At 70.6% G+C, this 227560-nt stretch carries 200 protein-coding genes, 4 tRNA genes and 1 pseudogene (1 of these 205 cut by a window edge); 105 read left to right on the plus strand and 100 right to left on the minus strand.

The annotated features are described in order from the left end of the window. Positions 1-146: 146 nt before the first annotated feature. Positions 147-1901, minus strand: coding sequence for an MFS transporter (locus ABZX85_RS09465; RefSeq protein WP_355864203.1), 1755 nt, complete (start codon positions 1899-1901; stop codon positions 147-149). Between the two features lie 239 nt (positions 1902-2140). Here ABZX85_RS09465 and ABZX85_RS09470 point away from each other — a divergent pair, with 239 nt between their 5' ends. The 4 genes from ABZX85_RS09470 (at position 2141) to ABZX85_RS09485 (ending at position 6557) form a co-directional block, all read left to right on the plus strand. After that, positions 2141-3601, plus strand: a complete 1461-nt coding sequence (locus ABZX85_RS09470; protein ID WP_355864205.1) for an MFS transporter — start codon at positions 2141-2143, stop codon at positions 3599-3601. A gap of 9 nt (positions 3602-3610) precedes the next feature. Beyond that, on the plus strand, positions 3611-4525 hold the full coding sequence (locus tag ABZX85_RS09475) for an N-acetylmuramoyl-L-alanine amidase (RefSeq protein ID WP_355864207.1): 915 nt from the start codon (positions 3611-3613) through the stop codon (positions 4523-4525). A 105-nt stretch (positions 4526-4630) separates the two neighbouring features. Then, on the plus strand, positions 4631-5446 hold the full coding sequence (locus ABZX85_RS09480) for a DUF5336 domain-containing protein (protein ID WP_355864209.1): 816 nt from the start codon (positions 4631-4633) through the stop codon (positions 5444-5446). 103 nt (positions 5447-5549) lie between these two features. Continuing rightward, positions 5550-6557, plus strand: a complete 1008-nt coding sequence (locus tag ABZX85_RS09485) for an LLM class F420-dependent oxidoreductase (protein ID WP_355864211.1) — start codon at positions 5550-5552, stop codon at positions 6555-6557. Positions 6558-6570: 13 nt separating this feature from the next. Here the strand turns inward: ABZX85_RS09485 and ABZX85_RS09490 are convergent, their stop codons facing one another. Next, on the minus strand, positions 6571-7134 hold the full coding sequence (locus ABZX85_RS09490; RefSeq protein WP_355864213.1) for a hypothetical protein: 564 nt from the start codon (positions 7132-7134) through the stop codon (positions 6571-6573). A gap of 151 nt (positions 7135-7285) precedes the next feature. Here ABZX85_RS09490 and ABZX85_RS09495 point away from each other — a divergent pair, with 151 nt between their 5' ends. Continuing rightward, positions 7286-7576 (plus strand): hypothetical protein, encoded by a 291-nt coding sequence (locus tag ABZX85_RS09495; protein WP_355864215.1) that lies wholly within the window; start codon positions 7286-7288, stop codon positions 7574-7576. 4 nt (positions 7577-7580) lie between these two features. On the opposite strand, the gene ABZX85_RS09500 is transcribed toward ABZX85_RS09495, so the two are convergent. The 3 genes from ABZX85_RS09500 to ABZX85_RS09510 are packed head-to-tail and all read right to left on the minus strand — an operon-like array spanning position 7581 to position 10854. Then, complete coding sequence (locus tag ABZX85_RS09500) at positions 7581-8648, minus strand: prenyltransferase (protein WP_355864217.1); 1068 nt, start codon at positions 8646-8648, stop codon at positions 7581-7583. Next, the gene (locus tag ABZX85_RS09505; RefSeq protein ID WP_355864219.1) at positions 8645-9379 is read right to left on the minus strand and encodes a class I SAM-dependent methyltransferase; all 735 of its coding nucleotides are present in this window, start codon (positions 9377-9379) and stop codon (positions 8645-8647) included. The genes ABZX85_RS09500 and ABZX85_RS09505 overlap by 4 nt, the downstream gene beginning before the upstream one ends. Then, positions 9373-10854 (minus strand): glycosyltransferase family 4 protein, encoded by a 1482-nt coding sequence (locus ABZX85_RS09510; RefSeq protein ID WP_355864221.1) that lies wholly within the window; start codon positions 10852-10854, stop codon positions 9373-9375. Before ABZX85_RS09510 ends, ABZX85_RS09505 begins: the two co-directional genes overlap by 7 nt. Before the next feature lie 187 nt (positions 10855-11041). Here ABZX85_RS09510 and ABZX85_RS09515 point away from each other — a divergent pair, with 187 nt between their 5' ends. Beyond that, positions 11042-11647, plus strand: coding sequence for a TetR family transcriptional regulator (locus ABZX85_RS09515; RefSeq protein ID WP_355864223.1), 606 nt, complete (start codon positions 11042-11044; stop codon positions 11645-11647). Between the two features lie 116 nt (positions 11648-11763). On the opposite strand, the gene ABZX85_RS09520 is transcribed toward ABZX85_RS09515, so the two are convergent. Together ABZX85_RS09520 and ABZX85_RS09525 are read right to left on the minus strand one after the other, a co-directional pair. Beyond that, complete coding sequence (locus ABZX85_RS09520) at positions 11764-11997, minus strand: ferredoxin (protein WP_355864225.1); 234 nt, start codon at positions 11995-11997, stop codon at positions 11764-11766. A gap of 2 nt (positions 11998-11999) precedes the next feature. Next, positions 12000-13451, minus strand: a complete 1452-nt coding sequence (locus ABZX85_RS09525; protein ID WP_355865418.1) for an aldehyde dehydrogenase — start codon at positions 13449-13451, stop codon at positions 12000-12002. Positions 13452-13561: 110 nt separating this feature from the next. Here ABZX85_RS09525 and ABZX85_RS09530 point away from each other — a divergent pair, with 110 nt between their 5' ends. The 3 genes from ABZX85_RS09530 to ABZX85_RS09540 all read left to right on the plus strand — a co-directional run bounded on the left by ABZX85_RS09530 (position 13562) and on the right by ABZX85_RS09540 (position 15825). After that, on the plus strand, positions 13562-14626 hold the full coding sequence (locus tag ABZX85_RS09530; protein WP_355864227.1) for an MBL fold metallo-hydrolase: 1065 nt from the start codon (positions 13562-13564) through the stop codon (positions 14624-14626). Between the two features lie 145 nt (positions 14627-14771). After that, entirely contained in the window at positions 14772-15116 is a 345-nt protein-coding gene (locus ABZX85_RS09535; RefSeq protein WP_355864229.1) for a hypothetical protein, read from the plus strand. Between the two features lie 283 nt (positions 15117-15399). After that, positions 15400-15825, plus strand: a complete 426-nt coding sequence (locus tag ABZX85_RS09540; protein WP_355864231.1) for a transglycosylase SLT domain-containing protein — start codon at positions 15400-15402, stop codon at positions 15823-15825. Positions 15826-15835: 10 nt separating this feature from the next. Here the strand turns inward: ABZX85_RS09540 and ABZX85_RS09545 are convergent, their stop codons facing one another. Next, positions 15836-17071: a cytochrome P450 gene (locus tag ABZX85_RS09545; protein WP_355864233.1), complete on the minus strand. Its 1236-nt coding sequence runs from the start codon at positions 17069-17071 to the stop codon at positions 15836-15838. Positions 17072-17237: 166 nt separating this feature from the next. Between ABZX85_RS09545 and ABZX85_RS09550 the strand changes: the two genes are divergently transcribed. Next, on the plus strand, positions 17238-18407 hold the full coding sequence (locus ABZX85_RS09550; RefSeq protein WP_355864235.1) for a steroid 3-ketoacyl-CoA thiolase: 1170 nt from the start codon (positions 17238-17240) through the stop codon (positions 18405-18407). 17 nt (positions 18408-18424) lie between these two features. Here the strand turns inward: ABZX85_RS09550 and ABZX85_RS09555 are convergent, their stop codons facing one another. Next, positions 18425-18616 carry a DUF397 domain-containing protein gene (locus tag ABZX85_RS09555; RefSeq protein WP_355864237.1) on the minus strand — a complete coding sequence of 64 codons (192 nt, stop codon included), beginning with the start codon at positions 18614-18616 and terminating at the stop codon, positions 18425-18427. Continuing rightward, positions 18585-19424 (minus strand): helix-turn-helix transcriptional regulator, encoded by an 840-nt coding sequence (locus ABZX85_RS09560; protein WP_355864239.1) that lies wholly within the window; start codon positions 19422-19424, stop codon positions 18585-18587. Before ABZX85_RS09560 ends, ABZX85_RS09555 begins: the two co-directional genes overlap by 32 nt. Before the next feature lie 103 nt (positions 19425-19527). On the opposite strand from ABZX85_RS09560, the gene ABZX85_RS09565 reads away from it, so the two are divergent. Next, positions 19528-19968, plus strand: coding sequence for an ATP-binding protein (locus ABZX85_RS09565; RefSeq protein WP_355864241.1), 441 nt, complete (start codon positions 19528-19530; stop codon positions 19966-19968). Positions 19969-20018: 50 nt separating this feature from the next. Here the strand turns inward: ABZX85_RS09565 and ABZX85_RS09570 are convergent, their stop codons facing one another. Beyond that, positions 20019-22085 (minus strand): bifunctional glycosyltransferase 87/phosphatase PAP2 family protein, encoded by a 2067-nt coding sequence (locus ABZX85_RS09570; RefSeq protein ID WP_355864243.1) that lies wholly within the window; start codon positions 22083-22085, stop codon positions 20019-20021. A gap of 339 nt (positions 22086-22424) precedes the next feature. On the opposite strand from ABZX85_RS09570, the gene ABZX85_RS09575 reads away from it, so the two are divergent. Both ABZX85_RS09575 and ABZX85_RS09580 read left to right on the plus strand, forming a co-directional pair. After that, complete coding sequence (locus tag ABZX85_RS09575) at positions 22425-24263, plus strand: DUF2330 domain-containing protein (RefSeq protein ID WP_355864245.1); 1839 nt, start codon at positions 22425-22427, stop codon at positions 24261-24263. A gap of 119 nt (positions 24264-24382) precedes the next feature. Then, positions 24383-25054 (plus strand): O-methyltransferase, encoded by a 672-nt coding sequence (locus ABZX85_RS09580; RefSeq protein ID WP_355864247.1) that lies wholly within the window; start codon positions 24383-24385, stop codon positions 25052-25054. Between the two features lie 158 nt (positions 25055-25212). Here ABZX85_RS09580 and ABZX85_RS09585 read toward each other — a convergent pair whose 3' ends face one another. Then, positions 25213-25605, minus strand: a complete 393-nt coding sequence (locus ABZX85_RS09585) for a hypothetical protein (protein WP_355864249.1) — start codon at positions 25603-25605, stop codon at positions 25213-25215. Between the two features lie 141 nt (positions 25606-25746). Here ABZX85_RS09585 and ABZX85_RS09590 point away from each other — a divergent pair, with 141 nt between their 5' ends. Further along, entirely contained in the window at positions 25747-26190 is a 444-nt protein-coding gene (locus ABZX85_RS09590; RefSeq protein ID WP_355864251.1) for a DUF1992 domain-containing protein, read from the plus strand. 61 nt (positions 26191-26251) lie between these two features. On the opposite strand, the gene ABZX85_RS09595 is transcribed toward ABZX85_RS09590, so the two are convergent. Together ABZX85_RS09595 and ABZX85_RS09600 are read right to left on the minus strand one after the other, a co-directional pair. Next, positions 26252-26749, minus strand: a complete 498-nt coding sequence (locus tag ABZX85_RS09595; protein ID WP_355864253.1) for a hypothetical protein — start codon at positions 26747-26749, stop codon at positions 26252-26254. Between the two features lie 13 nt (positions 26750-26762). Further along, complete coding sequence (locus tag ABZX85_RS09600) at positions 26763-27395, minus strand: hypothetical protein (RefSeq protein ID WP_355864255.1); 633 nt, start codon at positions 27393-27395, stop codon at positions 26763-26765. 192 nt (positions 27396-27587) lie between these two features. On the opposite strand from ABZX85_RS09600, the gene ABZX85_RS09605 reads away from it, so the two are divergent. Next, positions 27588-28079 (plus strand): GNAT family N-acetyltransferase, encoded by a 492-nt coding sequence (locus ABZX85_RS09605; RefSeq protein WP_355864257.1) that lies wholly within the window; start codon positions 27588-27590, stop codon positions 28077-28079. Here the strand turns inward: ABZX85_RS09605 and ABZX85_RS09610 are convergent. Then, on the minus strand, positions 28072-30096 hold the full coding sequence (locus ABZX85_RS09610; protein ID WP_355864259.1) for an MDR family MFS transporter: 2025 nt from the start codon (positions 30094-30096) through the stop codon (positions 28072-28074). The genes ABZX85_RS09605 and ABZX85_RS09610 overlap by 8 nt on opposite strands. Positions 30097-30281: 185 nt before the next feature. Between ABZX85_RS09610 and ABZX85_RS09615 the strand changes: the two genes are divergently transcribed. Next, positions 30282-31409: a peptidoglycan-binding protein gene (locus ABZX85_RS09615; protein WP_355864261.1), complete on the plus strand. Its 1128-nt coding sequence runs from the start codon at positions 30282-30284 to the stop codon at positions 31407-31409. Between the two features lie 123 nt (positions 31410-31532). On the opposite strand, the gene ABZX85_RS09620 is transcribed toward ABZX85_RS09615, so the two are convergent. After that, on the minus strand, positions 31533-32207 hold the full coding sequence (locus tag ABZX85_RS09620) for an HAD-IA family hydrolase (protein ID WP_355864263.1): 675 nt from the start codon (positions 32205-32207) through the stop codon (positions 31533-31535). A 174-nt stretch (positions 32208-32381) separates the two neighbouring features. Beyond that, positions 32382-32963, minus strand: coding sequence for a TMEM165/GDT1 family protein (locus ABZX85_RS09625; RefSeq protein WP_355864265.1), 582 nt, complete (start codon positions 32961-32963; stop codon positions 32382-32384). A 398-nt stretch (positions 32964-33361) separates the two neighbouring features. On the opposite strand from ABZX85_RS09625, the gene ABZX85_RS09630 reads away from it, so the two are divergent. Both ABZX85_RS09630 and ABZX85_RS09635 read left to right on the plus strand, forming a co-directional pair. Continuing rightward, on the plus strand, positions 33362-34006 hold the full coding sequence (locus ABZX85_RS09630; RefSeq protein WP_355864267.1) for an HNH endonuclease family protein: 645 nt from the start codon (positions 33362-33364) through the stop codon (positions 34004-34006). A 79-nt stretch (positions 34007-34085) separates the two neighbouring features. Then, positions 34086-34469, plus strand: coding sequence for a DoxX family protein (locus ABZX85_RS09635; RefSeq protein WP_355864268.1), 384 nt, complete (start codon positions 34086-34088; stop codon positions 34467-34469). 935 nt (positions 34470-35404) lie between these two features. Here ABZX85_RS09635 and ABZX85_RS09640 read toward each other — a convergent pair. After that, entirely contained in the window at positions 35405-35590 is a 186-nt protein-coding gene (locus tag ABZX85_RS09640) for a hypothetical protein (protein ID WP_355864270.1), read from the minus strand. 306 nt (positions 35591-35896) lie between these two features. Here ABZX85_RS09640 and ABZX85_RS09645 point away from each other — a divergent pair, with 306 nt between their 5' ends. Further along, on the plus strand, positions 35897-38851 hold the full coding sequence (locus ABZX85_RS09645) for a BTAD domain-containing putative transcriptional regulator (protein ID WP_355864272.1): 2955 nt from the start codon (positions 35897-35899) through the stop codon (positions 38849-38851). A 2-nt stretch (positions 38852-38853) separates the two neighbouring features. Here ABZX85_RS09645 and ABZX85_RS09650 read toward each other — a convergent pair whose 3' ends face one another. Beyond that, positions 38854-39660, minus strand: coding sequence for a methyltransferase domain-containing protein (locus tag ABZX85_RS09650; RefSeq protein WP_355864274.1), 807 nt, complete (start codon positions 39658-39660; stop codon positions 38854-38856). Positions 39661-39731: 71 nt separating this feature from the next. Beyond that, complete coding sequence (locus ABZX85_RS09655; RefSeq protein ID WP_355864276.1) at positions 39732-40088, minus strand: helix-turn-helix transcriptional regulator; 357 nt, start codon at positions 40086-40088, stop codon at positions 39732-39734. 303 nt (positions 40089-40391) lie between these two features. Between ABZX85_RS09655 and ABZX85_RS09660 the strand changes: the two genes are divergently transcribed. Beyond that, entirely contained in the window at positions 40392-42278 is a 1887-nt protein-coding gene (locus tag ABZX85_RS09660) for an FAD/NAD(P)-binding protein (RefSeq protein ID WP_355864278.1), read from the plus strand. A gap of 11 nt (positions 42279-42289) precedes the next feature. On the opposite strand, the gene ABZX85_RS09665 is transcribed toward ABZX85_RS09660, so the two are convergent. Continuing rightward, the gene (locus ABZX85_RS09665; RefSeq protein ID WP_355864280.1) at positions 42290-42823 is read right to left on the minus strand and encodes a superoxide dismutase family protein; all 534 of its coding nucleotides are present in this window, start codon (positions 42821-42823) and stop codon (positions 42290-42292) included. 218 nt (positions 42824-43041) lie between these two features. Here ABZX85_RS09665 and ABZX85_RS09670 point away from each other — a divergent pair, with 218 nt between their 5' ends. From ABZX85_RS09670 to ABZX85_RS09680, 3 genes are all read left to right on the plus strand, one after another. Next, entirely contained in the window at positions 43042-43659 is a 618-nt protein-coding gene (locus tag ABZX85_RS09670; RefSeq protein WP_355865421.1) for a VTT domain-containing protein, read from the plus strand. A gap of 49 nt (positions 43660-43708) precedes the next feature. Continuing rightward, positions 43709-44221 (plus strand): DUF6153 family protein, encoded by a 513-nt coding sequence (locus ABZX85_RS09675; RefSeq protein ID WP_355864282.1) that lies wholly within the window; start codon positions 43709-43711, stop codon positions 44219-44221. A gap of 81 nt (positions 44222-44302) precedes the next feature. Continuing rightward, positions 44303-44941, plus strand: coding sequence for a DUF305 domain-containing protein (locus ABZX85_RS09680; protein ID WP_355864284.1), 639 nt, complete (start codon positions 44303-44305; stop codon positions 44939-44941). A 1-nt stretch (position 44942) separates the two neighbouring features. On the opposite strand, the gene ABZX85_RS09685 is transcribed toward ABZX85_RS09680, so the two are convergent. The 3 genes from ABZX85_RS09685 to ABZX85_RS09695 form a co-directional block, all read right to left on the minus strand. After that, positions 44943-45281, minus strand: coding sequence for a hypothetical protein (locus tag ABZX85_RS09685; protein ID WP_355864286.1), 339 nt, complete (start codon positions 45279-45281; stop codon positions 44943-44945). A gap of 86 nt (positions 45282-45367) precedes the next feature. Continuing rightward, the gene (locus ABZX85_RS09690) at positions 45368-46489 is read right to left on the minus strand and encodes an SMI1/KNR4 family protein (RefSeq protein ID WP_355864288.1); all 1122 of its coding nucleotides are present in this window, start codon (positions 46487-46489) and stop codon (positions 45368-45370) included. A gap of 147 nt (positions 46490-46636) precedes the next feature. Beyond that, positions 46637-47539 carry a 2-dehydropantoate 2-reductase gene (locus ABZX85_RS09695; protein WP_355864290.1) on the minus strand — a complete coding sequence of 301 codons (903 nt, stop codon included), beginning with the start codon at positions 47537-47539 and terminating at the stop codon, positions 46637-46639. A gap of 120 nt (positions 47540-47659) precedes the next feature. Between ABZX85_RS09695 and ABZX85_RS09700 the strand changes: the two genes are divergently transcribed. Next, positions 47660-47896 carry a DUF2277 domain-containing protein gene (locus tag ABZX85_RS09700; RefSeq protein WP_355864292.1) on the plus strand — a complete coding sequence of 79 codons (237 nt, stop codon included), beginning with the start codon at positions 47660-47662 and terminating at the stop codon, positions 47894-47896. 305 nt (positions 47897-48201) lie between these two features. Here the strand turns inward: ABZX85_RS09700 and ABZX85_RS09705 are convergent, their stop codons facing one another. Continuing rightward, complete coding sequence (locus tag ABZX85_RS09705) at positions 48202-48447, minus strand: GntR family transcriptional regulator (protein ID WP_355864294.1); 246 nt, start codon at positions 48445-48447, stop codon at positions 48202-48204. Between the two features lie 94 nt (positions 48448-48541). On the opposite strand from ABZX85_RS09705, the gene ABZX85_RS09710 reads away from it, so the two are divergent. From ABZX85_RS09710 to ABZX85_RS09720, 3 genes are all read left to right on the plus strand, one after another. Then, on the plus strand, positions 48542-48877 hold the full coding sequence (locus tag ABZX85_RS09710; RefSeq protein ID WP_355864296.1) for a hypothetical protein: 336 nt from the start codon (positions 48542-48544) through the stop codon (positions 48875-48877). Further along, positions 48874-49239: a hypothetical protein gene (locus ABZX85_RS09715; protein ID WP_355864298.1), complete on the plus strand. Its 366-nt coding sequence runs from the start codon at positions 48874-48876 to the stop codon at positions 49237-49239. The genes ABZX85_RS09710 and ABZX85_RS09715 overlap by 4 nt, the downstream gene beginning before the upstream one ends. A 546-nt stretch (positions 49240-49785) precedes the next feature. Beyond that, the gene (locus ABZX85_RS09720) at positions 49786-50589 is read left to right on the plus strand and encodes a helix-turn-helix transcriptional regulator (RefSeq protein ID WP_355864300.1); all 804 of its coding nucleotides are present in this window, start codon (positions 49786-49788) and stop codon (positions 50587-50589) included. Between the two features lie 742 nt (positions 50590-51331). Here the strand turns inward: ABZX85_RS09720 and ABZX85_RS09725 are convergent. The 7 genes from ABZX85_RS09725 to ABZX85_RS09755 all read right to left on the minus strand — a co-directional run bounded on the left by ABZX85_RS09725 (position 51332) and on the right by ABZX85_RS09755 (position 56120). After that, the gene (locus ABZX85_RS09725) at positions 51332-52681 is read right to left on the minus strand and encodes a hypothetical protein (RefSeq protein WP_355864302.1); all 1350 of its coding nucleotides are present in this window, start codon (positions 52679-52681) and stop codon (positions 51332-51334) included. A 251-nt stretch (positions 52682-52932) separates the two neighbouring features. After that, on the minus strand, positions 52933-53175 hold the full coding sequence (locus ABZX85_RS09730; RefSeq protein ID WP_355864304.1) for a hypothetical protein: 243 nt from the start codon (positions 53173-53175) through the stop codon (positions 52933-52935). After that, entirely contained in the window at positions 53175-53585 is a 411-nt protein-coding gene (locus ABZX85_RS09735) for a hypothetical protein (RefSeq protein WP_355864305.1), read from the minus strand. Before ABZX85_RS09735 ends, ABZX85_RS09730 begins: the two co-directional genes overlap by 1 nt. Next, complete coding sequence (locus tag ABZX85_RS09740; protein WP_355864307.1) at positions 53582-53860, minus strand: hypothetical protein; 279 nt, start codon at positions 53858-53860, stop codon at positions 53582-53584. Before ABZX85_RS09740 ends, ABZX85_RS09735 begins: the two co-directional genes overlap by 4 nt. A 217-nt stretch (positions 53861-54077) precedes the next feature. After that, positions 54078-54323, minus strand: a complete 246-nt coding sequence (locus ABZX85_RS09745) for a hypothetical protein (protein WP_355864309.1) — start codon at positions 54321-54323, stop codon at positions 54078-54080. Between the two features lie 558 nt (positions 54324-54881). Then, positions 54882-55916: a tyrosine-type recombinase/integrase gene (locus tag ABZX85_RS09750; RefSeq protein WP_355864310.1), complete on the minus strand. Its 1035-nt coding sequence runs from the start codon at positions 55914-55916 to the stop codon at positions 54882-54884. A 132-nt stretch (positions 55917-56048) separates the two neighbouring features. Continuing rightward, positions 56049-56120: transfer RNA gene (locus ABZX85_RS09755), tRNA-Val, on the minus strand. A gap of 196 nt (positions 56121-56316) precedes the next feature. On the opposite strand from ABZX85_RS09755, the gene ABZX85_RS09760 reads away from it, so the two are divergent. Beyond that, complete coding sequence (locus ABZX85_RS09760; protein WP_355864312.1) at positions 56317-57081, plus strand: DUF4097 family beta strand repeat-containing protein; 765 nt, start codon at positions 56317-56319, stop codon at positions 57079-57081. Positions 57082-57278: 197 nt separating this feature from the next. Then, positions 57279-58682, plus strand: coding sequence for a hypothetical protein (locus ABZX85_RS09765; RefSeq protein WP_355864314.1), 1404 nt, complete (start codon positions 57279-57281; stop codon positions 58680-58682). 63 nt (positions 58683-58745) lie between these two features. Here ABZX85_RS09765 and ABZX85_RS09770 read toward each other — a convergent pair whose 3' ends face one another. From ABZX85_RS09770 to ABZX85_RS09785, 4 genes are all read right to left on the minus strand, one after another. Next, positions 58746-59903, minus strand: a complete 1158-nt coding sequence (locus ABZX85_RS09770) for an amidase domain-containing protein (RefSeq protein WP_355864316.1) — start codon at positions 59901-59903, stop codon at positions 58746-58748. Positions 59904-60034: 131 nt separating this feature from the next. Further along, positions 60035-61327 (minus strand): hypothetical protein, encoded by a 1293-nt coding sequence (locus ABZX85_RS09775; protein ID WP_355864318.1) that lies wholly within the window; start codon positions 61325-61327, stop codon positions 60035-60037. A 58-nt stretch (positions 61328-61385) separates the two neighbouring features. After that, positions 61386-63497: a transglycosylase domain-containing protein gene (locus ABZX85_RS09780; protein ID WP_355865424.1), complete on the minus strand. Its 2112-nt coding sequence runs from the start codon at positions 63495-63497 to the stop codon at positions 61386-61388. A 340-nt stretch (positions 63498-63837) separates the two neighbouring features. Then, positions 63838-66132, minus strand: a complete 2295-nt coding sequence (locus ABZX85_RS09785) for a peptidoglycan recognition protein (RefSeq protein ID WP_355864320.1) — start codon at positions 66130-66132, stop codon at positions 63838-63840. 120 nt (positions 66133-66252) lie between these two features. Here ABZX85_RS09785 and ABZX85_RS09790 point away from each other — a divergent pair, with 120 nt between their 5' ends. Continuing rightward, entirely contained in the window at positions 66253-66459 is a 207-nt protein-coding gene (locus ABZX85_RS09790; protein WP_355864322.1) for a zinc ribbon domain-containing protein, read from the plus strand. 340 nt (positions 66460-66799) lie between these two features. Here the strand turns inward: ABZX85_RS09790 and ABZX85_RS09795 are convergent, their stop codons facing one another. Genes ABZX85_RS09795 through ABZX85_RS09805 form a run of 3 tightly spaced genes read right to left on the minus strand, consistent with a single transcriptional unit; the run spans position 66800 to position 71279 of the window. Continuing rightward, on the minus strand, positions 66800-67612 hold the full coding sequence (locus ABZX85_RS09795) for an HAD family hydrolase (protein ID WP_355864324.1): 813 nt from the start codon (positions 67610-67612) through the stop codon (positions 66800-66802). Beyond that, a complete protein-coding gene (locus ABZX85_RS09800; RefSeq protein ID WP_355864326.1) occupies positions 67612-70077 on the minus strand; it encodes a phosphoribosyltransferase in 2466 nt (821 codons plus the stop codon). The genes ABZX85_RS09795 and ABZX85_RS09800 overlap by 1 nt, the downstream gene beginning before the upstream one ends. A gap of 38 nt (positions 70078-70115) precedes the next feature. Beyond that, positions 70116-71279 (minus strand): HpcH/HpaI aldolase/citrate lyase family protein, encoded by a 1164-nt coding sequence (locus ABZX85_RS09805; protein WP_355864328.1) that lies wholly within the window; start codon positions 71277-71279, stop codon positions 70116-70118. Between the two features lie 183 nt (positions 71280-71462). Here ABZX85_RS09805 and ABZX85_RS09810 point away from each other — a divergent pair, with 183 nt between their 5' ends. Continuing rightward, a complete protein-coding gene (locus ABZX85_RS09810) occupies positions 71463-72227 on the plus strand; it encodes a TerD family protein (protein ID WP_355864330.1) in 765 nt (254 codons plus the stop codon). 39 nt (positions 72228-72266) lie between these two features. Here the strand turns inward: ABZX85_RS09810 and ABZX85_RS09815 are convergent, their stop codons facing one another. From ABZX85_RS09815 to ABZX85_RS09835, 5 genes are all read right to left on the minus strand, one after another. Continuing rightward, on the minus strand, positions 72267-73004 hold the full coding sequence (locus ABZX85_RS09815; RefSeq protein WP_355865427.1) for a Tellurium resistance: 738 nt from the start codon (positions 73002-73004) through the stop codon (positions 72267-72269). 138 nt (positions 73005-73142) lie between these two features. Continuing rightward, positions 73143-74291, minus strand: a complete 1149-nt coding sequence (locus ABZX85_RS09820) for a DUF475 domain-containing protein (protein WP_355864331.1) — start codon at positions 74289-74291, stop codon at positions 73143-73145. A 48-nt stretch (positions 74292-74339) separates the two neighbouring features. Next, positions 74340-74915: a TerD family protein gene (locus ABZX85_RS09825; RefSeq protein WP_355864333.1), complete on the minus strand. Its 576-nt coding sequence runs from the start codon at positions 74913-74915 to the stop codon at positions 74340-74342. A gap of 92 nt (positions 74916-75007) precedes the next feature. After that, entirely contained in the window at positions 75008-75583 is a 576-nt protein-coding gene (locus tag ABZX85_RS09830) for a calcium homeostasis/redox stress adaptation protein (protein WP_355864335.1), read from the minus strand. A 112-nt stretch (positions 75584-75695) separates the two neighbouring features. Next, positions 75696-76898, minus strand: a complete 1203-nt coding sequence (locus ABZX85_RS09835; RefSeq protein WP_355864337.1) for a transposase — start codon at positions 76896-76898, stop codon at positions 75696-75698. Positions 76899-76915: 17 nt separating this feature from the next. On the opposite strand from ABZX85_RS09835, the gene ABZX85_RS09840 reads away from it, so the two are divergent. Beyond that, positions 76916-77104 carry an Arc family DNA-binding protein gene (locus ABZX85_RS09840; RefSeq protein ID WP_355864339.1) on the plus strand — a complete coding sequence of 63 codons (189 nt, stop codon included), beginning with the start codon at positions 76916-76918 and terminating at the stop codon, positions 77102-77104. A gap of 59 nt (positions 77105-77163) precedes the next feature. On the opposite strand, the gene ABZX85_RS09845 is transcribed toward ABZX85_RS09840, so the two are convergent. Continuing rightward, positions 77164-77622 (minus strand): peroxiredoxin, encoded by a 459-nt coding sequence (locus tag ABZX85_RS09845; RefSeq protein WP_355864341.1) that lies wholly within the window; start codon positions 77620-77622, stop codon positions 77164-77166. Positions 77623-78712: 1090 nt separating this feature from the next. After that, a complete protein-coding gene (locus ABZX85_RS09850; RefSeq protein WP_355864343.1) occupies positions 78713-79138 on the minus strand; it encodes a DUF3052 domain-containing protein in 426 nt (141 codons plus the stop codon). A gap of 399 nt (positions 79139-79537) precedes the next feature. Between ABZX85_RS09850 and aceE the strand changes: the two genes are divergently transcribed. Next, complete coding sequence (gene aceE / locus ABZX85_RS09855) at positions 79538-82270, plus strand: pyruvate dehydrogenase (acetyl-transferring), homodimeric type (protein ID WP_355864345.1); 2733 nt, start codon at positions 79538-79540, stop codon at positions 82268-82270. Positions 82271-82489: 219 nt separating this feature from the next. Here aceE and ABZX85_RS09860 read toward each other — a convergent pair whose 3' ends face one another. After that, a complete protein-coding gene (locus ABZX85_RS09860) occupies positions 82490-84109 on the minus strand; it encodes an MFS transporter (protein WP_355864347.1) in 1620 nt (539 codons plus the stop codon). Positions 84110-84175: 66 nt separating this feature from the next. Here ABZX85_RS09860 and ABZX85_RS09865 point away from each other — a divergent pair, with 66 nt between their 5' ends. From ABZX85_RS09865 to ABZX85_RS09875, 3 genes are all read left to right on the plus strand, one after another. Next, positions 84176-84802, plus strand: coding sequence for a TetR family transcriptional regulator (locus ABZX85_RS09865; protein ID WP_355864349.1), 627 nt, complete (start codon positions 84176-84178; stop codon positions 84800-84802). Positions 84803-84894: 92 nt separating this feature from the next. Beyond that, complete coding sequence (locus ABZX85_RS09870) at positions 84895-86112, plus strand: alpha/beta hydrolase (protein ID WP_355864351.1); 1218 nt, start codon at positions 84895-84897, stop codon at positions 86110-86112. A 67-nt stretch (positions 86113-86179) separates the two neighbouring features. Beyond that, the gene (locus ABZX85_RS09875) at positions 86180-87025 is read left to right on the plus strand and encodes a DUF4429 domain-containing protein (protein ID WP_355864353.1); all 846 of its coding nucleotides are present in this window, start codon (positions 86180-86182) and stop codon (positions 87023-87025) included. Between the two features lie 43 nt (positions 87026-87068). On the opposite strand, the gene ABZX85_RS09880 is transcribed toward ABZX85_RS09875, so the two are convergent. Then, entirely contained in the window at positions 87069-87518 is a 450-nt protein-coding gene (locus ABZX85_RS09880) for a MerR family transcriptional regulator (RefSeq protein WP_355864355.1), read from the minus strand. Positions 87519-87592: 74 nt separating this feature from the next. On the opposite strand from ABZX85_RS09880, the gene ABZX85_RS09885 reads away from it, so the two are divergent. Beyond that, positions 87593-88417, plus strand: coding sequence for a serine hydrolase domain-containing protein (locus ABZX85_RS09885; RefSeq protein WP_355864357.1), 825 nt, complete (start codon positions 87593-87595; stop codon positions 88415-88417). A gap of 69 nt (positions 88418-88486) precedes the next feature. Next, on the plus strand, positions 88487-90163 hold the full coding sequence (locus ABZX85_RS09890) for a protein kinase (protein WP_355864359.1): 1677 nt from the start codon (positions 88487-88489) through the stop codon (positions 90161-90163). Here ABZX85_RS09890 and ABZX85_RS09895 read toward each other — a convergent pair. Then, complete coding sequence (locus tag ABZX85_RS09895) at positions 90160-90816, minus strand: pirin family protein (RefSeq protein ID WP_355864361.1); 657 nt, start codon at positions 90814-90816, stop codon at positions 90160-90162. The two genes, ABZX85_RS09890 and ABZX85_RS09895, sit on opposite strands and share 4 nt — an antisense overlap. Positions 90817-90876: 60 nt before the next feature. Between ABZX85_RS09895 and ABZX85_RS09900 the strand changes: the two genes are divergently transcribed. The 5 genes from ABZX85_RS09900 to fabF all read left to right on the plus strand — a co-directional run bounded on the left by ABZX85_RS09900 (position 90877) and on the right by fabF (position 95799). After that, a complete protein-coding gene (locus ABZX85_RS09900; RefSeq protein WP_355864363.1) occupies positions 90877-92079 on the plus strand; it encodes a helix-turn-helix domain-containing protein in 1203 nt (400 codons plus the stop codon). An 89-nt stretch (positions 92080-92168) separates the two neighbouring features. Then, the gene (locus ABZX85_RS09905) at positions 92169-93083 is read left to right on the plus strand and encodes an ACP S-malonyltransferase (protein WP_355864365.1); all 915 of its coding nucleotides are present in this window, start codon (positions 92169-92171) and stop codon (positions 93081-93083) included. 12 nt (positions 93084-93095) lie between these two features. Next, entirely contained in the window at positions 93096-94097 is a 1002-nt protein-coding gene (locus ABZX85_RS09910) for a ketoacyl-ACP synthase III (protein WP_355864367.1), read from the plus strand. 88 nt (positions 94098-94185) lie between these two features. Next, positions 94186-94434 carry an acyl carrier protein gene (locus ABZX85_RS09915; RefSeq protein WP_355864369.1) on the plus strand — a complete coding sequence of 83 codons (249 nt, stop codon included), beginning with the start codon at positions 94186-94188 and terminating at the stop codon, positions 94432-94434. Positions 94435-94527: 93 nt separating this feature from the next. Further along, a complete protein-coding gene (gene fabF / locus ABZX85_RS09920) occupies positions 94528-95799 on the plus strand; it encodes a beta-ketoacyl-ACP synthase II (RefSeq protein WP_355864371.1) in 1272 nt (423 codons plus the stop codon). Positions 95800-95897: 98 nt separating this feature from the next. Here the strand turns inward: fabF and ABZX85_RS09925 are convergent, their stop codons facing one another. Then, on the minus strand, positions 95898-96392 hold the full coding sequence (locus ABZX85_RS09925; RefSeq protein WP_355864373.1) for a DUF3145 domain-containing protein: 495 nt from the start codon (positions 96390-96392) through the stop codon (positions 95898-95900). Between the two features lie 313 nt (positions 96393-96705). Here ABZX85_RS09925 and ABZX85_RS09930 point away from each other — a divergent pair, with 313 nt between their 5' ends. The 3 genes from ABZX85_RS09930 to ABZX85_RS09940 all read left to right on the plus strand — a co-directional run bounded on the left by ABZX85_RS09930 (position 96706) and on the right by ABZX85_RS09940 (position 100132). Next, a complete protein-coding gene (locus ABZX85_RS09930) occupies positions 96706-97590 on the plus strand; it encodes an SGNH/GDSL hydrolase family protein (RefSeq protein ID WP_355864375.1) in 885 nt (294 codons plus the stop codon). A 33-nt stretch (positions 97591-97623) separates the two neighbouring features. Further along, the gene (locus ABZX85_RS09935; protein WP_355864377.1) at positions 97624-98598 is read left to right on the plus strand and encodes an aldose epimerase family protein; all 975 of its coding nucleotides are present in this window, start codon (positions 97624-97626) and stop codon (positions 98596-98598) included. A gap of 301 nt (positions 98599-98899) precedes the next feature. Next, the gene (locus ABZX85_RS09940; RefSeq protein WP_355864379.1) at positions 98900-100132 is read left to right on the plus strand and encodes a pyroglutamyl peptidase; all 1233 of its coding nucleotides are present in this window, start codon (positions 98900-98902) and stop codon (positions 100130-100132) included. A gap of 233 nt (positions 100133-100365) precedes the next feature. Here the strand turns inward: ABZX85_RS09940 and ABZX85_RS09945 are convergent, their stop codons facing one another. The 3 genes from ABZX85_RS09945 to ABZX85_RS09955 are packed head-to-tail and all read right to left on the minus strand — an operon-like array spanning position 100366 to position 102825. Further along, entirely contained in the window at positions 100366-101526 is a 1161-nt protein-coding gene (locus ABZX85_RS09945; protein ID WP_355864381.1) for a winged helix DNA-binding domain-containing protein, read from the minus strand. Beyond that, positions 101523-102314 (minus strand): EI24 domain-containing protein, encoded by a 792-nt coding sequence (locus tag ABZX85_RS09950; RefSeq protein ID WP_355864383.1) that lies wholly within the window; start codon positions 102312-102314, stop codon positions 101523-101525. Before ABZX85_RS09950 ends, ABZX85_RS09945 begins: the two co-directional genes overlap by 4 nt. Positions 102315-102348: 34 nt before the next feature. After that, positions 102349-102825, minus strand: a complete 477-nt coding sequence (locus tag ABZX85_RS09955) for a MarR family transcriptional regulator (protein ID WP_355864385.1) — start codon at positions 102823-102825, stop codon at positions 102349-102351. Between the two features lie 91 nt (positions 102826-102916). Between ABZX85_RS09955 and ABZX85_RS09960 the strand changes: the two genes are divergently transcribed. The 3 genes from ABZX85_RS09960 (at position 102917) to ABZX85_RS09970 (ending at position 107834) form a co-directional block, all read left to right on the plus strand. Beyond that, the gene (locus ABZX85_RS09960; RefSeq protein WP_355864387.1) at positions 102917-103915 is read left to right on the plus strand and encodes an NADP-dependent oxidoreductase; all 999 of its coding nucleotides are present in this window, start codon (positions 102917-102919) and stop codon (positions 103913-103915) included. A gap of 259 nt (positions 103916-104174) precedes the next feature. Continuing rightward, positions 104175-106673, plus strand: a complete 2499-nt coding sequence (locus tag ABZX85_RS09965; RefSeq protein WP_355864389.1) for a M14 family zinc carboxypeptidase — start codon at positions 104175-104177, stop codon at positions 106671-106673. Between the two features lie 9 nt (positions 106674-106682). Beyond that, a complete protein-coding gene (locus tag ABZX85_RS09970) occupies positions 106683-107834 on the plus strand; it encodes a serine hydrolase domain-containing protein (RefSeq protein ID WP_355864391.1) in 1152 nt (383 codons plus the stop codon). A gap of 135 nt (positions 107835-107969) precedes the next feature. Here ABZX85_RS09970 and ABZX85_RS09975 read toward each other — a convergent pair whose 3' ends face one another. Continuing rightward, a complete protein-coding gene (locus tag ABZX85_RS09975; RefSeq protein WP_355864393.1) occupies positions 107970-108866 on the minus strand; it encodes a hypothetical protein in 897 nt (298 codons plus the stop codon). Positions 108867-109078: 212 nt separating this feature from the next. Here ABZX85_RS09975 and ABZX85_RS09980 point away from each other — a divergent pair, with 212 nt between their 5' ends. From ABZX85_RS09980 to ABZX85_RS10015, 8 genes are all read left to right on the plus strand, one after another. Then, entirely contained in the window at positions 109079-110236 is a 1158-nt protein-coding gene (locus tag ABZX85_RS09980) for a mandelate racemase/muconate lactonizing enzyme family protein (protein ID WP_355864395.1), read from the plus strand. Then, entirely contained in the window at positions 110233-111237 is a 1005-nt protein-coding gene (locus ABZX85_RS09985) for an alcohol dehydrogenase catalytic domain-containing protein (RefSeq protein ID WP_355864397.1), read from the plus strand. The genes ABZX85_RS09980 and ABZX85_RS09985 overlap by 4 nt, the downstream gene beginning before the upstream one ends. 154 nt (positions 111238-111391) lie before the next feature. Continuing rightward, positions 111392-112360: a hypothetical protein gene (locus tag ABZX85_RS09990; RefSeq protein ID WP_355864399.1), complete on the plus strand. Its 969-nt coding sequence runs from the start codon at positions 111392-111394 to the stop codon at positions 112358-112360. A gap of 80 nt (positions 112361-112440) precedes the next feature. Continuing rightward, the gene (gene chvE / locus ABZX85_RS09995; RefSeq protein ID WP_355864401.1) at positions 112441-113550 is read left to right on the plus strand and encodes a multiple monosaccharide ABC transporter substrate-binding protein; all 1110 of its coding nucleotides are present in this window, start codon (positions 112441-112443) and stop codon (positions 113548-113550) included. A 32-nt stretch (positions 113551-113582) separates the two neighbouring features. Continuing rightward, on the plus strand, positions 113583-115133 hold the full coding sequence (mmsA, locus tag ABZX85_RS10000) for a multiple monosaccharide ABC transporter ATP-binding protein (RefSeq protein WP_355864403.1): 1551 nt from the start codon (positions 113583-113585) through the stop codon (positions 115131-115133). Further along, entirely contained in the window at positions 115130-116377 is a 1248-nt protein-coding gene (mmsB, locus tag ABZX85_RS10005) for a multiple monosaccharide ABC transporter permease (RefSeq protein ID WP_355864405.1), read from the plus strand. Before mmsA ends, mmsB begins: the two co-directional genes overlap by 4 nt. Positions 116378-116432: 55 nt before the next feature. Next, entirely contained in the window at positions 116433-117605 is a 1173-nt protein-coding gene (locus ABZX85_RS10010) for an aldose epimerase family protein (RefSeq protein WP_355864407.1), read from the plus strand. A 228-nt stretch (positions 117606-117833) separates the two neighbouring features. Then, a complete protein-coding gene (locus tag ABZX85_RS10015; protein ID WP_355864409.1) occupies positions 117834-119576 on the plus strand; it encodes a histidinol-phosphate transaminase in 1743 nt (580 codons plus the stop codon). A gap of 133 nt (positions 119577-119709) precedes the next feature. Here the strand turns inward: ABZX85_RS10015 and ABZX85_RS10020 are convergent, their stop codons facing one another. The 3 genes from ABZX85_RS10020 to ABZX85_RS10030 form a co-directional block, all read right to left on the minus strand. Further along, positions 119710-120252: a hypothetical protein gene (locus ABZX85_RS10020; protein WP_355864411.1), complete on the minus strand. Its 543-nt coding sequence runs from the start codon at positions 120250-120252 to the stop codon at positions 119710-119712. A 4-nt stretch (positions 120253-120256) separates the two neighbouring features. Further along, entirely contained in the window at positions 120257-121228 is a 972-nt protein-coding gene (locus ABZX85_RS10025) for an arabinan endo-1,5-alpha-L-arabinosidase (protein ID WP_355864412.1), read from the minus strand. Between the two features lie 141 nt (positions 121229-121369). Beyond that, entirely contained in the window at positions 121370-121681 is a 312-nt protein-coding gene (locus ABZX85_RS10030) for a hypothetical protein (RefSeq protein ID WP_355864414.1), read from the minus strand. A 92-nt stretch (positions 121682-121773) separates the two neighbouring features. Here ABZX85_RS10030 and ABZX85_RS10035 point away from each other — a divergent pair, with 92 nt between their 5' ends. After that, positions 121774-122565 (plus strand): intradiol ring-cleavage dioxygenase, encoded by a 792-nt coding sequence (locus ABZX85_RS10035; protein ID WP_355864416.1) that lies wholly within the window; start codon positions 121774-121776, stop codon positions 122563-122565. Between the two features lie 88 nt (positions 122566-122653). Here ABZX85_RS10035 and ABZX85_RS10040 read toward each other — a convergent pair whose 3' ends face one another. From ABZX85_RS10040 to ABZX85_RS10070, 7 genes are all read right to left on the minus strand, one after another. Further along, complete coding sequence (locus ABZX85_RS10040) at positions 122654-123304, minus strand: DUF4360 domain-containing protein (RefSeq protein WP_355864418.1); 651 nt, start codon at positions 123302-123304, stop codon at positions 122654-122656. A 184-nt stretch (positions 123305-123488) separates the two neighbouring features. Then, positions 123489-123947, minus strand: coding sequence for an Rrf2 family transcriptional regulator (locus ABZX85_RS10045; protein WP_355864420.1), 459 nt, complete (start codon positions 123945-123947; stop codon positions 123489-123491). 42 nt (positions 123948-123989) lie between these two features. Next, positions 123990-125501 (minus strand): alpha-N-arabinofuranosidase, encoded by a 1512-nt coding sequence (locus ABZX85_RS10050; RefSeq protein WP_355864422.1) that lies wholly within the window; start codon positions 125499-125501, stop codon positions 123990-123992. 21 nt (positions 125502-125522) lie between these two features. Further along, positions 125523-126560: a family 43 glycosylhydrolase gene (locus ABZX85_RS10055; RefSeq protein WP_355864425.1), complete on the minus strand. Its 1038-nt coding sequence runs from the start codon at positions 126558-126560 to the stop codon at positions 125523-125525. Positions 126561-126571: 11 nt separating this feature from the next. Next, positions 126572-127429 (minus strand): carbohydrate ABC transporter permease, encoded by an 858-nt coding sequence (locus tag ABZX85_RS10060; protein WP_355864428.1) that lies wholly within the window; start codon positions 127427-127429, stop codon positions 126572-126574. After that, entirely contained in the window at positions 127426-128373 is a 948-nt protein-coding gene (locus tag ABZX85_RS10065; RefSeq protein ID WP_355864431.1) for a sugar ABC transporter permease, read from the minus strand. The genes ABZX85_RS10060 and ABZX85_RS10065 overlap by 4 nt, the downstream gene beginning before the upstream one ends. A 55-nt stretch (positions 128374-128428) precedes the next feature. After that, positions 128429-129778, minus strand: a complete 1350-nt coding sequence (locus ABZX85_RS10070; protein WP_355864434.1) for an extracellular solute-binding protein — start codon at positions 129776-129778, stop codon at positions 128429-128431. Positions 129779-130016: 238 nt separating this feature from the next. Between ABZX85_RS10070 and ABZX85_RS10075 the strand changes: the two genes are divergently transcribed. From ABZX85_RS10075 to ABZX85_RS10090, 4 genes are all read left to right on the plus strand, one after another. Further along, a complete protein-coding gene (locus ABZX85_RS10075) occupies positions 130017-131183 on the plus strand; it encodes a M23 family metallopeptidase (protein ID WP_355864437.1) in 1167 nt (388 codons plus the stop codon). A gap of 174 nt (positions 131184-131357) precedes the next feature. Further along, positions 131358-131930 carry a toxin-antitoxin system, toxin component family protein gene (locus tag ABZX85_RS10080; RefSeq protein ID WP_355864440.1) on the plus strand — a complete coding sequence of 191 codons (573 nt, stop codon included), beginning with the start codon at positions 131358-131360 and terminating at the stop codon, positions 131928-131930. Then, complete coding sequence (locus ABZX85_RS10085; RefSeq protein WP_355864443.1) at positions 131927-133123, plus strand: MAB_1171c family putative transporter; 1197 nt, start codon at positions 131927-131929, stop codon at positions 133121-133123. The genes ABZX85_RS10080 and ABZX85_RS10085 overlap by 4 nt, the downstream gene beginning before the upstream one ends. Next, positions 133120-134502: an FAD-dependent monooxygenase gene (locus tag ABZX85_RS10090; RefSeq protein ID WP_355864446.1), complete on the plus strand. Its 1383-nt coding sequence runs from the start codon at positions 133120-133122 to the stop codon at positions 134500-134502. The genes ABZX85_RS10085 and ABZX85_RS10090 overlap by 4 nt, the downstream gene beginning before the upstream one ends. 114 nt (positions 134503-134616) lie before the next feature. Here the strand turns inward: ABZX85_RS10090 and ABZX85_RS10095 are convergent, their stop codons facing one another. Both ABZX85_RS10095 and ABZX85_RS10100 read right to left on the minus strand, forming a co-directional pair. Next, positions 134617-135459 carry an SMP-30/gluconolactonase/LRE family protein gene (locus tag ABZX85_RS10095; protein WP_355864449.1) on the minus strand — a complete coding sequence of 281 codons (843 nt, stop codon included), beginning with the start codon at positions 135457-135459 and terminating at the stop codon, positions 134617-134619. Further along, positions 135459-136232 (minus strand): IclR family transcriptional regulator, encoded by a 774-nt coding sequence (locus ABZX85_RS10100; protein ID WP_355864452.1) that lies wholly within the window; start codon positions 136230-136232, stop codon positions 135459-135461. Before ABZX85_RS10100 ends, ABZX85_RS10095 begins: the two co-directional genes overlap by 1 nt. Before the next feature lie 228 nt (positions 136233-136460). Here ABZX85_RS10100 and ABZX85_RS10105 point away from each other — a divergent pair, with 228 nt between their 5' ends. Then, positions 136461-137042 (plus strand): hypothetical protein, encoded by a 582-nt coding sequence (locus tag ABZX85_RS10105; protein WP_355864455.1) that lies wholly within the window; start codon positions 136461-136463, stop codon positions 137040-137042. 97 nt (positions 137043-137139) lie between these two features. Here ABZX85_RS10105 and ABZX85_RS10110 read toward each other — a convergent pair whose 3' ends face one another. Beyond that, positions 137140-138006 (minus strand): hypothetical protein, encoded by an 867-nt coding sequence (locus ABZX85_RS10110; RefSeq protein ID WP_355864458.1) that lies wholly within the window; start codon positions 138004-138006, stop codon positions 137140-137142. Positions 138007-138202: 196 nt separating this feature from the next. On the opposite strand from ABZX85_RS10110, the gene ABZX85_RS10115 reads away from it, so the two are divergent. Then, positions 138203-139303 carry a MerR family transcriptional regulator gene (locus ABZX85_RS10115; protein WP_355864461.1) on the plus strand — a complete coding sequence of 367 codons (1101 nt, stop codon included), beginning with the start codon at positions 138203-138205 and terminating at the stop codon, positions 139301-139303. Positions 139304-139340: 37 nt separating this feature from the next. On the opposite strand, the gene ABZX85_RS10120 is transcribed toward ABZX85_RS10115, so the two are convergent. Further along, on the minus strand, positions 139341-140057 hold the full coding sequence (locus tag ABZX85_RS10120; RefSeq protein WP_355864464.1) for a FadR/GntR family transcriptional regulator: 717 nt from the start codon (positions 140055-140057) through the stop codon (positions 139341-139343). A 328-nt stretch (positions 140058-140385) separates the two neighbouring features. On the opposite strand from ABZX85_RS10120, the gene ABZX85_RS10125 reads away from it, so the two are divergent. From ABZX85_RS10125 to ABZX85_RS10165, 9 genes are all read left to right on the plus strand, one after another. Continuing rightward, complete coding sequence (locus ABZX85_RS10125; protein WP_355864467.1) at positions 140386-141819, plus strand: SLC13 family permease; 1434 nt, start codon at positions 140386-140388, stop codon at positions 141817-141819. A gap of 120 nt (positions 141820-141939) precedes the next feature. Continuing rightward, on the plus strand, positions 141940-143382 hold the full coding sequence (locus ABZX85_RS10130; protein WP_355864470.1) for an acyl-CoA synthetase: 1443 nt from the start codon (positions 141940-141942) through the stop codon (positions 143380-143382). Next, positions 143379-144767, plus strand: a complete 1389-nt coding sequence (locus ABZX85_RS10135; protein WP_355864473.1) for a carboxyl transferase domain-containing protein — start codon at positions 143379-143381, stop codon at positions 144765-144767. Before ABZX85_RS10130 ends, ABZX85_RS10135 begins: the two co-directional genes overlap by 4 nt. Before the next feature lie 115 nt (positions 144768-144882). Beyond that, on the plus strand, positions 144883-145305 hold the full coding sequence (locus ABZX85_RS10140; protein WP_355864476.1) for a CU044_2847 family protein: 423 nt from the start codon (positions 144883-144885) through the stop codon (positions 145303-145305). Between the two features lie 9 nt (positions 145306-145314). Next, positions 145315-147174, plus strand: coding sequence for a trypsin-like peptidase domain-containing protein (locus ABZX85_RS10145; RefSeq protein ID WP_355864479.1), 1860 nt, complete (start codon positions 145315-145317; stop codon positions 147172-147174). A 32-nt stretch (positions 147175-147206) separates the two neighbouring features. Next, complete coding sequence (locus ABZX85_RS10150; RefSeq protein WP_355864482.1) at positions 147207-148217, plus strand: MoxR family ATPase; 1011 nt, start codon at positions 147207-147209, stop codon at positions 148215-148217. Further along, positions 148207-152250, plus strand: coding sequence for an SAV_2336 N-terminal domain-related protein (locus tag ABZX85_RS10155; RefSeq protein ID WP_355864485.1), 4044 nt, complete (start codon positions 148207-148209; stop codon positions 152248-152250). Before ABZX85_RS10150 ends, ABZX85_RS10155 begins: the two co-directional genes overlap by 11 nt. A 197-nt stretch (positions 152251-152447) precedes the next feature. Continuing rightward, complete coding sequence (locus tag ABZX85_RS10160) at positions 152448-153485, plus strand: rod shape-determining protein (protein WP_355864488.1); 1038 nt, start codon at positions 152448-152450, stop codon at positions 153483-153485. A gap of 5 nt (positions 153486-153490) precedes the next feature. After that, on the plus strand, positions 153491-155119 hold the full coding sequence (locus ABZX85_RS10165; protein ID WP_355864491.1) for a GAF domain-containing protein: 1629 nt from the start codon (positions 153491-153493) through the stop codon (positions 155117-155119). Positions 155120-155359: 240 nt separating this feature from the next. Here ABZX85_RS10165 and ABZX85_RS10170 read toward each other — a convergent pair whose 3' ends face one another. The 3 genes from ABZX85_RS10170 to ABZX85_RS10180 all read right to left on the minus strand — a co-directional run bounded on the left by ABZX85_RS10170 (position 155360) and on the right by ABZX85_RS10180 (position 157991). Then, positions 155360-156454 carry an ImmA/IrrE family metallo-endopeptidase gene (locus tag ABZX85_RS10170; RefSeq protein WP_355864494.1) on the minus strand — a complete coding sequence of 365 codons (1095 nt, stop codon included), beginning with the start codon at positions 156452-156454 and terminating at the stop codon, positions 155360-155362. A 70-nt stretch (positions 156455-156524) separates the two neighbouring features. Beyond that, positions 156525-157184, minus strand: a complete 660-nt coding sequence (locus ABZX85_RS10175; protein ID WP_355864496.1) for a hypothetical protein — start codon at positions 157182-157184, stop codon at positions 156525-156527. A gap of 186 nt (positions 157185-157370) precedes the next feature. Continuing rightward, on the minus strand, positions 157371-157991 hold the full coding sequence (locus tag ABZX85_RS10180) for a TetR/AcrR family transcriptional regulator (RefSeq protein ID WP_355864499.1): 621 nt from the start codon (positions 157989-157991) through the stop codon (positions 157371-157373). Positions 157992-158071: 80 nt separating this feature from the next. Here ABZX85_RS10180 and ABZX85_RS10185 point away from each other — a divergent pair, with 80 nt between their 5' ends. The 5 genes from ABZX85_RS10185 to ABZX85_RS10205 all read left to right on the plus strand — a co-directional run bounded on the left by ABZX85_RS10185 (position 158072) and on the right by ABZX85_RS10205 (position 165702). Continuing rightward, positions 158072-158995: an SDR family NAD(P)-dependent oxidoreductase gene (locus ABZX85_RS10185; RefSeq protein WP_355864502.1), complete on the plus strand. Its 924-nt coding sequence runs from the start codon at positions 158072-158074 to the stop codon at positions 158993-158995. Between the two features lie 485 nt (positions 158996-159480). Next, a complete protein-coding gene (locus ABZX85_RS10190) occupies positions 159481-159891 on the plus strand; it encodes a hypothetical protein (protein WP_355864505.1) in 411 nt (136 codons plus the stop codon). Then, positions 159881-160540, plus strand: coding sequence for a hypothetical protein (locus ABZX85_RS10195; protein ID WP_355864508.1), 660 nt, complete (start codon positions 159881-159883; stop codon positions 160538-160540). The genes ABZX85_RS10190 and ABZX85_RS10195 overlap by 11 nt, the downstream gene beginning before the upstream one ends. A 2-nt stretch (positions 160541-160542) precedes the next feature. Further along, on the plus strand, positions 160543-165264 hold the full coding sequence (locus ABZX85_RS10200; RefSeq protein ID WP_355864511.1) for a putative T7SS-secreted protein: 4722 nt from the start codon (positions 160543-160545) through the stop codon (positions 165262-165264). A 108-nt stretch (positions 165265-165372) separates the two neighbouring features. Beyond that, positions 165373-165702, plus strand: a complete 330-nt coding sequence (locus ABZX85_RS10205) for a hypothetical protein (protein WP_355864514.1) — start codon at positions 165373-165375, stop codon at positions 165700-165702. A 220-nt stretch (positions 165703-165922) separates the two neighbouring features. On the opposite strand, the gene ABZX85_RS10210 is transcribed toward ABZX85_RS10205, so the two are convergent. Then, a complete protein-coding gene (locus ABZX85_RS10210; RefSeq protein WP_355864517.1) occupies positions 165923-167272 on the minus strand; it encodes a DUF234 domain-containing protein in 1350 nt (449 codons plus the stop codon). A gap of 478 nt (positions 167273-167750) precedes the next feature. Between ABZX85_RS10210 and ABZX85_RS10215 the strand changes: the two genes are divergently transcribed. Beyond that, positions 167751-167894, plus strand: coding sequence for a hypothetical protein (locus tag ABZX85_RS10215; RefSeq protein WP_355864520.1), 144 nt, complete (start codon positions 167751-167753; stop codon positions 167892-167894). A 336-nt stretch (positions 167895-168230) separates the two neighbouring features. Here ABZX85_RS10215 and ABZX85_RS10220 read toward each other — a convergent pair whose 3' ends face one another. From ABZX85_RS10220 to ABZX85_RS10230, 3 genes are all read right to left on the minus strand, one after another. After that, the gene (locus ABZX85_RS10220) at positions 168231-168392 is read right to left on the minus strand and encodes a hypothetical protein (protein ID WP_355864523.1); all 162 of its coding nucleotides are present in this window, start codon (positions 168390-168392) and stop codon (positions 168231-168233) included. Positions 168393-168596: 204 nt separating this feature from the next. Then, entirely contained in the window at positions 168597-169124 is a 528-nt protein-coding gene (locus ABZX85_RS10225) for a hypothetical protein (protein ID WP_355864526.1), read from the minus strand. Between the two features lie 72 nt (positions 169125-169196). Then, complete coding sequence (locus ABZX85_RS10230; RefSeq protein WP_355864529.1) at positions 169197-169472, minus strand: hypothetical protein; 276 nt, start codon at positions 169470-169472, stop codon at positions 169197-169199. Between the two features lie 182 nt (positions 169473-169654). Between ABZX85_RS10230 and ABZX85_RS10235 the strand changes: the two genes are divergently transcribed. After that, complete coding sequence (locus ABZX85_RS10235) at positions 169655-170737, plus strand: LamG domain-containing protein (RefSeq protein ID WP_355864532.1); 1083 nt, start codon at positions 169655-169657, stop codon at positions 170735-170737. Between the two features lie 143 nt (positions 170738-170880). Here the strand turns inward: ABZX85_RS10235 and ABZX85_RS10240 are convergent. From ABZX85_RS10240 to ABZX85_RS10250, 3 genes are all read right to left on the minus strand, one after another. Then, positions 170881-170957 (minus strand) — tRNA-Ile (locus tag ABZX85_RS10240). 190 nt (positions 170958-171147) lie between these two features. Beyond that, positions 171148-171220, minus strand: a tRNA-Asn gene (locus tag ABZX85_RS10245). Between the two features lie 5 nt (positions 171221-171225). Continuing rightward, positions 171226-171298, minus strand: a tRNA-Asn gene (locus ABZX85_RS10250). Positions 171299-171436: 138 nt separating this feature from the next. Between ABZX85_RS10250 and ABZX85_RS10255 the strand changes: the two genes are divergently transcribed. The 4 genes from ABZX85_RS10255 (at position 171437) to ABZX85_RS10270 (ending at position 177196) form a co-directional block, all read left to right on the plus strand. Beyond that, positions 171437-171727 carry a YtxH domain-containing protein gene (locus tag ABZX85_RS10255; protein WP_355864535.1) on the plus strand — a complete coding sequence of 97 codons (291 nt, stop codon included), beginning with the start codon at positions 171437-171439 and terminating at the stop codon, positions 171725-171727. A gap of 139 nt (positions 171728-171866) precedes the next feature. Continuing rightward, complete coding sequence (locus ABZX85_RS10260) at positions 171867-173318, plus strand: FGGY family carbohydrate kinase (RefSeq protein ID WP_355864538.1); 1452 nt, start codon at positions 171867-171869, stop codon at positions 173316-173318. A gap of 216 nt (positions 173319-173534) precedes the next feature. Next, entirely contained in the window at positions 173535-175268 is a 1734-nt protein-coding gene (locus ABZX85_RS10265) for an ABC transporter ATP-binding protein (RefSeq protein ID WP_355864541.1), read from the plus strand. Beyond that, on the plus strand, positions 175268-177196 hold the full coding sequence (locus tag ABZX85_RS10270; protein WP_355864544.1) for an ABC transporter ATP-binding protein: 1929 nt from the start codon (positions 175268-175270) through the stop codon (positions 177194-177196). Before ABZX85_RS10265 ends, ABZX85_RS10270 begins: the two co-directional genes overlap by 1 nt. Positions 177197-177223: 27 nt before the next feature. On the opposite strand, the pseudogene ABZX85_RS10275 reads toward ABZX85_RS10270, so the two are convergent. After that, positions 177224-178490 (minus strand): annotated as a pseudogene (locus ABZX85_RS10275) (RNA polymerase sigma factor). 115 nt (positions 178491-178605) lie between these two features. Here ABZX85_RS10275 and ABZX85_RS10280 point away from each other — a divergent pair. Both ABZX85_RS10280 and ABZX85_RS10285 read left to right on the plus strand, forming a co-directional pair. Beyond that, positions 178606-179178 carry a hypothetical protein gene (locus ABZX85_RS10280; RefSeq protein ID WP_355864547.1) on the plus strand — a complete coding sequence of 191 codons (573 nt, stop codon included), beginning with the start codon at positions 178606-178608 and terminating at the stop codon, positions 179176-179178. Then, positions 179175-180182, plus strand: coding sequence for a nucleotidyl transferase AbiEii/AbiGii toxin family protein (locus ABZX85_RS10285; protein WP_355864550.1), 1008 nt, complete (start codon positions 179175-179177; stop codon positions 180180-180182). Before ABZX85_RS10280 ends, ABZX85_RS10285 begins: the two co-directional genes overlap by 4 nt. On the opposite strand, the gene dnaG is transcribed toward ABZX85_RS10285, so the two are convergent. From dnaG to ABZX85_RS10305, 4 genes are all read right to left on the minus strand, one after another. After that, complete coding sequence (gene dnaG / locus ABZX85_RS10290; RefSeq protein WP_355864553.1) at positions 180153-182051, minus strand: DNA primase; 1899 nt, start codon at positions 182049-182051, stop codon at positions 180153-180155. The genes ABZX85_RS10285 and dnaG overlap by 30 nt on opposite strands. A 68-nt stretch (positions 182052-182119) precedes the next feature. Then, entirely contained in the window at positions 182120-183382 is a 1263-nt protein-coding gene (locus ABZX85_RS10295) for an FAD-dependent oxidoreductase (protein WP_355864556.1), read from the minus strand. Between the two features lie 88 nt (positions 183383-183470). Next, positions 183471-184760 carry a deoxyguanosinetriphosphate triphosphohydrolase gene (locus ABZX85_RS10300; RefSeq protein WP_355864559.1) on the minus strand — a complete coding sequence of 430 codons (1290 nt, stop codon included), beginning with the start codon at positions 184758-184760 and terminating at the stop codon, positions 183471-183473. A gap of 108 nt (positions 184761-184868) precedes the next feature. Then, entirely contained in the window at positions 184869-185633 is a 765-nt protein-coding gene (locus ABZX85_RS10305) for a sirohydrochlorin chelatase (RefSeq protein WP_355864562.1), read from the minus strand. Positions 185634-186073: 440 nt separating this feature from the next. Here ABZX85_RS10305 and ABZX85_RS10310 point away from each other — a divergent pair, with 440 nt between their 5' ends. Then, on the plus strand, positions 186074-186769 hold the full coding sequence (locus tag ABZX85_RS10310; RefSeq protein ID WP_355865430.1) for an ElyC/SanA/YdcF family protein: 696 nt from the start codon (positions 186074-186076) through the stop codon (positions 186767-186769). A 570-nt stretch (positions 186770-187339) separates the two neighbouring features. Here the strand turns inward: ABZX85_RS10310 and ABZX85_RS10315 are convergent. The 5 genes from ABZX85_RS10315 to ABZX85_RS10335 form a co-directional block, all read right to left on the minus strand. Beyond that, on the minus strand, positions 187340-188107 hold the full coding sequence (locus tag ABZX85_RS10315) for an enoyl-CoA hydratase-related protein (RefSeq protein ID WP_355864565.1): 768 nt from the start codon (positions 188105-188107) through the stop codon (positions 187340-187342). Between the two features lie 14 nt (positions 188108-188121). Beyond that, positions 188122-189369 carry a hypothetical protein gene (locus ABZX85_RS10320; RefSeq protein WP_355864568.1) on the minus strand — a complete coding sequence of 416 codons (1248 nt, stop codon included), beginning with the start codon at positions 189367-189369 and terminating at the stop codon, positions 188122-188124. Next, a complete protein-coding gene (locus ABZX85_RS10325) occupies positions 189366-190895 on the minus strand; it encodes an amino acid adenylation domain-containing protein (protein WP_355864571.1) in 1530 nt (509 codons plus the stop codon). The genes ABZX85_RS10320 and ABZX85_RS10325 overlap by 4 nt, the downstream gene beginning before the upstream one ends. 521 nt (positions 190896-191416) lie before the next feature. Further along, entirely contained in the window at positions 191417-191884 is a 468-nt protein-coding gene (locus tag ABZX85_RS10330; protein WP_355864573.1) for a GAF domain-containing protein, read from the minus strand. Positions 191885-191961: 77 nt separating this feature from the next. Then, positions 191962-193176: a cytochrome P450 gene (locus ABZX85_RS10335; protein WP_355864576.1), complete on the minus strand. Its 1215-nt coding sequence runs from the start codon at positions 193174-193176 to the stop codon at positions 191962-191964. Positions 193177-193385: 209 nt separating this feature from the next. On the opposite strand from ABZX85_RS10335, the gene ABZX85_RS10340 reads away from it, so the two are divergent. The 5 genes from ABZX85_RS10340 (at position 193386) to ABZX85_RS10360 (ending at position 199705) form a co-directional block, all read left to right on the plus strand. Next, positions 193386-194858, plus strand: a complete 1473-nt coding sequence (locus ABZX85_RS10340) for an MFS transporter (RefSeq protein ID WP_355865433.1) — start codon at positions 193386-193388, stop codon at positions 194856-194858. Between the two features lie 157 nt (positions 194859-195015). Then, a complete protein-coding gene (locus ABZX85_RS10345; protein WP_355864579.1) occupies positions 195016-196137 on the plus strand; it encodes a hemopexin repeat-containing protein in 1122 nt (373 codons plus the stop codon). Positions 196138-196158: 21 nt separating this feature from the next. After that, complete coding sequence (locus tag ABZX85_RS10350) at positions 196159-197625, plus strand: hypothetical protein (protein WP_355864582.1); 1467 nt, start codon at positions 196159-196161, stop codon at positions 197623-197625. Beyond that, a complete protein-coding gene (locus ABZX85_RS10355; RefSeq protein WP_355864584.1) occupies positions 197625-199187 on the plus strand; it encodes a hypothetical protein in 1563 nt (520 codons plus the stop codon). Before ABZX85_RS10350 ends, ABZX85_RS10355 begins: the two co-directional genes overlap by 1 nt. A gap of 146 nt (positions 199188-199333) precedes the next feature. Next, entirely contained in the window at positions 199334-199705 is a 372-nt protein-coding gene (locus ABZX85_RS10360; RefSeq protein ID WP_355864587.1) for a hypothetical protein, read from the plus strand. Here ABZX85_RS10360 and ABZX85_RS10365 read toward each other — a convergent pair. Beyond that, complete coding sequence (locus ABZX85_RS10365) at positions 199685-200050, minus strand: DUF6193 family natural product biosynthesis protein (RefSeq protein WP_355864590.1); 366 nt, start codon at positions 200048-200050, stop codon at positions 199685-199687. The genes ABZX85_RS10360 and ABZX85_RS10365 overlap by 21 nt on opposite strands. 83 nt (positions 200051-200133) lie before the next feature. On the opposite strand from ABZX85_RS10365, the gene ABZX85_RS10370 reads away from it, so the two are divergent. Then, positions 200134-200571 carry a hypothetical protein gene (locus tag ABZX85_RS10370; RefSeq protein WP_355864593.1) on the plus strand — a complete coding sequence of 146 codons (438 nt, stop codon included), beginning with the start codon at positions 200134-200136 and terminating at the stop codon, positions 200569-200571. Between the two features lie 84 nt (positions 200572-200655). Next, complete coding sequence (locus tag ABZX85_RS10375; protein WP_355864596.1) at positions 200656-201021, plus strand: VOC family protein; 366 nt, start codon at positions 200656-200658, stop codon at positions 201019-201021. Here ABZX85_RS10375 and ABZX85_RS10380 read toward each other — a convergent pair. Beyond that, positions 200996-201187 (minus strand): DUF397 domain-containing protein, encoded by a 192-nt coding sequence (locus ABZX85_RS10380; protein ID WP_355864599.1) that lies wholly within the window; start codon positions 201185-201187, stop codon positions 200996-200998. The genes ABZX85_RS10375 and ABZX85_RS10380 overlap by 26 nt on opposite strands. A gap of 4 nt (positions 201188-201191) precedes the next feature. Next, entirely contained in the window at positions 201192-202079 is an 888-nt protein-coding gene (locus ABZX85_RS10385; protein WP_355864602.1) for a helix-turn-helix transcriptional regulator, read from the minus strand. Between the two features lie 158 nt (positions 202080-202237). On the opposite strand from ABZX85_RS10385, the gene ABZX85_RS10390 reads away from it, so the two are divergent. After that, positions 202238-202642: an ATP-binding protein gene (locus ABZX85_RS10390; RefSeq protein ID WP_355864605.1), complete on the plus strand. Its 405-nt coding sequence runs from the start codon at positions 202238-202240 to the stop codon at positions 202640-202642. Between the two features lie 62 nt (positions 202643-202704). Here ABZX85_RS10390 and ABZX85_RS10395 read toward each other — a convergent pair whose 3' ends face one another. Then, positions 202705-204351, minus strand: coding sequence for a M4 family metallopeptidase (locus tag ABZX85_RS10395; RefSeq protein ID WP_355864608.1), 1647 nt, complete (start codon positions 204349-204351; stop codon positions 202705-202707). 116 nt (positions 204352-204467) lie between these two features. On the opposite strand from ABZX85_RS10395, the gene ABZX85_RS10400 reads away from it, so the two are divergent. The 3 genes from ABZX85_RS10400 (at position 204468) to ABZX85_RS10410 (ending at position 206372) form a co-directional block, all read left to right on the plus strand. Continuing rightward, positions 204468-204902 carry a gamma-glutamylcyclotransferase family protein gene (locus tag ABZX85_RS10400; RefSeq protein ID WP_355864611.1) on the plus strand — a complete coding sequence of 145 codons (435 nt, stop codon included), beginning with the start codon at positions 204468-204470 and terminating at the stop codon, positions 204900-204902. A gap of 215 nt (positions 204903-205117) precedes the next feature. After that, positions 205118-205639 (plus strand): hypothetical protein, encoded by a 522-nt coding sequence (locus ABZX85_RS10405; RefSeq protein ID WP_355864614.1) that lies wholly within the window; start codon positions 205118-205120, stop codon positions 205637-205639. Between the two features lie 115 nt (positions 205640-205754). Further along, on the plus strand, positions 205755-206372 hold the full coding sequence (locus tag ABZX85_RS10410) for a class F sortase (RefSeq protein WP_355864617.1): 618 nt from the start codon (positions 205755-205757) through the stop codon (positions 206370-206372). Between the two features lie 36 nt (positions 206373-206408). On the opposite strand, the gene ABZX85_RS10415 is transcribed toward ABZX85_RS10410, so the two are convergent. Continuing rightward, on the minus strand, positions 206409-207191 hold the full coding sequence (locus ABZX85_RS10415; RefSeq protein ID WP_355864620.1) for a sulfite exporter TauE/SafE family protein: 783 nt from the start codon (positions 207189-207191) through the stop codon (positions 206409-206411). A 260-nt stretch (positions 207192-207451) separates the two neighbouring features. Between ABZX85_RS10415 and nirB the strand changes: the two genes are divergently transcribed. Together nirB and nirD are read left to right on the plus strand one after the other, a co-directional pair. Then, a complete protein-coding gene (nirB, locus tag ABZX85_RS10420; RefSeq protein ID WP_355864623.1) occupies positions 207452-210040 on the plus strand; it encodes a nitrite reductase large subunit NirB in 2589 nt (862 codons plus the stop codon). Further along, a complete protein-coding gene (gene nirD / locus ABZX85_RS10425) occupies positions 210037-210408 on the plus strand; it encodes a nitrite reductase small subunit NirD (RefSeq protein WP_355864625.1) in 372 nt (123 codons plus the stop codon). Before nirB ends, nirD begins: the two co-directional genes overlap by 4 nt. 1 nt (position 210409) lies before the next feature. Here nirD and ABZX85_RS10430 read toward each other — a convergent pair whose 3' ends face one another. Together ABZX85_RS10430 and ABZX85_RS10435 are read right to left on the minus strand one after the other, a co-directional pair. Continuing rightward, complete coding sequence (locus tag ABZX85_RS10430) at positions 210410-211882, minus strand: HAMP domain-containing sensor histidine kinase (protein ID WP_355864628.1); 1473 nt, start codon at positions 211880-211882, stop codon at positions 210410-210412. Then, complete coding sequence (locus ABZX85_RS10435; RefSeq protein ID WP_355864631.1) at positions 211879-212733, minus strand: winged helix-turn-helix domain-containing protein; 855 nt, start codon at positions 212731-212733, stop codon at positions 211879-211881. The genes ABZX85_RS10430 and ABZX85_RS10435 overlap by 4 nt, the downstream gene beginning before the upstream one ends. A 267-nt stretch (positions 212734-213000) precedes the next feature. Between ABZX85_RS10435 and ABZX85_RS10440 the strand changes: the two genes are divergently transcribed. Further along, positions 213001-213606 carry a carbonic anhydrase gene (locus tag ABZX85_RS10440; RefSeq protein ID WP_355864634.1) on the plus strand — a complete coding sequence of 202 codons (606 nt, stop codon included), beginning with the start codon at positions 213001-213003 and terminating at the stop codon, positions 213604-213606. Beyond that, entirely contained in the window at positions 213603-215621 is a 2019-nt protein-coding gene (locus ABZX85_RS10445) for a SulP family inorganic anion transporter (RefSeq protein WP_355864637.1), read from the plus strand. Before ABZX85_RS10440 ends, ABZX85_RS10445 begins: the two co-directional genes overlap by 4 nt. A 7-nt stretch (positions 215622-215628) precedes the next feature. Here the strand turns inward: ABZX85_RS10445 and ABZX85_RS10450 are convergent, their stop codons facing one another. From ABZX85_RS10450 to ABZX85_RS10460, 3 genes are all read right to left on the minus strand, one after another. Beyond that, complete coding sequence (locus tag ABZX85_RS10450) at positions 215629-216549, minus strand: oxidoreductase (RefSeq protein WP_355864640.1); 921 nt, start codon at positions 216547-216549, stop codon at positions 215629-215631. A gap of 219 nt (positions 216550-216768) precedes the next feature. Then, positions 216769-219489 (minus strand): pyruvate, phosphate dikinase, encoded by a 2721-nt coding sequence (gene ppdK, locus ABZX85_RS10455; protein ID WP_355864643.1) that lies wholly within the window; start codon positions 219487-219489, stop codon positions 216769-216771. A gap of 376 nt (positions 219490-219865) precedes the next feature. After that, positions 219866-221086 (minus strand): ROK family protein, encoded by a 1221-nt coding sequence (locus ABZX85_RS10460; protein ID WP_355864646.1) that lies wholly within the window; start codon positions 221084-221086, stop codon positions 219866-219868. Between the two features lie 124 nt (positions 221087-221210). Between ABZX85_RS10460 and ABZX85_RS10465 the strand changes: the two genes are divergently transcribed. The 3 genes from ABZX85_RS10465 (at position 221211) to ABZX85_RS10475 (ending at position 226584) form a co-directional block, all read left to right on the plus strand. After that, positions 221211-222632 (plus strand): hypothetical protein, encoded by a 1422-nt coding sequence (locus tag ABZX85_RS10465; protein ID WP_355864649.1) that lies wholly within the window; start codon positions 221211-221213, stop codon positions 222630-222632. Further along, entirely contained in the window at positions 222629-224566 is a 1938-nt protein-coding gene (locus tag ABZX85_RS10470) for a glycogen debranching N-terminal domain-containing protein (protein WP_355864652.1), read from the plus strand. The genes ABZX85_RS10465 and ABZX85_RS10470 overlap by 4 nt, the downstream gene beginning before the upstream one ends. Positions 224567-224655: 89 nt before the next feature. Further along, entirely contained in the window at positions 224656-226584 is a 1929-nt protein-coding gene (locus tag ABZX85_RS10475) for a CDP-alcohol phosphatidyltransferase (RefSeq protein WP_355864655.1), read from the plus strand. Positions 226585-226606: 22 nt separating this feature from the next. Here the strand turns inward: ABZX85_RS10475 and ABZX85_RS10480 are convergent, their stop codons facing one another. Together ABZX85_RS10480 and dusB are read right to left on the minus strand one after the other, a co-directional pair. Continuing rightward, the gene (locus ABZX85_RS10480) at positions 226607-227137 is read right to left on the minus strand and encodes a hypothetical protein (RefSeq protein WP_355864658.1); all 531 of its coding nucleotides are present in this window, start codon (positions 227135-227137) and stop codon (positions 226607-226609) included. Positions 227138-227183: 46 nt separating this feature from the next. Then, positions 227184-227560 carry the 3' portion of a tRNA dihydrouridine synthase DusB gene (gene dusB / locus ABZX85_RS10485; protein ID WP_355864661.1) on the minus strand. The gene runs 766 nt beyond the window's last position, so the window shows 377 of its 1143 coding nt (coding positions 767-1143); its start codon lies off the right edge, out of view; its stop codon occupies positions 227184-227186.

A 227560-nucleotide genomic window follows, 5' to 3' on the forward strand; every position in this document is an offset into this window, starting at 1 on the left:
GCCCGGGAGCGGCCCGCCGCCGAGTACGCGGCCGGGAAGCTCGCCGAGGCCGGCCCCCCGACAACCGCGCCCCAAAGGGGCGCGGGGAACTGCGCGACCAGCCACGAACAACCCGCGGCCGACAACACAGCTCCCCACTCGCCCCCTTACTGAACGGAGGAAACCGCCCCCTCCACAGCAGGCAACGCCAGATCCACCTCGACCACGTCCTCACCCACATGACTGGCGGGCGAAGCCAACGGCCCGTGCCCGACCGCCTTCGCGGCCAGCACATACGCCCCCGCTCCCGGCACGGCGACGGAGTACGCCCCGTCCTCCCCGGACACGACGGCCCCCGCCTGCCGCCCCCGCCGGTCGATCAACGTCACCTTGGCCCGCGCGACCGGCTCCCCGGCGGCGTCGAGCACCCGCCCCCGGAACCCCCGCAACGCCTCCTCGGCCCGCGCGATACCGGCCTCTTCCTCACTGCTGGCCCGCAACTGCCCAGCACCGGAACCGGCGGCAGCCCGCCCCGGCAGGAACAGCGCGAGCACCAGCCCCACGGCGACAGCGGCGGTGGCGATCAGGAACGACACCCGGAACCCGTGCATGGTCGGAATCGCGACACCACCGACGTGGTTCGCGGTATTGGCGAGCACCATCCCGATGACGGCGCTAGACACGGACGTACCGATGGACCGCATCAACGTGTTGAGCCCGTTCGCGGCGCCGGTCTCGGACGCGGGGACCGCCCCGACGATCAGCGCGGGCAGCGAGGAGTAGGCGAGGCCGATCCCAGCGCCCAGGACCACGGCGATCACCAGGCTCTGCCAGGCCGCGCTCATCAGCCCGAGCCCGGCCCCGTACCCGATCGCGATGATCAGCATCCCGAGGATGAGGGTGACCTTGGGCCCGTACTTGGCGGACAGCCGCGCGTACACCGGCGCGGTGAACATCATGGTCAGCCCGAGCGGAGCGACCAGCAGACCGGCGACGACCATGGACTGGCCGAGCCCGTACCCGGTGGCGGTGGGCAGCTGGAGGAGCTGCGGCAGGACCAGCGAGACGACGTAGAAGCTGACGCCGACCATGATCGAGGCGAGGTTCGTCAACAGCACCTCGCGCCGGGCGGTGGTGCGCAGGTCGACGAGGGGCGCGGGGACGCGCAGCTCGTACACGCCCCACAGGAGCAGGACGACGACGGCCGCGCCGAACAGTCCGAGGGTCGTCCCGGAGGACCAGCCCCAGTCGCTCCCCTTGGTGATCGGCAGGAGCAGCAGGACGAGCCCGGTGGACAGTCCGAGGGCGCCCGGCAGGTCGAAGGACCCCTCGGCGCGCATCGGGGACTCGGGGACGACGAGCAGGGTCAGCGCGATGGACAGGACGCCGAGCCCGGCGGAGCCGTAGAAGAGGGCGTGCCAGTCGGCGTGCTGGGCGACGAGCGCGGCGGCGGGCAGCGCGAGACCGCCGCCGACGCCTATCGAGGAGCTCATGAGCGCCATGGCGGAGCCGAGCTTCTCCCGCGGCAGCATGTCGCGCATGAGGCCGATGCCGAGCGGGATCGCGCCCATGGCGAAGCCCTGGAGGGTGCGGCCGACGATCATCATGAGGAGATCGCTGGTGACGGCGCTGATCAGCGAGCCGACGACCATGACGGAGAGGCTCGCGATGAGCATCCGGCGCTTTCCGGTGAGGTCGCCGAGGCGGCCCATGATCGGGGTGGCGACGGCGCCGGAGAGGAGCGTGGAGGTCAGGACCCAGGTCGCGTTGCTGGGCGCGGTGCTCAGCAGCTGGGGCAGGTCCTTGATCACGGGGACGAGCAGGGTCTGCATGACCGCGACCACGATGCCCGCGAAGGCGAGGACCGGCACGAGGGCACCGCTCGCCTCACGGGTGGTCCGTTCGGTCGGCGTAGGCGACATGGGCTGGGGCCTCCAAGGCCACGAGAGGGCCGGGTAGAGCGGAGATAAGGGGATACGTGGGGTCAGAACGACGTATGCACAGGCAACTATTCCGTTGTTTCGGACACCGAACGGATTCTTGACCATCTCTTGGCGCACACCCCGCACACGCATACGCCCCGCGCACAAAGTCGTAGGCCCTCAGCCCGAGCCGATTTGCTCCGAAAACCCGATGTACGGACCACAAACCGCTTGCGACCATGGCCACCATGCCCTCCACCCCCGAACCCACCACGGCCCGCACCACCACCCCGGCCCCCGCCCCGGCTCCCCCGAAGAACCGCGCCCCCGCCTGGCTGGTCGTCGCGCTCGCCTGCGCCGGTCAGTTCCTGGTCGTGCTGGACGTCTCGGTGGTGAACGTCGCCCTCCCCTCGATGCGCGCGGACCTCGGCCTGAGCGCGCCGGGCCTGCAATGGGTGGTGAACGCGTACGCGATCACGTTCGCCGGCTTCCTCCTGCTGGGCGGCCGGGCCGGTGACCTGTACGGCCGCAAGCGCACGTTCCTGATCGGCCTCGCCCTCTTCACGCTGGCCTCGCTGAGCGGCGGCCTCGCCCAGTCCGACTGGGAGCTGCTCGTGGCCCGCGCGGTGCAGGGCCTCGGCGCGGCGATCCTCGCGCCCTCGACGCTGACCCTGCTGACGGCGGCCGTCCCGGAGGGCGCGGCGCGGGCGCGGGCGATAGCGACGTGGACGGCGGTCGGCGCGGGCGGCGGTTCGGCGGGCGGGCTGGTCGGCGGGGTCCTGGTGGACACGCTGTCGTGGCGCTGGGTGCTGCTGATCAACGTGCCCGTCGGGGCGCTGGTCCTCGCGGGCGCGCTGCGCTGGCTCCCGGAGACGCGTACGGCGACGCGGCGGCGGCTCGACGTCCCCGGTGCGGTGCTGGTGACGGCCGGGCTCGCGACGCTGGCGTTCGGGATCTCGCGCATCGAGGCGGAGGGCTGGACGTCGGGCGCGGCGCTGCTGCCGCTGGGCGCCGGCGTCGTCCTGATCGCGGCGTTCCTCGCGGTCGAGGCGCGGGCCAAGTCTCCGCTGATGCCGCTCGGGCTGCTGCGGCTGCGGCAGGTCGCGTCGGCGAACGTGGCGATGTTCATCAGCGGCTCGGCCACCTTCTGCATGTGGTTCTTCATGACGCTGTACGCGCAGAACGTCCTCGGCTACACCCCGCTGGAGGCGGGCCTCGCCCAGATACCCAGCTCGTTCGCGGTGATCATCGGCTCGAAACTGGCCCCCCGCCTGATGCGTACGACGTCCCCGCGCGCCGTCGCGGTCCTCGGCGCGCTCGTCGCGGCGGGCGGTTTCGCCTGGCAGTCGACGATGAGCGCGGACGGCGAACTGCTCACCGACATCGTGCTGCCCGGCGTCCTGATGATGCTCGGCGCGGGCCTGGCCACCACGCCCCTCGCCTCCCTCGCCACCTCGGGTGCGGGAGCCGCCGACTCCGGCATCGTCTCCGGCCTGGTCAACACGTCCCGCACGATGGGCGGTTCGCTCGGCCTCGCCGTCATGGCGACGATCGCCGCGACCCGCACCGACGGCCGCACCACCGCCGCCGCGCTCACCGACGGCTACGCCCTCACCTTCCGCACCAGCGCCGCCGTCCTCACCGCGGGCGCCCTCCTGATGTGGGCATGGCTCCCCCGAGGGGGCGGCGACAGGGCCTAGGGTGGCCGTGTGTCGTACACAGGTCCCGGATTCGAACCCCAGCCGCCCCGCTCCCCGCTCCGCCGCCCGCTGGTCGTGGTACCCGCGGTGCTGGTCCCGGTACTGGTGGCGGGCTGGTTCGCGTACGGCGCGACGGGGGACGGGGGCTCCTCGGGAGGCGGTGGGGGGACGACGGCGGCGGGCGTGACGCCGGTCTCCGCGTCGCCCTCGGCGGAGACAGCGGGGACAGCGGACGCGAAGCCTCCCGCGAAGCCGCTGACCGGGAAGGTGATCGTCATCGACCCCGGCCACAACCCGACCAACTACCGGCACCCCTCCGAGATCAACCGCAAGGTCGACATCGGCACCGACAAGAAGGAGTGCGACACCACCGGCACCTCCACCAACTCCGGTTACGCGGAAGCCTCGTTCACCCTGGACGTCGCCCACCGGATGCGTACGGTGCTGGAGAGCCAGGGCGCGACGGTGAAGCTGACGCAGGACGCCGACCGCCCCTTCGGCCCGTGCATCGACGAGCGCGCCCGGATCGGGAACGCGGCGAAGGCGGACGCGGTGGTGTCGGTCCACGCGGACGGTTCGAGCACCGGCAACCGGGGCTTCCACGTGATCCTGCCGGGCGCGGTCCACGAGGGCGCGGCGGACACCCGCCCGATCGTCGGCCCCTCGAAACGGCTCGGCGAACTCGTGGCGAACGGTTTCCGCCGGACGACGGGCAGCGCGCCCTCCAACTACGTGGGTTCCGGTACCGGTCTGGTCACCCGCACCGATCTGGGCGGCCTCAACCTCTCGACCGTGCCGAAGGTGTTCATCGAGTGCGGCAACATGCGGGACCGTCAGGACGCCGCGCTGCTCACGAGCGCCGCCTGGCGGCAGAAGGCCGCGCAGGGGATCTCTGAGGGAATCGTGAGTTTCCTGCACGGGTAGCTTCACCGGACCTCTCCGGGCGGACAGGCCGATCGCGCGGACGATAATGTCGTCACCAAGTTGACGACAGTCGACAGACGACAGCCGACCGACGAAGGACCTGAAGTGAATATCCGCTCCCTCACTAGAGGCGACGGCGTGGTGATCGGGGCAGCGGTATTGCTGTTCATCGCGTCGTTCCTCGACGTCTACTCGGCCGATCAGGCCCCGGACGGCTTCGACTTCCCGAGCTCCTGGGCGAGCGGTCCGATCCTGCTGGGCGTGGTGCTGGCCGGTCTCATCGGCGCCGCACTGGTCGTCGTCTCGCGTGTGCTGCCGCAGGTGCCGAAGGTCGCCGGGCTCGATCTGCGCCAGTTCGGCGTGGCGTTCACGGTGTTCGCGGCCTGGAGCGCGCTGGGCAACGTCTTCGACCCGATGAGCGCCATGAACAACTTCCAGGGCGCGCAGGACACGATCGACGCGGGCACGGGCCTCATCCTGCTGCTCGTGGCGACGCTGGTGATGGCGGCCGGCGCGATCGCGACCCCGCTGGTGCCGGCGCTCCAGGCGGGCCTCATCCCGGCCCCCAAGCCCCCGGCCCCGCAGCCCTACGGCGCCCAGCCGCCCGCCGGTTACGGCTACCCGGGTGCCCAGCAGCAGCCGTCGGCGTTCGGCGGCCAGCAGCCGCCGTTCGGGGGCGGCCAGCCCGGTGGCGGTCCCGCTCCGGCGGCGCCGCCCGCGCCGGAGTTCTCGCCGTTCTGGTTCGCGGTGCCGGTGCCCCGTCCGCTGTTCGCGGAGGACGGCGCGCCCAACCCGATCGCCGAACTCGCCCCGGGTACCTGGTACCTGGCGGTCGAGCAGGGCAGCCAGGGCCTGATCGCGCAGACTCAGGACGGCCGCCGCGGCGTCCTGCGCGACAGCTCGGGCATCCAGCGCGGCTGATCCGAACACCCGTCACAGGTACGGCCCTTCACCCTTCCGGGTGGAGGGCCGTTGCCGTACAGTCGCACGGCTTCCCCCACTTGACGCACCGTCAGGAGACGCCATGCGGCTCGGTCTCGCCCTCGGCTACTGGGGCCGCGGCCCCCACCCCGGCCATCTCCCCCTGGTCCAGGAGGCGGAGCGGCTCGGTTACAGCTCGGTGTGGACGGCGGAGTCCTGGGGTTCGGACGCGTTCACCCCGCTCACCTGGCTCGCCGCGCACACGTCGACGATCCGGCTGGGCACGGCCGTCGCCCAGATGGCCGCCCGCTCCCCCACGACGACCGCGATGCACGCCCTCACCCTGGACCACCTCTCCGGGGGCCGCGTGCTGCTGGGTCTCGGTCTCTCCGGCCCGCAGGTCGTCGAGGGCTGGTACGGCCGCCCGTTCCCCAAGTCGCCGCTCACCGCGACCCGCGAGTACGTCGACGCCGTGCGCCAAGTCCTGCGCCGGGAGGGGCCGGTGGAGGTGGCCGGGCGCTATCACCCGCTCCCGTACCGGGGGCCGGACGCGACGGGGCTCGGCAAGCCGCTGAAGCCGATCACGCATCCGCTGCGGGCCGAACTCCCGGTGCTGCTGGGCGCGGAGGGCCCGAAGAACGTCGCGCAGACCCTTCAGATCGCGGATGGCTGGCTGCCGTTGTACTGGTCGCCGAACCGGCCCGACGCGTACGGGGAGTTGGACGTGCCGGAGGGGTTCACGGTCGCGCCGATGGCCCAAGTGCGGGTCTGCGCCGACGTGTCCGAGGGGCTGGCCCCCGTGAAGGCGATGCTGGGCTTCTACATCGGCGGCATGGGCGCGGCGACCCGGAACTTCCACGCCGACCTGATGGCGAGGATGGGGTACGAGGAAGAGGCCCGCCGTATCCAGGAGTTGTTCCTGGCGGGCGACCGGGCGGGGGCGATCGCGGCGGTGCCGGACGCCTTCGCGGACGAGATCTCGCTCGTCGGGCCGCGTGAACGCATCGCGGAGCGCCTGGAGTCGTGGCGGAAGGGCCCGGTGACGGACCTGCTGGCCATGTCACCGGACCCGGAGAGCCTGCGTGTGCTCGCTTCCCTCAACGCCGCCTAGCCCTCAACTCCGTTCAGCCACCGGCGAGTTGACCGGCCGACGGCACCTTGTCCGTGACCGTCGCGCCGGCGCTCTTCCCGGCGTCCTTCACCTTGCCGATGATGTCGTCGAAGGAGCCGGCCGCCGAGTCGTCGCCCTTGCGGAGCTTGGACGGCAGGTCCTTCAGCGCGTCGATGCCGGAGGTGAGCGGCGCCATCGCCTTGGAGAGCAGCGGATCGCCCTGCGCGTTACGGCTGGCCGCCTTCAGCCGGTTGTAGGCGAAGGTTCCGGCGAGACCGGCCTTGACGAGGGCGAACGTCCGCCCCTTGGCGCCCTTCTTGAACTTGCCGGCCTTCCAGGGCTTCACGATCCACTGGTAGGTCGCCCCGGCGGCGAGCCCCGCGTTGGCCACGAACCGCGTCTTGGCGAGGCGCTGCCGCTCCGCGGTGGGCGTCGGGGTCGGGTCGCCCGCGGCGACGGCCGCCGCCACGGTGTCCTGCGCGGCACCGCTCCCCTTGCTGGAACACGCGGTCCCGCCCACGAGCAGGGCACAACACACGCTCAGCGCCACGAGAAGGCGCCGTATCGGTACGGCCACGGGGTCCTCCGGGATGTCCTCCCCGAGCGGAACTTTCCCGGCCAGCCTCACCCGACCGGCGCCGGTCCGCCACCCGGATACCTCACACACAGCGATACGCGCAGGTCAGGGCCGCATGTTTCAGTGCCGCGGGCCGGGAGACCCGTACCGCATGTCTCCGGATCGAAGCGGCAGAGGTGTCGGGTCACTGGTCGCGGGGGTCGCCGACGTGCTGGCCCTCGTGCTGGTCCTGTGGATCGTCCTGGACCTGCTGGACGCGGACCGCGCGAACGATTTCGTGCGGTTCGTGCACGAGGTGGCGGACTGGCTGGCGGGCTGGTCCCGCGACCTCTTCTCGTTCGACGAGAGGTGGGCGCGGGTGGTCGCCGGGTACGGACTGGCCGCCGTCGTCTATCTCGTCGTCGGGCACGCGGTCGCGAACCTGGGACGGCGGCGGCTGTGAGGGGTCAGCAGCAGTCGGGGTCCAGGCCGACCGGCAGTTGCTCCCCGCCGAACACCGCGCACGTCGCCTCGTCGCCGCCCAGTGCCGCGACGGCCAGCAGCAGGGAACCCGCCGTCCAGGTCGTCAGCTCGCGCGGCCAGACGGCGTCGTCGTCGAAGACGTAGCCCGTCCAGTAGAGGCCCGACTCGGGGTCCCGCAGGTGCTGGATGGACTGGAGGATCTCCAGCGCCCGGTCCGACTCGCCCATCGCCCAGAGCGTCAGGGCGAGTTCGGCGGACTCGCCGCCGGTGACCCACGGGTTCGGGACGACGCAGCGGACCCCGAACCCGGGCACGACGAACCGCTCCCAGCCCTCCTCCAGCCGGGACTTGGCCTCCTCGCCGGTCAACGCCCCGCCCAGCACCGGGTAGTACCAGTCCATGGAGTAGCGGCCCTTGTCGAGGAACCGCTCCGGGTGCCGGCGGATCGCGTGCCGCAGCGCGCCGACCGCCAACTCCCAGTCGGGCTGCGGCTCTTCACGCTGCTCGGCGATGGCGAGGGCGCACCGCAGCGCGTGGTGGACCGACGAACTCCCGGTCAGCAGCGCGTCGTTCGTCGGCGTCCCGGAGTCCTCGCGCCGCCAGCCGATCTCGCCGCCCGGCTGCTGGAGCCGCAGCACCCACTCGACCGCCCCGTACACGACGGGCCACATCCGGTCGAGGAATGTGTCGTCGCCGGTGGCGAGATAGTGGTGCCAGACGCCGACGGCGACGTAGGCGACGAAGTTGGACTCGCGGGCCCGGTCGGTGACGTCGTCGTGCGCGCCGTCGGCGTACGCGGCGTACCAGGAGCCGTCCTCGTTCTGGTGCTCGGCGAGCCACAGATAGGCGCGTTCGGCCGCCGTGTGCTCGCCCGCGGCGTCGAGGGCCATCGCGGCCTCGGTGTGGTCCCACGGGTCGAGGTGGTGGCCGCGGAACCAGGGGATCGCCCCGTCCTCGCGCTGCACGCCGAGGATGCCGCGCACGGTCGCCACGGCCTGTTCGGCGGTGAGGACCCCGGGCAGGACGAGGTGTTCTGTCCGGGGAGCGGTCACTTGGCGTCCACCCGGGGGAGGTGGGGCTTGGTCGCGTACGCCACGAAGCTCTTGCCGATCAGCGGGTTCAGCGCCTGTTCGGCGACCCGGGTGGCCAGCGGTTTCTTCATGATGTCCCAGACCAACAGCTTGTGGTACGCCTTCACCGGCAGCGCCTGGTCGTTGTCCACGCCGAACGCGCACTTCAGCCACCAGTACGGGGAGTGCAGGGCGTGCGCGTGGTGCGTGCCGTACGGCTTGAGGCCGGCCTCGCGGATCTTGGTGAGGAGTTCGTCGGCCTTGTAGATGCGGATGTGGCCGCCCTCGACCTCGTGGTAGGCGTCGGAGAGCGCCCAGCACACCTTCTCCGGGCCGTACCGGGGGACGGTGATCGCGATCCGGCCGCCGGGCTTCAACACCCGTACCATCTCGGCGAGTACGCCCTTGTCGTCCGGGATGTGCTCCATGACCTCGGAGATGATGACGACGTCGAAGGACTCGTCGGGGAACGGCAGCGCGAGGGCGTCGCCCTCCATCGCGGTCGCCGTCGCCCCCTCGGGCGCCTCCCCGGCCTCCTTCATCGCCGCGAACCACTTCGCGACCTCGCGGATCTCGTCGCCGTTCTGGTCCAGCGCGACGACCTGTGCTCCCCTCCGGTAACACTCGAAGGCGTGGCGTCCGGCCCCGCATCCGAGGTCCAGGACACGGTCCCCCGGCGCGAGCGGGAACCTGGAGAAGTCGACGGTCAGCACGTGGTCCTGCTTTCGGGGGTGGGGGTGGGAGCGACGCCGGTGCGGACACCGGAAACCTCTGAGCCGGAGGAGGGCGGGCCGGGTTCCGTGGCCGCGGCGCGCTGTGGGCCGGGTTCCGTGGCCGCGGCGCGGTGTCCCCCACCGACCCGCGCGGCCGTCGTACGCCCTCGGTCCCCGCCCCTGGCTATCGCCTCGCGGTAGTGCGCGACCGTGCCCTCGGCGGCGCGCGCCCAGGTGAACCGGGACAGGACGCGCTCCCGGCCTGCGGCGCCGAGGCGGGCCCGCAGTTCGGGGTCGGCGAGCAGTCGGCCGAGCCCCGCCGCGAGCGCGCCCGCGTCGCCGGCCGGGACGGCCACGCAGGTCTCGCCGTCGGGCCCGGCGACCTCGGGAATGGCTCCGCCGGTGGTCGCGACCAGCGGGGTGCCGGTCGCCATCGCCTCGGCGGCCGGCAGCGAGAACCCCTCGTACAGCGACGGCACGCAGGCGACCTCCGCCGAGCGCACCAGCGCGACCAGTTCCTGGTCCGATATGCCCTTGACGAACTCGACGGCGCCTTCGAGCCCGTACCGCTCGACCGCCCGCGCGACCGGCCCCTCGGCCGGTTTCTTCCCTACGACGACGAGATGCGCGTCGGGGTGTTCCGTACGGACCTTCGCGAGGGCCTCGACGAGGAAGACGAGGCCCTTGAGGGGGACGTCCGCGCTGGACGTCGTGACGATGCGGCCCGGGACGACCGGGACGGCCGGGTCCGGGGAGAACAGGTCGGTGTCGGCGCCGATGTGGACGACGTGGATGCGGTCGTCGCGGACCCCGAGGTGGTCGACGATCTCCTGGCGGGAGGTGCCGGAGACGGTCAGGACGGAGGGGAGTCGGCGGGCGACGCGCTTCTGCATGCGGGTGAAGCCGTACCAGCGGCGTACGGAGTACTGCTTGCGCCAGCCGTCGGCCGCGTCCAGCTCCAACTGGCGGTCGACGGTGATGGGGTGGTGGATCGTCGTGACGAGGGGGGCGCCGACGTCCCCCAACAGGCCGTAGCCGAGGGTCTGGTTGTCGTGCACGACGTCGAACTCGCCGCGCCGCTCGCGGAGATGGCGGCGGGCGCGCAGGGAGAACGTGAGGGGTTCGGGGAAGCCGCCGGTCCACATCGTGCCGACTTCGAGGGCGTCGATCCAGTCGCGGTACTCGTCGCGCTTGGGGGTGCGGAAGGGGTCCGGGGAGCGGTAGAGGTCGAGGCTGGGCAGCTCGGTGAGGGTCGGTCCGCCGTGCCCCTCGCCCACGCCTTCGTCCAGGACGGGGTAGGGCTGGGAGCCGATCACCTCTACGCGGTGGCCCAGGCGGGCGAGTTCGCGGGAAAGGTGGCGTACGTAGACGCCCTGGCCGCCGCAGAACGGGTTCCCCTTGTAGGTGAGCAGCGCGATCGCGAGCGAACGCTCGCCGTCGGCGGCCGAATCGGCCCGACTGGCCTCAGCGGTCACTCCGGGCCCCCTTCTGCCTGCGCGAGACGGCGAGACTACGCCGGGCGCTAATCTAGAACAAGTTTCAGAGTTGATCGTTCGGGAGGCTCCGAATCTACCGGCAGGTAGGGGGCCTGTGAGCAGTGGATCAGGTGATTCACACCACGGCCGCCCACCGCACGATCACCCGGCCCCACGGACGGTACCCATGCCCCCGGAACCACCAGCCTCCCTCACCGAACGCCAGCAGGCCCGGCGCCGCAGAATCCTCCACACGACGGCCCAACTGGCCAGCCGGGGCGGCTTCGACGCGGTCCAGATGCGCGAGGTCGCGGAATCCTCCCAGGTGGCCCTGGGCACCCTCTACCGCTACTTCCCCTCGAAGGTCCACCTCCTGGTGGCCACCATGCAGGACCAGCTCTCCCAAATGCACACCACGCTAAAAAAGAAACCCCCCACCTCGAATTCCCCCGGCGCGCGGGTATCGGAAGCATTGATGCGAGCATTCCGAGCCCTGCAACGCGAACCTCACCTGGCCGACGCGATGGTCCGCGCCCTCACTTTCGCGGACCGAAGCGTGAGCCCAGAGGTGGACCAGGTATCCCGCCAAACAACGGCACTAATCCTGGACGCCATGAACGAACCCCACCCCACCCCCGCCCAACTCTCCGCCGTCCGCGTCATCGAACACACCTGGCACTCCGCCCTGATCACCTGGCTCTCCGGCCGGGCTTCCATCGCCCAGGTGAAGATAGACATCGAAACGGTCTGCAAACTGATCGACTTGACGACGCCCACGCCACCGGCACAGTAACTGCTACGGGGATACGAGTCCGCACCAAACCAGCGACATCCGCCACATCTTTCAGGGGCGCGGGGAACTGCGCGACAAGCCACAGCGCACCCGCACCCGCGCACCCCCAGAAGCCCCTATTCCTCAGGCGGAAAAACCGGCTCCCCACTCCCGGCCAAGGCAATGGATATCGCCTCCACCGGACAATTCTCAGCCGCCTCCAGAACACTCTCGTTCGCGTCGGTCTCCACCTCGCCCGGCCGGGACTGACGCGCCTCGTCGAGGGTGAAGAACCCCCCGGTCCGGTGGACGCACTGGGCGGACCCGATGCACAGGGAACGGTCGATTTCGAGTCGCCAGCGGTCGCCCACGGCTAGGCCCCGGCCGGCAGGTGGATCATTTTGTGTTCGAGGTATTCCCCGAACCCTTCGGGCCCGAATTCACGGCCGAGCCCGCTGTTCTTGTAGCCGCCGAAGGGCCCGAGCATGTCGAGGCTGAAGGTGTTGACGTTGTAGGTCCCGGTACGGACCCGCCGGGCGATGTCGATCCCGCGCTCGACATCCCCGGTCCACACGCTCCCGCTGAGCCCGTACTCGGAATCGTTGGCGATCCGGACGGCGTCGTCCTCGTCCCCGTAGGGAAGCAGGCAGATCACCGGCCCGAAGATCTCCTCCCGGGCGACCCGCATGCCGTTGTCGACGCCCCCGAGCAGCGTGGGCCCGACGTACCACCCCCGCTCCAGCCCCTCCGGACGCCCGCCCCCGGTAAGGACTTTGGCCCCCTCCTCCTGCCCGATCCGGATGTACTCGAAGCTCCGCTCCTGCTGCCGGCGCGCGACCAGCGGCCCGATCTGGGTCGCGGGATCGAGCGGGTCCCCCACCTTCAGCGCGCGCACGGCCGCGACGAACGCCTCGGCGAACTCGTCGTACCGCTCGCGCGGCAGCAGAATCCGCGTCTGCGCGACACACGCCTGCCCGTTGTTCATCCAGGCGGCGGGCCCGATCCCGGCCACGGCGGTGTCGACGTCCGCGTCCGGCAGGACGATCGCCGCGGACTTCCCGCCCAGCTCCAGCGTCACCCGCGTCAGATTCCGCGCCGCCACCTCCATGACCCGCTTCCCGGCGGCGACGGACCCGGTGAACGCGACCTTGTCGACCCCGGGGTGCCCGACGAGATACTCGCCCACCTCCCGGTCGGCGGGCAGGATCGACAACACCCCCTCGGGCAGCCCGGCGTCCCGGCAGATCTCGGCGAGGACGTACGAGTCGAGCGGCGCCTCGGGCGACGGCTTCAGCACGACCGTGCAGCCCGTCAGCAGCGCCGGCGCCAGCTTGGACGCGGCGACGAACTGCGGCGTGTTCCAGGGGATGACGGCGGCGACGACCCCCACCGGCTCCCGCCGGACGAGGATCTTGCCCAGCACCCCGTCCCGCCGCTCCTCGAACACGAACCCCCGCGCGACGGTGATCGCGGAGTCCCACACCAGCATCGACGCGAGCGCCTGCCCCAGCACGCTCCACGAGTACGGCGACCCGTTCTCGGAGGAGATGACCCGCGCCAACTCCTCGTGCCGCGCGGCGATCCCGTCCTTGATCCGCGTGACGACGGCGATCCGCTCCTCCAACGACAGCCTGGGCCAAGGCCCTTCGTCGAAGGCCCGCCGAGCCACCTCCACCGCCCGGTCGACATCACCGAAGGACGCGTGCGGCACCCTCCCGATGACCTCCTCGCTGTGCGGCGAGACCACCTCGATGACCTCGTCCCCCGACGGATCGACCAACTCCCCGCCGATGACCAGCTGTCCGTACTCCAGCACCTCGCCCATCGCGACCACGCCCTCGGTATCGACCCCGGTTTCTGACGGTGTTTCAGGAACTGATACCAGTTCTAGTTATAGTGGGCAATGGCCATGGGGCGCCGGGCATCGGAGGGCACATGACGGGGACCGAAGGGCACGAGAGCGGGACCGGGGCGGCGACGTACGACCATGGCGGGGGCGTCCGTTCGATCCGGGTCCCCATCCCGGACAACCCGTTGGGGCACACGCTGGTCCACCTGCTGGACACGGACGACGGGCCGGTGCTGGTGGACACCGGCTGGGACGACCCGGCGTCGTGGGACACGCTCGTACGGGGCCTGGCGGAGTGCGGGACGTCGGTCGAGGAGGTGACCGGCGTGCTCGTCACCCACCACCACCCGGACCACCACGGCCTGTGCGGCAAGGTCCGCGAGGCGTCGGGCGCGTGGATCGCGATGCACGAGGCGGACGCGGCGATCGTCCGCCGCACCCGGGAGACGCGCGCCGAGCGCTGGTACACGTACATGTCGGCGAAGCTGCTGGCCGCGGGCGCGCCGGAAGAGCATGTCGCCCCGCTGCGCAGGCCCCCGAACCGCCCGCTCCCCGGCTTCTCGCCGGCGATCCCGGACCGGGAGATCGTCCCCGGCGAACTCCTCCCCCTCGCGGGCCGCAGGCTGCGCGCGATCTGGACGCCGGGCCACACCCCGGGCCACGTCTGCCTGCATCTGGAGGAGACCCACCCGCAGGACCTCCCCGGCCACGGCCGCCTCTTCTCCGGCGACCACCTCCTCCCCGAGATCACTCCCCACATCGGCCTCTACGAGGACCCGGACGACGCGACCGTCACCGACCCGCTGGGCGACTACCTCGACTCCCTGGAGCGTGTGGCCCGCCTCACCCCCTCCGAGATCCTTCCCGCCCACCAGTACGCGTTCACCGACGCCCCGGCCCGCGTCCAGGCCCTCCTGGACCACCACGACCAGCGGCTTTCAGCATTGCACGCGCTACTGACAACGCCCCTCACGCCCTGGCTGCTCGCGGAGCGCATGGAGTGGAACCGCCCCTGGGCCGAGATCCCGCACGGCTCCCGGAACATCGCGGTGTCGGAGGCGGAGGCGCACGTCCGGCGTCTGGTGAAGCTGGGCCGGGTGGAGGCGGTGCCGGGCAGCGACCCGGTGACGTACGTGGCGGTGGCGGTGTAAACGCGGAGGGCGCGGTCCTTCGTACGAGTGAGTACCGGCATGACCCCGGTCCGGGTGGGCAGGTCTGCGGCCGTAACGCTCGTAACTCTCCGAAGTTTCATGCCTCCCATGAGTGACGGAGAGCCTCGCGAAAGGAACCGCGCGCATGCGCCTCCGCACCACCCTGGCCGCCGTGACCGGCGCCCTGGCCCTGCTCGCCGCCGTCCCCACGTCGGCGTCGGCGGCCGACGGCACCTTCCTCTACGCCTACAGCGGCCTGGACGGCCACCCGCAGGTCGCCAGCCTGGAGAACCCGGCGAGCCGGGAGTGCATCACGCTGCCCGAGGTGGCGAACCCGAGCTCCAGCTCCCCCGCGCGCTACGGCTACAACGACACGGGCTCCACGGCCGTGGTCTTCGAGAACCCGGACTGCACGGGCACGGCGACCGCGCTGGAGCCGGACACCGGCGGGGGTGAACACACGACGTTCCGGTCGGTGACTTTCAGCTAGAAAGCACCCGCACAAAGCCGTTGACCGGTGAACCACCCCACATGACCCACATCACCTACGAACGCGGTTCGTAGCTCCAGGCGCAGGTCATAAGGCAGCCAATCACTACGAATGCGACTAAACCTAGTAAAGGAGGTGTTTGCGGGCGCCACCCCCAGCCTGCTTCTCTGGGTGACGTCGCACGGCGCCGACAAGCCTTCACGGGCCTCGGCGCCGCCGCTTTGCCGGAGGTGAGACTCCCCCGGCGCGAGCGACCGCCCTGTCCCCGAAGAAAAAGGTCCCCGTGTCCTTCGCTGCCGTCCGCCGCATCGCCCTGTCCCCGAAGAAGGCCCTCAGCACCGCCGCCGTGGCCACCGCCGCCGTCGGCATGGCCCTCACCGCGGCCCCCGCCCACGCGGCGACCGCGTCCGCGGACTCCGCCTCCGAGGCGAAGACGATCGCCAAGCAGCTGATCCCGGACACGGCCCAGTACGACGCGTTCGCGCACATCGTCGAGCACGAGTCCGGCTGGGACGTCGACGCGACGAACTCCTCCTCCGGCGCCTACGGCCTCGTCCAGGCCCTCCCCGGCTCGAAGATGGCCTCGGCCGGCTCCGACTGGAAGACCAACGCCGCCACGCAGATCAAGTGGGGCCTGGACTACATGAACTCGCGTTACGGCAGCCCGGCCGCCGCGTGGAACTTCTGGCAGTCGAACGGCTGGTACTGAGCCGTCCCGCTCAACCGGCGCTGACCCGGAGCTCCTTGACACCGTTGATCCACGCCGACCGCAGCCGCCTGGGGTCCTCGACCAGTCGAATCCCCGGCAGCGCGTCGGCGATCGCGTTGAAGATCAGGTCGATCTCCAGCACCGCCAGTGACTTCCCCAGACAGAAATGCGGACCCCCGCCTCCGAACCCGAGGTGGGGGTTCGGGTCTCTCGTGATGTCGAACGTGTCGGGGTTGTCGAAGACCTCGGGATCGTGGTTGGCGGAGGCGTAGAACAGCCCCACCCGGTCCCCCTCCTTGATCTTCTTCCCGCCCAACTCCGTGTCCTGCGTGGCCGTTCGCTGGAACGACACGACAGGGGTGGCCCAGCGGACGATCTCCTCGGCGGTGGTCGAGGGCCGCTCGCGGCAGTACAGCTCCCACTGCTGAGGGTGCGTCAGGAACGCGTGCATGCCGTGCGTGATCGCGTTGCGCGTCGTCTCGTTCCCGGCGACGGCCAGCATCAGCACGAAGAAGCCGAACTCGTCGGAGTTCAGGTTCCCTTCGTCCTCGGCGGCGACCAGCGTGGAGACGATGTCCCGTGCCGGGCACTTCTTCCGCTCGCCGGCCATGTTCATCGCGTAGGCGATGATCTCGGCGGCGGACTGCTGCCCGACCTCCTCCGTCACCGCGTACTCGGGGTCGTCGTAGGCGATCATCTTGTTGGACCAGTCGAAGATCCGGTCCCGGTCGTCCTGCGGGATGCCGATCAGCTCGGCGATCGCCTGGAGCGGCAGTTCGCAGGCCACCTGGGTGACGAAGTCGAAGGGCTCCGAACTGCCGCTCACCGCTTGGCAGATGGTGTGCGCGCGGGTGCGCAGCCGGTCCTCCAGCGCGCGGATCGAGCGGGGGGTGAACCCGCGCTGGACGATCTGGCGGACCCGGGTGTGCTCCGGCGGGTCCATGTTCAGCATGATCAGGCGCTGCGCCTCGATGGACGAGCGCTCGATGTGGTCGTTGAAGCGGATGATCGCGGTGTTGACGGAGGACGAGAAGAGTTCGGGGTGGGTCGAGACGTACCGGACGTCGGCGTGCCGGGTGACGGCCCAGTACCCCTCGTCCTGGAAGCCCGCGACATTGCCCGACTGCGGTATCCAGCGCACCGGTTCGACGCTGCGCAGTTCGGCGAACTCCGGGAGGGGTACTCGGGAATGCAGCAGGTCGGGGTCGGTGAAGTCGAACCCGTCGGGAAGCGCTGGACAGGGCATGAGACAGCTCCCGCCATCTGACGGCTCATCAGAAATAGGTGCGGTGACCGTAGTTCAGGGCGCTTGAGGCTGCAAGACCCTTGCGGTGACGTACGCCACATCCGCAGACTGGCAGGCAGAACTAGAACACGTACTAGTTACTCGGCCCCGGAAGGAATCCGCACCCATGGCCGCCGAACCCGTGATCGTGGAAGCAGTCCGCACCCCCATCGGCAAGCGCGGCGGCGCGCTCGCCAACCTCCACCCCGCCTACCTCCTCGGCGAGACGTACCGCGAACTCCTCGGCCGTACCGGCATTCCCGCCGACGCGGTCGAGCAGATCGTCGGCGGCGCCGTGACCCAGGCCGGCGAGCAGTCCGCCAACCCCGTGCGGACGGCCTGGCTGACCATGGGTCTGCCGTACGAGACCGCCGCGACGACCGTCAACTGCCAGTGCGGGTCCTCCCAGCAGGCCGCGCACATGACCGCCAACATGATCGCGGCCGGGGTCATCGACGTCGGCGTGAGCTGCGGCGTCGAGGCGATGTCCCGGGTGCCGCTCGGGTCCGCCTCCAAGCACGGGCCCGGGAAGCCGTTCCCCGACGAGTGGAACGTCGACCTGCCGAACCAGTTCGAGGCGGCCGAACGGATCGCGCGGCGGCGGGAGTTGACCCGCGAGGACGTCGACGAGCTGGGGGTGCTGTCCCAGCAGCGGGCCGGGGCGGCCTGGTCCGAAGAGCGCTTCAAGCGGGAGACGTTCGCCGTACAGGTCCCTACGACGGAGGAGGAACAGACCGCCGGACAGGGGATGTGGCGGCTCGTCGACCGTGACGAGGGGCTGCGCGACACATCGTTCGAGGTGCTCGCGGGGCTGAAGCCGATCATGCCGACCGCCGTCCACACCGCCGGGAACTCCTCCCAGATCAGCGACGGCGCCTCCGCGATCATGTGGGCGTCCAAACGGATGGCGCGGGCGCTGAAGTTGAGGCCGCGGGCTCGGATCGTCGCCCAGGCGCTGGTCGGTGCCGACCCGCACTATCACCTGGACGGGCCGATCGACGCGACCCACGCGGTGCTCGGGAAGGCCGGGATGTCGCTCAAGGACATCGACCTCGTCGAGATCAACGAGGCGTTCGCGTCAGTGGTGTTGAGCTGGGCGCGGGTCTTCGGCCAGGACCTGGCGAAGGTGAACGTCAACGGCGGCGCCATCGCCCTCGGGCATCCCGTCGGCGCGACCGGGGCCCGTCTCATCACGACGGCTCTTCATGAACTGGAGCGGTCCGACAAGGAGTTCGCGTTGGTCGTGATGTGCGCGGGGGGTGCGCTGGCGACGGGGACGATCCTTCAGCGGCTCTGACGTCAGCGACTCTGACGTCAGCGACTCTGGGTCCAGGTGACGAACTCCGAGAACGCCGTGGGGTGGAGGGTGAGGTGGGGGCCTGCGGGGTTCTTGGAGTCGCGGACGGCTATGTGGGCGAGGGGGGGTGAGGCGATCTCGACGCAATCACCGCCCTGGTCGCCGCTGTAGCTGGACTTACGCCACAGAATCTCCGTGCTCCGCGCCATAGCGTTCCTCCATCACCCGCCGCATCAACTCCGCCGAGTCCTTGATGGAGTGTGCGGCGGCTTGCAGATGATCGTAACGGAGCGAGCAGTCCTTGACGGTGTCCGGGTTGGCAGTGGGATGGCCATCGCCATACCCCTCGGTGTAGACGATGGACGGGTCGTCCGCGAAGCGGTAGACGTTGAACGAACCCTGTGATCCGGCGTGCGCGCCCGCCGTGAACGGCAGGATCTGGATGTTGACCTTGGGGTTGTCCTCGAAGGCCAACAGATGCGCCAGTTGCTCTCGCATGACGGCGGGGCCGCCGATCTCCTGGTACAGGGCGGCCTCGCTGACGATCGCCCAGAAGACCGGCGGGTCGGACTTCTCCAGGATGCGCTGGCGGGCCAGCCGCGCGCTGGTGCGGTTGTCGAGGTCGACCTGGTCCAGCGTGCCGAGGGTGGCGCGTGCGTACGCCGGGGTCTGGAGGAGGCCGTGGATCATGCCGATCTGGAAGGTCAGGATCTCGACGGCCCGTGCCTCCAACTCCGCCACCTGCTGAAACCAGGACGGCAGTTGTGAACGGAGCACCAGGATGACGAGGCGGGAGAAGAAGCCGTCCGTGTTCAGCGCCGCGTCGAGGCGCTGGCTGAAGTCGAGGGTGGGGACCTTGCGGGCGTTCTCGATCTGGCCGATCAGGGAACCCGTGAAGTTGACGATGTCGCCGAGCTGGCCTTGCGTGAGCCCCGCCGCCTCACGGAATCGGCGCAGCTCGAAACCGTAGTAGTCGAGCGGCGACGCTCCCGGGTCGAGAACGTTGATGTGGGTCACCCAAGTCCCCTCTCTGGCACGAAGTTTCGACAACCCGCGAACAACGGGACGGGTTGTATTCAGTTGATAGCCCAGAGTAGGGAAGAGGGTCCAGGCTCGTACCGTGAACGAACACTTTCCCCCCTTCTTGGTGGGTCCGCTCTTCCCCACGTACTGCCTGATCCTGACGGTCGGCGACCACTCCCCGCGCCACATCCGCCGCATCACCCGCACGCTCCTGAAGGAGTGGGGCACGGAAGAGGTCACGGACGCGGTCGAGTCGGCCCTCACGGAACTGGTCACGAACGTCCACCGCCACGTCCCGGACCGCCGCTGCCAGATCCTCCTCCTCCGCCAGCCGAACGCGATCCGCGCGGAGGTGACGGACCCGATCCCCCAACTCCCCACCCTCACCCCGGACATCTCCCCCGACTCCGAGTCCGGCCGCGGCATCCTCATCCTCGACACCATCACCGACAAATGGGGCACCACCCCAACTCCCCAGGGCGGCAAGACGATCTGGTTCGAGTGCGCGACCCCGATGGACCTGGACGACATGCCCTGAAGTCCCGGCCCCTCTTCCAGCTCAGCGGAATCCGGGACTCGGCCAGGCGGTTAGCTCGGAGAAGGGGCGGCGACGGGCTTCTCCGGCTCCCTGTCCTGTTCCTCGGTCGCCACCCTCGCGGTCAACCGAGCCCGAGGCCCCATGAACAGGTACGACAGGCCGAAGCCGCCGGCGACGACGGCTGCGCCGCCGACCGCGTCGAGGACCCAGTGGTTGCCGGTGGCGACGATGGCGGAGACGGTGAAGAGGGGGTGGAGGAGGCCGAGGGCCTTCATCCACCATTTGGGGGCGACGATGGCGATGACGAGGCCGCACCAGAGGGACCAGCCGAAGTGGAGGGACGGCATGGCGGCGTACTGGTTGGTCAGCGCGGTCAGCGTGCCGTAGTCCGGCTTCGAGAAGTCCTGGACGCCGTGGACCGTGTCGATGACGCCGAGGTCCGGCATGAGGCGGGGCGGCGCCAAGGGGTAGAGCCAGAAGCCGACGAGGGCCAACAGAGTGGCGAAGCCGAGGGACGCTCGGGCCCAGCGGTAGTCGACCGGGCGGCGCCAGTAGAGGATCGCGAGGACGGAGAGCGGGAGCACGAAGTGGAAGGACTCGTAGTAGAAGTCGAAGAAGTTCCGCAGCCACGGAACACCGACGACCCAGTGGTTGACCGCGTGCTCGATGTCGATGCGCAGGAACCGCTCGATGTCGAGGATCTGCTGGCCGTGCTCCTCGGCTCGGACCCGCCCCGCGGAGTTCGAACCGCCGGTCGCCGCGAGCCGGACCTTCTGGTACGCCGCGTACGTGACACGGATGAGGAGGAGTTCGAGGAGGAGGTTGGGGCGCGTCAGGACACGGCGCAGGAACGGCAGCAGGGGCACCCCGCGCAGCCGCGCGGGCACGGGCGCCGCGTACTCCGTCGGCGTCGGCGCCGCGTACAGCGGGTCCTTGCGGGACAGGAACGGCAGGAACGTCGCGGCGGCGATCGCGGCGAACAGCACGATGTTGTCGCGCACGGGGTACAGCGCGGCCATATTCGGCAGCATCATCTTGGCCGGAAGCGTCATCACCAGGACGACGGCGACGGGCCAGACGTACCGGTCGGAGGCCCGCTTCCCGACCCGCCCGACGACGGCGAGCAGCACCCACAGCAGCTGGTGCTGCCAGGTCGTCGGTGAGACGGCGACGGCCACGCACCCGGTGATCGCGACGGCGAGCAGCAACTGCCCGTCGCGCGCGTAGCGCACGGCACGGCGTACGCCGAGGACCGCGACGACGGTGCCGAGCGCAAGGAACAGGCCGATTTCGAGGGGCCCGGTCAGCCCGACGCGCAGCAGCGCGCCGTGCAGGGACTGGTTGGCGAGGTCGTCGGCCTTGCCGCCGAGGCCGGTGCCCGCGATGTGGTGCACCCAGTACGTGTACGAGTCCTGCGGCATCGCCGCCCAGGCCACCAGCGTCGCCCCCGCGAACGTACCGACGGCCGTCGCGGCGGCCCGGCGCCTGCGCGTGAACCACAGGAGCGCGGCGAAGAGCAGGACGGTCGGCTGGAGGGCGGCGGCGACGCCGATGAGGACCCCTCCGGCGTACCGCCCGCGCGCGACGAAGCAGCCGAGCAGGACGAGCAGCACCGGGATGATGCTGGTCTGGCCGAGCCACAGGGTGTTGCGGACGGGCAGGGAGAGCATCAGGAGGCTGATCGCGACGGGGGCCGCGAGAAGGGCCGTACGGCGGCTCACGGGCTGCGGGAGCGCCTGGGCGACGACGACGCCGAGGGCCGCGACGAGCAGCAGCGTCCCGAACGTCCAGCCCAGGCCCAGGGCGTGTTCCGCGGACCTGGTGAAGGACTTGAGGACGAGGCCGCCGAAGGGGGTGCCGGTGAACTGCGCGGAGTCGTACAGCGAGCCGTTGAAGTGGAGCACGCCGTCGTGGCCGAACCAGAGCTCCAGGTCCGTCAGGCGCTCCCCGCGCGGGGTGGACAGGATGACCGCGACCTGGCGGACGGCGAGGACCGCCGCGAGCAGCCAGAAGCCGATGCGGGCCACGCGCAGACGCGCCTGTCGTGCGTCCGCGGGGTCGGCCGCGGTCGCCCCGAAGGGTTCCGTCGGTCGTCCGCTGTGCTCCGCATTCGCCACGGCTGGTTGGCCTCCCGCCCCGTTCGTTCGGTTCTGCTTGTCTGGTGATTCTCCCGGAGGCCCACCAGGGGTTTCCTCCGGACGAACCCTACGGGTACGCCCCTCCCCCTGACAGAGACGCAGGTCACCCCTGCTTCACCTGGCAGCCCATCTCGTTTTGTCCGGAAGACGATAGTGCGTGTCAGGCGCGGCCATGCCCCCGGGGGCTGTTTTCGCCCATCTCATGGGCGTGATTTGAATCGGGCGCCGAACGGAACACCCGCTCCGCCCGTACCGTCGTAGACCCGCGCGGGTCATGGCACTACGGGTAGTGACGGATGACTACGGAGGGCTTCGAGCATGGTGGTCGGTTTTCCGGTGGTCGGCTGTCCGTGGAGACGATCAGGAGCGGCGAAAGGTTCATCCGCGTCCTCACGCGCGCGTGCGCTCGTCGTTCTCCTGCTGCTCGCCGTCCTCCAGCCGGTGGCGCCCGCGTACGCCGGTGGCGCGCTGATCGGCGCCGACGACCGCCGTCTCGCGGTGACCCGGGAGGTCTCCGTGATCCGCTGGGACGGCGCCCAGGAGCAGATCGTGACCCGGCTGACCGTCGCCGGGGACACCCCGGACGCGGCCTGGCTGATGCCGGTCCCGAGCCGGGCCACCGTACGGCTGGGGGACCCGGCGCTGCTCGAACAGCTGACGGCCGCGACGGCGCCGTCGTACCGGACCCGGCGGCACTTCTGGCCGCAGGACGGGGACTGGCCCCTGACGTCCGGTACCGGCCGGGGTCCCGAGCCACCGCCGCCGCCCGCCCGGGGCCCCGGTGTCGGCGTCGTCGCGAACGGCCGCCTCGGCCCCTTCGACGTGGCTCACCTGTCGGCCACCGACCCCGCCGCGCTCGCCTCCTGGCTCCGCACGAACGGCTTCGCCCTCCCCGCGGGCCTCCAGGACGCCCTCCAGCCGTACGTGGCGCTCCGCTGGCAGTACGTCGCGATCAAGCTGGCCCCGGCCGCCGCCGGTGCCCTCAGCGGCCCCCTGGACCCCCTCCACGTCACGTTCGACGCGAAGACGCCGGTCTACCCGATGCGGCTGTCCTCGACGCCGCGTTCCCTGTCCCTGTACGTCCTCGCCGCCCACCGCATGGAACCGGTCTCCCCGGTCGGCGGCTCCCGCCCGCGCGTGACGTTCGCCGGACGGGTCGCCTCCGACTCCGCCCCGCTGTCGACGTTCTCCCGGCAGACCCCGTACGTCACCGTCGTCGCCCAGGAGTTCCCCGGTACGACCGTCACGGCCGACCACGAACTCCGCCGCGCCGCCACGGACGCGCCCGTCCAGCAGGTCGTCTACGCCGACCGCCTCCGCACACTCGCCGGTGTCCCGGCGTGGCTCCTGGCCGTGACCGCGGCGATCCTCGCGCTGGCCGCGACGGCGATCAGGGTGGCCGTACGCGTGCGTGGGGGCCCGGGAGGGCGGACGGGCCGACGGGAGCAGGCACCGGGGGACGCGCCCGCGTCGGCTCCGCAGTCCGCCACGCCTTTCACCATCCCCGCACCATCAGAAGGGAACACGGCACCCATGACCGGCACCACGGAGGAGCCCCGCCCGATCGGCCTCACCACGCGCGTGACCGACGCCCTCGACGCACTACGCGCGCGCGTGCGCAGTGCCTCGGGGGACGCCGGGCGCCCGCGCGCGGGGGTGGACGGGATACCGCCGATGCCCACGGAGGCGCCGACCGTGGGGGTGCCGCCCCGGGCGGGGAACGGGGTTCCGGGGGGTGGCGTTTCGGGGAGCGGCGTTTCGGGAGTGGCGGAGGACTGGGCTTCGGAGGTGCAGGGGGCAGTGCCGCGGGAGGAGGTCTTCTTCGGTGCGGAGAGCGCGTACGACGTTCCGCCGATGCCGGAGACCGCACCCACGGTCGGCGTCCCGGCGTCCCCCCGGGTCCCCCCGATGCCGAGTACGGCGCCGACGGTCCCCCCTGTCCCCTCGTACGCCCCTTCCGCCCCCGCACCCGCCCCGGACGACGGCGGTACGGCCCATCTGTTCACGTCTCCCGTGGACGTCCCCCACGCCGCCGTGCCTTCGGGGCTCCACAAGTACCCCTTCTGCGCGCCGCCCCTGAACCAGAACACCTTCGGTACCCGCCAGAAGCACCGGCGTGTGTCCCAGGTGCCGCGCCAGGGCCGGGGGTTGGGGTGAGGGCGGGTCGCCGCGGCTGACCCGAACGGGTGAATCGGCCGGGCGGAGGGCCGGGGCGGGAACTGGGGTGGCGGGGGTGCGCGTTGGGCTGGGCAGGACGTGTGGAGAGGCAGGGGACCGTGAGCGAAGAGCGGGTCTGGGCAGCGGTGGACGGGTACTTCGAGGAGGAACTGGGCCTCAGGGACGAGGTGTTGGCGGCGGCGCTGCGGGAGAGCGAGGCGGCCGGGCTGCCGCCGATCAGCGTGTCGGCCGGTCAGGGGAAGCTGCTTCAGCTGCTCGCGGAGATCCAGGGGGCCCGCCGCGTCCTGGAGATCGGGACGCTGGGCGGGTACAGCACGATCTGCCTGGCCCGGGCCCTCCCGGCGGACGGCAGGCTGATCACCCTGGAGTACAGCCGTGCGCACGCGGACGTCGCCGAGCGGAACATCGCGCGGGCGGGGCTGGACAAGATCGTGGAGGTCCGGGTCGGCGAGGCCCTCACCTCCCTCCCCCTCCTGGCCGACGAGAACCCGCCCCCCTTCGACCTGGTCTTCATCGACGCGGACAAGGCGAACAACCCCCACTACGTGGAGTGGGCCCTGAAGCTGACCCGCGCCGGCAGCCTCATCGTCGTCGACAACGTCGTCCGCGGCGGCAAGGTCGTCGACCCCGGCAACCCCTCCCCCGACATCCAGGGCACCCGCGCCGCCCTCCACCTCATCGCCACCCACCCCCGCCTCACCGGCACCGCCCTCCAGACGGTCGGCACCAAGGGCTACGACGGCTTCGCCCTGGCCAGAGTCCTGCCCTGACCGGCGTCACCGAAGGCGCACCGGGGCACTGGAGGTCCACGCGGCCCGGCGGTCCGGCTCCCGCGACGTCTCCGGCCGCTGAGCCAGGATCACGGTCCCGGCGGGCGGGTCGTGAGGCCGGGACCGTGGGGGCTCAGCCCTCGTGGACAGTTGGGGGCTCAGCCCTCGTGGTAGAAGCCGACGTTCACGCTGCGTGGGCTGGTGCGGTCGGTGATGACGATCTCGCCGGAGCCGCCGCGGGGGAGGGTGAGGGTGGTGCCGTAGGAGATGGGCTGGGCGTACTGGCCGGAGAGCAGGCGGACTTCGGAGGAGGGGTCGTCCTGGGAGCCGCGCAGCCAGGTGACCTGCCAGACGCCCTCGGGGCCGCAGAGGAACTCCAGGTGGACGCGGGAGACGAACAGCCAGTCCTGAGGGGTGACGAGCCGGCAGACCGAGGTGTCGCGGCCCACTCGCAGCACCGCCCCCGGTTCGCTGGGCGCGTCGGCCATGAGCATCCCTGCCGTGGCCCCCTCCTCCACCGCGGAGACGGAGGCCATGGTGAGTTCGAGCACGTGCGTTCCCCTTGTGTCCGCCGGACGTCCGCCCGGCATGTCCCAACCCCCCGGACGCCGGGTTCACAGCGTCCGAAACGGCATTGCACAGCGGCGGAATGATAAATCGCCCGGCCGCATCGCGTCCGGCACAATGGACGCATGACCGAGCGAAAGCCACCGGGCGTGCCGTTCGACTCCTGGGTGGACAGGCAGATCCAGGACGCGCAGGCCCGCGGGGAGTTCGACGGGCTCACGGGCGCGGGCAAGCCCCTCCCGGCCGGCGTCGACTCGTCGTACGACGAACTCTGGTGGATCAAGCGGAAGATGGCCCGCGAGGGTCTCTCCGCGCTCCCGCCGGCCCTGGCCCTGCGCAAGGAGGCGGAGGACGCCCTCGCGGCGGCGCTGGCCGCCCCCTCGGAGTTCACGGTCCGCAAGATCCTCACCGACGTCAACGTGAAGATCCGCGACATGATGTTCCGCCCCCCGCCCGGCCCGCCGCTCGGCAAGAAGCCGTACGACGTCGAGGCGGTCGTCGAGGAGTGGCGCGAGCGCAGGCGTACGCCCCCTGCGGACCCCGGCCGCCCTACGGCGGCCGACGCCTGAGGGGGCGCCACCGAAACGCCGGGCCCCGGAAACACCGAGGTCTCCGGCCTCGCCGCCGTCCTCAGACGCGCAGCAACCGTTCGCACAACTCCCGGTAGTCCCGCATCGCCAGCCGAAGCCGCTCGGTGTCCCCTTCCCCGGCCGACCCTCCGACCGCACCTCCGCCCCCGCCCTGCCAAGCCCCCCGAACCGTCCCCCGCCGCCTGGCGATCGCCTCGCTGAACCGCGCCGCCAGCTCCTCCAGCACCCGGTCCGCCTCCGCGACCGCCTCCCGGGGCTCGTCCACGAACCCGGTCAGCGCCTGCCGCATCCGCTGCTCCAGCTTCTCGCACTCCTCCCGCGCGAGAAACGGGGCGCCGGCCCCGTAACCACTGCCGCTGCCACTGCCACTGCCACTGCCACTGCCACCAGGCTTCCGCACCGCAGACGTACCGTCCCCGAGCGGCACCTCGCCCTTGCGGATGTCCGTCACCTTCGTGACCTCCTCCTTCCGCGCACCCGAGACACCCGGCGTACCCGGCGTACCCGACGCCCCCTGCGTTCCCCTGTCCTCACTCATCCCTCACCCCTCCTCACTTGGCCTGAATCCGCTGAAACACCGCCGGTACCCGCCCGGTTCGCCCGGCCCCCGCCTTCTTCTCCGCACCGCGCGGCGCGCTCCGCGCCAACCCCCGCGGCTCGCCCAGCAGTTCCCGGAACAGCGCCCGCCCCGCGAGGACGGCCTTGCGCGCGTCCTCGGTGTCGGTGCCCTCCTCGCCGGACACGTACCGGACATGCCGGTACCCGTCGACGTGCGCGGCGTGGTGCACGGCGAGCGCGGCGACCTGCTCGTCGAAGTCCTCGGCCCGCGGATACCCCCGGGCACCCGCCAACTCCCCGATCAGCCGGTCGACTTCGGCGGCGGCCTGCCGGGGCGACTCCACGAACAGCTCCTGCGCGGCCCGCCACCGCTCCTGGTACTTCTCCTGCTCCCCGGCGTCGAGGGACCGCTCCCGCAGCCCCCCGTGCCGCTCGACGAGGGACGTCAACTCCCGTTCGGCGGCGCGGACATCCCCGTCGTGCCGGGCCACGGCCCGCCCGTACTCGGGCCCGAACCGCCGCTCCAGGGACCCCCCGCCTCCCGTGCGACGCACTCCGAGGAAACCCGCCGCGACAACGACGACCGCGCCGATGACGATCAGTACGACGATCACGCCTGTGGACATGGCTGCCTTCCGGTGTAAAGGCCCAACGGGCCGGTTCCTCTTCCGAGTTGCCCGTAAAGCGCCCGGCAAACAAGCCCACGCGCCGAGCCCACCCGTCCGGCACGCGCACCCGGCCCACCCGTCAAACCCCGCCCAGCCGGCCCGCGTATATCGCTTGCGACCCCGCCACGCCTCCTCCCGAGAATGACCCCCATGCCCTGGACGATCACCCCGGAACCCCCCGACTCCCCCGCCGCCACGGCCCTGTGGCGCGCGTACTACACGGAGGTGAGCGACCGCTGGTACCTCCTCCACGAGGGCCGCCCGACCGACCCCGCCGAACTGGAGCGCGAGATCCACGCCCGCACCGGCGCCGAACTGGCCCCGCCGAAGGGGCGGTTGCTGGTGGCCCGGTACGACGGCGCGGCGGCCGGCACCGCCGGGGTGCGCCGACTCGACGCGGACACCGCCGAGTTGACCCGCGTCTACCTGCTCCCGGCGCTGCGCGGCAAGGGCGGGGCGGCGCTCCTGGTGGCCGCGGCGGAGGACACCGCACGCGCGTGGGGAGCGACCCGCATGATCCTGGACACCCGCGCGGACCTGGTGGAGGCGAGGTCGCTGTACGCGCGCCTGGGCTACGCGGAGACCGCCCCGCACAACGACGACGTGTACGCGGACCACTGGTTCGGCAAGCCTCTCACGTGACGGCTCCCGGCCCCTCCCGCACCGACCCGCACAACTCCCCGTTCAACTCCTTGACCAGCCGCACGAGATCGGTCGGCCGCCCCGGCCCCCACCAGTCCCCCAGCAGCTCCGCGAGCGACTCCTCCCGCGCCTCCGCGAGCCGCTCCGCCACCTCGCGCCCCCGCGCGGTGAGAGACAGCTGCACCCCCTCCCGCCGGGCCAGCCCGCTCTCCTCCACCTGCCGGGCCCCTTCGATGACCACGGCGAGCGGGACCGGGCTCCGCTCGGCGAGCCGGCCGGGCTCGACGGTCCCGTACTTCCTGATCCGCAGGAGTATCCAACTGGCCGCCGGGAGAAGGTCGTAGCCCGCGCGGGCGGTGATCGTGCGGTAGATCTCCCGGCGCCCCTCCCGGGTACCGAGCACGGACAGCGCGCGGCACACCTCGTCGTACGAGGACCGCTCGACGGGGTTGCTGGCGAGGGTCTGGGTGACGTCCGGCGCGGTGACCGAGCCGCGGAGGCGGTCCTCCTTGAGGAACCAGGCGAGGAGGAAGCCGAGGAGGGCGACGGGTGCGGCGTAGAGGAACACGTCGGTGATGGAGGAGGCGTAGGCGTGGACCGCCGGTGGCCGCAGGGCGGGCGGGAGTTCGGCGATGCCGCGCGGGTCGGATTTCAGCGTGTCGGCGCTGAAGCCCGCCGGGAGGCCCTGAACTCCCGTGAAGGCCGAGGTGAGTTTGTCGGAGAGGCGGCTCGCGAAGACCGTGCCGAAGACGGCGACGCCGAAGGACGCGCCGATCGAGCGGAAGAAGGTCGCGCCGGAGGTGGCGACGCCCAAGTCCTCGTAGGAGACCGCGTTCTGGACGATCAGGACGAGGACCTGCATGACCAGGCCGAGCCCGAGGCCGAAGACGAAGAAGTAGGCGCTCATCTCGCCGGTGGGGCTGTTCTCGTCGAGGCGGTGCAGGAGGAGCAGCCCGAGGGTGGTGACGGCGGTGCCCGCGACGGGGAACACCTTCCAGCGGCCCGTACGGCTGACGATCTGGCCGGAGAGGGTGGAGGAGAGCAGCAGCCCGGCGACCATCGGCAGCATGTGGACGCCGGACATGGTCGGGGAGACGCCCTGGACGACCTGGAGGAACGTCGGCAGGTAGGTCATCGCGCCGAACATCGCGAACCCAACGATGAAGCTGATGACGGCGGAGAGGGTGAACGTCCGGACGCGGAACAGCTTGAGCGGCAACACCGGTTCGGCGGCCCGGCGTTCGACCGCGACGAAGGCGACGGCGAGGACGACTCCGAGCACCAGCAGGCCGGTCACCTGGACCGAGCCCCACGCCCAGGTCGTCCCGCCGAGGGAGGCGACGAGGACGAGGCAGGTGGCGACGGAGGCGATCAGGAGGGTGCCGAGGTAGTCGATGGTGTGCCGGGTGGTGCGGCGCGGGATGTGCAGGACGGCGGCGATGACGGCGAGCGCGACGACGCCGACGGGGAGGTTGACGTAGAACACCCAGCGCCAGCTGAGGTGTTCGGTGAACAGGCCGCCGAGCAGCGGGCCGAGGACGCTCGTCGCGCCGAAGACCGCGCCGAACAGGCCCTGGTAGCGCCCGCGTTCGCGGGGTGGGACGAGGTCGCCGACGATCGCCATCGACAGGACCATCAACCCGCCGCCGCCCAGGCCCTGGAGTGCCCGGAATGCGATCAACTGCGGCATGTTCTGGGCCGTTCCGCAGAGAGCGGAACCGATCAGGAAGAGCACGATCGCCGTCTGGAACAGTCGTTTTCGGCCGTACTGGTCACCGAGCTTGCCCCACAGGGGGGTCGCGGCGGTGGAGGCGAGGAGATAGGCGGTGACGACCCAGGAGAGGTGTTCCAGGCCGCCGAGGTCGCTGACGATGGTGGGGAGGGCCGTGGAGACGATCGTCTGGTCGAGGGCGGCCAGCAGCATGCCCAGCAGCAGGGCGCCGATCGACACCAGCACGTTTCCGCCGATGTGTTCGCGCTGGGGATCGCGTGCGGCCGTCCGTGCGTCCAAGGACATGGAGACCTCCCTCGGCTCTCGTGTCCCCTCCATGGTGGTGGGTGTCACCCGGAACGTCCTGTCGAGACCGGGGGGAGGGGCTTTCCGGCCATTCCACGGGCTGTGACGTGTGGTGCCATGGGGGCGTGCCATGACTGTGGAGGATCTGCATAATTTCCGGAGTTCCCACGGGGAGGGGTGAAGGAGTGAACGAGCCGACGGAGCGCGCGGGGCCGGACGGGGCGCGGAAGCCGTACGGGCACCCCTGTCCGGAGTGCGGTGCGCTGCGGGCCGCCGACAGCACGCCGTCCTGCGACTGCGCGCGGCGGGCCGCCGAGGCGCTGAAGGAGGCGCGGCTCGCGGACGCCGCCGCGGCGGAGGACTTCGACCCTCTGCGGATTCGCCCCTACGTGGAGCTGGCGGGCACGGCCGGCGCCCCGGCGGCGGGCGGCATCAAGCCACCCCCGGACGCGACGATGCGCCTGCGGGCCGTCCCCCCGGGCCTCACCCCGGCCGCGCCGTCCCCGGACGCCACCGCGACGGCCCCGCTCCCGAAGATCCCGGGCACGGGCCCCACCGCTCCCCGTACCCCCGGAGAGCCAGGACCCCGTAGTACCGGCGGAGCGCAGGCGTCCCGTAGTACCGGAGAGCCAGGGCCCCGTAGTACCCCCGGGCCGTCCACGCCCCGTAGTACCGGAGAGCCAGGAGCCCCCGAAGCGGAGGCCACGGAACCCGGCCCCCGCCGCCGCAGGACGATCCTGCTCGCGACGAGCGGCGCGGTCGTCGCCGTCCTCGCCGCCGCCGGCTTCGCGACGGGCCTGTTCGCGTACGACGCCCCCGCGCGCGACGACTCCCCGCCGGAGGACATCCGCGCGGCGGTCCCGGCGCCGTCCACCACCGCCGTCTCCGAGCCGTCGGCCCCGGCGCGCACGGTCGACCCCGCCCCGGTCTCCGACCCGCCGACCCCGTCCGAGAGCGCGGCCCCCTCGCCCTCCCCTACGCCGACCCGGGCCTCCGCCTCGCCGTCCGCCGCCGCGAGCGGGCCCTCCGCCGAGGTGTCCCCCTCCGGCGCGGCCGGCGACGAGCAGGCCCAGGTCCCGAGCCTCACGGTCGCCGTGCTGCGGCGCGGCGACACCGGCTCCGAGGTGCGGGAACTCCAGCTGCGGCTGACGCAGACGGGCCTGTACACCGAGGCCGCGGACGGCGTGTTCGACGAGCAGGTCGAGGTGGCTCTCAAGGAGTACCAGCGCTCCCGTGACGTCACCGGTGACGAGCGCGGGGTGTACGGGGCGGTGACGCGCGAGCGGCTGGAGAAGGAGACCAAGGAGCCTTGAAGGAGTGAGACTCCCGGCGGGGAACCGTCGGACCAGGGGCGCACGTCACTCGGCCCGTCGGCGGGGGTGTCCACCCGGCAGCGGTGACCTCGGGCTTCGGTGTCGCCGGCGTCGTACGGATGGTCAGGGGCGCGGGGCGCGGATGTGGAGGCGGATCTCGTCGGGGGTGATCTCGACGGCGATCTCGCGGAGGTCGCGTACGACGATGTCGGCGGGGTGGGCGGCGGCGCGTTCGCCGACGCCGACGACGCGCATGCCGGCGGCCTTGCCGGCCTGGATGCCGGCGCCGGAGTCCTCGAAGACGACGCAGTCGGCGGGGGCGACGCCCAGTTCGGCGGCGGCCTTCAGGAAGCCCTCGGGGTCGGGTTTGCTGGCGCCGACGGACTCGGCGGTGACCCGCAGGGCGGGCAGCGGGAGGCCGGCGGCGGCCATCCGGGCGGTGGAGAGGGCGACGTCCGCCGAGGTCACGAGCGCGTGCGGGACGCCGGCGAGGGCGGAGAGGAACGCGGGGGCGCCGGGGACGGGGACGACGCCGTCCATGTCGGCGGTCTCCTCCGCGAGCATCCGCGCGTTGTCCGCGAGGTTCAGCTCCACGGGCCGGTCGGGCAGCAGCACGGCCATCGAGGCGTGGCCCTGGCGGCCGTGTATGACCTTCAGGGTCTCGTCGCCGTCGAGTCCGTGCCGGTCGGCCCAGCGCCGCCAGATCCGCTCGACGACCGCGTCGGAGTCGACGAGGGTGCCGTCCATGTCGAGGAGGAGTGCGCGAGCGGACATCACCACGGGCTCGGGGACCGACATGCACCACTCCAGACAACCGGGGCCGGGGAACCAAGGTGGTCCCGCCCGCCGGTCAGGGAGAACGAGCGGGAACCACTTTGTTTCTCTACGGTACAAAACGATTCCGCTCCCCGCCACCACCCCGCGAGAACTTCACCGGCCGTTCAGCCGGACCACCCCCGGGCCGCCGGGACGTCAGCCGGCGATCGCCTCCCACAGGCTCCAGACACCGAGGCCCAGCATGAGCAGTGCCGCGATCTTGGTGATCAGGACGAGGGGGACGCGCTTCATGAGGGCCTTGCCGCCGACGATGCCGAGCCCGGCGACGGCCCACAGGCCGAGGACGGCGCCGAGGCCGACGGAGAGCGGGTCGTCGTACCGGGCGGCGAGGTTCGCGGTCATGATCTGGGTGAGGTCGCCGAACTCGGCGACCAGGATGAGCATGAAGCCGGCGCCGGCGACCTTGAGGAAGGACTGGTCCTCGGGCCTGCGGACCTCCTCCTCGGCCTCGTCCTTCCTCAGCAGCAGCATCGCGGCGCCGCCGAGGAAGAGGACGCCGGTGAGGGCGTGGACGAGCTGCTGGGGCAGGAGGGTCAGGACGCTGCCGGCGGCGACCGCGAGGACGACGTGGACGAGGAAGGCGGCGGCGACGCCGGCGAAGACGTACGAGGCGCGGTAGCGGGTGCCGAGGATCAGTCCGGCGAGGGCCGTCTTGTCCGGGAGTTCGGCGAGGAAGACGACGCCGAAGACGAGCGCCGCCACGCTGATGCTGATCAAGGTTCCTCAATCGGTCGGGGACTGCCCCGCCGAGAGCGCTGAGCCTTCCGTACGAAGACACCTCGGCAGGGCAGTACACATGGATGTGCACTGCTTGCCGAAGGTCTCGCTGGCGAACCCCTGAGGACCCCTAGGGGGTCTCGGGAGCTGCCTCCGGGCGCCGGCTCAGGCGAGCTGAGCAGTGTGTCGACGGTCCGGCGAAGAGCTACTCCCCTTCTGCGCCGTCCATCGTACGCGACCCCGCCGACGGGGTTGTAGGGACCAAAGTCCCCCGCACCCCTTGTCTTGTCATGTGCGCGTCACTAACTTCTTACCGCGCGCTCACCTCACCGCAACACGGCCTCGCGAGCATTCCCTCGCCCCCCGCTACAACGCCCCCACAGATCACGGGAGTTCGCATGCGAAAGTTCTACGCGCGTGGACGGCTCAGCATACTCGCCGCTCTCACCGGACTCATAGCCTCCGTCGGTGTCCTCAACGGCCCGACGGCGTCCGCCGCGCTCCCCACCCCCGTCAGCGGCGCCACGGCCCGCAGCTACCTGTCCCAGCTCACCGTCGCGACCGAGAACCGCACGGGCTACGACCGGGACCTCTTCCCGCACTGGATCACCATCTCCGGTACCTGCAACACGCGTGAGACCGTCCTCAAGAGGGACGGGTCCAACGTCGTCACCAACTCCGCCTGCACCGCCACGAGCGGCAGCTGGTACTCCCCCTACGACGGGGCCACCTGGACCGCCGCGTCCGACCTCGACATCGACCACCTCGTCCCGCTCGCCGAGGCGTGGGACTCCGGCGCCAGCGCCTGGACCACGGCCCAGCGGCAGGCGTTCGCCAACGACCTCACCCGGCCGCAGCTCATCGCGGTCACCGACAACGTCAACCAGGCCAAGAGCGACCAGGACCCGGCCGAGTGGATGCCGTCGGTCACCTCCTACCGCTGCACGTACGTCCGCGCCTGGGTGCAGGTGAAGTACTACTACGACCTGTCCGTCGACTCCGCCGAGAAGTCGGCGCTGACGAGCTACCTCGCCAACTGCTGATCCGACGCCGGGAGATGTCACGGCGCGGGGTCCTGTCTCGTCTCGGGGAGCGCAACGCTTCCCCGTGAAGGAGTGGACGATGGACCTCGCGCTGTGGATCTCGGCCGTACTGCTCGCTCTCGTGGCCCTCGCCGGAGGGGTCACCAAGACGTTCGTCCCCCGGCAGAAGCTCGCCGCCGCACAGGGCGGGGGCTGGACCGGGGACGCCACGGACACGTTCGTCCGCTCCCTCGGCATCCTCGAACTCCTCGCCGCCGCAGGACTGTTGCTGCCCGCGATACTGAACGTGGCACCCCCGCTCGTACCGGTCACCGCCGTCTGCTGGGCACTCCTCATGACCGGCGCGATGATCACCCACGGACGCCGGGGCGAATCCGCCCTGGCCGCCCTGAACCTGGTCTACCTCGCCATCGCCGTGTTCGTGGCGTGGGGGCGGTTCGGTCCCGCGCCGTTCGGCGGCTGAGGGGACGGCCGTCGGACGCGGGGCAGGCCGCAGGGTCCCGGAGCCACGCCTGCTCCGTACGCCGCCTCGACCGTTGAAGGGCGCGGGCCCGGCCGGGGTACGCCGCCTTCACGACTCGGCCGAGGCCGACGCGTTCACGGCGGCGACGGTCACCGGGAGCTCGGCCGACGTGCCGCGTGCATCCGCCGGGAGGGGTACGCCGGTCCGTGGCCGCCCGAGCCTCCGCTCGCCTGTCCGCGCGAGGACCCGGCCGGGGCAGCGGAGTCGGCCGGTTCCACGTCGGCCACCTCGTCGTCGCTCCAGGAACGACCGAGCCCGCTCGCCGGTGGAGGCCGTGTTCGCGCTGCGCGAGGTTCTTCGGTCTCCCGGTCTCCCGGTCTCCCGGTCCCCGAAGTCGCCGGGGCGATATGGCGGTCGGAGTCCGCGTGCCGCTGACTCGCCGTCCGGGCACAGGGGTATGTGGTCGTCGGACCGGGCCCGCTTCACGACGGCCCGTTCGGAACCCGCCGCGCTCACGGCCCGGTTCTTCACGGCGCCTCGCGAGGGGGACGCACCCGGTCCGCGGGGGCTGCCGGTGGCCGGTGGCCGGTGCGCCGATGGTCGGCGTCGGCGGGGCGGGGGCAGGGGCGGGAGGGAGGGAAAGTGTCGCGGCTGTTCGGGGCGGTCCGCTTCCCTCGGACGGCGGGCGTGCGGGTGGCGTGCAGCCGTACGTGGTGAACGGCGGGCCGGGCGCGGTCATCCAGGGTGCGGGCGGGAGGGTTCCGCACGCACTGATGTGACAGGGCGTGAATGACAACGTTATCCACAGGTGGCGCACAATTTCTTGCCGCCGACATATTCACACGCCATGGGGATACTTTTGGGTGCGTTTGGTCTCGCATCCCCATGGCCGTATGAATTCACTGCGCCGTACACGCGGTCCCCCGCCCGGGATTTCAGGAACCGGTGCTGTTCCAGTCGGGTGTGTAGACGACGGCTTCGGAAGAGTCGCCCGCGCGGCTGACCGAGTGGGAGTGCCCGGCGGAACCGAGGACGAAGGTGAAGGCCGCTACGGCGAAGAGGGCCAAGAGGGCGGCGGTACGGAGGAGGCTGTTCTTCAACTCGCTTACCTGGCAGTGCATTTGGGTATTCCTGTCACTCAAGGTCTGGCTGACGGGAACACTCTCACCGGAGCGCGTCAGTAGAGGATCAGCGGACGATGGACGGACGATCTACGGAGGCCGAATACCGGGCAATTCACCCCGGTGCGAGATTCCGAACGAGACATGTTCACATGTTCACCCGTTCCACAATTCGCCCCTTCACCAGTAATCCCACGGTCAATCACACCTACCGAGAGAAAACATCCCGCCACGACTGCTTGAAGCTGCAAGCTCTCGGGCTAGGATGATCCGCGCGGCGCTCGGTTCGACCAGAGAGGTGACCCGGTGGCGGTCCTCCATGTGTCCCTTCTCGGCTTTCTCGAAGTGCGCAGGGACTCGACCGACCTGGACCTGGGAAACCCTCAGCAGCAGGCCCTGTTCGCCGCCCTCCTCATGCGCCGCGGGAAAACCGCGTCGGCGGCCGACCTGATAGCGGCGATCTGGGGCGAGGACATCCCCACCTCCGCCCTCACCACCTTGCGCACCTATGCCTGGCGGCTGCGGAAGATTCTGGAAACGAACAGCAAGTCCCCGGAGTTTCTGGTCTCCGTGGGCGACGGTTACCGGCTCGTCGTCCAGGACGAACACATCGACTGGTACGAGGCGAGGCGATTCGGCCGAGAAGCGGTCACCGCCAATGGTCCGCACCATGCGCTGGACTCCTTGGAACAGGCTCTCGCCCTGTGGAAAGGAGAACCTCTCACCGGGATTCCCGGCCCCTACGCGGCACTTCAGCGCGACCGGATCAACGAGACCCGGCTCGCCCTTGAGGAAGAGCGCCTCGACACCGTCATCGCACTCGGTCAAGGGCAGTTGTGCATTCCCGAGTTGCTGGAACTGGTCGGCCGTTATCCCTTACGGGAGCGACTCTACGCCCTGCTGATGCGCGCACAGGTCCAATCCGGCCGCCGGGCCGACGCCCTGACGACCTATCACGAAGCGCGCCGGCTCCTCGTCGACGAACTCGGCGTCGACCCCGGCGCCGAACTCACCGCCGTGCACCGGCAGATCCTCAGCGGCGAGCTGGACGCCGTACCCGACCCGGCGGAGTACGGCGGGCACGCGGACGACCGGACGGCCGCCGTGCCCGTGCTGCCGCCCGCGCAACTCCCCCCGGAACCGGCGGACTTCATCGGCCGCGCGCATGTCGCCCAGGCGCTCACCTCGGCGATGAACGCGGAGAACCGGCCGGCGCTCCCGGTGGTCGTGCTGGCCGGAATGGGCGGCGTCGGCAAGTCCTCGCTGGCGCTGCACGTCGCCCACCGGGTGCGCGAGGCGTACCCGGACGGCCAGTTGTACGCGGACCTCGGCGCGATGGCGGCACCGGAGAGCGTGCTGATCGGCTTCCTGCGGGCGCTCGGCACCCGCCCCGAGGACGTCCCGGAACCGCTGGAGGCGCGGACGGCGCTGCTGCGGACCGTGCTGAACGAGCGCCGGGTGCTGATCGTGCTGGACGACGCGCGGGACGCGGCGCAGATCCGGCCGCTGCTGCCGGGCAGCGCGCACTGCGGGGTGCTGATCACCAGCCGGACCCGGCTCGGCGGGCTGCCGGCCTCCCTCCAGGTCGAGTTGGAGGCGTTCTACCTCGACGAGGCGCTCGAACTGCTGACCCACGCGATCGGTGCCGAACGGGTGCGGGCGGAGCCGGAGGCGGCGGCCTCGCTGATGGAGTCGTGCGCCTATCTCCCGCTGGCGGTGCGGATCGTGGCCGCGCGGCTGGCGGCCCGGCCGCGCTGGTCGATCCGCTCGCTGGCCGCGCGGCTCGCGGACGAGCGGCGCAGGCTCAGCGAGCTGAAGGCGGGCGAGCTGACCGTGTCGGCCGTGTTCGACGTGATGTTCCGGCAGCTCCCGGCGGACCAGGCGCACGCGCTGTGCCTGCTGTCGTGCGCGAGCACTCCCGATCTGTCGCTGGCGAGCGCCGCCGCGCTGCTCGGGGTGGACGAGCTGGACGCGGAGGAGTTCCTGGAGTCGCTCGTCGACGCGGCCGTCCTGGAGGCGCCGACGGCGGGCCGCTACCGGTTCCACAGCCTGCTGCGGACGTTCGCGCGGGAGAAGCTGCCCAGGAACATGTACTACGAGCCGTTCCAGCGGCTCCTGCACTCGCTGCTGGCGTCGGCGGTGGACGCCTTCCGGCACGCGGTGCCCGGTGACCCCATCGAGGACGCCCTCAGCCCGGCCAGGATGCCGGGGCGGCCGTTCCACGGGCTCCCCGAGGCGCGGGCGTGGGCAGTGTCGGAGGCCCCGACGGCGCTGGCCGTCGCGGCGCAGGTCGCGCAGGAGTGGTCGGAGGCTCGGCCCGGGGTGTGCAACCACCGGGAGTGGCTCACGCCGGCGACGGATCTGCTGATCGCGCTGAGCGCGTACTGGGGTGACACGAGCCATGTCGCGTGGAACGCCACGATCCACGGTCTGACGCGGGCCGCCGTGCTGGCGGGGGACGAACGGACCGAGGGGCGGGCGCGGTTCCTCAGCGGGAACATCCACCTCGCGCGCTCCCGGCTCGCCGTCGCCGTCGAGCACTCCACGCTCGCGGTCGCGCTGACGCGGCACTCCGAGGACCATGTGATCCTCCGTCAGGCGCTCAACGACCTGGGTCTCGCACACCAGTTGAGGGGGGAGTACACCGAGGCCATCGGCTGCTACGACGAGGCGATCGTGCTGGCGAGGCGGCTCGGCCATCTCACCGGTGAGGTCGCGACGACCCTCAACTCGGCGCTCCTGTACGTCAGTACGGGCGATCCGGAGCGGGCCATCGCCGTCTGCGAGCGGCTGATGGCGGACACCCCGGGGCTGTGCGGGAACCCGGGGGGCGCCGCGTACGCCTTCTACGTCCTCGGGTACGCCCACCACACGCTGGGCGCCCCCGAGACGGCCGTCACCTGGTACGAGCGGTGTCTGTCGGTCGCCCTGGAGGCGGGGCTGACGAGCCGGGAGGCCAGCGCCCGGTTCCGGCTCGCGGACTCCCTGCGGGCCCTGGGGCACGCGGAGTCGGCGGTGGTGGAGGCGGTGCGCGCCGTCGAGATGTGCGAACGGGCCCGCGACGTCCGCAATCTGGCCCAGGCGCTGATGGTCCTCGGCCGGATACGGCTCGACCTGGGCGAGCCCGACGCCGCCCGCACCGCCCTCACCGAGTCCCGCCGCATGATGGCCGAGCTGCACCTCCCGGAGGAACACCGGGCGAGCGAACTCCTGTCGGCCCTGCCGGCGCTCACGCCGGGCGGGGACGGCGGGCAGCAGTGAGGTCACCCGCCTCCCGCCGGGCGGGAGGACACCGCCAGGAGGTTGGCGCCGCGGGCACCGGAGTCGGGGTCGATCAGGAGTTCGCGTTCCATCTTCAGGACGTTGGCGAAGGTGGCCTCCTGGTGGGGGAACTGTTCGTAGAAGGAGCCGGCCGCGGGCAGGACCAGGCCGGGGAAGCCGGTGAGGGTGTCGAGGCGGAGGTCGAGGGCCATGCACAGGAGGCGGATCTGGCCGGGGGTGAAGAGGTGGGCGTGCGGGGCGCCGGGACCGCCGGGGTCGTGGCCGGCGAGGCTGTGCAGGGCCGCCTGGAGGTCGCCGCAGCCCAGGTACTCCAGCGCGGTGTGCCAACGGCTGGGCAGGAAGGACACCATGAGGCCGCCGGGGGCCACCAGCCGCACTAACTCCCGCAGCCCCGACTCCGGTTGGGGACAGACGTTGAGCAGGGAGCAGTCGTGGAAGACGAGGTCGTAGCCGCCGTCGTCGAGGAGGCCGGCCAACTCCCCGGGCCGCGCGGCGACATGGCGCACCTGACGGCCGTACCCGGCGCCGTCCGAGCGGGCGCGGGCCTCGCGGGCCGCCTCGGGGGTCGCGGCGATGTGGACGCCCGTGCTCTGCGGGTACTCGGAGGCGATCCGGCGTGCCCAGCGCCCCGCGCGGGCGGAGGCGTCCACGAACGTGAACGGGTGCGGCAGCCGCGAGAAGACCGACTGTTGCAGCGCCGTCCACAACAACGCGTCGGTGAGCCTGCCGTAGAGGCGGCCCGGTACGTCCTCCTCGCATCCGACGCGGACGGTCCTGTCGTTCTTCACTGAACTGGTCACTGTGGCCTCTCGGTTCGCGGCATGGCGGGTCCCCGAGCCCCCCGTGGGCTCACGGGGCGTCAGGGGCGTCCGGCCGCCGGTCTGCCCTGGGGCCGCCGGGAGGACGGGAGTCCGGCGGGCGGCGCCGGGGCCGGGGCGAGCGCGGCACGGTCCGGGACGCGCAGCCGGGAGCCGAGCACCATGCCGAGCTGGAAGCGGTTGTCGACGCCGAGCCGGTCCATGAGCGCGCGCAGGATGTTGGTGACGGTCCGGGGGCTGACCCCGAGCCGGTGCGCGGCGCTCGTGTCGGTGTGCCCGGCGTAGAGCAGGGCGATGAGCTTGCGCTGCCGGTCGTCGAGGTCGAGGGCCGCGGGCGCCCGGCGTCGCGGGTGCGCGAGAACGGGCCTGACGGCGGACGGGAGTTCGGGAGCTGCCATAGGTGCTTGCCTCTTCGGTCCGGATCGTCCAGGTGGGAAGCGGTATCGGTCGCTCACGACCTTCGCAGGTCCCGATCAAGACCGGATCAGCGGCGGATCAGCGGGGGTTCGGCAAAGGTTTCCTCCACGTTTCGATGTGGGGGAACTGTGACCGCGGGGGCCCACGTTGGCTTCCGTGACGAGCGAGGGCAATGATGAGGCGGCCGTCCGTTCTCCCGAACGGGTGTCCCCCCTTCCGGGGGGCGCTGCGCTCCACCGCGCCCCCACACGCCTGGGAGTCCACCTTTGTCCACTGTGTTCTCTGTGCCGCAGCAACGGGCGGGCGCCGAACCGGCACCGCTCTCGGTCGCCCTGGTCGGCGCCGGTCCGCGCGGCACCAGCGTCCTGGAACGCCTCTGCGCCTCGGCGCCGGAACTGCTCGCCCCGGGCGTCCGGTTGACCGTGCACGTCGTCGACCCGGCGCCGCCGGGCCCCGGCCGTGTCTGGCGCACCGCGCAGTCCCGGGAACTGCTGATGAACACCGTGGCCTCCCAGGTGACCCTGTTCACGGACGACAGCGTGAACTGCTCGGGCCCGGTCCTGCCCGGCCCGAGCCTGCACGAGTGGGCGGACGGCGCGATCGGCCCGGACGACTACCCGACCCGCGCGCTGTACGGCCGTTACCTGGAGTGGGTGTTCGCCCGCACGCTGAGCGGGGCGCCCGCCTCGGTCCGCGTCGAGACCCACCGGGCGCGCGCGACGCGCCTCGACGACGCGGCGGACGGCCGGCAGACCCTCGTCCTGGACAACGGCCGTACGCTGTCCGGGCTTTCGGCGGTCGTCCTCGCGCAGGGGCACCTCCCGGCGCGGCCCTCGGCGGCCGAGCGGCGCGACACCGAGCACGCCGAGCGGCACGCGCTGCGGCACATACCCCCGGCGAACCCGGCGGACGTCGACCTCGGGTCCGTACCGCCGGGCGAGGCCGTGCTGTTGCGGGGGCTCGGGCTCAACTTCTTCGACCACATGGCCCTGTTGACGACGGGCCGGGGCGGGACGTACGCCGCGACGCGGGACGGCGGGCTGCGGTACGTGCCGTCGGGGCGGGAGCCGCGGATCTACGCCGGGTCGCGGCGGGGGCTGCCCTACCAGGCGCGCGGGGACAACGCGAAGGGGCCGTACGGGCGGCATCTGCCCGAGGTGCTGACGCCCGAGGCGGTCTCCGCGTTCCGCAAGCGCGCGGACTCCGGGGAGGCGCCCGACTTCCTGCGCGACGTCTGGCCGTTGGTGGCGAAGGAGGTCGAGACGGTGTACTACACGGCGCTGGTCCGGCGTCCCGAGTTCGCCGAGCGCTATCTGGCCGTGCCGTACGGCGATCCCCAAGAAGCCTCGCTGCTCTCGGAGTTCGGGGTGGCCGAGGGGGACCGCTGGGACTGGGAGCGGGTCTCCCGGCCGTACGCGCGGCGGGAGTTCGCGCATCGCGGGGAGTGGCGGGAGTGGCTGCTCGGGTATCTCCGCGAGGACGTCGTGGAGGCGGTGAAGGGGAACGTGGACGGGCCGTGGAAGGCGGCGCTGGACGTACTGCGGGATCTGCGCAACGAGTTGCGGCTCGTCGTCGACCACGGCGGGCTCGCGGGGGACTCGCGGCGCGACCATCTGGACGGCTGGTACACGCCGTTGAACGCGTTCCTGTCCATCGGCCCGCCCCGGCGCCGGATCGAGGAGCTGACCGCGCTGCTGGAGGCGGGGGTCGTGGAGGTGCTGGGCCCGCGTCTCGAAGTGACCCCGCGGGACGGCGCCTGGCTCGCCCGCTCCCCCGACGTGCCCGGTTCGGCGGTCCGGGTCACGACGCTCGTCGAGGCCCGGCTCCCGGAGCCCGATCTGCACGCGACCGGGGACGCCCTCCTGGCCCACCTGCGGGAGACGGGGCAGTGCCGGGCGCACGTAGTAGGCGGTTACACAACGGGGGGCGTGGACGTCTCCGCCCGGCCCTACCACCTGCTCGACCGGCACGGGGCGCCCCATCCGCGCCGGTTCGCCTTCGGGGTGCCGACCGAGGGGGTGCACTGGGTGACCGCGGCGGGGGCGCGGCCGGGGGTGGACTCGGTGACGCTGTCGGACGCGGACGCGGTGGCGCGGGCGGTGCTGCGGGTGGTCGCGCGGGCGCCTCGAAAGGCGCCCCTACCCGTAGTACCCCTGACCTCGGCCCCGTAGTACCCCTGACGTCAGCTCGCGTCGGTCCAGCCGAACGGCACCGTGAAGCAGCCGACGCGCGCCCCCTTCGTGCCGGGCGCGTCGTGGATCACCACGGACGCCGCCTCCCCGGGCCGGAACGTCCAGGTGTGCGAGGCGGCGCCCACCCCCGACCCGCTCTCGCCGGTCGTGAAGTCGAGCCACACCTCGTTCTCCTCGTTCACATGGCCGGCCCCCGTCCCCGGCACGTGCTGGTAGTGCCCGCCGGCCGCCGCCGGGTCCGCCCCGCACGCCTTCTGATGCACATGCGCCCCGAACACGCGACCGGAGGGGAAACCACTCACCCGGAGGGTTACGACGGTGGCGCCGCCGTTCACCGTCCGCTGGACGACCTCGATCGACGAGCCCGCCGGGACGAGATCCTGGTCGTAGGTGACGGCGTCGGAGGGGACGAAGGCGGTCGGCGGCGCGAACCGGGCGTCGGCCCGCAGGACCACGTCACGCGCCGCGCCGGGCCCGGCCGCGAGGGCCGCGGCGACGGCGCCCGCACAGATGGCTGCCAGCATGAATGCTCACCGTTCCTGAAGTTTGCGGAAGTCTGTCTCGGTTCAGCGCGATCGCTACCCCCTTGTTCCGTTGTTAAGGGACAGCGGACTTGAGCGCCGCTCGAAACGTGCCGTTCGAGTGAACATTCCGTGCGCGTCGTACGTACCCCCACTGGATCTTCTGTCACTCCCTGGGCGTACGCTGTATGGCTGTCATCGGGGGAGTCACGGGAGTCGTGGTGTTGGAAAGTGTGGGGTCGCTGACCGGCGGTCCATGGATCTATGCGGTTGTGGCCCTGTCGGTGCTGTTCGACGTCTTCCTGCCGGTGCTGCCGAGCGGGGTGCTCGTCATCACGGCGGCCACGGCAGCCGCCGCGGGCTCCGGTGCGGCGGTGGCCGGGCAGGTGCCCGAGCACGTGCCCGACATCCTCTTCCTGATGCTCTCCGCGACGACGGCGTCCGTGCTGGGCGACCTCGTCGCCTACCGGCTCGCCTGGCGCGGCGGTGAGCGGCTCGACCGGGCCATCGCCAGGTCCCGGCGGCTCACCACGGCGCAGGAACGTCTCGGCGAGGCCCTCGCGCGGGGCGGCGGTCCGCTGATGGTCCTCGCCCGCTTCGCCCCCGCCGGGCGCTCCGTCGTCTCCCTGGTCTCCGGCGCCGCGCACCGCCGGGTCCGGGACTTCCTGCCGTGGTCGGTCCTCGCGGGGATGGCCTGGGCGGGGTACAGCGTGGCTCTCGGGTACTACGGGGCGCACTTCCTGGGCGCGAGCTGGCTCTCCACCGGGGTTTCCGTGGTGGCGCTGTTCGGGGCGGGCGCGGGGGCGGCGTACCTGATGCGACCGCAGAAGGCCGGCTGATCCGGGGTAACCCCCAGGGGGTACACAGCGACCCCCTAGGATGGCGTCCGTGAACCGAGCCGAGCCGTGCGCCGTGCGGTCGCCCCTGCGGGGGTGGCCGTCGTTGGTGTGCGTGCTCGGCGTGCTCGTGGGACTGCTGGCGATGCACGGGCTGGCGCCCGGGGGGCTGCACGCCGTGGGGCATGAACGGGCCGATGGGACGACCTCGGCTGCGGCTGCGGCTGCGGCCGGGGCTCCAGCCACGGACACCCCGGTCACCGGCGCTCCGATCACCGGCGCTCCGGTCACGGCCATGTCCCCGGCCGGTGTCGAGAGCCGTGCCGACGGGACCGCCGCGCTCGACGGCTGCTCCGAGGACGGCCACTGCGGCGGACACGCCCGGCACGCCGACGCGACCTGCGCGGCGGCCAAGGTGGGCGGGGCACCGGCACTGGCGGGACCCCTTCCCGACCCGGTCGCCGTCGTCGTACCCGACGAGGTCCTGCGCTGTGACGGCCGTGCGGCGACGCGCGCCGCGAGGGCGCCGCCGTCGCTCGCCGAACTCCAGCTCCTGCGGATCTAGAGGCGCCCGCGCGCCACGCCGGATGCCGGCGTGGGGTGCAGCCGCGCCCGAAAGACCTTCCGTACGCAGGAGTTCACGCACATGAACAGCAAGATCGGCCGTATCCGGCCTGCCCAGATCGCCGTGGCCGCCGTGGCCGCGCTCCTCCTCGCCGCCTGTGGAGGCGGCGGGGACGACAAGGCGAGCAGCGGGGCGAACTCGGCGGCGACGCCGTCCGCGTCCGCTTCGCGGGGCGCCTCGGAGTCGGCGCACAACGCGCAGGACGTCACCTTCGCGCAGGGGATGATCCCGCACCACCGGCAGGCCGTCGAGATGGCGGCGCTGGCCGCCGACCGGGCGTCGTCCGCGCAGGTCAAGGCGTTGGCCGGGCGGATTCAGCAGGCCCAGGACCCCGAGATCGAGACCATGAGCGGCTGGCTCAAGGCATGGGGTGAGGACGTCCCCGCAGAGAAGGCGGACCACTCCGAGCACGCCGGGATGACCGGGATGGCCGGAATGATGGACGACGCCGCCATGAAGGAGCTGGAGTCGGCGTCCGGCGCGAAGTTCGACACCCGGTTCATGGAGATGATGATCGAACACCACGAGGGTGCGATCGAGATGGCCGAAACCGAGAAGGCCAAGGGGAGTTACGCTCCCGCGCTCGCCCTCTCCGACGCGATCGTCACGGCGCAGCAGGCCGAGATCGCGGAGATGAAGGGCTTCCTCGGCAAGAAGTAGCTCATGGTTCGGGTGGCGGTTCGTGCGCGTGCTTCAGGCGCGAGCGGGCCGCCACCCGCTCCCCCGTCTCCACCTCCGACCAGAACCGGTGTCCCGTCACGAACACCGCCAGCTCATGCTCTCTGCGGCGCAGCTTCTCCACCTCCGCCTGCTCGTCCTGCGTCCAGCCCGGGGAGGCCGGGCGCTCCACTCTGCGCCAGCCCTCCTTGTCACTGAATCCGTCCAGCGGCACGACCGACCAGGGCAGCCGCTTCAGCAGGGCCGACAGCTCGGCCCGGACCTGATGCAGCTCCTCCTGACCGGCGCGCAGGTCGCTCGGAAAGTCATAGGTCTTCGCCACAGCGGTAATGGTACGCCTGTTCGATTTTGCGAAGCGAGTTCCTCACGGGGTTCACACGAACGAGGTAGTCGAACGTTCGTACGGTTTTACGACCGGGTGCGGTAGCCGCCCGTGTCGACGGCCGGGTTGTCCAGCGCCGCCCAGAACGCGTCGTCCGGAACCGCCGGGACGGGCGGGTTCCCGAGGTCTTCGAGCAGTTCGGCCCGCCAGCCCCGGCCGGCCTGCCCGCGCAGCACGGAGAACTCGCACAGCGCGGTGTACGGCGATCCCCACAGCCCGTACCCGACCCGCTCCGCCGTCCAGGCGCGCAGGCTGTCGTGGCGGGCGTTCGCCTGCGCGACCGCGTGGCGCAGCCGCAGGGTCAGCGGGCCGCCCTTCGGTACCGGCTCGCCCGCGTCCAGCGTGTCCAGTGCCGCCGCGATCTCGGGGTACTTCGCGAGCCCCGACTCCGTTGCCAGTCTGCGGAGTTGGCGGCGGGCGGCCTCGGCGACACGGGCGCGGGGCAGGGTCGCTATGAGGGCGCCGAGTTCCTGGAGGGGGTGGAGGCGGAACGCGGTGATCCCGTCGTCCGGCGAGCCGGGGTCCTTGAGGTCGGGGAGGCCGTCGTCCGAGGCGGGCAGCGGGTCGCCGGGGTCGCCCCACTCCGGGCGGGCGGGGAGCCGGACCGACTCCCAGACGAGCCGCCCGCCGAACGCGACGGCGTCGCCGTCCGCCAACTGCCGTGCCAGCTCGGTCAGATAGCCGCCCAGCGAGTCCGCGTGCCCGAAGTCGGTGCCGGTCTCGTCGAAGAACCGGCCGACGGCGCCGCACGAGGCCCTCCCCGCGCGGGAGTCGAGGGTCAGGCCGTCCGAAGTGACCTCGTAGGAACCGAACTTGAGGTACTCGGGCAGCCAGTAGAACTCGGCGTCCTCCTCGGGCACGTCCCGGGCGTGGCCCCGCATGGCCAGCGTCTCCCGGACGATCTCCCGGACGCCGAGCAGCCGGTCGTGCGTACGGAAGCGGAAGGCCGCCGGCCCGCGCCGGGAGCCGTCGTGGCGGCGCAGGGACGCGACGAGGTCGGGCGGGAAGGTGACGCCCAACTCCCGTTCGGCCGCCCGGATCTCCTCCTCGTCCGCCGGTCCGGCGAGCGTGGCGAAGGTGAGGGGGGCGTGGGTGCGGAGCCAGCCGTCTATGCGATCCCAGGCCGCTTCGGTGAGGTCGGTGCTCATGCGGGCGACCCTAGGCGGGGGGACTGACAGTGGGGGGTGACAGCGGGGCAGCGGGGGCGCCGACGACAGGCGTCACGTCGACAGGCGTCACGTCGACAAGGGTGTTGCCGACAGGCGTGTGGCCAACAGGCGCCCCCGCCCCGCGAGTCAGCCGGTGTGTGCCGTCAACTCCCGTACCACGCGCTCCGCAACCGGCACCGGCACCTCGTGCGCGTGGGCCGCTCTCAGCAACGCCCCGCCGATCGCGTCGAGTTCGAGAGGGCGGCCGGACTCGGCGTCGCGCTGCATGGAGGACTTCATGCCGGGCGGGAGGGCGTCGTAGCGGGCGAGGGTCCGGGCAGGGTCGGCGGGGGCGCCGACGGCGGTGCTGATCGCGGCGGTCTCCGTGACGAGGGCGGTGAGTTCGTCGCGGTGGGCGGTGCGGAGGTCGCCGATCGGGAGGGCGTGGCGGGTGGTCAGCAGGGCGAAGGGGGCGAGGAACGTGAGCTTCGCCCAGAGCGCCTCCGTCTCGTCGTCGAGGACGCGTGCCCTGAGGCCGGCCTCGTCCAGGGCGACGGCCAGCGTCTCCAGGCGAGTTCGGTCGACCGGGTCGCCGGACAGGTCGATCTCCGCGAAGGGGCTGCCGTGGTCGACGACGCCGGGCGCGGTGCGGGTGGACTCGACGCGGATGACCGCGGGGGCGACGAGTTCACGGCGGTGGTGGGCGCGCAGGGCCGCGGGGTGTTCGACGCCGTTCAGGAACGGGACCAGGAGGGCATCCCCTAGTACTTCGGAGGGAACGCGCTTCAGGGCGTCGTCCAGAGCGGTCTGCTTGACCGTGATCAGTACGGCGTCGGCGGGGGTGCGGAGTTCCGTGTCGGCCTCGACCGGGGCGGTGAAGTCGCCGAAGTGTCCGCTGCGGACCCGGATGCCGTGCTCACGGAGGGTGGCCGCGGTGTCCTCGCCGGAGAGGCAGATCACGCGGTGTCCGGCGCGGGACAGGAGGGCGGCGAGGAGGCCGCCGACCCCGCCGGGGCCGAGGATCGCGACGGTGAGTCTGGGGTGGGTCATGACGTGGTTCCTTTCGCCGGTCGGCCCCGGACGCCGGTGGCCGCCGCCGACGATCATGCCAACGGGCGGGTGACCTGCCAAGCGCCAGCGGGATCGGTCCCACCAGGGGAGACTGGACGTATGTGCCGCAGCATCAAGACCCTCCGACCGCCCGCCCTCCCCCACGACGCCACCACCGACGACTTCCACGCCGCCGCCCTCCAGTACGTCCGCAAGGTCTCCGGCTTCCGGGCCCCCGCCGCGCACAACAAAGAGGTGTTCGACCGCGCGGTGGCCGCGATCGAGGCGGCGACGGCCGAGCTGCTGGCGGGGCTGGAGGTACGGGGGCTGCCCCGGGACACGGAGAAGGCCCCCTAGGGGGTGCCTGGGGGGCCTGCGACCTGTGTGGGCGCGGACGGTTTCGAACCGCCGACATCCTGCTTGTAAGGCAACGTGACTAGCCATGACTCTAACCTGCGGAAACGTGCCCTGACTACCCTATGACGAAGGATCAGGCAACTTGCGTAGGACACCCTAGTGAAGTTGCCTACCTGCCTTCCTGATGCTGTTCCGCACCGCCTGAAGGACCCCCCTACCTTCGCTGTTCGGCCTCTCCAACCGGCTACCCCAGTCTTTCGAGCGCACAGGGCTTCCAGAGGGTTGGGCAGTAGCCAGAACAGCTCTCAGGCGTTCTCAGGGGGTGCGTCGGTCACGAAGTTGCCCTGTCCGACTTCCAGCCGTAGCCACCCCTCCGTGCGCAGCGCTACGACCGCTTTCTGTGTGGTCGCCTGTGCCGTCCCGTACTCCGCTGCAAGTGCGACCGTCCCAGGGAAGCGCTCTCCTGGTGCCCACTCTCCAGCACGCAACCGTCGGCGCAGATCATCTGCAATCTGGGGCCAGAGATTCCGGGAGCGGTCAAGATCAGCCATGTATTCAGCGTGCGCGGTACTGCGGTGATCTGCTACCGCGCTAACGCGTAAGCGCGTAATCTCAGCTCAAGAGGCCACTGGTTACAAGGAGCTGATGACCGTGGACGACCACATGAGCGCCGAGATCCGGCCCAGCCATGTCCGGCTGTTGCCCTGGAAGGGGCCGGAAGGAAAGCGAGCACACCTGATCACGGACGGCACACGTACACCCCTGTCCCTACTCGCGGACAGGATCGAGAACCAGCAGATCGAGACAGCCACGGTCATCGTCGGACTCGTGCAACCTGCGCTCGCAGAGGACGCCACGCTCACATCGGATGAGTTGCGCGGGATCGCCGGACGGCTCATCGAGAGCCTGAGGGACGTACTGAACATCGCGGAGAGCCGGGGGCAGCGGATTCCCGCCTACGAGGGGAGTGATCCGGAGTGAAGAGAACCCATGCGTTCCTCATGGGAGTTGCCCTGTTCACCGGCCTTGCGGTAGCCGGATGCGGGAGCAGCGAGGATGGAGGTAGTCCCGGTGCCCAGTCGGATGAGCCGGTCAAGGTCATCGACTGCGGTACCGGCAAAGGGACCACGATGGAACTCCGGGCGACCAACGACTACCCGGACCCCACGGCCTACTTCATCCAGCTCTACTGGTTCAACGGGGAGGGGAGGCAGGTGGAGGGGATCAGGATGACCAGTCCAGCGGTCCAACCGGGGAAGTCCGCCACGTTCAGGGTCAACGGCCGAATGCCCGGTGACACGTCGGTGCAGACGTGTGACGTCAAGGTCTTGGGGACGCAGTGACCTGACGGGTCATGGTGCGAGGCAATGCGCCGGCGCTTTGTGGATGCTGCGGAAGCCCTGGGGTTCACACTCCGGGGCTTCCTCCATGTCCGGCGCCGTCAGACAGTGGCCGTTCACAGCCACATGGCCGCTACGTCCTTCCGGTCGAGATCGGGGTTGCGCTCCCAAGGCGATGGACCCTCGGTGCGGGGTCGCCACCCGACCGGGACGTCAGCCCCGGAAGGTGCCCCTTGCTGCTCCCACGTAGACCAGCGGCGGTAGCACCCCTGTAGCCAGGACTCTGCACCGGCACGACTGTTCCATTCGAGAGGGAGAAGGGATGTGGGGTCGTCCTGGTCGGGGAGTGTGCAGTACCCCCACATCTCAAGATCGAGAATCACCCAACGGTTGTGGTCCGGGGTCATGGTGGGCACGTAGCGACTGGGCATACGTCACGGTTAGCGATCCATTGCTACTTTCCGCGACGACTTACGGGGTGTCATAGAGACGTCCACCAGGGCGTCAAACCGGTGTCATTCAAGGGCTCAAACGGCTACCGTTGATCACATGACCACAGCCGAGACACCACCTCAGACAGCCTCTAAGCCGGTACCCAACTCCAAGCTCCGGACAGTCCGCATGGGGCTGCTCATGAGCCAAGATGATCTAGCCCGAGCCATTCGGGAGGCAGGCGCAGCAGCAGGGGAACCCAACGATGCCTCCAAGCGGCTCGTACAGCGCTGGGAGGCCGGAACAACGGGAGCACCCCGACCTGTCTACGCAAGGGCTCTAGAGAGGGTCACAGGGCTTCCTATCGATGCCCTGGGGTTCGCCCCTGCGGTTCTGGCGAGTGTCCAGAGTGACGGTCACGGGGGACACGACCTTGAGCCGTCGTCGGCAACGGCCCCCAGGGCTACGCAGGTTGCTCAGACGGCCACCAGGACACCGAACGGCAACTACTCGGGTATCTGGCTCAGCCGGTATGAGTTCTTCTCCTCCGGCCGTGAGGAGACGTTCACAGGGCTTCACTACGTCGTGCTGCTCCAGCACGGGAACAAGCTCACGGTTCGTTCCCTGCCGGATGCCTCCCTGAACCCGAACTCCCCCCTGACCATGGATCTGACCCTTGACGGGAACGTCATCACGGGTACATGGACGGAGGAGACGGCCACGGATGGCTACTACGCGGGGGCTCGGTATCACGGGGCTGTTCAGATGCTCATCGAGCCGACCGGACGCCGGATGGTCGGCAAGTGGCTTGGCTTCGGGAAGGAGTTCGACGTCAACACCGGACCATGGACTCTTGAGTTCAAGGACGCATCCACCAATAAGGCAGCACTGGAGAAGTGGAACGTCCGTCCGGAAGCCTGAAGAGGTCACCGCATGAGCGCTCGATCGTCTTGCTGAGGTCGGGCGCTCTTCCTATGCCCACAAGCGGAATGAAGCATGTCTGTTTGTCAGTGGCGGGTGGGATGATGGGAGTCACATAGGAAACCGGCACAAGGAGGAAGTATCAGCACACCAGTACGCAAGCCAGCGAGGAACCTGAAGACGGGTGATCATCTGAAGTTGTGGAACGGGAAGACAGCAGAGATTCTGTCCATCGAGCCAGCAACCAACCAGGTGGGGAGAAAGTGCCTGATCCTATCGCTGTATAAAATGCCTAAGATGGTCGTGAAGACCGATAGGTATATGACCATGAGCTGACAGGGCCAAGACAAGTAACTCCGGAAGGAATCTAAAGAAGTCCGAGTTCTCAGAATTTAAATCAGGGAACTCGGATTCAATCAGAGGAGTAACTCCTAGGTTCTGCCATGACCATAGAACCTAGGGGTAATTTCTGGAATTAATCTTCGAATTGCATAAAGTAGCCTTATCCAATTATCAAACATCGACAAATGAGGGGATCTCGATCAATTCTAGATAGTTATGAATTGATAAGTGGAGTTACCTAATACTGTACGAGGATTTCCATAGCCTTCTATGTGAAATTCCATATTTAAATAGATTCAACGGATTCCCCTCCCCCCTTACCCCCCTCCCCGAGAAGACTTGAGCAACTGATCATACAGGGTTGAACCGAGGATGTACAGGGGTGCCCACTTGGGGGTCGCTATGGCTGCACAGTGGCCGCTTGCTGGCGGCTGAGATATTCCCGCAGGCGCTTTACGGGGTCCATGGCCGCAGGAGCCTCCATAGCGGCTTCAGGCGCCTTCTGGGGCTCTCCAAGGATGCGAGCCTTGTTGGCCTTCTGCTCCGCCCTGCGGGCCTCCATACGGGCTTCCTGAGCCTTCAGCTTCTCGTGCTTTCGGTCACGCTTCAGGTCATCCAGAGCCGCGCGGTCTTGCAGATAGGTAGAGGTTGACCGTGGACGCGGGAGGCGGTTACCGCAGAGAGCTGATGGATCGTCAGATCTGTGTACTTGATCCTGTTTTTCCAGTTCCATTAGTTCTTCAACTGACCTAGGAGTAGACCAGGGGTCTTGATCCTGGTTACCAGAGGGAAGGGAAGGGGAGATAACGGCGGAGCCGTTAGCTTCGCTGGCCAGAGGAAGAACCATATCCACTTCTTCAGTCTCTTCTACACCAGGGATTACCTTACTGTCAGAGGCAGTATCTGATTTAGTAGGGGAAATCCCTGGTTCTCTCTGGTTATCGTTTTGACCCCCGGCTACGCCGGTCGGGTCAGTAGTTGTAGTCAGTATTCCTAGTTCAGTGTTGTGTTTAGTATTGATAGGTACCGATAGAGATTCCATCTGTACCGATACAGGTTCCGACTGTACCGATGGAGATTCCACCTGTACCGATAGAGATTCCGGCATGTCGTTGAACTCGTAGCGGTTGGATAGCCTTTCGACTCCGTCATAGACGATGTACCCGGCTTCCTTGAGCGTCTTCAGATGCTCGGTAAAGGTCGACAGAGCCATACCGGCTTTCTCGGCAAGTTTCCTTTCTCCCCAGAAGCTGTGAGTGTTGGTCGTGCATCGGATGACGACATACACACCTAGCTGCATATTGGTGAAGCGCTGGTCTTGAAGGATTGTCTCTGGAACCTGGGTAAAGTTCCCTTTCTCGACCATGTACTGATTGCGGTACGGCTGCTTGTCTCTGGCTGTCTTCGGTCGCTTGCCGGTATTCACTTTCCATGCATCCTCAGTCTGCGCCTTGATGCGCTTCAGATGGCTCTCTGCGGCATCGGCAGTGGGGAAGAGGTAGATACGGACTCCGTCTCTGGTCTTCTCGCTAGAGAGCCATCCTGCGGCTTCCAGAGTCCTCACCATCTTCTGTACCGGCTTCTTGATGATTCCCCATCTTTCCTCCAGCTCTTCCCACCTGTATTCCTTGTAGTCGAGTGGTCCTAGATCCATGGCTAGGTCAATCCAGCGCATAAAGACGCTGGGCTTCAGCTCACTCGTAATCAATGCGTTGGGAGCTAGGGTCTGCGGGACTGATCTGTCTGTCATAACTGGTATCCTTATTTTGGTTAACGTTTCAGGTGGCATTCTCGGGGATGTTGGCACATCAGTCACTGACGTGACCTCTCGTTAAATAATTACGTTACTACTCGGCACATGAATCGAATTCTTTCTGTTTGAATCTCACGCTCGGTCTTTTTCTCGCTCGGTGACGACCGAAGCTTTACGAAAAGTCCCCGTATCCAGGAATCAACGTCCTACCTGGGTACGGGGACTTCTCTATTTTGACCCAGAATTAACTAGTCGATACGAATGGCCCGTGCAGTTCTTTGATGAAATAGAACTCCCCTTTGGGTTTCGGGATGGAATTCCCCAGCCCCTTCCGGAAGTAGTCCCGATTTCTTCAAAGAATTAAGAATCGCCCCGTAATCACTCTCGGGGAACTCTCGTGAAAAACTTTCCTCATGGATGAGTTCTCCAGTGGAAATCCATTCCGTATAGATTGCCAGCGCAGGAAGACTCAATTCTTCCGGTTTGGCCACTACCCCTCCTGTAGGAGGGGGTAAAGATGGGTTGTTCTCTGTCCCATATATCCTTGCGTCGATGAGACTAGCTCGTGTACATATCCGTTCTGCTTCAGAACTTCCAGGGCACTTCGGTACTCGACTGGAGTGGAACCTTTTAGCCTGTTGAGGAAAACCTCCTGAACTTCACTGGATACAGCCGGTCTATTCTGTGCCAGATACCCATTGACGATATCCAGGATCGCCGGTCCAGCCGCGCTCATGACAGCCTGTTTCTGCCACTCGTTTCTCTGCCGCTCCGCTGCTCTTTCCGCTTCTAGCTTCTCCTGTGCCTGTCTGGCTTTCTTCTCTGCCTGGTATTCAGGTGTCATCACGCGAGCCCAGTAGTTTTCACTGGCGCCAAAGCTGAACGCGTTTGGGTTGGTCATGTGTTTCTCCTTGTTCGGTTGAGTGTGTACGCATGAGGCTTACGGTTTCGGTCCACCATGAGCCATCCTCGTTCTTCCAGGTTCAATGCCGCTTCCCTGAGATGATGGCCGTCTATGCCAAGTCCCAGAGCCTCGCAGAGTTCGTTCTGTGTGAGTTTCTCGCCCTCGTAATCGTCCAGGTAGTCATACAGGCGATCGGCCCTGTCTCTGATTCGCTTCTGTCTCCATGGGCTTAGAGGGACTCCCTTCAGTTCGATTACCTCTGTCTCTTCCATCTCTTTCCTTTCTTCTATGCGACTAGTTTCCTCTCGGGACATGCCAGTAGTTCTCTCAGGCAGTCTCCTAGCTCAGGAATGTTCAGACGGGCCTCCCTTGCCAGAGCCTCCACTGTGACGAACTCACTGCGGAATTGAAGGTGCCACTTGATTAGGCTGTGTACGGTTACCGCCTCTGGCGATAGGTGTGCGTATCTCTGTGCCATATACGTACCCCTCAGAATGTGGCTGGGACGACTGAACGCAGAGACTTTCCGTAACGCGTAGCCCATCCCGCGCTCAATAGCTGTGACTCGTACGCCTCAGGCTCGGGCTCTGTCTCTGCCAGTAGTGCAAGAATCCCGCGCGCGGTCTCACTCTCAATGTCTGCACTGCGGAAATTGCAGAGCCACAGCAGCTTTGCCCCAAGGCTCAGTTCTTCTGCCTCCCAGACGGGAAGGTCTTCGATCTTGATCTTCTTCATTGCTACCTCGGTTGGTCGTAGTTTCTCGGCCTACGCCTCCCCTCTTATGTAAAGTATGGCAGGAAATCCAAGAATGTTGGTGAGAGCTCGGACAGCAGAAAACCCCAACCGCCGGGAGATGCTACTCTCCGTAGAACAGTCGGGGCTTCTAATTTACGCACCGTAACTTTACGGCAGACTCATGGGTTTTCGTAATAAAACTGTTGTGAAAGTGTATTGACCTCAAGGGGTCTGATGGTAATCAGGTGCCGTTAAGCGGTGCTGCACGGCCAACCAGGAATCCTTGTCCGAAGTTGGCTCTACGGCCTCCCGGAATCGCAGCCATAAGCCCTTGCTGGAATTTCTGCCATCCCTGGTCTGCTTCCTGGCTTCCTTCTGTGGCTGTTGCTGCCATCTGCTCCACTACGTCAAGGTCTACGGGGTTCATTCCCATGTCTGTCTCCTCTTGCTCTGTCCCTACGAAGCGCCGGCGCTTCCTCTCTCTAATTATCCCAGGCACATAAGACGGTATGAGAAAACCCCCAGACGGCGTCTGGGGGTTCGCTCTGTGCTCTTGGGTCAGTACCGGTCCCCGAGTCGCTTAGCGGCCTTCAGAGCCCTACTGGTAGCCATATCTGCGGCGTAGCGCCGCAACATGGTGGGGTCCTTCCAGCCCTGAATGGTCATCACGTCTTCTCCGCTCATTCCGGCAGTCAGCATGTCGTCTGTAGCCGTGTGCCGGAACTGATGAGCGTGGCATCCCTCGTAACCGGCTTCCTGTGCCCTGCGCTTCAGCATCCGGTACAGACCGGAGTACGTGAGCCGAGACCTGTTGCGAGTGCCCAACCAGAGATCCTGAGACCTGCTGAGCTTGTGGGCTTCCCTGACCCTGATGTACCGGGCCAGAGCAACGACCGTACGCGGCTGTAGAGGAATGATCCGGCCCTCCCCCGTGCTCCGTGCGTCCTTGAGAGGGACCACCTGCGCCAACCCCTGTTCAAGGTCGAGAGAGTCCAGACGGAGCGTCAGCAACTCCTCTGCCCTCAGTCCCTCCGTAAGAACGCGCACGATTGCGTGATCCCTGACCGTCTCGAACTCCCTGACTCGGGGATGCCCGTTCCCCGTCACCTTCAACAGGTCAGCGATGAACTCGGCTGAGAGAGTCTGCGGCTTGCCTGCCTGGGGCGGTGCGTATCGCTGAAGCTTCTTGTCCCCGTACGGGTTGGGGTGCTCGTACTCCCCTTCCAGCCACACGAAGAACGTACGCAGGTTCCGCTGAACTGTGTTGGTCCCACCCTGTTCGTGCTCCTGGTGGTACGCCCTGAAGAACAGGTTCAGCGTGGTTGTGTCGACGGAGAGGTAATCCCCCTCCATACCCTCTGCTGTCATCCACCGGTCCAGAGCCCGGACGGATTCCACGTACGACCTGACGGTCTTCTCCTGGTAAGGCCGACCGTGCTTGTTGTTGGTCGCTCGCAGATGCGTTGCGTAGTCGGAGAGGAACGCTGCCCTGACCTCTGACGTGTCGGGGTCCTGCGGGATGACTCGGAGCGCTGCGCTCCTGGTGGTTCCCTGAGACGCCCTGAGAGGGGACTTCCTGGCCTGTGCCGACACGGGGTGACTCCCTGGTGTCCGGGCTAGGCAAGGTTCATTTAGCTGAGCGGCTTGCCTAGCCGAGTCTGGTAGGTAAGCCACGCGGTCTTACATGATCCATATGACCTGTTCTAGCAGGTCAGACAGGTTGTGTGGGCGCGGACGGTTTCGAACCGCCGACATCCTGCTTGTAAGGCAGGCGCTCTACCCCTGAGCTACGCACCCGTACCCGAGGCTGACGCACCCAGGACGAGTCGACAGCGTACCTTGTCAGGGGTCCTGTCCCGCAAACCCGTATCCCCCTAGGGGGTCCCCCGGGGGTTATCCCCACCCCGCTTCAGGGAGGGAGCCGGATCGATCCCGGCGCCCGGCGGACCTACTTTCGAAGGACCGATCCGGTTCGTTCCAGGGGGACTTCGACATGGCCCGTACCACCCGCACCCGTCTGCTCCTCGCCTCCGGCGCGGCCCTCGTCGCCGCCCTGGCCACCTCGTGCGCGAACGCCTCGGACGACACCGCCCCCGAGACCCGCGACTTCGCCCTCCCGGGGTCGACCCTGACGATCGACGCGGACAACACGTCGCTGGAGATCGTCGCGGCCGACGGCAACAAGGCGGGCCACGCCGTGGTCACCCGCTGGTTCGACGGCTCCGTCGCGATCGGCAAGGACCCGAAGCTGACCTGGTCCCTGTCCGGCGACCGGCTGAAGCTGCGGATGAGCTGCTCCGGCCTCGTCGCGAACTGTGCCTCCCGGCACCGGATCGAGGTCCCCCGGGGCGTCGCGGTACAGGTCGTCTCGCGCGACGGCGACGTCGAGGCCGCCGGGCTGCGGGACGCCCTGCGCGTCAAGGCCCGCGACGGGTCCGTACGGATCACCGACAGCTCGGGCCCGCTGGACCTGGACACGGGCGACGGTTCGGTGCGCGCCGACGTCGCCTCCCGGACGGTCACCAGCCGCTCCGGCGACGGCTCCGTCCGGCTGCGCCTGTCCGTCGTCCCGAACCGGGTCGAGGTGAAGGCGAACGACGGGGACGTCACGGTCGAGGTGCCGAAGGCGACGTACAAGGTGACGGCGGACGTGAACGACGGCGACCGGCAGGTCTCCGTGCCGCACGCCGACGGCAGCGCGCACACGATCACGGCACGGGTCTCGGACGGCGACCTCCGCATCCGCACGGCGGGCTGAGCACACCCCATACCCCTCCCGCGCCACGCCCCGTACCCCTCCGGAGCCACGCCCCCTACCCCCTCCGCGCCACCCCTCCTCCCCCTCCCGCATCACACACCGTTCCGGCGCGAACCGACCGGCCCGTGTGTTCGTCCTTCACCGGTGGGAGAATGGAACCGGGCCAGGCAGGACGGACGACAGCGCGGGAGAGGGACGTGACGGCGACACCTTCACGAGCGAGTCGACCGGAGCGACCCCCGAGGAGCCCGCTGCCCCCGAGCCCGCCGCCCCCGAGGACCCCCCTGCGGGACGCGCTCGCGCTCGCCGTCGCCCTCCCCCTCCTCACCGCGCTCGTCCTGCCCGCGTCCTTCGCCGGGGGCGGCACCCGGCGCTGGTTCGGCGGCCGGTCGGAGAGCATGCGGGCCGAGGCCCAGGCGGCGAAGGACGCGGCGGCGGAGGCGTTCTACGAACTGGACACCGCGCAGCGGGACTTGCGGATCTCGATCGAGACGATCACCGCGGTGGACGACTCGGCGCCGGCCCGCAGAGCCGTCGGCTCCTTCGCGGAGATCGGCCGCCGGATCGACGAGGTGAGCCAGCAGTACATCACCGCCGTCGACGCCTACGACCTCGACCGCGACGACCTGGAGACCTCGGCGGCGGCCCAGGCGCGTACGGACCTGACTCGCGCCAAGGACGAACTCACCCGGGCGAAGCAGGAGTTGGACCGCTTCGCGAGCAGTCTGGGTCCGCTGCTCGGCAAGGCGGAGACACAGCTCGCCCGCCTCGCCCCGGCCGTGGAGCGCGCCCGGCAGGCCCTGCTGGCGGCCTCGAACGCGCTGGACGCCGTCCGGGCGAGCGGGCTGGCGGCGGACGACCTGGCGGCGCGGCTCGCGGCGCTGGCGCCCGAGCTGACGAAGCTGAACCAGGGCGGCGGACAGCACGGCGTGCCGCAGACCCTGGAGCGCGCGGAGCGGGTCGCGCGGGAGGCGGAGGCGATCCGCGCGGAGGCCGGCCGGCTCCCGGAGCGGGCCGCCGAGATCGACCACCGGCTGGTGTCGCTGCGGACCCGCGCGCAGGCCCTGACGACCCGCGCCGAGCAGGTCGACCCGATCCTCAGCGAGCTGCGCCGCCGGTTCACCGCGGCCTGCTGGCAGGACCTCCAGCGGGTGCCCGAGCAGGCCGCCGAGAACGTCCGGCAGGCCGAGGCGAAGCTCCGCGAGGCGCGCTCGGCGCGGGACGCGCAGCGCTGGCCGGACGCGGCGTCGCTGCTGTCGACGGTCCGGGCGCTGCTGAACGCGACGGACGAGTCGGTGTCGGCCGCGGGCGACCGGCTGACCAGGCTGAACGCCGTCCAGAAGGACCCGCAGCAGGAGATCGACCGGACCAGGTTCGCGATCCGGGACGCGCAGCGCCTCGCGATGACCGGCCGCACCACCCCCGACCCCCGGCACGCCCGTCCGCTCGACGAGTCGGTGGCCCGGCTGGACCGCGCGGTGGCCGGTCTGGAGGGGCGCCACCCCGACTACTGGCACTTCCTGACCGAGACGGAGGCGGTCCGGCAGGCGGTGGCGCGGGTGGTGTCGCAGATCCGCGAGGAGCGGGGCACGGCCCACTGACACGCGCGAGGCCCGCCACCCTGGAGAGGGAGGCGGGCCCGTGGTACCCGAGACCTAGGGGGATCAGGTGCGGTACGCGTAGTAGTACGAGTTCGGGTACGACGAGAGGATGCTGGAGAGCGAACGCCGGTAGGTGTTCGACGAGTGGTACGTCAGGTACGGCATACCGCCGGAGACGTACGACACGATCATCGTGTGGTCCTTGGAGCCGTCCCGGTCGAAGTCGACCTGGAGGACGTCGCCGACCTGCATCTGGTAGACGTTCGCGAGCGGCGTGGAGCGCTTGGCGTTCTGGGTGAACCAGGACCACTCGTTGACGCCGACGAACGAGTACGACTGGATCTCGTTGTTGCCGAACCACTTCGTGTAGTCGTACACGTAGCCCGGGGCGTGCTTCCAGCCGCCGGCCTTCAGGGACTGGCTGACGAAGTTGGTGCAGTCACCGCCCGCGCCCTGCCCGTTGAAGTTCGGGTAGTCGGGGTTGTAGTTGCTCCAGTACTTCTCGGCGTAGGCCGCCATCGCCTTGTAGTCGTACGTCCCGCCGGTGAGGGTCTTCGGGACGGCGACCGGGTTGCGCGTGGTGGCGGCGCGCGGGGCGGCCGGGGTGTCGGTCGCGGCGGCGGCCGGCTTGACGGTGGCCACGGCGGGCTTCGCGACCTGGTTGACGGTGGGGCCGCCGTCGTCGGTCGAACGGACGCCGGAGAGCTGCCAGTTGCCGCTGCTGTCGGCGCTGAAGGTCAGCTCGTGGTGGGCCTGGAAGCCGGTGGTGGTCGGCTCCTTGCCGGTGACCTTCTCGTAGCTGAGGGTCGTGGTCTCGGTGACCTTCGCCTTGGCGGTGCGGCCCGTGACCTTGACGGTGTCGAGGCTGACGCTGGTGGCGCCCTTGCTGTACTTCTCGCCGGCCTTGGCCAGCGTGGTCTTGCGCTGGGTCAGGGTGCTGAGGGTGCTGCTCTCGGCGCTGTTCTGCTTGGAGGACATCTTGACGCGACCCGAGAAGCCCTTGGTCGTGGGCTTCTTGCGGTTGCCGTCCACGAGCGCGTCGGTGCGGTCGGTGAAGACCGCGTCGGCCAGCTTCTGGAAGGTCGCCCTGGTCTTGGCGTCCACCGTGGGGTTGCTCGGGGTCGCGGCGCCCGCCGACCAGTTCGGCAGCAGCGCGACGCCCGCGGCGACCGACGCGGCGGTCGCCGTGAGTATCGTGACGCGACGCCGCGAACGGCTCAATTTCCTTGACTTCACTGATAGTTCCCCTCTTGCCCGGCGGGGGAGGGATGCCGGGTAGCGGAATCCTTGCATGCCATGTGTGGCTGTTGTGAAGGGGGTTACCCACGGAGCGGCAAGCTGTTATAAGACCGTCACTGGACGACGGTTGACCAGTCCGGGCTCTGGGCAGGATCAAGGGTTCGGAGCCGGTCGAGGGTCTCGGGGTTCTGGACGTCCATCCAGTCCGCCAACTCCTTGAAGGACACGCACTTCACGTCCTTCTTGGTGCAGACGTTCTTGATGGTCTGGTCGACGGCCCGCATGTAGATGCCGCCGTTCCAGTCCTCGAAGTGGTTGCCGATGAACATCGGCGCGCGGCTGCCGTAGTAGACCCGGTTGAAGCCCGCCATGTAGGTGTCGAGGGTCTCCTGCTCCCACTGCGGGTACTTGGCGGGGTCGCCGTTCACCTGGCCGTTGGACTGGTTGTACAGGAAGTTGAAGTCCATCGACAGGCCCTGGTACTTGCCGCCCTCGTAGGGGAGCATCTGGAGCGGGAAGTCCCAGATGCCGTCCTTCTTGTCGGGCCACACCTGGAACTTGCCGGGTGAGCTGGCGTCGTAGCGCCAGCCGTAACTCTTCGCCGCCTTCAGCAGGTTGGGCTGGCCCTCCAGGCAGGGCGCGCGCCCGCCGGTGACCTCCTTGCGGAAGTCGAAGGGCAGCGGGTCCATCGACTTGAAGCCGGTGTTGGTCTTCCAGTTCTCCGCGAACTCGTAGAACTGGTCGATCTCGCTCTTCCACTCCGCGACGCTCCAGTCCTTGCCGCCCTTGGCCTCGCAGAAGTGGCCGTTGAAGTGGGTGCCGATCTCGTTCCCCTCCTCCCAGGCCCGGCCGAGCTGTTCGAGGGTGGTGCGGATGTGTTCGTCGGTCGCGTAGCTGATCGCCGCGCTGCCCCGGGGGTGCTGCGGGGGGTTGTAGAGGTTCTTCTTGTCCTTCGGCAGCAGGTAGATGCCGGTGAGGAAGAACGTCATGTGCGCGTTGTACTCCTGCGCCAGGCTCCGGTAGTGGGAGAAGAGCTGGTCGTCGCCCTGGAGGGCGCCGTCCCAGGAGAAGACGACGAACTGGGGCGGTTTCTCACCGGGCTTGAGCGGCTCCGGCTTCAACTGACCTTCCTGCGGGCCGGTGTAGGACGTCGAGCCGTCGCCGAGCACCTTCGTCTTGCCGTCCCAGGGCTCCTCGGTCTCCTTCACCGTCTGTCTGCCGGGCGGCCCCTCGGCGGCCGTCGGGGTGGTCCGGTCGGTGCGGGAGAGCACCATGTACCCCGCGACGAGCGAGGTGACGACGAGGAAAGCGGCCAGGGACAGGAACCCCGAACGCCGGGCGACGCCCGGGGACTTGGGCGGGCGCGGCTCGGGAGCCTTGCGGCGGCGGCCCGACGGTTGCTTCATGTGCGGCTGCTCATTCTGCTGGGGGACAGGGACTGGTCGGCGGGGTCCGGCCCGGTGGTCAGCCGAGCGGACTCGTGGCCCGCGACCAGATGCCGTACGGGACGCTGTCGCCGGTGGTGCCGGCGATGCCCTCCAACGGCAGTGGTTCGAGGCTCTTGGTGAGGTCGATGCGGTAGACGACGACGGCCGTCGAGACCTTCTCGGCGGTGCCGACGTACCAGGCGGCGGTGTCCTTGTCGGTCATCCCGGACTTCCCGGCGACCTTCGCGGAGGACGGCGCCGAGGGGTTGGCGGCGCGGTAGGCGTCGGTGAGGGCGTCCGTCACCTCGCCGGCCACCTCTTCGCTCATCGCCCGCTGGGCGGCGGGCCGGGCGAGCTCCACCTGGCCGCCGTTGCGGGTGAGTTTGCGCACCGAGTACGGCTCGGTGTGGGTGCCGCCCGCGGCGAACGTGGAGTAGCCGCTCGCCATGCGGATCGCGCTCGGCGTGGAGCTGCCCGTGGACAGGGCGGGCACCATCGCGCCGATGCTGGAGGAGAGCAGCCCGGAGTCCTCGGCGGTCTTGCGCACCTTGTCGAGGCCGGTGTCCATACCGAGCTGCATGAACGGCCCGTTGACGCCGAGCGCGAGGGCCCGGCGCAGGCTGATCGTGCCGTACGACCTGCCCTTGTCGTTCTTGACGGCGACCGGCTTGCCGCTGCGGTCCCAGTACGGGCCCTCCGGCGTCTTGATCAGCGCCCCGTCGTTCCCGTCGTACAGACTCTGGGGGCTGATCTGCTCGACGGGTCCCTCGCGGGTCTTGCGTACGCCGTGTTCGAGCCCGGCGGCGTAGACGAACGGCTGGAACGCCGAACCGGCGGGCACGGTCGTGGCGTTGGACTCGTTGTAGCCCTGCGTACGGTGGTCGGGGCCGCCGTAGACGGCGAGGATCTGTCCGTCGGCGCCCACCGAGGCGGCGCCGTAGTGGGCGGCCTTCGCGTTCTTCGGGTCGTCCTTCTGGGCCTTCTGGCGGGCCTTGGTGACCTCGTCGGTGAGCTGCGTCTCGCGGTTCTTGTCGAACGTCGTGTAGATCTGATAGCCGCCGAGGTCGAATTCCTTGTCGGAGATGTTCGCGGCCTTCTTGACGTAACTGGTCGCCAACTCGACGAGATAGTCGGTCTGTTGACCCGTGTCATAAAGGGGGTTGCGTTTGAGGGGCTCCGGGAACTTCGTGTACTTCGCGCGTTCCGTCTTGGACAGTTTGCCGATGTCGACCATCCGGTCGAGAATCCACTTCCAGCGTTCGACGGCGCGCGCGTGGTTGGCGGCGCTGAGCGTCGGGTCGTACAGGCCCGCGCCCTTGAGGAGCGCGGCGAGCATCGCGCCCTCGCTGGCGTTGAGTTCGCCGACGTCCTTGCCGTAGTACGCCTGGGCGGCGCGCTGGATGCCGTAGGTGCCGCGGCCGAACCAGCTGGTGTTCAGGTAGCCCTGGAGGATGTCGTCCTTGCTCATCTGGTTGTCCAGCTTGAGCGCGATCATCGCCTCGGTGAACTTGCGGCTGACCGTCTGGTCCTGGTTGAGGTAGACGTTCTTCACGTACTGCTGGGTGATGGTCGAGCCGCCCTGGGTGTCGCCCGAGCCGACCGTGCGCAGCAGGGCGCGGCTAATACCTTTGAGGGAGATGCCGGGGTCGCTGTAGAAGCTGGCGTTCTCGGCGGCGATGACCGCGTACCGGACGTCCTCGGGGACGTCCTTGAGGGGCATGTCCTGGCGCTGGACCCAGCCGGTGCGGGCCATCGGGGTGCCGCTGGCCCAGAAGAAGACGTTGTCCTGCTGTTTCGCGTAGGAGTTGAGGTCGGGGATGTCGGTGGCGGCGTAGGCGATGCCGAGGAAGACGACGGTGACGCCGGTGCCGGCGAGGGCGGCGCCGGCCCACTGCCGCCAGGAGGGTGCCCAGCGGCGCCAGCCGTCGCGGTCGGGGCGCGGGTAGGCGGGTCTGAGGCGGCGGGCGTACGGGGCGAGGGCGCCGGCGAGGCGGCGGGCCGGGGACGGCCGGAGCTCCTTCTTGCGGTCGAGCCTGCTGGTGCGGGCCCGTCTGCCGGAAGGCTTTCCGGCCTCGGGTATCTCCAGGTCCGCGACGCGCAGTTGCATGGTCTCGTCCGCCCGGAAGGAGGCGGGGACCTTCAGCTGCATGGTCTCGTCCGGCCGCGGGACCGAGTCCGGCTTCCGGCGCTCCTCCCCCTCCCCCCGCCTGGTCACGACAGCGTCTCCCTCCGCACTCGTGGATGCCGCGCGCGGGGACGCACAGAGCGTGAGGGAGGGCTTTCGTTCACCTGGTCACGGCTGCGAAACCCCCCACGTCCCCCCGACCACGCGGCCCACTCAAATTACCAGTGCTCTTCGCAAGTTCTCCACACAAGAAAGTGACAGAAATGAACGCAATCACTGCGTTCATCGGAAACCGGAGGGAGGAACTTCGTCACATCCTGAGGCCAAGGGGATACCTCCGGGGTAGTCCGGAGGTACCGATGGACTACTTCAGGCTGACGATCCCGTCCGTCGTGACCGCCGGGCGGCCGGTGGTGCCTCGCACCACAATCTTGAGCGTGTGTTGGGCACTTGCCGCCCAGCTCTTGGTCCAGACGACGTTCCGATAGGCGGTTGTGGAGGATTTGAGGTCGATTGTGGTGACCTTCTTGCCGTCGAGGTAGATGTCCGCCTGACCGGAGGTCGCCGCCCTCGACACCACCCAGCCGACCGAGCGGCCGGTGAACGTCCAGGTGAGGGAGGCGTTCTTCGCGCCGCTGGTGAGGGACTTGCCGCCCAGGTAGTTCGTCGACGACTTCGCGGTCCACGCCCCGGACCTGACGGCCGCCGTCTCCTGCGCGATCACCGGAGTCCCCGACACCGAGGCAGCCGCGGAGTTGCCGACGGTGTCGTACGCCCGCAGCGTGAACGCCGTCGCGGCACCGGACTTGGCGGTGTGCGCGGCGCCGGTGACCGTCGGGCCGTACGTCCGCGCGAGCGGCGCGGTCAGCCGGACCTCCTTCAGCGCGGTCGCGTCGGACGCCTTCCACCCCAGCGTCACCGGCACGGCAGCCGTGTTCACCGTCCCCGTCCGCAGCACGAGGTTCGGCCTGACGGGGAAGGCCGGGGCCGTCGCGTCCACGACGACGGCGCGTCCGGCGCTGGTCGCCGCCCGCCCCGACTGGTGCACCGCCCGCACCTGCACCTGGTGGCTCCCGGGAGTGAGCGTCACCCTGGCGGAGGTGGTGGTACCGGGGAGGGAGACGACGGCCTTGCCGTCCACCAGGACCTCGTACGACGTGATGAGCGCGACCGGGGTGTCGGCGGACCAGGCCACCGTGGCCGGGCCGTTCGTGTACGGGGTACTCCCCACGAGGGCCGTCCCCGTCAGGGACTTGAGGGTGAGGCCGGTGACGGGGCCCGCGGCGAGGGTGCGGACGGTGGACAGCGCCGCGTACAGGGCGTCGCCGGGGCACTGGGTGTTGAAGGAGTCGCGGTGGCCCTGGATCGCCGGGCCCGTCAGGGTCTCCCCCGGCGCCCAGGTGCGGCCCGCGTGGTTCCGGCCGGACAGGGCGGTCGTCAGGGTGACCGTCGCGTCCGGGGCCACGCCGTACTGGCCGAGCTTCCAGGCCGCGACCCTCGCGACCGAGGTGAGGACCGGGAGCGGGGGCGCGGAGTCCGTGTAGGTGCCGAGGACGGCGATGCCGGTGGTCTGCGAGTTGAAGCCGTACGCGTGCGAGCCGACGACCGGGAGGTCGATGCCGCCCTTGCGGCCCTCGTAGACCGTTCCGCACTTGTCGACGACGAAGTTGTAGCCGAGGTCGCGCCAGCCCAGCGTCGTCACGTCGTACGTGTAGATCGCGTTGATGATCGCGGGGGCCTCCTCGCAGGTGTAATCGCTGGAGCTGGCCGTGTGGTGGACCACGACCGCCTTGATCCCTCCCTGGAGGTACGTGCTCGCCTCGGGGCTGAGGGATTCGTCCGCGCGCCAGGCCGAGCGGGGGAGGATCGTCGGCTGGGGGACGGTGGAGGCGGGGGCGGTGGGGATCGTGGGGGAGGGCGAGGGGGTGGGGGACGTCGGGGTGGTGGGCTCCGGGGTGGTCTCCGAGGGGGAGGGTTCCGGGGTGGTGGGGGTCTCGCTCGGGAGGTCTACGGGGGATTCCGTAGGGGACGCGGAGGGCTCGGGGTCGGTGGGGGTGTCCGTCGGGGGGTCTACGGGGGTTGCCGTAGGGGATTCCGTGCGGGACTCGTCGGGGGTGGGGTCCGGGGTGGGGTCGGTCAGGAAGGCGGCCGGTTCGAGGTCGTCGGCCGCGTGGGCCTTCGGCGTGGACCTGCCCTCGGTTCCGATCATGTCCAGGCGGAGGCCGTCGGGGAGTTCGGTGGTGCGCTTGCCGGCGATCCGGACTTCGACGCCGTCCGATGCGCCGACCCAGGCGGGTTCGGTGCCGCCGCGTTTCGCCGCGGTCTCTCCGGCGCCGGTGCCGGCGTCGAGAACCAGCCAGTTCGACCAGGTGCGGGTGGTGGCTTCGCGGGTGCGGACCTCCACCGTCGCGGTGACCTCCGCGGTCGGGTTCGACCAGGTGACGCCGAGCATCGTGAAGGGGGTGACGGTGCGGCGGGCGAGGGTCGCGGAGGTGCCGTCCGTGCTGCGGGTGAGGGGGGCCGACTGTACGGAGTTCCTTACGGGGCCCGCCTTGTCGTCGCCGGCGCCGGCCGGTCCCTCCGTCATGCCCTGCACGATCAACGTTCCGCACACGGCCGTGGCCAGTGCCGCGGTCGTGCCCCACCAACGCGCTCTCATATGGACCTGCCGGCCTTTCACACTCGTGTTCCCCCAGTGAACAAAGTGTGATTCTGCCAAAGATCAGCGGCATGATCACGCCAACCTTCGTGATCATGACCGAGCCGTTAGCCTTGCGGCATGCCTCGTTACGAATACCGGTGCCGGACTTGCGGCGATACGTTCGAGTTGTCCCGGCCGATGGCGGAGTCCGCCGCTCCCGCGGAGTGCCCTGCGGGCCACGGCGACACGGTGAAGTTGTTGTCGGCGGTGGCGGTGGGGGGTACGTCGGCTGCGCCCAAGGGGCAGGGTGGTGGGGGGTGTTGTGGTGGAGGGTGTTGTGGGTGAGGGGTAGGGGGGTGCGGGAGGGTGGGCGTGTGCGGGCGCGTCGTGGCCGTTCGCGCCCACGCGGCGGAGCCGCATATGGATACAGCCCCGCGCCCCTGACAGACGTGGTCCTGCGAGTGGTTCAGTGCGGGCCGTCGTGGGTTTTCGCGCAGTTCCCCGCGCCCCCAACAGACGTGGTTCTGTCAGTGGTTCAGTGCGGACCCTCGTGGGTTTGGCGGCGTAGCCGTTTCTCTCATGCCACAGCGCGCGCCGCGCTCTCAGGACGGCGCGCGCCATGTCTTTGAGGGGCGCGGGGAACTGCGCGAACGGCCACGATCCGCCCGCAGCCGCCACACCACCCTCAGCCCCTCGAACGAGCCGCCTTCAAGAACTCGCGCAGGATTCGTTCGCCCGCCAGAACTCCCCGTTCCGGCAGGGCCGTCACGTCGGGGGCTGTCCAACCCGTGTCGGCGAGTTCGCCGTGGCCGGGGCGCCAGGCTCGGTCGACGGCGGTCAGGAGGTCCGCGTCGAGGAGGGAGTCACCCGCGCCCAGACTGAGGGGCGCGCCGGTGCGGCGGAGGACCTCGTGGACGGCGGCGCTCTTCGTGAGGGGCTTGGGAACCACGTAGATCTTGCGGCCCTGGAGGGACACGCCCCAGCCCAACTCCTCGGCCCACGCGGAGAGTTCCTTGACCCACTCCTCGGGAAGGAGCTCGCGTTCGACGACGAGGTAGGAGAACAGGTCCTCGGCGACACGCTGCTTACGGAGCCAGACGGGATCGGCGGTCTCCGCGAGGTGCGCCTGGATCTCCTCATGAGGCGCGCACTCCGCAGCCAGCCTCGACGTGACCTCCGCCTGCCAGTCCCCGTCACTGACCCCGTCGACCAGGATGTGCCCCCCGTTCGCACAGATCGCGAACTTCGGTGTGGAACCGGGCAGGTTGATGCGCAGGTACTGCTTGCGCGTCCGGGTCGTCGTCGGAACGAAGACAGCCGCGTCACCGAGATCGGACAGCAACTGCGCAGCCGTCTCCGTCATGAAGGACAGCGGACGCGCCTCGTGCACCTCGACGCACAGCAGCCGGGGCGCCCGCGCGTCCGGCATCGTCAGGGCGAGCGCGGACGGCGAGTAGATGAGCGTACGGTCGAGGTCGCTAGCGACAAGCACCGACATCAGCCGGCCACCGCCTTCCCGTCGGCACCAGTGGCACCGCGTGTGTAGTGAGGATGGATCAACCCGACGCAGGTGTAGGGGAGTTCGGCGACTTCCTCGACCGGCACCCCACGCTGCTCCGCCAGCAGCCGGACATGCCCCAGATCCGCCCCGGCCCCCGCGCGAGCGAGAATCTTCCACGGCACCCGCCGCAGCAGCACCCGGGTCGTCTCCCCCACCCCGGGCTTCACGAGGTTGACGTCATGGATGCCGTACTCCTCGCTGATCCGCTCGACGGCCGCCCACCCCTCCCACGTCGGCGTCCGGTCGCTCGCGAGGAGTTCCTTGACGGCCGCGTCGACGGCCTCCCCCACCTCGGCGAACCGCGCGGAGACGGCGTCCAGGAACGCGACGGAGACATCGACCCCGGCCAGCTCCCGGTAGAACTTGCCGCCGTGGAAGTCGTCGGGCCCGACCAGGTCCGCCCGCAGCACGGTCCGCGAAATCAGCCCGGACACCGTCGAGTTGAGACAGGCCGACGGGATGAGGAAGTCCTCGCGCGTGCCGTACGTCCGCACGCAGGAACCGGGGTCGGCGAGGACCGCGATCTCGGGGTCGAACCCGGCCGGCCCCCCCGCCGCCTCGAACTCCTCGATGGCCGCGGCGAGTTCACGGGTGATCGCGCCCTTGCCGGTCCAGCCGTCGACGAACACGACGTCGGCCGGGTCGTGGTGCGCGGCCAGCCAGCGCAGCGCGTTCGCGTCGATGCCCCGGCCCCGCACGATCGACACGGCGTAGTGCGGGAGTTCGAGGCCGTGCCGGTACTGGGCCCAGCGGCGCATCAGGACGCCGACGGGGGTGCCGGCGCGGGCCAGCGAGACCAGCACCGGGTGCGGCGAGCGCTCGGCGAGGACCGTTTCCGTGACGACGCCGACCGCCTGCGCGAGCCGCTCCGCGGACTCGGTCAGCGCGGTGTGGAACAGCGCCTGGTACTGCTCGCTCGGCTGGTACTCGATCGGCAGGGACTCGGCGTAGTGCGCGCCGCCGCTCTGCACGGCCTCCTCGCGTTCCTCCGTCGGCGCCTCAAGCGTGACGTCCGAGAGGTCCTGGAGCAGCCAGCCGACCTCCTCCGGGGCGTACGAGGAGAAGGCGGGGCCTCTGAGGGGGTCTTGCAGCATACGGGGCCCTCCGGGCAGGTATGACGGGATCACCGCGAGGATCACGTGCGGGGTGTGCTGGGCGAGCTGGGCCAACAGGCCCTCGGGGGCGTGGAGTTCGGGGGTGTCGGCGGTGGAGTCGACGATCACGATGACCGCGTCGAAGCCGGCGCCGGCGATGTTGTAGACGTACCTGTCGCCGGCGCCGTCCGCCGGGTTGTCGTGTGCGGGGAAGGTGAGGCGGGTGCGGATGGCGTAGCCCGGGTCGTCCACGGCGAGGACCGGGGAGCGGGTCGTCGTGGAGTAGCGGACCTCGGCGTCGGCTATGTGCTCCAGTTCGTGGGCGAGGCGGAGGGGGGCGTACATCAGCTCTTCGAAGCCGAGTACGTGGACGCGGGTGGCGTCCGCCGGGAGTGCCTCTGCGAGGCGGGCCGCCATCTCCGGGAGGGCCGCGTCCAGTTGTATTCGGTGGTGGGCTGTGAAGCCGTGACGGCCGCCGTCGGGAAGGTCCGCGGGCCAGTGCAAGTCGACTCGGCTGATAGTCGGCTGCGGGCCGGTGGGGGCTGGTCGCGCAGTTCCCCGCGCCCCTGGGGAGTTGGCCCCGACGCCGATCAATTCGTGCCGCCCCACCAGCTCCTGCCCTCTCTCCAGCACCCCCTCCGGCAGCTTCACCGTCCCCGACGCCGTCGCCACGAGATCCACGCGAGCACCGATCTCCTCCGCGAACGCCGAAAGCCTCCCCGCATCCGCCTCCGACCGCATGTCCACCAGCGTCACCACCACATACCGCCCCCGCGGATACCGCTCATGCAGATCCCGGATCGTGTTCATGATGGTGTTGCCCGTCGAGAACTCGTCGTCGACCAGCACCAACGGCCCGTCCCCGCCGAGGAGTTCCCCGTCCTCCGGCAGCAACAGATGCGAGGTGGCGTGGGAGTGGGCCTCCTCGAAGCCGCCGGCCCGTTCGACCCCCTCCACCGGCCGCCGGGTCGAGTGCAGGTACGTCACGTCGCCGACGCCGTCCGCGACCGAGTGACCCAGCCCCGTCGCCGTCTCGGCGTACCCCAGCACCACCGCCGAGTCGGCCTCGGCGCCCAGGAGTTCGCGCACCCGGCGGCCGAGGGCGAAGCCGTGGCCGTAGACGACCGAGGGGAGCTGCGGCACGTGCTTGCCCAGGACGTTGGAGACGAGCAGATGCGCCCGCTTGGGGTTACGACGCAGCGCGAGCCCCAGCATCTCCGGCAGGACCGCGTCCCCGGCCAGCTCGACCCCGAGCCGCTCGGCCACCCAACCGCCGGACCAGACCGCGTCGTTCACTTCGCTCCTCATGACGTCACCGAAACACAACACCGACACACGGCTCGGGTTCAGCCGGGGATACCGGCCGCGAGCAGGTCCACGAAGCCGACGTCCTCGTGGGCCACGCCGAACACCTCGGCGCGCAGCATCGTCCGCTCGGCCCAGGCGCGGTGCGGCTTCACCTCGTTCATCTTGTTCGTGTACTGCGAGCGCAGCACTCCCCCGCCGCCGCGCTCGGGGCGCAGGATGTCCGCGGCGTCGCTGTACTCCTCGTGGCTGACGACGGAGAGCGCGTGCACCGCGGGGACGTGCGAGGGGTGGATGCAGGTCTTGCCGAGGAGGCCGTTGGCGTGGTCGAGGGAGATCTCGCGCAGCAGGCCGTCCATCGCGTGCTCGATGAGGCGTTCGCGCAGTTCGACGGCCTCGACCTCAAGGAAGGGGCTGGTGCGCAGCTGCGGTTTGAACATCCGCTGCGGGACCCGGAAGTACTCCCAGACCGGGCCGGTGACGGTGAACCCCGTGCCGTCCGCGCGGCCGAGCATGTTGACGACGTCGGCGATCACGGACGCGACGATCTGGACGTCGTACGCGGTCATGTCGGGGGCGCGGCGCAGGCCGTAGGAGGAGCAGAAGTCGGTGACGCCGAGGCGCAGGGCGAGGACGCGGTCGCGGTACTTGTCGACGGCGCGGGCGATGCCCTCCAGCGCCTCGACGCGGGTCTCGCGGTACATCAGCTCCGGCGTCTCCAGCACGGGCATCCCGAACAGCCGCCGCCCGCTCGCCAGTTCGGCGGCGCTGAGGGCTTCGAGGAAGGCCGTGCCGCGTTCCTCGGTGAACTTGGGGAAGACGAAGCCGCTGAGCAGCCGTACGGAGTCGCCGAGGCGGCGGACGAGGTCGGGGATCTGCTCGGCCGTACGGACCCGGATGAACAGGAGGGGCAGTTCCTCGGGGCGGCCGGCGAGGTCGGCGAACTGGCGGACGAGGTTCTCCTCGCCGGCGAGGACGTCGTCGTCACCGATGGAGTCCTCCAGGCACAGCACCATGGAGACGACGCCCTGGCCGGCCTGTTTGATCACGTCGTCGGCGAGGCGGAGGCGGGTGGCCGGACTGTAGAGCGTGGCGCCGAGGGCCGCGGAGAGCAGCTTGGCCGGGGAGTCCGTGCCGAACGCGCACGGCTCCTGGTGGAAGAGGCGTCGCCTCTCCTCCGGGGCGATGTGCCCAAAATGACGCATGTCTCTCCCCGTGACGAACGGTGAACCTGGTAGATCCTGTGAAACAGGTGACCGGTAATAGTACGTACCGATCGGTTCAAAAGTTCCCGCCGGGAATGAATTTCTGGTAACGCCGACCGGCACCTCCCGATGGACTCCACGCCTCGGTTGTCCTGCTCAGCGGCGAGAGGGCAGGATGACCGCATGACGCACGCGATGCTGAAGGGGTCGAACGTCCCGCTCGAAGCCGGCACGGTCCGCGCCGTACTGCGCTGGACCCCCGGTCAGGGCGTGCCGGACGTCGACGCCTCCGCGCTTCTGCTGGGACCCGACGGACGCGTGCGCTCCGACGAGGACTTCGTCTTCTACAACCAGCCCCGCCACCCGTCCGGGAAGGTCTGGCGGCTCGGCAAGAAGCGGGTCGCCGACGCCCTCACCGACACCATCCAGACCGATCTGACCGGTGTCGAGTCCGTCGTCGGCCAGATCCTGCTCGTCGCCTCCGCGGACGGGGTCCCCTTCGACCACGTCCAGTCCCTCCAGATCCTGCTGTACGACGCGAACCTCACCGACGCCGAGCCGATCGCCGTCTTCGACGTCCGCCCCGAGACCGGCGAGGAGACCGCCCTGATCTGCGGCGAGCTGTACCGCAGGGGCGACGGCTGGAAGTTCCGCGCGATCGGCGAGGGCTATTCGAACGGGCTGAAGGGCCTCGCCGTCAACTACGGCATCTCGGTGGACGAGTCGGAGGCCCAGGACCAGGACGCCCCGCCCCGAGAGGAGCCCCCCGCGAGCCCCCAGACCTTCTCCCAGCCGCTCCCGCCGGAGCAGCCGACGACGCCCCCGCAGCAGCCGGCGTACGGCTACCCGGCCTCCCTGCCGACGTACGGACAGGGGGCCCAGCCGGCGTACGGCTACCCGCAGGAGTTCACGATGCCGCCGCAGGGACCGCAGTTCATCGGCCGCTGAGCCGGGCGGTCCCCGAAGGCGGCGGTCCCTGGAAGCGGGCTACTTCTCGGTCTTCGTCTTGTGTCCGCGCCCCCACTGGAGCCCCCAGCCGTACAGCCGGTCCAGCTCCGCCTGGAAGCCGTACACGAACCGCACCTCGCGGCGGACCATCAGCTCCCCCTTGACGTTCTCGATCATCACGACCGCGCAGGACCGCGCCTGCGGATGCCGCTCGTCGAGACCGACCTCTATCCGGGGGCCGTTGCTCGGGTAGAGCGTGACCATCGCGTGCGTACGGTCGAACGCCGGGGTCTGGTCGTAGATGTAGACGAACACCAGCAGCCGCCTGATGTGCTCGCGGTGGTCGAGGTTGACGTACATCGTCTCGCCGGACGCCGACCCGAACCGGTCGTCCCCGCTGAGCTTCACGTACGGCGGGTCGTTGACGTCGCCGAGGAACCCGCCGAGCGGCTGTACGACGCCCCGGGAGCCGTCGGCGAGTTCGTAGAGGCAGCCGAGGTCGAGGTCGACGTTGACCATGCTCTGGCTGTGCCCGACGACCTCCGGGGGCTTGAGGGCCTTGAAGGGGTGGCGCAGGAGGCTCTCGCGCTGCATGCCGCCGAAGTCTGACGTCCGCATCCGCCAGGTCAGGTTGACACGGAGGTTGCCGGTCGCGGCCCCCTGTTTCGTCAGGGAGACCTGCGGGTGCCGTTTGCTCAGCTCGATCGCGTTGCTCGCGGCGCTGCCCGAGTCGAAGTCGGCCGAGCGGCTGCCCAGCAGCCCGTCGAAGAAGCCCATCTCCCGCCCCATGTCCCTCTCGTAGAACCCCGCGTCGCGAAATGCCCGGCGGGGCGGCCGTGTCGAACAGCCGCCCCGCCAAGTAGCCTTCCTCATCCGGAAGGTGATCACACTCCGGTCCCGGATGCCGGACCCGGCTCAGACTCCGGAGGGGACCTCCGCCTTCGCGTCGTCAGACCCCTCTTTTCCCTCCGCAGCCGCCAGCGCGCGGTTGCGGCGGACCGAGGACCAGAAGGACCAGGCGATCAGCAGGACGCCGATCGAACCGGTGATGACCTCGTGGATCTCGTACTGGATGGTGATCAGCAGGAGCGCGGCGAGGGCGCCGATGGCGTAGTGGGCGCCGTGCTCCAGGTAGACGTAGTCGTCGAGGGTGCCCTGGCGGACCAGGTAGACGGTCAGCGACCGGACGTACATGGCGCCGACACCGAGGCCGACGGCCATCAGGACGATGTCGTTGGTGATGGCGAAGGCGCCGATCACGCCGTCGAAGGAGAACGACGCGTCGAGGACTTCGAGGTAGAGGAACATGAAGAACGCGGCGCGGCCGGCGAGCAGGATGACCGGCTTCTGCTTGCCCGAGCGCTTGGCCTCTTCCTCCTCCTCGTGCTCCCTCTCCTCCTCTTCTTCGAGCTTGCCCTCGAAGTAGCCGGAGAGGCCGCCGACCACGAGGTAGGTGATCAGGCCGAGGATGCCGGAGAGCAGGACCGTCTCGGTCTTGTCGACGTGTCCGCCGCCGTGGATGTGCGCGTTGGGGGCGACCGTGAACGCGGCGGTCAGCAGGACGCCGAGGGCGATGCAGACCGACAGCATGTCGACCTTGCCGAGCTTGGCGAGCGGGCGCTCGATCCAGCCGAGCCACTTGATGTCCCGGTCCTCGAAGATGAAGTCGAGGAAGATCATCAGCAGGAACATGCCACCGAAGGCGGCGATCGACGCGTGCGCGTCGGTGACCAGTTCCTGGTAGCGGGTCTTGTCGTTGAGAGCGAGGTCGACGGCTTCGATGGGGCCGAGTTTGGCGCTGACCGCGACGATCACCACCGGGAAGACCAGGCGCATGCCGAACACCGCGATGAGCACGCCGACCGTGAGGAAGATGCGCTGCCAGAAGGCGTTCATCTTCTTCAGGATGCCCGCGTTGACCACGGCGTTGTCGAACGACAGGGAGATCTCGAGGATGGACAGGATCGCCACGACGCCGAGGCCGGTCCATCCGTCGTAGAGGACCCCGACGACCAGGCCGAGCGCGGTGACCGCGAACGACCAGCCAAAGGTTTTCAGAAGCACTGGCTACCCAATCCGTAGGTACGGGTCTCCCCCGCGCCGTACTCGGCTTTACGAAACGTTGACTCCGAAGTCTAGAGCGATGCCCCGCAAACCCGACGCGTACCCCTGTCCTACTGCACGGAACTTCCACTCCCCCTGGTAGCGGTAGAGCTCGCCGAAGATCATCGCGGTCTCCGTCGAGGCGTCCTCCGAGAGGTCGTAGCGGGCGAGCTCCTGGCCGTCGGCCTGGTTGACGACCCTGATGAACGCGTTGGCGACCTGGCCGAAGGTCTGGCCGCGTTCGTCGGCCATGTGGATCGAGACCGGGAAGACGATCTTGTCGACGTTGGCCGGGACCTTCGTGAGGTCGACGATCAGGGACTCGTCGTCGCCGTCGCCCTCGCCCGTGAGGTTGTCGCCGGTGTGCTCGACCGAGCCGTCCGGGCTCTTCAGCTGGTTGTAGAAGACGAACCATTCGTCGCCCAGGACCCGGCCGTTGTTGCACAGCAAGGCGCTGGCGTCGAGGTCGAAGGGGGCTCCGGTGGTGGAGCGCGCGTCCCAGCCGAGGCCGACCAACACCTGTGTGAGGTTCGGCGCGGCCTTGGACAGGGAGACGTTTCCTCCCTTGGCGAGCGTGACGCCCATGTTGCTGTCCTCCCCTGGTGGTGCTTCTCCGGTTGTCCTGCGCTCCCGGCGCCGCCCCTAAACGGATGCGGCGCCGGGAGGGGGAACGGGTGTCAGACGTTGACCCCGAAGTCCTGGGCGATGCCGCGCAGGCCCGAGGCGTAGCCCTGGCCGATGGCGCGGAACTTCCACTCCGCGCCGTGCCGGTAGAGCTCGCCGAAGACCATCGCGGTCTCCGTCGAGGCGTCCTCGGAGAGGTCGTAGCGGGCGATCTCGGCCTCGCCGGCCTGGTTCACGACGCGGATGAACGCGTTGCGGACCTGGCCGAAGGACTGCTGGCGGTTCTCGGCGTCGTAGATCGAGACCGGGAAGACGATCTTGTCGACCTCGGCCGGGACGCCGGCGAGGTTGACCTTGATCTGCTCGTCGTCGCCCTCGCCCTCACCGGTGATGTTGTCGCCGGTGTGCTCGACCGAGCCGTCCGGGCTCTTGAGGTTGTTGAAGAAGACGAAGTTCGCGTCGCTGGCGACCTTGCCGGACGAGTCCACCAGCAGGGCGCTGGCGTCCAGGTCGAAGTCGGTGCCGGTCGTGGTGCGGACGTCCCAGCCCAGACCGACGATGACCGCGGTCAGGCCCGGGGCCTCCTTGGTCAGCGAAACATTGCCGCCCTTGCTGAGGCTGACTCCCACGAGTCCTCCATTGGGTTCCTGGGGCGGGGAGCCCCGTCGTGCTTCGGATATGTCGGATCAACGATCCGATCCTATTGAAACCTCCCGCTCTCAGGGACGCGGGATTCCTGGTTCACGTTGCCTGCGGACCGGGCGGGCCGTCAGGTCTTGCACGATCGGCACCAGCCGGGTCGAGACCGGCCCGGACCAGCATCACACGGGCGGAGTTCTTGTCCCTGGGGGACACGGTCCCGCACGCGGCGCAGGTATGGGTTCTCTCGGAAAGCGGCAGCGCGTGCTTGGTTCTCGCTCCGCACCGGGCGCAGTCCATGGTCGTGTACGCGGGGTCGACCAGGTGCACGATGCGGCCGTGCTTCCGGGCCATCTCCAGCAGAGCCCGCTTGGTCGCGCCGATCGTCGCGTCGGCCGCCCTCGCGGCCATTGCCGATCCGGCGAGGAACTTCGGGCGGAAGTCCTCCACCGCCAGGACATCGTGGTCCCGTACGACGCGCTTGGCCCATTTCCGCCCGATGTCCTGCCGTTGCCGAGCGGCCTTCTTGCACGCCTTCGCACGCAGCCTCTTCGCTTCGCGGTAGCCCCGGGAGGCCGCCCGGCCCTTCCTCGGCCTGCGACGGGCCATCATGCGGTCGTAGCGGGTCAGTCGTTCTTTCGCCGCGCGGCCGAACCCGGGGTGAGGGAGATCGTGATCGTCACTCGTGGTGGTGGCGATCACGCCGACTCCCCAGTCGACACCGACGACCCGACCGGTCCGCGGAATCTCCTCGATCACCGCCGGAACGACGAACGAGGCGTACCACGCGCCGACGCTGTCCTGGTAGACACGCACGCTGGTGGGCGGCCCGGGCAGCTCACGCGACCACACCACCGTCACCACGACACCGCCCGCCAGACGCAGGCGGCCGTCCCGCAACCGGAAACCGCGCCGCGTGTAGTTCAGCGTCGGCAGCGCCTCGCGCTTCTTCTTGAACCGGGGCATTCCGGCCCGCCGCCGCTGAGGAAGCCCGGACTTGATGTCCTTGAGCGCCTTCGCGCGGGACTTCCCGAAGTCCCGGACGATCTGCTGCTGCGGCACCGACGAGCCCGCCGCCAGCCACGGTGTGCGATCGCGGGCCTCGGTCAGCATCCTGTCCAGCCTCGCGGGGCCACAGGCGTCGTTCTCGGCGTGCGCCTTCTTAGACCGGGCCACGGACTCGTTCCAGACCCATCGGCAGCGGTCCCACTCCGCCGTGAGGGCGATGCGGGAGGACGCCGACACGCGCAGGCGGTAGGTGTACCGGGCGTGGCCTGTGTCCTCCACCGTCATCGGTGTCGCCATGGGGTCAAAATAGCACCATGGCACACGAGGTTCGCATGACTCTGCGTCTTCCCGAAGATCTGCGCGACCGGTTGCGCGCGCATGCCAAGTCCGAGCGGCGGTCGCTCAATTCCGAGCTGGTCTACATGCTTGAGGTCGGTCTCCGCGCCGCCGGGGTGGACGCCTCGCCGCCCGGCGGAGACACGGCTGGCTCGGCTCCGGCCTGAAGATCCGCTCGACCGTCGGCCACGGGGGCGGGTTCCCGAAAGCCCCCGCCCCCGAGAGATCACAGGGTGTCGAGCGCCTTGACGTACTCGCCGAGGTCGCGGGCGTCCGGGAGGGCGTTGACGACCGTCCAGCGGACGATGCCCTCCTTGTCGATGACGAAGGTGCCGCGTACGGCGCAGCCCTTGTCCTCGGCGAAGACGCCGTAGGCCCGGGAGACCTCGCCGTGCGGCCAGAAGTCGCTGAGGAGGGGGTACTCCAGGCCCTCCTGCTCGCCGAAGACGCGCAGGGTGTGGATGGAGTCGTTCGACACGGCCAGCAGCTGGGTGTCGCGGTCCTCGAACTTCGGCAGGTTGTCCCGCAGCTCGCACAGTTCGCCGGTGCACACGCCGGTGAACGCGAAGGGGTAGAAGAGCAGCACGACGTTCTTGCGTCCCCGGAATTCGGAGAGCGTCACGGTCGCGCCGTGGTTGTCCTTGAGCTCGAAGTCGGGTGCCTTGTCGCCGACCTGGATCGCCATCGGGATCTTTCCCTTCGGTGGGCTGTTCGGGGGATCACAGCGTACGGGGACGGGGTGGGGGGGGGCCGGCGCGAACGCCGGTGGACCGAGGGCCGGGGGCCAGGCCGGAGAGCCGCGAGACGAGGGTGGGGGCGAGGGCAGGGCGGGGGCGGGGAGGGACGGCTGGGCAGAGCCATGGGGGGCCGAGCCGACGGATCTCCCCGAGACCTCCACCGGACCACGGGGCACCGTATCGAGCCGAGCCGAGCCGCGTCGAAGCCCGGCGGAGCGGGCCTGCTGTGCCGGGCCGTGGGCCTGGAGGGGGCTTGCCGGCGCTCGTGGGGTGCTGGGCCGGAGTGGCGGCCCGGCGGGACTCTGCGGCCTGTATCGCCCGAGCCACGCGGTGAACGCCAGGGGCACCGGGGTACGGCGCGCGGGCGGGCGGCGATATCAAGCGGGGCAAGGGCTGGCACCGGGACGCCACGACGCTGGACCGGGCACGGACGTGAGGGTGCCGGCTGGGGAGCGCCGGTGAGCGGGCCGGGGTGCCTTCCAATACCTCGGCCGGACTACGGGGCCCCGTAACAAGCCGAGGCGAGGCGACGCGGCCCCCGGCGATTGCCGGGCTGGGCGGGGCCTGCGGCTGTCCCGCTGGGCGTGGGGGTGAGAGATCAAACCCGGTGGGTCTTCCTGCGGTCTCACGAGACGCAGGGCGCCGCGCGATGCTGGGCCGAGCGGGGGCGTGCGGCTGTTCGGGCGGGCGGGGCGTGAGATCGAGACCGGTGGGTGTTCTGGGGGCTCGCGGGGCGCCGCGCGTTGCCGGGCCGAGCGAGGGCGTGCGGCTGTCCGGGCAGGCAGGGGCCTGAGGTCGAACCCGGTGGGTGTTCCTGGGAGCTCGCGGGGCACAGGGCGCCGTGCGATGCCGGGCTGCGGGGCCAGGGTCGCCGGGACGGGATAGCGCGGTGCGGGGCGCCGGAGTGGCCGATGTGGGGCACACCGGGAAGATGCGGTGCGGAGCACCGGGGCGGCCGGTGTGGGGCCGAAAAGGCGCCCGGGTGCGGCTGGTTTTGAGGAGGGCCGTACCCGGGCGCCTTCGTGCTGCTGGGAAGCGTTACCGCTTCGCGGCCTTGGGGCTCAGCAGGCGGGTGCCGACCCAGTCCTTGCCGGCGCTGACGCTCTTGGTCTGCGAGAGACCGGCCGTCTGGGCCGCGTCGTTGATGTCGCTGGGCTCGATGTAGCCGTCCCGCCCGGTCTTCGGGGTGAGGAGCAGGATCGAACCGTCCTCCTCAAGGAGCCCAAGGGCGTCGACCAGGGCGTCCGTCAGGTCGCCGTCGTCGTCACGGAACCACAGGACGACGGCGTCAGCCACATCGTCGTAGTCCTCGTCCACCAGCTCACTGCCGACGGTCTCCTCGATGGACTCACGGAGGTCCTGGTCTACGTCCTCGTCGTAGCCGATCTCCTGGACCACCTGGGCGGGCTGGAAACCCAGCCGCACGGCCAGGCTCGTCTCCGCGTGGTCCGCGGTCGCGCTCACGGTCTGCCTCCTGATCATGTTCTTTCGATGACAACTCGGCCACGCGTACGCGCGTGGTGTTGGCCGTAGTCCACACGGGCGGGGCGGATCGCGCAAGTACCCGGCGGTTCGGACCGCCTAAACGGTGACGATCCGGGCCGTGTCGCCGCAACTCCAGGCACGGATTCCCTGTCCAAAGTGACACACGCCACACCTTTCTGCCCTGTTTGCGCGTTTGAAAATCGCCGACTCGCAGAAGGGGACCGTTACCCCGGTGTACACCCCATGGGTTACCAAACGGTAGAGATGACGTTTGACGCCCCGAGGTACACGATGGGCAGCGGTGCAGCAGGCATACCGAAAAGCGGCTCCCAGGGCCTCCCCAGCCCCTCGGCAGCCCTCCGACAGGTAAGGAACAGCGTGGCTTCCGGATCAGATCGCAATCCGATCATCATTGGCGGCCTTCCGAGTCAGGTTCCTGACTTCGACCCCGAGGAGACCCAGGAGTGGCTCGACTCGCTCGACGCCGCCGTCGACGAGCGCGGCCGTGAACGCGCCCGCTACCTGATGCTCCGCCTGATCGAGCGGGCCCGCGAGAAGCGCGTGGCCGTCCCCGAGATGCGCAGCTCGGACTACGTCAACACGATCCCCACCAAGAGCGAGCCGTTCTTCCCGGGCAACGAGGAGATCGAGCGCCGTATCCTCAACGCGACCCGCTGGAACGCCGCGGTGATGGTCTCCCGCGCCCAGCGCCCCGGGATCGGCGTCGGCGGCCACATCGCGACGTTCGCGTCCTCCGCGTCCCTGTACGACGTCGGCTTCAACCACTTCTTCCGCGGCAAGGACGAGGGCGACGGCGGCGACCAGGTCTTCTTCCAGGGCCACGCCTCCCCCGGCATCTACGCCCGCGCCTTTCTCCTCGACCGCCTCTCCGAGCAGCACTTGGACGCGTTCCGCCAGGAGAAGTCCCGCGCCCCGTACGGGCTTTCCTCGTACCCGCACCCGCGCCTGATGCCGGACTTCTGGGAGTTCCCGACCGTCTCGATGGGCCTCGGCCCGATCGGCGCGATCTACCAGGCCCGCATGAACCGCTACATGCACGCCCGCGACATCGCCGACACCTCGAAGTCGCACGTCTGGGCGTTCCTCGGCGACGGCGAGATGGACGAGCCGGAGTCGCTCGGCCAGTTGACGATCGCCGCCCGCGAGGGCCTCGACAACCTGACCTTCGTCGTCAACTGCAACCTCCAGCGCCTCGACGGCCCGGTGCGCGGCAACGGCAAGGTGATCCAGGAGCTGGAGTCCGTCTTCCGGGGCGCCGGCTGGAACGTCATCAAGCTGATCTGGGACCGCAGTTGGGACCCGCTGCTCGCGCAGGACCGCGACGGCATCCTCGTCAACCGGATGAACACGACGCCGGACGGCCAGTACCAGACGTACGCCACCGAGTCGGGCGCCTACATCCGCAACCACTTCTTCGGCGACGACCAGCGGCTGCGCGCGATGGTCGAGGGCATGACCGACGACCAGATCCTGCACCTCGGGCGCGGCGGCCACGACCACAAGAAGATCTACGCGGCGTTCAAGGCGGCCGTCGAGCACAAGGGCCAGCCGACGGTCATCCTCGCGAAGACCGTCAAGGGCTGGACGCTCGGCCCGAACTTCGAGGGCCGCAACGCCACGCACCAGATGAAGAAGCTGACGGTCGCCGACCTGAAGGGCTTCCGCGACCGCCTCCATCTCCCCATCTCCGACCAGCAGTTGGAGTCCGGCCTGCCGCCGTACTACCACCCGGGCCGGGACTCGGAGGAGATCCAGTACATGCACGACCGCCGCAACTCGCTCGGCGGTTACGTCCCCACCCGCGTCGTACGCGCGAAGCCCCTCGCGCTGCCGGACGACAAGGTGTACGCGAGTGTGAAGAAGGGTTCCGGCCAGCAGTCCATCGCCACGACCATGGCGTTCGTCCGGCTGCTCAAGGACCTCATGCGGGACAAGGAGTTGGGCCGCCGCTTCGTCCTGATCGCGCCCGACGAGTACCGCACGTTCGGCATGGACTCCTTCTTCCCGAGCGCGAAGATCTACAACCCGCTCGGCCAGCAGTACGAGTCCGTGGACCGTGAACTCCTGCTCGCCTACAAGGAGTCGCCGACCGGCCAGATGCTCCACGACGGCATCTCGGAGGCGGGCTGCACCGCGTCCCTGATCGCGGCGGGCTCGGCGTACGCGACGCACGGCGAACCGCTCATCCCGGTCTACGTGTTCTACTCGATGTTCGGTTTCCAGCGCACCGGCGACCAGTTCTGGCAGATGGCGGACCAGCTCGCCCGCGGCTTCGTCCTCGGCGCCACGGCCGGCCGCACCACGCTGACCGGCGAGGGCCTCCAGCACGCCGACGGCCACTCGCAGTTGCTGGCCTCGACGAACCCCGGCTGCGTCGCCTACGACCCCGCGTACGGGTACGAGATCGCGCACATCGTCCAGGACGGCCTGCGGCGCATGTACGGCCCCGACAGCGAGGACGTCTTCTACTACCTCACCGTCTACAACGAGCCCCTCCAGCACCCGGCGGAGCCCGAGGACGTCGACGTCGAGGGCATCCTCAAGGGCGTCCACAAGGTGTCGGCGGGTACGGCGGGTTCGACGCCGGCCCAGATCCTGGCCTCCGGGGTGGCGGTCCCCTGGGCTCTGGAAGCGCAGCGGGTCCTCGCCGAGGAGTGGAACGTCCGGGCGGACGTCTGGTCGGCGACCTCCTGGAACGAGCTGCGCCGCGAGGCCGTCGAGGTGGAGCGGCACAACCTCCTGCACCCCGAGGAGGACCAGAAGGTGCCGTACGTCACCCGTAAACTCGGCGGTTCCCAGGGGCCGTTCGTCGCGGTCTCCGACTGGATGCGGGCCGTCCCCGACCAGATCTCCCGCTGGGTCCCGGGCACCTACCAGTCCCTCGGCGCCGACGGCTTCGGCTTCGCGGACACCCGGGGCGCGGCCCGCCGCTTCTTCCACATCGACGCCCAGTCGATCGTCCTCGCCGTCCTCACGGAACTCGCGAAGGAGGGCAAGGTCGACCGCTCGGCCCTGAAGCAGGCGATCGACCGCTACCAGCTCCTGGACGTGTCGGCGGCCGACCCCGGCGCGGCCGGGGGCGACGCGTAACCCTCGCCGGCAGGGCGCCGGGGAAGCCCGTCCGTTCCCCGGCGCCCCCAGGACCGCGGCGCGCTATCCCCCTCCGGCAGCGCGCCGCAGCCCTGGGCATGACCCACTGTGACGTGCCCGGGGAAGGCTTCGCGAGGAACCTTTAGCGAAGTCACCCTGATTGGGGAATTCGGTTGACGTTGCGTCAGTTTCGTTGACCGGGGGCGAGTTGATGGGGTGTCAGATGTGGACGCCCCCTCCGGCGGCGTCGGCGTTCGCGCCCCGCTTCGTCAGCAGCGCGACCAGGACCGCGAAGACGGCCACCCCCGTGGCCACCAGGGACGCCAGGCTCATCCCCGCGATGAACGTGTCGTGCGCGACGTCGGCGATCTTCGCGGCGACCGCGTCGGGCGTCCCCGGCGCCACCGGAGCCGCCCCGACCTGCACCGCCTCGGACGCCTGGTCGAGCTGGGCCGGCGTCATGTCGGGCAGGCCCGCCGCCTTCCAGTTGGCCGGGAGCGCGCTGTCGACCTTGGAGGCCATCACCGCGCCGAGGACGGCCGTACCGAGGCTGCCGCCGATCTGCATGGCGGCCTGCTGGAGGCCGCCGGCGACGCCGGAGAGCTCCATGGGCGCGTTGCCGACGATGACCTCGGTCGCGCCGACCATGACCGGCGCGAGGCCGAGCCCGAGGAGGGCGAACCAGACGGACATGGCGAGGCTGCCGGTGTCGGTGTCGAGCGTGGAGACGCCGTACATCGCGATCGCCGTGCAGGCCATGCCTCCGGCCAGCGGGACCCGGGGCCCGAACCGCGTGATCATCGCGCCCGCGAGGGGTGAGCCGACGATCATCATCCCGGTGAGCGGGAGGAGGTGCAGACCCGCGTCGATCGGGCTGAGACCGTGGACGTTCTGGAGGTAGAACGTCACGAAGAAGAGGCCGCCCATGAAGGCGATGGCCATGAGGACCATGAGGACGACACCGGCGGAGAGCGGCACCGAGCGGAAGAGGCCGAGCGGGATCAGCGGCTCCTTCACCTTCGTCTCCCAGTAGGCGAACGCCCCGAAGCCCGCCACCGCGACCGCGAGGAACGTCCAGGTCAGGCCGCCTCCCCAGCCCCACTCGGGCGCCTTGATGAGGGCCCAGACGAGACAGAACATCGCGCCGGAGAGCAGGCCGATGCCGGGGAGGTCGAAGGAGCGCGGGGCGTTCTCTGCGCGATGGTCCAGGAGGATCATCACCCCCAGGACGACGGCCACGACGCCGACAGGGACGTTGATGAAGAACACCGACTGCCAGCTGACGTGCTCGACGAGGACCCCGCCGAGGATCGGCCCGCCCGCGGTGGACGCCCCGATGACCATGCCCCAGATGCCGATCGCCATGTTCAGCTTCTCGGCGGGGAACGTCGCCCGCAGCAGGCCGAGCGCGGCCGGCATCAGCAGCGCGCCGAACAGGCCCTGGAGGACCCGGAAGACGACGACCGCGGAGACGCTGGAGGAGAGGCCGATCGCGCCGGAGGCGAGGGCGAAACCGGCCACGCCTATCAGGAACGTCTGGCGGTGGCCGAAGCGGTCGCCGAGTTTGCCGGCGGTGATGAGGGAGACCGCGAGGGCGAGGAAGTAGCCGTTGGTGATCCACTGGACCTGCGCGAACGTCGCGCCGAGGTCTTTCTGGATGGCCGGGTTGGCGATGGCCACGATGGTGCCGTCGAGGGCGACCATCATGACCCCGACGGCGACGGTGATCAGCGTGAACCAGGGATGGCCGCGCAGTCCGGCGCCGGACGGCCGGTCCGCCGGCGCCGACGGCGCCCCGTCCCCGTGACCCGCCGTTTCGAGGGTGGTCTGACTAGTCATGAGTTCCACGCTAGTGACAGCCACTGACAATTGACGAACCAATTCACAAGCTGGTGACTGACACATATGCGCACACTCCGCGAACGCAAGAAGCAACACACGAGAGACGCCCTGGCCAGAGCCGCCCTCACGCTCTTCACGGCGCAGGGCTACGAGCGCACGACCGTCGACGAGATCGTCGCCGCCGTGGACGTCTCGCAGCGCACCTTCTTCCGCTACTTCGCGAGCAAGGAGGAGGTCGCCCTCTTCACCCCCCGCATCGCCGAGGACCACTTCGTCGAGTGCCTGCGTGAACGCCCGCCCCACGAGCCCCCGTTCGAGGCGATGAGCCGCGCCCTGCGGGAGAGCCTCGGGACGATGGACGAGGCGATCGAGAGCGTCGTACCGATGGAGCTGTACGTGCACGGCTACCGGACGATCGAGGAGACGCCCGCGCTGTTCGCCGCGCATCTGCGGCGCTCGGCGGAGCTGGAGGAGCTGGTCGCGGGGATCGTCGCCGGGCGGGAGGGCGTCGACCTGGCCACGGACCCCCGGCCGCGGCTGGTGGTCGCGCTGTTCAGCGGGGTGATCCGGGTCGCCGAGCGGGGCTGGGGCGACGACGCGGGGATGGACCTGGCGCGGATGCGGGAGCGGACCGCGCGCTACCTCGACGAGGTGGGTCCGGCGCTCCTCGGGAGCTGGCGCGACAGCTGATCGAACCGTTGCCCACGGCCCCTTTTATCGAAACGTGATCCCTGTCACTGAAGGCCCCCGAGACCCTTCCGTTCTCCTAGTGTGTCCTCCCAGTGACTTCCTTCGACCCCTCTCCCCAGCTCGGCGTCTGGCGCGCACTGCTCGCGCTGGCCGTCGTGTTCGTGATGCTGTCGACGACCGGCTGGACGGCCCTGCGCCCCCAGCGCTCCGACAGCGCGCTCGAAGCCTCCGTCGCCGCCTGGCGGCACGGCTTCGTCGACGGCCGGCTCCTCCCGGACCCCGACCAGGCCCCGGCGAGACTGGCCCGCTTCTTCGCCGCGCTCACCGCTCCCCAGCGCAACATCCTGGCCCACACCTACCCGCTCGCCGTCGGCAACATGAACGGCGCCCCGGTCAGGCTGCGCTACCGCGCCAACCGCATCGCGCTCACCCAGGCCGCCGCCGTCGAGCGGGCCCGCACGCACGACGGGCGGCTCAGCGAGGACGGCCAGCGCGAGGCGGGCCGCCGGATGCACCGCTTCGAGGCGATGGCGGGCGGCGGCCGGCAGATCCTCGCCTTCGACCCCGAGGGCAGCGGCCGGGCCGCCGAGGTCTTCGGCGACCTGACGACCGCCGCGCGGATCTCCGTCATCGTCCCCGGTGTCGACACCGACGTCCTCACCTTCGAGAAGACGGGCCGCAGATACACCGCCCCGGTCGGCATGGCCCAGGCCCTGTACGACGCGGAGCGCGCCGTCAGCCCCCGCACCGGCACCGCCGTCATCGCCTGGGCCGACTACACGGCCCCCGCCGGGCTCGGCATCGAGTCGGCGACCGCGATGCGCGCCGAGGACGGCGCCGTACGCCTCAACGCGCTGCTGCGGGCGCTGCCCGGGAAGGCGCCGGTGTCGCTGTTCTGCCACAGCTACGGCTCCGTCGTCTGCGGGGTCGCGGCGCACGGGATGCCCCGGCGGGTGGCCGACATAGCGGTCGCCGGGAGCCCCGGGATGCGCGTGGAGAAGGCGTCCCACCTGCACACCTCCGCCCGGGTGTGGGCGATGCGGGACGCGGACGACTGGATTCAGGACGTGCCGTACCTGGAGCTCGGCGGGCTCGGGCACGGCGAGGACCCCGTCTCGGCGGAGTTCGGGGCGCGCCGGCTCTCCGCGAAGCTCGCGCACGGCCACGGCGGGTACTTCGAGCCCGGCACGGACAGCCTGCGCAACTTCGCCGAGATCGGGACTGGCGCATACCACTCGGTGCGGTGCGCCGACGATGACGAGACCTGCCGGGCGGATTTGTCCGGCACTACCACGGCCGGACGCGCGTAGAAACAGCAGGAACTGCGGTACGCGCGGGGAGGGGACGAAGATGCGGGTCCCGCATACGATGAGCCGCATGGGTGATGTACTGGCCGGTTCGCATGCCGCCTGGGAGTTCGGGTCCGACTCCGTGCTCATCCGCTACGAACGGGGGATGCGGGCGCCGAAGCTGTTCTCGGCGCTCGGGGAGCGCCGGGTCCCCCTCGCGGCGGTCGAGGGCGTGTCGCTGGCCCCCGGCAAGCGCGGGACGGTCGTCCTGCGGCTCGAACTGCGTGAGGGTGCCGACCCGCTGCTCGCCGCGGCCGACGGCCAGCTCAAGGAGGGTTCCGACCCCTACCGGCTCGTCCTGCCCGCCGAGCGGGACGCGCTCGCGGAGTACTACGCCGAGGAGGTCCGGGGGCTGCTGACCCGGTCGGGCCCGGCGGAACGGTTCCTCGTGGAGGCCCCGGAGGTGCCGCTCTCCTTCAAGGCGTACGACGCGAAGGCGTCCTTCGACGGCAGCAGCGTCCGGTTCCGCTGGTTCTGGACCGGCGCGTCCTCCGCGAAGTGGAAGGCGGGCGACCAGAACTTCGCGGTCTCCGAGCTGACCGGTGTGGAGTGGCGCTCGCCGGAGGTGTTCGAGGGGCATCTGCGGCTGGTGCGGGGAGAGACGCCGTCCGCCGTGGCGCAGCCCGACCAGGACCCCGCGGCCGTCGTCTTCGGCCTCGGCTACGGCCCCGTCCACGAGTCGCTGCCCTTCGCCGCCGCCGTCCTCGCGGCCGTGCGCGGGCAGAAGGGGGCGGCCGTCCTGTCCGCCCAGGCCCGCCGCGACCCCGCCGACGTCGTCGAGCGCATCCGGCACCTCGGGGAGCTGCACGAGGCGGGGCTCGTGACGGACGAGGAGTTCTCGGCGAAGAAGGCGGAGCTGCTGGCCGAGCTGTAGGCGGGGCTGAGACGGAGCTGCGGCACCCGTGCCCCCGCCCCGCCTACGCCGAGTAGTACTGGATCTTCCGGTTCAGTACCGCCAGCGTGCCGTTCAGTTCCGTGATGCGCGCCTGGACGTCCCTGCGCGTCGACTCCAGCAGTTCCCGGCGCTCACCGAACGTGCTCTCGCCCTCCCGTGCCAGCTCCGCGTACCTGACCATGTCGGCCACCGGCATGCCCGTGAGGCGCAGCTTGCTCACGAAGTCCAGCCAGTCCAGGTCGCGGTTGCAGTACCGCCGCTGGCCGGTGTGCGAGCGGTCCACGTGGTCCAGCAGCCCGATCCGCTCGTACCAGCGCAGCGTGTGCGCCGTCAGCCCGGTGAGCGCCACCACCTCGCTGATCGTGTAGCTGTCCTTCCCCTCCGGACGGGGATGGGGCGGCGGCGGAGCTGCGCAGACGTCGGTGGGGGAGGGTGTTTCGAGGGTCAGGGGCGAGGTCTGCATCACCGTCATGTACCCACGCTATGACCTTGGAGTGGGCTCGAAGCAAGCGCAAACGGTAAGAATGGCGAAGGTAGGCTCACGGCATGTCGCTGAGCAGCCTCCACCAGATCGAGAACTGGCCGGTCCCCACCGCCGCGGCGGGTGTCGTCCGTGCCGACGGCGTCGTCCTCGGCACCCACGGTCCGGCCGGCCACCGCTTCCCCCTCGCCTCGGTGACCAAGCCGCTCGCCGCGTACGCCGCGCTCGTCGCGTACGAGGAGGGGGCGATCGACCTCGACGAGCCGGCGGGGCCGCCCGGCGCCACCGTCCGCCAGCTCCTCGCCCACACCTCCGGCCTCGCCTTCGACGAGCACCGGGTGATGGCCCCGCCCGGCGACCGGCGGCTCTACTCGAACGCCGGTTTCGAGCAGCTCGGCGACCACATCGCGAAGGCGACGGACATCCCGTTCCCGGAGTACCTCCGGCAGGCGGTGCTGGAGCCGCTCGGGATGACGGACACGACCTTGGACGGCTCCCCCGCGAAGGACGCCACCTCCACCGTCGCCGACCTCCTCCGCTTCGCGGCCGAGGTCCAGATCCCCCGACTCCTCGACCCCCGCACGGTGTTGGAGGCCATGACGGTCCAGTTCCCCGGCACCAAGGGCGTGTTGCGGGGCTACGGCCACCAGAACCCCAACGACTGGGGTCTCGGCTTCGAGATCCGGGACGCCAAGTCCCCGCACTGGACCGGGAGTTCCTCCTCCCCGCGGACCTTCGGCCACTTCGGCCAGTCCGGCACCTTCCTGTGGATCGACCCGGACGCGGGCGCCGCCTGCGTCGCCCTGACCGACCGCGATTTCGGCCCCTGGGCGGTCGAGGTGTGGCCGGCGTTCACGGACGGGGTGCTGGCCCAACTCCGGTCCGCCTGAGGGGCGCTGACCCGAACAGACCCTCGGATAACCTCGTCACTCACAGGACTCGGTGATCTCGGGGGAGCGATGGGCGCGGGGCAACAGGACGGCCGGTTCGGGGAGTTGGGGGACGGGGACCCCGAGGTGGTGGGGCCGTACCGGCTGTCGGCGCGGCTGGGGGCCGGAGGGATGGGGGCCGTCTACCTGTCGCACACACCTGGCGGGCATCCGGTCGCGGTGAAGACCGTGCGGCCCGAGCTCGCCGAGAACCCGGAGTTCCGGCGGCGGTTCCGGCAGGAGGTGGAGGCGGCCCAGCGGGTGCAGGGGTTCTACACCGCGCCGGTGCTGGACCACGACGTGGAGAGCGAGCGGCCCTGGCTGGTCACCGCCTATGTCGCGGGGCCGAGTCTCGCGGAGGCCGTCGGGCGGCACGGCCCCCTTCCGCTGCCGTCCGTCCTGCTGCTGCTCGCCGGTATCGCGGAGGCGCTCTCCGCGATCCACGGCGCCGACGTCGTGCACCGGGACCTCAAGCCGTCGAACGTGCTGCTCGCGGCGGACGGCCCGAGGGTCATCGACTTCGGCATCGCCCGCGCCTCGGACGCGACGGCCCTGACGGGCACCGGCGTCTCCCCCGGCACCCCCGCGTTCATGTCCCCGGAACAGGCGGCGGGCAAGCCGGTGACCCCGGCGTCGGACGTCTTCTCCCTGGGCCAGATCGCGGTGTTCGCGGCGACGGGGAAGGGCGCGTACGGCGACGGCTCGGCGCACGCGCTGCTGTACCGCGTCGTCCACCAGACGCCCGACCTCACCGGGCTGCCTCCGGAGCTGGCGTTCATCGCGAGGTGCCTGGACAAGGAGCCGGGGAACCGGCCCACCCCGGCGGAGGTGATCGCCCTCTGCCAGCAGGCGTCCCCCGCTCCCCTGCGCCAGTCCGGCGACTGGCTCCCGGCGGCGGTCGGCGCGGACATCCCCACGGCGATGCCGGAACCGCACGGCCGGCCCGCCGGCCCGGGTGCGCAGACCCCCGTACCCCACCGCACCCCGGCCGCCCACCCCGCGTACAACCCGCCGCCCCTCGCCTACACCCCCACGCACTTCGCCCAGCCCCCGGGCCACGCCCACGCCCAGGCCCCCACCCAGTTTCCGGCCCACGCCCCCGCTCCCCGCCCTTCCTGGCGCCCGCCCCACCCCCCTCCCCCGCCGCGCCGCAACAGGCTCTGGCGCGGCGTCGCGATAGCCGCCGCCGTCGTCGTCCCCGTCGCCTTCTGGGCCTCGGAGCTGATCCTGAACCTCGACGACGGGTCGGAACCGGACGGGGACCGCGTCGGCACGGAGGCCACCGCCCCCTCCCGGACCACGGACCCGGCCCCCGCGTCCTACCCGAACATCGAGATCCCCCTCGACTTCTTCATCCGCTTCACGGACACCCCGCCGAAGCCCATGAACGACGGCGGCTCCACCCGCAACGGCGAGGACTCCGACTTCTACTTCTTCCAGGGCAACGACAGCGAGCTGATCGGCAGCGTCGGCCGCAAGGTCGTCGTGCTGGACGCGAAACAGCAGGGCACCCTTCGGACCTGCCTGGAGGAGACCCGCTTCACCCGGGAACTGCCGCTGCCCCAGGTCGCCGTCGGCACCAGGATGTGCGTGCGGTCGAAGGCCGGTCACATCGCCCTGATCACCTACAAGGGACGCTCACCGGAGTCGGACCTGAGCCGCTACGTCACGGTCGACGTCGCCGTCTGGAAGAACGCCGGGGGCTAGCCGCCCATCTCCCACATCAGCACCTCCGCCGCCCCGCCGACGGCGACCAGCTCCGACTCCCCCTCGCCGGTGATGCGGAGGGCGTCCCCGGCCGCCAACTCCACGTCGCCCGAACGCACTTCGCCGCGCACGACGTGGACGTACCCGAGTTTCGCCTCCGGCACGGCGGTGCGTTCGCCGGGGGACAGGCGGCGGACGTGGAGCATGGCGCCCGCGCCGACGACGGCGTAGGGCGTCGAGTCGGCGATGCCCCGGACGGTCTCGTAGGAGGGCTCGCCGCCGGGTTCGAGGGGGGCCAGCCACATCTGGAGGAAGACCAGGGGGACGGCGGCGTCGTTGCGCTCGACGTGGCGGACGCCGCCTGCGGCGGAGAGGCGCTGGACGTCCCCGGGGCGGACGACCGTCTCGTGCCCGGCGGAGTCGCGGTGGGTCAGCTCGCCGGAGATCACCCAGGTGACGATCTCGGTGTGGGAGTGGGGGTGTTCGTCGAATCCGGCGCCGGGTTCGAGCCGCTCCTCGTTGCAGGCGATGAGCGCGCCGAAGCGGAGGTTGTCGGGGTCGTAGTACGACCCGAAGGAAAAAGAGTGCAAAGTCTCGATGCCCCGTCCGGCATCGCCGCCCCGGTACCGCGAGTCCCCGCGCCGCACGTCCATCACCCCACCAAGGTATCCCCACGCCTCACCGACCCGCCCGGATGAGGCACCCTTGTTTCCGTGCCCGAACCGAGACCCACCACCCCCCCGCCCGCCGCTCCGGCCCACCCGCACCCCGCCACGCTGAAGCGGCTGGAGAAGTCGTCCGGATCGCTGGCCGCGCAGGCCATCACGAGGATGGACGAGAGCCTGCCGTGGTACCGGGCGATGCCCCCGGAGAACCGTTCCTGGATCGGCCTGGTCGCCCAGGCGGGCATCGCGGCGTTCACCGAGTGGTTCCGGCGTCCCGACGCCCCGCAGGCGATCTCGACGGACGTCTTCGGCACCGCCCCGAGAGAGCTGACCCGGGCGATCACGCTGCGGCAGACCGTCGAGATGGTCCGTACGACGATCGAGGTCATGGAGTCCGCGATCGACGAGGTGGCCGCGCCGGGCGACGAGGCGGTGCTGCGGGAGGCGCTCCTCGTGTACGCGCGGGAGATCGCGTTCGCGACCGCGCAGGTGTACGCCCAGGCCGCCGAGGCACGGGGTGCCTGGGACGCGCGGCTGGAGTCGCTCGTCGTGAACGCGGTGCTGAGCGGCGAGGCCGACGAGGGGGCCGTGTCCCGGGCGGCGGCGCTGGGCTGGAACGCCCCGGAGCACGTGTGCGTGGTGCTCGGCACGGCTCCGGACGGTGACTCGGAGCTGACGGTCGAGGCGATCCGGCGAGCCTCACGGCACTCCAAACTCCAGGTCCTGACCGGCGTGTTGGGGACCCGTCTCGTCGTCATCGCGGGCGGCAGCGACAACCCGATCGCCGTCGCCAAGTCACTGATCGGCCCGTTCGCGGCGGGTCCGGTGGTCGCGGGGCCGATCGTCCCGGACCTGCTGACGGCGACCCGGTCCGCGCAGGCGGCGGCGGCCGGGCTGAAGGCGTGTTCGGCCTGGCAGGACGCTCCGCGGCCGGTCCTGGCGGACGATTTGCTCCCGGAACGAGCCATCGCGGGCGATCCCACCGCGCGCGGTCAGTTGGTGGAGGAGATCTACAGACCGCTGGAAGAGGCCGGTTCCGCACTGCTGGAAACACTCTCCGTATATCTGGAACAGGCCAGCAGTCTCGAAGGCGCGGCCCGCATGCTCTTCGTCCATCCGAACACCGTGCGCTACCGGCTGCGACGTGTGACTGACGTCACCGGATGGTCACCCTCCGATGTACGCTCGGCCTTTACTCTGCGGATCGCGCTGATCCTGGGGCGCCTGGCCGACGGAGATCCCCAGACCTAGGCTTTTGTCGGGGGTCCACAAAACCCCCTGCTGTTCTTCGTCCCTGTCCCCACGGGCGGCCGTGCCCGTACCCAAGAGAGAGTGTGAGAGTGCTCGTACTCGTCGCTCCCGGCCAGGGCGCCCAGACGCCCGGCTTCCTGACCCCCTGGCTCGACCTCCCCGGTGTCTCCGACCAGCTCGCCGCCTGGTCCGAGGTCATCGGGCTCGACCTGGTGCACTACGGCACGAACGCCGACGCGGACGAGATCCGTGACACCTCCGTCGCCCAGCCGCTGCTGGTCGCGGCCGGGATCGTCTCCGGCGCGGCACTCGGTGCCATCACGCCGGGCGCGGTCGCCGGGCACAGCGTCGGTGAGCTGACCGCCGCCGCGTGGGCCGGTGTCCTGACCCCCGAGAACGCGCTGTCCCTCGTCCGCAAGCGCGGTCTGGCGATGGCCGAGGCCGCCGCCGTGACGCGGACCGGGATGGCGGCGCTGCTCGGGGGCGACCCCGAGACGACCGTCCCGCATCTGGAGAAGCTGGGGCTGACCCCGGCGAACATCAACGGCGCGGGCCAGATCGTCGCCGCCGGTACCGCCGAGCAGCTCGCGGCGCTGGCCGAGGACAAGCCTGAAGGCGTCCGCAAGGTCGTCGCCCTGAAGGTCGCCGGCGCCTTCCACACGCATCACATGGCCCCGGCGGTGTCGGTGCTGGAGGAGGCCGCCGCCGGTCTCACCCCGGCCGACCCCGAGGTCACCTACGTCTCCAACAAGGACGGCGAGGCCGTCGCGACCGGCGCCGAGGTGCTTCAGCGTCTCGTCGGCCAGGTCGCGAACCCGGTCCGCTGGGACCTGTGCATGGAGACGTTCCGCGCGCTGGGCGCCACCGCGATCATCGAGGCCGCGCCCGGCGGCACCCTCGTCGGCCTCGCCAAGCGCGCCCTGCCCGACGTACCGAGACTGGCCCTGAAGACCCCCGACGACCTCGACGCGGCCCGCGAGCTGATCGCGGAACACGGCGCCTGAGAGGAGATCCCGATGGCGAAGATCAAGCCCGGCAAGGGTCATCCGTACGCGCGCATCCTCGGGGTGGGCGGCTACCGGCCGGTCCGGGTCGTCCCCAACGACGTCATCCTGGAGACGATCGACTCGTCCGACGAGTGGATTCGCTCCCGGTCCGGCATCGAGACCCGGCACTGGGCGAGCGACGAGGAGACCGTCGCCGCGATGTCGGTGGAGGCGTCCGGCAAGGCGATCGCGGACGCGGGCATCACCGCCGAGCAGATCGGCGCGGTCGTCGTCTCGACCGTCTCGCACTTCAAGCAGACCCCGGCAGTCGCGACGGAGATCGCCGACAAGCTGGGCACGGACAAGGCCGCCGCGTTCGACATCTCGGCGGGCTGCGCGGGCTTCGGCTACGGCCTGACCCTCGCCAAGGGCATGATCGTCGACGGCAGCGCCGAATACGTGCTGGTCATCGGCGTGGAGCGGCTCTCCGACCTGACCGACCTGGAGGACCGCGCGACGGCCTTCCTGTTCGGTGACGGCGCCGGAGCGGTCGTCGTCGGCCCCGCGAAGGAGCCGGCGATCGGCCCGACGGTGTGGGGCTCGGAGGGCGACAAGTCCGAGACGATCAAGCAGACGGTGCCGTGGACGGACTACCGCGACGGCACGGTCGACAAGTTCCCCGCCATCACGCAGGAGGGTCAGGCGGTATTCCGCTGGGCCGTCTTCGAGATGGCCAAGGTCGCCCAGCAGGCGCTGGACGCGGCCGGCATCACAGCGGACGACCTCGACGTCTTCATTCCCCACCAGGCCAACGAGCGGATCATCGACTCGATGGTGAAGACGTTGAAGCTGCCGGAGCACGTCACGGTCGCGCGTGACGTACGCACCACCGGCAACACCTCGGCCGCCTCGATCCCGCTCGCGATGGAGCGGCTCCTGGCGACCGGGGAGGCGAAGAGCGGCGACACGGCGCTCGTCATCGGTTTCGGGGCGGGTCTCGTGTACGCGGCGACGGTCGTTACCCTCCCCTAGGCACTCCGTTGCCGGATCACGCGATCATGCGCCTGGCCACGGTAAGCAGCACAGCCAACCCTCTGGAAAGAAAAGAAGGAGCGCCACCATGGCCGCCACTCAGGAAGAGATCGTCGAAGGTCTCGCGGAGATCGTGAACGAGATCGCCGGCATCCCGGTTGAGGACGTCCAGCTGGACAAGTCCTTCACCGACGACCTGGACGTCGACTCGCTGTCCATGGTCGAGGTCGTCGTCGCCGCCGAAGAGCGCTTCGACGTCAAGATCCCGGACGAGGACGTCAAGAACCTCAAGACCGTCGGTGACGCGACCGAGTACATCCTCAAGAACCAGGGCTGACCTTCCCTGGGCTCTGAGCCTGTGGGGTGACTGCCCCGCCACCCGGCGGTGGCGCCGTTCCCATCCTCGAAATTCCGTAGGAGAGAAATTCCCGTGAACTCGACCAATCGCACCGTGGTCGTCACCGGTATCGGCGCAACCACACCGCTGGGTGGCGACGCAGCCTCGACCTGGGAGGGTCTGATCGCCGGCCGGTCCGGCGCGGGCCCGCTGACCCAGGAGTGGGCGGCCGACCAGGCCGTCCGGATCGCGGCCCAGATCGCCGTGGACCCCTCCGAGGTCCTCCCCCGTCCGCAGGCCCGCAAGCTGGACCGCTCGGCGCAGTTCGCGCTGATCGCGGCCCAGGAAGCCTGGAAGGACGCCGGTTTCACCGCGCGCGCCGGTGAGGACACCTCCATCAACCCCGACCGGCTCGGCGCGGTCATCGCCTCCGGCATCGGCGGCGTGACGACCCTGCTCGACCAGTACGACGTGCTGAAGGAGAAGGGCGTACGCCGCGTCTCCCCGCACACCGTCCCCATGCTCATGCCGAACGGCCCCTCGGCCAACGTCGGCCTGTACGTCGGCGCGCGCGCCGGCGTCCACACCCCGGTCTCCGCCTGCGCCTCGGGCGCGGAGGCGATCGGCTACGCGATCGAGATGATCCGCACCGGCCGTGCGGACGTCGTCGTCGCGGGCGGCACGGAGGCGGCGATCCACCCGCTGCCGATCGCCGCGTTCGGCAACATGATGGCGATGTCCAAGAACAACGACGACCCGCAGGGCGCGTCCCGTCCGTACGACAAGGCGCGCGACGGCTTCGTCCTCGGCGAGGGCGCGGGCGTGATCGTCCTGGAGTCCGCCGAGCACGCGGCGGCGCGCGGCGCGCGTGTCTACGCGGAGGCCGTCGGGCAGGGCATCTCGGCCGACGCGCACGACATCGTGCAGCCGGAGCCGGAGGGCCGTGGCATCGCCGCCGCGCTCAACCACCTGATGGCCAGCACGGATCTGGACCCGGCGGAGATCGTGCACGTCAACGCGCACGCGACCTCCACCCCGGCGGGTGACATCGCGGAACTGAAGGCGCTGCGCAAGGTGTTCGGCGACCATGCCGACCACTTCGCGGTCTCCGCGACGAAGTCCATGACCGGTCACCTCCTCGGCGGCGCCGGTGGCGTGGAGTCGGTCGCGACCGTCCTCGCGCTGTACCACCGGGTCGCCCCGCCGACCATCAACGTCGACAACCTCGACCCGGAGGCGGAGGCCAGCGCGGACGTCGTCCTCGGCGAGGCCCGCAAGCTGCCCGTCGAGGGCCGTATCGCCGCGCTGAACGATTCGTTCGGGTTCGGTGGGCACAACGTGGTGCTGGCGTTCCGTTCGGTCTGAGAAGGCCGCGTACGACGCTGAAGGGCCCGACCTCATCGAGGTCGGGCCCTTCTGGTGTGCCGGGGTTCGGTGTACCGGGGTTGCGTGTCGCGGTGTGATTACACGACTTGGTGCAGCCAGCGCACCGGCGCGCCCTCACCGGCGTACCGGAACGGCTCCAACTCGTCGTCCCACGGCTTGCCGAGGAGTTTCGTGATCTCGGCCTCGATGTCCGTCTCCCCGCGCTGGGAGCGCAACAGGGCGGCGCGCAGCCGGTCCTCGGGGATCAGGATGTCGCCGTGGATGCCGGTGACGGCGTGGAAGATGCCCAGGTCGGGGGTGCAGCTGTAGCGCTCGCCCTCGGCGGTGGCGCAGGGTTCGGCGGTCACCTCGAAGCGGAGCATCTGCCAACCCCGCAGCGCGGAGGCGAGCTTGGAGGCGGTGCCGGCCTGGCCCTTGAAGGAGAACTCGGAGCGCCAGGTTCCGGGCGCGGCGGGCTGCCTGATCCAGTCGAGGTTGACGCGCGTACCGAGCACCCCGGCGATGGCCCACTCGACGTGCGGGCACAGCGCGCGCGGCGCGGAGTGCACGTACAGAACTCCACGTGTCGTCACCGGGACCTCCGGGCAGAGCGGGACATCTTGCAGGGCTGGCTGAGCGGCGGCGTCGGGGCAGCCACGTTGATGGCGAGGCTACCGTGCGACGGGGTGCGGAGTGTGACGTACGGTCGGTCCAGATGCCCCGAAAGGCCCGCCATTCACTCGGCAGGACGCCTGTGCGGGTGGGGAACGTTCCGTGGATCACGTCTGGAAACGGCAAGGATTTGTCCTGAAGACGGTTCGGGAACCGGGAGCGGTCCGGGAACTCGGGTGCGTTGTACAGGGTGATGGGGGTTTGCGGCCGGACGACCGAAGGGGCCAGTCGAGCATGGTGACGACGCGAGGGCGGGGCGTGTTCGCCGGGGTGATGGCGGGGCTGTCGCTGACGGTCGCGGGGTGCACGGGCGCGGACGGGAGTCTTCCGGCTCCCTCGGCGACCCGCGCGGCGGTGAAGCCGTCGCCCCCGGTGTGGAACGTGAAACCGGCCTCGCTGGCGGCCGTGGGGGACTCCATCACGCGCGGGTTCGACGCGTGCGGGGTCCTCCAGGACTGTCCGGAGGTGTCGTGGGCGACGGGTGAAAGCACGGAGGTCGACTCGCTCGCCGTCCGGCTGCTGGGGCCCGTGAAGGCGACGACGCACAGCTGGAACTACGCCAGGACCGGTGCGCTGATGGCGGATCTGCCGGGTCAGATGGCGCAGGCGGGGACGCGGAAGCCGGAGCTGGTGACGGTGATGGCGGGGGCGAACGACGCCTGCCGGGACTCGGTCGCGGAGATGACGCCGGTCGCGGCGTTCCGTACGTCCTTCGAGCAGTCGATGGCCGCGCTGCGCTCGCTGGCGCCCAAGTCGCAGGTGTACGTGGCGAGTGTGCCGGATCTCAAGCGGCTCTGGTCCGAGGGGCGGACGAGCCCGCTGGGCAAGGTCGTCTGGAAGCTGGGGATATGCCCGTCGATGCTGGCCGACGCGGACTCGCAGGACCAGGCGGCGACCACCCGGCGGGACTCGGTGCAGGAGCGGGTGCGGGAGTACAACTCGGTGCTGAAAGAGGTGTGCGCGAAGGATCTGCGGTGCCGGTTCGACGGTGGGGCGGTGTACGACTTCCAGTTCGGGACGAAGCAGTTGAGCCGGTGGGACTGGTTCCATCCGAGCACGGACGGGCAGGCGCGGCTGGCGGAGATCGCGTACGCCAAGGTCACGGCGCCGGGGGCGTGAGGAGAGTGGTACCCGTGTCTTAGGGTTTCGCTCATGAGCGAACACTTCGGCACACTTTCCGACGGCACCCCGGTGCACCGCTGGACCCTGGAGCGGGCCGGTACGCGGGTGCGTGTCCTGTCGTACGGCGGGATCGTGCAGTCCGTCGAGGTCCCGGACCGGGACGGGCGGACGGCCGACGTGGTGCTGGGGTTCGCCGAGCTGGCGGGCTACCTCGACCATCCGGAGCCGTTCCTGGGCGCGTTGATCGGCCGGTACGCGAACCGCATCGCGGACGCGCGCTTCACGCTGGACGGCCGGACGTACGAACTGGCGCCCAACAACGCCCCCAACTCCCTGCACGGCGGCCCGCTGGGCTTCGACAAGGTCGTGTGGGACGTCGAGGAGACCGGTCCGCACGCCGTCCGGCTGAGCCGGGTCTCGCCGGACGGCGAGGAGGGCTTCCCGGGGCGTCTGGAGGTCTCCGTGACGTACGCGCTCGACGCGTCCGGCGCGCTGCGGATCGCGTACGAGGCGACGACGGACGCGCCGACGGTCGTGAACCTCACGAACCACAGCTACTTCAACCTCGCGGGCTCCTCCGTGGCGACCGACCACGAACTCCGCGTCGCCGCCTCGCGGTACACCCCGGTCGACGACACCCTCATCCCCGTGGGCGAGCCGGCCGACGTCTCCGGTTCGCGGTTCGACCTCCGTACGTCCCGGAAGGCGGGCGGCGGGTACGACCACAACTTCGTGCTGGACAAGGGGGTGACGGCCGGGCCCGAGGAGGTCGCCGAGCTGCACGATCCGGCGTCGGGGCGGGTGCTGACGGTGTCGACCACCGAACCCGGGCTCCAGGTCTACACCGCCGACCATCTCTCGGCGCCGTTCTCGCCCTGCGCGGGGATCGCGCTGGAGACGCAGCACTTCCCGGACTCGCCGAACCGGCCGGACTTCCCGTCGACGGTGCTGCGGCCGGGCGAGGTGTACCGGTCGGAGACGGTGTACGGGTTCTCCGCGCGGTAGACGGCTGGTTCACCGGGGTTTCGTCGGGGGTGTGGGTGAACCCCGGTCCAGGGGTCAGGGTCCCGGACCGGGGTGGCTCCCAAGGGGCGGACCCCGTACCGGCACGCTATCCGGTGTGCGGGGATCTCGCCGTCCCCCGGCGATCTACCCCCCTGGATTCCGAACGAACCCTTCACAAGTCCGGAGTTACGGGAGGGGCCTGGGGGGTGAGGGGGAGGTGATCCGGAGGGGTGGCGTAGACCACTTCCGGCACGGGATACTTCGGCGGTCCCGGTCCCCCGGCAGGAACGGAAACCCCCACATGCTCTCGCTCCGCGTCCACCTCGGCGCCCTCGGCCTGGCCCTCCTCACGAGCCTCGCCTCTCCCGTCACCGCGAGCGCGGCACCGGCGTTCGCGCCGACCGTCGAGGAGCAGCGCCTCGACCGCGCGGTTCCGCAGGAGATCCTCGCCCGGTCCGGATTCGACTCCGTGGCACCGGAGTTCGCCCGTGCGCTGGGTTCCGCGCGCGGGTACGCGCAGGCGCGTGCCGTCGTCGTACGGGAGGGGTCCGCGTTGTGGCGGCGGGCGGTGGACCGGGCGCAGGGGCGGGGGCCGGCGGGCGGGGAGCTGAGCCGGGGGGACGATCGGCCGTTGTACTGGGCGCGGTTGGGGATGACGCGGGAAGTACGGGGGTGGGAGCCGGAGTTCGGGTTGAGCGCGGCGCAACGTACGGCTCTGCTGGGTGAGTTGGAGCGGACCTCGCGGGGGCAGACGGACATCCGCTATCCGGCTCGCGCCAAGGGCCTCAAGCGGGTCCTCGTCACCGGCTTCGACCCCTTCACCCTCGACCGCGACATCCGGATCTCCAACCCGTCCGGCGCCTCCGCCCTCGCCCTGGACGGGACGGTCGTCCGTACCGCCACCGGGCTCGCCCGGATCGAGACGGCCGTCTTCCCCGTCCGCTGGCAGGACTTCACGGACGGAACCGTGGAACGCACCCTCCGCCCCCACCTCCCCGAGGTCGACCTCTTCACCACCGTCAGCCAAGGCCGTGTCGGCCGCTTCGACATCGAACGCACCAACGGCGCCTGGCGCGGCGGCTTCGGCGACAACGAGAACATCGGCCGCACGGAGACGATCCCGGTCCCCACCCCCTCCACCCAACCGCAGTGGACAACCACCACCCTTCCCTACGCCGCGATCACCGCCGCCCACACCGGCCCGTTCCCGGTGTACGACAACACCGCCGTCACAGAAATCCCCGCAGGCGCCACCACCCCCGTGGACCGCCCCGACGGCCCCACCCCCGGCTCCACCGCCCGTGAGGGAGGCGGCGGCGACTACCTCTCCAACGAGATCGCCTACCGCGCCACCCTCCTCCGAGACCGCCTCAACCTCCACAACACCCTCCCCGGCGGCCACGTCCACACCCCGGTTCTCCAATTCGCAGCCGACAACACAACCGAGGTGACGGACCCCGACTTCGTACGGAACCGGGAGGACATCGTGGCCCAGGTCCGCGAGATCGTACGGGTGGCGACGAACGCGAGCTGAGGGGGCGGGACACCGAGGACCGCCGGACGCGCACGCCGTTCGACGCCACGCGGCGGAGCGGCGGAGCGGCGGAGCGGCGGAGCGGCGGAGCGGCGGAGCGGCGGAGCGGCGGAGCGTACGACTTCCAGCGGCACGCGGCAACGGCGGGCGCGCACGTCTTTCAGGGGCGCGGGGAACTGCGCGAACGGCCACGACGCACCCGCACCCGCCGAACAACCCTCCGCCACCGCCCCCTACCGCGCACCCCCCACCACCCGCACCTCCTCCGCCCCCGGCAACTTCCCCCACCACCGCCCGAACCGCCGATACGGATCACCCCCACGCCGAGCCAACACCCCCCACAACTCCCCGGCCTCGGAAGCGACCCCCTCCCACTCATCCTCCGTGAACCTGCGGAACGCACTCACCTCGATCCCCCCGTCCACCACCCGCCACACCCCGGCCACCCTCCCATCGACCAACACCGTCGCCAGCACATCCCCGTTCACCCGGATCACCACCCGCCGGTACTCCTCCGGCAACACCCGCCCCCGATCCGCATGCGCCAACAACACGCTGTCCCACATGGGCAGCAACCGAGGCGGCGAGGGCACGTCCTCATCAGGCCGGGGCGCCCCGGGAACGTCGTAGAGAACCACCCCCTCAGGCCCCCTCAACTGCTCGACCGCGTCCCCGAGTCCACGCAGAGCCTCCCGTACAGGCCCCTTGTACAACATCCCGAACCGCGCGATATCGGCGACGCTCGCCGGCCCGAACGCCCCGAGGTAGCGAAGGATCAACTCCCGCAACCCCACAGGATCGGCCACCCGGTCGACGTAGGGGAACCGCCCCCCGACCGGCGCCGCCACGTACGTGTTACGAGGCCCCCCGAACCCCCACTCCCCACCGGTGGGCACATGCAGCAGCGGCGCATACGCCCGCAACCCCCACCACGCCCCCGCAGCCTTCTCCGCCCCGAGCCGCTCCCGCAGCCACCCCTCCAGGTCGGTGGAGACGCGAGGGCGGGCCGCGAACTCCAGCAGCTCCGGCACGATCCGGTTCGCGTCGGCGGGAGTGAGCCCCGCCTCGGCGAAGGCGTACCCGAGGCGCCCGGCGTACAGGGTCTGCTGGACGGCGCCCCGGAAGGGGAGGTGATCGTCGGCGTGCACGGCATGCAGCGTGATCCGCATCAGCGTGGCCTTGACGACGACCCGTTCCGCGAACGCCGTGTCGAGCTCGGCGGGGTCGAATCCGGCGACCCGGTTCCACAGGGCGAGATAGGGCGACGCGGCCTGCTGTGCCTGAAGGGCGACGACCCGGCGCACCGCCTCCGGCACCGCCAACCGCTCACGGCGCAGCAGGAGTTGCCGCGCGAGCGTGGCGCGGCCGAGCGCGCGGACGCCGATGTCGGTCAAGAGACGCCCACCTCCGCGTCGTCCGCCTCGGTCTCCGCCTTGTTCTCCTCTTCGAGGAGATGGCGGCTCATCAGCGTGGCCCCGGCGACCGCGCCCGGCATGAGGAAGACGGCGACGACGGGGACGAGGAAGGCGATGCCCAGGGGCGTGCCGAAGCCCCAGACGAGGGTCTTGCGGGAGCGCAGCAGCGCGAGGCGGGCGCGGAGTTCGACGCCCCGGCGCTGGAGGGCGACGGCGGTCAGCTCCTCGGTGAGGAAGAAGCCGGTGACGAAGAAGCCGATGACGGGGACGACGGTCTGGCCGACGAAGGGGAGGAAGCCGAGGCCGAAGAGGAGGACGCTCCACAGCAGGGCGCGCGCGAGCACCCGGAGGCTGTCGCGGGCGGAGACGAGGAGGTCGCGCCAGAGGGGGAGGCCGGACTCGGGGGCGGTGCCGTCGGGCGAGACGTCACGGTCGACGCTCTCGGAGAGGCTCTCGTAGAACGGCTGGCCGATGAGGAGCGTGACGGCCGTGAACGTGAGGACCGCGAGGAGGAGGGCGAGGGCGAACAGGACGACCGTGAGGAAGCCGCGGAAGAGGCCCTGCCAGGGGCTGGACCAGTCGTCGGCGAAGGGGGTCGCCCAGGAGACGAGGTCGCCGCCCCAGAGGATGAGGGAGGCGAGCGCCGCGACGTACAGCACGAGGGTGATCAGGCCGGGGATGAGCCCGAAGCCGTACTGCTTGCCGTGCCGGGCGACCCACCGCTGCCCCTGCACCAGATACCCGAAGCCCACCCCAAGATCGCGCATGGGAAAACCCTACCGGCCGCCACCGACAACGGCCCTAGACGCCCTCGCGCCCGCTCCCGCCCTCGCTCTCCCCCGCGCCTTCTCCCAGCATGCGGCGCAGCAGTCCGCGCAGGAGCACCCGCTCGGTCGCGGAGAGTTCCGCGAAGGGTTCGTGGGCGAACTGGAGGCTGTCGCGGAGGTCGCGGGCGACCTGGCGGCCCTCGGGGGTGACGGCGGCGAGCTTGACGCGGCGGTCGGTGGGGGCGGGGCGGCGCTCGACGAGGCCGCGGGTCTCCAGGCGGTCGACGATCCCCGTCACGTTCGACGGCTCGCACTTCAGGCGTTCGGCGATCTTGCGCATGGGGAGCGGTTCGAGGGTGAGGAGCGTGAGGAGGCGGGCCTGCGCGCCCGTGAGGGAGTGGGCCGTGGCGGCGGTGTCGTAGTCGTCGTGGAAGCGGGCCACGACCTCGCCGATGAGTTCGACGACTTCCGCGGTGAGGGGGTCGTAGCGGCGGGTGTTCTCTGTGGCCATGCCCACCAGCGTACCCCGATACTTGACAACATGAAATATTCAGAGGCATGGTTGTTTCAGGTACTGAAGTAACTTGATGGAAGGGTCCCCCATGCTCAACCGCGAATGGCACCTGCTCAGCCGCCCCGTCGGCTGGCCGAAGACCGAGGACTTCGCCCTGGTCGAGGCGGAGGTCCGCCAGCCCGGTGAGGGGCAGGTCCTGGTCCGCAACAAGTACCTCTCGGTGGACCCGTACATGCGCGGGCGCATGAGCGCCGCGAAGTCGTACACCGCGCCGTTCGAGCTGGGCAAGGTCATGCAGGGCGGCGCGGTCGGCGAGGTGATCGAGTCGAACGCCGAGGGGATAGCCCCCGGTGACCACGTCCTGCACTTCGGCGGCTGGCGCGAGTACGCGACGTTCGACGCGAAACAGGCCGTCAAGGTCGACGCCGGAGCGGCGCCGCTCTCGACGTACCTGGGCGTCCTCGGTATGACGGGCCTCACGGCGTACGCCGGTCTGCTGCGCACCGGCGCCTTCAAGGAGGGCGACTCCGTCTTCGTCTCCGGCGCGGCCGGGGCCGTCGGCAGCCAGGTCGGGCAGATCGCGAAGCTGAAGGGCGCCTCCCGGGTCATCGGCTCCGCCGGGTCGGACGAGAAGGTGAAGCTCCTCGTCGAGGAGTACGGCTTCGACGCCGCGTTCAACTACAAGACCGGCAAGGTCTCCGACCTGCTGCACGAGGCCGCGCCGGACGGCGTCGACGTCTACTTCGACAACGTCGGCGGGGAGCATCTGGAGGCCGCGATCGGCGCCCTCAACCTGGGCGGCCGGATCGCCGTCTGCGGCATGATCTCGGTCTACAACAACACCGAGCCGGCGCCCGGCCCGCGCAACCTCGCCCGCCTGATCCAGACGCGCGGCCGGATCGAGGGCCTCCTCGTCGGCGACCACTACGACCTCCAGCCCGAGTTCGTCGCCGAGGTCGCCCCCTGGATCGCCTCGGGCGCCCTGAAGTACCGCGAGACGGTCACCGAGGGCGTGGAGAACACGCTGGAGGCGTTCCTCGGGGTGCTGCGCGGGGACAACATCGGCAAGGCGGTCGTCAAGGTCTGAACCCCGTGAGACTCGCGCGGTGACCGGTCCGCTCCCGGTCGCCGCGCGTCCCCGAAGGCCGTGCCCCTGGACGTGGGGCGCGGCCTTCCCGCGTCTTCGCGACAGGGCCCGCTGGTCCGTACCTTCGCCCGTGATTTCGACACCCTCTTGTTGCGGTTGAGTCGAACGGGTACATCTCGCCGTACCGATCTGCGGATCTGTCTACAAATCCAGGCCCGCAGGCGGCAGTCCAGGACCGGCAAGTCCAGAGGAGGTACACGTGCGCACCACGCAAGCCACCCCTGCCAGACCTTTGCTGCTCACCGCCCTCGCGCTCACCGCGACGGGCTCGCTCCTGCTCACGCCGCACAGCGCGCACGCCGAGAACGAACGGCCCACCAGGGAACGGCAGTTCACGTCCGGCGCCGCCGACTCCCCGGCCGCCACGGCGAGCCGGGCGCTCTCCGCCCCCACCCCCGACCTGGCCGCCGACACCCGCGGCTACCCCCGCAGGCTGACGCTCGCGCCCGACCCGGTGAACCCGGCCGACCGGTCCGTCAAGCTGGGCCTCACGCCGTACCACGCGATCGCCCCGAAGCTGAACTCCCTCCAGCGGCTGGGCAGTCGGGTGAGCGTCGAGATCGCCGGGCGGTCGGCGGGCGGGCACCGGCTGTATCTCGTGACGGTCACCGCGCCGGAGAGCGCGGCGCAGGCCAGGTCGCAGGAGCGGATGCGGCGGCTCGTCGAGGACGCCAAGGTGTCGTCGGCACGGCAGCTGCCCGGCTACAAGACGCCGGTGTTCTTCAACAGCAACATCCACGGCAACGAGTGGGAGGGCACGGACGCCTCCCTGAAGCTGATCGAGCGCCTCGCGACGGCGGGCGACGCCCGGACGAAGGACCTCCTCGCCCACTCCCGCCTGTACTTCAACATCACGGCCAACCCGGACGGCCGGATCGCGGGAACCCGCGCGAACGCGAACGGCTTCGACCTGAACCGGGACTTCGTGACCGCCTCGCAGCCCGAGACGCGCGCGATGCGGCAGATCCAGCTCGCCAAGCAGCCCGCGGTGATGCTGGACCTGCACGGCTACGTCAACGGCACCCTGATCGAGCCGACCACTCCCCCGCACGGCGAGAACTACGAGTACGACCTGTTCCTGAAGAACACGTACGCGAACGCCCTCGGCATGGAGAAGGCCGTCAACTCCCTGGGTTACACGCCGAGTCGGGACGGCGTGCAGCCCGCGCAGATCCCGTTCCGCGACCAGGACGAGGGCTGGGACGACTGGCCGCCCATCTTCACCCCGCAGTACGCGGCCTTCCACGGCACGGTCGCCGCGCACACGGTCGAGATCCCCCTCGCGGTCAACAACGCGGCCTACAACAGCCTGCCCGTCGAGGAGCTCCGCCGCCGCTCGGCGATCAACACGGCTGTCGCGGGCGCCGCGTTGGACGCCACCCTCGACTTCGTCCGCACCCGCCGCACCGCGCTCCTCACCGACCAGATCGAGGTCTTCCGCCGGGGCGCCCGGGGCGCCGCCCAGGTCCCGGTCTCACCGGCAACCGTCCCCGGTGTACCGGGAATCGGCCCGGAGGACGTCTACACGACGACGTTCCCCCGCGCGTACGTCATCCCGGCGGGCACGACCGCAGCGGCCCGGCTGGTCGACCACCTGATCGCCAACGACATCCGCGTGACGCGCACGACCGCCGACTACGGTAAGTACGCCCGGGGTTCGTACCTGGTCGACATGCGCCAGCCCAAACGCGGCCTGGCGAACGCCCTGTTGGCCGACGGCCGGGACATCAGCGGCAAGGTCTCGGCGATGTACGACATCTCGGGCTGGAGCCTGGGCCGCCTCTGGGGCGCGACGGTCGCACCGGTCACCTCCGGCCGCCTCCCCGCCGCCCGGCCCATCTCCGGTGCGGCACCGGTGAGTTCGGTCCCCTCCCACGGCAACCTCCGCCTCCGGCTGGACGACCCGAACGCCTACGCGGCCCTCAACTCCCTTCTGAAGCAGGGGGTTTCGGTACGGCGGGACAGCGCGACGAGTGTCGTCGTCCCGGCGTCCGCGCGCCGCACCGCACGCTCCGTCGCCCGCGCGCACGACGTGGCCTTCACGGCGACGCCGTTCACCGGGACGGCCCCGCTGCACCGCGTCCGGGTCGCGGCGGCCGTCACCGCCGGGGAGCTGTTCGCGCTGCGGGAGATGGGCTTCGAAGTGACGCCGGTCTCCACCGAGGTGCTCAACGCCGGGTTCGACTGGGCGTCCGTGGACGTGCTGTTCGCGTCGGCGGGGCTCGACCACGCGCGGCTGAACGCGGGGGCTCGCGGCGCGCTGGACGCCTTCCTCGCCGGGCACGGGCTCGTCGGGCGGGGCGCGGTCGGGGCCGGGGTCAACGCCGGGGCCGGGCTGCTGGCGGTGACCGCCGTCGAGGGCAACGGGGACGCCAACGGCGTGGTCCGGACGGTGAGTTCGGGGAAGCCGGGGTACGGGTTCGCGTACGCGCCGGTCTGGTTCACCGGGCTCGGGGCCGGGGTGCGCGTCGAGGAGTCGTACGCCGCCGGGAACCCGCTCGTCTCCGGTCACTGGCGACCGCTGGCCGACGGCTCGGGCGGTCCCGCCGCCGCGGCCGGGCGGCCGTCGGTCGTGAGCGGGCCGCATGCCGTCCTGTTCGGCACGGAACCCCTCTTCAGGGACCATCCGAAGGGGGAGTTCCCCCAGGTCGCACAGGCGTTGTTCACCATGGCACACGCAAGTCAGCGGTCTGGTTGAGGAGAGCGGATGACGCTGGAGATCCACGGCACCGTCGCGGACGGTTTCGACGCCGTACGGGAGGAGTTCGCCGCGTTCGTGGCGACCGAACGGCCCGACTACGAGGGCCAGTTGTGCGCCTACGCGGACGGCCGCAGGGTCGTCGACCTGTGGGCGGGCGAGGAGAGCGCGGCGGACTCCCTGTACGGGGTGTTCTCGTCGACCAAGGGCGCCGCCCATCTGGTCGTCGCGCTCCTCGTCCAGGACGGCACGCTGGAGCTGGACCGCAAAGTCACCTACTACTGGCCCGAGTTCGCCGCCGAGGGCAAGGGCCAGCTCACGCTGCGGGAGCTGATCACCCACCGTGCGGGCGTGGTCGGTCTGGACGCCGGGTTCTCGGAGTCCGAGCAGGCCGACGACCGGCTGATGGCCGAACGTCTCGCCGACCAGCGGCCGTTCTGGCGGCCCGGTACCGCGTTCGGCTATCACGCCCTGGTGATCGGCGCGTTGACCGGTGAGGTGGTGCGCCGGGCGACCGGCCGCAGCCTCCAGGAGGTGTACGAGGACCGGGTGCGGGCGCCGTACGGGCTCGACTTCTTCCTCGGGCTGCCGGCGGCGCTCGAACCGCGTTACCGGTCCGTGCAGCCGATGCTGCCGACTCCCAAGCAACAGGCGGAACTTGACGCCGTACCACGCGATCCCCACTCGCTGGCGTCCCTCGCCTTCAACACGCACGTCCCGGACCCCGGGGACCTCGTCGCGTACGCCAACTCCCGTACCGTGCGCGCCAAGGGGCCCGCGTCGGCGGGCGGGGTGGGTGCGGCGCGGGGGCTCGCCGGGATGTACGCGGCGGTGATCTCCGAGGTGGACGGGCGGCCTCCGCTGCTGAAGCCGGACACGATCGCCGAGGTCGGGCAGATCCACTCCACCGGGTACGACCTGGTGGCCCGGACGCACAAATCGTTCGGGCTCGGCTTCCAGGCGGTCGCCGACACCGCGTACCCGTTCCTGGGCGCCGGGTCCTTCGGGCACAGCGGCGCCGGGGGTTCCCAGGCGTTCGCCGATCCGCGTGCCGGGTTCGCCTACGGGTACACCCGGCGGCGGATGGCGTTCCCGGGCGGGGCGGCTCCGGAGAACGAGCGGCTCGTGCGGGTGGTGCACGAGGCGGTGCTCGCGAGGTGAGGGCGGCGCGCCCGGCGTGAGGGCCGGGCCGGCGTCGTCAGGGCGGTGCCGGCGGTGTGGGGCGCGGCTCGCGGCGTGCGGCGGGGCGCCCTGTGGTTCGTGCGTGGGCCGTGTCCCGGGATGCCGGGGTGCGGCCTACGTGCACCACCACAGGAAACGGTTGCAGGTTTCCGAGGGTGACGGCTGGGGGGAGGGCGCGGGGGACGTCGGGTCGGCCGTCGGGGTCGTGGTGTCGGGGTCCGTCGGGGTGGTCCCGGCGGGGGCCGTGGGGTCCGGGTCGGCGGGGGTGGTGCCGGGGTCCGTCTCCGTGGGGGACGGGGAGGTGCCGTCCGAGGCGGAGGGGGAGGCGGAGGCCGAGGGGGACGCCGACGCGCTGGGGTCGTTCCCGGCGGGCGTGGAGGGGCCCGCCGTCGGGCGGGCCGTGCCGCCGGGGGACGGGGACGCGCCGTCCACCTCGGCGGACTCGCCGCCCGCCGCGGCGGGGTTGCCCGAGGAGGAGCCGGGGGCGTCCATGCCGAGTTCCGCGAGGCCCGCGGCGCCGGTCAGCAGGATCACGCCGGCCGCGATCAGCACGACGCGGCGACGGCGTCTTCGGTGCGCGGACGCCTTGCGATCGCGACGGCTCGCGCCGGACCTCGGGGACTCGTCCTCGTCGTCGGCGCCGGCGTCGTACGCGTGTTCGGCGGGTGCGGGTGCGGGGGTGGTCGTCAGCTCGGGACGGGGGGTGGGGGCGGGGTCCGGGATGGGGTCCGGGGTGGGGTCCGGGGTGGGGGGAACGGGGGGCGTGACCGATTCTTGACCCGACTGGTACCCGTACGACTCAGGTAGCAGCGGGTAGTCGGTGGGATGCGCCTCGTAGGGGACGGGCGGGGTCCCGTACGTCTCGGGTATCGGCCCGTACGACTCCTGAGCCACATCCGCCGGTGTTCCGTAGCCCGCGGAATACGCGCGTAGAGCTTCGGCGGAGGTGCCGCAGCCAGGGCAGACGAGTGCGCCGTTCAGGTGGCGTCGGCAGGAGTGGCAGTAGTCCATGACGCGGGAAGACTAGGTTCCCGACACGTGGAGTTCCTAGAGGAGCCTGTGGAGGTTTGGTGGGAACAGGCGATCGAAACCTGCCCGCCGGGAGCGAAACTGTCGAAACCGTTATGCGTTCGACCCATTGACACTCCCCTCACGCCGTCCTTACTGTCACGCCAGCATTTCGAACATGTGACGAAATCTCGAACAGCTGAAGGGCGACTTCCGTGCGTATCACCGGAATCAGCACACACGTGGTCGGGACGCCTTGGCGCAACCTGACCTACGTCCAGGTGCACACCGACGAAGGCGTCACCGGAGTCGGCGAGACCCGGATGCTGGGCCACACCGACGCACTGATCGGCTACCTGCGCGAGGCAGAGACCAACCATATTCTCGGCTCCGACCCCTTCTCGGTGGAAGACCTCGTGCACCGTATGAAGTACGGCGACTACGGGCGGGCCGGCGAGATCGTGATGTCCGGTATCGCGGTCATCGAGATGGCCTGCTGGGACATCAAGGGCAAGGCGCTCGGCGTCCCCGTCTGGCAGCTCCTCGGCGGCAAGGTGACCGACAAGGTCAAGGCGTACGCCAACGGCTGGTACACCACCGAGCGGACCCCCGAGGCGTACCACAAGGCCGCGCAGGGCGTGATGGCGCGCGGGTACAAGGCGCTGAAGATCGACCCGTTCGGCACCGGCCACTTCGAGCTGGACCACGAGCAGTCCCTGTACGCGGTCTCCCTGATCGAGGCCGTGCGCGACGCGATCGGGCCCGACGCCGAGCTGATGCTGGAGATGCACGGCCGGTTCTCGCCGTCCACCGCCGTGCGGCTCGCCAAGGAGCTCGCGCCCTTCAAGCCCGCGTGGCTGGAGGAGCCGTGCCCGCCGGAGAACCTGAAAGCTCTCGAAAAGGTTGCGGCGAAGGTCGACATCCCGGTCGCGACCGGTGAGCGCATCCACGACCGCATCGAGTTCCGCGAGCTGTTCGAGAGCCAGGCCGTCGACATCATCCAGCCCGACGTCGGCCACATCGGCGGCATCTGGGAGACCCGCAAGCTCGCGGCGACCGCCGAGACGCACTACACGCTGGTCGCCCCGCACAACGTCGGCGGCTCCGTCCTGACCGCCGCCTCGCTCCAAGTCGGGTTCACCTCCCCGAACTTCAAGATCCTGGAGCACTTCAACGACTTCGCGGACGCGGACATCAAGAAGATCGTGAAGGGCGCCCCCGAGGTCGTCGACGGGTACTTCCACCTGTCCGAGGCGCCCGGTCTCGGCGTCGAGTTCGACGCGGACGCGGCGGCCGAGTTCCCGCAGCAGCAGGCCCGGTTCGACCTGTGGGCCGAGGGCTGGGAGCAGCGCAAGCCGAAGGGTTCGCAGTGAGCACCCAGGTCGTCGTCCAGGCGCCCGGCGAGCACCGCGTCGAGCCGCACACCCCGCGTGAGCCGGCCGCCGGCGAGGCGCTGGTGCGGGTCCACGCGACCGGCATCTGCGGCAGCGACCGCGAGGTGTACCAGGGCAACCGGCCCGAGGGGTACGTCCGTTACCCGCTCACGCCGGGGCACGAGTGGTCCGGGACCGTCGAGGCGGTCGGTACCGGGGTGCCTTCAACTCTCGTAGGCCGCAAGGTCGTCGGGGAGGGCTTCCGCAACTGCCAGGTGTGCGACCGGTGTCACGCCGGGGAGACCACGCTGTGCACGGACGGCTACGAGGAGACCGGGTTCACGCAGCCCGGCGCGATGGCCTCGACGCTGACGCTGCCCGCGCGGTTGCTGCACGTCCTGCCGGACGACGCGGACCTGACCGCCGCCGCGCTGCTGGAGCCGGCCGCCTGTATCGCGGCTGCCGCGATCAAGGCGAACGCGCTGCCGGGTGAGCGGGTGGCGGTCGTCGGGACCGGGACGCTCGGGATGTTCGCCGTTCAGTTCCTGAAGGCGGGCTCGCCCGGCGAACTGCTCGTCGTGGGGACCCGGAACGACCGGGAGGCGCTGTCGCGGCAGTTCGGCGCGAGCGACTTCCGCACCCGGGACCAGGAGCTGCCGGACGACTTCGACGTCGTCATCGAGACGGCCGGCTCCGCCTCGGCGGCGCGGACGGCGGCCTCGCTGCTGCGGCGCGGGGGCCGGCTGGTGCTGACCGGTATCCCGGCGGCGGGGGCGGAGGGGCTCGACCCGACCGACCTCGTCGTACGGCAGCTGGAGGTGCACACCGTCTTCGGGGCGCCGCCGGACGCCTGGTCGCACACCGTGCGGGTGTTCGGTGCCGGGCTCCTCGATCCGCTGCCCCTGGTCACCCACGAGCTGCCGCTCGCGGAGTTCTCGGAGGCGATCGAACTGGTCGGCTCCGGGGACCCGAAGGTCGGCAAGGTCCTGCTGAAGCCGTAACCCCCGAGTCGTACGCCGGTACGGGGGCGATCTGACGGTCCCCGTACCGGCGTACACCCAGTAGGTCCCAGGTATCACCCCGCGCTTCACCCCGTACCCCGAGCCGCGAACCTCGTCCGAAATACCGAACCTCCAGGACAACGAAGGAAAGCTTGTGACCGACGCTTCCGTTCCGGCAGCCCGTCGCCCCGGTGAGCCCGCGCTCACCGCGCTCGGCCTGGGTGCGCCCGCCCTCGACCCCGCCGACGCCTCCGCCCACACCTTCCCGGGCGGTGGCACCTGGCGCACCGAGGTCCCTTCCTGCGAGGGTCCCGAAGCGCTGGCCGTCGTACTGAAGGAGTCCTCCCGCCTCGACGTGCCGATCCACCGGATCAGCCAGGGCAGCGGCGTGTGGATGCTCTCCGACGCCGAGATCACCGAGATGGTCGAGGCGACCGCCGAACGCGACATCGAGCTCTGCCTGTTCACCGGCCCGCGCGGCACCTGGGACATCGGCGGCTCGACCCGTACCGACTCGCGCGGCGGCGGGCTGCGCGCCCGGGGCCACGACGCGGTGGCCGGGTGTGTCGAAGACGCCGTCCGCGCCACGGAGTTGGGCGTCAAGTGCCTGCTCGTCGCCGACGAGGGCGTGCTGTGGACGCTGCACCGCGCCCGCGAGGCGGGGATCATCCCGGCCGACACGACGCTGAAGGTGTCCGCGCTGATCGGCCCGGTCAACCCGGCGGCGTACGCGGTCTACGAGAGGCTCGGCGCCGACTCGGTGAACGTGCCCAGCGATCTGACGCTGGATCACCTCACCGAGATACGGCGGGTGTCGGGCGCTCCCATGGACATGTACATCGAGGCGCCCGACGACCTCGGCGGCTACGTCCGGATGTACGAGGTGGCCGAGCTGATCCGGCGCGGCGCACCGCTCTACCTCAAGTTCGGTCTGTCCAAGGCCCCTTCGATCTATCCGTGGGGCACCCATCTGCGGGACGTCACCCTGGACACCGCCCGGGAGCGGGTGCGGCGCGGCCGGCTCGCCCTGGACCTGCTCGCCCGGCACGGCGCGGACGGCGACATGGCGCCGCTCGGCTCCCGGCTGCCGGGAACGCTCAACCGCTTCCCGACCGGGGACTGAGCCCGCACCACCGCTTGCACGACCCGGCGCCTGACGGGGACGCCGGTCTCTCAACGACGAGAAAACAAGGATTGATCACCATGCGCAACCGCAGAGCCGTACTCGCCGCCATAGCCGGTGCCGCCTCCCTCGCCCTGACCCTGTCCGCCTGCGGCCAGAGCGGCGAGGGCGGCAGCGACGAGAAGTCCTCCGACTCCACCAAGGGCGCCCTGGTCGGTATCTCGATGCCGACGAAGTCTTCCGAGCGGTGGATCGCCGACGGCAAGAACGTCGTGAAGGACCTTGAGGCCAAGGGCTACAAGACGAAGCTGGTCTACGGCGAGGACGAGCCCGACCAGCAGGTCTCGCAGATCGAGAACCTGATCACGCAGGGCGTCAAGGCGCTGATCATCGCGGCGATCGACAACAAGTCGCTCAACAACGTGCTCCAGCAGGCCGCCGACGCGAAGATCCCGGTGATCTCCTACGACCGCCTGATCCTCGGTACGAAGAACGTCGACTACTACGCCTCGTTCGACAACGAGAAGGTCGGCCAGCTCCAGGCGCAGTACCTCGTCGACAAGCTGGGCCTCGCGAGCGGCAAGGGCCCGTTCAACATCGAGCTGTTCGCGGGCTCCAACGACGACAACAACACCAAGTACTTCTTCGGCGGCGCGATGAGCGTCCTCAAGCCGTACATCGACTCGAAGAAGCTCGTCGTCAAGTCCGGCCAGACCGAGCTGACCAAGGTCACCACGCTGCGCTGGGACGGCGCGACCGCGCAGCGCCGCATGGAGGACATCCTCACCTCCACGTACACCTCGGGCCGGGTCGACGCGGTGCTCTCGCCGTACGACGGCATCTCGATCGGCATCATCGCCGCGCTGCGCTCCGACGGTTACGGCACCCCCGCCAAGCCCCTGCCGGTCATCACCGGCCAGGACGCCGAGATCGCGTCGGTGAAGTCGATCGTCGCCGGCCAGCAGTCGATGACGGTCTTCAAGGACCTGCGCAAGCTCGCCCAGTCCGCGACCGAGATGGTCGACGCGTCGCTGAACGGCAAGACGCCGGAGACCAACGACACGAAGACCTACGACAACGGCACGAAGGTCGTCCCGGCCTTCCTGCTGGAGCCGGTGAGCGTCGACAAGACCAACTACGAGAAGGAACTCGTGCAGAGCGGCTTCTACACGGCGGACCAGCTCAAGTAAGCGTCGGCCCTTAAGGATTGGAAGGCACGACCATGGCGGGACCCGTCCTGGAAATGCGCTCGATCGTCAAGACCTTTCCCGGTGTCAAAGCGCTCTCGGACGTCACTCTGACCGTCCGCCAGGGCGAGGTCCACGCCATCTGCGGGGAGAACGGCGCCGGCAAGTCGACGCTGATGAAGGTCCTCTCCGGCGTTCACCCGCACGGGAGTTACGAGGGCGACATCCTCTTCGAGGGTGAGGCTTGCGAGTTCAAGGACATTCGGGCGAGCGAGCACCGCGGCATCGTCATCATCCACCAGGAGCTGGCGCTGTCGCCGTACCTCTCACTGGCGGAGAACATCTTCCTCGGCAACGAGCATGCCAAGGGCGGGTTCATCGACTGGCGCGAGACGCTGCGGCACGCCACCCAACTGCTGCGCCGGGTGGGCCTCACGGACCACCCGGACACCCGGGTCGCCGACATCGGCGTCGGCAAGCAGCAGCTAGTGGAGATCGCGAAGGCGCTCTCGAAGAAGGTGAAGCTGCTGATCCTCGACGAGCCGACGGCGGCGCTCAACGACGAGGACAGCGACAAACTCCTCGATCTCATCCTGGAGTTGAAGAAGCAGGGCATCACCTCGATCATCATCTCCCACAAGCTCAACGAGATCCGCAAGGTCGCCGACTCGGTGACGATCATCCGCGACGGCCGGTCCATCGAGACGCTGGACGTGAAGGCCGCGGAGACCACCGAGGACCGGATCATCAGCGGCATGGTCGGCCGCGACCTCGACCACCGTTTCCCCGAACGCAGCACGTACGACGGGGAGGTGGACGACGCTCCGGCCCTGGAGATCAAGGGCTGGACGGTCGGCCACCCGATCGACCAGCACCGCAAGGTCGTCGACGATGTGTCACTTCACGTACGGCGTGGGGAGATCGTCGGTATCGCGGGCCTGATGGGAGCCGGTCGCACCGAGCTGGCCATGAGCGTCTTCGGCCGCACGTACGGCCGTTACGGCGGCGGCACGGTCCTCAAGGACGGCCAGGAGATCCGGACGAAGACGGTCGCCGAGGCCGTCCGGCACGGCATCGCGTACGTCACCGAGGACCGCAAGCACTACGGGCTGAACCTCATCGACACCATCAACCGCAACATCTCGCTGACCGCGCTGGACAAGGTCGCGAAGCGCGGGATCGTCGACGAGCACGAGGAGCAGAAGGTCTCCGAGGGCTACCGCAAGTCGATGAACATCAAGGCGCCGACGGTGTTCGAGCCGGTGGGCAAGCTGTCCGGCGGCAACCAGCAGAAGGTCGTCCTCAGCAAGTGGATCTTCGCGGGTCCCGAGGTGCTGATCCTGGACGAGCCCACGCGCGGTATCGACGTGGGCGCCAAGTACGAGATCTACACGGTCATCGACCAGTTGGCCGCCCAGGGCAAGGCGGTCGTCTTCATCTCCTCCGAGCTGCCCGAACTGCTCGGCATGTGCGACCGCATCTACACCATGGCCGCCGGGCGGCTCACGGGTGAGTTCCCGCGGGCCGAGGCCACGCAGGAAGTGCTGATGCGTCAGATGACGAAGGACAAAGAGGTAACGCGATGAGCACGGACGTGACCGACAAGATCCCGGCCGCCGCGCCGCCCGGCAAGGGCGGGGGCTCCGGGGCCGGCGGCAACCTGCTCCAGCTGGTGCTGAACGGCCTGCGCCGCAACATGCGCCAGTACGGCATGCTGATCGCGCTCGGCCTGATCATCGTGCTGTTCCAGGTGTGGACGAGCGGCGACCTGCTGCTGCCGCGCAACGTCTCCAACCTGGTCCTCCAGAACAGCTACATCCTGATCCTGGCCATCGGGATGATGCTGGTCATCATCGCCGGGCACATCGACCTGTCGGTCGGTTCGGTGACGGCGTTCGTGGGCGCCTTCGCGGCCGTACTGACGGTGCAGCACAGCGTGTCCTGGCCGGTCGCGCTGGTGCTCTGCCTGGCCATCGGCGCGGTCGCCGGCGCCGTACAAGGCTTCCTCATCGCCTACTTCGGCATACCGTCGTTCATCGTCACCCTCGCGGGCATGCTGCTGTTCCGGGGGCTCACGGAGATCCTGCTCAAGGGGCAGACCCTCGGTCCGTTCCCGGACGGGCTCCAGAAGATGGGCAACGGCTTCCTGCCCGAGGTCGGGCCGGACACCAACTACCACAACATCACGCTGCTGTTGGGGTTCATCCTGATCGCCTTCACGGTCCTCCAGGAGGTCCGGGACCGTAAGCGGCAGCAGGAGTTCGCGCTCGACGTCGTGCCGCGCAACCTGTTCCTGCTGAAGATCGTCGCGATCGCGGCGGCGATCCTCGCGGTGACGATGCTGCTCGCCAGCTACAAGGGCGCGCCGATCATCCTGCTCATCCTCGGTGTGCTGGTGGTCGGTTACGGCTACCTGATGCGCAACTCGGTGTTCGGGCGGCACATCTACGCGATCGGCGGCAACCTCCCGGCGGCGAAGCTGTCCGGTGTCAAGGACAAGAAGGTCACCTTCCTTGTCTTCCTCAACATGGGCGTGCTCGCGGCCCTGGCGGGTCTGGTGGTCGCCGCCCGTCTGAACGCGGCCTCTCCGAAGGCGGGGCTCAGCTTCGAACTGGAGGCGATCGCCTCGTCGTTCATCGGTGGCGCGTCCATGAGCGGCGGCGTGGGTACCGTCCTCGGCGCGATCATCGGCGGCCTCGTCCTCGGCGTGCTGAACAACGGCATGAACCTTCTGAGCGTCGGCTCCGACTGGCAACAGGTCATCAAGGGCCTGGCCCTGCTGGCGGCGGTCGGGTTCGACGTGTGGAACAAGCGCAAGTCCGGTTCGTAACCATCTCCGGGCCTCACCCCCAGGGGTGGGGCCCTTCCCATAAGGGGCCGCAGATATGGAACTGAACAGACGCACGGTCATCGCGGGCGCCGCCGCGGCGGGTCTCGCCGCGACCACCCTCGGCGGGACGGCCGAGGCGAGCACGGGTACTACGGGTACGACGGCCGGCCGTACTCCGACGAAGAAGCTGTTCGGCACGCTCGCCGACGGCACGAAGGTCTACCTCTGGTCGCTGGCCAACGGCGGCACGAAGCTGAAGGTCCTGTCGTACGGCGGGATCGTGCACTCCCTGGAGACCCCGGACCGGCACGGCCGCTACGCGAACGTCTCCGCCGGCTTCGACAACATCGCGGACTACGTCGCCAAGTCCCCGTACTTCGGCGCGCTGATCGGCCGCTACGGCAACCGCATCGGCAAGGGCCAGTTCACGCTGGACGGCAAGAAGTACCAGCTGTCCGTCAACGACGGCGCCAACAGCCTGCACGGCGGCACCAAGGGGTTCGACAAGCACGTCTGGAACGTCGAGCCGTTCGTGAAGGGCACGGACGTCGGTCTGCGCCTGTACTACACGAGCGTCGACGGCGAGATGGGCTACCCGGGCACGCTGAAGACGAAGGTCACGTACACGCTGACCAAGCACGGCGACTGGGTCATCGACTACGAGGCCACCACCGACAAGGCCACCGTCGTCAACCTCACGAGCCACGTGTACTGGAACCTCGCGGGTGAGGGCAGCGGCACGATCGAGAACCACGAGCTGACGATCGCCGCCGGACGCTACACCCCGACCGACTCCGGTCTCATCCCCACGGGTGAGCTGGCCAAGGTCACCGGTACGCCCTTCGACTTCCGCAAGGCGAAGACCATCGGCCGCGACATCCGCGCCGGGCACGCCCAGCAGGTCCTCGCCAAGGGGTTCGACCACAACTGGGTGCTGGACAAGGGGATCACGGCGAAGCCGGTGCACGTCGCGACGCTGCGCGACCCCAAGTCGGGCCGTACCCTGAAGATCGCGACGGACCAGCCGGGGCTCCAGTTCTACTCGGGCAACTTCCTGGACGGCACCCTGACCGGGACCGGCGGCCACACCTACCGCCAGGGTGACGCGCTCTGCCTGGAGACGCAGCACTTCCCGGACTCGCCGAACCAGCCCAAGTTCCCCTCGACGACGCTGCGTCCGGGACAGACGTACCGGACTCGGACGGTGCACTCGTTCAGCGCGCGCTGAGGCTGCCGGGGGCGCGGTGAGCCGGCCGGAGGGCGCGGCTCTGGTCAACGAGCCTTAGCCATACGGACGTTGCCCACAGAAGACTCACAACTTCTTACCGATTTCTCAGTGGGTGAACAGCGCCACCCCAGCCTCCGTATGTAAGGGCGGCCCGTGCTTCCCCGCACGGGCCGCCCAGCCGCGACGGGCCCGGTCGTCCCCAACGGGCCCGCCCACTACGGAGGTTCCATGGCCGACAACGTCACCTCGTTGTTCCGCAGCACGGCGGCGCACAGCCCGTCGATGGCGGCGTTGACGCGAGAAGGCGGGGAGGGCACCGGCCCGGTCGACTTCTGTATCCCGTGCAACCCGTACTTCCCGACGCCCGCGATGTTCGACGACATGGCGGCCCGGTTCCGGGACATCATCACGTACTACCCGAGCAGCGCCGACACGATCACCTCCGAGCTGTGCAACCTCCTCCAACTCCCGCCGCAGGCCGTGGCGATGGGCAACGGCTCCACCGAACTCATCACCTGGATCGACCACTTGCTGGTCCGCGAGTCGCTCGCGGTGCCGGTGCCGACGTTCGGCCGGTGGACGGACCAGCCGATGGAGACCGGCAAGCGGGTCGACATGTTCCCGCTCCAGGAGGCCAACGGCTTCGTCCTGGACCTCGCGCAGTACTCGGAGTTCATCCGGACCCGGGGGACGCGGGTCGCGGTGATCTGCAACCCGAACAACCCCGACGGGGGCTTCCAGCACCGGCAGGCGCTGGTGCAGTTCATGGACTCCATGGCCGACCTCGACCTGATCGTCATCGACGAGTCGTTCCTGGAGTTCTCCGACGCCGAGCAGGAGCCGAGCGTCGTCCAGGAGGCGATGCTGCGGCCCAACGTCGTCGTCCTGCGCAGCCTCGGCAAGAACTTCGGGCTGCACGGCATCCGGTTCGGCTACCTCGTCGCGAACCCGTCGCTGGCCGGCAAGGTCCGCTCGATGCTGCCGAAGTGGAACCTCAACTCCTTCGCCGAGCACGTGGTGTTCATGCTGAAGGACCACGGGCCGGAGTACGCGCAGAGTCTGATGCAGGTGCGCAAGGACCGGCTGGAGATGGCGAGTCAGCTGTCCGCGCTGCCGGGTCTCACGGTCTACCCCTCTCAGGGGAACTTCCTGTTCGTCCGTCTTCCGGTGGGAGCCGAGGGGACGGTGGTCCGGGACCGGCTGCTGACCGAGCACCGGGTCCTGGTCCGGGAGTGCGGTAACAAGATCGGCTCCTCCAGCCGCTTCCTGCGGCTCGTGGTGCGCCCCCAGGTCGACGTGCGTCGACTGGTGTCCGGGATGGAACAGGTGCTCTACGGGACCCGTAAGGGGGCGCCCGTGCCCGAGCTCGCGCCCGCGATGGGCTACAGCTCCGGTACGGCCGCCGTCGACCGGCTGGTCACGAACGGCGCCGGCATGCAGGGACTTGCCGCTCAGGCCCTCGCGGTCGGCGCCCCGGCTCCGATGGCGGCGGCCGTCGGAGCCGGACTGCCGATGCAGGCGCCGATGGTTCCGATGGCGCCGCCGATGGCTCCGGCCGCGATGGCCCCGGCCGCCATGGTGCCGGCGATGGCGCAGGCGCCGGCTCCGATGGCCGCGGCGCCGATGATGGCGCAGGCGCCCATGGCCGCGCCGATGATGGCCCAGGTGCCGCAGCAGATACCGATGCCGTCGAACGGGGCGGGAATTCCGATGCCGGCGCCGCAGTCGATGCCTACGCCGCCACCGGCCGCCGCGCCCGCGCCCGCGCCCGCGCCCGCGCCCGCGCCCGCGCCGATGATGGCCCCGCCGCCTGTCGCTCCGCCCGGGATGACCCCGCCCGGCGTTCCGGCGCGCGGCGGTCTCACCGCCGCGCAGGTCCGCGGGACGAACGGCCTCTCCCCTGCGCCGGCCACGGGGTGGCCGAACGCGGGCAGCTGGCCGAACGCGGCGGGGATGGGGCAGGCGGGGTAGGGGGACGAAGGCAGGGGGCGCGTCGTTACGGGTCGTCCCTGAGAGCTACGGGCAGTACCGGTAGTACCTGGTACCGGGAGGGGTGCGGGGTACTACGGGTGCTGCCCTTCCGGTATTACGGGTACCGCGGGTACTACGGGGTGTGCGACGCGGCTGACGTCCGGCACTTCTCCCATGCGGTGACGACACTCTCGTCGCCGCCCTTGCCGGCCTCGCCGACTCCGTCTCCGGCGCTGCCGAGCAGCAGCTCCCCGGCGGCGGCCAGCGCGGACCAGTACGCCCCGGCGTCTCCCCGCACCTGCTCCCGCCGGGCCAGTACGAGGAAGGCCCGCGTCAACTCGCCGGTGCGCCACCAGCGTCCGAGGCTGTGGGCGAGTCCGCTGGGGACGCGGCCCATCGCACCGGTGGCCCGGACGAGGAGGTCACGGATCTCGGTCTCCCTCTCGTCGAGCGGACGGTCGACGACGAAGACGTGACCCGTGTCGAGGAAGAGCGCCAGGTCCGGCTCCGATCCGGGGCCGGACTCGGTGAACAGGGCGTCGGCCGCGCGCAGTCGTGACTCCGCTTCCGCGCGGGGGATACCGAGGCGCGTGCAGATGGCGAGCGCGGTGGCCCTGGGCTCGGCTCCCTGCCGTACCGCTTTCTCGAACTCGACGGCCGGTGCGCTCAGTTCCATCCGTTCAGTAGGCCACAGGCCAGCCCGAGCTCCAGTTCAGCAGGTTGATGCCGAGCTTGGGGGTGCCGTTGTCGTTGCCGTCGTAGTAGTGGTAGACGATCAGGTCGCCGTCGGAATCGGCCATGATCGACTGTCCGCCGGGGCCGATGACGCTGCCGTGGGTCTCCAGGACGGGGGTGCCGCCGTTGTTCATGAGGGCGACGCCGTTCCTGTCGTAGTACGGCCCGGTGACGCCGCTCGCGCGGCCCACCTTCACCTTGTACGTCGAACTCGTGCCCGCGCAGCAGGTGTCGTAGGACGCGAAGAGGTAGTAGTACCCGCCGCGCTTCACCACGAACGGCGCCTCGACCGCCTTCGTCCCGGTGGGGCGGGACGCGACGGAGTAGCGGGGGGTGTTGCTGCCGAGCTGCTTGCCGGTCCCCGGGTCGAGCTGGATCATCTTCAGCCCCGTCCACCAACTCCCGAACGACAGCCACCACTTGCCGTCGTCGTCCACGAAGAGGTTCGGGTCGATGGCGTTGTAGTCGCTGGAGCCGGCCGAGCTGTACACGACCCCCTGGTCCGCCCATGAGCCCGGCAGCCCGCTCGTCGAAGTCGCCAGCCCTATCGCCGACTTGTTCGATCCGAACGTCGAAACGGCGTAGTACAGCAGGTACTTGCCCCCGCGATACGAGATGTCCGGCGCCCACGCCTCGGTCGCCCCGTACGACGACCACCAACTCGGCTTGTTCGCGAAGGCGTCGCCCCCGGCGCTGAAGGCGACCCGGTCGGTGGACGTCCGATACGAGATCCCGCCCCCGGTCCCGTACACCAGATACCGGCCGCCGGACGTCCGGATCATCGTCGGATCATGAACAACCGTGTCCCCGGTGACCCGCCCGGGGTTCGGATACGCCGACGCCGCCGTCGGCATCAACGCGAGCAAGAACGCGGCAGGCACCGCGATCCACGCGGCCCTCCGAGACGTACGGCCCATACAGACGCTCCTTGAAGTGGGGGGAGTTCACCGTTCGACCTTCCGAACGACATTCGCGTCACCGAACCGGACCGTAGAATCGAACCCTTTGCGCGTCAACGCCCCGAGCACCTACCCGAAACTCTTCGAAACCCCCGCGCCCTACCCGAGCACCACCACCAGTCGCCGCGCAGCCTCCCAGGCGACACGCTCGTCCAGACTCTTCGGCGAACTCGACGAACCGGCCGATTCCCACGCCCGGGCCGAGTAGATCTTACGGATCAGCTCCAGGACGTCCGCACGGCACCGGACCGAACCGTCCCCGGCCAACTCCACCAGGAACGGCACCACATGAGGGGTGGCCTCCGAGACGACGAAGCCGAGTGAGCAGATCCGGTCGCCCAGTTCGTCCAGCGCCGCGTCCATGAGGCTCCCCCAGGGAACCCGGGCAACACCCTTGAGTATGCGACCCATCCAACACACCTGTCTCGCACGAGACTTGACGATGAGTCACTTTACCTTTCTGACAGCTCCCCAATAGAAACCCTCCCTACGGTGCCGTGTTCATGACAGAGAACCCGTTGAACACCCCCGAACCCCGCTCAGAACCCCGCCTCCCCGTGGGCCGGCGTACCGTGCTGGTCGCCGGCGGGGCGACGGCCGCGACCCTGGCCGTAGGTGTCGCGTCCGCGCACGACTCGGACAACTCGCAGGCCGTACAGGCGACTCCGGTCGCGGCGGCGGCCGTCTGCACGCTGACGAAGGAGATGACGGAGGGCCCGTACTACCTGGACGGGCAGTACGTCAGGGCGGACATCACCGAGGGCAAGACCGGCTTCCCGCTCAAACTGGCCCTCACCGTCGTGGACGACGACACCTGCGCGACGATCAGCAACGCGCTGGTGGAGATCTGGCACGCGGACGTCCTCGGCGAGTACTCCGGCTTCGTCGGCAGCAACGGCCACACCGAACCGGACAGCGGCACCTTCCTGCGCGGCGGCGTCCTCACGAACTCCAGCGGCGTCGCCAACATCACGACGGTGTACCCGGGTTGGTACCGGGGCCGCTGCGTGCACATCCACGTCAAGGTCCACGTGAACGTCACCCTCACCTCGAACGGCTCGTTCACCGGCGGCCAGGAACTCCACACCGGCCAGCTCTTCTTCGACGAGACGGTCACGGCGAGAGTCGGCGCGCTCACCCCGTACAGCACGAACACGGTCACCCGCACGACCCTCGCGCAGGACTCGATCTACGACGAAGGCGGCGCCGCCTCCGGCCTCCTCACCCTCACCGCACTGGGCAGTTCACCCACCGCCGGCTACTCCGGCAGCCTCACCCTCGGCATCGAGCGGTAACCACCGCGCGAGCGACGGCCCCGGCGCGGGAGCGGTCACGCCGGACACGGGAGCGGCCCCGGTGCGCACCGGGGCCGCTCCTCCGCGCTCACTTACCGGGGCACTCCTTCCACGCGATGTGGTAGATCGTCGCGAAGTCCCCGTCCGTCGAGTCCATGGTCATGAAGCTGACCTTCCCCGGCGACTGCGTCCCGGCGGTCACCCGGACCTCCGTGTTGATGTTGAAGTTGCGCTGAACTCCACAGGGCGCCCAGACCAGTTGGGCCCACTCGGTGGAGTCGGTGGCCTGCCAGTTGTCGACGAGCGAGCCGTTGAAGGTGTGGCTCTTGAACGCGGTCTGCGAGGACCCCTGGAAGTAGTACGAGGACCGCTGGAGGCCGGTCGCGCCGCGCTGGAGGGACGCGAACCCTCGGTAGTCGACGCTCGCGATCGCGTAGGTGAAGCCGCCCGGCACATGGACGACCATGTTGAGCTGGCAGTTCTTGCGGAACGCCGTCGGGTCGGAGTTCCCGCCCGCCTGCGCGAGGTAGTCGCTGTAGGTGACGGTGAACGCGGTGTTGTCCTCGGAGACGGCGACGGCGGCGGTGCCGGCGGGGCAGCCGGAGCCGTTGATGGTCGCGAGGTTGATGACGATCTTGTCCGGCGGCGGGTCGATGAACGCCGGGTCCGCCTGGGCGGGCAGCGCCGTGGCGAGGAGGGCGGCTGCGGCGCCGCCGAGCAGAAGTGCACCGGTTCTCATGGGATCTCCCGTGAATCGGTCCGTGGGGGGTGGTCACGCCCCGGCCGAAACCTATGGAGGATCTGTGCGGTTTCCGTGAAGGCCGGGGCGAACGCATCGTAGGGACAAGGGAGTTCGGCGCCTACGTCGAACTCCGGCCATTCACAGGAGTCTCTTTCACACTCAAGTACTACGGGGCCCGCCCCTAGGGGTTCTCCCAGGCCGCCGGCTCCGCCGCCAGCGCCCTCACCGGCCCCGGCAGCGCGTCCCCCGCGAGGTCCGCGATCGTGACCCCCTCCAGAATCCGCCGTACGTTGGCCCGCAGCGCGATCCACAGCGGGAGCAGCGGTTCGGCGGTCCCCTTGTACGTCAGCTCAGTGGGCCGCTCCCCGCGTACGGAGACGATCGGCCCGTCCACCCCCCGGATGACGTCGGCGACGGTGATCGCCGAGGCGTCCCGGGCCAGCCGGTACCCCCCGCCCCCGCCGCGCCGGCTGTCGACGACCCCGGCCCGGCGCAGATCGCCGAGAATCCCCTCCAGGAACTTGTGCGGGATGTCCTGCGCGAGGGCGACGGTCTCCGTCTTCACCGGGTCGTCGCCCTGGCGTACGGCGATCTCCAGTACCGCCCGTACCGCGTAGTCCGCCCGTGCCGAGATCCTCATGGGCCCATTGTGGGGCCAGTTCCCGGCACGGGCGGAACCACCTCACGCGAGGCGGATGACGTTCCAGGAGAGCGGCTCCAGCGTCGCCGTCAGCCTGCCGTCCGCCAGCGCCGTCCCCTCCCCCGCGTGCGGCGCGACCCGCTCCGGGTCGGCGAGGGTATTACGGGCGTCGGGGTCGGCGTCGGCCAGCACACTGTGCTCGACGACCCTGTCGACCCCGAGCCCCCCGAGAGCCACCTCCAGCGGTAGCCCTTCGGTACGACTGCGGTTCACGGCGAACACGGTCACGGAACCGTCGTCCCCCCGCACGGCGGTCGCGTGCAGCAGGTCCGTCTCCCCGAACCGCTTCGTGTCGTACGACGGCGAGTCCACCCGTACGTCGAGGACCTCGCCCCGCCCGTACCGCGCGGCCTGCGCGAACGGGAAGAACGTGGTCTGGCGCCACGCGGGCCCGCCCGGCTCGGTCATGATCGGCGCGATGACGTTGACGAGCTGCGCGAGGCAGGCGACGGTGACCCGGTCGGCGTGCCGCAGCAGCGCGATCATCAGCGAGCCGAAGACGACCGCGTCCATGACGCTGTAGTTGTCCTCCAGGAGCCGGGGAGCCTCCGCCCAGTCCCGCTCGCCGGAGTTCTCGATCTCGTGCCACTTCGAGATGTACCAGACGTTCCACTCGTCGAAGGAGAGGTTGATCCGCTTCTTCGACTTCAGCTTCGCGCCGATGTGGTCGGCGGTGGCCACCACGTTCTCGATGAAGGACTCCATGTCGACGGCGGAGGCCAGGAAGGAGTCGACATCGCCGTTCTCGGGCTGGTAATAGGCGTGCAGGGAGATGTAGTCGACGAGGTCGTACGCCTCCTCCAGGACCGTCGCCTCCCAGGCGGCGAAGGTCGGCATGGACTGGCTGGAGGAGCCGCAGGCGACGAGTTCGACGTCCGGGTCGATCTGGCGCATCGCGCGGGCGGTCTCGGCGGCGATCCGGCCGTACTCCTGGGCGGTCTTGGCGCCGGTCTGCCAGGGGCCGTCCAGCTCGTTGCCGAGGCACCAGAGCTTGATGCCGAAGGGCTCCTTGTCGCCGTGCGCCACCCGTAGTTCCGCGAGGGTAGTACCTGAGGGGTGGTTGGCGTACTCCTGGAGTTCGAGTGCCTCGGCCACCCCCCGGGTACCGAGGTTGAGCGCCATCATCGGCTCCGCCTGCGGGCCGAGCTTGCGCAGGAAGGCGATGTACTCGGAGAGGCCGAAGCGGTTGGTCTCGGTGGAGCGCCAGGCGAGGTCGAGGCGGCGGGGGCGGTCCTCGACCGGGCCGACCGAGTCCTCCCACTTGTAGCCGGAGACGAAGTTCCCGCCGGGGTAGCGGATGGTGGTGACACCGAGTTCGCGGACCAGGTCGAGGACGTCCTGGCGCAGGCCCTCGGCGTCGGCGGCGGGGTGGCCGGGCTCGAAGATGCCGGTGTAGACGCAGCGGCCGAGGTGTTCCACGAAGGAGCCGAAGAGCCGGGGGCTGACCTCGCCGACCGTGAAGGCGGGGTCGAGTGTGAAGCGGGCGGTTCGCATTTCTTCCTTTCGCACGGAGGGCTAGACCACGTGGGGCCAGCCGTCCCTTGTCCAGTCCAGTCGGTTCAGTCCCAGCTTCGGAACGCCGTCGTCCTCAGCGTCGTAGTAGTGGTACGCCAGCCAGTCCCGGCCCCTGTCCCGGAAGACCGACTCACCCCCCGTACCCACGTATCTGCCGTGGCCCTCAAGTACCAGATCTCCCCCTCCCTCCAGCATCGGCTTGCCCTGACGGTCCACGTAGGGGCCGGTCACCGAGGCCGACCTGCCCACCCTGATCTTGTACGTGGAGTTCACTCCCGCACAACAGGTGTCATAGGAGGCGAACAGGTAGTGGTACCGCCCGTGCCGCACGATGTACGGGCCCTCCACCGCGTACGGCGCGTCGGGGCGGGTCGCCAGGTGGTGGACCTCGGCGGCGGGGACGGCCCGGCCGGTCCTCGGGTCCAGCTCGACCATGCGGATGCCGGTCCAGTACGAACCGAAGCTCATCCAGAGCCGTCCGTCGGCGCGGATCAGCGCGGGGTCGATGGCGTTGAAGTCGTCGGTGCGTTCGGAGGTGAACGCCTTGCCGTGGTCGGTCCAGGTGCCGGGCAGGCCGGAGGGCGAGGTGGCGAAGCCGATCGCGGAGTGGTTGGTGCCCCAGGACGAAACGGCGTAGTACAGCCAGTACTTGCCGCCCCGGTAGGAGATGTCGGGCGCCCAGGGGTCTCCGGTGTCGTTGTACTCGTACCACCAACTCGGGGGCGTCGCGAAGGCGTTGCCCGCGTCGTCCCAGTGGACGCGGTCCTTCGAGAGGCGGGCGCCGAGTATGCCGCCGGTCGAATAGGCCACGTATCCGCCGGAGTTGAGGCGGATCAGGGTGGGGTCGTGGATGATCTGCTGGCCGGTGATCGGCTGGGGGTCGGGGTAGGCAGGGGTGGCGGAGGTCGCCGGAGTGACCGGGATGGCCGGGGTTGCCGGGGTTGCCGGGATGGCTGGGGTGACCGGGGTGGCGTTCGCCGTCGTCGGGGCGAGCGCGAGGAGTGCGGCGGTCAGGACGGTCGTCAGCCTCAGGCGCATCGGATGCCCTCTCACTGTCCGGCCAGACCGGTGTGCGCGACGCCCCGCACGATCTGGCTCTGGAAGAAGACAAAGACGATGATCAGCGGCAGCCCGGCGATGAGTCCGCCGGCCATGAGCTGCGGCCAGACGATCCCGAACGCGTTCTGCACGGTGGCGATGCCGTTCGGCATGGTCATCAGATCGGGGTTGTTGGTCACCATGTACGGCCACAGGAAGTTGTTCCAGGAGGCGATGAAGGTGAAGATGCCGACCGCCGAGAGGGACGGCCTGGAGAGCGGGAGGACGATGGTGAAGAAGATCCGCCAGCGGCCGGCGCCGTCGATGAACGCGGCCTCCTCCAACTCCCGCGGCAGGGACTGGAAGAACTTGTAGAGGATGTAGACCATCGCGGCCGGCGCGCACTGCGGCAGGATCATGCCCCAGTAGGTGTCGACCATGCCGAGCGACTGGACGGTCGTGAAGAGCGGGACGCCGAGGATCGCCGGGGAGAACATCAGGCCGGCCATCGTGAGGGCCAACAGGGCTGATCTGCCCCGGAATTCGGTGCGGGCGAAGCCGTATCCGGCGAGGGCGGAGACGATCAGGACGAGGAAGGTGACGCAGACCGACACCACGACCGAGTTCACGAACCAGTTGGGGATGTTGCCGGCCTCGAAGACCTGTCGCCAGGACTCCAGGGTGAAGTCCTTCGGTATCCAGTGCGGGGCGGCGACCGATTCCTCGGGCGACTTGAGGGAGGTGGACAGCGCCCAGACGAGCGGGGCGAGCCAGAGCAGGGAGAGGCCGGCCGCGACGACGGTCAGCGCGATCTGTCCGGGCGTCCAGGTGCTACGGGGCTTGCGCAGTACCGGAGTTGACGTGCTCATCGGATTGTCCCCTCCTCACGCCGGCGCAGCAGCCACATCCGGCCCAGCGCGACGGCCGCGACGATGACGAACAGGACCATGGAGATCGCGGAGGCGTATCCCACGCGGTAGTTGGTGAAGCCCTCTTCGAGGGTGTACTGCACGAACGTGCGCGTCGATTCCTCCGGCCCGGGCCCGAACTGGTACATGACGACCGCCTGGTCGAACACCTGGAGCGAGGCGAGGACTTGGAGCGCGACGACGAGCCCGGTGATGTTGCGCAGGCTCGGGACGGTGATGTGCAGGAGCCGCTGGAAGGCGTTGGCGCCGTCCAACTCGGCCGCTTCGTAGAGGTGTTGGGGCACCGCCTGGAGTGCGGCGAGGTAGAGGAGGAAGGAGAAGCCGACCGTCCACCACAGGGTCGCGACCACGACGGCGAGCAGGGCCGTCGACTTCTGGGTGAGCCAGGGGGTGTCGAGGCCGAGGACGTGGTTGACCATGCCGTTGGTGGGCTGGAACAGCCACCACCACAGGTTGCCGATGACGGCCGAGGGCAGCAGGAACGGCGCGAAGAAGCAGAGCCGCCACACCCACTTGAAGTGCGCGGCGTGGTGCGCGATCAGCGCCATCAGCAGCGCGACGACGACGATCGCGGGGACGACGTACAGGGTGAACTTGACGCTGTGCCACAGCGAGGACCAGACGAGGTCGTCGCGCAGGGCCTCGCGGTAGTTGGCGAGTCCGACGAAACTGGTGTGGTCGCCGGAGATGTTGGCGTCGGTGAGGCTCAGGTAGAGGCCGCGGACGACGGGCAGCAGCACGAACAGCCCGTACAGCACGAAGAACGGCGCGACGAACCAGCCGCCGTGCTGGAAGCGGCGCCCCCAGCGCAGCCGGGCGGAGTCGGCGGCGGTGGCCGAACGGGGTTGCGTGACGCGGGTGTCGACGAGTCCGGTGCTGCTCATGCGGCGGCTCCCTTCAGGACGCCGGGGCGGGCCGTTCGCGAAGACGCGGTGCCGCTCATGCCGTCGCCTCCTGTGCCGCGGTCAGCCCGTCCATCGGGTTCTTCGACTCCAGGAGCACTTCGAGGGCGCGTTTCATGCGGCGGGCGGCGTCGGCGGGTTTCGTGGAGCCGAGGTTGGAGGCGGCGACGGCCGGTCCGACCCGGCCCGCCAGGACGCCGGTCGACCCGGCGAACCAGATGCGGGGTTCGGTCGCGGGGTGGTCCATCGCGGGCCGGGAGTACTCGTTCTGCGGGCTGAGTTCGAGGTACGCCGGGTCCTCGAACGTCGGGAGGTAGGCGGGGATGTGGCCGCCGCCGGCCCAGGCGGTGGCGTGGGTGACGAGGTAGGCGGCGAGGCGGTGGGCGCCGTCGTTCGTGACGCCGCCCCGGTCGGACTGGTGGGGCAGGACGAAGGAGTGCGATTCGACGTGGGTCGCGGGCCGCCCGAAGACGGGCGGGAGCGGCTGCGCGCCGAACTCGACGCCGGCGCCCCCGTAGTAGGGGACGGACCAGTTGCCCTCCCACGCGAACGGCGACCCCGCGATGAACGCCTCGCCGTCGGAGGCGCCGACGGTGACGTACCCGTCGGTGACGTGCTTGCGGAGGAACTCCAGTACCTGGGTGGCCTTTTCGGTGTCGAAGACGACCTCGGTGCGCGCGTCGTCGAACCAGCCGCCGCCGAGCTGCTGGTAGAAGGCGACGAAGAACCACCAGGCGAAATTCTGGTCGTTGGCGTGCAGGCCGAGGGTCTGTACGCCGGGCTTGAGCTGCTTCTTGGCCGCTTTGAGGACGTCGAACCAGGCGTCGGCCGAAGTCGCCTCCGGGAGGCGGTCGTTCGCGTCGAGGAGCCCGGCCTTGCGGCAGACGTCCTTGCGGTAGAAGTTGAGCTGCGCGTGGATGTCGAGCGGGAGGGCGTACAACTCGCCGCCGACGAGCCCGCGTTGCCACAGCACGGGGTTGAAGTCCGTTTCCCGCACGCCGTACTTGGCGAGCAGGTCCATGTCCCAGGGGTCGAGCAGCCGTCCGGGGGCGAATCCGGGGACGCGGCCCTGGTGCATGACCGCGAGGTCGGGTGCGCGGCTGCCGGCGGCGGCCATGGCGAGCTTGGTGTAGTAGGGGCCGCCCCAGGTGAGGGTGGAGTCCTTGACGTCGACCCCGGGGTTCGCCTTGCGGAAGGCGTCGACCATGGCGACCATGTTGCCGCCGTCGCCGCCTTGGAAGAGGTTCCAGTACCGCACCCGTGTCCGTGCGCCGGAGGCGAGCGCGTCGGCTCCGCTGCCCAGCGCGGCGAAGCCGAAGCTGCCCGCGACCAGGAGGCCGCCGGCCGCGGCGAGAAGTTGCCTGCGATTCAGGTCAGGTCGTCCCATTGCCTGCCCTTGCTCTTCGAGACCCGTTTATCGTCCGAAATATCGAATAACGCTCGTAACTTCGAACAGGGACCGTAGGTTCCCATCCGCCTCACGTCAATGGTTACGACACGAATCTCCCGGAGGGGAAACCTCGGCCCACCGGTGATCGTCTTGCAGGCCGAGCCCCTGACCTCGGGCGTAGGGAACGCCTACCCCTTGAGTACTACGGGTGCCGGCCACTGAGAGGACCCCCGCCATGCCCGACCTCCCCCCGGTAGCCGGCACCCTCGCCCGTTTCCTCACGGCGGCCCCGGCCGACCGCCCCGCACTGGCCCCGAGCGTGGTGGAGGCGGTCGGCGCCGACCGGCTGGAGGAGGTCGTACGCGGCACGCTGGAGCGGATCGGCGGTTTCCAGGCCGTCGAGGACAGCCCCGACGGCCTGCTCCTGCGCGGCGCCACGGGCCGGGTCAGGGTCTGGGCCACGGCCACGCCGGGCGGCGAGCTCACCGGCCTGCTCGTCGAGGGCTCCCACTACGCCCCGGCCCCGCCCGCCCGGCGCCTGCCCACGCCCCTGACCAGGGCGCTGTTCCTGCTGCCGGTCGCCCTGTGGACCGTCCTGCGGCTGTGGGGCGCGGGCGACCGGCTCACCTGGCTCGGCGACCTGGCCGCGCTCGCCGCGCTCCTCGTCCTCGCCGGGGCCCGGTCCGCCCCCGCCCGGCAGCCCCGGACGCTGCGCCGGGCCGTCGGCACGGCCGCCGCCGTGGCCCTCGCCTCCGCCGTCCGCCTCCCCGGCCTGCCCACCGGCACCCCGGGGATACCCGTAGTACTCGGGGCGGGGCTGCTGGTGGCGGCGCTGGCCCTGGTGACGGCCGCGCGCCGCCACCGCTGGGGTACGGCCCTGTCGCGCCCGCTGCGCTTCCCGCTGGACGGCACCTGGTACGTCCTCCAGGGCGGCGGGGCGCTGATCAACCACCACGCCCGGGTCACCGAGCAGCGTGGCGCCGTCGACCTGGTCGGGCTCGGCCCGCTCGGCACCCGGACCCGGCCCGGCCACGACGCGCACGCGTACGCCGCGTACGGACGGACGGTGCACGCCCCCTGCGACGGCCAGGTGATCTCCGCGGCCGGCGTGGTCGACGACCAGCGGCCCGGCGAACTCCGCTACCAGCCCGCCCATGGCAACCACGTCTTCCTGGACACCGGGCACGAGATCGTCAAACTCTCCCACCTGCGCCCCGGTTCGGTCACCGTGCGCCCCGGCGACCTCGTCCGCACCGGCCAACTCCTGGGCGAGGTCGGCAACTCGGGCAACACCACCGAACCGCATCTCCACCTGCACGCCGAACGCGACGGCGTCGGGCTGGACCTGACCTTCACCGACGTCCCGGGACGGCTGTACCGGGGCCGGACGATCCGCCGCTGAGCCCGCTCCGCACGGCGGCGTGGCGGGCGCCGAGGGACGGAGCGCCGTCAGCCGCGTCCGCTCCGCCCGCGACACTGTTTCCGACAGCGCTTTCCACCGCTCCCTCATGACGCGGACACATCCACCCGCGTAGGCTCGAACAGGCTGCCGCAGGGCAGTCAGAAGGGGGCACCGATGGACATCGCGGGCGCGGTCCGGTTCTCCTCCGCGCTGCGGCGCGCGAGGACCGGCTCGGCCATGCGCGGGCTGACCTCCGACCTGGCGGAAGGGCTCGCCAGACGTGCCCGACGCCCCTACGACGCACGGGAGTTGTGCCGCGCGCTGTGCGAGGAGATGACCGCGCGGCGCAGCGGGCGGCGGGTCGAGGTCCGGTTCGAACGCTTCCCGGACGAGATCGAGGTGACCGGCCTGTGGGTGGAGTTCCACGACTTCGACCTGGTCATCGTCGAGGAGCGCGCCGAGGAGGTCCAGCAACTCGTCATCCTCGGGCACGAGTTGTGGCACCTGCACGCCCGGCACCGGCATCGGCACGCCGCCGTGGACGCCCTGTCCGGCTGGGAGGACGTCCCCCTGACGGCCGCCGCCCGTGACGGCTCCCGGCAGGTCGACGAGGCCGAGGCCGACGACTTCGGGCACCGGCTCGCCGCCGCCGTACGCGCCTATCTGCGCCCGGTGGGCGGGGAGTTCGGGCCCGTGACCGCGCAGCGGCTGCTGGGGTACCCGGGGCGCGGGAGCCGCGGGCGATGACGTTCGACGCGGTCTCCGTCTCGTTCTGGGTGCCGACGGTGATGCTGTGCGCGGCGCTCGCCATCAAGCTCCCGACGATCGTCCGGCTGTGGCGCGACCCCCTGCTGCGGGCGGTGGGCGGGCTGCTGCTGCTCGCGTGCGCGGTGTTCGTGTTCGTGGCGCCGTCCACGATCCGCTGGACGAACCGGGTCACGGGCGTCCCCAACATCTCGGCGCCGTGGTGCTATTCGCTGCTGACCGCGTTCGCCGGCTCGTGCCTGCTGCTCATCATCGCCTGGCGCAACGGCCTTTCGGACCTGACGCCCTCGACGCGGCGCGCGATGCGGTGGGTGATCGGCGTCTACTCGGGTGTCATCGCCCTGCTGTGGGTGCTGTTCCTCCTCGCGGACGCGCCGGTGGAGCGGGTGCGCGACCTGGACACGTACTACGCCAACACCCCTTTCATGCGGGAGGAGATCGTCCTCTACCTCCTCGCGCACTGCGTCGCCGTCCTGATCACGAGCCGCCTCATCTGGAACTGGGTGCGCACCGACGGACTCGACGCCTGGCTGCGCTCGGGGCTGGTCTTCCTCGTCATCGGCTACGCCCTGAACCTGGTCTTCGACGTCCTCAAACTCACCGCCGTCGTGGCCCGTTGGACCGGCAACGACCTCGACTCGCTCAGTACGACGATCGCGCCGCTCGCCGCGTGTCTCTCGGCGGTCCTGGTCGCCCTCGGCTTCATCCTCCCGCACACCGGCCAGTACCTGCACGAGCGCTGGCAGTTGCACCGGACCCGGATCGAACTGCGCGCGCTGTACACGCTGTTGCGTGACGCGCAGGGCTCCGGCGTGCCGTTCACGCTGCGCGCCACCGCCGAACTCCGCCTGATCCGGCGGGAGACGTTCATCCGGGACGTCCTGCTGGCACTCGCCCGCAGGCTGGACGAGGCGGAGGCGAGCCGCCGCTACGAGGCGGCCGTCGCGCTGGGCCACCCCGCCGGGCGGGCCCGCGCACTGGCCGCGGCCTGCGCCATCCAGGACACGGTGGCCCGCCCTGTCGACGCCCAGCCGCCCGAGGGCACCGGCCAGCCCGACCCCACGGACCTCCTCCAGACCATCCTCGACGTCTCGCGCGCCCTGCGCTCCCCCGACGACCTCGCCGCCGTCCGGGCCGCCGCCTCCCGGAAACCCGCAGAAAGCAACCACCCATGACCAGCACCGCCGTAGTCCTGGGCGGCTCGCTCGCCGGACTCCTGGCCGCCCGCGCCCTCGCCGAGACGGCCACCGAAGTCACCCTCGTGGAACGGGACTTCCTGCCCGCCGAGGCGGCTCCCCGCAAGAACCTGCCGCAGGCACGCCACGCCCACCAGCTGTGGTCCGGCGGCGCCCGAGCCCTCGCCGAACTCGTCCCGGGCATCGCCTCCCGCCTCGCCGAGGCGGGCGTACGACGGCACGCCGTGACCACCGACATGGTGGTCCTCTCCCCGTACGGCTGGTACCGCCGCTGGCCGGAGTCCCACCACATGCTCCTGGCCGGCCGCGACCTCCTGGACGCGACCGTGCGCGCGGCCGTCCTCGCCCATCCGCGCATCCGGCTCCTCCAGGAGACCGAGGCGCTCGGCCTGGATGGGACCGCCAACGCGGTCACCCAAGTTCGGCTCCGCCACCGGGACGGCACCGAACGGACCCTGGAAGCCGACCTGTTCGTCGACACGACCGGACGCGCCTCCCGAACTCCCCACTGGCTCAAGGAACTCGGGCTCCCCGAACCGCCGCACCGCGTGGTCGACTCCGGCGGCGCCTACGCCACCCGCTTGTTCCGCGCCCCCGAGGCCGCCCGCGACGAATTCCCCGTCGTCAACGTCCAGCCCGACCCGCGCACCGGCGAACCGGGGCGGGCCGGGGTGCTCCTGCCCATCGAGAACGGCATCTGGCTCGTCACCCTGTTCGGCACCCGGGGCGGCGAACCCAGCTCCGACACCGGCGAGTTCAGCGCCTACGCCCGTACGCTGCGCCACCCGGTGCTGGCCGACCTCGTCGAACGGGCGACCCCGCTCACCGACGTCGCCTTCACCCGGACCATGGCCAACCGGCGGTTCTTCTACGAGAAGATGACATCCTGGCCGGACAACTACACGGTCCTGGGCGACGCGTTGTGCGCGCTCAACCCGGTCTACGGCCACGGCATGTCGGTCGCCGCCCAGCAGGCCCTGATCCTGCGCGATCTGACGATCCGTCACGGCATCGGCGGGCGGGGGCTGTCCCGGCGTATCCAGAAGGCGGTGTCCCGGCCGGCGTCGGCCGCCTGGGACCTGGCCCTCGGCATGGACGTCTTCTACCCCGGGGCCACGGAGACCGGCCCCACCTTCCGCGACCGCGCCCTCGCCGCGTACGTGGGCCGGCTGCTCCACACGGCGACCGGCAACGGGCGGATCGCGCGGGCGGTCACGGACGTGACGTCCCTGGAGCGAGGGGGGCAGGCACTGCTGGCCCCCTCGGTACTGCTGGCGGCGATCGCGGGGCCGCTCCGACCCGCGCTGGAGGATGCGCCGTTGACGGCGGAGGAGAGGAAGCGGGCGGGGTTGGAGTAGGGGGTGGGGCGAGAGGCCAGGGGCGGGGCAGGGGTCGGAGGCCGGACCCGGAAGGCCGCGCGGGACGGGCCACGGGAGAGCGGGTGGGCCGACCCGAGCCCACCCGCACCGCGCTCACCCCGCGAACGCCGGAAGCGCCTGCCCCTTCCCCGCGCCGGGCACCACGAGCAGCGATCCCGCGACGGGGTGCGGCCGGTCGAGGCCGATCCGCGCGGTCGTGATGTACAGGTCGGTCAGGTCCGCGCCGCCGAACGCGCAGGCCGTGACGCGGGGCGTGGGCAGGGAGATCACCCGGTCCAGCTCGCCCTGGGGGGTGTAGCGCCGTACGGCGCCGCCGTCCCACAGCGCGACCCACACGCAGCCGTCCGCGTCGACCGTGAGGCCGTCGGGGAATCCGGCGCCGTCCTCGATCGTCACGAACTCCCGCCGCCCGCCGACGCGTTCGCCGTCGTAGTCGAAGACGTCGACGCGGCCGGTGGGCGAGTCGACGTAGTACATGAGGGCGCCGTCGGGGCTCCAGCCGGTGCCGTTGCTGACGGCGACGTCGTCAAGGACCGTCTCCAGCAGGCCCGTTGCCCCGAAGCGGGCCAGCGTGCCACCGCCCGGCGCCTCGTCGTACCGCATCGTGCCGGCCCACAGTGTGCCGTCCGGGGCGACCGCCGCGTCGTTCGCGCGCCGGCCGGGGACGACCTCGCGGTGCAGCCAGCGGAAGGAGTCGTCGGGGTCCAACAGGCCCACGCCGTCCCGCAGGTTGAGGACGAGCCCGCCCCCGGCGCGCGGCTTCACGGCGCCGACGTGCTGCTCGGTCACCCGTACGCTCCGCCGCCCGCTCACCGGGTCGTACGTGTGAACCCGCGACCCGAGGATGTCGAGCCACAGCAGCCGTCCGGCGTGCGCGTCCCACGTGGGCCCCTCGCCGAGCGTCGCCTCGGCCCGTACCGCCACCTCGAAAGACATCACGCCACGCTCCGGTATCCGAGCCGCTCCGACAGGTCGACGGCGCCCTTGGCCGCCAACTGCTCCAGTTCCACCCGGCGTTCGTCGCTCCACCGGATCATCGGCACCGAGATGGAGAGCGCGGCGACGACCTGCCCGGTACGGTCCCGGACGGGCGCGGCGACACAACTCACGTCAGGGTTGGACTCCCTGCTCTCCACGGCGAGCCCGCGCTCGCGGATGACGGCGAGCGCCTCCCTCAACGCCCCCGGTTCCGTGATGCTGTTGGGCGTCATGCGCACCAACTCGGCGTCGGCGGGCAGCCGTACGCTCAGCTCGTGCTCGGGGAGCGACGCGAGCAGCATCTTCCCGACGGACGTGCAGTGCGCGGGCAGCCGGCGTCCGGCGGCGGAGACCATCCGCACCGCGTGCGTCGAGTCGACCTTGGCGATGTAGATGACGTCCGCGCCTTCGAGGATCGCGACGTGCACGGTCTCGTCGCAGGTCTCGGCGACGGACCGGGCGACGTTCTGCCCCTCCGCCGCGAGGTCGAGCTGCTCCGCGTACCGGCTGCCGAGCTGGTACGGCCGGACGCCGAGCCGGTACCGTCCGGGCTGGCCCGGCACCGGGACGATGTACGAGCGGGCGGAGAGCGTCGTCACGAGTTCGTGCACGGTGGTGCGCGGAAGCTGGAGCCGGCGCACGATGTCAGGGGCGGAGAGCGTCCCGTCCCCGTCGAGGAAGAGCTCCAGAATGTCCAGAGCCCGGGTCACGGCAGGTACCAGACGTCCCATGGCCGGCCCCCTCCCTTAGGTGTGTTCGATATTTCAACAGGCGATCGGGATAACGAACACAGGCTAGTCAGAAGCCACCGACCGGGCAATGGTCGTGAAAAGACCCGATCCATATCTTCGCCGACGAGCGGGCCGAGGAGAGGGCTGAGGAGGGGGCCGGCGGGAGGGGATGCGGCCGACCTGCGGCAAGAGGGCCGCTCCGGGGTCGCGATCGGCGACGATGGGGGTATGCCGCCCGCTCCTCAGCCCTTCACCCCGCTGGACTTCCAGCTCGTCCTGCTGCGCCGCATGGCCGATCACAACCCCGATCTGGTGGACGAGGCGCGTCGTGAACTCGGCGTCTCCGCAGGGGAGATGCGCGAGGCGAACAAGCGCTGGCAGGCGATGCGGCACGCGCCGCGGGGCCGCGCGGCAGCAAGCCGTTACCGCTCGTTTCTGGGCGCCCCGGAGACTACGGCCACCCGCCGTATCGGCGACCTGACCTGCGACTCCTGGCTCTGGCCGGTCCCCCTGTGGCCGACCCTGCGCTTCGAGGTCCTGCTGTCCCCTACGGGATCGGTCTGGAACGAGTGGCTGATCCGCGCCCCCGGCTCACCCGCCCCCACCCTGAGGGCCGTCCCCGACCTCACCCCCTGGTCCTGCACGGTCGACGAGGCCGCCACCGCCTTCGCCCCCGCCCGCCCCCTGGAGGGCACCGCCCCCACCCGCTGGGGCCTGTCCTTCACGGCCCCGGACGAGCGGGGGGTGCCTCAGCGGGTCGCGGCGGAGTTCACCTGGGGCCTGCTGCAACGGGTCACGGTCAGGGACTGACCGGGGCGGGGCGGGCGGGCGCGGTGTGAGCGGGCGCTGTGCGGGCAGGTGCTGTACGGGCAGGTGCTGTGCGGGCGAGCGCGGTGTGGGCGGGCGGTCACGCCCGTGCGAGGACGGCCGCCACGACCTTCTCGACCGACCCGGGGTGCAGCGACAGGAACAGGTTCGGCTCGACCAGTTCCAGCTCCATCACGCAGGGCCGCCCGTCGTCCCCGTCGACGAGGTCGACGCGCGCGTACAGCAGTTCCTCACCCCCGGGCACCTGCGCCAACGCCCGCTCGGCGGTGGCGAGTTCGGCCTCCGTCGGCTGCCACGCGGTCAGCCCGGGATGCGCGACCTTCTCCGCGTCGTACGCCGTCCCCGGGGTCAGCACCGCCCCCTTGCGGCTGGCGTGCACCAGCCGCCCCCCGAAGAACTGGAGGGCCCGCTCCCCGTGGGCGTCGATGCTGCGCACATAGGGCTGGACCATCGCCGTGAACCCCTCGGCGTGCATCCGCTCGATCTGGCGTACGGCGGTGTCGTGGTCCTCGGAGGTGTAGCGGGCGGCGAAGCGGGCGCCCGCGCCGGAGGTGGGCTTGACGACGTACTCACCCTCGGGAGGTAGCTCCGGGGTAGCACCCGGCGCCACATACCTGGTGGGGACGGTGGGGACACCGGCCGCCGCCAGCTCCCCCAGGTACCGCTTGTCGGCGTTCCACCGGACGACGTCCACCGGGTTCGCGAGCCGCGTGAGGCCCGCGCACTTGCCCGCCCAGGCCAGGAACTCCGTCGACCGCCAGGAGTAGTCCCAGGTCGAGCGGATGACGGCGAGATCGTAGGACCCCCAGTCGGCGTCGGGGTCGTCCCACGGCACCGCCACCGCCTCGGCCCCGGCCGACCGCAGGGCCTCCACCAGCCCCGGAAGGTCCTGGTCCGCGACGACATCGGGTCCGGGACGGCAGGTGACGAGTGCGATACGAGGCACGACAGGACTCCCACTTCCGTACGACAGTACGACCATCAACGCCCCTGCACTGTAGGTCGCGCCCCGCACCCGATGCCAACGCAAACCCCTCCCGACCACGGGAAACCCCCACCCCTTGACCTTCCCCTCCGGTCAACCCCCACCATCGACACCACCGGCCGCCCACCCCCTGGGAGCCACCCCTGAGGACCCCCTGATGCCCCTGACGCCTCTACTGACGATCGGCGCCTTCGCCCGAGCCTCCCGCCTCTCCCCGAAAGCCCTCCGCCTCTACGACGAACTGGACCTCCTGCGCCCCGTAAGGGTCGACCCCGACACCGGCTACCGCCACTACGCCCCCGAACAACTCGAACAGGCCCGCCTGATCGCCTGGCTACGCCGCCTCGGCATGCCCCTCCCCCAGATCCGCGCCCTCCGCGATCTCCCGCCGCCGGACATCGCCCGCGAGATCCACGCCTACTGGTCCCGCGTCGAGGCCGAGACGGCCGTACGCCGTGATCTCGCGGCGTTCCTCGTCGACCAGCTCTCCACCCCGCCGGCCTCCACCACCCGGAAGGACTCCGCCATGCTCGAACTCCGTTACCGCGCCCGCTCCGACCGCGGCCTCGTACGCCCCGCCAACCAGGACACCGCCTACGCCGACCACCGGCTGCTCGCCGTCGCCGACGGCTATGGCGAGGCGGGTGAGGTGGTCAGCGGCGCCGCCGTGGACGTCCTGCGGGCCCTGGACACCGGGCACCTCCCGGCGGGCGGTGTGCTGGGGCTCCTGGAGGATGCCGTCACCGGTGCGGCCGAGGCCGTGCGGAGTGCCGCCGAGGGCAGTGCGGGCGGTGAGGGCAGCGGTACGACGCTGACCGCCCTGCTGTGGACCGGCAGCCGGCTCGCGCTGGTCCACATCGGGGACTCGCGGGCGTACCTCCTGAGGGGTACGGGTCTCTTCCGTATCACCCATGACCACAGCGTCGTCCAGTCCCTCCTGGACGAGGGACGTCTCACGGAGGAGGAGGCGGCCTCGCACCCGGACCGGCTGCTCCTGCTGAAGTCCCTCGACGGCACCACCGGAAGTACTACGGGTACCCCCGACCTCCGCCTCCACGAGGCCCGGCCCGGCGACCGCTACCTGCTCTGCTCCGACGGTCTCACCCGGGTGGTACCCGAGGAGGAGATCCAGCACGTCCTCACCACGGCCACGACCCCGGACGACGCCACCCGCGCACTGATCGACGCGGCGAACAGGGCGGGCGGCGAGGACAACGTGAGCTGCGTGGTCGCGGACCTCGTGGAGACGGCGCCGTAGGCCGAGTCCGGCGAACCGCCCGGGAGCGCTCCCGTGCTCAGCGGTCCTCTTCGGCCTCGGCGGGCTCCCAGTCCAGCAGCCGCACCTTCGCCACCGTCCGGACATGCGTCCGCATCGCGGTCGCCGCCCGCCGCGCGTTCCCGGCGGCGATCGCGTCGAAAATGGCCTGATGCTGCGCCCACGACCGGTTCGGCCGCCCCGGCTGCCGCAGGGACTCCGTCCGGCTCTCGGCGATCTGCTCGGCGATGGACCGCATGAACTCCGCGAGCAGCGCGCTGTGCGCCGCCTCGGTCACGGCGGAGTGGAAGAGCCGGTCACCCTCGATGCCGTGGGCGCCGGACTCGATCTCCTCGGCCATGTGCGCGAGCGCGGCCCGCATCGCGGCGAGATCCTCCTCCGTCCGCCGCTCGGCGGCGAGTTCGGCAAGCTTCGTCTCCAGCGCCTCGCGCGCCTCCAGCACGTCCGGCAGCCGCCGGCGCCGCTCGACCATCCGGTCCACCGGCTCCGCGTCGAGGCTGTCCCGCACGAGGTACGTCCCGCCGCCGTGCCGCGCCTCGACGAGGCCCTGCACCTCCAGGACCACGATCGCCTGCTTCACGGAGGCCCGGCTGACACCGAGTCGCTGGGCGAGGTCCCGTTCGGGCGGCAACCGGTCCCCGGCGCGCAGTCCGCCGTCGATCACGTACTGCCGCAACCGGTCGAGCACCTGCTCGTACAGGCGTTGTTTCATCATCGGCCGCAGGGCGTCGTTCACGGGTCCCCCTCTCGGGCGGGAGCCTAGCACCGGGCGGGCCGGGACAAATGGCTCGGTGGACGAGTGGCTGAGTGGTCGAGTGGCTGAGCCAATTCTTGCGCACCCTCTTGACGGCCGCCGAGCCGCGCAATCTAATCAGCCGACGCGAAAAAGTGGCTCAGCCACTCGACCACTCACCAAAGTGGCTCAGCCACTCATCCACTGAACCACTCAGCCACTCGGCTGCCCAGCCCCCGGCACCACCCCCCACTTCCCGATCCCCCCACACCACCCACCCTCCCCGCACTCCCCCACCTTGTCGCTCCGGGACCCAACGACGGGAGCCCGTATGTCCCCCGAACTCATCTCGATCCTCGTCCTGGTGGTCGTGTTCGTCATCGCCACCACCCGTTCCGTCAACATGGGCGCGCTGGCGTTCGCCGCGGCCTTCGGCGTCGGCGAACTCGTCGCCGACCTCGACGCGGACGGCATCTTCGCCGGTTTCCCCGGAGACCTGTTCGTCGTCCTCGTCGGCGTGACCTACCTCTTCGCGATCGCCCGCGCCAACGGCACCACCGACTGGCTGGTGCACGCCGCGATCCGGCTCGTGCGGGGGCGCGTCGCGCTCATCCCGTGGGTGATGTTCGCGCTGACCGGCATCCTCACCGGCATCGGCGCGGTCAGCCCGGCGGCGGTCGCGATCGTCGCGCCGGTCGCCCTGAGTTTCGCTGCGCAGTACGGGATCAGCCCGCTGCTGATGGGCGCGATGGTCGTACACGGCGCACAGGGCGGCGGCTTCTCGCCGATCAGCATCTACGGGACGATCGTCAACGGCATCGTCGAACGCGAGAAGCTCCCCGGCAACGAGATCGCCCTCTTCCTCGCCTCGCTCTTCGCCAACATCGTCATCGCGGGGGTCGTGTTCTTCGCGTGCGGAGGGCGGAAGCTGTGGCGGCAGGGGGTGGTGCTGGAGGGGGGTGCGGGTACTACGGGGGCTGCGGGTAGTACGGGTACGGCACCGTCCGCGACCACGCCGTCCGCGGGCTCGTCCTCGCCCTCAGGTACTACGGGTAGTGGGGGGTCGGCCCCTAAGGGTGGGAAGGCCCCCACCGAAGTCGTTCCCCGGACCGTCGGGGCGGACACCTCCCGGGTCCCGGACGTCTCCGGCGGCCCGGGGGCCGTCCGGCTCACCCCGGCCCGGATCGCCACGCTCGTCTCGCTGGTCGCGCTGGTCCTGGCCGTCCTCCTGCTCGACCTGGACGCCGGGCTCACGGCGATCACGCTGGCCGTAGTGCTGAGCACCGCGTGGCCGGCGGACAGCCGTAAGGCGGTCGGGGAGATCGCCTGGTCGACGGTGCTGCTGATCTGCGGTGTGCTGACGTACGTCGGTGTCCTGGACCAGATGGGCACGATCAAGTGGGCCGGTGAGGGTGTGGGCGGTATCGGGGTGCCGCTGCTCGCGGCGGTGCTGCTCTGCTACATCGGCGCGCTGGTCTCCGCGTTCGCCTCGTCGGTCGGCATCATGGGCGCGCTGATCCCGCTCGCCGTGCCGTTCCTCGCGCAGGGCGAGATCGGGGCGGTCGGGATGGTGTGCGCGCTGGCGGTGTCGGCGACGGTGGTGGACGTCAGCCCGTTCTCGACGAACGGCGCGCTGGTGCTGGCCGCGGCACCGGACGTCGACCGTGAGCGTTTCTTCCGGCAGTTGATGATCTACGGAGGGATCGTGGTGGCGGTGGTGCCCGCGGTGGCGTGGCTGGTGATGGTCGTGCCGGGCTTCGGGTGACCCGTGATACCCGTCATACCCGCGGCCAGTCCTACCCGTAGTACCCGTAGTACCCGGCCGCCTCCTCGATCTCGGCCGAACGGCGAACAGCGAACGCCGCACAGTTAAGGAGTACGACCCGTGTCCCCTCTCTTCCCCGCCCTCACCGACGATCCGACCGACCGGCCGGCCCTCGCCTTCGGCCCACGCTCCCTGACGTACGCGCAGCTCGCGGCGGCGGCCGGGGCCGTCGCGCAGCGGCTGGCGTGGGGCCGCCGGGTCGCGGTGTGGGCGACGCCGGAGCTGGAGACCGCCGTGGCGGTCGTCGGGGTGCTGCTCTCGGGCGGCACCGCCGTGCCGCTGAACCCGAAGTCGGGCGACAAGGAGCTGCGGCACATCCTGTCCGACAGCGCCCCTTCTCTGCTGCTGACCGCGCCGGGCGCCGAACTCCCCGAGGCGCTGCGGGAGTTCGAGCGCGTCGAGGTGGACGTCCAAGCCACCGGCACGCTCCCCGCCGACGGTTTCCGTCCCAACTCCCCCGCCCTCGTGGTCTACACGTCCGGCACGACGGGCCCGCCCAAGGGCGCGGTCCTGCCCCGCCGGGCGATCACCCACACCCTGGACGCGCTCGCCGACGCCTGGCAGTGGACCGAGGACGACGCCCTGGTGCACGGCCTGCCCCTGTTCCACGTGCACGGCCTCGTCCTCGGCATCCTCGGCCCGCTGCGGCGCGGCGGCAGCGTCCGCCACCTGGGCCGCTTCTCCACCGAGAGCGTCGCGAAGGAGCTGAACTCCGGTTCGACGATGCTGTTCGGGGTCCCGACGATGTACCACCGCATCGCCGAATCCCTGGCCGACGAACCGGAGTTGGTGAAGGCCCTCACGAACGCCCGGCTCCTGGTGAGCGGTTCGGCGGCGCTGCCCGTGCACGACCACGAGCGGATCGCGGCGGCCACCGGTCGCCGGGTCGTCGAGCGGTACGGCATGACGGAGACCCTGATGAACACGAGCGTCCGCGCGGACGGCGAGGCCCGCGCCGGAACCGTCGGACTCCCCCTGCCCGGCGTGGAGTTGAGGCTGGTCGAGGAGGACGGACAGACCATCGAGACGTACGACGCGCAGAGCGTCGGCGAGATCCAGGTGCGCGGTGCCAACCTGTTCACCGAGTACCTGAACCGCCCCGACGCGACCGCCGCCGCCTTCACCACCGACGGCTGGTTCCGCACCGGCGACATGGCGGTGCGCGACCCCGACGGCTATGTCCGGATCGTCGGCCGCAAGGCCACCGACCTGATCAAGAGCGGGGGTTACAAGATCGGGGCCGGCGAGATCGAGAACGCCCTCCTCGAACACCCCGGGGTGCGGGAGGCGGCCGTGACCGGGGAGCCGGACGCGGACCTCGGTGAGCGGATCGTGGCGTGGATCGTGCCGAGCGACAGTGAACACCGCCCGACCGCCGACGAGTTGGCCGACCACGTCGCGTCCAGGCTGGCCCCGCACAAACGCCCCCGCGTCGTCCACTACCTCGACGCCCTCCCCCGCAACGACATGGGCAAGATCATGAAGCGGGCCCTGGCCTCGTGACCCGCGCCTCCGCCCGCGAGATCATCGCCCTCGTCACCGACACGTTCACCGAACTCCCCCACCCGGCCAAGGAGTCGGCCCCCGACGGCCCGCTCGGCTGGCAGGGGTACGACGCCTCGCTCGCCCGCGCCGCCGAGCGCACCGGCGAGAGCGAGTCCGTGGTGTGCGGCACCGCCGACGTCGATGGCACCCAAGTCGTCCTGATCGCCTTCGAGTTCGGCTTCCTCGGCGGCTCCCTCGGCGAACGCACCGGCGACCGGCTGGAGTCCGCCTACCGGCACGCCCGCGCCCACCGCCTCCCGGTCGTGCCCCTCGTCGCCACCGGCGGCAGCCGTATGCAGGAGGGCATGCTCGCCCTCACCCAACTCCAGCGCGTGGCACGCGAGTCGGCGCTCACCCGGGCCGCCGGTCTCCCGCAGATCGCGGTCCTGCGCGACCCCACCACGGGCGGCGGCTGGGCAACCCTCGGTGCGGGCGCGGACGTGATCCTCGCGCTGCCGGGCGCCCAAGTGGGCTTCGCGGGCTCCCGAGTTCGGCCCCCGGACGCCGACCCGGCCGCGTACACGGCGGAGGCCCAGGTCGCGGCGGGTGCCGCCGACGCCGTCGTACGGCCGGAGGAGCTGCGGGAGACGCTGGGGCTGTGGCTGCGCCTGTTGGGCACACCGGCGAGCGGCGAGGTGCGGCCGACCGGCGGGGGCGAGCAGCCGCCGGCCGACGTCACGCCCCCGCCGGTCCCGCCCCGCCCCGCCCCTGTCCCCACCCCGCTCGGTGCCACGGACCTCCCGGCTACCGGCTGGGACGCGGTCCGCCGCGCCCGCTCACCTCAACATCCGCGCGCCCGCGCCTACTTGGACGCCTACTTCACCCACCGCGCCGAGATCAGCGGTGACCGCTGCGGCGGCACCGACGCCGAGGGCATCGTCTGCGGGTTCGGGGTGCGGGCGGACGGCCAGGTTGTCGCCTTCGCGGCGCAGACGGGCGCGGCGACCCGGCCCGCCGGGTACCGGACCGCCGTACGGCTGATCAGGCTGGCGGACCGGCTGGGTGTCCCGGTGCTGACGCTGGTGGACACGCCGGGTGCGGCGAACGACGCGGAGGCCGAACGGCAGGGCGCGGGGGCGGCGATCGCCGAGCTGTTCGGGGCCGTCGCCGAGGCGCGGACGCCGATCACGACGCTCGTCATCGGGGAGGGCGGCTCCGGCGGGGCGCTCGCGCTGGCGGCGCCGGGGCGGACGTGGGCGACACCGGACAGCTACTTCTCCGTCATCGCACCGGAGTTGGCCGCCGCCATCCTCAAACGGCCGTCGGCGGAGGTGGAGGCGACCGCTGATCAACTCCGGATCAGGCCGCAGGACTTGGCCGAGCTGGGGGTGATCCGAACGTGAGATCGGGCCTGTTCGGGCCGCCGGTGTTCACAAGAGGAACACGGAAGACGGGCGACAACCTCAAGTACCGTACGTAACAATGGGAGTGCACTAAGGCACGTCGGACGGGGGCGCCGTGGAAAGTCTCGTGGAGTTCAAGACGGAGGACGGCGCGGTCGTCGCCGTCGAGTCCGTCGACGCGCGGGCCGGGTCGCGGCTGGCGTCGCGGGACGGCAGCGTGCAGGCGGCGAGGACGTTCGAGGCCGCGCTGGACGGCGTACGGACGGCCGCGCAGTCGGCGCTGCGGGTGTTCCGCGACGGCGCGCTGAAACCGGACGCCGTGGAGATCGAGTTCGGCGTCAAGCTCTCCGCGGAGGCGGGCGCGATCATCGCCAAGGGCACCAGCGAGGGCCATCTGGTGGTGAAACTGACGTGGGGGTCGTCACCCTCCGACAACCCCGCAGCCCCCGGCAATCCAGCGGCCCCCGCCACCCCGGCCACCCGCGAGAACCCGCCTACCTCCGCCACCCCCTCCACCCCCGACACCCCGGCAGAGTGAACGTCGCCGATGAGAAGCGCCGCATGGCACGCCCGGATCGAGGCGTACGGAGAGGTCCTGGGCGCCGGTTTCCTCGTCACCCCTGACACCGTCGTGACCTGCGCCCACGTCCTGGACGGCAGGGCGGAGGGGCTCACGGTCTCGTTCACCGAGCGCCCCGGCACCGACCCCGTACCCGTACGACTTCTGGCCCACGGCGGCTGGAGCGCGCGGGCCGGGCACGACCGCGGGGATCTCGCCGTACTACGACTTGAGAGGGACGTCCCGGTCCCTCCCGGGGATGCCCCCATCGCCCCGGCCGCGCTCGCCCCGCCGGGCGCGGCGCACGGCAGGGCGGCGGACGGCGGTCCCAAGAAGCTCATCGTCTACGGCTACCCGACCGGTTTCGACGAGGGCACGATCGCCGAGTACCGGATCACCGCACCCCAGTTGATCAGCGACGAGTGGAACCAGGTGGAGTCCTGGCAGCAGGGCGGACAGCCGCTCGCGCCGGGTTTCAGCGGGGCCGCGGTCGTGCTCGCCGACACGGGCGAGGTCGTCGGGATGGTCACGGCCGCCGCCGGGGCGAGCGGGGTGTTCAACGGGCGGATGATGCCGACGGACGTGATGAAGCGGTACTGGCGCGACCTCGACGGCCTGATCCCGGTCGCCGATCACCGCCCGGCCGACCGGGCCCGGCTGTACCGGCTGGTGGAGCGGGCCGAGGCGGCGGGGACGGCCTGCGAGCCGACGCAGCTCTACAACGCCGTGCGCGACGCGTTCGACCCGAGACCGCCAGAAAACGGTTTCGACTCGTTACGGTCGGCGGCGCTGTTCGTGCTGTCGGAGCTGGAGGGCGAGGAGGCGGCGGGAACGGTGGCCCGGTTCGCGGAGCGGCTGGAGGCGCTGCTGACCGCCGCCCGGCAGGACACCTCCGGCGGGCGGGCCGCACCCGGCACCCACCCCTCGTCCGCCACGCACGTCACACCGGTCACATCGGTCCCACCCACCTCACCCGGCACGCCCGCCCCGCCTGTCACACCCGCCCGGCCCGCCGCCTCCGCCGAGGCCCCGCCCGAGTGGTCACCGATCCTCGTCGATCTGCACCACAGCGGCGCCGGGGACGACCGGGTACGGGTCGAGGTGTCGGCGTACAGCGGCGGGCGGCGGCATCAGATCGGCTCGGACACGGTGTCGAGGGACGGCCTGCCCGAGTACGTGCAGCGGCAGATCGAGGCCGCGTTCCCGTTCCTGACGCCGGGCGCGGACGAGCTGATCGCGTTCGCGCTGCCCCGCAACTGGCTCGACCTGCCGGTGGATCGGTGGCCGAGCGGCCCCGACGACGAGACACCGCTGGGCTGTTCGTTCCCGCTGGTCGTCACCGACCACGCGCGCCGCAGAAACAGCACACGCCATGTCCTGGCCCGGACGTGGAGCCGTCGGCTGGACGGCGCGGCGGGCTCGCCGGTGCACCGCGTCGAGTGCGGAAACGCCGAGGAGCCGGGGAAGTTGAGGATGAGGCTGCGGAAACCGGACGCCTGCCTCGCGGGCTTCTCCACCGCCCCGGCCGCGCCCCGCGCCCGCGCGCACTTCGACGTGACGCTCACCGCGCCCGCCCCGATCGTCGTCTGGTCCCGCGACGGCTGCGACAGCGGCCCCGGGGAGGAGTGCGCGGGCGGCGCCGGCTGCTCGGGGAAGACCTTCCTGGACCAGCTCGACTCCCGGGTGGCCGGTGTGCCGCCCGCCGAACTGCCGCGCCAGATCATGGAGTTGCGCGAGGAGGCGGCGGCCGAGGAGGAGCACTGGGCACGCGGCATCCAGCTCCTGTGGGACGACCCGCGGCTGTTCACCGACCTGCCCACGACCCACAGCCACTCGCCGGTGGCCTGACCGACCCGACACCCGAGAAGAGCCCAACTCGTATGCCTCACTGGTCTGTTTACACCGGCTCGAACGAACCCCACGCCGGTATCGGGAAGTTGCCCGACCCGCCGCCCTGGCGCGCGTTCGACGGCGCCCCCGTCGTGCCCGCGCCGCACGACGCGGACGACGAGTCGGCCGTCTCCCCGGACCGCGTGCACCGCGCCCGCACCTACGTCGCCACCCCGGAGAGCGTCGAACTCGTCAACGCCGCGCTGATCCTGCGCCGCCCGCTCCTGGTGACCGGCCCGCCCGGCACCGGCAAGTCGTCCCTCGCGTACGCGGTGGCAAGGGAGTTGGGGCTCGGCCCGGTACTCCGCTGGAACATCACCAGCCGCAGCACGCTCACGGACGGCCTCTACCGCTACGACCCGCTCTCCCGCCTGTACGCGGCCCGCAAGGACGACGCGTACGACGGTGTCGAGGACCATCTGCGCCTCGGCCCCCTGGGCACCGCCCTGTTGCCCTACCAGCTGCCGCGCGTCCTGCTGGTCGACGAACTCGACAAGAGCGACCTGGACCTGCCGAACGACCTGCTGAACGTCCTGGAGGAGGGCCAGTACGACATCCCCGAACTCCTGCGCGCCGCACGCCAGTCGGCGGACGAGGGCCCGACAGTGCGAGTCCTCGCGGACGGTTCCGAGTCGCCGGTGGAGATCGCCCGGGGCCGGGTCCGCTGCCGCGCGTTCCCGTTCGTGGTCCTCACCAGCAACGGTGAACGCGAGTTCCCGCCCGCGTTCCTGCGCCGCTGTGTGCGGCTGCGGTTGCGGCGTCCCGACCGGGCGCAGCTCGCCGAGATCGTCCACGCCCACCTCGACACCCCGGCCGCCGAGGCCGATCCGCTGATCGACCGCTTCCTGGAACGCGCCGCGAACGGCGACCTGGCGACCGACCAGCTCCTCAACGCCCTTTATCTGACCGGGGTCACGGGACTGGACGCGGCCTCCCGGGGTGAACTCGCGGAGCGGCTCATGCCCTACCTCGACGCGGTGGCGGACGCGGATGGACTCTGAGGCCCCCCTCGCGCGGCTGGCCGCCCTGCTGGGCGCCGCCACCGAGGGAACGGACGGACCGACACCCCGCGAGCTGGCCGAAGTGCTGTGGCTGGCGGGGCAGTTGGACGATGCCTCGGCACGCCCCCAGACCGCGGCCCCGGACCCGGCCACCACCCCGGACGCGCCCCCGAGCCCGACCGCCCCTTGGCCCGACCGGTCCGACCCGGCCGTCACCCTCCCTCCGGCACCCGCCCCGCCCCGCGTCCCCCTCCACCTCCCCACCCCCTCCCCCACGGAGACCAGAACTCCCGTCGGCGGCAGGCCACTTCGTATCCCGGTCCCGCCGATGCTCCCCCACCCGCTCACCCTCCAGCGCGCCCTGCGCCCTCTCAAACGCACGGTGCCGGCACCCCGCGCGGAGCTCCTGGACGAGGCCGCGACCGTCGACCGCATCGCCCGCCACGGCGGCGACCCGGCGGTCTGGCTCCCGGTGCTGCGCCCGGCCCGGGACCGCTGGCTGCGCCTGTGCGTGGTGCACGACACGGGTCCGACGATGCCCGTATGGCAGCCGCTGGTAAGGGAGTTGCACACTGCCCTCGCCCAGTCGGGCATCTTCCGCACGGTCTCCCTGCACTCCCTCACGCCCGACGGGCACGCGCGAGGCGTCACCGCCCCGGCCGACGGCCGCACCGCGATCCTCGTCCTCAGCGACTGCATGGGCCCGCAGTGGCGCCCCGGCCCGGACGGCGAGCGCTGGTACCGCACCCTGCGCCGCTGGTCGGCCCACGTCCCCCTGGCCGTCGTCCAGCCCCTCCCCGAACACCTCTGGCCGCCGACCGCCCTCCCCGCCGAGCCGGGCGTCTTCACCTCCCCGGCCTTCGCGGCCCCGGCCGCGTCCCTCACCTTCACTCCGTACGACCCTGATCTCGCCCAACCCTCTTTCGACGCCGTGCCGTTGGCCGTTCTGGAGCCGAGCGCGCCGTGGCTCGCCAACTGGGCGGCCCTGCTGACCGATCCGGGAGGCGCACGCGTCCCCGGTGCGGCGGCCTGGCTGACGGCCGCGCCGAACGTTCCGGAAGAGGCCGCGGACATAAGGGAGCTGACGGCTCGTGAGATCGTCCTGCGGTTCGAGTCGACCGCGTCGCCCGAGGCGTTCCGGCTGGCCGGCCATCTGTCGCTGGCCGCGCCCTCGGTGCCGGTGATGCGGCTCGTGCAGCACGCCGTGCAGGAGGAGCCTCGGCCCCAGCATCTGGCCGAGGTGATCCTCAGCGGGATGCTCACGACCGTGGAAGGGCCGGCCGGGTCGTACGCGTTCCGGCCGGGGGTGCGGGAGTTGCTGCAACGGACGCTGCCCCGGACCGTGCGCGGGCGTACGAGTGAATTCCTCGCGGAGATCGGGGAGTTGATCGACGAGCGGGCCGGGTTCGCTCCTGGGGCGTTCCGGGCGCGCGGTGGGAGCGGGGAGGGAGACGGGGAGGCGTTCGCGACCGTCCGGGGGGAGACCGTCGACCGGCTCGGAGGGGCGGCGGAGACCTCGCTGCTCGGCGGGCGGTACCGGGTGCTGGGGCGGCGCGGGCCGGGGCAGCGGGTGCGGGAGGCGGTGGACACCCGGACCGGGGAGCGGGTCGTCGTCCATCTGTATCCCGAACAGCCGGGGCGTCTGGGGCGGTTCGCGCAGGAGGCGCGAGCCCTGGCCGGGGTGCGCAGTCCGCATGTGGTGCGGGTGCTGGACCACGGCGTGGAGGGGCAGACTCCCTATCTGGTCGGGGAGTTCGTGGAGGGGGTGACGCTGCCGGAGCTGGTGCTGGGAAGCGGGCCCGGCGTGTCCCTCTCGGTGTACGCCGCGCTCGTGCTCGATGTCGGCAAGGGGCTCGACGCCCTGCACGCGGCTGGTCTGGTGCGTGGACAGGACGGCGGCGACGGCCTGTTGCTGCGTCCGGACGGCACCGTACTCGTCAGCCGGTTCGCGCTGGGGCGGGAGTCGCTGGGCAAGGGGGCGTCCGGGGACGTCGTCGAATTCCACCGGCTCACCGAGGAGTTGGCGAACCGCTCGCCGGAGGTGCACGAGTTCCGAGACCGATATCCGCAGCAGACGGCCGAGTTGCTCGCACGCGCCCGCACGTCCGACCGGCTCCAGATCCAGATGACCTCACCGATACTGGTCACACGGGGCTCCACCTCCCGGCTCGTCCACTCCCCCGAGTCGATGTCCGTGCTGGTCAAGCTGATGCACCACCGGGGCCGCCGGGTGACGTACGACGAACTGATGCGCGTGCAGCCGGAGTGGAATCAATCCCCGGGCCGTATCCGGGAGTTGGTCGCCGAGCTGGTCGTCGGCCACCTCGGTCCCAGCTCCGTCGCCGAGGTCACCGACGGTTTCGTCCTGCACCTCCCGGACGCCGAGATCCGCACCCCGCAGCCGCTGCGCTTCGAGTTCCTGACCCCGCTCACCCCCGAATCCCGCATCACTCTGGAGTACGCGGTCGACGAGGTCCTCTCCCGGGGCGGGCTCACCCCCGTCCAGTACGAGACCCGTGTCCTCCCGCAGGGCTACCGCGTCGACATCTCGCCGGACACCTATCTCGTCCCGCTCCTCGCGGCGGCCGTCCGCTGGCTCCCCGGCCCCCTCGCGGCCCTCCCGGACGCGCCCCGGCTCCACGTCACCTTCGGCGATACCCCCGCTCCCCCGCAGTCGCCCGCCCAGGTGACCGTCACCGTCGAGCCCGCCCTGTACGAGTCGTTCATCGAGAGCTCGGCCGCCTTCGGCCCCCACCGCTTCCGGCCCCTGTACGGAGAAGACCTCAACTCCCCGCCGACGGCCTGGTGTTGCCCGCTGCCGGCGCCCAGGCCCGAGGACGACGAGCGGGACCTGGTGAAGGGCCCGTACCTCACCCGGGACCTGCACGAGCTGCACGGCCCGGCGCCCGGGCGGACCGCCGTCGTCCACATCCTCCCGGACGCGCCCCTCACCCTCCTCAACCCGGCCCAGCCGTACGGGGGTCGGCGGCCGGGCCGGGCGACGTACTACGAGGTGGACCTCACCCCGCAGACCACAACGCGGGAGCTGCGCCTGCCCAGTTCGGGCAAGGTCAGGTTCGCGGCGTCCGCTCAGTTGACCTGGCGGGTGACGGACCCGGTGGCGTTCGTCCGCGCGGAGGTCCCCCGGGTCGCGGACGCGCTGTTCGCGTACGTCACCGACAAGGCGCCCGGGATCACCCGCCACCACTCGCACAACCGTCCCCAGGGTGCCGAGCGGGCTCTGGGGAAGGAGCTGAGGGCGTGGCCGGTGCCGGGGCTCCAGGTGCGCTGCGAGGTGCGGATAGTGCCGTACTCGCAGCAAGCGGTTGCACAACAGGCGGCGCCCGGGCTGACGGCGCTCCTCGCGGCGCCGACGGTGCTGCTCGGCTTCGACGGCCCGGTCACCCGGCTGTTCCCCGCCGCGCAGGCCCGTGCGGCGGCGCTCGCCCTGCTGGCGGTCGCGGCGGAGCACCGGGACCCCGAAGAGGCCCTGGCCGGGCGGCCGTTCGGGACGGCGCAGGCCCGGGACACCGTCGTCCACCCGCTGGACGTGCTGCGCGCCTTCGCCCGCGACCCCCTCGGGCCGCTGCTGCGGTCGCGACTCGACGAGCTGGAGCTGGCCGCCGTACCGGACGCGCCGACGACGCACAACGCGGTGGCGCTGATCAGGACGCTGCACGCGGCGGGTCGACGGGTTTCGGTAGTAACCGATTGCTGCGCGGAGGCGGTGCGGCGGTACGTGGCGCCGTACCGGCTGCCGCTGGCCGGCGTGTACGGGCGGGCGGACGACCCGGCGACCCTGATGCCCGACCCCGACGCCATCCGGCGGGCGCTCGGCGAGGACGCCGGGCCTGCCGTGTTCCTCGGCTCCACGGTCGCGGAGCTGACGGCGGCGCAGCGGGCGGGGCTGCCCTTCATCGGGCTTGCGCGCAACCGGACGGTGGAGCAGGGGTTGCGGGAGGCGGGGGGCGAGGTGGTGGTGCGTTCGCTGGCACCCGTGCTGGAGGCGGCGCGCGCTCTGGGGAACCCCTAAGGGATTCGGGCGGCCCCTTAAGGGTGACCCGTACGACCTTTAGGTGTTCCATACTTCCGGCAATTCACCGCAAATCATCCATTCGGCCGCTCCCTGCCCGGCCCATCCCAGCAGGCGCCCCCTCTCGCGCGCCCGCACGATGCGAAGGAGGCCGCCGACCGGCGGCCCCACGGTCGTGCTCTCGGGAGGACCTGTCCATGACCGCCAGCTTGGAGCAGTTGCGCCGCTGTCACTTCGCCGTCGACCTGGGCGCGGCGAGGACGCGGGTGTACGTGAAGGGGGCCGGGCTCGTCGTCGACCAGCCGTCGGCCGCCGCCGTGAACACCCGGACCGGCGCGCTGATCGCGGTCGGCGAGTTCGCCGAGAAGATGACCGGGCGCACGCCGGACTACATCCGCGTGGTGCGGCCGGTGTCGGGCGGGACGGTCGTCGACATCGAGATGGCCCAGCGGATGCTGCGCCACCTCCTCGGGGACAAGATCCGCCGTCAGCTGCGCTACAAGCCGCGCCTGCGCGCCGCCGCCTGCACCCCGCACGACGCCGATCCGCTGGCGCAGCGCGCGACGATCGAGACGCTGGTCGGGCTCGGGGCGCGGCGGGTGGAGCTGGTGGACACGCTGACCGCCGCCGCGATCGGCTGCGGGCTGCCGGTCGAGCGGCCCGAGGCCACGATGATCATGGTGTGCGGGGCCGCCGCCACCCAGGTCGCGGTGCTCTCCCTCGGCGCGATCGTCACGGCCGAGCGGGTGCCGGTCGGCGGCGTGGCGGTCGACCACGCGATCGTCCAACACCTGCGCCACCAGCACGAGTTGATCCTGCCGAGCCAGTCGGTGCGGCCGTTGCAGCTCGCGCTGTCCGGCAACGGCCTCTCCCCGCACGGCCCTTCGTCCACGGAGATCCACGGCAGGGACGTCGCCACGGGGCTCGCGCGCTGCGTCCAGGTGGACACGGCCGCCGTCCGGGACGCGATCGAGACGCCGCTGACGGCCGTACTCGACGGTATCGGGCGGGTGTTGCGCAACTGCCCGCCCGACCTGGTCGCCGATCTCGCGGACCGGGGCATCATGATGGTCGGCGGTTCGGCGCTGCTGCCCGGCTTCGACCAGATGCTCCGCGAGGCCACCGGCATGCCGGTGCACATCGCCGACCGGCCCGACATCTGCGCGGCCCAGGGGCTCGGCATGATGCTCGAAGGCCGCATCCAGCCCATGGAGTTGGCCCCGCTGGGCGCCTGAACCCGGTGCGGCTCGACGCCCTCCTGGCCATCGGCACCGACCTCGAACTCGCCACGACCGTACGGCACATCGTGGACGCGGCGGCCGAACTGACCGGTTCTCGCAGCGCCGTTCTGGAAACCGGCCCCTGCGACGCGCCGGTGCTGCACGTCCCGGTCGAGGGGTACGGCCGCCTGCATCTCGCCGGCGGCCGGCCCTCCCCCGCCCTCGACGTCCTCGCCGCCCGCGCGAGCGCCGCCCTCACCAGCGCCCACCTCTACGAGGCCGCCCGGCAGCGCGAACGGTGGATCGAGGGCGCCGCCGCCGTCACCACTGCTCTTCTGGGCAGCGGGAGTTCGAGCGATCCCCAGATGAACGCCGGCCCCCTGACGACCGCCAACTCCCTGACGTCAGCCGGCCTTCAGACGACCGCCGACCCCGATACGTCCGCCGACCCAGAGACGTCCACCGGCCCAGACACGTCAGCCGACCCCGATACGTCCACCGGCCCAGACACGTCAGCCAGACCCCGGACGACTGCCGACGCCCCCACGCCCACCGGCCCCCCGGCCTCCGCCACCAGCACCCCCCTGACCACCATCGCCGACCCCTTGATGACCGTCGCCGACCGCGCCCGCCTCCTCGCCGACGCCGCCGCCGGCGTCGTCCTCCAGCCGACCGCCGAGGGCGGGATGGAGATCGTGGCGGCGTCGACGTACGACGACCCCGGTGACATCGTCGGGACGACGATCCGGCCCGGGAGCGCCCTACTCGTCCAACTCCTGGGCGGTGAGCCGGTGTTCATCGACGACTCGGCGACCGACCCCCGGATGACCACGCACGTCCGGCACCGGTTCGGGCCCAGCATGATGCTGCCGCTCCAGGCCGACGGGCGTCTGATCGGCACCCTCGCGCTGCCGCGCCGGCACGGGGGACGGCCGTACACCGAGACGGAGAAGCGGCTGGCCGTCCAGTTCACCTCGCAGGCCGCGGTCGCCCTCCTCCTCGCCGACGCCCGGCACCGGCGCGAGCGGCTCGCGGTGTACGAGGACCGGGACCGGATCGCGCGGGACCTCCACGACCTGGTGATCCAGCGGCTGTTCGCGACGGGGATGATGCTTCAGGCGACGGGGAGGAGGGCGGCTGGGGGGAGGTGCGGGGGTGCGGGCCGGGGCGGTAACTGCGGGACGCACGAGGGCATTTCGGCTCGCGAGGACTCCGGAGAGGGGCGGGACAGAAGCCGTCGCGCTCAGGACGCCGTCCGGGATTCCGCCGAGGGCCCGGCGTGGCCCCCTTCCGGAGACGCCCGCGCCCGGGACGCCATCGACACCGCCGTGGCCGAGCTGGAGGCGACGGTCCAGCAGATCCGTACCGCCATCTTCCGGCTCCAACAGCCGCCCGCCGAACCGCCGTCGGGGCTACGGGCCCGCCTCCTGCGCGAGGCCGCCGCGACCCTCGGGACACAGCCGTCCGTCCGCTTCACCGGCCCGGTCGACGCGCTGATCCCCGACCACCTCGCCCCCACCCTCCTCACCGCCCTCCACGACTCCCTCACCGGCCTCACCGACCCGGACATCGAGGTACTGGCCGACGGGCGGCGGGGAGTGCGGCTGGTGGTGGACTCACGGGTGGTGTGGGAAGGGGCCGTGGAGTGAACTTCCCTGATTTTCATGGGGTGTTCGTACGCCGACGGCGCTGAGAGTCACGGCCGGCGAACCCCGCGTCAGGAGCAGTAACCGCGAGGACGATGTGCGCACCGCCCCCGAGGGAGCCGACTTCGACGGACGCCTCCGCATCAACCGCCCTACCCACGCTCGCCGTTGACCGGGAAACCATGGGGTCCTCGTCCAGGACGTAGCCCACGCGCGGAGCCGACCGTAACCGAAGACCGCGCTTCAGCGCACCAGGCTCAAGCCCCCAGAGCGTTGCCGGTCATGGCCGCGCTCATCATCTCTCTCCACGGCCACCGTCGCCATCCCGAACAGTAGCTGCCCCAACTCGTCCTCGGTGACGCCGAGTTCATCGGCGACGTCACCGAGGAGGACCCCCTTGGACCACAGGGCCTGGAAGACCTTGGTCAGGATCTGCGAGGTCTCCCGTTCCTTCAGGCCCTGGGGTTCGTCGGTTCGGTAGCCGCGCGCGCTCAGGTCCGCGCAGGTGGAGCGGTACTGCCAGTCGGTGAGGAGACCCAGGTCGTGCATGCGGTAGGTGAGCGCCATGGCGGAGACCTTCCAGATCCGCTTGCCCTGGATGATCTGGTCGACCCTGGCCCCGGACGGCATGTGGCCCAGAACACCGGCGGCCGGCATCAGGAAGGCGCTGGCGAAGTCGTTGGCCTGGCGCTCGGCCTCCGGCCCGGCGCACGCGCGCTCGCCGCCCGCGTGCATCACCAGGTGACCGAGTTCGTGGGCAGCGTCGAACCTGCCGCGTTCCACGGTCTTCATCGTGTTCAGGAAGACGAACGGGACGCTGCGCCGCCACACCGCGAAGGCGTCCACCTCAAGGGAGTCCGGCGGCAGGGAGAAGACCCTGACGCCGTGGGCTTCCAGCAGGTGCACCATGTTCGGCGCCGACGCGTTGCCGAGGTCCCAGCGGGTGCGCACCATCTCCGCGGCCGTCTCCGGGTCCGGCTTGCCGAGGGAGGGGAGGTCAGGTGCGGGGAGCCGGAAGCGTTCGTCGATCCAGTCGTACAGCTGAGCGGCGAGCGTGCCCGCCGCTCGCGCCGAGTCCAGTACCCGTGGCGGCGTCTTGGTCCGCGCCCGCCACGAGATCCCCTCCGCGGGCAGTTCGTCGATCTCGGCGCCGCTGAAGAACCGCTCGGGAAACGCCAGCGCGCCGGCGATCCGCTCGACCGTACGGGGGCGGGGAGACGTACGGCCCGTCTCGTAGTTCGACAGGCTCTGCAACGAGAGCCCGGTGCGTGCGGACAGCTCCGCGAGAGTCAGCCCCCGGCGCCGCCGGGCCAATGTGATGCGCGATGGGGTCACCATGGTGGGCTGCCTCGTTTGTCGATGGTGCGGGTGCGGCACTGGTCGAACAGTGCCGCACCAAGGCGGACGATCAGCGGAAGTCGACCGGGATGTCGATCTCGCCGGACCCATCCTCGTACGGCGGTTCGATTCCGTCCATTTCGTAGACGGGCAGCGGGATGCGCTCCCTCCACTTCTTCACATAGCCGTTCACTACGATCTCGGGCAGCGACAGCTCGCAGTGGATACGGACCTTGCCGTCCACCTCGACGCGGTGCGAGACGAGGAACCAGACTTGGAGTCCGGCGGCGTCGTCGGCGTCCAGGACCACCTCGCCGCGGCGCGTCGGAGCGGGGAAGAGTTCGAGCTGGGCGTTGACCTCGGCGACCTTCGAGGTGGCCGCTCCGCGCGGGTACCGGTTCCTCGAAGGAAGGGAGGGCTCCCCCGTCGCCGCGTCCCCGACCATGACGCCGAAGGCGATCGTCCGGTCCGGGTTGCAGGCCAGTTCCAGGTGATGGTGCGTGAGCGGCGCCCAGCCCTCGTACCGCTTGTGCAGATCCCGAATGATCCGGACATGCTCCTGATACGCGCGCGTGCCGGCCGTGTTGGCCGGGTGGTTCGGCGTCGCCGAGCGGCGGGCGACTTCACCGGCCCGCAGCGCCTCGTACAGGTACTCCGGCTTGGTGCCCAGGGCGGCAAGCCGGGCGTGGTGGTCGTCGGGCTGTTGCGCGGCAACGAGAAGCGCGGTCATTCACTCTCCGGAGTCGACGGGTGCGGCGCGATCTTATAAGAACGCGACCGCCGATGCGGTGCTGTTCTTATAAGCGTCGTAGCCCGTTCGAGCGTTACACACGTCACCGACCGAAGCCTCCGCTACCCCGGCGACCTCCGCGACCGACCAAAGACCCCCGCGACCGCCCAAAGACCGCCGCCCGGCTCAGGGGAGCGAAGCGGCCGTAGTACCGCCAGTCGGCGCACAGCCGCGCAGGACGAAGGCGACCGTGTCGTCGGCCGCCCGCTCGATCCGCCCGGAGGGAATCGCACCGGTCACCGCCAGAGCGGCCAGCCCTTGCAGGGCGGCGGTCAACGGGAGTGCCACACGGTCCACCGGACCCTCGCAGACCTCCCCCCGGCCCTGCCCGGCTTCGATCAGCTCCGCGGTCATGGCGCCGAGGCGCCGTCTGGCGGCGATCAGCTCGTCGGACGCGTCGGGGTCGTACTTGTACGCGTACATCAAGTCGTGCAGAGCCGCGTTGGCGACGGCGAATTCGAGGTATACGCGGGCGAGTGCGGCCAGCCGGTCCGCGAAGGTGTCGCCGGACCGTTCCAGCGCGGCGGCCAGCTCGGCGGTGAGGCGGTCGAACCCTTCCAGTCCCAACGCGTCCAGCAGCGCCTGCTTGCTCTTGAAGTGACGGCTCGGCGCGGCCGGACTCACCCCGGCCTCGCGAGCCAGCTCCCTCAGCGACAGCGCGCCCGGCCCTCGCTCACGGAGGGTCTGTTCGGCGAGGGCGAGCAGTGCCGTGCGGAGGTCTCCGTGGTGGTACGGACGGGTCTTCATGCAGGTCACCCTATCCCTGAGTAGTCAATGCCTACATAGTTATCATTGACTACATTGTGAGCATCGCATACATTCAAACCATGGCAGAGACACCCCCCACGTCCACCTGGGACTCCACCCGCATCCCGGACCAGACCGGCCGGCTCGCCGTCATCACCGGCGCCAACAGCGGCCTCGGCCACGAGACCGCGATCGCCCTCGCCGAAAAGGGCGCACACGTCGTCATGGCCGTACGCGACCTCGAAAAGGGGCGAGCCGCGGCCACTCTCATCACCCGGCGAGTGCCGAACGCCACCGTCTCCCTCCAGGAGCTCGATCTCGGCTCGCTCACGTCGGTGCGTTCGGCCGCGAAGGAGATCGGCGACCGGTACGGCGCGATCGACCTGCTCATCAACAACGCCGGCGTGAGCAGCTCCGACAAGCGGAGACGGAAGACCGAGGACGGCTTCGAACTGCACCTCGGCACCAACCACCTCGGCCACTTCGCCTTCACCGGACTGCTGCTCGACCAGATCCTCGCCGCACCCGCCTCACGGATCGTCACCGTGAGCAGCTCCACCCACCGGACCCGCGCGGCGGACCACTTCGACGACCTCCCCTGGGACCACGGCTACCGCGCGTTCGCCGCGTACGGACGCTCGAAACTGGCGAACCTCCTGTTCACCTACGAACTCCAGCGCAGGCTGGCGACGACCGGCACCATCGCCCTGGCCGCACACCCCGGAGGCTCCGCCACCGACCTGATGCGCAACACACCACGCCCCGTACAGATACTGAGCAGCCTCGTCCTGCAAACCCCCGAGATGGGGGCCCTGCCGACCCTGCGCGCGGCCACCGACCCGAGCGTCCTCGGCGGCCAGTTCTACGGCCCGAACGGCCGCGGCCAGATCCGCGGCCACCCCGAACTCGTGACCTCCACCGCCCGCTCCTACGACCTCGACCTCCAACAACGACTCTGGACCGCCTCCGAGGAACTGACCGGCGTGAGGTACTCCATCGCATGAAGCCTCGGCGAGCCGTCCCGGCTTCCCCGGCATGACCGCGACCGCTTGAAGTACCGCCCGGACTCCCCTCGGTTCCGGGAAGGTCCGTTGAAGAGCGGGCGCGGCCTCGGTCCGGCGTCCGCTGTGGCGCAGGCGGACCTCGCCGCGGCGCTCGCGGGAGACGGCACCGGACAAGGGGGCCAGTGGTGGGGTGCCGGCTGCTGAGTGCGTAGGCGACATGGCCTCGTCGGCTACGGTCCAGTCGGCCGTCACCGCGGTGGCCAGCGAGTCTCCGAGGCCACCGAAGAAGGCCATGCCGGGACGATCGCCCCTCCCCCTTCCCGAGCCCGGTCCTGCCGGCATGTCCCGTCCAAGAGCACCGGGTACCGGCCGGAGCCTCGTACACCAGGGCCGCTCCGCCTCGGAAATCTTCACGAGAACCGCCCCCGTCCAGCCGAGCGTCCTGATCTACCGTGTCGTGAGTCGCCTATGAGGGGGAACGGGCCATGGAACAGACAAGGACAGCGCTGGCCGAGCAGATCGCCGAGCGGAGAAGGGGTGTCGGTGACCCTCGTGCCCTGGTCGGCGAGATGCGACGTTCGGTTCTCCTGGTGCCGACGGCCGACGGCGGCCTCTGGTCGGCGCGGTCGGGCGGCGTGCGGTGGATCTGCGGGTTCACCGACGAGTCCGCGCTGGCCCGGTTCGCTCTGCACCACGGCCCCGGCGACCGGCCCATGGACTACGCGGCGCTCCTGGGCGCGCGCATCGTCGACGAGATCGTGCCGTCCCTGAACGAACCCGCCGGCCTCGCCGTGGACATCGCCACCGAGGACGGGTCGATGTTCTTCCCGCCGGTCACCGGCATCGTCCCGGACGGCGCCGCCGTCGACGAGGGGGCCCACGGCCATGGGCGGTGACGGAATGGACGTCCAGTTCGACAAGGCGTCCGTGGCGAAGTTCACCCAGGGCGTCGGCGCGACCATCGACGAGCTCGGCGACCTCGGCGGCCCCACCGGCTCGGTCCTCGGCAAGGGCTTCTCGGAGCTGTCCATGACGGGCATGGAAACCGGCCACCACGGCCTCTCGGTCGACTTCGAGGACTTCTGCGAGCGCTGGGAGTGGGGTGTACGCGCCCTGGTGGGCGACGCCAGCGCGCTCGCGAACCGGCTGGGCCTGGCGGCGGGCACCCAGTGGGAGAACGACCAGTACGTGGCGGGTTCACTGAAGGTGGGCGTCAACTCCCTGATGGGCGGCAATCCGCACGCCACCGAGGAGGAGATCGCCCAGCAGAACTGGGGCGACGTGTTCACGCCGGACTACCTGAACCCCGACTGGAGCGGCGAGTCCTTCGACAAGGCCGGTCAGGACATTAAGCAGACGTGGCAGGACACCGGCCGCACACTCCTCACCGAAGGGCAGGGCGGTCAGCGGTCGGAGGTGCTCAAAGACACGCTCGGGATTTCCGACGGCGAGTGGAACCAGGCGCTGGACGACACCTTCGGACCGTCGCCGGAGGAACGCACCCAGCAGGAGCAGACACAACAGGGTGAGTCCGGGGGCAACTGACCATGGGAATCGGCGACTTCATCAGCGACCTGACGCCCGACTCGGTCGAGGACGCGATCGAGGGCGGAGTCGAGTGGGTCGGCAACCGGGTCGAGGACGCGGGCAACTGGACTGCGGACCGGCTGCATGACGTCGGCTGGGAATCGGGCGCGGACTGGGTGCGCGAGCAGTCCCGTTCGGTGGCTAACCGGATGGGCGCCGAGGTCGACGAACTGGATCTCGGGCAGACCGAGGACAAGACCAAGCTGATCTACGGCAGCGCGGGCGAACTCGACGCCACCGCCGCGAAACTCCGGGCTTTCCAGACGGCCTTCGACACCACCGGCGACGGTCTCAAGGGGCTCGACTCCTCCCGCCTCAAGGGCGAGGCGGCCGACGCGCTGCGCACCGCGGTGAACACCCAGCCGCCCAAGTGGTACACCGCCGCCGACGCCTGCGCGAAGGCCATCAGCGCGCTCGACGCGTTCGCCGCCACCGTCACCTGGGCGCAAGGGCAGGCACAGACCGCGATCGACAAGTGGAAGGAAGGCACCCGGGCCTCCGAGGACGCGGCCGACGCCCACCGCAAGAAGGTCGACGCCTACAACAGCGCCGTCGACCGCTACAACGCCCAGCCCGCCGACAAACGCGACCCTTCCTCGCTCCCCGCCAAGCCCGCGGCGACGTTCGAGGACCCCGGCAAGAAGCTGATGCAGGACGCGCAGGACATCCTCGCGGAGGCCCGCCGACAGCGGAACTCCGCGGCGGAGACCGCGCGCACGGCGATCCGCGCCGCCCGCGACATGGCCCCCCGGAAGCCGTCGTACGCCGAGCAGGTGACCGACGGGCTCGACGAGTGGCAGATCATGGGCGACCACGTGGCCGGCGGCCTGATCAAGGGCACGGCCGGCATCCTGAACTTCGCCCGCTCGGTCAACCCGATGGACCCGTACAACCTGACCCACCCGGCCGAGTACGCCACGTCCCTCAACAGCCTCGCCGCAGGGCTGCTGGTCGCCGCCAACGACCCCGTGGGCACCGGCAAGCAGATGGTCGACAACTTCATGAAGGACCCCACGGAAGGGTTCGGCCGCCTGCTGCCCGACGTCGCGCTCACGATCGCCACCGGCGGAGGCGGCGCCGCGGTCAAGGGCCTGCGCGTCGCCGAGGAGGCGTCCGACCTCGCGAAGGCACGCCGGCTCCTCGACGAGACCCCGGAAGGCACCCACAGCCGTCCCGACGTCGAGCGCCACGCCGACGGCACCGACCCGGTGGACCTGGCCACGGGCCGGATGTACCTCCCCCAGACCGACGTCGAGATCCCCGGCATCCTGCCGCTGGCGTTCACCCGCCGCACCGAGTCCGGCTGCACGCTCGGCCGCTTCCTCGGCCCCTCCTGGACCTCCACCGTCGACGAGCGCCTGACGATCGACGCCATCGGGGTCGTCCATGTCACCGCCGACGGACTCCTCGTCCCCTACCCGCACCCGGTACCCGGCGCCCCCACCGCGCCGGAGACGGGCGGGGCCCGCACGCTGCTGGCCCGTGACCCCGACGGCGACTACACGCTCACCGACCCCGACAGCGGCCTGACCTCCCATTTCACCGCCCCGCCCGGCAGCGGACCGGGAGGCGACGGCATCGCCTGGCTGTCCGCCGTCACCGAACGCAACGGCCACACCGTCACCGTCGAACGCGCCGAGGACGGCCTGCCGCTGGCCCTCGCCCACTCGGCGGGCCACCGCCTGAAGCTGTCCGGCACCGACGGCCTGGTCACCGCCCTGTGCCTGGCCGGAGCGGGCGAGGACGGCACAGACCTCCCCCTGATGAGCTACGGCTACCAGGACGGCGACCTCACCACCGTCACCAAGCCCTCCGGCGCCACCACCACCTTCCTCTACGACGACCGCCGCCGCGTCATCGCCTGGACCGACTCCAACGCGAGCCGCTACGACTACGTCTACGACGACCACGACCGCGTCGTCGCGGAGGGCGGCGAGGCCGGCCACGTCCAGATCACCCTGGCCTACACCGGCCCCGACCCCGAGACCGGCCACCGCACCACCACCCTCACCACCCCCGGCGGACACACGACCCGCCACGTCTTCGGCCCCGGCTGCCGCCTCCTGGCCACCACCGACCCCCTCGGCCACACCACCCGCTTCACCCACGACCCGCGCGGCAACCTCCGCACCCGCACCGACCCCCTGGGCCGCACCACCGCCTTCGCCCACGACGAGAACGGCCGCCTCACCACCGTCACCCGCCCCGACGGCACCGAACTCCGTGTCGTACGTGGCTCGTTCGGCCTGCCGGTGGAGCGTCACGATCCGGACGGCGCCCGGTGGCTCCAGGAGTTCGACACACGCGGCAACCGCACGGCCGCCACCGATCCGGCGGGCCGCACCACCCACTACACCTACGACGAGTCCGGTCTCCTGACCTCCGTCACCGATGCCCTGGGCGCCACCGCCCTCGTGCGCTGCGACGAATCCGGCCGCCCTGTGGACGTGACCGACCCGGCCGGCGGCACCACCCGCCTGACACGCGACGCCCTCGGCAGACCGGTCCGCGTCACCGGTCCGGCAGGCGGCGTCACCCACCTGGAGTGGCACGCCGACGGGCAACTCGCCCGGCGCACCGGGCCCGACGGCGCCACCGAGTCCTGGACCTACGACGGCGAGGGCAACTGCCTCACCCACACCGACGCGGCGGGCGGAGTGTCCCGCTTCGAGTACACCCACTTCGACCTGCTCGCCGCCCGCATCCAGCCCGATGGCGCCCGCTACGAGTTCGAGCACGACGCCGGCCTACGGCTCACCCGAGTGACCGACCCTCAGGGTCTCGTCTGGGCGTACGGGTACGACCGGGCCGACCGGCTCGTCTCCGAGACCGACTTCGACGGCCGAACCGTCGCCTACGGCCTGGACGCCGCGGGACAGCTCGCCACCCGGACCGACCACCTCGGCGGCGTGACCGCGTACGCCTACGACGAACTCGGCCGGCTGATCCGCAAGGAGGCCGCGGACCGGGTCACCGTCCACGCCTACGACCGCGCCGGACGCCTGATCCAGGCATCGAGTCCGGACAGCGAACTGGTGCGCCGCTACGACCGGTGCGGTCGGCTCAAGACCGAACTCGTCGACGGCCGCGCCCTCGACCACGCGTACGACGCCGTCGGCCGCCGAATTCGTCGCACCACCCCCACCGGAGTGGTCACGAGCTACGCCTACGATGCCGCGGGCCGCCCCACCCTAGTGAGCACCGGGGGCCACGACATCACCTTCACGCACGACCTCGCCGGACGCGAAGTGGAACGCGTCTTCGGTGACATCGTCACCCAGACCTCCGCCTGGGACGAGGCCGGCCGGCTGTCCGCCCAGCACCTCACCGCCGGTTCCGGCACCCTCAACGAGCGCACTTACGCCTACCGCGCCGACGGCCGTCTCACCGCGACGTCCGACCGGTTGTCGGGGAAGCGCACCTTCGAGCTCGACCCGGCCGGCCGGGTCACCGCCGTCCACGCACACGGCTGGAGCGAACGGTACGCCTACGACGCGAGCGGCAACCAGACCGCAGCCGCCTGGCCCGACGCACACCCCGGCCACGAAGCCACCGGCCCTCGCACCTACACAGGCACCACCGTCACGCGTGCGGGTGACGTCCGCTTCGAGCACGACGCCCTCGGCCGCGTCACTCTGCGTCAGAAGGTCCGGCTCTCCCGCAAGCCGGACACCTGGCGGTACACCTGGGACGCCGAGGACCGTCTCACCTCCGTGGTCACCCCCGACGGCACCCGCTGGCGCTACCACTACGACCCTCTGGGCCGACGTACCGCCAAGCAACGCCTGACGGCGGACGGCGACGCGGTGGCGGAGGAGATCCGGTTCACCTGGGACGGTCTGGTTCTCTGCGAACAGACCAGCGTCTCCGGCGACTTGCCCCGTCCGGTGGCGCTCACCTGGGAGCATCGGGGCCTTGTGCCTCTCGCACAGACCGAACGCATCCTCACCCCGGACGCCCGTCAGGAGGAGATCGACCGGCGCTTCTTCGCCGTGGCCACCGACCTGATCGGCACCCCCACGGAACTGGTCGACGAGTCCGGGCACATCGCCTGGCGCACCCGCACCACCCTGTGGGGAACCACCGCCTGGTCCCGCTCCAGCACGGCCTACACACCGCTGCGCTTCCCCGGCCAGTACTACGACCCGGAAACCGGTCTCCACTACAACCTCTTCCGTCACTACGACCCGGAGACCGGCCGGTACACGTCTGCGGACCCGCTGGGACTTTCTCCGGCGCCGAACCCGGTCGCCTACGTGACCAACCCGCACACCGTCTGCGACCCCTTCGGTCTGTCGCCGTACCCGAACGGCGACGGCCCGGCCATCGGCGAGTACACGTCCAAGGGCGAGGGGAAGGACCTCAAGCGCTCCGCCATGGTGGGCGACGACCAGTGGCACTTCAACACCGGTCACGGCTACGACCGGCCCCACACCGGCCCGGACGGGACCACGAACGATCTGCGCACCACCAACCTCAAGCCCGATCAGATCGAACAGGCGATCGTCTCCGACGTGTACGCGTACATGAAGGACGGCGGGGTCGTTCCCCGCTCGCGGACCCCCGAGTTCACCGGCCCGCTCGACAGGTCGGTGCAGATCGACGGGCATGACGTCGGCTACCGAGTCGTTCAGCGACCCGACGGCGCCTACCAAGTGGCCACCTATTGGCTCAACCCGTGACGACCGTTCCCCGGCACCGCATCCGCACCCGGATCGACTAGGGTCCGGACACCTGTGTCGTCCACCCTCTTCGGGGCGCCGGAAGAAATCAGTCAGGAGAAGCGAGAAATGCCCGATCCGACCCCTGCCGCCAGGAATCTCAGCCAGGCGATCGACGACGCGGACCATCAGCAGGTCAACGAAGCGGCCCGCGAGTTCGTCGAGAAGCTCACCTTCGCGACGGCCGACGAGATCCTCGCCATGCTCAGTGAGATCCTCGACGAGGACTGGATGGCCCTGCCGCCCTGGGCCCGGAATCTCGCCTACCGCTTGGCCTGCCTGCAACGCCCCGACGACCCGCAACTGCTCCGAGAGGCGGCTGCGGACCTCCTGTCCTTCGGGCCCGACTGGGACACGTTCGCCGAAGACCTCAAGAGGCGCGCGGCGGAACTGGAGTAGGCCCCGGCTCCAGCCCTCCCTTGCCGACTGGCCCGTCCGAGCAATCTCGATGCCCCGACAAGGCGCTCCTTGTCCGGCACGACACTGTCGTCGTCCAGATGTCTCACCGCCCCACCGTCCACAAGCTGCTCGCCGACGCACTCAGCGCGAGAACCATTAGAGCCTGACCGCCCTCCGAGTGATCACTGTGCACGCGGCGGTCGGGGCAGTTGATCGATGATCACGTCATGGGCCCCTCCGGGCCGGCCCAGGCTGCGAGGAGGTCCTCGGGGGTGAGGTGGAGGACGCCTTCGGCTGTGCAGCCGCTGCGTGCGACGGCGAGCAGCGGAGTGTCGTCGTCGGCTCCGGGAAGCCGAGAGCGATGGGTGATGAGGCGGGCGAGGTCACGATGGTCGAAGGGCTCGTTCTCCAGCCACTTGACGGACCTGACGAGCGTGATCCTCTGGGCGATGGGAGCGCGGTCGGCTCCGATGACGTCGATCTCCGGGTCGTCGGTGCGGGTCCAGTAGCCGCCGATGACGTCGGCGCCCTCGGGCAGCGGTTCACCGTCGGCGCTCATACGCCAGAGAGCCTCACGGACGACGGGTTCGATGGCCCGGCCGCGCCAGGACGTCCAACCGGCACGGATGGCGGCCAGGACACGGTCACCACGGCCTCGTTCGACGGCGGGGATGCCCGAGCCGATGAAGGAGAGCCAGAAGCGCAGGTAGGGATCGGCGACGCGGTAGCGGGTCTCGCGGCTGGGCTTGACGGAGAGCGGCAGGTCGGCGGCCACCATACGACGACCGGTGAGGACCTCCAGGGAGCGGGTCACGGAACCGGGGTTGAGCCCTCCGGCGGCGCGGCCGATCGAGGTGAACGTGCGCTCGCCGTGCCCGATGGCCCCCAGCACGGTACGGGCCTGCGCCTCCGTGGGGAATTCGGCGGCCAGCGTCCGCTCGCCGCTGACCAGCAGGGCCGAGGTCGGTCTGCTCAGGGCCTGCCGGAGGTACTCCCAGACGCCGGCGCCCTGCGGCCACTCCTCCAGGATCAGGGGGAGCCCGCCGGAGACGAGGTAGGCATCGAAGGCGTCGGCGGGCGGCAGGTCGAGCATGGCCGCGACGTCGGCCGGGGTGAGCGGGGGCACGGCCATCTCGGTGCCGCGCTGGTAGAAGGGCCGTCCGTAGGTGTTGAGCTGTTCCATCATGGCGATGTCGGAGCCGATGAGGACGAGAAGGACAGGCAGTTTGGACAGGGTCCGGTCGAACACCTTCTGCAAAGCGCCCTCGAACGTGGGGTCCTCGCATACGAGGTAGGGCATCTCGTCGAGGACGACGACGCTGGGCGTGTCGACGGGCAGCACCGAGGCGAGCAGGTTCAATGCCGCGTCCCAGGTCTGCGGGGATGCGAAGTCCGCGAAACGGCCCGACTCGGGAAGACTCGAAGACACCACCTCGGCGGCGAACCCCGCCAGATCCCCCTCCCGGGAACCCCCGACGGCGGTGAAGAAGACGTACGGAAGCCCGGCACGCTCGACGAACTCCTCCACCAGCCGCGACTTGCCGACCCGCCGACGCCCTCGAATCAACACCGCACGCCCCGGACGCCCACCACGCCCACCGCTCCGCACCGGGACGAGCAAGTCCCCCTGCGTACGAAGAGGTCGGCAGCTGCTGCTGAAGTTCTGCACGCGGTACGACCGGTCTCCCCGGAACCGGGCAGAGCTGCGGGAGACGCCGTGGAGTTCGTCGCCCGGCAGGTACAGGTTCCCGCTTCGGAGCTCGGTCTCCACGAGTGAACGGGCCGCGCCGTCGAGTACCACCACGCTCAGATCCGGGAGTACCCCGGCTTCGGCGCATGCGGCGTCGCGGACGCGGAGAAGCTGACCGCATGTCTGGCTGAGACCGTCGCGCACGAGGAACGCAGGCCGGAGCAGGTCCGGATGGAGCTGCCGGCGCGCTGCCGCGCAGAAAGCATCGAGCCGCCGACGCCGGGCCGGTGCGACCGCATCGTGGCGACTACCCCGGTCTCCTCGCGGCTGACCGCGGAGAGTGAGGACGCGGCCACCGGTGCCGAGGAGGATCGAGGAAGCGCCGGGCCATGTGCGCCTGGAGACGATGCTCACCGAGATCGACAAGCTCTTGGCTGTGCGGGCGATCGGTCTGCCGCCGGATCTGTTCATCGATGTCACGCGCAAGGTCCTGGCCGGCTGACGGGCACAGGTCTCGGTGGAATCCCCCTCCCCTCTACGGACGCACTCCTGCACCAAAGATCGCCGACACTCTGGTGGAGTTGCTGATCTCCACGGTGCACCGGATCGGAACACGGGCGGAGAAGAAGGTCACCGAGCAACTCGTCAACGCGTTCAAGAAGGTGTCGGATGAGGAGAACATCCTCTTCAAGCCCGCCGAGGGGTCGCTCGGCACCTGGACCCCAGAAGCCAACAGGGGTACGGCGTCCCGCCACGGCGTTCAAGGCTGCCGTCGGCGAACGATGCCCTCGACCCCGAAAAAGGGATTCGAGGTCCCCAGCCACCTTTCACCTGCGATTCAGCGCCCCTTCGCCCGCTTCCTGACCCGGTCGATCAGCTTGAGGTCGAGGTATTCGAACCGCTCACGGTCGGTGTCCACCGTGTCAAGGATCATCCGAGCCATCGACGCACGGCCCGTCGCGTGCTCCTGATGCAGCGTCCAGTTCCCCTCACGCGCCATGATCCGGCAGTAGACCTCGATTTCCGGAGCACCCGCCTCTGCCTCGGTCCAGTGAGACTCTCCTCCGACGTCTCCTCGGCAAGCGCCGCCATGCGCACAGAGGCCAAGACACCGCCGGCCCTCAAGGGATCAACGACCAGATGCCGAACGGAGTGACCCCCGCCGCACGGGATCGGGGTCCCACTCGGGCACAACTCACTCACCTCACCAGCCAGTCGGCCCGCGACGCTTCGCCCGCTTCTGAATCCGGCCCTTCAACTTGGCGTCGAAATACGCGAAGCGCTCCCGGTCGTTGTCGACCACATCGAGAACCAGCCTCGCAAGCAGCGCCCGACCAGCCGCGTACTCCTGGTAAAGCGTCCAGAGGCCCTCCCGGGCCGCGATCTGGCAGTCGATCTCGATCTCAGGTGCGCCTGCCTCGACCTCGGTCCAGTGGGACTCCCCGCCGACACAGGTACCGAGGTCATCCAGAAGCCTGACGCGCACGTCCTCCCAGAGGGGCTCGTTCAGGGCCGCCACGATCATCGAGGAGACAGGAACCGCCACTTCGAAAAGGAGCGACTGGATGTAGACGTGGCCCTCCAGGGTTGCCTCCGCCAACTCCCGCGGCGTCGTCGCTTCGACCAAGGCCGCGAAGGTGTCGGGGATATGCGCGCCGGTCTCGCCGCAGCCACACCGCAGGGAAGCCCAGTCGACTCGTTCGGCCTGGATCAACGACGGCCTGATGCTCATGCGTGAACTCCCGAGGTCCTGGTATTCCGGGTGGCCCCGGCGGCCCGGGGGAAAGTGTACGAGTCACGGTCGTCACCCGTTGTCCCACGGGCCGGGGTGGTAGTACCACGGCCCTGGCTCGACGTCGTCCGGAGTCAGGAAGACCTGGCACTTGTCGCAGATGGGCATCTCGTCCCAGATCTCCTCCTCCCTGTCCCAGTACAGCGCACGCGTCAGTACGACACGGTTGACGTCACCGCCCAGAGCGTTGATGACATTGCCTTCCGCGCAGTATCCGCAGCCCGAGGAAGCGGCAACTATCTCGCCCGTTTCGGCGTTGTAGCCCGCCGTCCACGTCTTCCTGGTCATGGCCATACTGACGGCCTCCTCGCCCCCGTCCGGAAAGAGCGAACGCTCCGCCAGCCGGTTCCGGAGGTTCCTCGCGCCGGCCAGACCGTCCTCGATGGTCGTGCCCCGGGGCACCCTGGTCCTGGTGACAATCGTCTGGCTCGACTTCTTCGCTCCGGGCGCGGTCTTCTGCACTGGCGGACGTGAGTCCCGCGCCGACGGCCTGGTGCCGGAGGCTCCGGAGGCCGCCGGACTCGGCTCGGTCGTCGCCGCGTCCGCCGCATCTGCCCGCGCCTGCGCGTTCGCCCGCTTCGTCCAACGGCACCCAGGCCCGCCTCTACACCTGCAACAACTCCGCCGCCCAGAACTGGACGAGCAGCACCCCCACAGGCTGGAACGCACACCCCGCCACGGCCCTGTCCGTGGTCCTGCCGAGGCACGACTACCCGACGGCCGCCTCCCCCGGCGACGTCAACAGCGCCACCGGCGGCCCCGACGGCAAGCCCGACCTGTACGCCACGGACGCCGCCGGCCAGTTGACCGAGTACCCGGGGGCCGCCCCGTCGGGCACGACCGCCGGCTTCGCGGACCCGGTCTCCCTGGGCACGGTGACGGACACGGCGACCCACCGCTGGAACCTGACCGACGGCACCGGCACCACCGCATCCGACTCCACCGGCAACGCGCCCGCCACCCTGACCGGCGGCGCATCCTGGACCACGGACGCCGACCGCGGCCCCGCCCTGAACCTGAACGGCAGCACCGCCTACGCCGCCACAACCGGTCCCGGCGTCGACACCAGCGCCGGCTTCACCGTCTCGGCCTGGGTGAAGCTGAACTCCCTCTCGGGTGCCAACTCGACCTTCGTGTCCCAGTCCGACGACCCGTCCGTCGGCGCGGCCAACGGCTTCCAGCTCTACTACTCCTCCGGAGCCGGCCTCTGGGCCTTCGGCCGCCACGACGACGACACCACCAGCACCGCCTTCACCGCCGCCTACGGAGCCAAAGCAGTGGCCGGCAGGTGGACCCACCTCGTCGGTGTCCACGACGCCGACGCCGGCCAACTCCTCCTCTACGTCGACGGCCACCTGTCCGCCACCAAGACCTACACCGGCACGGCCTGGAACGCCGCCGGTCCCCTCCAGTTCGGCCGCCGCCTCTACCAGGGCACCTACGGCGAATACGCGAACGGCCGCCTCAGCGACGTCCGCCTCTACACCACAGCCCTGCCCCCGGCCGACGCGGCAGCTCCCGGCGGCAGCCCGACCCTCACCCAACTCGGCTGAGCGTTCTCGGCGCCCGACGCTCCTGCCGTACGCAGTGGAGAAAACCGCAGGATTCGCCGCACCACGCGCAGCGTCCGCCGCACGCCACACACCTTGGAAAAATCGCGTCTCCGCAGGCCAGAAGGCTTCTGCGCGCGTAGTAATGGTGGGGCGGGTGGGACTCGAACCCACGGCCGACGGATTATGAGTCCGCTGCTCTAACCGGCTGAGCTACCGCCCCATAGCGGCGTGTCGCGTACATGTGTGCGCGCCGTCTGCCGCAGCATAGCCGGTCATACGATCTCCCGCTTCGGATGGTCGGCTTCCGCATGCCTGCTGACCTCGCCTTCGTATCCGGGAGGACCGCGGCAGGGGCCGGGTGGTTCCACCGGACATGAAAAAGGACCCCAACGGGGTCCTCGTTCGGCATGCTCCCCCGACTGGACTCGAACCAGTAACCTGCCGGTTAACAGCCGGCTGCTCTGCCAATTGAGCTACAGGGGATCGAGCTCCCCCGACTGGACTCGAACCAGTAACCTGCCGGTTAACAGCCGGCTGCTCTGCCAATTGAGCTACAGGGGAATGCTCTCGATCGCATCGAACGCGGCCACCTGGGTACTTGCCAGGGGGCGCCCGCTCGCTGCGACACATACATTAGCGCAAGCAGGGGGGTGCTTCGCCAATCGGTATCCCCGCCGACACCAGGGAAGGGTCGCCGTCATGCGCTACCGGCTGACGTTCGCCGCCGGACTCGCCGTGGGTTACGTCCTCGGCACCCGTGCCGGACGCGAACGCTACGAGCAGCTGAAGAAATCCGCCCGCCGGGTCGCCCAGAACCCCGCCGTCCGCAACACCGCCGAATCGGCCGCCCAGCAGGGCCGTCAACTCGCCGGCGCCACCCTCGACAAGGTCACCACCCGCTTCCCCGACTCGGTCGCCACCCGGGTCCGCACCCTCCGCGAACGCAACGCGGCGTCGGAGGACGACGACTGGGGAACGAGCAACACGTGACAGCCGTGTCCCTTGAGGGGGCGAAGCCCCCTTCCAAGGGGCGCGACCAGCCACGACGCACCCGCACCCGAAAGACCCCCCGAGCCCTCCACCACCTCACCGGCCCGAGCGAGCGCAGCGCTACGGCAGAATTTGACCCATGGGGATAGTCGCCGGGCTGGACAGTGCGCCCGATTTCACTCGCATCGTCGTCTGTGACACGGACACGGGCGCCGTACTCAGGCAGGGCTATGCCCCGCACCCGGTCGACAGCCCGGAGGGCGCCGGGCGCCCGAGCGACGTCGACCCGCAGTCCTGGCTGCTGTCCCTCGGCGAGGCGGCGGGCGGCGGTCTGCTGGAGGGCGTGCAGGCGATCGGCGTGAGCGCCCAGCAGAACGCGGTGATCCCCCTGGACGCCCAGGGCAACACCGTCCGCCCGGCGATGACCGGCGGCGACAAGCGTGCCCAGGTCGCCGCGGCCGACCTCGTGGACGCGCTGGGCGGGCGCGGCGCGTGGGCGCAGGCCGTCGGCACGGTCCCGCAGTCCGCGCACCCGGTGACGAAACTGCGCTGGCTCGCGAAGAGCGACCCCGAGGCCGCCGCGCGCACGGCCGTCCTCCTCCAGGCCCACGACTGGCTCGTCTGGCAGCTCCTCGGCCGCCCCGCGCGGCGGACGACGGACCGCGGCGGCGCCTCCGGTACGGGGTACTGGTCGGCCGCGTCCGGCGGTTACCGCCCCGACCTCGTGGAGCTGGCGCTCGGTCACCAGGTGATGCTCCCGGACGTCATCGGGCCCTCCGAGGCGGCGGGTACGACGCCGGAGGGGCTGTTGATCTCGGCGGGGACCGGCGAGACCATGGCCGCGGCCTTCGGTCTGGGCCTGGGTCTCGGGGACGCGGTCGTGTCGCTGGGGGCCTCCGGCTCGGTGATGGCGGTGCACCGGGAGGCGCTGGTCGACAGCTCCGGGATGATCACGTCCCTGGCGGACGCGACCGGCATGCACCTCCCCGTCGTCACCACCCTGAACGCCGTACGGACGTTGCGCGGGACCGCCGAGCTGCTCGGGGTGAAGGATCTGGAGACGCTCTCGGAGCTCGCGACGCAGTCGACGCCGGGGTCGCACGGGCTGGTGATGCTGCCCTATCTGGAGGGTGAGCGGACGCCGAACCTGCCGCACACCGCGGGGACGATCACGGGGCTGCGCCGGGAGTCGATGAAGCCGGAGCACCTCGCGCGGGCCGCGTTCGAGGGGATGCTGTGCGGGCTCGCGGACGCGCTGGACGTGCTGCGCGGGCGCGGGGTCGACGTCCGGCGGATCTTCCTGCTGGGCGCGGCGGCCGAGCTGCCGGCCGTGCAGGCGGTGGCGCCGTCGCTGTTCGGGGCCCAGGTCGTCGTGCCGCAGCCGGCGGACTACGCGGCGATCGGGGCGGCGCGGCAGGCGGCGTGGGCGCTCGGGGTGTCGCAGGGGACGCTGGACCCGCGGACGCCGCCGGCCTGGCAGGGAGCGGCGGCGCAGGTGCTCGACCCGGGCGAGGACCTCGCGGTGGGCCAGGCCGTGCGCCAGCAGTTCGTGTCGGTGCGGGAGCAGATCCATCCCGGGGCCCTGCACTGACGCTCCGCTGGAGACGAGGCGCGCGTAAAACGCTTTCCCGTAAGTTCCAACGCTCCGCGCCATCCCCGAGTTCCCGGTTGCGCTGTCAGCTCAAGAAGGGCACCTGATGGGTTAATCGGTTGAGGTAACGCGGGTGGAGTGTCCGACGATAGGGGCCAGGGGCAACCATGAGGCCCCTCCGCCGGACCCCATCCACCCTCTGCCGAGAGACGTAGCGTGCTCATACGACTTCTGCGGACCTATCTCAGGCCCTACCGAAAACCCATCGGGCTGCTGGTGCTGCTGCAACTGCTCCAGACCAGCGCGACCCTCTACCTGCCCACGCTGAACGCCGACATCATCGACCACGGCGTCGTCAACGGCGACACCGGCTACATCCTGTCCTACGGCGCTCTGATGATCGTCATCTCGCTGGCGCAGGTCGTGACGAACATCGGGGCCGTGTACTACGGCGCGCGGACGGCGTCGGCGCTGGGCCGGGACCTGCGCGCGGCGGTGTTCGACCGGGTGCAGTCGTTCTCCTCGCGCGAGGTGGGCCACTTCGGCGCCCCGTCGCTGATCACGCGGACGACGAACGACGCCCAGCAGATCCAGATGCTCGTGCTGATGACGTTCACCCTGATGGTCTCCGCGCCCATCATGTGCGTCGGCGGCATCGTGCTGGCCCTCGGTCTGGACGTACCCCTGTCGGCGGTCCTCGTGGCGGTCGTCCCGCTGCTCGGGATCTGCGTGACGCTGATCGTGCTGAAGCTGCGCCCCCTGTTCCGGTCGATGCAGGTCCGGCTGGACACCGTCAACCGGGTGCTGCGGGAGCAGATCACCGGCAACCGGGTGATCCGCGCGTTCGTGCGGGACGCGTACGAGGAGGAGCGGTTCCGGAAGGCCAACGCGGACCTCACGGACGTATCGCTCAAGGCGGGGAATCTGCTGGCGCTGATGTTCCCGATCGTCATGACGGTGGTGAACCTGTCGTCGATCGCGGTGGTCTGGTTCGGGGCTCATCGCATCGACAGCGGGGGGATGCAGATCGGTGATCTGACGGCGTTCCTCGCGTATCTGATGCAGATCGTGATGGCCGTGATGATGGCCACGTTCATGTTCATGATGATCCCGCGCGCGGAGGTGTGCGCCGAGCGGATTCAGGAGGTGCTGGACACGTCGTCCAGTGTCGTCCCGCCGGCCGCTCCGGTGCGGGAGCTGCGGCGGCACGGGCATCTGGAGCTGCGGGGCGCGGGTTTCCGCTATCCGGGTGCCGAGGAGCCGGTGCTGAAGGCGGTGGACCTGGTGGCGCTGCCCGGCGAGACGACGGCCGTGATCGGCTCGACGGGCAGCGGCAAGTCCACGCTCCTGGGGCTCGTCCCCCGGCTGTTTGACGCGACGGACGGCGAGGTCCTGGTGGACGGCGTGCCGGTCGCGGACATCGATCCGGAGCTGCTCGCCAGGGCCGTCAGCCTGGTCCCGCAGAAGCCGTACCTGTTCGCGGGGACGGTCGCGACGAACCTGCGCTACGGCAATCCGGACGCGACGGACGACGAGCTGTGGCACGCGCTGGAGGTGGCGCAGGCCAAGGAGTTCGTGGAGCGTCTGGAGGGCGGGCTGAACGCGCCGATCGCGCAGGGCGGGACGAACGTCTCGGGCGGCCAGCGGCAGCGGCTGTCGATCGCGCGGACGCTCGTGCAGCGGCCGGAGATCTACCTGTTCGACGACTCGTTCTCGGCGCTGGACTACGCGACGGACGCCGCGCTGCGGGCGGCGCTCGCGCGGGAGACGGCGCGGGCGACCGTCGTGATCGTCGCGCAGCGGGTGTCGACCATCCGTGACGCGGACCGGATCGTCGTCCTGGACGAGGGCCGGGTCGTCGGGACGGGCACCCATCACGAGCTGATGGCGGAGAACGAGACCTACCGGGAGATCGTGCTCTCCCAGCTCACGGAAGCGGAGGCTGCCTGATGGCCGGGCCTGCGGCACGCATGATGGCCGGTGCGGGACCCGACAGCCGGTCGCTGGACTTCAAGGTGTCCGGCAAGCGGCTCATCGGGTACTTCAAGCCGGAGCGCCTCACGGTCTACGCGCTGCTGGTGTGCGTCGTGATCAGCGTGGGGCTGAACGTGGTCGGGCCGAAGATCCTCGGCCGGGCGACCGACCTGGTGTTCTCGGGGATCATCGGGCGGCAGATGCCGGCCGGGGAGTCCAAGGAACAGGTCCTCCAGGGGATGCGGGAGAACGGGCAGTCGTCCGTCGCGGACATGCTCAGGTCGACGGACTTCACGCCCGGCAAGGGCATCGACTTCGGGTCCGTCGGGGAGGTCCTCGGGATCGCCGTCGGCGTGTTCGTGGTCGCGGGGCTGCTGATGGCGGTCGCGACGCGGCTCGTCAACCGGGCCGTGAACCGGACGGTGTTCCGGATGCGGGAGGACGTGCAGACGAAGCTGTCGCGCCTTCCGCTGTCGTACTTCGACAAACGGCAGCGCGGGGAGGTGCTGTCGCGGGCGACGAACGACATCGACAACATCGGGCAGACGCTCCAGCAGTCGATGGGGCAGCTCATCAACTCGCTGCTCACGATCATCGGCGTGCTCGCGATGATGTTCTGGGTGTCCTGGCTGCTGGCGCTGGTCGCGCTCGTGACGGTGCCGCTGTCGGCGCTGGTCGCGACGCGGATCGGGAAGCGGTCGCAGCCGCACTTCGTGCAGCAGTGGCGGACGACCGGCCAGCTCAACGCGCACATCGAGGAGATGTACACCGGGCACACGCTGGTGAAGGTGTTCGGGCGGCAGCGGGAGTCGGCGCAGCAGTTCGCCGAGCAGAACGACGCGCTGTACGAGGCGGGGTTCAAGGCGCAGTTCAACAGCGGGATCATGCAGCCGCTGATGCTGTTCGTGTCCAACATCAACTATGTGCTGGTGGCGGTCGTCGGCGGGCTGCGGGTGGCGTCCGGGTCGCTGTCGATCGGTGACGTGCAGGCGTTCATCCAGTACTCGCGGCAGTTCTCGATGCCGCTCACGCAGGTCGCGTCCATGGCGAACCTGGTGCAGTCCGGGGTGGCGTCCGCCGAGCGGATCTTCGAGCTGCTCGACGCGGACGAGCAGGAGGCGGACGCGGCGGTCTCGGAGCGGCCGGCCGAGCTGCGGGGCCAGGTCGCGCTGGAGGGCGTCTCCTTCCGGTACGACCCCGACAAGCCGCTCATCGAGGACCTGTCACTGGTCGTCGAACCCGGCCACACCGTCGCCATCGTCGGCCCCACCGGCGCCGGCAAGACGACGCTGGTCAACCTCCTCATGCGGTTCTACGACGTCTCCGGCGGGCGGATCACCCTCGACGGCGTCGACATCGCCCGGATGACCCGGGACGAGCTGCGCTCCGGCATCGGGATGGTCCTCCAGGACACGTGGCTGTTCGGCGGGACGATCGCGGAGAACATCGCGTACGGCGCCTCCCGGGACGTCACGCGCGGGGAGATCGAGGAGGCGGCCCGCGCGGCGCACGCGGACCGGTTCGTGCGGACGCTGCCCGACGGGTACGACACCGTCATCGACGACGAGGGCAGTGGCGTCAGCGCCGGTGAGAAGCAGCTCATCACCATCGCGCGGGCGTTCCTCTCCGACCCGGTGATCCTCGTCCTCGACGAGGCGACGTCCTCGGTGGACACCCGGACCGAGGTGCTCATCCAGAAGGCCATGGCCAAACTCGCCCACGGCCGTACGTCGTTCGTCATCGCGCACCGCCTGTCGACGATCCGGGACGCGGACACGATCCTCGTCATGGAGAACGGCTCGATCGTCGAACAGGGCTCGCACGTCGACCTGTTGGCGTCCGGCGGGGCGTACGCGCGGCTGTACAAGGCGCAGTTCGCGGAGGCGGTGGCGGAGGTGGACTGACGTGTCACGCCGGTCGGCGTGCCCTGTTCAGTCCAGGTAGCCCCGCAGCTGGTCCGCGAACGCGTGGTCCCTGAGTTTGTTCAGGGTCTTGGACTCGATCTGCCGGATGCGTTCGCGGGTCACGCCGAAGATGCGGCCGATCTCCTCCAGCGTGCGGGGGCGGCCGTCGGCGAGGCCGTAGCGGAGCTGGACGACCTTCCGCTCGCGTTCGCCGAGGGTCGACAGGACGGCCTCCAGATGCTCGCGGAGCAGGAGGAACGCGGCGGACTCCACGGGGCTCGCCGCGTCGCCGTCCTCGATGAGGTCGCCCAGGGCCACGTCGTCCTCCTCGCCCACGGGTGCGTGGAGGGAGACGGGCTCCTGGGCGAGTCGCAGGACCTCGCCGACCCGTTCGGGCGCGAGGTCGAGCTGGGCGGCCACCTCCTCGGCCGTCGGCTCGTAGCCGCGCTCCTGGAGCATGCGGCGCTGGACCCGTACGACGCGGTTGATGAGTTCGACGACGTGGACGGGGACGCGGATGGTGCGGGCCTGGTCGGCGAGGGCCCGGGACATGGCCTGGCGAATCCACCAGGTGGCGTACGTCGAGAACTTGTAGCCGCGGGCGTAGTCGAACTTCTCGACGGCCCGGATGAGCCCGAGGTTGCCCTCCTGGACGAGGTCCAGCATGGTCAGCCCGCGTCCGACGTACCGTTTGGCGACGGAGACGACGAGCCGCAGGTTCGCCTCGATGAGCCGCCGTTTGGCCATCCGCCCCATGACCACGAGCCGGTCCAGATCGAGCGCCAACTCACCGTCCAGATCAGGGGCGTTGAGGAGTTTCTCCTCGGCGAACAGCCCGGCCTCGACGCGGCGCGCGAGTTCGACCTCCTCGGCGGCGGTGAGCAGCCGGATGCGCCCGATCTCCCGGAGGTACTGCCGGAAGAGGTCCGAGGAGGGCCCACCGGTGTCGGCGGGCCGGACGGGGGCGACGGTCTCCGGCGGCTCGGCGGGGTCGTCGAACTCCTCGGCGGGCGGCCCCGCCTCGGGATGGTGCGCGGCGGGGCCCTGCGCCGGCACGACGGCCGGCGCCTCGGTCTCGGCCTCGGGCTCCGCTTCGGTACTGACGTCGGTCTGGGTGAGCGTCTGGGTCTGCACGGGGGCGACCTCCAGGATGATCGCTGCCAGGGGGTACGACAGCGGTACTTCGGGGGCGGAGTGGACGGCCTCGCCGCTGTCCGTCCCGTACGCGGTGAGCGTCGGCGGGGGTGGGGGCTCCGTGGGGGACGGATCGGCCGCGCTCCGAGTACTCAGGCACCGCCACCCAGTGTGGGGTACGACACATCGCCGCCACGAGGGGCGTGCGGTGACTTTTTGAGTCCGGGACGTGACCGGCCGGTGACCCGCCCGCCGCGACCTGTGAGAATCGTCCGGTGTCCGAATCCCTGTACGAAATCCATCTCACCGTCGACCGCCCCGACTTGGGGCGCCTGCGCACCTGGGCGTCCGCCGCCGGACTCAAGCTCACGGTGATCGAACTGGCCCGGGGCCGGATGCCGGTCCAGCCGATGCTGACGGCGGGCTGCGCCTCGTACGACGCGGCGGTGGTCCGCGCGCGGGAGGTCGCCGAGGGGTTGCGGGCGGCGGGGTTCGTGCCGGTGCGGGTGAAGATCGAGTCGGCGCCGTGGGCTCCGGAGGTGCCGGACGGGCCCTGCGGGGACGGGCGTTACTTCGAGCACCACGTCAAGCTGAGGCTGGACGCGGACGCCGGTCTCGGTGAACTGGCGTCGCTGGTCGGGCCGTTCGGGGCGCATCTGTCGCGCAACGTGCGCCGTGAGGGCGAGCGGTTCGTGACGCAGCGCTGCCGGGGCGTGGACGCGGCGGGCGCGCAGGCCGCGCTGGAAAAGCTGTTGCGGGCGCTCGACGGGTGCCATGTGCTGTCCGTGGAACGGGAGTTCGTGCTGTACGACAGCGACGAGTCGGTGGACGAGGGGTGGATCGCGTGAGCTGGCAGAACTGGTGGCAGTCCGGCGGCGATTCACCGCGCGGCGAACTCGACGACCGCGCGCGCAACGCCAACGACCTGCCGCGCACGCTGCGGACCGTCCCCGGTGCGGACGTCGCGCAGAAGCTGGTCTTCGACCCGTCGATGAAGCAGCACCAGAACGCCTACCGGGCGACCGACCCCGCCTTCGCGGACCCGACGCGCACCGAGGCGTGGCGGGTCGCCCGGCGGGCGGCACTGGAGACGGTCCTGCGGGTGATCGCGGACTCGGAGTGGGTGGACTCCCTCGTCCTGCGCGGCAGCATGCTGATGACGGCCTGGTTCGGGGAGGCGGCGCGCGAGCCGGGGGACCTCGACTTCGTCGTCGTACCGCGCTCGTGGGGCCTCGGCGATGCCCGGACGGCCCTGATGCTCGACGGGATCGCGCGGGGCGCCGAGGAGGCCGTACAGGGCTTCGAGGGGGCGGCGGCTGTGGTGTTCGACGCGGCGGGGGCGGCCGCGGAGGACATCTGGACGTACGAGCGGGTGCCGGGCCGCCGGCTGGTCCTGCCGTGGACGGCGCCGGGGCTGCCGGGCGGGCACGTCCAGCTCGACTTCGTCTTCGGGGAGCGGCTGCCCGAGGAACCCGAGCCGGTCGAAGTCCCGGGCGGGGCCGTCCTGTTGGGCGCGACGCCCGCGCTCTCCCTGGCCTGGAAGATGCTCTGGCTGACCCTCGACATGTACTCCCAGGGCAAGGACCTGTACGACGCCGTCCTGCTCGCCGAACGCCACCCGCTGCCCTACGAGTTGCTGCACCAGGTCTTCGAGGCGGGCGGGGAGTGGCCGGAGTACTCCCGGCACGAGGTCTGGTACGAGGACGTGGTGGAGGCCCTGCGGTACGTGGAATGGCACCACTTCATCGTGGAGTTCCCCCAACTCGCCGACGCGGAGGAGGAGTTCGTACGGCGCCTGCTGCGGGCGGTGGCGCCGACGTTCTCAGAGCGCGGAGATCCCGTGGGCCTGTAGCGCCTGCTCGTACTGGCGGAGCACCCACAGTTCGTTGCCCACCGCGGCGAGTTCGGCCGAGTCCCCGCCCGACTCCAGTCTCCGGAAGGTGCTCTGCACGTCCTGGATGCGGCGTTCGACGGCACGGCGCCGGACGGTGACGAGCTGGGCGCCCGCGTAGACCTCGTCGACCGTGCGGCGCATGATCGTCTCGACGGCCAGTTCCGTCACCATCGCGCGGACCGTGTCGTCCGGGGCGACCTCGCGCACGCACATCAGATAGTCCTGGGCGTCCTCGATGCCGTACTCGGCGCCGCCCGCGTCCAGGATGGCCTGGCGGACGGCGGCGTAGGGGGCGCAGGTGAACTCGTCCACCCCGTACGCGTCGAACGCCGGGGAGACCAACTCGGGGCGCTGGAGGGCGAGTTTGAGGAGCTCGCGTTCGGTGGCGTAGACGGGGTTGCGGAGTTGGAGGGCGGGGCCCTTGACGGCGGGGCGCGGGCTGTCGTCGTACGGCTGCTGCCCGCGGCCTCCGGGGGTCGGGGCCTCGCCCTTGCCGCGGGCCCAGCGGGCGATCTGGGCGACGCGCTTGACGACGAACTGGGTGTCGAGGATGCCGAGGAGACCGGCGAGCTGGACGGCCACCTCGTGCTGGGCGCCGCTGTTCTTGATGCGGGCGACGACGGGGGCCGCCTCGTCGAGGGCGCCCGCGCGGCCGGCCGGGGTGTCGAGGTCGTAGCGGGCGACGATGTGGCGCAGCGCGAACTCGAAGAGGGGGGTGCGGGGTTCGACGAGGTCGGCGACCGCCGCGTCGCCCTTCGCGAGGCGCAGCTCGCAGGGGTCCATGCCGTCGGGGGCGACCGCGATGTACGTCTCGGCGGCGAACTTCTGGTCGTCCTCGAAGGCGCGCAGGGCGGCCTTCTGGCCCGCCGCGTCGCCGTCGAAGGTGAAGATGACGCGGGCGCTGCCGTTGTCCATGAGGAGGCGGCGCAGGATCTTGATGTGCTCGCTGCCGAAGGCCGTGCCGCAGGTCGCGATGGCGGTCGTGACGCCCGCGAGATGGCAGGCCATGACGTCGGTGTAGCCCTCGACGACGACCGCGCGGCTGGACTTGGCGATCGACTGCTTGGACAGGTCGATGCCGTACAGGACCTGGGACTTCTTGTAGATCGGGGTGTCGGGGGTGTTGAGGTACTTGGGGCCGGTGTCCGCCTCGTACAGCTTGCGGGCGCCGAAGCCGACGACGTCACCGCCGATGTCGCGGATGGGCCACATCAGGCGGCCCCGGAAGCGGTCGATGGGGCCGCGGCGGCCCTCCTGGGAGAGGCCGGAGAGGGTGAGTTCGCGGTCGGTGAAGCCCTTGCCGCGCAGGAAGCGGGTGAGGTGGTCCCAGCCCTGGGGGCTGTAGCCGACGCCGAAGTGGACGGCGGCGGCCTGGTCGAAGCCGCGCTCGGCGAGGAACATCCGGCCGGTGTCGGCCTCGGGGCTGGTGGCGAGCTGCTCGGCGTACCACTCGGCGGCGATCTTGTGGGCCTCGACCAGGCGGATGCGTTCGCCGCGCTGGTGGGAGGGGTTGTAGCCGCCCTCCTCGTACCTGAGGGTGATGCCCGCGCGCGCGGCGAGGCGCTCGACCGACTCGGAGAACGTGAGGTGGTCGACCTTCATCACGAACGTGATGGTGTCGCCGCCCTCCTGGCAGCCGAAGCAGTGGAAGAGGCCCTTGCTGGGGCTGACCTGGAACGACGGGGACTTCTCGTCGTGGAAGGGGCACAGGCCCTTGAGGTTGCCGCCGCCCGCGCTGCGCAGTTGGAGGTACTCGGAGACCACGGCGTCGATCGGGACCGCGTCCCGTACCGCCTTCACGTCCTCGTCGTTGATCCGTCCTGCCACGCGGGAATTCTACGGGGGCCGACCGACAGCGCCGACGCCGTCGGTCCGCGGCCGGCCCTCGCGCGGGGTCAGGTGCCGAGTGTGTCGAGGCCGACGCTCGGGTCCGCGAGGGCCTCCGGGTCCACCGGGGCGCCGCTCCTGATCAGCCGCTGGATCTGTTCTGTGACATCCCACACATTCACGTTCATCCCGGCCAGGACCCGGCCCTCGGCCAGCCAGAACGCGATGAACTCCCGCTTCCCGGCGTCCCCCCGGATCACCACCTGGTCGTACGAGCCGGGCGGCGCCCAGCCGCTGTACTCCATCCCCAGGTCGTACTGGTCGGAGAAGAAGTAGGGCACCCGGTCGTACGTGACGTCCCGGCCGAGCATCGCGCGCGCGGCGGCCGGACCGCCGTTGAGGGCGTTGGACCAGTGCTCCACGCGCAGGCGCGCGCCGATCAGGGCGTGGTCTACGGCCGCGACGTCACCGGCGGCGAAGATGTCGGGGTCGGAGGTGCGCAGGCTCGCGTCGACGGCGACGCCGCCGCCGTCCGCGCGGTCGGCGAGCGTGAGGCCGGCCGCCTCGGCGAGCCCCACGCGCGGGGCCGCGCCGATCGCCGCCAGCACGTCGTGCGCCGGGTGCTCCTCGCCGTCGTCGGTGCGGACGGCGAGGACCATGCCGTCCTGGCCGACGATCTCGGTGAGCCGGGCGCCGAAGTGGAAGCGCACGCCGTGCTCCGCGTGCAGGTCGGCGAAGAGCTGGCCCAGTTCGGGGCCCAGCACGCCGTGCAGCGGGGTCGGCTCGGGTTCGACGACGGTGACCTCGGCGCCGTACGTACGGGCCGCCGCGGCGACCTCCAGGCCGATCCAGCCGGCGCCGGCGATCACCAGGTGGCCGTTGTCGCGGCCGAGGGCCTTCAGGACGTGCCGCAGGCGCTCGGCGTGCGCCAGGCGGCGGAGGTGGTGGACGCCCGCGAGGCCGGTGCCGGGGAGGTCGAGGCGGCGGGGTTCGGCGCCGGTCGCGAGGAGGAGCTTGTCGTACGCGACGAGCGTGCCGTCGCCGAGGCGGACGGTCTTCGCCGCGCGGTCGATCGCGGTGACCGTCTGGCCGAGGTGCAGTTCGATGTCGTTCTGCGCGTACCAGGCGGGTTCGTGGACGAAGACGCTGTCGCGTTCGTCCTTGCCGAGGAGGTAGCCCTTGGAGAGCGGGGGGCGCTCGTAGGGGTGGTCGCGCTCGTCGCCGATCAGTATCACGCGCCCGGTGAAGCCCTCCGCACGGAGCGTCTCCGCCGCCTTGGCGCCGGCCAGGCCGCCTCCGACGATGACGAACGTCTGATCCGCGTCGACCACTTGATGCCTCCTCGTAAGGGTGTCGCCACATGCGAGCGTCCCGCACGCAACGTTCGGGGGGAAGGGGTAGTACCCCGCCGGGGCGATCTCAGACGGGGCCTGTCAGCCGTGTGTGCAGGGCCCTCGCGGACGCGTCGGTGAGGGACGCGATCTGGTCGACGATCACCCTTTCGCGGGCGTGGTCGTCCGGCGCCTTGACGAACAGCGCGTGGAACTGCGGGTCGAGTCCGAACGGCGCCCGCGCGGTGAGCGCCTCGGCCAGTTCCGTGATGACGATCCGCTGGTCGGCGCGGAGCCGCGCCTGCTCGGCGCGCTGCATGACGTACCGGTCGGCGACGGCCTTGAGGACGGCGCACTCGAACCGGGTCTCCCGGGGGACGACGAGTTCGGCGCCGTAGCGCGTGAGGCGGCCCGAGCCGTACCGCGCGCGGGTCGCGCCCTCGGCGGCGAGGCAGAAGCGGCCGATCAGCTGGCTGGTGGCGTCCTTGAGGCCGGCCTGGGCGACCGCCGAGCCGTCGTAGCCGTGCGGCCACCACTCCTCGGCGAGGAGGCGGTCGAGGGCGGCGGCGAGTTCGGCCGGATCTGTGTCCCCCGGGACGTAACGGCCCACCGCCACGCGGAAGATCTCCTCGCGCTCCTCGCGCGCGTGCAGGCTCGCCGGGGTGATGTGGCCGGCGTGCAGGCCGTCCTCCACGTCGTGCACCGAGTAGGCCACGTCGTCCGACCAGTCCATGACCTGGGCCTCGAAGCACGCGCGCGTGCCGGGGGATTCCTTGCGGAGCCAGTCGAAGACCGGGCGGTCGTCGTCGTACACGCCGAACTTGGGCGAGCCGGGGTCCGTGGGGTGGGCGCCCCTGGGCCAGGGGTATTTCGTCGCCGCGTCGAGCGTCGCGCGCGTGAGGTTCAGGCCGACCGAGCCGTCCGGGGTGAAGCGCTTGGGTTCGATGCGGGTGAGCAGGCGCAGGGACTGGGCGTTGCCCTCGAAGCCGCCGCAGTCCTTCGCGAAGTCGTTCAGCGCCTGTTCGCCGTTGTGGCCGAACGGGGGGTGGCCCAGGTCGTGCGCCAGGCAGGCGGCCTCCACGAGGTCCGGGTCGCAGCCGAGGGCCGCGCCGAGCTCCCGGCCGACCTGGGCGCACTCCAGGGAGTGCGTGAGGCGCGTACGAGGGCTCGCGTCCCACATCGGGCCCTGCGTGCCGGGAGTGACGACCTGGGTCTTGCCGGCGAGCCGCCGGAGCGCGGAGGAGTGCAGGAGGCGGGCGCGGTCGCGTTGGAAGGCGGTGCGGCCTGGGCGTTTGTCGGGCTCGGGGGCCCAGCGGTCGGCGGCGGAGGGGTCGTAGGCGGGCGGGTCGTGGGCGGGGGGTGAGTCGGTGCCTTCCATGGTTCGACAGTACGGGGTGGGGCTGACAATTCGCCTGAACGGCCGCCGTGGGTTGTCGGAGGGCGGGTGCGGCGCCGTCGCGGCTGAGCGCGCAGTTCCCCGCGCCCCTCAAGCGGCGTTGGTGTCGGCCCTTGTTTCCAAGCACCCCTCGTATCTGTGAAGGATCAGGTCGGCCATCGCGTCATGCGCCCCCAGCGGCGCCGACACCACCCACGGTGCCACGCGCGCGCACTCCGTCGCGAAGCGGCCCGGGGCCGTGAAGTACGAGGCGACGGCCACGCGCGTGTACCCGCGTGCGGTGAGGTCGGCGATCGCGTTCGGGACGGCCGGTTCGGCGGTGGAGGCGTAGGCCGGGACGACGGGGACGCCGAGGCGGGCGGAGAGGAGGTGGGCGGTGCGGTCGGTGTCGGCGGCGTTGTCGGGGTCGCGGGAGCCGGCCGCCGCGAGGACGATCGCGGTCTCGTGGCGCTGGGGGTCGGTCGTCCGGGAGGGCCAGCCGGCCTCCGCCAGGCGGGCCACGAGGGTGTCGATCAGGAGGGGGTGGGGGCCGAGCGCGCCGGCCACGCGCGCGTGAGGGTGCGTCGCGGCGGCCATCTCCGGGATGTCGCGTTTGATGTGGTAGCCCCGGCCGAGGAGGAGGGGGACCAGGACGACGTCCTCGGTGTCCAGGCCGGCGAGCGTGTCCGTGAGGAGCGGCTCGTTCAGCTCGATGTGGCCCAGGTGGACCGGCAGTCCGGGGCGGCGCGCGCGGACGCGGTCCAGGAGGGCGCGGACGGTGCGCAGCGCCCGGGGGTCGCGGCTGCCGTGCGCGACGACCACCAGGGCGGGCGGCGCGGGGCGCCTGCGGGGGACGAGGCTGAGCTGGCTGGGCATGGGGTGATCCTCGCGCAGGGGCGTTGCGTGGTGGTTGCGTGACCGTCACGGGGGTTTTCCGGGGGTTCACGGTGGGTGGGGGTGGGGTGTGAGGGGGTGGGCGGGGTGGGGGCGAGGTGGCGGGGCGGGGCTGCGAGGGGGCGGGGTGGGAGGAGGCTGGGCGGGGCGGGGCTGCGAGGGGGCGGGGTGGGAGGAGGCTGGGCGGGGCGAGGCGGGTGTGAGGGGGCCGGGGGCGGTGAACCAAAACGAGGCTGGGTGCGTCTTGCCTGGTGACAGCGGTCCGGGGAGGCCGGGGTGGGGGTGAGACGGGGAGGGTGCTCATGCGGGGGCCGCGGTTGTGGGGGTCGGGGTTGTGGTCGTGGCGGTCGGCATCGGTGTCTGGGTCGGCGTCGGGGTCGGGGTCGGGGAGGCTGACGCCGGAGGAGCTGGCCTTGCGGGGGCTGCCCAGGTGGGGGCCGGCCCTGCGCGGACCGCGGCTGCCCCGTACGCGGGCCGGTCAGCGGCGGCTCCTCCAGGCCGTGGTGGCGGTGTGCGTGCTCGCGCTGCTGCCGTCGACGTGGCTGTTCTTCTCGACGTCCGGCCGCTTCGGCACGACCGCCGACGCGCCCCGGCGGGACGTCGCGGTGGTCTTCGGCGCGGGCCTGTGGAACGGCGAGCCGTCGCCGTACCTGCGGGGCAGGCTGAACGCGGCGGTGGACCTCTACCGCGAGGGCCGCGTCAAGGTCGTCCTGGTGACGGGGGACAACAGCCGCAAGGAGTACGACGAGCCGGACGCGATGCGCACGTACCTGACGCGCCACGGCGTCCCGGACGACCACGTGGTGAGCGACTACGCCGGTTTCGACACGTGGGACTCCTGCGTGCGCGCCAAGAAGATCTTCGGCGTCGACCGCGCGGTACTGATCAGCCAGAGTTTCCACATACGCCGCGCCGTCGCCCTCTGCGAGGCCGCGGGCATCGACTCGTACGGCGTCGGCGTCGCCGAGAAACACGACGCGACCTGGCTGTACGGGGGCACCCGCGAGGTGTTCGCGGCGGGCAAGGCGGCGCTGGACGTGCTGTTCGACCCGGACCCCCGGTTCCTGGGGCCTCGGGAGCCGGGGGTGGGGCGGGCGTTGGCTTCGCGGGTGGGGTGAGGTGTGGGCGCATGGTGGGGTGATGCGCCGGTCGGGTGGGGTGACGCGTCGGCCGGGTGGGGTGGGGGCTCGGCGGTGTTTGACGGGGCTCGGGGCGCTGGGCTGCCGGGCGGGGGGGACGGCTCTGCCGGGCGGGCCGGGGGGCGCTTTGCGGCGGGCGGGCTTCCGGTAGGGGCGGGGGCGTGGCACGGGGGGGTACCGCGTGAGTGGCACCGCCGCGTGGGCGGGGCACCTCGTGGGTGTGGAGTGGCCCCCTTGGGTGAGCAGCCCCGCCGCGCGGACGCCATCGTCCCTGCGCTGAGCAGCTCCGCCGCAATCGGCCTTCGCGGGCGAACGGCCCCGCCGCGCGGGCCGGGGCGAACGCGCCTTGCGGGGAGACGGGAGCGCCGTGCGGGCGGGGCTGCCGCCTTGGGTGAGCAGCCCCGTTATGTGGATGCCGCCGCCTCTGCGGTCAGCAGCCTCGCCGCGAGCTGTGTTCGTGGGTGAACCGGGTCCGCCGAGTGGGCGGACCCGGCCGGGGCGCCGTCTCAGGCGGACGGCGGCCCGAACCGGTGTGTCCCGGCGGAGCGTTCAGCGGCCGGTGAAGTGGGGTGGGCGTTTCTCCAGGAAGGCGGTCATTCCCTCCGTTCGGTCGTGGGTGGCGAACAGGCCGTGGAAGGCGCGGCGTTCGTAGCGGATGCCGTCGCGCAGGCCGGTCTCCAGGGCGCGGTCGACGCAGTCCCGGGCGGTGCGGACGGCGAGACGGCCGTACGAGGCGACGGTGGCCGCAGCCTCCAGCGCCTCGGGCAGGACGCGGTCGTCGGGGACGACCCGGGAGACGAGGCCGGCGGTCTCGGCCTCGCGGGCGTCCATCGTGCGGCCGGTGAGGACGAGGTCCATCGCCTTGGCGCGGCCGACGAGCCGGGTGAGACGCTGGGTGCCGCCGATCCCGGGGATCACCCCGAGTCTGATCTCGGGCTGGCCGAACCGCGCCGACTCCCCCGCGATCACCAGGTCGCACATCATCGCCAGTTCACAACCCCCGCCGAGGGCGACCCCGTTGACGGCGGCGATCTTCGGCACGGGCAGGTCGGCGAACTCCTCCCACGCCCCGAAGTAGTCCTCCGCCAGCATGTCCCCCGCGCTCTTGCCGGCCATCTCCCCGATGTCGGCGCCGGCCGCGAACGCCCGCTCGGAGCCGGTGAGGACGACACAGCCGGCCTCTTCGTCGGACGCCAACGGCCGGACGGTGTCGAGGAGTTCGGCGAGCAGCTCGGAGTTGAGCGCGTTGAGGACCTGCGGCCGGTGCAGCCGGACGAGCACGACACCGTCGTACCGCTCGGTCTTGATGTGACGCATCGTCACCATCCTTTCTACGAGTCCCAGATCGCGCCGTACGCCGGGATGCCTCGGCGTTCGAGGCCGTGGACGACCTGCCAGGTGAGCTTCTTGTTGGAGATGCAGATGACCGCCTCGGCGCCGAAGTCGCGGTAGGCGGCGTACGCGAGGGCGACCATGTCGGGTTTGCCGGCCCGGGAGGTGTCCCAGACGACGGCGTCGGGCTGGACGGCGAGGATCTCGTCGACGAGGGCGTCGCCGTAGGTGACACGGGGGTCGCGGGTGGCCCAGACGAGCCGGGAGGGGACCTCGGCGGCGAGGAGGTGCGGCAGGCAGGGGCCGATGCCGCTGCCGGTCGCGACGTACACCACCTTGCTGAAGAGGACTTCGATGTTGGCGACCCCGGCGGTCGTGATTCCCTTCACCCACAGCTTCGTCGGACGGTCGTCGATGAACTTCCCCGTCCAGTCCCCCGCCCGCGAGATGGTGAGCCGGAAACCGGGCCGCCCCGGTGAGGGGACGTTCGCGAAGGAGTGCCACTCCTTGAGCGGGCTGCGGCTGACGGCGGTGGAGGACCCGGCGAACGGGGTCTCGCCGTAGTCGAAGCGGGCCAACACCACGTGCGGGGAGGGGCGTTCGACCCGGACGTCCACCTTGCGCAGCCGCAGCCAGGGCAGCGCGACGCTGAACGTGACGACCGCGAGGACCGCCGGTTCGACGGGCCCGCCGGCCGTCAGGAGCGTGTGCGCCCAGAAGAGGGCGAGCGCGCTCCAGCCGCCGAAGCGGTGGATCTTCTCGAAGTGGTCGTGGTGCCGGGACCGGAAGGGCGGGAGCGCGGTCGCGACGATGCCGAGGAGCAGCACCAGCAGCACCCAACTCACCGCCAGAACAGCTGTGTTGCGGGTCGCGAACGTCAGCGCGGCGAACCACGCCGTGCCCGCGAGGGCGCCGCCCACGTGGAGTCCGCCGAAGTGGTAGACCTTGCCCAGCGTCCAGCGGGCCCGCAGCGGCCAACTGACCGGGGCTGAAGTCGCCACCCGGAAGAGGAAGTTGATGACGTACTGCTGGCGAATGAGGATCGCCAGCGCGAGGTTCGCGAGGACCGCGTGCGCCATGCCCTGCTCGCTGATCGGCCAACTCGCGTACAGGCAGCCCACGTTCACCGCGAATACCAGCGCCGCGAGCCGGTTGTAGTGCATCAGCCGGGGGTGCTTGAGCAGGCGGCGCGGAAGGGAGATGAGGGGTGGGAGCGGGGTTCCGGTGCGGTTCAGCTCCGTCGTCATCGGGCCACCGCCGGGCGGTCCAGGGCGAGTTGGAGGAGCGCCGGTTTGTCGATCTTGCCTCGGTCGGTCTCCGGTAATGATGTCAGGGGCATGACATTATCGGGCACGCAGTAGTAGGGCAGCGCGTCCACGACCGCCTGCCTGGCGGTGGCGGGGTCGACGTCCGCCGGGCAGACGAAGGAGACGAGCGAGCGGTCGTCGCGTTTGAGGGTGACGGCGCGGACGACCCCCGGGACCTGCTCCAACACCGAGGACACGGAGTCGAGTTCGACGCGGAAGCCGCGTACCTTCACCTGGTCGTCGGTGCGGCCGAGGTGTTCGAGGCGGCCGTCCGGGGTCCAGCGGCCGAGGTCACGGGTGCGGAACATGCGTCTGCCGCCGCCGAGGAACGGGTCGGGTGCGTAACGCTCGTTGTTCAGGCGGTCGTTGGGGTCGTCAGTGAGGTAGCCCGCCGAGACGCAGTCGCCGCCGGCCCACATCTCGCCGACCTCCCCGATGGGCAGCGCGCGCCGGTCGGCGTCCAGGACGTAGACCGTGTTGTTGGGGGTGGGGCGGCCGATCGTGAGGAGGGGGTTCCTCGGGTCGTGCCGGGACATGGTGTTGACGATGGTCGTCTCGGTCGGGCCGCAGCAGTTGAAGAAGGCGGTCCTGCTCGCCCACGCGTCGGCGAGCGGCCGGGGGCAGGGTTCTCCGGCGACGGCGACCGCGCGGACCCTCGGGCAGGCGGCCGGGTCGATGCCGGACAGGACCGTGGGGGTGGCGATCAGGACGGTCGCCGTGCGGGCGGCGGCCTCGATGTCCCGGTCGCGGATCACCAGGGTGGCGCCGTGCGCGAGGCAGCCGAGGATCTCCCAGGCGGCCATGTCGAAGGCGATGTTGAGGAGTTGGGCGACCCGGTCGCCGGGGCCGATGCCGAGTGAACCGGGTTCGGTGAGCAGGATGTTGGCGACGTTGCGGTGGGTGACCTTCACACCGTTGGGGCGGCCGGTGGTGCCGGAGGTGAACAGGACGTAGCAGCCGTCGTCCGGTGCGGGCGCCGGGAGTTCGGCCCGGTCGGGGGTGAACGGCTCGTCCAGGTCGATGAGTTGATGGCCGAGCGGGAGGGGGACGCGGTGCGCGTACTCACCGAGGGTGAGGACGACGCGGGTGCGGGCGGTGCGGATGACGTGGGAGAGCTGGGCGGGCGGGGCGAGGCCGATGTCCTGGGGGACGTAGGCGGCGCCTGCCTTGAGGATGCCGAGCAGGCCGACGAGCATCGGCAGGGAGCGGCGTACGAAGAGGCCGACGTGGTCGCCCGGGCGGACGCCCTCGCGGTGCAGTCGGGCGGCCAATGCCTCTGCCTGGGCGTCGAGTTGGGCGTAGGTGAGGGTGTGGCCGCGGTGTTCGGCGGCGATCGTGTGGGGAGCGGCGGCCGTCCGGCGGGCCACGGCCCGGTGGATCAGCGGGTCCGGTACGAAGGCGGCGGGGCCGGTGCCGTAGCGGAGGAAGAGGCGCTGGTCATGTGGGGTGAGATGGCGCAGGGGCATGGTCGGGTGACCTCCTGGCTGCTTCGAGTGTCGGTGACATGGCCGTGGTCTGCGGCCTGCCCGGGATTTCGAACGCCGTGCGGGGTGGTGCGGAGGCCGTGCGAAGGATGTGCGGGGAGCGGCGTGCGGAGGCGCGGCGCGAAGGACGCGGTGCGGATGCCGCACGCCGCGTGATGACGCCTGTCGGTCGACTGTAGCGGGGGTTCTTCAACCCTCAACCGTGTACGACCGGCCAAGTAGCGGTGCGGAATGAGTCACTTGTGGCGGGTGGCGTCGCAGGAGCAACTCGGGTGGGGGGTGGTGGCGACTGGGGTGGGGGGATGCGTGCTGGAGGGGAGGGAGCCGGGAACGGGCTCGGCGCCCCTCGTCTCGTGAGGGGCGCCGAGTTGTGCAACCGCTTGCCGAGACAGTGCACGGCGAGTTGTGCAACCGCTTGCTGCAACAGCGCGCGGCGAGTTGTGGGACCGCTTGCTGCAACAGCGCGCGGCAAGTTGTGGGACCGCTTGCCGTCCCTTCTCAGTTCACGCCGCCGCCAGGACCGACTCCGCGTCCTTGCCGTAGCGCTCGATCTCCTCGTCCGTGAACTCGCGGGCCTGCGGGAAGCCGAGGCCGACGACGGCGACGAGCCTGCCGGGGGTGGCGGGGTCGAAGACGGGGAGGGTGACGGAGCCCTTGGAACCGGAGAGGCGGGCCGGCGGACGGGCCACGCCGGACGTGTCGGTCTGGAGGTCGGTGAGACCGATCGGCTCCTTGCGCTCGGCCGTCACCCCGGCCATGCCCTTGCCGATGACGACGACGGCGGCGCCGTTGACGACACCCGGCGGCAGGTTGTGCGCGGCGACGAGGACGATCTCGCCCTCCTCGGCGGGTTCCGCGAGGTGCACGCTGCCGACGAATCCGCCGTGGCGCTCGACGAACGCGGAGAGCCAGGCGTTGACGGAGGGGCTGGAGTTCTTGCGGACGGTCTCGTTCAACTGGACGTCACTCATGGGGAAGCACTCCTGAAAGTAGGGGGATCAACCCAGCGAGGTGTTCAACTGCCCCTGCACAAAGGCTTGATGACGGATCACCAAGAGACAGGCAGCGTGCGCACGCCGTGCACCGCGCTGCGCGAGAGTTCGAGGCCCTCGACGGGCGCCGCGAGCCGCAGATCCGGCAGCCTGCGGAAGAGGGTGGCGAGCCCGGCGTGCAGTTCGAGCCGGGCGAGGGACTGGCCGATGCACTGGTGCGGGCCGTGTCCGAAGGCGAGATGGTGGCCCGCGTCCCGCGCGAGGTCCAGCTCATGGGTGACGCCCCGGAAGGCGGCGGGGTCGCGGTTGGCGATCTGGAGCGAGACGACGACACCGTCGCCGGCGCGGATCGGTGTCCCGCCGATCTCGGTGTCCTCGACGGCGACCCGGCGCAACCCGGCGTGGATGACGCTGAGTTGGCGCAGCAGCTCCTCCACGGCGGCCGGCCAGCGCGCGGGGTCGGCCTGGAGGGCCGCGAGCCCGTCCGGATCGTGCAGCAGTGAGATCACCGCCATGGACAGCATGTTGGCGGTGGTGTCGTGGCCCGCCGCGAGCAGCAGCGAGAGCATCCCGACGGATTCCTCGGGGGTGATCTCGGTGCGTGCCGCGAGCCGGGAGATCAGGTCGTCGGCGGGGTCCTCGCGGCGCAGTGCGAGAAGGTCGCCGAGGTAGGCGTACAACTCCTCGCGGGCGGCGAGGGCTTCGGCGGGCTCGGTGTCGAGGCTGGTGACGACGCGGTACTTCGTCTCGAAGAACGCGCTGTCCTCGTAGGGCACTCCGAGGAGGCGGCAGATGGCGAGCATGGGAATGGGCAGCGCGTAGGCGGCGACGAGGTCGGCGTTCGTCGCGCCGTCGGCGGTCATGGTGTCGATCAACTCGTCGGCGATCCGCTGGAGTTGATCTCGCAGGCCCTGGATACGGCGGTGACCGAACTCGGGGATGAGAGCCCGGCGCAGTCGGGTGTGGTCGGGCGCGTCCATGAGCTGGAACTGTCCCGGTCCGCGCGGTCTGACCTTGGCTCGGGTGCCGGGGAAGCCCGGGCGGGTGCCGTCCGCGCTGAACGCGGGGTGGGCGAGGACGGCGCGGGCGTCGGCGTAACGCGTCACCAGCCAGGGCTGGTTGCCGTCGGGGAGGCGGACTCGGACGACGGGTTCCTCGGCCTGCCAGCGGGCGTACTCGGGGGCGAGACCCAGGACCGTGCGCTCCGTGGGGAGCGGGGGCGGGAGAAACTGCGTACGGGATAAACCGGAAACCTCATTCCGATTATTCATACCGCCTTTTTACCTGAAGTGTTTGATGTTTCACACTGTTCTCGGACGGCGGAAAGTGTGGCGATCGCGACACCCTTGGAATGTTCCCTTCCGTTTCCCGTCGAACTCATCCGTTGCGCACACCGTTCCGATCGGCGTACGGTGTGCGCATGGCTGATGAGAACGTCGTACGCACTAAGCGCACGATGTACGCACAGGGAGGGAATCCGATGGGTGGACGGCGTTGGTGGATTCTGGTCGTGCTCTGTCTGAGCACGGTCGTGCTGACGATCGACAGCATGGCGCTGACCGTGGCGGTGCCGTCGATGACCACGGACATCGGGGCGAGCGCGCAGGACACGCAGTGGATTCTCGACTCCTACATCCTCGTCTTCGCGGGCCTGCTGCTGACCTCCGGCAGCCTCGGCGACCGGTTCGGGCGGCGCCGGGTGATGCTGATCGGGCTGGTGCTGTTCGGGGCGGCCTCGCTCGCGGCGGCGTTCTGCACAACTCCCGGTGAGGTCATCGCCGTTCGGGTCGCGATGGGGGTGGGCGGGGCGCTGATCATGCCGTCGACGCTGTCGATCCTGATCACGGTCTTCGACGAGGAGGAGCGGCCGAAGGCGATGGCCGCGTGGGGTTCGGTGTCGATGCTGGGCCTGGTCGGCAGCCCGGTGCTGGGCGGTGTGCTCATCGACCACTTCTCGTGGCACTCCATCTTCTTCCTCAACGTCCCTGTCGTGGCACTGGCGTTGGTCGCGGGGGTGACCCTGATGCCCGAGTCCAGGGCGCCCTGGCAGAAGGCGGACCCGCTCGGCGCGGTGCTGTCGGCGGTCGGGATGACGGCGCTGGTGTGGTGGATCATCGAGATCCCCCAACACGGCGCGTTCCAGGGGCGTTCGGCGCTCACGCTGGCCGTCGCGGTGGTGGCCCTCGCCGGGTTCGTCGTCTGGGAGAACGTGACGGCGGCGCCGATGGTCCCGCTCGTCCTCTTCAAGCACCGTGATTTCACGGGCGGTTCGCTCTCGCTGGCGCTCGTCCAGATCGGCAACGGCGGGCTGCTGCTGGTGCTGACGCAGTACCTCCAGTTCGTGCTCGGGTACTCGCCGGTCGAGGCGGGGCTCGCGTTCCTGCCGCTGGCGATCGCGGCGCTGGCCGGGAACGGGGCGGGGGTGAAGCTGGCGGCGCGGTTCGGGAACCGGCCCGTGATCTTCGCGGGGATGCTGGTGATGGTCGCGTGCTTCGCGCTGCTGACGACGGTCGACGCGGGCAGCGGGTTCACAACTCCCGCCGTCTCGCTGGGACTTCTCGGTCTCGGCGCCGGGCTCGCGATGCCGGCCGCCGTCGCCGCGCTGATGGGGACCATCCCGGCCGACAAGGCGGGCGTCGGCTCGGCGCTCAACGACACGATCCAGCAGGCGGGTACGGCGCTCGGGATCGCGATCCTCGGCTCGCTGCTGACCGGCGGGTACACCGCGCGGATGCCGCAGGACGCGCCGGAGGCGGCCCGGCGGTCGATCGCCGGGGCCACCGAGCCGGGCACCCTGGCCGCCGCGCGGGAGGCGTTCACGGCCTCGATGGGGACGACGTTCGCGGTGAGCGCGGTGGGGGTGCTGACGGCGGCGGTGGTGGCGGTGCTGGTGATGCGGGGTGGCCGCAAGGAGGCTGAAGTGGCGGTGGAGGAAGCCGAGTTGGCGGCGTGAGGTGCGAGAAGGCCGGTGTCCTCGCGGAGGGCGCCGGCCTTCGGCGTCCGGCCCGCGCATTCACCCGAACGAGAACCCCGGAGGGGACAGAAGGTGACGGCCGACGGGACAGACATCCAGGGACCGAAGACCTCAGGCAGACGGGAAGGGCCACGGCATGGGCGGCGTACCGGAGGCGTACTTCCTCACCGGTTCGACGGTGCGGACCTTCGACATCGAGACGGACTCCGCCGACCCGGACTTCGACCAGCAACTCGACGACACCTGGGCCGGGTTGCCGCCCGGCTGGGAGGAGGGCATCGACGGCGCGGTGGATCTCGGACAGGGCTACCTGTACGTGTTCCGGGGCGCCGAGTACGTCCGCATCCCCTACGAGACACGCGAGGTGGAGGCCGACTACCCGCTGCCGATCAGCGGGAACTGGGCGGGGCTCGCGTTCGAGACGATCGACGCGGTGCTGAACTGGGGCGACGGCAAACTCTACTTCTTCTGCGGTGCGCAGTACGCCCGTTACGACCTTCCGGGCGACCGGCAGGACCCCGGCTACCCCAAGCCGATCGCCGACGGCTGGTCCGGCGTCGACCCCGCGTGGGTCGGCACCGGGCTCGACGGCGCGCTCAATCCCGGTAACGGGCATGCCTACTTCTTCAAGGGCACGCAGTACGTGAGCGTCGACTGGCGGACCAAACGGCAGGACGGTGTCCCGCACACCGTCTCCGAGCAGTGGGCGGGCCTGGTCGGGCCGTACGACGCGGTCTGGTCGGCGGCGGCCTCGGCGCCCTCGAAGGTGGGCGACTTCGTTGCCCTGTACGGGAGTTACGCGGACGCGAGCGAGACGGCGACCGGGGTGCCGGCGCTGGTGACGCTGGGGCAGGCGGCGCTGGAGTCGGGGTGGGGCGAGAAGGCGCCCGGGAACAACTTCTTCGGGGTGAAGGCGCGGGCGGGCGATCCGCCGGAGACCCGCCAACTGGTGCGTACGCACGAGGTGTTGAGCCGTCCTGATGTGCAGTTCCCGGAGGTCATCTCGGTGACGCCCCGGGCCGACGGCAAGTACGACTACGACGTGCGGGACTGGTTCCGGGTGTACCCGACCCCGGAGGAGTCGTTCTCGGCGCACGGCAACTTCCTTCGGGACAACAGCCGTTACGCGTCCGCGTTCGAGCACACCGACGACCCGTACGCGTTCGCGCGGGCGGTCGCGGAGGCGGGCTACGCGACGGCGCCGAACTACTACGACGTGCTCGCGAGCACGATGCGCTCCATCGCGGCGCACCGGTAGACCGGAAAGGACGGAAACGTCATGGCGTACAGACTGGCGGACCTCGGCAACCTCTTCCGTAACCAGCTCTACGCGATCCTGACCGGCGGGGACGGCACGGTGCCGCCGGCGAGGGACTCGTTCATCACGTGGTGCATGCCCGGACTGCCGTACGAACCGGCCGACTTCAGGTTCGCGGCGGAGGGCATCGCGTCCGGGAGCAATGTGGCGGAGCAGCGGCTCCTGCTCCAACAGGCGTACAACTTCGCCTCGTTGATCGACTACATCCCGGACGTCACGTCCGCGTACTCCACCGACCGGCAGGAGGGGGTGTGGCGCAACGCGAGCGGGGCGCGGCTCAGTGAGATCTACGGGCAGATCCTCAAGTTCTCGCTGGTGATCGACGACCAGCTCACGGAGGAGCAGCAGAAGCGGCTCGACAAGATGCGGGGGCTGCTGCGGGTCACCAAGACGGTGAAGGACATCATCACCGACGAGGAGACGCAGGTCACCGAGGACAGCCCGATGCAGAAGGCGTACAAGGCCGGGATGCAGGCGTACCGGCAGGCCGCGCTGCTGTACAACGCGAAGCTGACGGCCGCGCAGACCGCGACCGGCGAGGCGGGCATGCAGGCGGTCGCCGACTGGTCCAACAACGCGGAGCTGTACCGGATGCAGGTCGCCGCCGCGATGGACGACTGGACGACGGGCGGCTACAAGAACGAAGTCGAGAAGATCAACGCGTACATCGACCAGACCACCGAGAAGTCGATGCTGTTGTGGAAGCGCAATCTGGAGAACTTCTACGACCTGGGCACGCTCACCGGCGCGTCCGGTCCGGGCCAGCGGTTCTACTACACGACCGTCGTCCCCGGTGACTTCGCGACGTCGGACGGCTGGACCGAGTACACCGTCTACCACAGCCAGGTCGACTCCCATCAGCACACCGAGAACACGTCGTGGTCGGCGGGCGGGGGTTTCGGCTTCGGGTTCTGGAGCGCGAGCGCCGGGGTGTCCTCCAACTCGACGCAGTACGACTCCAGTTACGCGGTGGACGACTTCGCGATGTCGTTCAAGCTCGCGCAGGTCCAGATCGTACGGCCGTGGTTCTACCCGGAGTTCCTGGAGAATCGCGGCTGGGACCTGCGCAAGGGGCACGGCTGGAACTACGACCAGATGCCGTCGGACGGCGGCGCCCCGCCGCAGGGCCGGTTCATCGGCTACCCCCTCCAGGCGCTGTTCGTGAAGGACGTGTCGATCCGCTCCGCGTCGTTCGCCTCCGCCCTGCACGCCTACTCCAGTTCGTTCTCGGCGAGCGCCAGCGTCGGCTTCGGGCCGTTCCGCGCACGGGGCAGCTACAGCCACCAAGAATCTGACCGGCGCTACCACTTCGAGAGCGACGGCTCGACGATCACCATCCCCGGCATGCAGATCATCGGCTTCGTCAACCACCTGCTGGGCAAGACGCCGAACCTCCTCGACGGCATCGACCCCGGGTCTCTGGTCTGATGCCCGAGCCGGGCGTGACGGCCGCGTCCCCCGTGGACGCGGCCTCGATGTACGGCCTGGGCATCCACTTCTGGCACCTGCTCTCGGACGCGGACCACCTCGTGTCGCTGCCGGTGACCCCCTTGGTCTACCAGGACGCCGAGTTCCGCTTCGAGGGCGCCCTGGACGCCCGCCGGGCCGGCGTGTTCGCCGAGTTCGCGGAACTGACGAACCGCATCCCGACCCACCCCGTCTGGAACCCGCCGGCGACGACCCATCTGTGGGACGTGTACGGCGAGGTCCTGGCCGCCGATCTGGCGCGCAGCGCGCTGACGCCGGACGAACGGGCGCGCTACGACGAGGCGTTGGCGTATCTGTACGACCCGGACCCGGCGACGGGCACCCCCGTCCCCTCCCCGGAGCTGCGCGCGTACCGCTCGATGCGGCAGGCGTGGCTCGACGCGGACACGGAGTACCACCGGGCCGAGAACGCGGCGGCGTTGTCGTCCGATCAGGCGGTGCGGGACCGGTGGACGCGGGTCGACGAGCCGCGGCTGCGACAGGCCCGGGACGACGCGGTCGACGCGTGGCAGACGGTGGGCCACAAGGCGGAGGTCGACGACGCGTTGCGCGAGTCGTCCGAACTGGCCGCCAAGTCCCCCTCCGGGGTGTGGAAACGCCACCGGGACACCTTCAACCCGAGCCTTCCGAGCCAGTTCTCCACGTCCCCCAACGGCCTTCGCTACGCGCCGACTTACTACTCCCCCGGCGGCGCGCTCGACACGCCCTGGACCTCGGTGACCATGGGCCGGGAGCTGTTCCTGACGCTGGCCGAGGGGGCGCCGAAGGCGTTCGGGGCGGCGCTGGGGAGCCGGGCGACCGACGACTCCTTCTCCTCCCTGTCCTTCGAGTACCGCGTGGTGTCCGTGATGCGGCCGTGGCTGGACCCGCCGATGGAGCTGTTCGGGTCACGGGCGTGGCGATTCTCGCCGGGCGTACGGGAGTTGAGCGACGGGGCGCTCCCTCCTCAGGGCCGCTGCACGTCCTACGTGGAGTCGCTCGCGCTCGCCCGGAAGATCCGGCTCACCCGGGAGGCCCACCAGTACACGGCGTTCGCCTCGGGGGAGAACAACTTCACGCCGATGACGACGTGCGAGTGGGACACCGGGCGCCTTCAGGTCACGATGGACATCGCCGACCATCGCTGGGAGTGGTCCGACACCGATGCCGCCGGCACCCTGACCCCCGGCCACCCCCGCAGCGGGCTCGCCGCCCTCGGCCACGTCGACTACGACTCCCTCGACGGCCACGCCCTCGACGTCCTCCCCTACGCCCACTCCCCCGTCCCCGGCGGCCAGTTGACCGACGGCTCGGTCTTCGCCGTCCGCACACCCAAGCGCAAGCTGATCAAAGTCCAGGTCATCACCTACGGGCCGACCCTCTCCTTCCGCTATCAGGAGTACGAGATGACGTCCTCGGCGGCCTGGGCTTCGGAGACCGAGGAGGACGACGTGTTCATCGCCGGGTTCGTCTGCCGCCGGCTGCCCAAGTCCCCCGATCCCGACGGAAGTCTGGGGTGGTGAGGGCGGTGGGTGACTGGCTGTTGCTGGGGGCGGAGACGGTGTACGCCGTACGGCTGGGGACAGCGGGGCCCCGGACGATAGCCCGAATCCGACCGACGTCGGATCTGTACCGGACGGCTCGCGAACTGTACGGAACCTCAGCGGAGTTGACATTCCGAGTAGGCGAAACATCCCCCTACACCGGCGAGTTGTTCCTCGGCCGCATCGACATCGACGCGGAGTCCCTGGGCCACATGACCGTCGACCTCCACCGAATCCTCCACCATCAGCCCACCCCCCTCCCCGACCTCCGCTACCTCCTCTTCGGCGCCGACCAACTCTTCCTGTGGCACACGTCCAAGTCCTTCGCGCAAGGGCTGCGGGTGCGGTTCTCGGGGTGGGAGAGTCCGGTGCTGGGGGTGGACGAGGTGGTGCAGGTGGAGGCGGACGAGAGGTTGTCACCAGGCCGCCAAGTCACTGCGATGGGGGCGGAGTTGATGGTGGTGGCGGAGGTGTATCTACAGGTCGGGCGGGAATGAGGTTTCGAACTCCTCGGGCAAGTGGCTCACCGCGAGAGCGGCGGCCTCCGCAAGTGTCGCGGGTTGCCCGACAGGGCCGACGACGCCAGGAACGTAGACCACGAACGGTGGTCCGCCATACAGGATGCGGGGGAACTTTTCGCCACCGGGCTCACCCAACGACTCCCGGCCCCGCAGGAAGTGGAGCGCACCGTGGCTCGGGAAGGGGTAGAGCACCCGCAAGCGCGGCTCCGCGTGGGCGGCTTGGGCAATGGGGGCCAGTTCGTCGTCTGAAGCGCCGCGAGTCGATGGCTTGCGCTCCAACAGCCAGCGCCAGGCGGTCTCGGTGTCGGGGGCTTCGGCCATGGGGTTCATCCTCGGAGCCTCCGGAAGCGGTACGCAAGCGAAATGGGTGCGACGGGGCCGGGTGGAGGCGACAGACTGCGGGGATGGCTACCGAAGTGAACGGGATGGTTGAGTGCAGGCCCTTGGCGCGGGTATGGGGGGAAGAGGATGAGGATGTGGTGTGGTGGGGGGCGGTGGATCTGTTTTTGCTCAACTCCGGTAATGCGTATGACGCGTTGGCGTGTCTGTTCGGGGTTCGGAATTCGTTCGGGTTTCGGCCGTTGGCCGAGGGGAGGGGGTTGCCAGGGGATGTTTCGGAGGGGGTGCGGGAGCAGTACTACGGGGAGGCGTACGGGGCGACGTGGATCAGTTGGGCGGAGTTGGAGGGGGTGGACTGGGAGGAGAGGAATGTGTCCGGGGAGTTGAGTCGGGGGGAGGTTGCGGGGGTGGGGACGCATTGGGGGCCCGTGTGGGAGGTGATGCGGGTGTTGGGCGGGGTGCACGGGAGTGCGCATGTGCGGTTGGTCGTGTGGTTCTGCTGAGGTTGCCGGAAAACTTGACGGTGGGTGTCAGGTATTGCGCGGAAGCTTCAGTCGTTCAGTCGGAGCGACCAAGGAGTGAGCGCCATGTCGGACTCGATCAGCTTTATCGTCTACGTCAGCGATGCGCCTGAAGCGGCGCGGTTCTACGGGGACCTGCTTCAGCTCAAGCCGGCTTTCGAGACGCCTCGGTACATCACCTTCGACCTCGGCGGCGGTACGTCCCTCGCGGTGTGGAGTGGGGAAGGGGAGCGGGTGAGCCCGGAGTTGGCCCGGACCAGTGAGGTCTGCCTGTCGTTGTCCGGCGGGGCGGAGGCCATCGACCGGCGGTTCGAGGAGTGGGTGGGGAAGGGGGTCCGCGTGGTGAGTGAGCCGCGCGACGAGGTGTTCGGGCGGACGTTCGTCGTCGCGGACCCGGACGGCAATCTCATTCGCGTGGCGCCGGTCGACTGAGGGCCGCGCTGCTCACGAAGGCCGTCCAAGTGGCCGGGGTGAGGCGGAGGTTGGGGCCGGTGGGGGACTTCGAGTCGCGGACGGCGATGAGGGCGGGAACATTGGTGGCGACCTCGACGCAGGTCCCGTCCTCATGGCTGTAACTGGACTTGCGGTACTCGAACATGGACTCACAGTTCCTTACGCAGCTGGTCGATCAGTGACACCGACTCTCGCTCACCAAGCGAGTGTACGGCGATCTTCTCGAACAAAGCATCGTAGGCGGCTGCGTCTTCGCCTCCCTCCATCCAGCGCTTGCTGAAGGGGGCATCCATGTAGACGACGTCCATGGCACCGGGTTCGGCGAACGAGACGACGGTGAACGGGCCGTTCAGCCCCTGGTGCGTCCCGCCGTTCAAGGGAAAGACCTTCAGGCTGACGTTCGGCAACTCGGCCGCCCGCAGCAACTCTTCGAGTTGTCCCTTGGCCGTCGCCGCCCCGCCGGGGATGTTGAGGAGCGTCGCTTCGTAGATGACCGCCCGCAGCGTCAGCAGCGGTTCTTCACGCAGACGACGCTGGCGGGCGATCCGCGACTCGACGAACTCCTCGTCCGACTGCGACTCCGTCGTCACCATGGACAGCGGAGCCCGCCTCATCGCCCGCACGTAGTCCGGGGTTTGGAGCAGCCCCGGCAGGTAGCCCGGCTCCCACGACCTGATGGCCGTGGCGACACTCTCCAGCGCGACGTACTCCTGAAGGATGCCGGACATGGAGTGGTGGTCCCACCAGCCCTTCGCCTTGCGGCGCTCCCGGTCGACCCGCGCCAACTCCAGCAGCCCGCCCACGACTCCGATGTCCCGCACCCCGTACAGCTCACACAACGCCCGGATGTCCGGGTCCCGGATCGGCACCCAACCACCCTCCATCTTCGCCACCTTGGCGGCCGACGACGTGAGCACCCGGCCCGCATCGCCCTGCGTGAGCCCCGCCGCCGTGCGGAGTTTGAGGAGTTCGCCGCCAAGTCGGCGCCCCAGGACGCTGGTTGTGCTGTTTCCCTGCCGGGCCTGACCCTGAGTCACTTGCCTGCTCCTTAGCGTACGTGCGCCGCCAGTCTGGCGGGCCGGGACGCCACTGGCAAACACGATCGGTTGAATTAATCCGGGATTCGCTTGAAGCGGCGATACACAACCCACTACCTTGCGTCGCGTACCAGTCACGCAAGCGTGGAGGTCTCCGCATGACCGCGCCCACCGAACCCCTGCATCACGACCGCGTCGAATACACCCCCCTCCCCCAGAACGTCACCCGCGCCCGCCACCGCGCCCAGCGCCTCATCCGCCTCTGGGGTCACCCCGAACTCGCCGAGAAAACCGCCCTCTTGGTCTCCGAGCTCGGCGGCAACGCCGTCTTCCACGGCACCCTCCGAGGCCGCCTCTTCCGCGTCGAACTCTTCCTAACGGAGAAAGCCCTCCGCATCGAAGTCACCGACGCGAGGGGCGAGTTGCTGCCGACGCCCCGCACCGCCGCGCCCGAGGAGTGTTTCGGCCGGGGCCTGCTGATCGTCGAGGAGACCTCTGACCGGTGGGGAGTCAGCGAGCTGATCGTCGGCAAGACGGTGTGGTGCGAGCTGGACACGGCGTGAGGGACGAGAACGGCCGCCTGGGCAACTCCAGTGCCCAGGCGGCCGTTTCGCGAAGCGAACCGCTAGTTGACGTTCACCGCGCTCCACGTCGCCGCCACCGCGTTGTACTCGGCGCTGCCGGTGCCGTAGAGATCCCGGGCGGCGTTCAGCGTCGCCGTCCGCGCGCCCGCGTAGTTCGTGGAGGACGTCATGTAGACGGTGAGCGCGCGGTACCAGATCGCGCCCAGTTTCGCCCGCCCGATGCCGGTGAGGGTGGAGCTGTTGTACGTGGGCGAGTTGTACGTCACCCCGTTGATGGTCTTCGTGCCGCTCCCCTCCGCCAGCAGGTACGCGAAGTGGTTGGCGACGCCGGAGGAGTAGTGGACGTCGAGCCCGCCGACCGAACTGCTCCAGTAGTCGGCGGAGTTGGCGTCACGGCTCGGCCGGTCCATGTAGCGCAGCGCGTCGCGGCCGAAGCCGGAGCGGACGATCTTCTCGCCGATCAGGTAGTCGCCCTGGTCGGAGGAGTTGGCGGCGTGGAACTCGACGAGCGTTCCGAAGATGTCGGAGGTCGCCTCGTTGAGGCCCCCGGACTCACCGGAGTACGTGAGGTTCGCCGTCTTGGAGGTGACGCCGTGGGACATCTCGTGGCCCGCGACGTCGAGGGAGACCAGCGGGCCGAGCTGTGTGCCGTCGCCGTCGCCGTAGGTCATGCAGAAGCAACTGTCGTCCCAGAAGGCGTTGTTGTAGCCGTTGCCGTAGTGGACGCGGTTGTAGGAGCCGACGCCGTCGTTGCCGATGCCGTTACGGCCGTGGACGTTCTTGTAGTAGTCCCAGGTGACGTCGGTGCCGTACTGGGCGTCGACGGCGGCGGTCGCGCGGCTGGCCGTCGTCCCCGTACCCCAGTGGTTGTCGGCGTCGGTGAAGAGCGTCGCGGGGGCGCGGACGATGCAGATTCCGAAGATGCAGAGGTCGGTCTTGTTCTCGGCGTCGCCGGTGTAGGTGTTGCCCCGGGTCGGGTCCTTGAGCTGGTATGTCGTACCGGAGAGGGTCGTCTCCAGCGGGACCGTACCCCCGTAGAGGGACTGGCCGTCACCGGTGACCGTCTCGATCGCGTCCCAGGCGTCGATCTGGGCCCCGGTCCGCGCGTCGGTGACGACGGTCCGGGCGACGGGGTTGCCCTGCGGGTCCAGACCCACGGCGTCGGTCTTCCAGGCGAGCTTCGGGGCGCCGTGGAGGGCGTCGACGACGAGCTGGGGCTTGGCCTTCACCTGGGAGACCTTGGCGCCGAGGTGGGCGGCGCGCAGGGCGTTGACCGCGTTGTCGGCGGCCTCGGGCGCGGGTACGGCCGGGGTGATGGTCGCCAGCGCGATGGCCTGTCTGCTCGCGCGGTCGGCGTTGCGGTAGGCGCCGTCGGGGGCGAGGTGGACCACGAAGTCGCCGCCCAGCACGGGGAGTTGACGGTAGGTGCGGTCGTAACGGACGTGCTGTGCACCGTCCTTGTCGACGATCACGTCCCGGACGCTCGTCCCCTGCGCGGAGTTGAGTCCGAGACTCGCGGCGCGGTCGGCCACGGCGCTCGCCGCGTTGTCGATCGCCTGCGCGCGGGTGGGCCGGTCGGCCGCGTCGGCGACGGGGCTGAGGACCGCGGCCATGAGGGTGGCGGTGGTCGCGGCTATGCCGGCCGCGGCGAGACGGGAACCTCGGACGTGGTGCCGTAGAGGGCTCATCGGTCTCCTCGGGGGCGCGTAGTGGGGTTGGCGCTGGGGTCGACAGCGATTTATAGGCGCCCCGACTTGTCATGTCCATAGCGCGCTCACAGAGGCGGCCGGGAGAGAATCCCCTCGTGACCCCCGCGCCCCTCCCCTTCTTCGTGTACGGCACCCTCCGCCCCGGCGAGGCCAACCACGCCCTCTTCCTGTCCGGCCGCACCCTCACCGAGGAGCCCGCCCGTCTGACCGGCGCGGCGCTGTACGACGGCCCGGGATACCCGTACGCCGTGGAGGCGCCCGGCGGTCTCGTGCACGGCGACCTCGTCACCGTCCGGCCCGAGTACTACGCCGCCGTCCTCACCGAGCTGGACCTCCTGGAGGAATACCGGGCGGACGACCCGGACAGCCCGTACCTGAGGGTTACCCGGGAGGTCGTACGGGAGCGTGACTCTCAGGCCGTACGGGTCTGGGTCTATCTCGCGAGCCCGCGCCTCTCCCACCGCCTGCGCGCCGGCGGCGACCTCATACCTGAGGGGGACTGGCTCGGCCCGCGCACACCACGGCGCTGATCTGACGGCGTGTCGGTCACCCGTTCACACCTCCCCGGAAAGGTTTTCCCCACCCACTCCCCCACACCCCGTATGACCTGCTGAAACAACAGCAACACCGCCTCCTCCCCGCCACCCGTTCATCCCCTTTCTGACGCCCTCTCAGGAAGCGCTCCCGCCGTGCTGCCTCTTACCTCAAGAAGGCAGAGGCACGACCGAGGCTCGGAGGAGCACCGATGCGACGTACCGTCCGGCTGCTGACCGGCACCGCGCTCGCCGTGGCCGCCGCGAGCGGGGCCGCGGCGCCCGCGTACGGCGGGGACGGCGGGAGCCTGGAGGTGTACCCGTCGACCGCCGCGCCGGGCGCGCAGGTCACCGTCAACACCACCGCGTGCGGTGACGGCGGGACGGCCGCCGGGGACGCGAGCGCGGTCGGCGCCGGGCGGTTCACGCTCGCTCCGTCGACCCACGAGGGCGACGCCATCGGGCAGTTCAAGGTGCCGCCGAGCGCGCAGCCGGGGACGTACGAGATCGTCGCGGAGTGCGCCGAGGGCGGGAAGAAGGTCACCGGGGATCTCGTGGTGATGCTCGCCAGTGCCCGGCAGCCGGCGCACCCCAGGGGGAGCGTGAAGACGGGGGTCGGCGGTGCCCTGGGCCCCGACCCCGTGCAGACCGCGGCCGGCGTGGCGGCACTCGCCGTCGCCGCCGCGGGCGGTACCTGGCTCCTGCATCGCCGGGCGAGAGGCGACGGGATCTGACGGGCACCCTCCGCTGCCCGTCCTCCGGTACCGCACACCCCTCCCCTCCGGGTCCGACGCCCCTCGTGGCCCGGAGGGGGTACGGGGACCAGTCGAGGCGAGAGGGGAACGTCGTATGCCCAGGGTCGGCAACACCGCGATAGCGGCGGTCACCGTCACCGCGCTCTGCTCGGGCGCCTGGCTGCTGCACAACGGCGCCGGGGAACACGCCCCGCCCCAGCCGTCCGCCGCGCAGGCCCGCACCGCCGCCGTCGACCCCCGCTCGGCCCCCGCGCTGCCGCCCTCGCCCCCGGACCGCATCCGCATCCCGTCCCTCCGCGTGGACGCGCCCCTGATGGGCCTCGGGCTCACCCCCTACGGGAGCCTGGACGTCCCGCCCGCCGAGCGGAAGAACCTCGCGGGCTGGTACGAGGCCGGCACCACCCCCGGCGAGCGGGGCACCGCCGTCGTCGCGGGCCATGTCGACAACGCCGAGGGACCCGCGGTCTTCTACTCCCTCGGCGCGCTCCGCAAGGGCGCCGCCATCGAGGTCCAGCGCCGGGACGGCTCCGTCGCCGTCTTCTCCGTGGACGCCGTCGAGGTCTTCCGGGCGAACGCCTTCCCCGACGAGAAGGTGTACGGGGCCGCCGACCGGCCCGAGCTCCGGGTGATCACCTGCGGGGGCTCCTACTCAAGGGCTACGGGTTATCAGGGGAACGTGGTGGTGTTCGCGCACCTCACCGGGACCCGGTGATACCCGTAGTACCTCGGAGCCACGCCCCCCTCGGTCTCACGCCACCCACTGCTCCCACGCCATGTTCGTCACCAGCGCGAACACCACCACCAGCAGCACGAGCCGCACGAACCCGCTCCCCTTCTTCAGCGCGGTGCGCGCCCCCACCGTCCCGCCGACGAGGTTGAACACCGCGAGGAGGGCCGCGAGCTGCCAGATGACGGCGCCCTGCCAGGCGAAGGTCGCGAGCGCGCCCGCGTTGGTGCAGCAGTTGACGATCTTGGCGGTGGCGGAGGCGGTCACGAGGTCGAGGTGGAGGACCGCGGTGAGGGTGAGGACGAGGAAGGTGCCGGTGCCGGGGCCGACGAGACCGTCGTAGAAACCGATGCCCACACCGGCCAGGCCGATCGCCGCCAGGACGCGGCGGGGGCCCGCCGGGCCGGTCGCGGGGGCCGTGCCGAAGGCGGGGCGGGCGATGACGAACGCCCCGACCGTGACCAGGACGACCATGATGACCGGCTTGAGGACCTCGGTGCTCATCCCGGCCGCCAGGAACGCGCCCCCGGAGGAGCCGAGGAGGGCCGCGAGGCCGATGCGGACGGCGAGCCGGACGTCCACCCGGGTCTTGCGGACGTAGGTGACGGCCGCGCCCGAGGTGCCGACGATCGCGATCGCCTTGTTGGTGCCGAGCGCGTGCGCGGCCGGGGTGCCCGCGGGGAGGCCGAGGAGGAGCGCGGGGAGCAGGAGGAGGCCGCCGCCGCCCACCACCGCGTCGATCCAGCCCGCCGCCAGCGCGGCCAGGCAGAGCAGAAGCAGGGTGGTCAGGGGTATGTCGGGCATGATCGGGAGCCTAAGGAGCGGATGCGTGCAGAGTCCATCGATATGAGCGGCTCCTGAGGTTGGCCCCCGTAGTACCTGGGGTTCGCCCCGTAGTACCTGAGGACCACCGGGAGAGGGCCCGCCGCCCCCTCCCCACGACCTCACACCCCGCCGCCGCCCCCGCTGAGGGCAGCGTTCCCGGTGGGAAACAGACGTGATGCGGTCGGGAAACCTCCACGCCGCAGTCTCGACGGCATGACCTCGAACGACGGAGGCTCCTGATGCCCACGGACACCCCCACGATCGTGCTTGTCGGCCATGGCATGGTCGGCCAGCGCTTCCTCGAAGCGCTCGCCGCGCGCGGCCTGACCGCCACGCACCGCGTGGTCGTGCTGTGCGAGGAGCCGCGTCCGGCGTACGACCGCGTACAGCTCACCTCGTACTTCTCGGGCACCACCCCCGAGGAACTCTCCATGACCGACATGGAGTTCATCGCCGAGCACGGCATCGAGCTGCACATCGGCGACCCGGCGGAGACCGTCGACCGCGAGACGCGGACGGTGACGGCCCGCTCGGGGCTGCGCGTCGAGTACGACACCCTCGTCCTCGCCACCGGCTCCTACCCGTTCGTGCCGCCCGTGCCCGGCAAGGACGCGGCCGGCTGCTTCGTGTACCGGACCATCGACGACCTCCTCGCGATCGAGGAGTACGCGAAGGCGCGGGCGACGGTCGGCGCGGTCGTCGGCGGCGGGCTGCTCGGCCTGGAGGCGGCCGGCGCGCTCCAGGGCCTCGGACTCACCACGCACATCGTGGAGTTCGCGCCCCGGCTGATGCCGGTGCAGGTCGACGAGGGCGGTGGCGCGGCGCTGCTGCGGACCATCGAGGACATGGGCCTGAGCGTCCACACCGGGACCGGCACGCAGGAGATCGTCACCGGCGCGGACGGCGCGGTCACCGGGATGAAGCTGTCGGACGGCTCCGAAGTCGCCACGGATCTCGTGGTGTTCAGCGCCGGGGTCCGCCCGCGCGACCAACTCGCCCGGGACTGCGGGCTGTCGGTGGGTGAGCGCGGCGGCATCGCGGTCGACGAGCAGTGCCGTACGGTCACCGACCCGGCCGTGTTCGCGATCGGCGAGTGCGCGCTCGCGGCGGACGGCCGGGTGTACGGGCTCGTCGCGCCCGGCTACGAGCAGGCGGAGACGGTCGCCGCGACCATCGCCGAGGACGAATCCGCCTTCCTGGGCGCGGACTTGTCGACGAAGCTGAAGCTGCTCGGCGTGGACGTCGCGTCCTTCGGCGACGCGCACGGCACGGCCGAGGACTGCCTGGAGGTCGTCTACTCGGACGCCCGCTCCGGCCTCTACAAGAAGTTGGTGATCGCCCGGGACGGCACGCTGCTCGGCGGCATCCTGATCGGCGACGCGGAGGCGTACGGCACGCTGCGCGCGTTCACCGGCTCGGTCCCGCCGGTCTCCGCCGAGTCCCTCGTCCTGCCCGCCGGTTCGAGCGGCGGCGCCCAGCTCGGGCCGTCGGCGCTGCCGGACGAGGCGGTGATCTGCTCCTGCAACAACGTCACCAAGGGCGCGATCCGCGGCGCGGTCACCGAGCACGCGTGCACGACCGTGCCCGAGGTGAAGAAGTGCACCAAGGCCGGTACCAGTTGCGGCAGTTGCGTGAAGGTGCTGGGCCAGCTCGTCACCGCCGAGCTGGAGGCGAGCGGCGTCGAGGTCGACAAGGGGCTGTGCGGCTGCTTCGGGCAGACCCGCGAGGAGCTGTACGAGATCGTCCTCGCCCTGCGCATCAACACCTACCGTGAACTCCTCGACCGCTACGGCCGCGACGGCGCCAAGGGCGGTGACGGCTGCGAGGTGTGCAAGCCGGCCGTCGGCTCGATCATCGCCTCGCTCGCCCCGGTGATCGGCGCGAGCGTCTACATCCTCGACGGCGAACAGGCGTCCCTCCAGGACTCCAACGACCACTTCCTCGCCAACATCCAGAAGAACGGCTCCTATTCGATCGTCCCGCGCATCCCCGGCGGCGAGATCACCCCGGAGAAGCTCATCGTGATCGGCGAGGTGGCCCGCGACTTCGGCCTCTACACGAAGATCACCGGCGGCCAGCGCATCGACCTCTTCGGCGCCCGCGTCGAACAACTGCCGCTGATCTGGGCCCGGTTGGTGGACGCCGGTTTCGAGTCGGGGCACGCGTACGGCAAGGCGCTGCGGACCGTGAAGTCCTGTGTCGGGCAGACCTGGTGCCGCTACGGCGTCCAGGACTCGGTGCGGATGGCGATCGACCTGGAGCTGCGCTACCGGGGTCTGAGGTCGCCGCACAAGCTGAAGTCGGCGGTGTCGGGCTGCGCCCGGGAGTGCGCGGAGGCCCAGTCGAAGGACTTCGGCATCATCGCGACGTCGGGCGGCTGGAACCTGTACGTCGGCGGCAACGGCGGCGCCACCCCGCGCCACGCGGACCTGCTCGCGCAGGACCTGAACGACGCCGAACTCGTCCGGCTCATCGACCGGTTCCTGATGTTCTACATCCGCACAGCCGACCGGCTGGAGCGCACCTCGACCTGGCTGGAGCGGATACCGGGCGGCCTCGACCACGTCCGGGACGTGGTGGTCGAGGACTCCCTCGGCATCTGCGAGGAGCTGGAGTCGCTGATGGCGGCGCACGTCGCGAACTACCGCGACGAGTGGGCGGAGACCATCAACAACCCGGAGAAACTGGCCCGGTTCGTGTCGTTCGTGAACGCGCCGGACACCCCCGACCCGGTCGTCGGCTTCGTCCCGGAGCGCGAACAGATCAAGCCCGACCTGCCCCTGCTGTCGATCGGCATGCGCCCCATGGAAGGAAGTGCCCAGCGATGACCCTGGCACCCGAGACGACCGACCTGAAGGTGCAAGTCGGCCTGGGCGGCGAATGGCTGACGGTCTGTGACCTCACCTCGCTGCTCCCGGGCCGGGGCGTCGCCGCCCTCCTCCCGGACGGCCGTCAGGTCGCCCTCTTCCAGGACCGCGACGGCGCGTTGTACGCCGTCGACAACCGGGACCCCTTCAGCGGGGCGGGAGTTCTCTCCCGCGGCCTCACCGGCACCCACCAGGGCCGCCCGTTCGTCGCCTCCCCGCTGCTGAAGCAGCGCTTCGACCTGGCGAGCGGCGAGTGCCTGGACGACGGCGACGTACGCATCGCCACCTACGAGGTCCGCCTCGGCTCGACCAGCCCCGTCTCCGGCTGAACTAGCCCTGCCCGCGCGCCGCCTGGAGTTCTCTTCCCGGGCGGTGCGCCGGTTTGGCCGGGGCCATCGCGGGGAGCCGGACGAAGGCGTCCAGGCCGCCCAGCGGGGCCATGCGCAGGAGGGCCTCGCCGCCGCTCGCGTGGGCCAGGCGCTGGACGAGGGCGAGGCCGAGGCCGGTGCCGCCCTTGGGGGCGCCGGGGGCCCGCCAGAACCGGTCGAAGGCGCGGCGGCGCTGCTCCTCGGTCATGCCCGGGCCCTCGTCCAGGACGTGGAGTTCCACGAACGGCTGGGTGAACTGGCGGGCGGTGAACCGGCGTTCGTGCTGCGCGGTGCGCCGGACCTCGATGAAGACGGTGGTACCGGCGGGCGACACGCGCAGGGCGTTGGAGAGGAAGTTGTCGAGGATCTGCTCGACCGCGCCGGGCACCGCGCTCACCACGCCGACGGGGTCCCCGGCAAGCGCCAGCCGCACGCCCTGCCGCTCGTACAACGGAGCCCAGGCGTGGTGCCGTTCGGCGCGCACGGCGTCCAGGTCGACGCCTTCGCGTTCGACGGCCTTCTCGTCCAGCCGGGCCATCGCGAGGAGCCCCTCGACCATCCGGGCGAGCCGGTCGGTCTCCGTCATCGCCGCGCCGAGGCTGCCGCGCGCCTGGAGCGCGATGTGGCTCTCCAGGTTCTCAAGTCGCAGGCGCAGCGCGGCCAGTGGCGTCTTCAGCTGGTGCGACGCCTCGCCCGCGAAGGCCCGCTGGGAGGACAGGAGGTGTTCGAGGCGGGCGGCGGTCTGGTTGAACGTGGCGGCCAGGCTGCGGACTTCGGGCGGCCCGTCGGTGATCGCCACCGGGGCCGCGGTGCCGCTGCTCGCCAACTCACGCGTCGCCCGCTCCAGTTCGCGGATCGGGCGGCCCGTCCAGCTGGCGATGGCGAAGCCGACGACGGCCACCGCGGCGAGCACGGCGACACCGCCCGCGAGGAGCAGCAGCCAGACGTGGTGGACACGTTCGTGGACCATCCGGGTGGGGACCGTGATCCGGACGGCGCCCTGGGCCTCGGCGCCGTGCCGGATGGGGGCGGAGGCGGCGAGGTACTGGACGCCGCCGATGGTGGAGGTCCGGACGTCGGCCGTCGCCGCGCCCTTGAGGGCGGCGGCGATGCCCGGCCAGCCCGCGAGGTCGTGCGCCTCGGTGCCGGTGAGGGGGTGGGAGGAGGCGAGGAGGGTGCCGTCCGTGTCGACGATCAGGACCTTGCCGCCGATGCGGGCCGCGCAGTGCGCCGCGCGGGCGGGAAGTTCCTGGGCCGCGTTGCCCATCGCGATGGAGAGCGAGGCGTAGGCGGAGACGGACTCGGCCTCGTCCTTGGCGAGGTTCACGACCCGTTCGCGCTCCGCCCCCGAGTACACGTATCCCAGGGGGATTTCGAGGCAGAGCAGGACCAGCGCGGCGAGCGTGAGGTAGCTGAGCACGAGGCGGCGGGTCACCGGGCCGCCGTCCAGTCGTAGGCGGGTGCGGGGGCGGGGGCCTGCGGCTGGGGCCGGGTCTGCACGGCGAGCCGGAAGCCGACGCCGCGCAGGGTCTGTATCCACGCCGGGTTGCCCAACTTCCGGCGCAGGGTGGCGACATGGACGTCCAGCGTCTTGGTCGGGCCCTGGTAGTGCGGGTCCCAGACCCGGTCCAGGATCTGCTGCCGCGAGTAGACCGCGCCCGGGTCCTCGGTGAGCAGCGCCAGGAGGTCGAACTCCTTCGGGGTGAGGACGACAGTGTCGTCACCGACCCACACCTGCCGGGTCCGCCGGTCGACCACCAACGGGCCGGTGAAGGGCGGAGGTTGGGGCACGGACTCGGCAAGGGGAGCGGGAGGACTGTAAGGAACCGTGGGGGTCACGGGGGCATAAGGGGGTTCGGGGACATAGGGGGCCGCGGGAGCCGTGGGATAAGCCTCATGCGTCACGAACTCCCCTCCCCCGCTGACCCGTTGGGACCGCCGGGTGACCGCGCGCACCCGCGCCACCAACTCCCGCATGCTGAACGGCTTCGCGAGATAGTCATCCGCCCCCAGTTCGAGGCCGAGGACCCGGTCGGCCTCCTCGCCGCGCGCGCTGAGGATGATGATGGGGACCTCCGAGGCGCTGCGGATGCCCCGGCAGACGTCGATGCCGTCGATGTCCGGCAGCCCCAGGTCGAGCAGGACGACATCGCCGTACGGCCCCCTGAGCCCCTCGCCGCCGGTACTGACGTGCTGCACCGTCAGACCGAAGTGGCCGAGACCCTCGACGAGCGGTTCGGCGATCGTGTGGTCGTCCTCGATGAGCAGGACTCGTACGCCACCCATGCGTTTCCGTCTCTTCCGTCTCTTCCATTCGATGGATTCGACACGGTACAAGGGGCGCGATAATTCGTCGCCCTGTTCCGCGAAATTGTGAGCAGCGACTCAGAGACTCGGCGCACCTACCACTCACCCGCGCCAAGAAATGTCCGGCAACTGTCTTCGATTTAGTGTTCCTCTAACCTTCCGCTGGCCCACGCTCCTCTAACGTTCTGGAACACACACCTCTGACCTGCGGATCTTCTCCGCAGTACGCGTCCACCGGGAGGAAACGTGCAGGCTTTTCTGGACCGTGCGCGGTCGTTCGAGCGGCGGGTCGGCTTCGAGAGCGGCGAATATCGGAAACTGGCCGACGGGCAAAGTCCGGAGGTCTTGTTCATCACCTGCTCGGACTCGCGCGTGATACCCGCGCTCATCACCGGAGCACGCCCCGGCGAGATATTCGAGCTGCGCAACGCGGGGAATATCGTTCCGCCGCACGACAAACAGGGCCCTTCTGGTGAGGCCGCCACCATCGAGTACGCGCTGGAGGTGCTCGGCGTTCAGGACGTCGTCGTCTGCGGTCACTCGCACTGCGGGGCGATGGGGGCGATCACCTCGGGCGACGACCTGTCCACGCTGCCCGGGGTCGCGGCCTGGCTCGGTCTCGCCCGGCCGGGGCTCGCGCCCGCGCTGGAGGCCGTGCCGAGCCGACCGTCGCTGCCGGACGTCACCCAGCTGAACGTCGTCAACCAGCTCGCGGAGCTGGGGAGTTACCCGGTGGCGCGGCGGCGGGTGGACGAGGGGCGGCTGCGGCTGCACGGCTGGTACTACGAGGTGCACACCGGGAAGGTGCACGAGCTGGACACCGACGGGGCGTTCCGGGTGCACGCGGCATGAGCGGGACGCACGCGGCGAAGGTGGGCCGGGGCCGAAGTCGCTTCCAGGGCACGGGAGTCGACGGGGCGCCGCCCGCCTGGGGACCGCCGATGCCGCCGGCGCCGTCCGCACCGCCCACGGCGTCCGGAACGGCGAAGCCGTCCAAGGGGCCGAAGAGTGACATCGGCACCGAGATCACCGCCTCGCTCGTGGTCTTCCTCGTCGCCCTCCCCCTGTGCATCGGCGTCGCCGTCGCCTCGGGCGTCCCCGCCGAACTGGGCATCATCTCGGGGGTGATCGGCGGACTGGTGGTGGGCGCCGCCCGGGGTTCGACGCTCCAAGTCAGCGGCCCCGCCGCCGGGTTGGCGGCGCTCGTCGCGGAGACCGTGCTGGAGCACGGAGTCGCCATGCTCGGCGTGATCGTCCTCTTCTCCGGGCTGCTCCAAATCGTGCTGGGGCTCGTGCGGTTGGGGCGGTTCTTCCAGGCGATCTCGCTCGCGATCATCCAGGGCATGCTGGCCGGGATCGGGCTGCCGCTGATGTTCAGCCAGGCGTATCCGATGATGGACGCGAAGGCGCCGGGCACGCCGATCGAGAACATGGCCGGTATCCCGGGGCTGCTCGCGGACACCTTCGCGAACCCGCAGGCGCTGATCGCGGCCGGGCTCGGCATCGTCACCGTCGTCCTCAGCTTCCTGTGGAAGAAGGCGCCGGGGCCGGTCAAGAAGGTGCCGGCCGCGCTGGTCGCCGTGGGGATCGGGATCGCGGTCGCGGCGCTGCCCGGCGTGGAGGTGCGGACGCTCCAGGTCGGCAACCTGCTCGCCTCGATCGACGTGCCGGGACCCGAGCAGTTCGCGGGGCTCGCGGACGCCGGGATCATCACCGCGATCCTCACGTTCACGGTCATCGCCTCCGCCGAGTCCCTGTTCACGGCCGCCGCGGTGGACCGGATGCACGACGGGCCGCGTACCCGCTACAACCCCGAGCTGATCGCGCAGGGCGCGGGCAACACGGCCGCCGGGCTGCTGGGCGCGCTGCCCATCACCGCTGTCGTGGCCCGGAGTTCGGCGAACGTGCAGGCCGGGGCGAAGACGCGGCTGTCCCGAGTCCTGCACGGGGTCTGGCTGTTGGCGTTCGCGCTGCTGCTTCCGCAGGTGCTCGCGCTGATCCCGATCTCGGTCCTCGCGGGTGTACTGGTGCACAGCGGCTGGAAGTTGTTCGCGCCCGAGGAGTTCCCGAAGATGTGGCGGCAGGACCGCGGGGAGTTCGCGGTCATGACGATCACGACGCTCGTGATCGTCGCGACGGCCCTGCTCGAAGGGGTGCTGATCGGGCTCGCCGCCGGGATCGTGCTGGCCGCGCTGCGGATGTCGCGGACCGTGATCCGGCGGCACGAGGAGGAGGACACGGCGAAGGTCGTGATGGCCGGGAACGCGACGTTCCTGCGGCTGCCCGAGGTGATCGAGGCGCTGGAGGGGGCGGCGGAGGCGGGCAAGCCGCGCATCCGGCTGGACCTGACGGGGGTGACGCACCTCGACCACGCGTGCCGCAGCCAGGTGGAGGAGTTCGTGGCACAGCAGCGGGGCAAGGGGCTGCGGGTGGAGCTGCTGATGCCGAACGAGAAGCGGGAGAGCGGGCAGCGGGGAGCGGCCGAGGAGACGCGGGAGACCGGGCAGAAGCGGGAGAGCTGGGATTTCCCGGAGCCGGGCGCCGCGCAGACACCGCTGCCCCACCGGACCCCCGCCCCCGCCCCGGCGCCCGACGCCCCCTCCCCCACGGCCGAGTGGTTCTACCTCGACACGACCCCGATGCCGGAGGACTTCGCGGACCGGTACGCCGAGGAGTACGCGGGCCAGGGCTACGGGTCGTACGGGACACCCCGAGGGTCGTACGGGTCGGCCCAGGAGTCGTACGGGTCCCCTCAGGGGTCGTACGGGTACTACGGGTCCCCCGCCCCCAGCACCCCCGGCACCGGGACCGGGACCGGCACCGGCACCGGCCGCCAGGAGTCGTACGGGTACTACGCCGACCGGTGACCCCGGCTCACCCCGTCCGCAACCCCTCGTACACCACCCCCGTCATCCGCTCCGACACCTCCCACAGCCACTCCGCCACCCGGTCGTCCCGCGTCCGGGGGGCTCGCCACGAGGGGGCCGGGGCCCCGCGCCACATCGCGAAGGACGGGCCGGTGAAGGAGTCGGGGCGGACCGCGTCGGCGGTGGCCGCGTAGAGGATGGGGAGGACGCCGGTCTCCGGGGACTGGGCCATCGCGCGGTCGCCGAGTTCCATGAGGAGCCGGCTGCCGCGCCCGCCGACCCCCGCCGAGAGGCCGGTCGCCGCGTACCCGGGGTGCGCGGCGGCGGCCACGACCGGGGAACCGGCGTCGGCGAGGCGCCGGGCGAGGGCGTGGGTGAACAGGAGGTTCGCCGTCTTGGAGCGGGCGTACGCGGTCCAACGGTGGTAGCTGCGCAGGCCGTTGGGGTCGCGGAGGTCCACGTTGGACATGGCGTGCATCATGCTGGAGACGGTCACGATCCGGGCGCCGGGGTCGGCGTCGAGGAGCCGGGGCAGCAGGAGCCCGGTCAGCGCGAAGTGTCCGAGGTGATTGACGCCGAACTGGGTCTCGAAGCCGTCCGCGGTGGTGCCGTAGGGCACGGCCATCACGCCCGCGTTGTTGACGAGCAGGTCGACACGGTCGTACGGCAGGCGTTCCGCGAAGCGGTGGACGGAGCGCAGGTCGCCGAGGTCGAGGAGGCGGACCTCGACGTCCGCGCCCGGCGCCTCGCCCCGCAGCCGGTCGGCCGCCGCCTTCCCCCGGGTCTCGCTGCGGCACGCCAGTACGACGCACGCCCCCTTGCGGGCCAGCTCCCGCGCGGCGACGTACCCGAGGCCGCTGTTGGCCCCGGTGACGACCGCCACCCGGCCCTCCTGATCGGTGATCTCCCCCGCGCTCCAGCCGCCCATGGCCCGCCGCTCCCTCCTGAATGGTGACCTACCCACACTAGGAGGCACTCCGTCGGGGGAGCGTATGTAGGCAACACGGAAACGGCGGACACCGAAAGTATTACGGGTATCACGCAGGGAGGGCGGCACCCCCGCACAGGGTGCCGCCCCCTCCTGTGTACCGCGACCGCCGCCGATCGGTGAGGGTCGGGGACCGGCGGTGGTCGCGGGGACCGTGGGTCAGCGGTGGTCGCTGCCCTCCGACTGGGTCGCGGCCCGGCCGGCTTCGAGGCGGGCGACGGGGATGCGGAAGGGGGAGCAGGAGACGTAGTCGAGGCCGACCTCGTGGAAGAAGTGGACGGACTCGGGGTCGCCGCCGTGCTCGCCGCAGACGCCGAGCTTGAGGTCGGGGCGGGTGCGGCGGCCGGCCTCGGCGGCGGACCGGACGAGGGAGCCGACGCCGTCGCGGTCGATCGTCTCGAAGGGGGAGACCCCGAAGATGCCCTTCTCCAAGTAGGCGGTGAAGAAGGAGGCTTCGACGTCGTCGCGGCTGAACCCCCAGACGGTCTGGGTGAGGTCGTTGGTTCCGAAGCTGAAGAACTCGGCGGCCTCGGCGATCTGATCGGCCGTCAGGGCGGCGCGGGGCAGCTCGATCATCGTGCCGATGGACAGCTTGAGTTCAGTGCCGGTGGCCGCCTCGACCTCGGCGATGACCTGGTCGGCCTCCTCGCGGACGATCTCCAGCTCCTGGACGGTGCCGACGAGCGGGATCATGATCTCGGCGCGCGGGTCGCCCTTGGCCGCCTTGCGGGAGGCCGCGGCCTCGGCGATCGCCCGGACCTGCATGGTGAACAGGCCGGGGATGACAAGCCCGAGGCGTACGCCGCGCAGGCCCAGCATCGGGTTCTGCTCGTGCAGGCGGTGGACGGCCTGGAGGAGACGCAGGTCGTTCTCGTGCGGGTCCTTGCGGGACTCGGCGAGGGCGACACGGACCGACAACTCGGTGATGTCCGGCAGGAATTCGTGCAGCGGCGGGTCCAACAGGCGGACGGTTACCGGGAGTCCGTCCATCGCCTCGAACAGCTCGACGAAGTCCTTCTTCTGGAGCGGGAGCAGCTCCTTCAGGGACTCCTCGCGCTCGGTGTCGGTGTCGGCGAGGATCAGCCGCTCCACCAACTCCCGCCGGTCGCCGAGGAACATGTGCTCGGTGCGGCACAGCCCGATGCCCTGGGCGCCGAACCGCCGTGCGCGCAGGGCGTCTTCGGCGTTGTCGGCGTTGGCGCGCACCCGCAGCCGGCGCTTGCGGTCGGCGAACGCCATGATGCGGTGGACGGCTTCGACGAGTTCGTCGGCGTCGTCGGCGCCCGCGTGCATGCGCCCCTCGAAGTACTCGACGACCGGCGACGGCACGACGGGCACCTCCCCGAGGTAGACCTTGCCGGTGGAGCCGTCGATGGAGATGAGGTCGCCCTCCTCCACGACATGCCCGCCCGGTACGGTCATCCGGCGCCGCTTGGTGTCGACCTCCAGCTCCTCGGCGCCGCAGACACAGGTCTTGCCCATGCCGCGCGCGACGACGGCCGCGTGCGAGGTCTTGCCGCCCCGGCTGGTCAGGATGCCCTCGGCGGCGATCATGCCGTCGAGGTCGTCGGGGTTGGTCTCGCGGCGGACGAGGATGACCTTCTCGCCCGAGCGCGACCACTTGACGGCCGTGTACGAGTCGAAGACGGCCTTGCCGACGGCCGCGCCCGGCGAGGCGGCGATGCCCCGGCCGACCTGGTCGGCCTTGGCGTGCTCGTCGAAGCGGGGGAACATCAGCTGGGCCAACTGGGCGCCGGTGACGCGCTGGAGGGCCTCGGTCTCGTCGATCAGGCCCTGGTCGACGAGCTGGGTCGCGATCCGGAAGGCGGCACCGGCGGTGCGCTTGCCGACCCGGGTCTGGAGCATCCACAGCTGGCCGCGCTCGATGGTGAACTCGATGTCGCAGAGGTCCTTGTAGTGGTTCTCCAGCGTCTCCATGATCGCCATGAGGCGGTCGTAGGACGCCTTGTCGATCGTCTCCAGCTCCGCGAGGGGGACGGTATTACGGATACCGGCGACGACGTCCTCGCCCTGGGCGTTCTGGAGGTAGTCCCCGTAGACCCCCTGATGCCCGGAGGCGGGGTCGCGGGTGAAGGCGACGCCGGTGCCGGAGTCGGGGCCGAGGTTGCCGAAGACCATGGAACAGACGTTGACGGCGGTGCCGAGGTCGCCCGGGATGCGCTCCTGGCGGCGGTAGAGCTTGGCGCGGTCGGTGTTCCAGGAGTCGAAGACCGCCTGGATCGCGAGGTCCATCTGCTCGCGCGGGTCCTGCGGGAAGTCCCGGCCGGTCTCCCGCTTCACGATCTTCTTGAAGCCGGTGACCAGCTTCTTGAGGTCGGCGGCCTCCAGCTCGGTGTCGACCGTGACCTTCTTCGCGGCCTTGGCCTTCTCCAGCGCCTCCTCGAAGAGCTCGCCGTCGACGTCGAGGACGGTCTTGCCGAACATCTGGATGAGGCGGCGGTAGGAGTCCCAGGCGAAGCGGTCGCTGCCGGCCTGGGCGGCGAGGCCCTGGACGGACTTGTCGGAGAGGCCGATGTTGAGGACCGTGTCCATCATGCCGGGCATGGAGAACTTGGCGCCCGAACGGACCGACACCAGAAGGGGGTTGTCGGGCTGGCCGAGCTTCTTGCCCATGCGGGCCTCAAGGGCGTCGAGGTGGGCGCTGACCTCGTCACGCAGTGCCGCGGGTTCGGTGCCGGTCTCCAGGTAGACCTTGCACGCGTCGGTCGTGATGGTGAACCCGGGGGGTACGGGGAGCCCCAGGTTGGTCATCTCGGCGAGGTTCGCGCCCTTGCCACCGAGGAGGTCCTTGAGGTCCCTGTTTCCTTCGGTGAAGTCATAAACGAACTTCGCGGCCTGCGGTGTTTTGTTCTCCGACACAGTTCTCGACTCCTCAAGGACGCGGCGGCTGCCCTGACGACGAGGAACATACCCAGATCAAAGGCTTCTCGGGAGGTCCAGGCACGCGTCACATGCCTGTAACCCGCCGTGAACCACGGGATCGAAAGTAAAGCCGGGGCAATGAAATGACCCGCCATGTGTTCACTTCTTGAAGGCAGCCCCCTACCCTCGACCTAGCTTAGCGCTCATATGAGCGAGATTCCACACGTCTGATTTTGATCGATGAACGATCAAGGGGTGACACTGAGTGCCACCCCTTGAGGAAGTGCAACCACCCTTGATCCGCTCATGTGAGCGAAACCCCTATCAAGCGTGGCGAGAATCACTCACGAGAGGGGCCCCTCCGGGAGACCCCCTAGTACCCGAGAGCCAGCAACCGCTCCTCCACCCGCTCCGGCGCGTACAGGTGCTCCACCACCAGCGCCCCCGCCCCGACCAGCCCGGCCCGCTCCCCCAGCCGGGAGGTGACGACCTCCAGATGAGCGGTCGAGCGCGGCAGGGCCCGCTGGTAGAGCAGCTCGCGCACGCCCGTCAGGAACGGCGTGCCCGCGAGGTCCCCGGCGATCATCAGGACGCCCGGGTTGAGGAGGGTGACGACGGTGGCGAGGACGTCGCCGACCTGCCGCCCGGCCTCCCGCGCGAGCGCCGCCGCCTCCGGGTGCCCCGAGGCGAGCAGATCGCGCACGTCCGCCCCCGAGGCGGCCGGCACCCCGGCCTCCGCCAGCCGCCGGGCGACGGCTCCCCCGCTGGCGACGGCCGCGAGACAGCCGTACGACCCGCAGCGGCACAGCGCGTCGGCGCCCACCCGGATATGCCCGATGTCGCCCGCGCCGCCGTCGATGCCCCGGAAGATCGAGCCGCCGACGACGACGCCGGCGCCGATCCCGGTCGACACCTTGACCAGCACGAACGCCGAGCAGTCCGGGTGTGAGGCGCGCTGTTCGCCGTACGCCATGAGGTTGGCGTCGTTGTCGACGAGGACCGGGACGGGCGGGGCGCCGGTGCGGTCGGTGAAGGCGCGGGCGAGGCGGCCCCTTATGTCGTACCCGTCCCACCCGGGCATGATCGGCGGCTGGACGACGCGGCCGGTCTCCAGCTCGACGGGGCCGGGGACGGCGAGGCCGATCCCGCACACCTCGTCCGGCCGGTGGCCCGCCTTCTCCAGCAACTCCCCGAACCAGGCGCCGAGTTCACCGAGGACCTGCTCCGGGCCGTCCTCGATGACGAGGGTCCCGGAGTGCTCGGCGAGGATCTCCCCCGTGAGAGTGAGGACGGCCGCGCGGGCGTGCCGGGTCTCCAGGTCCGCCGTGAGGACCACGGCGTGCGCGTCGTCGAACTCCAGGGTGATGGAGGGCCTGCCTCCCAGGGGGGAGTCGACCGGTCCCCCGGCGCCCTCGCGCAGCCAGCCCGCCCGGAAGAGGCGGTCGAGCCGCAGGCCGACGGTGGCCCGGGAGAGCCCCGTCATCTGCTGGAGCGCGCCACGCGTCGTCGCCCGCCCGCTCCGTACGAGCCCGAGCAGCTCTCCGGCGCTCGCCTGACCCCGAACCTGACCCCGTGCGGACGTCCGACCGGTCATGCGCACCCCCTTGTGTTTCTCAAGCTTGCATTACATATTGAGTTTTGCGTGTTAAATAGACGTAACCCTACGGTAGCCACTACCGAACCGGCCGGTCAGCCATGTCGTCGTCGGGGAGCCCCGAGTGGATCGCACTGCCCAGCTCATCGCCCGCACCGCCGGGCACACCACTGCATACGATCCGGGCGGTACGGGATCGCTGCACCTCAGGGCGGTACGGGTACTACGGGAGAACTGGACCGGGACCTCGACGGTCCCCTCCCGCAGCCTGTACCCCCACCAGTGGTCGTGGGACTCGGCGTTCATCTCGATCGGCCTCAGGCACGTCTCGCCGGTGCGCGCGCAGACCGAGCTGGAGACGCTGCTGGCGGCCCAGTGGGGCGACGGACGCATCCCGCACATCGTCTTCAACCCCTCCGTCCCGCTCGACGCGTACTTCCCGAGCCCCGACTTCTGGCGCTCCTCGGTCGCCGGGCGCGCGGCGGGCGCCCCGCGCACGGTACAGACCTCCGGCATCGTGCAGCCACCGGTCCACGCGCTGGCGGCCTGGCTCGTGCACTGCGCCGACCCCGGTCTGTCGCGGGCGCGCGGATTCCTGTCCCGGGTCTACCCACGGCTCGCCGCCTGGCACCGCTATCTGCTGCACCGGCGCGACCTCGGCGGCGGCGGGCTGGTCTCCGTCGTCCACCCCTGGGAACAGGGTATGGACAACTCCCCTTGCTGGGACGCCCCGTTGGCGCGGATCACGCCCGCGCCCGCGCGTTCCTTCCGGCGCGCCGACCTCGACCACGGCGCCGCCGAGGACCGTCCGACGGACCTCGACTACGGGCGGTACGTCCGCCTCGCGACCGACTACCGGGACGGCGGATACGCCGACGGGGCCGGGGAGTTCGCCGTCGAGGACCCCGCCTTCAACGCCCTGCTGGTCGCCTCCGAGCACGCACTCGCCCGCATCGCCCACGAGTTGGGGGCGACGGGCACCGCCCGGCACGCGCGCGCCGAACGGCTGACGGGCGCGCTCCTGGAGCGGCTCTGGGACCCGGCCGAGGGCATGTTCTTCTGCCGGGACGTCGTCGGCGGCGGCCTGATCCGCGAGCGCGGCGTCTCGGGCCTGGTCCCGCTGCTGCTGCCCGGCCTGCCGCGCGAGGTCGCCGAGGCCGTCGTACGGACGCTGGGCGGGCGGCACTTCGGGCTCGGGGACACCACCCGGCTCGTCCCGTCGTACGACCTGCTGGGCGAGGCGTTCGACCCGCACCGGTACTGGCGCGGGCCCGCCTGGTTCAACACGAGCTGGCTGCTGGAGCGGGGTCTGCGCCAGCACGGCGAGAGCGTCCGCGCCGACGCGCTGCGCGCCGGCTTCCTGCGGACGGCGGGCGACACGGAGTTCGCCGAGTACGTCGACCCGTACACCGGCGCGGCCTGCGGGGCGACCGGCTTCGGCTGGACCGCCGCGCTCACGCTGGATCTGCTGCACGACACGGAACTTGACGAGGCGTCAGAGCACGCCATGACCGTCGCGGGGACCAAGGGAGGGGACCGGGGATGACGGACCGACATCATCTGCTCGTGCACGGCGGTACGTTCGCCGCCGTCGGGGAGCGCGGGGACATCAGCGGCGTACGCTCCGGCTCCTCGCCGGAAGGGCTCTTCGTGCGCGACGCACGGCACCTGAGCCGCTGGCAGCTCACGGTCGACGGGGCCGTCCCCGAGGCGCTGACCCCGGTCGTCGCCGAGGACACCGCGAACTGTGTCCTCGTACCGCGCGGCGGGCGGACCGATCCGCCGTCCTGCACGCTCTTCCGTGAACAGGCCGTCGGGGACGGCGCGTTCATCGAGACGCTGCGGGTCGTCAGCAACCGGCCGGTGCCGACGACCGTACGGCTCGCGGTCACCGCCGACGCCGACTTCACGGACCAGTTCGAACTCCGCTCCGACCACCGCACCTACGCCAAGTCCGGGGTCGTCCGGCGTCGCCAAGTACTCGACGACGGGGTGGAGTTCAGCTACCAGCGCGGCGAGTGGCGGTCCTGTACGACGGTCACCGCCGACCCCGCGCCCGACGGGGTCGAGGAGACCGGGACCGGGGCCCGACGGCTCGTGTGGTCCCTGGAGTTGGAGCCGCACGGCGCGGCGGAGCTGACGTTACGCGTGATGGCCCGGCCGCACGGCGAGAAGCGGGCGCTGCGCGTACCCCGCTCGCCCGCCGCGCTCAGCGAGGAACTCCGCGCCTCCCAGGCGGAGTTCGTCGAGGGGGTCGCGTTCCCCACCGGCTGGCCGGAGCTGGCCGCCGCCTGTGCGCGGGGGCTCGCCGACCTCGCCTCCCTCCAGGTGCCGGCCGTGGGGCCCGACGGGGAGGAGCTGCGGGTGCCGGCCGCCGGGGCGCCCTGGTTCCTCGCGCTCCTCGGCCGGGACGCGCTGCTCACCTCGCTGTTCGCGCTGCCCTACCGGCCGCAGCTCGCGGACGCCACGCTGCGGGCGCTCGCCGCGAGCCAGGCCACCGAGACCGGGCCGCACGCGGTGTCGCAGCCCGGGAAGATCGTCCACGAGGTGCGGCACGGCGAGCTGGCGCACTTCCAGCAGGTCCCCTACGGGCGGTACTACGGGTCCGTCGACGCGACGCCGCTGTTCCTCGTCCTCCTCGGGGCGTACGTGGAGCAGACCGGTGACGTCTCGCTCGCCCGCCGTCTGGAGTCCCACGCCCGCGCCGCGATCGACTGGATGCTCGACCACGGCGGGCTCTCCTCCCGGGGCTACCTCGTCTACCGCGCCGACCAGGGCGGCCTCGCCAACCAGAACTGGAAGGACTCCCCCGGGGCGATCTGCTCCGCCGACGGGACCCGGGTCCGGGGGACCGTGATGGCCGCCGGGGCTCAGGGGTACGCGTACGACGCGCTGCGGCGTACCGCCTGGGTATCACGTACCGCCTGGGCGGACGAGACGTACGCGCAACTCCTCGAACAGGCCGCGGCGGATCTGCGGGACCGGTTCCAGCGGGACTTCTGGATGCCGGGCGCCTCGTTCCCCGCCCTCGCGCTCGACGGGGAGGGGCGGCAGGTCGACGCGATCGCCTCCGACGCCGGGCATCTGCTGTGGTCCGGGCTGCTCGACAAGGAGTACGGGGAGGTGGTGGGGCGGCGGCTGCTGGAGCCCGACTTCTTCTCCGGGTGGGGGGTGCGGACGCTGGCGGCCGGGCAGGCGGCGTACCACCCGCTCTCCTACCACCGGGGTTCCGTGTGGCCGCACGACAACGCGCTCATCACGCTCGGTCTCGCGAGGTACGGGTTGCACGACGAGGCCCGGGCGGTGGCGCACGCGCTGGTGGACGCGGCGACGGTCGGCGGGCATCGGCTGCCGGAGGTACTCGCGGGGTACGGGAGGGGTACCCAAGAGGTACCGGTGCCCTATCCGCACGCGTGCGTTCGCGAATCACGGTCGGCGGCGGCGCCGTTGGCTCTGCTGACGGCGGTGGGCGGGGCGTAGCCGCTTCGGCCCTTGGTTCACCGTTTGCCCGGCGTTTGCCTGATTCTGCCCCCGTGGGCTGAACACGTGCGCCGACCGGCCCGTACGAAATGATGGCGGACCCGGACCTCCACACCGGGTCCGCCGCCCATCTGGGCCACTGCCTCGTACGGAAGGACCTTCGGGTGCCTGTCTCCACACACTCACGCCAACAGCCGGAACCGACGCCGTCCGAGGAGACGGGGGATGCGGTGAGCACCGAGGCGGAGAAGGCGGTCGAGGAACCCGAGGTCACTGAGCCCGAGGCCGCTGAACCGGAGGTCGCCGAGAAGCCCGACGTCGAAGGCCCGGGGAAGCCGCCCGGCAAGCGGTTCGCCGTCGTCCGGGAGTGGCGCGGCCGGTACCCCGTCGCCGCGAAGGTGGTGTGGTGGACCGGGACCGTTCTCTCGGTGCTGCTGGTCTACACGTCGTTCCTGCTGCCCGTCTCCGTCGCCGCCTTCAAGCTGTCGACGTTCATCCGGCTGCCCGGTGAAGCCGTCGTCGTCGCCGCCCTGTTGATCGCGCTGCCCAAGCGGGCCCGGTTCTGGTTCGCGGTCGTCGGGGGCATCGGCCTCGCGGCGCTGACCGTCGTCAACGGCCTGGAGATGGGGTACCGGGACTACCTCGGCCGGAGCTTCAACCCCGTGCTGGACTGGGAGTTGCTCGACGACGCGAAGTCGTACGTGGCGGACTCCTCGGGGAAGACGGCGGCGAACCTGCTCGCGATCGGGCTGGTCGTCCTCGTCGCCCTGCTGTTCGTGGGAATGGTGGGCGCGCTCGTCAGGATCGGGAACATTCTCGGACGGGACGTCCAACGGGCCACACGGGGAACCCTGTTGGTGGGGACGGCATGGATCACGTGCACGATCCTCACCGTGAATGTCGCGGGCATCCCGTTCGCCTCGTACCGGGCGGCGGCCGGGTTGAACTCCCAACGGCGGCAGGTCGAGGCGACGTTGAAGGACGAGGCCGCGTTCAAGAAGATCGCGAAGAGCGACAAGTTCGGCAACACGCCCCCGTCACAGCTCGTTCCGGATCTGCGCGGCAAGGACATGCTGTTCACGTTCATCGAGAGCTACGGCCGCAGCGCGATCGAGGACCCGATCATGGCGCCGGGCGTCGACAAGATGCTCACGGAGAACACGGCGGCGCTCGCGAAGATCGGATTCCATGCCAAGAGCGGCTGGCTGACGTCGTCGACGTACGGCGGCGGGAGCTGGTTCGGGCACTCGACGACCATGTCGGGGCTGTGGATCGACAACCAGCAGCGCTACCGCACGGTGATGGCGAGCGACCACCTCTCCCTCACGAAGGCGTTCCAGAAGACCGGCGCGTGGGACACCGTCGGCATCATGCCGGGGGTGCAGAAGAGCTGGCCGGAGCAGAAGTACTACGGGCTCGACAAGGTCTACAACGCGTTCCAGATGGGGTACCAGGGGCCGAAGTTCAGCTGGTCGACGATGCCGGACCAGTACGCGCTGGAGTCGTACCAGCGGCTTGAGCACGGCAAGAAGCGGGACAAGCCGCTGATGGCCGAGATCATCCTGACGTCCAGTCACATGCCGTGGGCGCCGATCCCGAGCCTGGTCGACTGGGAGGACGTGGGCGACGGTTCGGTCTTCGACGCGATCCAGAAGGCGGGCAAGAAGTCCTCGGACGTCTACAGCGACGACACCAAGGCCCGTGAGGAGTACGGCAAGTCGGTGCAGTACTCGGTGACCGCGCTGACCCAGTGGATGGAGCGGTACGCCGACGACAACACCGTCCTCGTCTTCCTCGGCGACCACCAGCCGAACGCCAAGGTCAGCGGCAACCAGGCCAGCCGTGACGTCCCGATCTCGATCGTCGCCAAGGACCCCAAGGTCCTGGAGAAGGTCGCCGACTGGAACTGGACGGACGGCCTCAAGCCCGCCCACGACGCCCCCGTCTGGAAGATGGACCAGTTCCGCGACCGCTTCCTCACGGCGTACGGGTCGACTCCGCACCCGAAGACCAACTGACACTCGAAGACCGACTGACGCTTCACGAAGGCTCGTTCATCGCGTCGCGCGCCGCTTCGACGAACGCGGTCAGGGAGGCCGAGTAGGCTTCCATGGCCGCGTCGAAGCGGGCGAACTCCTCCGGCTCGCTACGGGAGATCCCCGAGAGGGAACCGCTGGTGCGCGCGGCTGCCGCCAGTACCGCTCTGGCCAGTTCGGCGAGCCGGCCGGGCCCCTCCAGCGAGATGACCCGCACGCTGTGCATGAGCGGGTCGTACGCCTCACGCGTCTCGACCCGCATCTCCTGAATGTGCGTCAGAAAGCGTTCGGGGTCGGAGGGTTGGTAGCGGACCTCGCCGACCTTCCAGTACAGCTCGCTCATCCCGTGCGCGCAGCGCATCAGCTCCAGATACGCGTCCCGCCGCGACTCCCGTACCCGGCTCGCCTGTTGGGCCTTCGCCGACGCCTCCGCCTGGACCCTGGCCGCGCGGACGTTCCCCAAGTTGGTGACCCAGCCCGCCAGTACGGCCGTACCGCCGGTCAATGCCGCGACCCACACCGCGCTGTCCGCCACGCGATCAGTGTCGGTGGCGTCCCGCGCGGTGTCGAGAGGGCGTCGATCAGCCGCCGGAGGTGTCGAGTTCGGCGTCCTCGCTCACGCCCGCGCAGTCGTACGGGTCCTTGAGCCAGCCGTCGGGGAGGACGACGCGGTTGTTGCCGGACGTCCGGCCGCGCGGCCCGTCCGCGCCGGTGGGCCAGGGCTGGTCGAGGTCCAACTCGTCGAGTCCGGAGCGGAGTTCGGCCAGGGACGAGGTGATCGCGAGGCGTTTGCGCATCTCGCTGCCGACCGCGAAGCCCTTCAGGTACCAGGCGACGTGTTTGCGGAAGTCGATGACGCCCCTCGACTCGTCCCCGAGCCATTCGCCGAGGAGGGTGGCGTGGCGGACCATGACGTCGGCGACCTCCTTGAGGGAGGGGCGCGCGATGTCCTCGGGGC

Source organism: Streptomyces sp. NPDC004539 (assembly GCF_040610055.1).
GTDB lineage: Bacteria > Actinomycetota > Actinomycetes > Streptomycetales > Streptomycetaceae > Streptomyces.

What these genes read in the sequence shown, in the direction of transcription:
- ABZX85_RS10025 (WP_355864412.1), bottom strand. Translation starts at nt 121,228, where the DNA reads ATGGGCCGTACGTCTCGGAGGGCCGCGTGGATCGCGGTGCCTGCCGCG.
- ABZX85_RS09835 (WP_355864337.1), bottom strand. Translation starts at nt 76,898, where the DNA reads ATGGCGACACCGATGACGGTGGAGGACACAGGCCACGCCCGGTACACC.
- ABZX85_RS09710 (WP_355864296.1), top strand. Translation starts at nt 48,542, where the DNA reads ATGACCGTGGACGACCACATGAGCGCCGAGATCCGGCCCAGCCATGTC.
- ABZX85_RS10155 (WP_355864485.1), top strand. Translation starts at nt 148,207, where the DNA reads ATGGACTCTGAGGCCCCCCTCGCGCGGCTGGCCGCCCTGCTGGGCGCC.
- ABZX85_RS10415 (WP_355864620.1), bottom strand. Translation starts at nt 207,191, where the DNA reads ATGCCCGACATACCCCTGACCACCCTGCTTCTGCTCTGCCTGGCCGCG.
- ABZX85_RS09665 (WP_355864280.1), bottom strand. Translation starts at nt 42,823, where the DNA reads ATGCTGGCAGCCATCTGTGCGGGCGCCGTCGCCGCGGCCCTCGCGGCC.
- ABZX85_RS10035 (WP_355864416.1), top strand. Translation starts at nt 121,774, where the DNA reads ATGACAGAGAACCCGTTGAACACCCCCGAACCCCGCTCAGAACCCCGC.
- ABZX85_RS09655 (WP_355864276.1), bottom strand. Translation starts at nt 40,088, where the DNA reads ATGGCAGCTCCCGAACTCCCGTCCGCCGTCAGGCCCGTTCTCGCGCAC.
- ABZX85_RS10270 (WP_355864544.1), top strand. Translation starts at nt 175,268, where the DNA reads ATGGCCGGGCCTGCGGCACGCATGATGGCCGGTGCGGGACCCGACAGC.
- ABZX85_RS09525 (WP_355865418.1), bottom strand. Translation starts at nt 13,451, where the DNA reads ATGGGCGAGGTGCTGGAGTACGGACAGCTGGTCATCGGCGGGGAGTTG.
- ABZX85_RS10030 (WP_355864414.1), bottom strand. Translation starts at nt 121,681, where the DNA reads ATGGGTCGCATACTCAAGGGTGTTGCCCGGGTTCCCTGGGGGAGCCTC.
- ABZX85_RS09725 (WP_355864302.1), bottom strand. Translation starts at nt 52,681, where the DNA reads ATGACAGACAGATCAGTCCCGCAGACCCTAGCTCCCAACGCATTGATT.
- ABZX85_RS09575 (WP_355864245.1), top strand. Translation starts at nt 22,425, where the DNA reads ATGGTGGTCGGTTTTCCGGTGGTCGGCTGTCCGTGGAGACGATCAGGA.
- ABZX85_RS10180 (WP_355864499.1), bottom strand. Translation starts at nt 157,991, where the DNA reads ATGAAGACCCGTCCGTACCACCACGGAGACCTCCGCACGGCACTGCTC.
- ABZX85_RS10095 (WP_355864449.1), bottom strand. Translation starts at nt 135,459, where the DNA reads ATGTCTTTCGAGGTGGCGGTACGGGCCGAGGCGACGCTCGGCGAGGGG.
- ABZX85_RS09470 (WP_355864205.1), top strand. Translation starts at nt 2,141, where the DNA reads ATGGCCACCATGCCCTCCACCCCCGAACCCACCACGGCCCGCACCACC.
- ABZX85_RS10320 (WP_355864568.1), bottom strand. Translation starts at nt 189,369, where the DNA reads ATGACGACGGAGCTGAACCGCACCGGAACCCCGCTCCCACCCCTCATC.
- ABZX85_RS09690 (WP_355864288.1), bottom strand. Translation starts at nt 46,489, where the DNA reads ATGAGCACCGACCTCACCGAAGCGGCCTGGGATCGCATAGACGGCTGG.
- ABZX85_RS09880 (WP_355864355.1), bottom strand. Translation starts at nt 87,518, where the DNA reads ATGACGGTGATGCAGACCTCGCCCCTGACCCTCGAAACACCCTCCCCC.
- ABZX85_RS09785 (WP_355864320.1), bottom strand. Translation starts at nt 66,132, where the DNA reads ATGAGAGCGCGTTGGTGGGGCACGACCGCGGCACTGGCCACGGCCGTG.
- ABZX85_RS10355 (WP_355864584.1), top strand. Translation starts at nt 197,625, where the DNA reads ATGCCCGAGCCGGGCGTGACGGCCGCGTCCCCCGTGGACGCGGCCTCG.
- ABZX85_RS09555 (WP_355864237.1), bottom strand. Translation starts at nt 18,616, where the DNA reads ATGGCGCGGAGCACGGAGATTCTGTGGCGTAAGTCCAGCTACAGCGGC.
- ABZX85_RS10370 (WP_355864593.1), top strand. Translation starts at nt 200,134, where the DNA reads ATGGCTACCGAAGTGAACGGGATGGTTGAGTGCAGGCCCTTGGCGCGG.
- ABZX85_RS10350 (WP_355864582.1), top strand. Translation starts at nt 196,159, where the DNA reads ATGGCGTACAGACTGGCGGACCTCGGCAACCTCTTCCGTAACCAGCTC.
- ABZX85_RS10445 (WP_355864637.1), top strand. Translation starts at nt 213,603, where the DNA reads ATGAGCGGGACGCACGCGGCGAAGGTGGGCCGGGGCCGAAGTCGCTTC.
- ABZX85_RS09775 (WP_355864318.1), bottom strand. Translation starts at nt 61,327, where the DNA reads ATGAAGCAACCGTCGGGCCGCCGCCGCAAGGCTCCCGAGCCGCGCCCG.
- ABZX85_RS10325 (WP_355864571.1), bottom strand. Translation starts at nt 190,895, where the DNA reads ATGCCCCTGCGCCATCTCACCCCACATGACCAGCGCCTCTTCCTCCGC.
- ABZX85_RS09810 (WP_355864330.1), top strand. Translation starts at nt 71,463, where the DNA reads ATGACGCACGCGATGCTGAAGGGGTCGAACGTCCCGCTCGAAGCCGGC.
- ABZX85_RS09515 (WP_355864223.1), top strand. Translation starts at nt 11,042, where the DNA reads ATGCCCCCGGAACCACCAGCCTCCCTCACCGAACGCCAGCAGGCCCGG.
- ABZX85_RS10175 (WP_355864496.1), bottom strand. Translation starts at nt 157,184, where the DNA reads ATGACCGCGCTTCTCGTTGCCGCGCAACAGCCCGACGACCACCACGCC.
- ABZX85_RS09495 (WP_355864215.1), top strand. Translation starts at nt 7,286, where the DNA reads ATGTCTCCGGATCGAAGCGGCAGAGGTGTCGGGTCACTGGTCGCGGGG.
- ABZX85_RS09600 (WP_355864255.1), bottom strand. Translation starts at nt 27,395, where the DNA reads ATGTCCACAGGCGTGATCGTCGTACTGATCGTCATCGGCGCGGTCGTC.
- ABZX85_RS10435 (WP_355864631.1), bottom strand. Translation starts at nt 212,733, where the DNA reads ATGGGTGGCGTACGAGTCCTGCTCATCGAGGACGACCACACGATCGCC.
- ABZX85_RS10305 (WP_355864562.1), bottom strand. Translation starts at nt 185,633, where the DNA reads ATGCCCAGCCAGCTCAGCCTCGTCCCCCGCAGGCGCCCCGCGCCGCCC.
- ABZX85_RS09910 (WP_355864367.1), top strand. Translation starts at nt 93,096, where the DNA reads ATGGCGAAGATCAAGCCCGGCAAGGGTCATCCGTACGCGCGCATCCTC.
- ABZX85_RS09640 (WP_355864270.1), bottom strand. Translation starts at nt 35,590, where the DNA reads ATGCACTGCCAGGTAAGCGAGTTGAAGAACAGCCTCCTCCGTACCGCC.
- ABZX85_RS10100 (WP_355864452.1), bottom strand. Translation starts at nt 136,232, where the DNA reads ATGGGACGTCTGGTACCTGCCGTGACCCGGGCTCTGGACATTCTGGAG.
- ABZX85_RS09695 (WP_355864290.1), bottom strand. Translation starts at nt 47,539, where the DNA reads ATGACCCACCCCAGACTCACCGTCGCGATCCTCGGCCCCGGCGGGGTC.
- ABZX85_RS09545 (WP_355864233.1), bottom strand. Translation starts at nt 17,071, where the DNA reads ATGCCCTGTCCAGCGCTTCCCGACGGGTTCGACTTCACCGACCCCGAC.
- ABZX85_RS09890 (WP_355864359.1), top strand. Translation starts at nt 88,487, where the DNA reads ATGGGCGCGGGGCAACAGGACGGCCGGTTCGGGGAGTTGGGGGACGGG.
- ABZX85_RS10145 (WP_355864479.1), top strand. Translation starts at nt 145,315, where the DNA reads ATGAGAAGCGCCGCATGGCACGCCCGGATCGAGGCGTACGGAGAGGTC.
- ABZX85_RS09550 (WP_355864235.1), top strand. Translation starts at nt 17,238, where the DNA reads ATGGCCGCCGAACCCGTGATCGTGGAAGCAGTCCGCACCCCCATCGGC.
- ABZX85_RS10070 (WP_355864434.1), bottom strand. Translation starts at nt 129,778, where the DNA reads ATGGGACGACCTGACCTGAATCGCAGGCAACTTCTCGCCGCGGCCGGC.
- ABZX85_RS10460 (WP_355864646.1), bottom strand. Translation starts at nt 221,086, where the DNA reads ATGACCGGTCGGACGTCCGCACGGGGTCAGGTTCGGGGTCAGGCGAGC.
- ABZX85_RS09610 (WP_355864259.1), bottom strand. Translation starts at nt 30,096, where the DNA reads ATGTCCTTGGACGCACGGACGGCCGCACGCGATCCCCAGCGCGAACAC.
- nirB (WP_355864623.1), top strand. Translation starts at nt 207,452, where the DNA reads ATGCCCACGGACACCCCCACGATCGTGCTTGTCGGCCATGGCATGGTC.
- ABZX85_RS09795 (WP_355864324.1), bottom strand. Translation starts at nt 67,612, where the DNA reads ATGTCGGTGCTTGTCGCTAGCGACCTCGACCGTACGCTCATCTACTCG.
- ABZX85_RS09955 (WP_355864385.1), bottom strand. Translation starts at nt 102,825, where the DNA reads ATGGCCACAGAGAACACCCGCCGCTACGACCCCCTCACCGCGGAAGTC.
- ABZX85_RS09950 (WP_355864383.1), bottom strand. Translation starts at nt 102,314, where the DNA reads ATGCGCGATCTTGGGGTGGGCTTCGGGTATCTGGTGCAGGGGCAGCGG.
- ABZX85_RS09745 (WP_355864309.1), bottom strand. Translation starts at nt 54,323, where the DNA reads ATGAAGAAGATCAAGATCGAAGACCTTCCCGTCTGGGAGGCAGAAGAA.
- ABZX85_RS10205 (WP_355864514.1), top strand. Translation starts at nt 165,373, where the DNA reads ATGCCCGATCCGACCCCTGCCGCCAGGAATCTCAGCCAGGCGATCGAC.
- ABZX85_RS10020 (WP_355864411.1), bottom strand. Translation starts at nt 120,252, where the DNA reads ATGGAACTGAGCGCACCGGCCGTCGAGTTCGAGAAAGCGGTACGGCAG.
- ABZX85_RS10375 (WP_355864596.1), top strand. Translation starts at nt 200,656, where the DNA reads ATGTCGGACTCGATCAGCTTTATCGTCTACGTCAGCGATGCGCCTGAA.
- ABZX85_RS10115 (WP_355864461.1), top strand. Translation starts at nt 138,203, where the DNA reads ATGCCCCTGACGCCTCTACTGACGATCGGCGCCTTCGCCCGAGCCTCC.
- ABZX85_RS10185 (WP_355864502.1), top strand. Translation starts at nt 158,072, where the DNA reads ATGGCAGAGACACCCCCCACGTCCACCTGGGACTCCACCCGCATCCCG.
- ABZX85_RS10315 (WP_355864565.1), bottom strand. Translation starts at nt 188,107, where the DNA reads ATGCGTCACATCAAGACCGAGCGGTACGACGGTGTCGTGCTCGTCCGG.
- ABZX85_RS10220 (WP_355864523.1), bottom strand. Translation starts at nt 168,392, where the DNA reads ATGGCGCGTGAGGGGAACTGGACGCTGCATCAGGAGCACGCGACGGGC.
- ABZX85_RS10365 (WP_355864590.1), bottom strand. Translation starts at nt 200,050, where the DNA reads ATGGCCGAAGCCCCCGACACCGAGACCGCCTGGCGCTGGCTGTTGGAG.
- ABZX85_RS10335 (WP_355864576.1), bottom strand. Translation starts at nt 193,176, where the DNA reads ATGAATAATCGGAATGAGGTTTCCGGTTTATCCCGTACGCAGTTTCTC.
- ABZX85_RS09700 (WP_355864292.1), top strand. Translation starts at nt 47,660, where the DNA reads ATGTGCCGCAGCATCAAGACCCTCCGACCGCCCGCCCTCCCCCACGAC.
- ABZX85_RS10050 (WP_355864422.1), bottom strand. Translation starts at nt 125,501, where the DNA reads ATGCGAACCGCCCGCTTCACACTCGACCCCGCCTTCACGGTCGGCGAG.
- ABZX85_RS10255 (WP_355864535.1), top strand. Translation starts at nt 171,437, where the DNA reads ATGCGCTACCGGCTGACGTTCGCCGCCGGACTCGCCGTGGGTTACGTC.
- ABZX85_RS10475 (WP_355864655.1), top strand. Translation starts at nt 224,656, where the DNA reads ATGATGGCGGACCCGGACCTCCACACCGGGTCCGCCGCCCATCTGGGC.
- ABZX85_RS09865 (WP_355864349.1), top strand. Translation starts at nt 84,176, where the DNA reads ATGCGCACACTCCGCGAACGCAAGAAGCAACACACGAGAGACGCCCTG.
- ABZX85_RS10225 (WP_355864526.1), bottom strand. Translation starts at nt 169,124, where the DNA reads ATGAGCATCAGGCCGTCGTTGATCCAGGCCGAACGAGTCGACTGGGCT.
- ABZX85_RS09895 (WP_355864361.1), bottom strand. Translation starts at nt 90,816, where the DNA reads ATGGACGTGCGGCGCGGGGACTCGCGGTACCGGGGCGGCGATGCCGGA.
- ABZX85_RS09940 (WP_355864379.1), top strand. Translation starts at nt 98,900, where the DNA reads ATGCTCTCGCTCCGCGTCCACCTCGGCGCCCTCGGCCTGGCCCTCCTC.
- ABZX85_RS09595 (WP_355864253.1), bottom strand. Translation starts at nt 26,749, where the DNA reads ATGAGTGAGGACAGGGGAACGCAGGGGGCGTCGGGTACGCCGGGTACG.
- mmsB (WP_355864405.1), top strand. Translation starts at nt 115,130, where the DNA reads ATGAGCACGGACGTGACCGACAAGATCCCGGCCGCCGCGCCGCCCGGC.
- ABZX85_RS09635 (WP_355864268.1), top strand. Translation starts at nt 34,086, where the DNA reads ATGGACCTCGCGCTGTGGATCTCGGCCGTACTGCTCGCTCTCGTGGCC.
- ABZX85_RS10075 (WP_355864437.1), top strand. Translation starts at nt 130,017, where the DNA reads ATGCCCGACCTCCCCCCGGTAGCCGGCACCCTCGCCCGTTTCCTCACG.
- ABZX85_RS09960 (WP_355864387.1), top strand. Translation starts at nt 102,917, where the DNA reads ATGCTCAACCGCGAATGGCACCTGCTCAGCCGCCCCGTCGGCTGGCCG.
- ABZX85_RS09840 (WP_355864339.1), top strand. Translation starts at nt 76,916, where the DNA reads ATGGCACACGAGGTTCGCATGACTCTGCGTCTTCCCGAAGATCTGCGC.
- ABZX85_RS09790 (WP_355864322.1), top strand. Translation starts at nt 66,253, where the DNA reads ATGCCTCGTTACGAATACCGGTGCCGGACTTGCGGCGATACGTTCGAG.
- ABZX85_RS09935 (WP_355864377.1), top strand. Translation starts at nt 97,624, where the DNA reads ATGAGCGAACACTTCGGCACACTTTCCGACGGCACCCCGGTGCACCGC.
- ABZX85_RS10195 (WP_355864508.1), top strand. Translation starts at nt 159,881, where the DNA reads ATGGGCGGTGACGGAATGGACGTCCAGTTCGACAAGGCGTCCGTGGCG.
- ABZX85_RS10090 (WP_355864446.1), top strand. Translation starts at nt 133,120, where the DNA reads ATGACCAGCACCGCCGTAGTCCTGGGCGGCTCGCTCGCCGGACTCCTG.
- ABZX85_RS09780 (WP_355865424.1), bottom strand. Translation starts at nt 63,497, where the DNA reads ATGCAGCTGAAGGTCCCCGCCTCCTTCCGGGCGGACGAGACCATGCAA.
- ABZX85_RS10450 (WP_355864640.1), bottom strand. Translation starts at nt 216,549, where the DNA reads ATGGGCGGCTGGAGCGCGGGGGAGATCACCGATCAGGAGGGCCGGGTG.
- ABZX85_RS09720 (WP_355864300.1), top strand. Translation starts at nt 49,786, where the DNA reads ATGACCACAGCCGAGACACCACCTCAGACAGCCTCTAAGCCGGTACCC.
- ABZX85_RS09530 (WP_355864227.1), top strand. Translation starts at nt 13,562, where the DNA reads ATGACGGGGACCGAAGGGCACGAGAGCGGGACCGGGGCGGCGACGTAC.
- ABZX85_RS10010 (WP_355864407.1), top strand. Translation starts at nt 116,433, where the DNA reads ATGGAACTGAACAGACGCACGGTCATCGCGGGCGCCGCCGCGGCGGGT.
- ABZX85_RS09740 (WP_355864307.1), bottom strand. Translation starts at nt 53,860, where the DNA reads ATGGAAGAGACAGAGGTAATCGAACTGAAGGGAGTCCCTCTAAGCCCA.
- ABZX85_RS10045 (WP_355864420.1), bottom strand. Translation starts at nt 123,947, where the DNA reads ATGAGGATCTCGGCACGGGCGGACTACGCGGTACGGGCGGTACTGGAG.
- ABZX85_RS10380 (WP_355864599.1), bottom strand. Translation starts at nt 201,187, where the DNA reads ATGTTCGAGTACCGCAAGTCCAGTTACAGCCATGAGGACGGGACCTGC.
- ABZX85_RS10040 (WP_355864418.1), bottom strand. Translation starts at nt 123,304, where the DNA reads ATGAGAACCGGTGCACTTCTGCTCGGCGGCGCCGCAGCCGCCCTCCTC.
- ABZX85_RS09975 (WP_355864393.1), bottom strand. Translation starts at nt 108,866, where the DNA reads ATGGACTACTGCCACTCCTGCCGACGCCACCTGAACGGCGCACTCGTC.
- ABZX85_RS09465 (WP_355864203.1), bottom strand. Translation starts at nt 1,901, where the DNA reads ATGTCGCCTACGCCGACCGAACGGACCACCCGTGAGGCGAGCGGTGCC.
- ABZX85_RS10340 (WP_355865433.1), top strand. Translation starts at nt 193,386, where the DNA reads ATGGGTGGACGGCGTTGGTGGATTCTGGTCGTGCTCTGTCTGAGCACG.
- ABZX85_RS09930 (WP_355864375.1), top strand. Translation starts at nt 96,706, where the DNA reads ATGGTGACGACGCGAGGGCGGGGCGTGTTCGCCGGGGTGATGGCGGGG.
- nirD (WP_355864625.1), top strand. Translation starts at nt 210,037, where the DNA reads ATGACCCTGGCACCCGAGACGACCGACCTGAAGGTGCAAGTCGGCCTG.
- ABZX85_RS09590 (WP_355864251.1), top strand. Translation starts at nt 25,747, where the DNA reads ATGACCGAGCGAAAGCCACCGGGCGTGCCGTTCGACTCCTGGGTGGAC.
- ABZX85_RS09760 (WP_355864312.1), top strand. Translation starts at nt 56,317, where the DNA reads ATGGCCCGTACCACCCGCACCCGTCTGCTCCTCGCCTCCGGCGCGGCC.
- ABZX85_RS09605 (WP_355864257.1), top strand. Translation starts at nt 27,588, where the DNA reads ATGCCCTGGACGATCACCCCGGAACCCCCCGACTCCCCCGCCGCCACG.
- ABZX85_RS09970 (WP_355864391.1), top strand. Translation starts at nt 106,683, where the DNA reads ATGACGCTGGAGATCCACGGCACCGTCGCGGACGGTTTCGACGCCGTA.
- ABZX85_RS10345 (WP_355864579.1), top strand. Translation starts at nt 195,016, where the DNA reads ATGGGCGGCGTACCGGAGGCGTACTTCCTCACCGGTTCGACGGTGCGG.
- mmsA (WP_355864403.1), top strand. Translation starts at nt 113,583, where the DNA reads ATGGCGGGACCCGTCCTGGAAATGCGCTCGATCGTCAAGACCTTTCCC.
- ABZX85_RS09705 (WP_355864294.1), bottom strand. Translation starts at nt 48,447, where the DNA reads ATGGCTGATCTTGACCGCTCCCGGAATCTCTGGCCCCAGATTGCAGAT.
- ABZX85_RS09845 (WP_355864341.1), bottom strand. Translation starts at nt 77,622, where the DNA reads ATGGCGATCCAGGTCGGCGACAAGGCACCCGACTTCGAGCTCAAGGAC.
- ABZX85_RS10300 (WP_355864559.1), bottom strand. Translation starts at nt 184,760, where the DNA reads ATGGAAGGCACCGACTCACCCCCCGCCCACGACCCGCCCGCCTACGAC.
- ABZX85_RS10230 (WP_355864529.1), bottom strand. Translation starts at nt 169,472, where the DNA reads ATGACCAGGAAGACGTGGACGGCGGGCTACAACGCCGAAACGGGCGAG.
- ABZX85_RS09860 (WP_355864347.1), bottom strand. Translation starts at nt 84,109, where the DNA reads ATGACTAGTCAGACCACCCTCGAAACGGCGGGTCACGGGGACGGGGCG.
- ABZX85_RS10390 (WP_355864605.1), top strand. Translation starts at nt 202,238, where the DNA reads ATGACCGCGCCCACCGAACCCCTGCATCACGACCGCGTCGAATACACC.
- ABZX85_RS10150 (WP_355864482.1), top strand. Translation starts at nt 147,207, where the DNA reads ATGCCTCACTGGTCTGTTTACACCGGCTCGAACGAACCCCACGCCGGT.
- ABZX85_RS09535 (WP_355864229.1), top strand. Translation starts at nt 14,772, where the DNA reads ATGCGCCTCCGCACCACCCTGGCCGCCGTGACCGGCGCCCTGGCCCTG.
- ABZX85_RS10260 (WP_355864538.1), top strand. Translation starts at nt 171,867, where the DNA reads ATGGGGATAGTCGCCGGGCTGGACAGTGCGCCCGATTTCACTCGCATC.
- ABZX85_RS10065 (WP_355864431.1), bottom strand. Translation starts at nt 128,373, where the DNA reads ATGAGCAGCACCGGACTCGTCGACACCCGCGTCACGCAACCCCGTTCG.
- ABZX85_RS09875 (WP_355864353.1), top strand. Translation starts at nt 86,180, where the DNA reads ATGGGTGATGTACTGGCCGGTTCGCATGCCGCCTGGGAGTTCGGGTCC.
- ABZX85_RS10085 (WP_355864443.1), top strand. Translation starts at nt 131,927, where the DNA reads ATGACGTTCGACGCGGTCTCCGTCTCGTTCTGGGTGCCGACGGTGATG.
- ABZX85_RS09680 (WP_355864284.1), top strand. Translation starts at nt 44,303, where the DNA reads ATGAACAGCAAGATCGGCCGTATCCGGCCTGCCCAGATCGCCGTGGCC.
- ABZX85_RS10330 (WP_355864573.1), bottom strand. Translation starts at nt 191,884, where the DNA reads ATGAGTGACGTCCAGTTGAACGAGACCGTCCGCAAGAACTCCAGCCCC.
- ABZX85_RS09805 (WP_355864328.1), bottom strand. Translation starts at nt 71,279, where the DNA reads ATGCGTCATTTTGGGCACATCGCCCCGGAGGAGAGGCGACGCCTCTTC.
- ABZX85_RS10105 (WP_355864455.1), top strand. Translation starts at nt 136,461, where the DNA reads ATGCCGCCCGCTCCTCAGCCCTTCACCCCGCTGGACTTCCAGCTCGTC.
- ABZX85_RS10080 (WP_355864440.1), top strand. Translation starts at nt 131,358, where the DNA reads ATGGACATCGCGGGCGCGGTCCGGTTCTCCTCCGCGCTGCGGCGCGCG.
- ABZX85_RS10470 (WP_355864652.1), top strand. Translation starts at nt 222,629, where the DNA reads ATGACGGACCGACATCATCTGCTCGTGCACGGCGGTACGTTCGCCGCC.
- ABZX85_RS10200 (WP_355864511.1), top strand. Translation starts at nt 160,543, where the DNA reads ATGGGAATCGGCGACTTCATCAGCGACCTGACGCCCGACTCGGTCGAG.
- ABZX85_RS09485 (WP_355864211.1), top strand. Translation starts at nt 5,550, where the DNA reads ATGCGGCTCGGTCTCGCCCTCGGCTACTGGGGCCGCGGCCCCCACCCC.
- ABZX85_RS09630 (WP_355864267.1), top strand. Translation starts at nt 33,362, where the DNA reads ATGCGAAAGTTCTACGCGCGTGGACGGCTCAGCATACTCGCCGCTCTC.
- ABZX85_RS09620 (WP_355864263.1), bottom strand. Translation starts at nt 32,207, where the DNA reads ATGTCGGTCCCCGAGCCCGTGGTGATGTCCGCTCGCGCACTCCTCCTC.
- ABZX85_RS10060 (WP_355864428.1), bottom strand. Translation starts at nt 127,429, where the DNA reads ATGAGCACGTCAACTCCGGTACTGCGCAAGCCCCGTAGCACCTGGACG.
- ABZX85_RS09915 (WP_355864369.1), top strand. Translation starts at nt 94,186, where the DNA reads ATGGCCGCCACTCAGGAAGAGATCGTCGAAGGTCTCGCGGAGATCGTG.
- ABZX85_RS10395 (WP_355864608.1), bottom strand. Translation starts at nt 204,351, where the DNA reads ATGAGCCCTCTACGGCACCACGTCCGAGGTTCCCGTCTCGCCGCGGCC.
- ABZX85_RS10125 (WP_355864467.1), top strand. Translation starts at nt 140,386, where the DNA reads ATGTCCCCCGAACTCATCTCGATCCTCGTCCTGGTGGTCGTGTTCGTC.
- ABZX85_RS10190 (WP_355864505.1), top strand. Translation starts at nt 159,481, where the DNA reads ATGGAACAGACAAGGACAGCGCTGGCCGAGCAGATCGCCGAGCGGAGA.
- ABZX85_RS09885 (WP_355864357.1), top strand. Translation starts at nt 87,593, where the DNA reads ATGTCGCTGAGCAGCCTCCACCAGATCGAGAACTGGCCGGTCCCCACC.
- ABZX85_RS10410 (WP_355864617.1), top strand. Translation starts at nt 205,755, where the DNA reads ATGCCCAGGGTCGGCAACACCGCGATAGCGGCGGTCACCGTCACCGCG.
- ABZX85_RS09825 (WP_355864333.1), bottom strand. Translation starts at nt 74,915, where the DNA reads ATGGGCGTCACGCTCGCCAAGGGAGGAAACGTCTCCCTGTCCAAGGCC.
- ABZX85_RS09800 (WP_355864326.1), bottom strand. Translation starts at nt 70,077, where the DNA reads ATGAGGAGCGAAGTGAACGACGCGGTCTGGTCCGGCGGTTGGGTGGCC.
- ABZX85_RS09815 (WP_355865427.1), bottom strand. Translation starts at nt 73,004, where the DNA reads ATGGGCTTCTTCGACGGGCTGCTGGGCAGCCGCTCGGCCGACTTCGAC.
- ABZX85_RS10170 (WP_355864494.1), bottom strand. Translation starts at nt 156,454, where the DNA reads ATGGTGACCCCATCGCGCATCACATTGGCCCGGCGGCGCCGGGGGCTG.
- ABZX85_RS10015 (WP_355864409.1), top strand. Translation starts at nt 117,834, where the DNA reads ATGGCCGACAACGTCACCTCGTTGTTCCGCAGCACGGCGGCGCACAGC.
- ABZX85_RS09735 (WP_355864305.1), bottom strand. Translation starts at nt 53,585, where the DNA reads ATGACCAACCCAAACGCGTTCAGCTTTGGCGCCAGTGAAAACTACTGG.
- ABZX85_RS10160 (WP_355864488.1), top strand. Translation starts at nt 152,448, where the DNA reads ATGACCGCCAGCTTGGAGCAGTTGCGCCGCTGTCACTTCGCCGTCGAC.
- ABZX85_RS10405 (WP_355864614.1), top strand. Translation starts at nt 205,118, where the DNA reads ATGCGACGTACCGTCCGGCTGCTGACCGGCACCGCGCTCGCCGTGGCC.
- ABZX85_RS10055 (WP_355864425.1), bottom strand. Translation starts at nt 126,560, where the DNA reads ATGCGCCTGAGGCTGACGACCGTCCTGACCGCCGCACTCCTCGCGCTC.
- chvE (WP_355864401.1), top strand. Translation starts at nt 112,441, where the DNA reads ATGCGCAACCGCAGAGCCGTACTCGCCGCCATAGCCGGTGCCGCCTCC.